This is a genomic window from Erwinia sp. AnSW2-5, assembly GCF_045107195.1.
Taxonomy (GTDB): Bacteria; Pseudomonadota; Gammaproteobacteria; order Enterobacterales; family Enterobacteriaceae; genus Erwinia.
Genome location: NZ_JBJGXA010000001.1, coordinates 115,344 through 346,029, shown reverse-complemented (window position 1 = coordinate 346,029; position 230,686 = coordinate 115,344). Strand labels below are relative to the sequence as shown.

204 protein-coding genes and 4 pseudogenes (1 of these 208 running past the window's edge) are annotated in these 230,686 nt (G+C 54.9%); 86 read left to right on the top strand and 122 right to left on the bottom strand.

Translation table 11 applies throughout. The annotated features are described in order from the left end of the window. Both ACFL9S_RS01500 and ACFL9S_RS01495 read left to right on the top strand, forming a co-directional pair. On the top strand, window positions 1-290 hold the 3' end of the coding sequence (locus ACFL9S_RS01500; RefSeq protein ID WP_405259918.1) for a toxic anion resistance protein. Its footprint begins 826 nt before the window's first position; the window shows 290 of its 1,116 coding nt (coding positions 827-1,116); its start codon lies off the left edge, out of view; the stop codon is at window positions 288-290. A 3-nt stretch (window positions 291-293) separates the two neighbouring features. Then, a complete protein-coding gene (locus ACFL9S_RS01495; RefSeq protein WP_405259916.1) occupies window positions 294-1,475 on the top strand; it encodes a 5-bromo-4-chloroindolyl phosphate hydrolysis family protein in 1,182 nt (393 codons plus the stop codon). A 109-nt stretch (window positions 1,476-1,584) separates the two neighbouring features. On the opposite strand, the gene ACFL9S_RS01490 is transcribed toward ACFL9S_RS01495, so the two are convergent. Beyond that, on the bottom strand, window positions 1,585-2,187 hold the full coding sequence (locus ACFL9S_RS01490) for a LysE family translocator (RefSeq protein ID WP_405259915.1): 603 nt from the start codon (window positions 2,185-2,187) through the stop codon (window positions 1,585-1,587). 60 nt (window positions 2,188-2,247) lie between these two features. Between ACFL9S_RS01490 and ACFL9S_RS01485 the strand changes: the two genes are divergently transcribed. The 3 genes from ACFL9S_RS01485 to ACFL9S_RS01475 all read left to right on the top strand — a co-directional run bounded on the left by ACFL9S_RS01485 (window position 2,248) and on the right by ACFL9S_RS01475 (window position 4,455). Next, complete coding sequence (locus ACFL9S_RS01485) at window positions 2,248-3,264, top strand: hydrolase (RefSeq protein ID WP_405259914.1); 1,017 nt, start codon at window positions 2,248-2,250, stop codon at window positions 3,262-3,264. After that, the gene (locus ACFL9S_RS01480) at window positions 3,264-3,482 is read left to right on the top strand and encodes a YheU family protein (RefSeq protein ID WP_405259949.1); all 219 of its coding nucleotides are present in this window, start codon (window positions 3,264-3,266) and stop codon (window positions 3,480-3,482) included. The genes ACFL9S_RS01485 and ACFL9S_RS01480 overlap by 1 nt, the downstream gene beginning before the upstream one ends. A gap of 103 nt (window positions 3,483-3,585) precedes the next feature. Then, window positions 3,586-4,455, top strand: a complete 870-nt coding sequence (locus ACFL9S_RS01475; protein WP_405259912.1) for a phosphoribulokinase — start codon at window positions 3,586-3,588, stop codon at window positions 4,453-4,455. A 21-nt stretch (window positions 4,456-4,476) separates the two neighbouring features. On the opposite strand, the gene ACFL9S_RS01470 is transcribed toward ACFL9S_RS01475, so the two are convergent. Both ACFL9S_RS01470 and ACFL9S_RS01465 read right to left on the bottom strand, forming a co-directional pair. Continuing rightward, complete coding sequence (locus tag ACFL9S_RS01470) at window positions 4,477-5,649, bottom strand: amidohydrolase (RefSeq protein ID WP_405259910.1); 1,173 nt, start codon at window positions 5,647-5,649, stop codon at window positions 4,477-4,479. A 2-nt stretch (window positions 5,650-5,651) separates the two neighbouring features. Continuing rightward, window positions 5,652-6,854 carry an MFS transporter gene (locus ACFL9S_RS01465; RefSeq protein ID WP_405259908.1) on the bottom strand — a complete coding sequence of 401 codons (1,203 nt, stop codon included), beginning with the start codon at window positions 6,852-6,854 and terminating at the stop codon, window positions 5,652-5,654. A 181-nt stretch (window positions 6,855-7,035) separates the two neighbouring features. On the opposite strand from ACFL9S_RS01465, the gene ACFL9S_RS01460 reads away from it, so the two are divergent. Then, complete coding sequence (locus ACFL9S_RS01460; protein ID WP_405259906.1) at window positions 7,036-7,920, top strand: LysR substrate-binding domain-containing protein; 885 nt, start codon at window positions 7,036-7,038, stop codon at window positions 7,918-7,920. A 1-nt stretch (window position 7,921) separates the two neighbouring features. On the opposite strand, the gene ACFL9S_RS01455 is transcribed toward ACFL9S_RS01460, so the two are convergent. Continuing rightward, window positions 7,922-8,329 (bottom strand): OsmC family protein, encoded by a 408-nt coding sequence (locus tag ACFL9S_RS01455; protein ID WP_405259904.1) that lies wholly within the window; start codon window positions 8,327-8,329, stop codon window positions 7,922-7,924. 369 nt (window positions 8,330-8,698) lie between these two features. Between ACFL9S_RS01455 and crp the strand changes: the two genes are divergently transcribed. Together crp and ACFL9S_RS01445 are read left to right on the top strand one after the other, a co-directional pair. Next, window positions 8,699-9,331 carry a cAMP-activated global transcriptional regulator CRP gene (gene crp, locus ACFL9S_RS01450; RefSeq protein ID WP_000242758.1) on the top strand — a complete coding sequence of 211 codons (633 nt, stop codon included), beginning with the start codon at window positions 8,699-8,701 and terminating at the stop codon, window positions 9,329-9,331. A gap of 58 nt (window positions 9,332-9,389) precedes the next feature. Next, window positions 9,390-11,471, top strand: coding sequence for a YccS/YhfK family putative transporter (locus tag ACFL9S_RS01445; protein ID WP_405259902.1), 2,082 nt, complete (start codon window positions 9,390-9,392; stop codon window positions 11,469-11,471). A gap of 9 nt (window positions 11,472-11,480) precedes the next feature. Here ACFL9S_RS01445 and ACFL9S_RS01440 read toward each other — a convergent pair whose 3' ends face one another. The 3 genes from ACFL9S_RS01440 to ppiA all read right to left on the bottom strand — a co-directional run bounded on the left by ACFL9S_RS01440 (window position 11,481) and on the right by ppiA (window position 13,995). Continuing rightward, on the bottom strand, window positions 11,481-12,698 hold the full coding sequence (locus tag ACFL9S_RS01440; protein ID WP_405259901.1) for an aspartate aminotransferase family protein: 1,218 nt from the start codon (window positions 12,696-12,698) through the stop codon (window positions 11,481-11,483). An 86-nt stretch (window positions 12,699-12,784) separates the two neighbouring features. Then, window positions 12,785-13,363 (bottom strand): aminodeoxychorismate synthase component II, encoded by a 579-nt coding sequence (locus ACFL9S_RS01435; RefSeq protein ID WP_405259899.1) that lies wholly within the window; start codon window positions 13,361-13,363, stop codon window positions 12,785-12,787. A gap of 59 nt (window positions 13,364-13,422) precedes the next feature. Continuing rightward, window positions 13,423-13,995, bottom strand: a complete 573-nt coding sequence (gene ppiA / locus ACFL9S_RS01430) for a peptidylprolyl isomerase A (protein ID WP_405259897.1) — start codon at window positions 13,993-13,995, stop codon at window positions 13,423-13,425. Between the two features lie 276 nt (window positions 13,996-14,271). On the opposite strand from ppiA, the gene tsgA reads away from it, so the two are divergent. Next, on the top strand, window positions 14,272-15,456 hold the full coding sequence (tsgA, locus tag ACFL9S_RS01425; RefSeq protein WP_405259895.1) for an MFS transporter TsgA: 1,185 nt from the start codon (window positions 14,272-14,274) through the stop codon (window positions 15,454-15,456). 102 nt (window positions 15,457-15,558) lie between these two features. On the opposite strand, the gene ACFL9S_RS01420 is transcribed toward tsgA, so the two are convergent. From ACFL9S_RS01420 to pilM, 13 genes are all read right to left on the bottom strand, one after another. Next, a complete protein-coding gene (locus ACFL9S_RS01420) occupies window positions 15,559-16,836 on the bottom strand; it encodes a cytosine deaminase (RefSeq protein ID WP_405259892.1) in 1,278 nt (425 codons plus the stop codon). A gap of 141 nt (window positions 16,837-16,977) precedes the next feature. Beyond that, window positions 16,978-17,982, bottom strand: a complete 1,005-nt coding sequence (trpS, locus tag ACFL9S_RS01415) for a tryptophan--tRNA ligase (RefSeq protein WP_405259891.1) — start codon at window positions 17,980-17,982, stop codon at window positions 16,978-16,980. Between the two features lie 17 nt (window positions 17,983-17,999). Beyond that, window positions 18,000-18,677 carry a phosphoglycolate phosphatase gene (locus ACFL9S_RS01410; RefSeq protein ID WP_405259890.1) on the bottom strand — a complete coding sequence of 226 codons (678 nt, stop codon included), beginning with the start codon at window positions 18,675-18,677 and terminating at the stop codon, window positions 18,000-18,002. After that, window positions 18,661-19,347 (bottom strand): ribulose-phosphate 3-epimerase, encoded by a 687-nt coding sequence (gene rpe / locus ACFL9S_RS01405; RefSeq protein WP_405259887.1) that lies wholly within the window; start codon window positions 19,345-19,347, stop codon window positions 18,661-18,663. Before rpe ends, ACFL9S_RS01410 begins: the two co-directional genes overlap by 17 nt. Window positions 19,348-19,385: 38 nt before the next feature. Next, window positions 19,386-20,204: an adenine-specific DNA-methyltransferase gene (gene dam / locus ACFL9S_RS01400; protein ID WP_405259885.1), complete on the bottom strand. Its 819-nt coding sequence runs from the start codon at window positions 20,202-20,204 to the stop codon at window positions 19,386-19,388. Window positions 20,205-20,329: 125 nt separating this feature from the next. Further along, window positions 20,330-21,313: an SPOR domain-containing protein gene (locus tag ACFL9S_RS01395; protein WP_405259884.1), complete on the bottom strand. Its 984-nt coding sequence runs from the start codon at window positions 21,311-21,313 to the stop codon at window positions 20,330-20,332. A gap of 92 nt (window positions 21,314-21,405) precedes the next feature. Continuing rightward, the gene (gene aroB / locus ACFL9S_RS01390; RefSeq protein ID WP_405259883.1) at window positions 21,406-22,494 is read right to left on the bottom strand and encodes a 3-dehydroquinate synthase; all 1,089 of its coding nucleotides are present in this window, start codon (window positions 22,492-22,494) and stop codon (window positions 21,406-21,408) included. 53 nt (window positions 22,495-22,547) lie between these two features. Continuing rightward, window positions 22,548-23,069 carry a shikimate kinase AroK gene (gene aroK / locus ACFL9S_RS01385; RefSeq protein WP_048917675.1) on the bottom strand — a complete coding sequence of 174 codons (522 nt, stop codon included), beginning with the start codon at window positions 23,067-23,069 and terminating at the stop codon, window positions 22,548-22,550. 392 nt (window positions 23,070-23,461) lie between these two features. Next, on the bottom strand, window positions 23,462-24,706 hold the full coding sequence (hofQ, locus tag ACFL9S_RS01380) for a DNA uptake porin HofQ (RefSeq protein WP_405259882.1): 1,245 nt from the start codon (window positions 24,704-24,706) through the stop codon (window positions 23,462-23,464). Next, entirely contained in the window at window positions 24,627-25,028 is a 402-nt protein-coding gene (locus ACFL9S_RS01375; RefSeq protein ID WP_405259880.1) for a HofP DNA utilization family protein, read from the bottom strand. Before ACFL9S_RS01375 ends, hofQ begins: the two co-directional genes overlap by 80 nt. Further along, window positions 25,018-25,515, bottom strand: coding sequence for a hypothetical protein (locus ACFL9S_RS01370; RefSeq protein WP_405259879.1), 498 nt, complete (start codon window positions 25,513-25,515; stop codon window positions 25,018-25,020). Before ACFL9S_RS01370 ends, ACFL9S_RS01375 begins: the two co-directional genes overlap by 11 nt. Continuing rightward, window positions 25,512-26,057, bottom strand: coding sequence for a PilN domain-containing protein (locus ACFL9S_RS01365; RefSeq protein ID WP_405259877.1), 546 nt, complete (start codon window positions 26,055-26,057; stop codon window positions 25,512-25,514). The genes ACFL9S_RS01370 and ACFL9S_RS01365 overlap by 4 nt, the downstream gene beginning before the upstream one ends. Beyond that, window positions 26,057-26,884 (bottom strand): pilus assembly protein PilM, encoded by an 828-nt coding sequence (pilM, locus tag ACFL9S_RS01360; RefSeq protein ID WP_405259876.1) that lies wholly within the window; start codon window positions 26,882-26,884, stop codon window positions 26,057-26,059. The genes ACFL9S_RS01365 and pilM overlap by 1 nt, the downstream gene beginning before the upstream one ends. Window positions 26,885-26,999: 115 nt before the next feature. On the opposite strand from pilM, the gene mrcA reads away from it, so the two are divergent. Continuing rightward, the gene (gene mrcA, locus ACFL9S_RS01355) at window positions 27,000-29,543 is read left to right on the top strand and encodes a peptidoglycan glycosyltransferase/peptidoglycan DD-transpeptidase MrcA (protein ID WP_405259874.1); all 2,544 of its coding nucleotides are present in this window, start codon (window positions 27,000-27,002) and stop codon (window positions 29,541-29,543) included. A 79-nt stretch (window positions 29,544-29,622) separates the two neighbouring features. Here mrcA and nudE read toward each other — a convergent pair whose 3' ends face one another. Continuing rightward, window positions 29,623-30,189: an ADP compounds hydrolase NudE gene (nudE, locus tag ACFL9S_RS01350; RefSeq protein WP_405259873.1), complete on the bottom strand. Its 567-nt coding sequence runs from the start codon at window positions 30,187-30,189 to the stop codon at window positions 29,623-29,625. 399 nt (window positions 30,190-30,588) lie between these two features. Here nudE and ACFL9S_RS01345 point away from each other — a divergent pair, with 399 nt between their 5' ends. From ACFL9S_RS01345 to pckA, 4 genes are all read left to right on the top strand, one after another. Next, complete coding sequence (locus ACFL9S_RS01345; RefSeq protein WP_405259872.1) at window positions 30,589-32,727, top strand: intracellular growth attenuator family protein; 2,139 nt, start codon at window positions 30,589-30,591, stop codon at window positions 32,725-32,727. Window positions 32,728-32,857: 130 nt separating this feature from the next. Next, complete coding sequence (gene hslR, locus ACFL9S_RS01340) at window positions 32,858-33,259, top strand: ribosome-associated heat shock protein Hsp15 (RefSeq protein ID WP_405259870.1); 402 nt, start codon at window positions 32,858-32,860, stop codon at window positions 33,257-33,259. Between the two features lie 22 nt (window positions 33,260-33,281). Next, the gene (hslO, locus tag ACFL9S_RS01335; RefSeq protein WP_405259868.1) at window positions 33,282-34,160 is read left to right on the top strand and encodes an Hsp33 family molecular chaperone HslO; all 879 of its coding nucleotides are present in this window, start codon (window positions 33,282-33,284) and stop codon (window positions 34,158-34,160) included. A 394-nt stretch (window positions 34,161-34,554) separates the two neighbouring features. Then, entirely contained in the window at window positions 34,555-36,174 is a 1,620-nt protein-coding gene (gene pckA, locus ACFL9S_RS01330) for a phosphoenolpyruvate carboxykinase (ATP) (protein ID WP_405259867.1), read from the top strand. Between the two features lie 156 nt (window positions 36,175-36,330). Here the strand turns inward: pckA and envZ are convergent, their stop codons facing one another. Then, the gene (gene envZ / locus ACFL9S_RS01325) at window positions 36,331-37,692 is read right to left on the bottom strand and encodes a two-component system sensor histidine kinase EnvZ (RefSeq protein ID WP_405259865.1); all 1,362 of its coding nucleotides are present in this window, start codon (window positions 37,690-37,692) and stop codon (window positions 36,331-36,333) included. Beyond that, window positions 37,689-38,408 carry a two-component system response regulator OmpR gene (gene ompR, locus ACFL9S_RS01320; RefSeq protein ID WP_001157751.1) on the bottom strand — a complete coding sequence of 240 codons (720 nt, stop codon included), beginning with the start codon at window positions 38,406-38,408 and terminating at the stop codon, window positions 37,689-37,691. The genes envZ and ompR overlap by 4 nt, the downstream gene beginning before the upstream one ends. Window positions 38,409-38,697: 289 nt before the next feature. Here ompR and greB point away from each other — a divergent pair, with 289 nt between their 5' ends. From greB to ACFL9S_RS01295, 5 genes are all read left to right on the top strand, one after another. Further along, window positions 38,698-39,177, top strand: coding sequence for a transcription elongation factor GreB (gene greB, locus ACFL9S_RS01315; RefSeq protein ID WP_405259863.1), 480 nt, complete (start codon window positions 38,698-38,700; stop codon window positions 39,175-39,177). 97 nt (window positions 39,178-39,274) lie between these two features. After that, the gene (locus ACFL9S_RS01310; protein WP_405259862.1) at window positions 39,275-41,605 is read left to right on the top strand and encodes a Tex family protein; all 2,331 of its coding nucleotides are present in this window, start codon (window positions 39,275-39,277) and stop codon (window positions 41,603-41,605) included. 136 nt (window positions 41,606-41,741) lie between these two features. Further along, entirely contained in the window at window positions 41,742-41,984 is a 243-nt protein-coding gene (gene feoA, locus ACFL9S_RS01305; RefSeq protein ID WP_405259860.1) for a ferrous iron transporter A, read from the top strand. Continuing rightward, complete coding sequence (gene feoB / locus ACFL9S_RS01300) at window positions 41,981-44,284, top strand: Fe(2+) transporter permease subunit FeoB (protein WP_405259858.1); 2,304 nt, start codon at window positions 41,981-41,983, stop codon at window positions 44,282-44,284. Before feoA ends, feoB begins: the two co-directional genes overlap by 4 nt. An 82-nt stretch (window positions 44,285-44,366) precedes the next feature. Continuing rightward, the gene (locus tag ACFL9S_RS01295; RefSeq protein ID WP_405259856.1) at window positions 44,367-46,055 is read left to right on the top strand and encodes a sugar phosphorylase; all 1,689 of its coding nucleotides are present in this window, start codon (window positions 44,367-44,369) and stop codon (window positions 46,053-46,055) included. A gap of 33 nt (window positions 46,056-46,088) precedes the next feature. On the opposite strand, the gene ACFL9S_RS01290 is transcribed toward ACFL9S_RS01295, so the two are convergent. After that, on the bottom strand, window positions 46,089-46,355 hold the full coding sequence (locus tag ACFL9S_RS01290) for a YdgH/BhsA/McbA-like domain containing protein (RefSeq protein WP_405259854.1): 267 nt from the start codon (window positions 46,353-46,355) through the stop codon (window positions 46,089-46,091). A 159-nt stretch (window positions 46,356-46,514) separates the two neighbouring features. Further along, window positions 46,515-47,291, bottom strand: a complete 777-nt coding sequence (bioH, locus tag ACFL9S_RS01285) for a pimeloyl-ACP methyl ester esterase BioH (protein WP_405259852.1) — start codon at window positions 47,289-47,291, stop codon at window positions 46,515-46,517. A gap of 35 nt (window positions 47,292-47,326) precedes the next feature. On the opposite strand from bioH, the gene gntX reads away from it, so the two are divergent. The 3 genes from gntX to fabF all read left to right on the top strand — a co-directional run bounded on the left by gntX (window position 47,327) and on the right by fabF (window position 50,097). Then, on the top strand, window positions 47,327-48,010 hold the full coding sequence (gntX, locus tag ACFL9S_RS01280; RefSeq protein WP_405259851.1) for a DNA utilization protein GntX: 684 nt from the start codon (window positions 47,327-47,329) through the stop codon (window positions 48,008-48,010). Window positions 48,011-48,068: 58 nt separating this feature from the next. Further along, window positions 48,069-48,644, top strand: coding sequence for a Fe-S biogenesis protein NfuA (gene nfuA, locus ACFL9S_RS01275; RefSeq protein WP_133846647.1), 576 nt, complete (start codon window positions 48,069-48,071; stop codon window positions 48,642-48,644). Between the two features lie 169 nt (window positions 48,645-48,813). Further along, on the top strand, window positions 48,814-50,097 hold the full coding sequence (gene fabF, locus ACFL9S_RS01270) for a beta-ketoacyl-ACP synthase II (protein WP_405259849.1): 1,284 nt from the start codon (window positions 48,814-48,816) through the stop codon (window positions 50,095-50,097). Window positions 50,098-50,185: 88 nt separating this feature from the next. Here fabF and malQ read toward each other — a convergent pair whose 3' ends face one another. The 5 genes from malQ to glpE all read right to left on the bottom strand — a co-directional run bounded on the left by malQ (window position 50,186) and on the right by glpE (window position 56,989). Continuing rightward, entirely contained in the window at window positions 50,186-52,255 is a 2,070-nt protein-coding gene (gene malQ, locus ACFL9S_RS01265) for a 4-alpha-glucanotransferase (protein ID WP_405259846.1), read from the bottom strand. Then, window positions 52,236-54,668 carry a maltodextrin phosphorylase gene (malP, locus tag ACFL9S_RS01260; protein ID WP_405259845.1) on the bottom strand — a complete coding sequence of 811 codons (2,433 nt, stop codon included), beginning with the start codon at window positions 54,666-54,668 and terminating at the stop codon, window positions 52,236-52,238. The genes malQ and malP overlap by 20 nt, the downstream gene beginning before the upstream one ends. Window positions 54,669-54,973: 305 nt before the next feature. Continuing rightward, window positions 54,974-55,732 carry a DeoR/GlpR family transcriptional regulator gene (locus ACFL9S_RS01255; RefSeq protein WP_405259843.1) on the bottom strand — a complete coding sequence of 253 codons (759 nt, stop codon included), beginning with the start codon at window positions 55,730-55,732 and terminating at the stop codon, window positions 54,974-54,976. Window positions 55,733-55,744: 12 nt separating this feature from the next. After that, window positions 55,745-56,563, bottom strand: coding sequence for a rhomboid family intramembrane serine protease GlpG (gene glpG / locus ACFL9S_RS01250; RefSeq protein WP_405259840.1), 819 nt, complete (start codon window positions 56,561-56,563; stop codon window positions 55,745-55,747). Window positions 56,564-56,665: 102 nt separating this feature from the next. Further along, window positions 56,666-56,989 carry a thiosulfate sulfurtransferase GlpE gene (gene glpE / locus ACFL9S_RS01245; protein WP_405259838.1) on the bottom strand — a complete coding sequence of 108 codons (324 nt, stop codon included), beginning with the start codon at window positions 56,987-56,989 and terminating at the stop codon, window positions 56,666-56,668. Window positions 56,990-57,227: 238 nt separating this feature from the next. Between glpE and glpD the strand changes: the two genes are divergently transcribed. Then, window positions 57,228-58,739 (top strand): glycerol-3-phosphate dehydrogenase, encoded by a 1,512-nt coding sequence (gene glpD / locus ACFL9S_RS01240; RefSeq protein WP_405259837.1) that lies wholly within the window; start codon window positions 57,228-57,230, stop codon window positions 58,737-58,739. 60 nt (window positions 58,740-58,799) lie between these two features. Here the strand turns inward: glpD and glgP are convergent, their stop codons facing one another. The 6 genes from glgP to asd form a co-directional block, all read right to left on the bottom strand. Beyond that, window positions 58,800-61,247 carry a glycogen phosphorylase gene (gene glgP, locus ACFL9S_RS01235; RefSeq protein ID WP_405259835.1) on the bottom strand — a complete coding sequence of 816 codons (2,448 nt, stop codon included), beginning with the start codon at window positions 61,245-61,247 and terminating at the stop codon, window positions 58,800-58,802. Window positions 61,248-61,268: 21 nt separating this feature from the next. Next, window positions 61,269-62,702: a glycogen synthase GlgA gene (gene glgA / locus ACFL9S_RS01230; RefSeq protein WP_405259834.1), complete on the bottom strand. Its 1,434-nt coding sequence runs from the start codon at window positions 62,700-62,702 to the stop codon at window positions 61,269-61,271. A gap of 65 nt (window positions 62,703-62,767) precedes the next feature. Beyond that, complete coding sequence (glgC, locus tag ACFL9S_RS01225; protein WP_405259833.1) at window positions 62,768-64,054, bottom strand: glucose-1-phosphate adenylyltransferase; 1,287 nt, start codon at window positions 64,052-64,054, stop codon at window positions 62,768-62,770. A gap of 12 nt (window positions 64,055-64,066) precedes the next feature. Then, window positions 64,067-66,043, bottom strand: coding sequence for a glycogen debranching protein GlgX (gene glgX / locus ACFL9S_RS01220; protein ID WP_405259831.1), 1,977 nt, complete (start codon window positions 66,041-66,043; stop codon window positions 64,067-64,069). Continuing rightward, on the bottom strand, window positions 66,040-68,226 hold the full coding sequence (glgB, locus tag ACFL9S_RS01215; protein ID WP_405259829.1) for a 1,4-alpha-glucan branching enzyme: 2,187 nt from the start codon (window positions 68,224-68,226) through the stop codon (window positions 66,040-66,042). The genes glgX and glgB overlap by 4 nt, the downstream gene beginning before the upstream one ends. Window positions 68,227-68,695: 469 nt before the next feature. Continuing rightward, on the bottom strand, window positions 68,696-69,805 hold the full coding sequence (asd, locus tag ACFL9S_RS01210) for an aspartate-semialdehyde dehydrogenase (protein WP_405259948.1): 1,110 nt from the start codon (window positions 69,803-69,805) through the stop codon (window positions 68,696-68,698). A 278-nt stretch (window positions 69,806-70,083) separates the two neighbouring features. Here asd and ACFL9S_RS01205 point away from each other — a divergent pair, with 278 nt between their 5' ends. Continuing rightward, window positions 70,084-70,677 (top strand): YhgN family NAAT transporter, encoded by a 594-nt coding sequence (locus ACFL9S_RS01205; RefSeq protein ID WP_405259827.1) that lies wholly within the window; start codon window positions 70,084-70,086, stop codon window positions 70,675-70,677. A gap of 48 nt (window positions 70,678-70,725) precedes the next feature. Here ACFL9S_RS01205 and gntU read toward each other — a convergent pair whose 3' ends face one another. From gntU to ACFL9S_RS01185, 4 genes are all read right to left on the bottom strand, one after another. After that, on the bottom strand, window positions 70,726-72,066 hold the full coding sequence (gene gntU, locus ACFL9S_RS01200) for a gluconate transporter (protein ID WP_405259826.1): 1,341 nt from the start codon (window positions 72,064-72,066) through the stop codon (window positions 70,726-70,728). Window positions 72,067-72,072: 6 nt separating this feature from the next. Continuing rightward, window positions 72,073-72,612, bottom strand: a complete 540-nt coding sequence (gene gntK / locus ACFL9S_RS01195; protein WP_405259825.1) for a gluconokinase — start codon at window positions 72,610-72,612, stop codon at window positions 72,073-72,075. A gap of 206 nt (window positions 72,613-72,818) precedes the next feature. Further along, entirely contained in the window at window positions 72,819-73,814 is a 996-nt protein-coding gene (gene gntR, locus ACFL9S_RS01190; protein WP_405259823.1) for a gluconate operon transcriptional repressor GntR, read from the bottom strand. A 105-nt stretch (window positions 73,815-73,919) separates the two neighbouring features. Beyond that, complete coding sequence (locus ACFL9S_RS01185) at window positions 73,920-74,615, bottom strand: pirin family protein (RefSeq protein ID WP_405259822.1); 696 nt, start codon at window positions 74,613-74,615, stop codon at window positions 73,920-73,922. 363 nt (window positions 74,616-74,978) lie between these two features. Between ACFL9S_RS01185 and ACFL9S_RS01180 the strand changes: the two genes are divergently transcribed. Further along, on the top strand, window positions 74,979-75,473 hold the full coding sequence (locus ACFL9S_RS01180) for a GNAT family N-acetyltransferase (protein ID WP_405259821.1): 495 nt from the start codon (window positions 74,979-74,981) through the stop codon (window positions 75,471-75,473). A 31-nt stretch (window positions 75,474-75,504) separates the two neighbouring features. On the opposite strand, the gene ACFL9S_RS01175 is transcribed toward ACFL9S_RS01180, so the two are convergent. After that, entirely contained in the window at window positions 75,505-76,686 is a 1,182-nt protein-coding gene (locus ACFL9S_RS01175) for an aspartyl protease family protein (RefSeq protein WP_405259819.1), read from the bottom strand. Window positions 76,687-77,002: 316 nt separating this feature from the next. Here ACFL9S_RS01175 and ACFL9S_RS01170 point away from each other — a divergent pair, with 316 nt between their 5' ends. Further along, window positions 77,003-77,833: an SDR family oxidoreductase gene (locus ACFL9S_RS01170; RefSeq protein ID WP_405259817.1), complete on the top strand. Its 831-nt coding sequence runs from the start codon at window positions 77,003-77,005 to the stop codon at window positions 77,831-77,833. A 12-nt stretch (window positions 77,834-77,845) separates the two neighbouring features. After that, window positions 77,846-78,988 (top strand): phytanoyl-CoA dioxygenase family protein, encoded by a 1,143-nt coding sequence (locus tag ACFL9S_RS01165; protein ID WP_405259815.1) that lies wholly within the window; start codon window positions 77,846-77,848, stop codon window positions 78,986-78,988. 41 nt (window positions 78,989-79,029) lie between these two features. Here ACFL9S_RS01165 and ggt read toward each other — a convergent pair whose 3' ends face one another. Next, complete coding sequence (gene ggt / locus ACFL9S_RS01160; RefSeq protein ID WP_405259813.1) at window positions 79,030-80,778, bottom strand: gamma-glutamyltransferase; 1,749 nt, start codon at window positions 80,776-80,778, stop codon at window positions 79,030-79,032. 280 nt (window positions 80,779-81,058) lie between these two features. Here ggt and ACFL9S_RS01155 point away from each other — a divergent pair, with 280 nt between their 5' ends. Then, a complete protein-coding gene (locus ACFL9S_RS01155) occupies window positions 81,059-81,346 on the top strand; it encodes a DUF2756 domain-containing protein (protein ID WP_405259811.1) in 288 nt (95 codons plus the stop codon). Between the two features lie 50 nt (window positions 81,347-81,396). Here the strand turns inward: ACFL9S_RS01155 and ugpQ are convergent, their stop codons facing one another. The 10 genes from ugpQ to ACFL9S_RS01105 all read right to left on the bottom strand — a co-directional run bounded on the left by ugpQ (window position 81,397) and on the right by ACFL9S_RS01105 (window position 91,538). Then, entirely contained in the window at window positions 81,397-82,137 is a 741-nt protein-coding gene (ugpQ, locus tag ACFL9S_RS01150; RefSeq protein ID WP_405259809.1) for a glycerophosphodiester phosphodiesterase, read from the bottom strand. After that, window positions 82,137-83,207 carry a sn-glycerol-3-phosphate import ATP-binding protein UgpC gene (locus tag ACFL9S_RS01145; RefSeq protein ID WP_405259807.1) on the bottom strand — a complete coding sequence of 357 codons (1,071 nt, stop codon included), beginning with the start codon at window positions 83,205-83,207 and terminating at the stop codon, window positions 82,137-82,139. Before ACFL9S_RS01145 ends, ugpQ begins: the two co-directional genes overlap by 1 nt. Before the next feature lie 2 nt (window positions 83,208-83,209). Then, complete coding sequence (gene ugpE / locus ACFL9S_RS01140) at window positions 83,210-84,055, bottom strand: sn-glycerol-3-phosphate ABC transporter permease UgpE (RefSeq protein WP_405259806.1); 846 nt, start codon at window positions 84,053-84,055, stop codon at window positions 83,210-83,212. Further along, a complete protein-coding gene (ugpA, locus tag ACFL9S_RS01135) occupies window positions 84,052-84,939 on the bottom strand; it encodes a sn-glycerol-3-phosphate ABC transporter permease UgpA (RefSeq protein WP_405259805.1) in 888 nt (295 codons plus the stop codon). Before ugpA ends, ugpE begins: the two co-directional genes overlap by 4 nt. A 123-nt stretch (window positions 84,940-85,062) precedes the next feature. Then, window positions 85,063-86,379, bottom strand: a complete 1,317-nt coding sequence (ugpB, locus tag ACFL9S_RS01130) for a sn-glycerol-3-phosphate ABC transporter substrate-binding protein UgpB (protein ID WP_405259803.1) — start codon at window positions 86,377-86,379, stop codon at window positions 85,063-85,065. 210 nt (window positions 86,380-86,589) lie between these two features. Further along, a complete protein-coding gene (gene livF, locus ACFL9S_RS01125) occupies window positions 86,590-87,303 on the bottom strand; it encodes a high-affinity branched-chain amino acid ABC transporter ATP-binding protein LivF (RefSeq protein ID WP_405259802.1) in 714 nt (237 codons plus the stop codon). Between the two features lies 1 nt (window position 87,304). Then, complete coding sequence (gene livG / locus ACFL9S_RS01120) at window positions 87,305-88,072, bottom strand: high-affinity branched-chain amino acid ABC transporter ATP-binding protein LivG (RefSeq protein ID WP_405259801.1); 768 nt, start codon at window positions 88,070-88,072, stop codon at window positions 87,305-87,307. Further along, window positions 88,069-89,343 carry a high-affinity branched-chain amino acid ABC transporter permease LivM gene (locus ACFL9S_RS01115; protein ID WP_405259800.1) on the bottom strand — a complete coding sequence of 425 codons (1,275 nt, stop codon included), beginning with the start codon at window positions 89,341-89,343 and terminating at the stop codon, window positions 88,069-88,071. Before ACFL9S_RS01115 ends, livG begins: the two co-directional genes overlap by 4 nt. After that, window positions 89,340-90,266: a high-affinity branched-chain amino acid ABC transporter permease LivH gene (gene livH / locus ACFL9S_RS01110; protein WP_133846615.1), complete on the bottom strand. Its 927-nt coding sequence runs from the start codon at window positions 90,264-90,266 to the stop codon at window positions 89,340-89,342. Before livH ends, ACFL9S_RS01115 begins: the two co-directional genes overlap by 4 nt. 156 nt (window positions 90,267-90,422) lie before the next feature. After that, complete coding sequence (locus tag ACFL9S_RS01105; RefSeq protein WP_405259799.1) at window positions 90,423-91,538, bottom strand: branched-chain amino acid ABC transporter substrate-binding protein; 1,116 nt, start codon at window positions 91,536-91,538, stop codon at window positions 90,423-90,425. A gap of 388 nt (window positions 91,539-91,926) precedes the next feature. Here ACFL9S_RS01105 and panM point away from each other — a divergent pair, with 388 nt between their 5' ends. Continuing rightward, window positions 91,927-92,331, top strand: a complete 405-nt coding sequence (gene panM / locus ACFL9S_RS01100) for an aspartate 1-decarboxylase autocleavage activator PanM (RefSeq protein WP_405259798.1) — start codon at window positions 91,927-91,929, stop codon at window positions 92,329-92,331. Here panM and ACFL9S_RS01095 read toward each other — a convergent pair. From ACFL9S_RS01095 to ftsY, 7 genes are all read right to left on the bottom strand, one after another. Further along, the gene (locus ACFL9S_RS01095) at window positions 92,307-92,618 is read right to left on the bottom strand and encodes an AzlD domain-containing protein (RefSeq protein ID WP_405259796.1); all 312 of its coding nucleotides are present in this window, start codon (window positions 92,616-92,618) and stop codon (window positions 92,307-92,309) included. The genes panM and ACFL9S_RS01095 overlap by 25 nt on opposite strands. Then, window positions 92,615-93,343, bottom strand: coding sequence for an AzlC family ABC transporter permease (locus ACFL9S_RS01090; protein WP_405259795.1), 729 nt, complete (start codon window positions 93,341-93,343; stop codon window positions 92,615-92,617). Before ACFL9S_RS01090 ends, ACFL9S_RS01095 begins: the two co-directional genes overlap by 4 nt. 83 nt (window positions 93,344-93,426) lie before the next feature. Then, complete coding sequence (locus tag ACFL9S_RS01085) at window positions 93,427-94,278, bottom strand: AraC family ligand binding domain-containing protein (RefSeq protein ID WP_405259793.1); 852 nt, start codon at window positions 94,276-94,278, stop codon at window positions 93,427-93,429. A 161-nt stretch (window positions 94,279-94,439) separates the two neighbouring features. After that, complete coding sequence (gene rpoH, locus ACFL9S_RS01080) at window positions 94,440-95,294, bottom strand: RNA polymerase sigma factor RpoH (protein ID WP_339454665.1); 855 nt, start codon at window positions 95,292-95,294, stop codon at window positions 94,440-94,442. A gap of 295 nt (window positions 95,295-95,589) precedes the next feature. Further along, window positions 95,590-96,582 carry a permease-like cell division protein FtsX gene (gene ftsX / locus ACFL9S_RS01075; protein WP_405259790.1) on the bottom strand — a complete coding sequence of 331 codons (993 nt, stop codon included), beginning with the start codon at window positions 96,580-96,582 and terminating at the stop codon, window positions 95,590-95,592. Then, window positions 96,572-97,240 (bottom strand): cell division ATP-binding protein FtsE, encoded by a 669-nt coding sequence (gene ftsE / locus ACFL9S_RS01070; RefSeq protein ID WP_133846607.1) that lies wholly within the window; start codon window positions 97,238-97,240, stop codon window positions 96,572-96,574. Before ftsE ends, ftsX begins: the two co-directional genes overlap by 11 nt. Before the next feature lie 6 nt (window positions 97,241-97,246). Then, complete coding sequence (gene ftsY, locus ACFL9S_RS01065; RefSeq protein ID WP_405259787.1) at window positions 97,247-98,536, bottom strand: signal recognition particle-docking protein FtsY; 1,290 nt, start codon at window positions 98,534-98,536, stop codon at window positions 97,247-97,249. A gap of 174 nt (window positions 98,537-98,710) precedes the next feature. Between ftsY and rsmD the strand changes: the two genes are divergently transcribed. After that, window positions 98,711-99,316, top strand: a complete 606-nt coding sequence (gene rsmD, locus ACFL9S_RS01060) for a 16S rRNA (guanine(966)-N(2))-methyltransferase (RefSeq protein WP_405259786.1) — start codon at window positions 98,711-98,713, stop codon at window positions 99,314-99,316. Beyond that, entirely contained in the window at window positions 99,306-99,575 is a 270-nt protein-coding gene (locus tag ACFL9S_RS01055; RefSeq protein ID WP_405259784.1) for a DUF1145 family protein, read from the top strand. Before rsmD ends, ACFL9S_RS01055 begins: the two co-directional genes overlap by 11 nt. A 62-nt stretch (window positions 99,576-99,637) precedes the next feature. On the opposite strand, the gene ACFL9S_RS01050 is transcribed toward ACFL9S_RS01055, so the two are convergent. Further along, on the bottom strand, window positions 99,638-99,997 hold the full coding sequence (locus ACFL9S_RS01050) for a DUF2500 domain-containing protein (RefSeq protein WP_405259782.1): 360 nt from the start codon (window positions 99,995-99,997) through the stop codon (window positions 99,638-99,640). A gap of 150 nt (window positions 99,998-100,147) precedes the next feature. On the opposite strand from ACFL9S_RS01050, the gene ACFL9S_RS01045 reads away from it, so the two are divergent. Continuing rightward, window positions 100,148-100,774, top strand: coding sequence for a lysoplasmalogenase (locus ACFL9S_RS01045; protein ID WP_405259780.1), 627 nt, complete (start codon window positions 100,148-100,150; stop codon window positions 100,772-100,774). A 92-nt stretch (window positions 100,775-100,866) separates the two neighbouring features. Continuing rightward, entirely contained in the window at window positions 100,867-103,134 is a 2,268-nt protein-coding gene (locus ACFL9S_RS01040; protein WP_405259779.1) for a zinc/cadmium/mercury/lead-transporting ATPase, read from the top strand. A gap of 91 nt (window positions 103,135-103,225) precedes the next feature. Here the strand turns inward: ACFL9S_RS01040 and ACFL9S_RS01035 are convergent, their stop codons facing one another. From ACFL9S_RS01035 to ACFL9S_RS01005, 7 genes are all read right to left on the bottom strand, one after another. After that, window positions 103,226-103,789, bottom strand: a complete 564-nt coding sequence (locus ACFL9S_RS01035) for a fimbrial protein (protein ID WP_405259776.1) — start codon at window positions 103,787-103,789, stop codon at window positions 103,226-103,228. A 32-nt stretch (window positions 103,790-103,821) separates the two neighbouring features. Beyond that, window positions 103,822-104,544, bottom strand: a complete 723-nt coding sequence (locus tag ACFL9S_RS01030; protein ID WP_405259774.1) for a hypothetical protein — start codon at window positions 104,542-104,544, stop codon at window positions 103,822-103,824. Then, the gene (locus ACFL9S_RS01025; RefSeq protein WP_405259772.1) at window positions 104,537-105,046 is read right to left on the bottom strand and encodes a fimbrial protein; all 510 of its coding nucleotides are present in this window, start codon (window positions 105,044-105,046) and stop codon (window positions 104,537-104,539) included. Before ACFL9S_RS01025 ends, ACFL9S_RS01030 begins: the two co-directional genes overlap by 8 nt. 8 nt (window positions 105,047-105,054) lie before the next feature. After that, window positions 105,055-105,552 (bottom strand): fimbrial protein, encoded by a 498-nt coding sequence (locus ACFL9S_RS01020; protein ID WP_405259771.1) that lies wholly within the window; start codon window positions 105,550-105,552, stop codon window positions 105,055-105,057. Window positions 105,553-105,611: 59 nt separating this feature from the next. Beyond that, on the bottom strand, window positions 105,612-106,382 hold the full coding sequence (locus ACFL9S_RS01015; protein WP_405259946.1) for a fimbria/pilus periplasmic chaperone: 771 nt from the start codon (window positions 106,380-106,382) through the stop codon (window positions 105,612-105,614). 25 nt (window positions 106,383-106,407) lie between these two features. Then, window positions 106,408-108,945: an outer membrane usher protein gene (locus tag ACFL9S_RS01010; protein WP_405259769.1), complete on the bottom strand. Its 2,538-nt coding sequence runs from the start codon at window positions 108,943-108,945 to the stop codon at window positions 106,408-106,410. A 240-nt stretch (window positions 108,946-109,185) separates the two neighbouring features. After that, window positions 109,186-109,719 carry a fimbrial protein gene (locus ACFL9S_RS01005; protein WP_405259768.1) on the bottom strand — a complete coding sequence of 178 codons (534 nt, stop codon included), beginning with the start codon at window positions 109,717-109,719 and terminating at the stop codon, window positions 109,186-109,188. Window positions 109,720-110,286: 567 nt separating this feature from the next. Between ACFL9S_RS01005 and ACFL9S_RS01000 the strand changes: the two genes are divergently transcribed. Continuing rightward, window positions 110,287-111,798 carry an O-antigen ligase family protein gene (locus tag ACFL9S_RS01000; protein ID WP_405259767.1) on the top strand — a complete coding sequence of 504 codons (1,512 nt, stop codon included), beginning with the start codon at window positions 110,287-110,289 and terminating at the stop codon, window positions 111,796-111,798. 67 nt (window positions 111,799-111,865) lie between these two features. Here the strand turns inward: ACFL9S_RS01000 and tusA are convergent, their stop codons facing one another. After that, the gene (tusA, locus tag ACFL9S_RS00995; RefSeq protein WP_405259766.1) at window positions 111,866-112,111 is read right to left on the bottom strand and encodes a sulfurtransferase TusA; all 246 of its coding nucleotides are present in this window, start codon (window positions 112,109-112,111) and stop codon (window positions 111,866-111,868) included. A gap of 206 nt (window positions 112,112-112,317) precedes the next feature. On the opposite strand from tusA, the gene ACFL9S_RS00990 reads away from it, so the two are divergent. After that, window positions 112,318-112,983, top strand: coding sequence for a 7-cyano-7-deazaguanine/7-aminomethyl-7-deazaguanine transporter (locus ACFL9S_RS00990; protein WP_405259765.1), 666 nt, complete (start codon window positions 112,318-112,320; stop codon window positions 112,981-112,983). A 166-nt stretch (window positions 112,984-113,149) separates the two neighbouring features. Continuing rightward, window positions 113,150-113,710: a DcrB family lipoprotein gene (locus ACFL9S_RS00985; protein WP_405259763.1), complete on the top strand. Its 561-nt coding sequence runs from the start codon at window positions 113,150-113,152 to the stop codon at window positions 113,708-113,710. Between the two features lie 57 nt (window positions 113,711-113,767). Here ACFL9S_RS00985 and iolE read toward each other — a convergent pair whose 3' ends face one another. From iolE to iolD, 4 genes are all read right to left on the bottom strand, one after another. Then, window positions 113,768-114,664 carry a myo-inosose-2 dehydratase gene (iolE, locus tag ACFL9S_RS00980; protein ID WP_405259762.1) on the bottom strand — a complete coding sequence of 299 codons (897 nt, stop codon included), beginning with the start codon at window positions 114,662-114,664 and terminating at the stop codon, window positions 113,768-113,770. A gap of 44 nt (window positions 114,665-114,708) precedes the next feature. Then, the gene (locus ACFL9S_RS00975) at window positions 114,709-115,593 is read right to left on the bottom strand and encodes a sugar phosphate isomerase/epimerase family protein (RefSeq protein ID WP_405259759.1); all 885 of its coding nucleotides are present in this window, start codon (window positions 115,591-115,593) and stop codon (window positions 114,709-114,711) included. Window positions 115,594-115,684: 91 nt separating this feature from the next. After that, a complete protein-coding gene (locus ACFL9S_RS00970) occupies window positions 115,685-116,698 on the bottom strand; it encodes a Gfo/Idh/MocA family protein (protein ID WP_405259758.1) in 1,014 nt (337 codons plus the stop codon). 206 nt (window positions 116,699-116,904) lie between these two features. Continuing rightward, a complete protein-coding gene (gene iolD / locus ACFL9S_RS00965) occupies window positions 116,905-118,845 on the bottom strand; it encodes a 3D-(3,5/4)-trihydroxycyclohexane-1,2-dione acylhydrolase (decyclizing) (RefSeq protein ID WP_405259757.1) in 1,941 nt (646 codons plus the stop codon). A 597-nt stretch (window positions 118,846-119,442) separates the two neighbouring features. Between iolD and iolC the strand changes: the two genes are divergently transcribed. Beyond that, on the top strand, window positions 119,443-121,365 hold the full coding sequence (gene iolC, locus ACFL9S_RS00960; RefSeq protein WP_405259755.1) for a 5-dehydro-2-deoxygluconokinase: 1,923 nt from the start codon (window positions 119,443-119,445) through the stop codon (window positions 121,363-121,365). Window positions 121,366-121,608: 243 nt separating this feature from the next. After that, window positions 121,609-122,448: a MurR/RpiR family transcriptional regulator gene (locus ACFL9S_RS00955; RefSeq protein WP_405259754.1), complete on the top strand. Its 840-nt coding sequence runs from the start codon at window positions 121,609-121,611 to the stop codon at window positions 122,446-122,448. A gap of 172 nt (window positions 122,449-122,620) precedes the next feature. On the opposite strand, the gene iolB is transcribed toward ACFL9S_RS00955, so the two are convergent. Together iolB and ACFL9S_RS00945 are read right to left on the bottom strand one after the other, a co-directional pair. Continuing rightward, entirely contained in the window at window positions 122,621-123,442 is an 822-nt protein-coding gene (gene iolB / locus ACFL9S_RS00950; RefSeq protein WP_405259753.1) for a 5-deoxy-glucuronate isomerase, read from the bottom strand. 47 nt (window positions 123,443-123,489) lie between these two features. Beyond that, window positions 123,490-124,995 (bottom strand): CoA-acylating methylmalonate-semialdehyde dehydrogenase, encoded by a 1,506-nt coding sequence (locus ACFL9S_RS00945; RefSeq protein ID WP_405259752.1) that lies wholly within the window; start codon window positions 124,993-124,995, stop codon window positions 123,490-123,492. A gap of 517 nt (window positions 124,996-125,512) precedes the next feature. Between ACFL9S_RS00945 and ACFL9S_RS00940 the strand changes: the two genes are divergently transcribed. Continuing rightward, complete coding sequence (locus tag ACFL9S_RS00940) at window positions 125,513-126,328, top strand: TIM barrel protein (RefSeq protein WP_405259751.1); 816 nt, start codon at window positions 125,513-125,515, stop codon at window positions 126,326-126,328. A 105-nt stretch (window positions 126,329-126,433) separates the two neighbouring features. Here ACFL9S_RS00940 and ACFL9S_RS00935 read toward each other — a convergent pair whose 3' ends face one another. Further along, entirely contained in the window at window positions 126,434-127,642 is a 1,209-nt protein-coding gene (locus tag ACFL9S_RS00935; RefSeq protein ID WP_405259749.1) for an MFS transporter, read from the bottom strand. Window positions 127,643-127,841: 199 nt separating this feature from the next. Between ACFL9S_RS00935 and ACFL9S_RS00930 the strand changes: the two genes are divergently transcribed. Beyond that, on the top strand, window positions 127,842-128,879 hold the full coding sequence (locus tag ACFL9S_RS00930) for an AI-2E family transporter (protein WP_405259748.1): 1,038 nt from the start codon (window positions 127,842-127,844) through the stop codon (window positions 128,877-128,879). A 56-nt stretch (window positions 128,880-128,935) separates the two neighbouring features. Here the strand turns inward: ACFL9S_RS00930 and ACFL9S_RS00925 are convergent, their stop codons facing one another. Continuing rightward, window positions 128,936-129,622 carry a FadR/GntR family transcriptional regulator gene (locus ACFL9S_RS00925; RefSeq protein ID WP_405259747.1) on the bottom strand — a complete coding sequence of 229 codons (687 nt, stop codon included), beginning with the start codon at window positions 129,620-129,622 and terminating at the stop codon, window positions 128,936-128,938. Between the two features lie 214 nt (window positions 129,623-129,836). Here ACFL9S_RS00925 and ACFL9S_RS00920 point away from each other — a divergent pair, with 214 nt between their 5' ends. Continuing rightward, on the top strand, window positions 129,837-131,126 hold the full coding sequence (locus ACFL9S_RS00920; protein ID WP_405259746.1) for an MFS transporter: 1,290 nt from the start codon (window positions 129,837-129,839) through the stop codon (window positions 131,124-131,126). 13 nt (window positions 131,127-131,139) lie between these two features. After that, window positions 131,140-132,333, top strand: coding sequence for a mannonate dehydratase (gene uxuA, locus ACFL9S_RS00915; protein WP_405259745.1), 1,194 nt, complete (start codon window positions 131,140-131,142; stop codon window positions 132,331-132,333). 67 nt (window positions 132,334-132,400) lie between these two features. On the opposite strand, the gene ACFL9S_RS00910 is transcribed toward uxuA, so the two are convergent. Then, window positions 132,401-132,730: a DHCW motif cupin fold protein gene (locus tag ACFL9S_RS00910; RefSeq protein WP_405259743.1), complete on the bottom strand. Its 330-nt coding sequence runs from the start codon at window positions 132,728-132,730 to the stop codon at window positions 132,401-132,403. A gap of 266 nt (window positions 132,731-132,996) precedes the next feature. Here ACFL9S_RS00910 and ACFL9S_RS00905 point away from each other — a divergent pair, with 266 nt between their 5' ends. Next, a complete protein-coding gene (locus ACFL9S_RS00905) occupies window positions 132,997-134,568 on the top strand; it encodes an EAL domain-containing protein (protein WP_405259742.1) in 1,572 nt (523 codons plus the stop codon). Window positions 134,569-134,579: 11 nt separating this feature from the next. Here the strand turns inward: ACFL9S_RS00905 and ACFL9S_RS00900 are convergent, their stop codons facing one another. After that, the gene (locus tag ACFL9S_RS00900) at window positions 134,580-135,104 is read right to left on the bottom strand and encodes a hypothetical protein (RefSeq protein ID WP_405259741.1); all 525 of its coding nucleotides are present in this window, start codon (window positions 135,102-135,104) and stop codon (window positions 134,580-134,582) included. A 443-nt stretch (window positions 135,105-135,547) separates the two neighbouring features. Between ACFL9S_RS00900 and proP the strand changes: the two genes are divergently transcribed. After that, on the top strand, window positions 135,548-137,053 hold the full coding sequence (gene proP / locus ACFL9S_RS00895; protein WP_405259740.1) for a glycine betaine/L-proline transporter ProP: 1,506 nt from the start codon (window positions 135,548-135,550) through the stop codon (window positions 137,051-137,053). Window positions 137,054-137,124: 71 nt separating this feature from the next. On the opposite strand, the gene ACFL9S_RS00890 is transcribed toward proP, so the two are convergent. Beyond that, complete coding sequence (locus ACFL9S_RS00890) at window positions 137,125-140,154, bottom strand: autotransporter outer membrane beta-barrel domain-containing protein (RefSeq protein ID WP_405259739.1); 3,030 nt, start codon at window positions 140,152-140,154, stop codon at window positions 137,125-137,127. Between the two features lie 448 nt (window positions 140,155-140,602). Here ACFL9S_RS00890 and ACFL9S_RS00885 point away from each other — a divergent pair, with 448 nt between their 5' ends. The 3 genes from ACFL9S_RS00885 (at window position 140,603) to ACFL9S_RS00875 (ending at window position 145,322) form a co-directional block, all read left to right on the top strand. Beyond that, window positions 140,603-141,619 (top strand): NAD(P)-dependent alcohol dehydrogenase, encoded by a 1,017-nt coding sequence (locus ACFL9S_RS00885; RefSeq protein ID WP_405259738.1) that lies wholly within the window; start codon window positions 140,603-140,605, stop codon window positions 141,617-141,619. A gap of 356 nt (window positions 141,620-141,975) precedes the next feature. Beyond that, window positions 141,976-144,105 carry a ferric-rhodotorulic acid/ferric-coprogen receptor FhuE gene (fhuE, locus tag ACFL9S_RS00880; protein WP_405259736.1) on the top strand — a complete coding sequence of 710 codons (2,130 nt, stop codon included), beginning with the start codon at window positions 141,976-141,978 and terminating at the stop codon, window positions 144,103-144,105. A gap of 134 nt (window positions 144,106-144,239) precedes the next feature. Further along, window positions 144,240-145,322 carry a diguanylate cyclase gene (locus tag ACFL9S_RS00875; protein WP_405259735.1) on the top strand — a complete coding sequence of 361 codons (1,083 nt, stop codon included), beginning with the start codon at window positions 144,240-144,242 and terminating at the stop codon, window positions 145,320-145,322. Here the strand turns inward: ACFL9S_RS00875 and ACFL9S_RS00870 are convergent. From ACFL9S_RS00870 to ACFL9S_RS00860, 3 genes are all read right to left on the bottom strand, one after another. After that, complete coding sequence (locus ACFL9S_RS00870; RefSeq protein ID WP_405259733.1) at window positions 145,301-146,593, bottom strand: NAD(P)/FAD-dependent oxidoreductase; 1,293 nt, start codon at window positions 146,591-146,593, stop codon at window positions 145,301-145,303. The two genes, ACFL9S_RS00875 and ACFL9S_RS00870, sit on opposite strands and share 22 nt — an antisense overlap. A gap of 20 nt (window positions 146,594-146,613) precedes the next feature. After that, window positions 146,614-147,036 (bottom strand): RidA family protein, encoded by a 423-nt coding sequence (locus tag ACFL9S_RS00865; protein WP_405259732.1) that lies wholly within the window; start codon window positions 147,034-147,036, stop codon window positions 146,614-146,616. Window positions 147,037-147,105: 69 nt separating this feature from the next. Next, entirely contained in the window at window positions 147,106-148,245 is a 1,140-nt protein-coding gene (locus ACFL9S_RS00860; protein WP_405259731.1) for a tyramine oxidase subunit B, read from the bottom strand. 192 nt (window positions 148,246-148,437) lie between these two features. Here ACFL9S_RS00860 and ACFL9S_RS00855 point away from each other — a divergent pair, with 192 nt between their 5' ends. From ACFL9S_RS00855 to grxB, 3 genes are all read left to right on the top strand, one after another. Further along, on the top strand, window positions 148,438-149,259 hold the full coding sequence (locus tag ACFL9S_RS00855; protein ID WP_405259945.1) for a helix-turn-helix domain-containing protein: 822 nt from the start codon (window positions 148,438-148,440) through the stop codon (window positions 149,257-149,259). A 182-nt stretch (window positions 149,260-149,441) separates the two neighbouring features. Continuing rightward, window positions 149,442-150,839: an APC family permease gene (locus ACFL9S_RS00850; protein WP_405259730.1), complete on the top strand. Its 1,398-nt coding sequence runs from the start codon at window positions 149,442-149,444 to the stop codon at window positions 150,837-150,839. Window positions 150,840-151,045: 206 nt separating this feature from the next. Next, entirely contained in the window at window positions 151,046-151,681 is a 636-nt protein-coding gene (grxB, locus tag ACFL9S_RS00845; protein ID WP_405259728.1) for a glutaredoxin 2, read from the top strand. A 65-nt stretch (window positions 151,682-151,746) separates the two neighbouring features. On the opposite strand, the gene betA is transcribed toward grxB, so the two are convergent. From betA to betI, 3 genes are read right to left on the bottom strand one after another with little or no spacing between them, the layout of a single operon-like run. Then, a complete protein-coding gene (betA, locus tag ACFL9S_RS00840) occupies window positions 151,747-153,429 on the bottom strand; it encodes a choline dehydrogenase (RefSeq protein WP_405259726.1) in 1,683 nt (560 codons plus the stop codon). 20 nt (window positions 153,430-153,449) lie between these two features. Next, entirely contained in the window at window positions 153,450-154,922 is a 1,473-nt protein-coding gene (betB, locus tag ACFL9S_RS00835) for a betaine-aldehyde dehydrogenase (protein ID WP_405259943.1), read from the bottom strand. A 34-nt stretch (window positions 154,923-154,956) separates the two neighbouring features. Then, complete coding sequence (gene betI / locus ACFL9S_RS00830; protein WP_405259725.1) at window positions 154,957-155,544, bottom strand: transcriptional regulator BetI; 588 nt, start codon at window positions 155,542-155,544, stop codon at window positions 154,957-154,959. 168 nt (window positions 155,545-155,712) lie between these two features. Here betI and ACFL9S_RS00825 point away from each other — a divergent pair, with 168 nt between their 5' ends. Then, window positions 155,713-157,275, top strand: coding sequence for a BCCT family transporter (locus ACFL9S_RS00825; protein ID WP_405259723.1), 1,563 nt, complete (start codon window positions 155,713-155,715; stop codon window positions 157,273-157,275). Between the two features lie 178 nt (window positions 157,276-157,453). Further along, on the top strand, window positions 157,454-157,924 hold the full coding sequence (locus ACFL9S_RS00820; protein ID WP_405259722.1) for an OsmC family protein: 471 nt from the start codon (window positions 157,454-157,456) through the stop codon (window positions 157,922-157,924). Window positions 157,925-158,354: 430 nt separating this feature from the next. Here ACFL9S_RS00820 and ACFL9S_RS00815 read toward each other — a convergent pair whose 3' ends face one another. From ACFL9S_RS00815 to ACFL9S_RS00805, 3 genes are all read right to left on the bottom strand, one after another. Further along, entirely contained in the window at window positions 158,355-158,612 is a 258-nt protein-coding gene (locus ACFL9S_RS00815; RefSeq protein WP_405259721.1) for a colicin E3-like toxin immunity protein, read from the bottom strand. Between the two features lie 11 nt (window positions 158,613-158,623). Continuing rightward, window positions 158,624-160,189, bottom strand: coding sequence for a colicin-like bacteriocin tRNase domain-containing protein (locus ACFL9S_RS00810; protein WP_405259719.1), 1,566 nt, complete (start codon window positions 160,187-160,189; stop codon window positions 158,624-158,626). Between the two features lie 1,189 nt (window positions 160,190-161,378). Beyond that, window positions 161,379-162,563, bottom strand: coding sequence for an NAD(P)/FAD-dependent oxidoreductase (locus ACFL9S_RS00805; RefSeq protein ID WP_405259718.1), 1,185 nt, complete (start codon window positions 162,561-162,563; stop codon window positions 161,379-161,381). A gap of 242 nt (window positions 162,564-162,805) precedes the next feature. Here ACFL9S_RS00805 and pitA point away from each other — a divergent pair, with 242 nt between their 5' ends. Beyond that, complete coding sequence (pitA, locus tag ACFL9S_RS00800; RefSeq protein WP_405259717.1) at window positions 162,806-164,305, top strand: inorganic phosphate transporter PitA; 1,500 nt, start codon at window positions 162,806-162,808, stop codon at window positions 164,303-164,305. 83 nt (window positions 164,306-164,388) lie between these two features. Here pitA and uspB read toward each other — a convergent pair whose 3' ends face one another. Then, on the bottom strand, window positions 164,389-164,724 hold the full coding sequence (gene uspB / locus ACFL9S_RS00795) for a universal stress protein UspB (RefSeq protein WP_405259716.1): 336 nt from the start codon (window positions 164,722-164,724) through the stop codon (window positions 164,389-164,391). A gap of 312 nt (window positions 164,725-165,036) precedes the next feature. Here uspB and uspA point away from each other — a divergent pair, with 312 nt between their 5' ends. After that, complete coding sequence (gene uspA, locus ACFL9S_RS00790) at window positions 165,037-165,474, top strand: universal stress protein UspA (RefSeq protein WP_133844354.1); 438 nt, start codon at window positions 165,037-165,039, stop codon at window positions 165,472-165,474. Between the two features lie 199 nt (window positions 165,475-165,673). On the opposite strand, the gene rsmJ is transcribed toward uspA, so the two are convergent. Further along, on the bottom strand, window positions 165,674-166,426 hold the full coding sequence (gene rsmJ / locus ACFL9S_RS00785) for a 16S rRNA (guanine(1516)-N(2))-methyltransferase RsmJ (RefSeq protein WP_405259715.1): 753 nt from the start codon (window positions 166,424-166,426) through the stop codon (window positions 165,674-165,676). Between the two features lie 7 nt (window positions 166,427-166,433). Further along, complete coding sequence (gene prlC, locus ACFL9S_RS00780) at window positions 166,434-168,476, bottom strand: oligopeptidase A (RefSeq protein WP_405259713.1); 2,043 nt, start codon at window positions 168,474-168,476, stop codon at window positions 166,434-166,436. A gap of 226 nt (window positions 168,477-168,702) precedes the next feature. Here prlC and ACFL9S_RS00775 point away from each other — a divergent pair, with 226 nt between their 5' ends. Both ACFL9S_RS00775 and ACFL9S_RS00770 read left to right on the top strand, forming a co-directional pair. Next, complete coding sequence (locus ACFL9S_RS00775; RefSeq protein ID WP_405259712.1) at window positions 168,703-169,527, top strand: CPBP family intramembrane glutamic endopeptidase; 825 nt, start codon at window positions 168,703-168,705, stop codon at window positions 169,525-169,527. 94 nt (window positions 169,528-169,621) lie between these two features. After that, window positions 169,622-170,464 (top strand): 23S rRNA (adenine(2030)-N(6))-methyltransferase RlmJ, encoded by an 843-nt coding sequence (locus ACFL9S_RS00770; protein ID WP_133844363.1) that lies wholly within the window; start codon window positions 169,622-169,624, stop codon window positions 170,462-170,464. A 62-nt stretch (window positions 170,465-170,526) separates the two neighbouring features. Here the strand turns inward: ACFL9S_RS00770 and rnz are convergent, their stop codons facing one another. Continuing rightward, complete coding sequence (gene rnz, locus ACFL9S_RS00765; RefSeq protein ID WP_405259710.1) at window positions 170,527-171,441, bottom strand: ribonuclease Z; 915 nt, start codon at window positions 171,439-171,441, stop codon at window positions 170,527-170,529. Window positions 171,442-171,663: 222 nt separating this feature from the next. Here rnz and ACFL9S_RS00760 point away from each other — a divergent pair. The 3 genes and pseudogenes from ACFL9S_RS00760 to ACFL9S_RS00750 all read left to right on the top strand — a co-directional run bounded on the left by ACFL9S_RS00760 (window position 171,664) and on the right by ACFL9S_RS00750 (window position 173,596). Next, window positions 171,664-172,517 (top strand): annotated as a pseudogene (locus ACFL9S_RS00760) (YPO3983 family protein). After that, window positions 172,501-172,968 (top strand): DUF943 family protein, encoded by a 468-nt coding sequence (locus ACFL9S_RS00755; protein ID WP_405259709.1) that lies wholly within the window; start codon window positions 172,501-172,503, stop codon window positions 172,966-172,968. Before ACFL9S_RS00760 ends, ACFL9S_RS00755 begins: the two are co-directional and overlap by 17 nt. 148 nt (window positions 172,969-173,116) lie before the next feature. Then, window positions 173,117-173,596 (top strand): annotated as a pseudogene (locus ACFL9S_RS00750) (DUF943 family protein). 90 nt (window positions 173,597-173,686) lie between these two features. On the opposite strand, the gene rtcR reads toward ACFL9S_RS00750, so the two are convergent. Beyond that, a complete protein-coding gene (gene rtcR, locus ACFL9S_RS00745) occupies window positions 173,687-175,270 on the bottom strand; it encodes an RNA repair transcriptional activator RtcR (protein ID WP_405259708.1) in 1,584 nt (527 codons plus the stop codon). A 496-nt stretch (window positions 175,271-175,766) separates the two neighbouring features. Between rtcR and ACFL9S_RS00740 the strand changes: the two genes are divergently transcribed. The 7 genes from ACFL9S_RS00740 (at window position 175,767) to gorA (ending at window position 182,570) form a co-directional block, all read left to right on the top strand. After that, complete coding sequence (locus tag ACFL9S_RS00740) at window positions 175,767-176,900, top strand: slipin family protein (protein WP_405259707.1); 1,134 nt, start codon at window positions 175,767-175,769, stop codon at window positions 176,898-176,900. A gap of 2 nt (window positions 176,901-176,902) precedes the next feature. Continuing rightward, entirely contained in the window at window positions 176,903-178,120 is a 1,218-nt protein-coding gene (locus ACFL9S_RS00735; protein WP_405259706.1) for an RtcB family protein, read from the top strand. 12 nt (window positions 178,121-178,132) lie between these two features. Next, window positions 178,133-178,921 (top strand): nucleotidyltransferase domain-containing protein, encoded by a 789-nt coding sequence (locus ACFL9S_RS00730; protein ID WP_405259705.1) that lies wholly within the window; start codon window positions 178,133-178,135, stop codon window positions 178,919-178,921. 173 nt (window positions 178,922-179,094) lie between these two features. Next, window positions 179,095-179,943, top strand: coding sequence for a YPO3983 family protein (locus ACFL9S_RS00725; protein ID WP_405259941.1), 849 nt, complete (start codon window positions 179,095-179,097; stop codon window positions 179,941-179,943). Beyond that, entirely contained in the window at window positions 179,927-180,391 is a 465-nt protein-coding gene (locus ACFL9S_RS00720; RefSeq protein ID WP_405259704.1) for a DUF943 family protein, read from the top strand. Before ACFL9S_RS00725 ends, ACFL9S_RS00720 begins: the two co-directional genes overlap by 17 nt. Before the next feature lie 193 nt (window positions 180,392-180,584). Beyond that, complete coding sequence (locus tag ACFL9S_RS00715; RefSeq protein ID WP_405259703.1) at window positions 180,585-181,049, top strand: DUF943 family protein; 465 nt, start codon at window positions 180,585-180,587, stop codon at window positions 181,047-181,049. A 168-nt stretch (window positions 181,050-181,217) separates the two neighbouring features. Then, on the top strand, window positions 181,218-182,570 hold the full coding sequence (gene gorA, locus ACFL9S_RS00710; RefSeq protein ID WP_405259701.1) for a glutathione-disulfide reductase: 1,353 nt from the start codon (window positions 181,218-181,220) through the stop codon (window positions 182,568-182,570). Between the two features lie 69 nt (window positions 182,571-182,639). On the opposite strand, the gene ACFL9S_RS00705 is transcribed toward gorA, so the two are convergent. The 3 genes from ACFL9S_RS00705 to ACFL9S_RS00695 form a co-directional block, all read right to left on the bottom strand. Further along, window positions 182,640-183,704 (bottom strand): LacI family DNA-binding transcriptional regulator, encoded by a 1,065-nt coding sequence (locus ACFL9S_RS00705; RefSeq protein ID WP_405259700.1) that lies wholly within the window; start codon window positions 183,702-183,704, stop codon window positions 182,640-182,642. 207 nt (window positions 183,705-183,911) lie between these two features. Then, complete coding sequence (sugE, locus tag ACFL9S_RS00700; RefSeq protein ID WP_405259699.1) at window positions 183,912-184,226, bottom strand: quaternary ammonium compound efflux SMR transporter SugE; 315 nt, start codon at window positions 184,224-184,226, stop codon at window positions 183,912-183,914. Between the two features lie 120 nt (window positions 184,227-184,346). Beyond that, the gene (locus tag ACFL9S_RS00695; RefSeq protein ID WP_405259697.1) at window positions 184,347-185,192 is read right to left on the bottom strand and encodes a LysR family transcriptional regulator; all 846 of its coding nucleotides are present in this window, start codon (window positions 185,190-185,192) and stop codon (window positions 184,347-184,349) included. Between the two features lie 88 nt (window positions 185,193-185,280). Here ACFL9S_RS00695 and ACFL9S_RS00690 point away from each other — a divergent pair, with 88 nt between their 5' ends. The 3 genes from ACFL9S_RS00690 to ACFL9S_RS00680 are packed head-to-tail and all read left to right on the top strand — an operon-like array spanning window position 185,281 to window position 187,712. Continuing rightward, on the top strand, window positions 185,281-185,745 hold the full coding sequence (locus tag ACFL9S_RS00690) for a RidA family protein (protein WP_405259695.1): 465 nt from the start codon (window positions 185,281-185,283) through the stop codon (window positions 185,743-185,745). A 13-nt stretch (window positions 185,746-185,758) separates the two neighbouring features. Then, window positions 185,759-186,919: an aminotransferase class V-fold PLP-dependent enzyme gene (locus ACFL9S_RS00685; protein ID WP_405259694.1), complete on the top strand. Its 1,161-nt coding sequence runs from the start codon at window positions 185,759-185,761 to the stop codon at window positions 186,917-186,919. 4 nt (window positions 186,920-186,923) lie between these two features. Then, a complete protein-coding gene (locus ACFL9S_RS00680; RefSeq protein WP_405259693.1) occupies window positions 186,924-187,712 on the top strand; it encodes an SDR family oxidoreductase in 789 nt (262 codons plus the stop codon). Between the two features lie 156 nt (window positions 187,713-187,868). Here ACFL9S_RS00680 and ACFL9S_RS00675 read toward each other — a convergent pair whose 3' ends face one another. Beyond that, window positions 187,869-188,741 carry an EamA family transporter gene (locus ACFL9S_RS00675; RefSeq protein ID WP_405259692.1) on the bottom strand — a complete coding sequence of 291 codons (873 nt, stop codon included), beginning with the start codon at window positions 188,739-188,741 and terminating at the stop codon, window positions 187,869-187,871. Window positions 188,742-188,803: 62 nt separating this feature from the next. Here ACFL9S_RS00675 and ACFL9S_RS00670 point away from each other — a divergent pair, with 62 nt between their 5' ends. After that, on the top strand, window positions 188,804-189,340 hold the full coding sequence (locus ACFL9S_RS00670) for a MarR family winged helix-turn-helix transcriptional regulator (RefSeq protein WP_405259691.1): 537 nt from the start codon (window positions 188,804-188,806) through the stop codon (window positions 189,338-189,340). Between the two features lie 72 nt (window positions 189,341-189,412). Here ACFL9S_RS00670 and ACFL9S_RS00665 read toward each other — a convergent pair whose 3' ends face one another. From ACFL9S_RS00665 to ACFL9S_RS00650, 4 genes and pseudogenes are all read right to left on the bottom strand, one after another. Further along, window positions 189,413-189,742: a helix-turn-helix domain-containing protein gene (locus ACFL9S_RS00665; protein WP_405259690.1), complete on the bottom strand. Its 330-nt coding sequence runs from the start codon at window positions 189,740-189,742 to the stop codon at window positions 189,413-189,415. Continuing rightward, a complete protein-coding gene (locus ACFL9S_RS00660; RefSeq protein WP_405259689.1) occupies window positions 189,735-190,124 on the bottom strand; it encodes a type II toxin-antitoxin system RelE/ParE family toxin in 390 nt (129 codons plus the stop codon). The genes ACFL9S_RS00665 and ACFL9S_RS00660 overlap by 8 nt, the downstream gene beginning before the upstream one ends. Window positions 190,125-190,205: 81 nt before the next feature. Continuing rightward, a pseudogene (locus ACFL9S_RS00655) lies at window positions 190,206-190,505 on the bottom strand (MFS transporter); the annotation flags it as partial. Continuing rightward, window positions 190,496-190,669 carry an MFS transporter gene (locus tag ACFL9S_RS00650; protein ID WP_405259688.1) on the bottom strand — a complete coding sequence of 58 codons (174 nt, stop codon included), beginning with the start codon at window positions 190,667-190,669 and terminating at the stop codon, window positions 190,496-190,498. The pseudogene ACFL9S_RS00655 and the gene ACFL9S_RS00650, both read right to left, overlap by 10 nt. Here ACFL9S_RS00650 and ACFL9S_RS00645 point away from each other — a divergent pair. Further along, window positions 190,635-191,006, top strand: a pseudogene (locus ACFL9S_RS00645) (alpha/beta fold hydrolase); the annotation flags it as partial. The gene ACFL9S_RS00650 and the pseudogene ACFL9S_RS00645 overlap by 35 nt on opposite strands. Before the next feature lie 77 nt (window positions 191,007-191,083). Here ACFL9S_RS00645 and ACFL9S_RS00640 read toward each other — a convergent pair. The 4 genes from ACFL9S_RS00640 to ACFL9S_RS00625 form a co-directional block, all read right to left on the bottom strand. Then, complete coding sequence (locus ACFL9S_RS00640) at window positions 191,084-191,938, bottom strand: alpha/beta hydrolase (RefSeq protein WP_405259687.1); 855 nt, start codon at window positions 191,936-191,938, stop codon at window positions 191,084-191,086. A gap of 230 nt (window positions 191,939-192,168) precedes the next feature. After that, window positions 192,169-193,092 carry a sugar ABC transporter substrate-binding protein gene (locus ACFL9S_RS00635; RefSeq protein ID WP_405259686.1) on the bottom strand — a complete coding sequence of 308 codons (924 nt, stop codon included), beginning with the start codon at window positions 193,090-193,092 and terminating at the stop codon, window positions 192,169-192,171. A 108-nt stretch (window positions 193,093-193,200) separates the two neighbouring features. Next, window positions 193,201-193,977, bottom strand: coding sequence for a TIM barrel protein (locus tag ACFL9S_RS00630; protein ID WP_405259685.1), 777 nt, complete (start codon window positions 193,975-193,977; stop codon window positions 193,201-193,203). A gap of 5 nt (window positions 193,978-193,982) precedes the next feature. After that, window positions 193,983-195,002 carry a Gfo/Idh/MocA family oxidoreductase gene (locus tag ACFL9S_RS00625; protein ID WP_405259684.1) on the bottom strand — a complete coding sequence of 340 codons (1,020 nt, stop codon included), beginning with the start codon at window positions 195,000-195,002 and terminating at the stop codon, window positions 193,983-193,985. 191 nt (window positions 195,003-195,193) lie between these two features. Between ACFL9S_RS00625 and ACFL9S_RS00620 the strand changes: the two genes are divergently transcribed. Beyond that, entirely contained in the window at window positions 195,194-197,170 is a 1,977-nt protein-coding gene (locus ACFL9S_RS00620; RefSeq protein ID WP_405259683.1) for a sigma-54-dependent Fis family transcriptional regulator, read from the top strand. A 43-nt stretch (window positions 197,171-197,213) separates the two neighbouring features. Further along, complete coding sequence (locus ACFL9S_RS00615) at window positions 197,214-197,885, top strand: TerC family protein (protein WP_405259682.1); 672 nt, start codon at window positions 197,214-197,216, stop codon at window positions 197,883-197,885. 92 nt (window positions 197,886-197,977) lie between these two features. Here ACFL9S_RS00615 and ACFL9S_RS00610 read toward each other — a convergent pair whose 3' ends face one another. The 3 genes from ACFL9S_RS00610 to ACFL9S_RS00600 form a co-directional block, all read right to left on the bottom strand. Next, window positions 197,978-198,475: a TIGR00645 family protein gene (locus tag ACFL9S_RS00610; RefSeq protein ID WP_133844428.1), complete on the bottom strand. Its 498-nt coding sequence runs from the start codon at window positions 198,473-198,475 to the stop codon at window positions 197,978-197,980. 336 nt (window positions 198,476-198,811) lie between these two features. After that, complete coding sequence (locus ACFL9S_RS00605) at window positions 198,812-199,033, bottom strand: hypothetical protein (RefSeq protein ID WP_405259680.1); 222 nt, start codon at window positions 199,031-199,033, stop codon at window positions 198,812-198,814. Window positions 199,034-199,046: 13 nt separating this feature from the next. After that, window positions 199,047-199,379 carry a helix-turn-helix domain-containing protein gene (locus ACFL9S_RS00600; RefSeq protein WP_405259679.1) on the bottom strand — a complete coding sequence of 111 codons (333 nt, stop codon included), beginning with the start codon at window positions 199,377-199,379 and terminating at the stop codon, window positions 199,047-199,049. Between the two features lie 204 nt (window positions 199,380-199,583). Here ACFL9S_RS00600 and ACFL9S_RS00595 point away from each other — a divergent pair, with 204 nt between their 5' ends. Further along, entirely contained in the window at window positions 199,584-200,495 is a 912-nt protein-coding gene (locus ACFL9S_RS00595) for a LysR family transcriptional regulator (protein WP_405259678.1), read from the top strand. A 7-nt stretch (window positions 200,496-200,502) separates the two neighbouring features. Here ACFL9S_RS00595 and ACFL9S_RS00590 read toward each other — a convergent pair whose 3' ends face one another. After that, entirely contained in the window at window positions 200,503-201,408 is a 906-nt protein-coding gene (locus tag ACFL9S_RS00590) for a siderophore-interacting protein (RefSeq protein WP_405259677.1), read from the bottom strand. A 192-nt stretch (window positions 201,409-201,600) separates the two neighbouring features. On the opposite strand from ACFL9S_RS00590, the gene ACFL9S_RS00585 reads away from it, so the two are divergent. Beyond that, the gene (locus tag ACFL9S_RS00585; protein WP_405259676.1) at window positions 201,601-202,731 is read left to right on the top strand and encodes a GNAT family N-acetyltransferase; all 1,131 of its coding nucleotides are present in this window, start codon (window positions 201,601-201,603) and stop codon (window positions 202,729-202,731) included. Between the two features lie 17 nt (window positions 202,732-202,748). On the opposite strand, the gene ACFL9S_RS00580 is transcribed toward ACFL9S_RS00585, so the two are convergent. Together ACFL9S_RS00580 and ACFL9S_RS00575 are read right to left on the bottom strand one after the other, a co-directional pair. Next, window positions 202,749-204,581, bottom strand: coding sequence for an ABC transporter ATP-binding protein (locus tag ACFL9S_RS00580; RefSeq protein ID WP_405259675.1), 1,833 nt, complete (start codon window positions 204,579-204,581; stop codon window positions 202,749-202,751). Window positions 204,582-204,846: 265 nt separating this feature from the next. After that, entirely contained in the window at window positions 204,847-205,617 is a 771-nt protein-coding gene (locus ACFL9S_RS00575) for a DeoR/GlpR family DNA-binding transcription regulator (RefSeq protein WP_405259674.1), read from the bottom strand. Window positions 205,618-205,804: 187 nt separating this feature from the next. Here ACFL9S_RS00575 and ACFL9S_RS00570 point away from each other — a divergent pair, with 187 nt between their 5' ends. The 10 genes from ACFL9S_RS00570 to ACFL9S_RS00525 all read left to right on the top strand — a co-directional run bounded on the left by ACFL9S_RS00570 (window position 205,805) and on the right by ACFL9S_RS00525 (window position 215,359). Beyond that, window positions 205,805-206,827 carry an SIS domain-containing protein gene (locus ACFL9S_RS00570; protein WP_405259673.1) on the top strand — a complete coding sequence of 341 codons (1,023 nt, stop codon included), beginning with the start codon at window positions 205,805-205,807 and terminating at the stop codon, window positions 206,825-206,827. Then, a complete protein-coding gene (locus ACFL9S_RS00565; protein ID WP_405259672.1) occupies window positions 206,824-207,762 on the top strand; it encodes an ROK family protein in 939 nt (312 codons plus the stop codon). Before ACFL9S_RS00570 ends, ACFL9S_RS00565 begins: the two co-directional genes overlap by 4 nt. A 297-nt stretch (window positions 207,763-208,059) precedes the next feature. Continuing rightward, window positions 208,060-209,295, top strand: a complete 1,236-nt coding sequence (locus ACFL9S_RS00560) for an extracellular solute-binding protein (protein ID WP_405259671.1) — start codon at window positions 208,060-208,062, stop codon at window positions 209,293-209,295. Between the two features lie 9 nt (window positions 209,296-209,304). Further along, complete coding sequence (locus ACFL9S_RS00555) at window positions 209,305-210,213, top strand: carbohydrate ABC transporter permease (RefSeq protein WP_405259670.1); 909 nt, start codon at window positions 209,305-209,307, stop codon at window positions 210,211-210,213. Continuing rightward, window positions 210,203-211,042, top strand: a complete 840-nt coding sequence (locus tag ACFL9S_RS00550) for a carbohydrate ABC transporter permease (RefSeq protein ID WP_405259669.1) — start codon at window positions 210,203-210,205, stop codon at window positions 211,040-211,042. The genes ACFL9S_RS00555 and ACFL9S_RS00550 overlap by 11 nt, the downstream gene beginning before the upstream one ends. 103 nt (window positions 211,043-211,145) lie before the next feature. Beyond that, window positions 211,146-212,228 (top strand): ABC transporter ATP-binding protein, encoded by a 1,083-nt coding sequence (locus tag ACFL9S_RS00545; RefSeq protein WP_405259668.1) that lies wholly within the window; start codon window positions 211,146-211,148, stop codon window positions 212,226-212,228. 118 nt (window positions 212,229-212,346) lie between these two features. Further along, on the top strand, window positions 212,347-213,249 hold the full coding sequence (locus tag ACFL9S_RS00540; protein ID WP_405259667.1) for a LysR substrate-binding domain-containing protein: 903 nt from the start codon (window positions 212,347-212,349) through the stop codon (window positions 213,247-213,249). Window positions 213,250-213,364: 115 nt separating this feature from the next. Beyond that, window positions 213,365-213,781, top strand: a complete 417-nt coding sequence (locus tag ACFL9S_RS00535) for a DoxX family protein (protein ID WP_405259666.1) — start codon at window positions 213,365-213,367, stop codon at window positions 213,779-213,781. 10 nt (window positions 213,782-213,791) lie between these two features. Further along, entirely contained in the window at window positions 213,792-214,733 is a 942-nt protein-coding gene (locus ACFL9S_RS00530) for a glutathione S-transferase family protein (protein ID WP_405259664.1), read from the top strand. A gap of 20 nt (window positions 214,734-214,753) precedes the next feature. Beyond that, the gene (locus tag ACFL9S_RS00525) at window positions 214,754-215,359 is read left to right on the top strand and encodes an alpha/beta hydrolase (protein WP_405259663.1); all 606 of its coding nucleotides are present in this window, start codon (window positions 214,754-214,756) and stop codon (window positions 215,357-215,359) included. Here ACFL9S_RS00525 and kdpD read toward each other — a convergent pair. Genes kdpD through kdpF form a run of 5 tightly spaced genes read right to left on the bottom strand, consistent with a single transcriptional unit; the run spans window position 215,347 to window position 222,453 of the window. After that, the gene (gene kdpD, locus ACFL9S_RS00520) at window positions 215,347-218,022 is read right to left on the bottom strand and encodes a two-component system sensor histidine kinase KdpD (protein ID WP_405259662.1); all 2,676 of its coding nucleotides are present in this window, start codon (window positions 218,020-218,022) and stop codon (window positions 215,347-215,349) included. The two genes, ACFL9S_RS00525 and kdpD, sit on opposite strands and share 13 nt — an antisense overlap. 8 nt (window positions 218,023-218,030) lie before the next feature. Next, window positions 218,031-218,603 (bottom strand): potassium-transporting ATPase subunit KdpC, encoded by a 573-nt coding sequence (kdpC, locus tag ACFL9S_RS00515; RefSeq protein ID WP_405259661.1) that lies wholly within the window; start codon window positions 218,601-218,603, stop codon window positions 218,031-218,033. Between the two features lie 10 nt (window positions 218,604-218,613). After that, on the bottom strand, window positions 218,614-220,662 hold the full coding sequence (kdpB, locus tag ACFL9S_RS00510; protein WP_405259660.1) for a potassium-transporting ATPase subunit KdpB: 2,049 nt from the start codon (window positions 220,660-220,662) through the stop codon (window positions 218,614-218,616). Between the two features lie 16 nt (window positions 220,663-220,678). After that, on the bottom strand, window positions 220,679-222,364 hold the full coding sequence (kdpA, locus tag ACFL9S_RS00505; RefSeq protein WP_405259659.1) for a potassium-transporting ATPase subunit KdpA: 1,686 nt from the start codon (window positions 222,362-222,364) through the stop codon (window positions 220,679-220,681). After that, window positions 222,364-222,453, bottom strand: coding sequence for a K(+)-transporting ATPase subunit F (kdpF, locus tag ACFL9S_RS00500; protein WP_405259658.1), 90 nt, complete (start codon window positions 222,451-222,453; stop codon window positions 222,364-222,366). Before kdpF ends, kdpA begins: the two co-directional genes overlap by 1 nt. A gap of 411 nt (window positions 222,454-222,864) precedes the next feature. Between kdpF and ACFL9S_RS00495 the strand changes: the two genes are divergently transcribed. After that, on the top strand, window positions 222,865-223,461 hold the full coding sequence (locus tag ACFL9S_RS00495) for a LuxR C-terminal-related transcriptional regulator (RefSeq protein WP_405259657.1): 597 nt from the start codon (window positions 222,865-222,867) through the stop codon (window positions 223,459-223,461). A gap of 79 nt (window positions 223,462-223,540) precedes the next feature. On the opposite strand, the gene ACFL9S_RS00490 is transcribed toward ACFL9S_RS00495, so the two are convergent. From ACFL9S_RS00490 to tssF, 6 genes are all read right to left on the bottom strand, one after another. After that, window positions 223,541-224,017, bottom strand: coding sequence for a DcrB-related protein (locus tag ACFL9S_RS00490; protein ID WP_405259656.1), 477 nt, complete (start codon window positions 224,015-224,017; stop codon window positions 223,541-223,543). A 78-nt stretch (window positions 224,018-224,095) separates the two neighbouring features. Next, window positions 224,096-225,445, bottom strand: coding sequence for a GlcNAc-transferase family protein (locus ACFL9S_RS00485; protein ID WP_405259655.1), 1,350 nt, complete (start codon window positions 225,443-225,445; stop codon window positions 224,096-224,098). 32 nt (window positions 225,446-225,477) lie between these two features. Next, window positions 225,478-226,479, bottom strand: a complete 1,002-nt coding sequence (locus ACFL9S_RS00480) for a fimbrial protein (RefSeq protein WP_405259654.1) — start codon at window positions 226,477-226,479, stop codon at window positions 225,478-225,480. Then, a complete protein-coding gene (locus tag ACFL9S_RS00475) occupies window positions 226,480-227,547 on the bottom strand; it encodes an ImpA family type VI secretion system protein (RefSeq protein WP_405259653.1) in 1,068 nt (355 codons plus the stop codon). It abuts the gene before it with no gap. Between the two features lie 69 nt (window positions 227,548-227,616). Further along, window positions 227,617-228,642: a type VI secretion system baseplate subunit TssG gene (gene tssG, locus ACFL9S_RS00470; RefSeq protein ID WP_405259652.1), complete on the bottom strand. Its 1,026-nt coding sequence runs from the start codon at window positions 228,640-228,642 to the stop codon at window positions 227,617-227,619. A gap of 2 nt (window positions 228,643-228,644) precedes the next feature. Further along, window positions 228,645-230,543: a type VI secretion system baseplate subunit TssF gene (gene tssF / locus ACFL9S_RS00465; RefSeq protein ID WP_405259651.1), complete on the bottom strand. Its 1,899-nt coding sequence runs from the start codon at window positions 230,541-230,543 to the stop codon at window positions 228,645-228,647. Window positions 230,544-230,686: the final 143 nt, after the last annotated feature.

Below are 230,686 nucleotides of genomic sequence, written 5' to 3'. Positions count from 1 at the left end.
AAGAGGTGGCCGATACCACCAATCAGATGCTGAAGCGCAACGCCGAGCTGTTGCAGAGCGGCAGCGTCGAAACCGCCACGCAGGTCGAACGCTCAGTGGTCGATATCGAAACGCTGCGCGATGTGCAGTCACGTCTGCTGACGACTCTGGAAGATACGCTGACCATTGCCTCTGATGCCCGCTCCCGCCGTCTGGACGTTGAGCAGGAACTGGTGGGAATGGAGCAGGAGATGAAACAGCGCCTGGCGGCCATCAATAGCGGAAAATCTCCCAAGATGAAGGTCGTTTAACTGATGAATATGGCTGAATTTAACCGCGTTTATGCGCCAGATAATGAGATTAACGCGGGGGATAACGGGCTAAGCAGGTTCTATAAAAATTCCAAAGTGGCGAAACTCTTCTTCCACTTTGTCGTACTGGCGATTTCTGTCTGGTTCATCGACTTTGCCCGCAACAATAACTGGTCTGCCGAATATGTCAGACAACTGGCTGCCGACCCGAAGCTGGAAGGTGGCACGATCTTTATGGTTTGGCCCAGCGCCGGAATGTTGCTGCATCTGTATATGTACCGCCGCCGCTGCTTTTACTGGAGCCTGCCCACCGGCATTTTATGGCTGTCGTATGGTGACCTTATTGCCGCCCCCTACTGGATGGCTGTCTTAGGTTATTTTCTGGCTGTTTTTATGCACTTCAAATCATTCACCACCTTGCTAATTGGTTTGCTGATGCTGGGTGGAATGGTGTACTTCGAGACCTATTTCGACGTCTGGCACGCGAACTTCTTTTACCTGCTGGCTGCCATTCTGTTCCTGGCTATCTGGATTGAAAAGAAGTCGGCCCGCACTGCCTTGAAGCAAAGCGGTAAAGCGATTCCTTCACGACTGAATATGTTTAGCCGCGGTCTTGATGAAGCGGAAGAGGTGGAAACCGAGGAGACAACGCCTCGCTTTCCCCCCAGACCACAAGCCGATGAGTCGGTGTGGGCACCGGGAGAGAAAGAAGCGCAGGAGTATGAAGAACAAACCCCGGAGCCACCAGCGCCGGAGGAAAAATCGAGCCTGACGACCGTTCAGCGCCCCTTCGCCGTGTACTGGCTCGAACTGCACAAATTGAAGCAGCAGCCTGCGCTGCCTGAATTATTGCAAAGCGAACTGAATGGGGTAATAAGCTACTGCGAACGTATTCTGGAATGTATGCAGGAAGATCCTAATGACGTACAGCCAGGCAGGGCGTTTCTCGACCGCTACCTGACGCAGGTCACAACGGTAGTGAAACGCGGCCTGTTACTCTCCGGCCAACTCAGCACACACGGCAAGACGCAGGAAGTGGAACAGCAGTGTTTGAAAGCGTTACAAGCACTGAACTCCGCCTTCGCCCAGCAGCATTTGCGCCTGCTGGAAAACGACACGCTGGCGTTCGAGACCGACCTGACCGTGCTGAACAGTCTGCTGAAAACCGATGGGTTTAAGCAGTAACCGGGCCGGGCATGCCCGGCCCCTACGGGAAATGGAGAATACCCCAGGGGCGAGGCACGCCGCAGGGAGGGGGAACACTGTAGGGGCGAGGCACGCCTCGCCCGCGGTATTAATGCCAGATCAACAGCACGCAGGCCGCCGTGAGTAACCCCATAAACACATTGAAAATAGTCCAGGCCCGGCGACTACGCAGAATGCGACCAATCAGCGTGCCGAAACCTAACCAGATCACCCCGGACACCAGATTGACCAGCGCCATGCCGATACTGATGGCAATCACCGAGTTTTTGTAGGCTTCACCGGCCAGGCTGAAGCTGGCCACGGCACCCAGTGCCATTAGCCAGGCTTTCGGGTTAATCAGCTGCAACAGGCCGCCCTGCCAGAACGGCATTGGTGCTGCGGGTGCAGTGCCCGTTTCCAGCTTTTCGTATTCCGCACTGCCGATTTTCCACGCCAGCCAGAGCAGATAGACACTACCTGCTACCTTGAGGAACAGATGAAGGGAAGGATAAAGCAGAATCAATCCGCCCACGCCAAAGGCCACCATCAGCAGCATCACCTGCATCCCGATCATAATGCCGATCAGTAACATCAGAGAGCGCAGAAAACCAAAGTTAGCACCTGAGGCGGTGAGTAACATATTATTAGGGCCTGGCGTAATCGCCGCGACCCACAGAAAACCCAACATTGATAAAAACAGACTCAGTTCCATAGAACGGGTGCTCCCCACCCCTCTGAAAAATTAACAACCTGACGAAGCTAACAGCGTGCTATGGATCCTACAAGCTCTTACCCGATAAATTTTAGTCCCCTGACGGATAACGCTTTTCGCCCACTACCAGGCACCAGCAATCCGCATCTGCAAACCCTTTTGCCGCGCCTGCTGCGTCGCCGTATTACCCTGAAACCGCACTGGCAGCGCCTGACGTTACCGGACAGCGATTTTGTTGATCTTGCCTGGAGTGAAGACCCGGCTGGTGCACGTGATAAACCCCGAGTGGTCCTGTTCCACGGACTGGAGGGCAGTTTTCACAGCCCTTATGCGCATGGCCTGCTGCAGGCGTGGAAAGATCGCGGCTGGCTTGGCGTCGTGATGCATTTTCGCGGTTGCAGTGGCGTACCGAACCGGCTCAACCGCATCTATCATTCGGGCGAAACCGAGGATGCCAGCTACTTTCTGCAATGGCTGCGTGATGAATGGGGCCAGGTACCTACCGCAGCGGTGGGCATTTCGCTGGGTGGCAACATGCTGGCCTGCCTGATGGGCAAGCAGGGAGAAGCGTGCCAGCTGGATGCTGGCGTGGTGGTGTCTGCCCCGCTCATGCTGGAACCCTGCAGCCAGCGGCTTGAACAGGGGTTTTCACGCGTCTATCAGCGTTATTTGCTGGGGCTACTGAAACAGAATGCCGAACGCAAACTCCGCGCGTGGCCGGGAACACTCCCCATCGATCTGGCGCAGCTTAAATCGCTGCGTCTGCTGCGCGACTTTGACGATGCGATTACCGCTCGCGCACACGGTTTTGCTGATGCCAGCGACTATTATCGCCGTTGCAGCGCCATGCCGCTGCTGCCCGGCGTGCGTAAACCTTTACTGGTGATCCACGCTAAAGATGACCCTTTTATGACCCCTGAGGTGATCCCTGACCCGGCATTACTGCCCGCCTGCGTCGAGTACCAGCTGACGCAATACGGTGGACATGTTGGCTTCGTTGGCGGCACCCTGCGTAAACCGACTCTGTGGCTGGAACAACGCATCCCTCAGTGGCTTAACACCTGGCTGGAGAAATGATGATTATTCCGTGGAAAGACCTCGATCGTGAAACGCTCGATAACCTGATTGAATCCTTCGTGCTGCGTGAAGGCACCGACTATGGCGAACAGGAACGATCGCTCACACAGAAAGTCGACGATGTGCGCCGCCAGCTCAATAGCGGCGAGGTGGTGCTGGTGTGGTCGGAACTGCATGAATCCGTCAACATCATGCCGCGCGGCCACTTCCGTGAATAAGCAGTCGTGAATAGGCAGTCGTGAATAAGCAGTAATGACTTGGACGGGTAAAACATGTTACCTATGATCCGTCCGTCCGATCTATTGAAGGGAGTTGCACGCCATGTCAGCCAAACATCCGGTCATCGCCGTCACCGGCTCCAGCGGGGCGGGAACCACCACCACCAGCCTGGCGTTCAGGAAGATTTTTCAGCAGTTAGATCTGCGTGCAGCCGAGGTCGAAGGGGACAGTTTCCACCGTTTTACCCGCCCGGAAATGGATATGGCGATCCGCAAAGCGCGCGATATGGGAAAGCACGTCAGCTATTTTGGCCCTGAAGCCAATGATTTCGGCCTGCTGGAAAAGACGTTCAGCGAATATGGCCGAAATGGCACCGGACAATCCCGCAAATATCTGCACACCTATGATGAAGCGGTGCCGTGGAATCAGGTGCCGGGCACCTTTACGCCCTGGCAGCCCTTGCCTGAACCGACTGATGTTCTGTTTTATGAAGGGCTGCACGGCGGTGTCATGACGCCACAGCACAATGTGGCAGACAAAGTGGACCTGCTGGTAGGCGTAGTGCCGATCGTTAACCTGGAGTGGATTCAGAAACTGGTGCGCGACACCGGTGAACGCGGTCACTCACGTGAAGCCGTCATGGACTCTGTGGTGCGATCAATGGAGGACTACATTAACTTTATTACGCCACAGTTCTCCCGCACCCATATTAACTTCCAGCGCGTACCCACGGTGGACACCTCTAACCCCTTTGCGGCACGCGGTATCCCGTCTCTGGATGAAAGCTTTGTCGTCATCCACTTCCAGGGGCTGGAAGATATCGATTTCCCCTATCTTCTCTCCATGTTGCAGGGCTCATTTATCTCCCATATCAAAACCCTGGTGGTGCCGGGTGGAAAAATGGGGCTGGCGATGGAGCTGATTATGGGGCCACTGGTCAAACGCCTGATTGAAGGGAAAAAAATCGGCTGACCCCATTCCGGGCAAACGCAGTTACTGCATCAGCAGGTGATGAATAATGCCAACATGCAGGCTGACGCCAATTTTCAGGACATCTTCGTCAAGACGGAAATGAGGGTTATGCAGTCCCCAGCAGGCCCCTTTTTTCTTATTGCCAGACCCAACCCACAGGAAGCATCCCGGCACCACCTGCTGATAGGCAGAGAAGTCCTCACAGCCGAACATCGGATGATGCATGTTCTGTAACGCCTCTGTCCCCTGCATGGCAATCACGATCTCCCTCGCTATCTGGCAGGCTTCTGGGTGATTCACGCCTGTGGTGTAACCCGGTGTCCATTTCAGCGCATAACTGCCCCCAACGGCCTGCGTCATACCATCCAGCAATTGCGACATCATCTTCGGCACCGCGTTGCGGTTGTGCTGGCTTAGTGTGCGCAACGTACCGCGCAGATGGACTTTATCGGGGATCACATTGTAACCGCCATCGGCCAGGAAACTCGCCACCGTCAGCACGGTCCCATCGTTAGCATCCAGCCTGCGTGACACGATCTGTTGCAACGCCTGAACCACACCCGTGCCCATCACCAGCGGATCGATACTCTGCTGCGGCATCGCCGCATGGGAACCTTTACCTTGCAGGATCACATCGAAGTTATCGCTCGCCGCGCTGAATACACCCTCTTTTATCGCGACCTGCCCGGTGGGCAAGCCAGGAAACACATGCAGACCAAAGATCATTGATACGTCTTCCAGTACACCGAGTGTGATCAGCTCGCTGGCCCCGCCCGGCGGCACCTCTTCCGCATGCTGAAAGATAAAGCGAACTTTACCGACGATCTTCTCCTGCTGCTGGCACAGCACCCATGCAGCCCCCATCAGCATTGCCGTATGAGCATCATGTCCGCAGGCATGCATCACCCCACGATTGCGCGAGGTAAATGGCTCCTGATTCAGCTCTTCAATCGGCAACGCATCCATATCGGCACGCAATGCAATACAGCGATCGCCATGCGGCCCGGCAAGCTCAGCAATCACGCTATTCGGCGTGGGTCGGGTGAGCGTTAGCGGGCCAAATTTTGCCAGTTCAGCCGCCACGTAATCTGCCGTGCCCTGCTCGTGAAAAGAAAGCTCGGCGTTAGCATGAATATGACGGCGCCATTGCAGCACCATTGATTCGACATCCTTAATCAAATTCCTGGTATTCATCATCACTCCTGGATTGATTGACAACATTGCCCCTGCTGGTTGGGAAGAAGGATCAGACCCGCCAGCACGGTCGATAACATGAGAAACAGGAAAGAAGTCAGATAACTCCCCTCTCCAGCCGCCAGTAAATAGCCCATCGCGACCGGCCCAACAAAGCCACCCAGCACGCCACCCGCGTTTAATAAACCAATAACAGAACCGATCATGTCAGGGGGAAAACGCTTCATTGGCAGAGTGAAGCAGGTAACAAATGCACAGATCATGGCGATATTGCAGAGGAACAACATCCACATCGTCACCATCGTCGAGTCCCAGACATAGACTGCCATCATGGCAACCGCAGCCACCAACGTGGCAACACAAATAACCCAAGGCTCACGCCCGGCCATATAACGCCCGACAAACCAGCCACTGGCCAGTGATGACAAGCAGCATCCGATACCGGAGAGACTCATGATTCCGCCAATAGTCGGGAGATCCAGATGATCGCGCTGCACCAGAAAGCTCGGTAGCCAGCTCAGTAAGCTATATAACGGGATATTTATCAGAAAATTTGCCATGAAAAGTTGCCAGAAAAGCGGCTGGCGCAGGCTATGCCACAGGCTGGCACGGGCAATGCGGGGCGTACCATCAGGGGGGAGGACCGCCGCAGGTAACAGCAATCCCATACTGACCGCCGCGATCGCGACCAGCCCTCCCAGAATGAGAAATGCATGGTGCCAGTCAGTGCGATGGAGTGCCCATACCGCCAGCAAAGGCCCGACGGCCATCGCTAATCCCGCTGTGGAAAGCAGCACCGATTGTGCAAACGTACGGTGATGCACAGCGAAATTTGATGAGACGGCTTTTGCGCTGGCGCTGGGGTAACCTGAGTGCCCGATCCCCGCCATAAAACGAAATACCATCAGCAGGCTCAGACTGGTACCCAGCCAGCCAAACAGAAGCGCGCACAGTGCCACTATTGACAGGGAAAGGATAAGCACACGCCGATAGCCCAGCCGATCGTTTAACCACCCTGCTGGGAACTGAGATAATGCATAGGACAGAAAAAAGATGCCGCTGATATAACCCACTTGTTGAGGCGTGAGGTGAAACTCATCACGTATCGGCAACAGAGCAAACCCAATCACTGTTTTATCTATATAGACAAGTACATAGCCCGTAAATAGCAGGAACAGCGTCAGAAAACGTGATGTAATCTTCATTAGTCACTCCCCTAATAACTGATAAAAATCATTGAATTACCATTAACCACATTTAAAAAAAGTATTGCACCGCCATGCAGGTAAGCAGACTCTGCTTAACAACATCGTGGATTTAAGGCAGCAACATAAGATGAATTTTTTAGTGTGGTGATAACGGCCGGGCATCAGGGAAGGAGCAAATATGCGGTATTTACCAAAAATGCAGCAGCTACGGATATTTCAGGAAGTGGTCAATCAGGGCAGTATTCGGGCCGCAGCACGCATGCTGGGACAATCTCAGCCCGCCATCAGCCGGACCTTAAAAGAGCTGGAATATATGCTGGAAACCTCACTGTTCGTGCGCAGTCCGCTGGGCATTACGCTGACGCCAAGCGGCCAGCTGTTTGTCGTGCGCTCACGGAGGATCCTTGAGGAGTTAAAACGGGCAGGTGATGAAATCCGTTTTCTCCACACGCAACATAGCGTCGTGAAAGTGGCACTGAATGACATTTTGTCACTGACAGTGCTGCCTGAGGTACTGGAACAATTCCATCAGCAGCTGCCGTTGACCCGCCTGTATGTCCAGGATCGCAGCCTGCCCTCTCAGCTGTTAGCGGGTGAACTCGATTTTGCGGTTTCTCCGCAACCTGAGGTGTTACCGGACGGGCTGGCGATACAACCGTTATTTAAGACCTCACTGAATGTTGTGGCGAACCGACATCACCCGCAGGTACAGACGAACGATCTGCAACAATTGAGAGGGAGTAAGTGGCTTTTCGCCGGAGAAGAGAGCGAGGTGGCCGTCAGGCTGGACGCGCATCTGGCGACTTTCTTTCAACAGCTGGAGCAGCCGCCTGTCTATACGCATTCACTCTCGCACGGGTTACAGCTGGTGCAGCAGGCAAACTATCTTATGTTGCTGCCACACCCGCTGTTGATCCGGTTTAATTCCACACTGCGGGCACTCGCCATCCCGGCGCTCCCTTCACTGCACTATGCCGCTGTGTGGCCAAAGCAATCTCCACTCACCGCCAGCGCGCAGCGCTTGCTGATGCTAATCCGTCAGGCATGCAAGCAGCTCACCTGAATCAGGCGAGGTCGATAACCTCAAAGCTGTGGCTAATTTTCACTGCGTTCCCCAGCATGATCGCCACCGAGCAATATTTCTCAGCAGAGAGATCGACCGCACGTGACACCGCTTTATCGCCCAGCGCTTTGCCACTGACAATAAAGTGCAGGTTAATATGGGTGAAAATTCGCGGTGCCTCTTCACGACGTTCCGAGGTCAGTTTGACTTCACAATCAGCAACATCGTGGCGGCCTTTCTGCAGAATAGACACCACATCAATAGCACTGCATCCCCCAGCCGCCATCAGCACCATTTCCATCGGGCTGGGCGCTTTATCCCCGGCATTACCATCCATCAAAACCTGATGGCCGGATGAGGATTCGCCCAAAAACGTCATCCCTTCAACCCACTTAACGCGTGCTTGCATCACAAAATCCTCTCATTGATTCAGTTACCGCAGAGTACGCTGCACTAACAAAAACGGCAACGCTGCCGTTTTAGAACTATGCTGAAGCGAGACAACAGAAGACAGTCTTGTAAAGCTGTGCTACAAACGAAGCTGCAATATTTTACTGGCATAACAATGCACGGTAAAAACGGGACGACAGCACGAGCCATGCTCTTAACAGAGGCCCGTATAATTTTCCTATGGGAACGCTTGAATATTTCAACGCCTTGCAGGGATACATACCCTGATACCCACAAATATTTCGTGTTTCAGTTCAGCGGCAACGCCTCTGAAGGACGCAGAATTCAGGGTATATTTAGGCACGATTACAACAGAGGATAACAGCGAATGGTTCTCGGCAAACCGCAAACAGACCCTACACTCGAATGGTTCCTGTCACATTGCCATATTCACAAATATCCATCCAAAAGCACTCTGATTCATCAGGGTGAGAAGGCGGAAACCCTCTATTACATCGTTAAAGGATCGGTAGCGGTGTTAATCAAGGATGAAGAAGGCAAAGAGATGATCCTCTCCTACCTCAATCAGGGCGACTTCATTGGCGAACTGGGCCTGTTTGAAGAAGGTCAGGAGCGTAGTGCGTGGGTACGTGCGAAAACAGCCTGTGAAGTGGCTGAAATTTCCTACAAAAAATTCCGTCAGTTGATTCAGGTGAATCCTGACATTCTGATGCGCCTGTCTTCACAGATGGCGCGTCGCCTGCAAGTGACATCAGAGAAAGTGGGCAATTTAGCTTTCCTTGATGTGACCGGACGCATTGCCCAGACGTTGCTGAATCTGGCAAAACAACCGGATGCCATGACGCACCCGGATGGAATGCAGATCAAAATCACCCGTCAGGAGATCGGCCAGATCGTCGGCTGCTCCCGCGAAACGGTGGGTCGTATTCTGAAAATGCTGGAAGATCAGAACCTGATCTCCGCACATGGTAAAACCATTGTTGTTTACGGCACTCGTTAACCGGCTCTGAACCCACGGCGCGACCCTCAGTCGCGCCGTTTTTTATTTGGTGTGGCTCATGTGGCGGAGAATTATCTATCACCCGGAAGTTAACTACGCACTCAGGCAAACGCTGGTGCTCTGTTTACCCGTGGCGATCGGCTGGATGCTGGGCAACCTGCAAAATGGCCTGCTGTTCTCATTAGTCCCCGCCTGTTGTAATAATGCCGGCCTTGATACCCCGCACAAACGCTTCTTTAAACGCCTGATCGTCGGCGGTTGCCTGTTTGCCTTCAGTAGCTTTTTGATTCAGTACGCCGGGGCCGAAGCGGTGCCACTGCCCGTGATCCTGCTGGTCATGGCACTCTTGCTTGGCGTGACTGGTGAGATCAGCCCGCTGCACGCGCGCCTGCTTCCGGCATCGTTGATTGCCGCTATCTTCACACTCAGCCTGGCCGGGCGCATGCCCATGTGGCAGCCACCGCTGCTGTTTATTCTCGGCACCGTCTGGTATGGCGCATTTAACTGGTTCTGGTTCTGGCTGTGGAAAGAGCAGCCGATGCGCGAAACCCTCAGCCTGCTCTATCATGAACTGGCTGATTATTGCGAAGCGAAATACAGCCTGTTAACCCAGCTGACCGATCCCCAAACCGCCCTGCCGCCGCTGCTGGTCCGCCAGCAGAAAGCCGTCGACCTGATTAACACCTGTTACCAGCAGATGCATATGCTGGCCGCCAGTCGCGACAGCCATTATCAGCGTCTGACGCGTGCATTTCAGGTCGCACTGGATTTGCAGGAGCATATTGCCGTTAGCCTGCACCAGCCGGAGGAAGTGCAAAAGCTGGTGGAGCAGAGCCACGCCGAGGCGGTGATCCGCTGGAATGCGCAGACGATTGCCACCCGCCTGCGGGTACTGGCTGACGATATCCTCTACCACCGCTTCCCTGAACGTTTCACGATGGAAAAACAGCTTCAGGCACTGGAGAAAATCTCCCGTCAGCACCCCGATAATCCGGTCGGTAACTTCTGTTACTACCACTTCAGCCGCATCGCCCGCGTGCTACGCACCCAGCATCCGCTGTACCGTCGCGACCTGATGGCTGACCGCCAGCGCCGCCTGCCGCTGTTCCCTGCGTTGAAAAGCTATCTGTCGCTGAAGTCCTCTGCCCTGCGTACCGCCGCACGCTTCGCCGTGATGCTGACCTTTGCCAGTTCGCTGGCCCTGTTCTTCAATCTGCCGAAACCTTACTGGATCCTGATGACGGTGATGTTTGTCAGCCTCAACGGCTACAGCGCTACCCGCGTCCGTATCCAGCACAGGGCGCTGGGAACGCTGGCCGGGCTGGCGATTGCCGCTGCCACACTCGGTTTACATGCCCCGGAATCCTGGGTGCTGCTGGTGATGTTGCTGATCACCCTGGTGAGCTACCTGTTTATCCGTAAGTTTTATGGCTGGGCCACCGTGGGATTCACCGTCACGGCGGTGTATACGCTGCAACTGCTGTCGCTAAACGGTGCGCAGTTCCTGCTGCCTCGCTTAATGGACACGCTAATGGGCTGTCTGATTGCCTTTGGCGGCATGATTTGGCTGTGGCCACAGTGGCAGAGTGGGTTGATGCGCCAGAATGCGCACGATGCGCTGGAGACCTATCAGGAGGCATTACAGAAGCTGCTGGGCAGCGAACAGGATGCGGAGAAACTGGCCTATCAGCGGATGCGGGTGAATCAGGCGCACAATGCGCTGTTTAACTCACTGCATCAGGCGATGCAGGAACCGGGCTTTAATTCACGCTACCTGGCCGATATGCAGCTGTGGGTCACCCACAGCCAGTTTATTGTTGAGCATATCAACGCCATGACGATTCTGGCGCGGGAACATACCATGCTGACGCCAACGCTGGCAGAGCGCTATCTGCAATCCTGCGAAATTGCCCTGCAACGCTGTCAGCAGCGTCTGGAGTATGACGGGCCGGACTCGGGCAGCAATGTACTGGATGCCCCCGAGGATTTCCATCAGGGACCCGTGACCATCATGGAACGACACGTGAAGCGTATTCTGGGTCACCTCAGCGTGATGCACACCATTTCGTCCCTGACCTGGAGCCAGCGCCCACATCATGGCCGCTGGCTATCCCGACGACTACGTAAATCGAAAACGTAGAAACGGGCCTTATTTCAGAACATTTTCGACCGCTGTCGCAAACCGTGCCATACCTTCGGCGATATCAGTTGGCTCAATCACCAGTGAAGGCGCAAAACGCATCACGTCCGTTCCGGCGACCAGCACCATCACACCGGCCTCTGCCGCCGCGTTAAGAATATCGCGCGCTTTACCGGCGTGCTGAGGTTTCAGCTCCGCGCCCATCAGCAGGCCTTTGCCACGAATATCGCTGAACAGATCGAAACGAGCATCCAGCGCCTGCAGCGCATCAACGAACAGCTGACGGCGCTCTTCCACACCTTCCAGCACCTCTGGGGTATTGATGATATCGAGCGCCGCTTCAGCGACTGCACAGGCCAGCGGATTGCCGCCATAGGTAGTGCCGTGCACGCCAGGCGCCATGACCGAGGCAATGTCGTTGGTGGTTAGCATGGCACTGACCGGGAAACCACCGCCCAGCGCTTTGGCTGTGGTGAGGATATCCGGCTGCACGCCGTAATGTTCATAGGCAAACAGTTTACCGCTGCGCCCCATACCGCTTTGCACTTCATCCAGAACCAGCAGCGCATTATGTTCATCACAGAGCTGGCGCAGCCCCTGCATAAATTCTGGTGTCGCGGGCATCACGCCCCCTTCACCCTGGATCGGCTCGACCACAATCGCGCAAGTATGATCGTCAATCACCGCTTTGACCGCAGCCAGATCGTTAAACGGCACGTGGACAATATCGGCAGGTTTTGGCCCGAAACCATCGGAATACTTCGGCTGACCGCCCACGGACACCGTAAACAGCGTGCGGCCGTGGAAGGCGTTATGGAAGGCAATGATTTTACTTTTGAACGGGCTGTGACGTTTGGTGGCGTAGTAACGCGCCAGCTTAAACGCCGCTTCGTTCGCTTCCGCGCCGGAGTTAGCAAAGAATACGCGTTCGGCAAAAGTCGCGTTGATCAGCTTGGTCGCCAGACGCAGCGCAGGTTCGTTAGTAAAGACGTTGCTGGTATGCCACAGGGTTTCACCCTGGGTTTTTAATGCCTCAACCAGCGCCGGATGGCAATGCCCGAGAGCGGTAACCGCGATACCGCCGGAGAAATCGATGTACTCTTTTCCCTGCTGATCCCACACGCGGCTGCCTTTGCCTTTGACCGGCACAAACTGTGCTGGTGCATAAACAGGCAAAATAACCTCATCGAACGTTGCACGTGTTACCGCTAATTTTTCCGCCGCCATTCACTACCTCGCCATTTATTCTTTTCAGGGATATGAAAATATAGTCATAAAATATGCATAAAAAGTCACGCAAAGGCAAACGTTAATCAGCGTTTGAGGAAATTAGCCAGCAGCTGATGCCCCTGCTCACTGAGGATGCTTTCCGGGTGAAACTGCACCCCTTCCAGCGCGAGCGTGCGGTGGCGGAAGCCCATGATCTCATCAGGCTGACCATTCTCATGCAGGGTCCAGGCGGTGACTTCAAATTCAGCGGGCAGACTGCCGTTTTCCACAATCAATGAATGATAGCGGGTCACGGTCAGTGGATGATTCAGCCCGGCAAACACACCGCCATCACGGTGTTCAATCGCTGATGTTTTGCCGTGCATCACCTTGCGCGCACGCACCACGCGGGCGCCAAAGGCCTGCGCGATCGCCTGATGTCCCAGACAAACGCCAAGAACAGGCAATTTTCCAGCGAAGTAGCGTATAGCCTCAAGAGAGATGCCGGCTTCAGTGGGCGTGCAGGGACCGGGGGAGATCACCAGATGTTCCGGGGCCAGCGCGTCAATCTCAGCGAGCGTGATCTCGTCATTGCGGCGTACGCACACCTCGGCCCCCAGCTCAGAAAAATACTGGTAGAGGTTCCAGGTGAAGGAGTCGTAATTGTCGATCAGCAGCAGCATGGTGGGCTCGTTACAGCAGGGCCGCCAGCAGACGGCCCTGACAGAATGCCATTAGAGAATTATGGCAGTACTTTGGCAGACAGAATGACCACCGGGGTCACCGGTACATTCTGGTAAGGGCCAAAGGTTTTCGTCTGAACCTGGGCGATCTTATCGGCCACGTCCATTCCCTTCACCACTTTACCGAAGACGGCATAACCAAAATCGCGCTGACCATGATCGAGGAAGGCGTTATCCGCCACGTTGATAAAGAACTGGCTGGTGGCACTGTCCTTCTCAGCCGTGCGCGCCATTGAGATGGTACCGCGTTTATTTAACAGGCCGTTATCTGCCTCATTTTTAATCGGCGGTTTAGGTTGTTTCTGCTGCATGTCGGCGGTGAATCCCCCGCCCTGCAACATGAAACCTGGGATCACGCGGTGAAAAATGGTGTTGTTATAAAAACCACTGTTCACGTAATCCACAAAATTAGTCACCGATACCGGTGCTTTCTGGTTGTTCAGTTCCAGTTCGATAGTACCGGCGGAAGTGGTCAGCAGCACATGCGTGTCCCCCTTCGCGGCAATAGCGGAGGCAGAGATCGTCGACAGGGCGAGAACGGTCGCCACTGCGGTCAAAGTACGTTTCAACATGAAAGATTCCTTACTGAGTGCAACAAACCATAAAAACAACGCTGATTGTAAAGAGGCACTTACCAACGCGCCAGCGTTTTACCTTTATTTACGCTGCAAACATCCTGAAGCAACCCGGCTAAGAGAAGTCCGAATGGTGATAATGATCACGTTATGAATGAAATATGAAGATATTCATTTCATTAAAGATTTAAGCAGATCACGAATATCGTTAAACTTCTCCCGTTTACCACGGGCATTCCGCCCGATGATTTCTCTTTCAAACAGGTTTCCACTATGACAAATCGCAATCGAATTGGGCTTACCTGGATCAGCTACTTCTCTTATGCGCTGACCGGTGCTGTGGTTATCGTTACCGGTATGGTGCTGGAGAATATTGCTGCTTACTTCCAGCTGCCCGTGGCACAGATGAGTAATACCTTCACCTTCCTGAACGCCGGTATCCTGCTGGCGGTATTCCTTAACGCCTGGCTGATGGAAATTGTGCCACTGAAGCGCCAGCTTATCTTCGGCTTTGTGCTGATGGTACTGGCCGTGCTGGGCCTGATGAACAGCCACAGCCTCACCGTCTTCTCTCTGTGCATGTTTGTGCTCGGGGTGGTGAGTGGTATCACCATGTCCATCGGTACGTTCCTGATCACCCATCTGTATGAAGGACGTCAGCGTGGCTCTCGCCTGCTGTTTACCGACTCCTTCTTCAGCATGGCGGGGACCATTTTCCCGATTATTGCGGCCGCTATTCTCGCGCGCTCACTGCCGTGGTACTGGGTCTACGCCTGCATCGGCGTGATCTATGTCGCCATCTTTGTTCTGGCACTGTGCTTTGAATTCCCGGTGCTGGGCAAGAAAGCCACCCGAGGTGAGCCTGTCGTAAAAGAGAAATGGGGCGTGGGCGTGGGCCTGTTGGCTGTCGCGGCACTGTGCTACATCCTCGGTCAGCTTGGTTTTATTGGTTGGGTGCCACAGTACGCCACCAAAAGTATGGGTATGGATATCGGCCAGGCCGGGGGGCTGGTTGGTAACTTCTGGACCGCGTATATGATTGGTATGTGGGCGTTCAGTGCCATTCTGCGCTTCTTCGATCCGCAGCGCATTCTCACCGTGCTGGCACTGGCCGCGACGGCGCTGATGTACTGGTTTATCACCACCACGGATGCCTCGATGCTGAAGTGGATCATGCTGAGCCTGGGCTTCTTCTCCAGCGCTATCTACACCACTATCATCACGCTGGGTTCATTGCAGACCAAGGTCGCTTCGCCGAAGCTGGTGAACTTCATCCTGACCTGCGGCACCGTCGGCACCATGCTGACCTTCGTGGTCACTGGCCCGATCGTAGAGAAAGGCGGCGCACACGCGGCGCTGGCAACCGCTAACGGTCTGTATGCCGTGGTCTTTGTGATGTGTCTGCTGCTGGGCTTCGTCAGTAAGCACAAGCTGCACGGACATATGGGTTCACATTAAAAAGTATCTTTAGGGGCAGACCTTCTTTTCCGGTCTGCCCGAATTTAGGTACACATCCTCGCTACGGGGCGACCGGAAGAAAAGGCAGCCCCTACCGTCGCTTTATCGCTTGAAATCCACCTTTTCACTCTCATCCAGATGGATCACGCTGGTGGCGGGCGCCGTCTCGGCGATCACCCGTCCATGACGGATGGAGTAGCGCACCGGCACCTGACGGCGTAAAGCATCAAAACCGCTCTCCGCAGGCAGGATCACCAGGTTAGCGCTGTTACCGCATTGAATCCCATAGTCCTTCAGTTGCAATGTTCTGGCGCTGTGGGTGGTAATCAGCTTAATCCCTGCATCCAGCTGCTCGTATCCCATCAGCTGGCACACGTGCATTCCCATATGTAATACCTGCAACATGCTGGCAGTCCCCAGGGGATACCAGGGATCGAACACATCATCGTGACCAAAGCAGACATTGATGTCCGCCTCCAGCATCTCTTTCACCCGTGTAATGCCCCGGCGCTTCGGATAGGTATCGAAACGGCCCTGCAAGTGAATATTCACCAGCGGGTTAGCCACAAAGTTAATCCCGGAGAGCTTCAGCAGTCGGAACAGGCGAGAGGTGTAAGCGCCGTTATAGGAGTGCATCGCGGTGGTATGACTGGCCGTCACGCGCGGCCCCATCTGTTCACGGTGCGCCAGTGCCGCAACGGTTTCAACAAAGCGCGACTGCTCATCATCAATCTCATCGCAGTGCACATCCACCATGCGCTGATACTTTTGCGCCAACGCGAAAGTACGGTGCAGTGACTCAACGCCGTATTCGCGGGTGAACTCAAAATGTGGTATCGCCCCCACCACATCCGCTCCCAGCTGTAATGCCTGTTCCAGCAGCGCTTCGCCATCGGGGTACGACAGGATCCCCTCCTGCGGGAAGGCCACCAGCTGGATATCCACCCACGGCGCCATCTCCTGCTTCACTTCCAGCATCGCTTTCAGCGCAGTCAGCGTGGGGTCAGAAACATCAATGTGGGTGCGCACATGCTGAATACCATTGGCGATTTGCCACTTCAGCGTCTGACACGCACGCTGCTTTACATCGTCATGCGTCAACGTCGCCTTACGCTCTGCCCAGCGCTCAATGCCTTCGAACAGCGTACCGGACTGATTCCAGGCTGGTTCGCCCGCGGTCTGCGTGGTGTCCAGATGAATATGCGGCTCAATAAACGGAGGGAAGGCCAGCCCGCCTTCGGCGTCCAGCGCTTCACCGCTGAGACTTGTTTGTGGCTGCGGCACGATATTCACAATTTTGCCGTGCTGGATCTCAATCTGCCACAGCCCTTCACGCCCCGGCAGGCGAACGTGATTGATCCACTGTAATGTAGCTTGCATGGAAGCCCTCCGTTATCAACAAGATGCTTTAACCCTATCACTGTTCAGAGTGAGTGAAGGGAATTTGTGGGGGTTTTTGCGGGGAAATAAAAAGGGCGACCGTGAATCACGATCGCCCTGGTATGTCAGGCTCAACAGATTTTATGGCTGAGCAACAAAGCCGATAGCGTCATAGACCTTTTTCAGGGTCTCCTGCGCACGCGCACGCGCTTTCGCCGCGCCGTCACGCATCACCTGCTCAAGGAAAGCTTCATCACTGCGGTAACGGTGATAACGCTCCTGCAACTCACCGAGCATGGCTGATACAGCATCCGCAACCGCCCCTTTCAGGTGACCATACATCTGGCCTGCAAACTCGGCTTCCAGCTCAGTAACCGACTTACCGGTCACACCCGACAAGATATCCAGCAGGTTCGACACACCCGGCTTCTCTTTCACATCGTAACGCACGACGGGTGGCTCATCGCCATCGGTCATTGCACGTTTAATCTTCTTCACGACCGACTTCGGATCTTCCAGCAGGCCGATAACGTTATTGCGGTTATCGTCAGACTTGGACATTTTCCTGGTCGGCTCCAGCAGCGACATCACGCGCGCGCCGGATTTAGGAATAAACGGCTCTGGCACGGTAAAGATGTCGCCGTACAGCGCGTTAAAGCGCGAAGCCACATCACGGCTCAGCTCCAGATGCTGTTTCTGGTCTTCACCTACCGGCACCTGAGTGGTCTGATACAGCAGGATATCTGCCGCCATCAGCACCGGATAGTCAAACAGACCCGCGTTAATATTTTCTTCGTAACGTGCGGATTTGTCTTTGAACTGAGTCATACGGCTCAGCTCACCGAAATAGGTGTAGCAGTTCAGGATCCAGCCAAGCTGCGTATGTTCAGGTACGTGCGACTGAACAAAAATGGTGCTTTTCTGTGGGTCGATGCCGCAGGCAAGGTAGAGTGCCAGCGTATCAAGCGTGGCCTTACGCAGTGCAACCGGGTCCTGGCGAACCGTGATGGCGTGCAGGTCAACGATGCAGTAGATGCAGTGATAGTCATCCTGCATCTGTACCCACTGACGCAGCGCACCCATATAGTTACCGATGGTCAGTTCACCTGAAGGCTGTGCGCCGCTAAATACGATGGGTTTGCTCATGTTTCCGTCCTGAATAATTACAGCCCGAGTGCGGGCAACAAATCGTTAAAGTGATCAAGCGTGACGTCGGGCTGACTGGTGGCAATAGGCTCACCGTAGTTATAACCGTACGTCAGGCCAATGCAGGGACATCCTGCCGCCTGCGCAGCCTGAATATCATTGCGCGAATCGCCAACAAATACTAACTCTCCCGGCAGCAGGCCAAACTTGCCCAACACCAGAAACAACGGTGCAGGATGCGGTTTCTTCGCTACCACATCATCGCCACCAATAATCAGGGAGAAGAAGTCGGCAATGCCGAGCGATTGCAGCAGCGGGGCAACAAACGGCGTGGGCTTATTGGTGACCAGCGCCATTGGCAGGTTATGCGCCGCCAGTGCGGCCAGCGTCTCTTTGACGCCAGGATACAGCAGGCTGCCGCCGTCTACGCTGTGTGCATAGTGCTTATCCAGCAGCACGCGCGCATCAGACAGCAAGCCGCTCTGCGGGGCATGACCCAGCGCCCACGTCAGGGCGCGTTCGATAAGAATATCCGCCCCGTTGCCAATCCAGGTAGACACCCGCTCAACACCCGCCGCGGGCAGGTTCAACTCAGTAAGCGCGCCATCAACGGCACTCGCCAATCCTGGTGCGCTATCTGTCAGCGTGCCATCAAGATCAAAAGCGAGGGCGCGGACGTTAGTGAAATGACCCATGACGAGACTTCTCCAGCTCAGTGCGCATATCATCGATCACTTTCTTGTAATCGGGATGACCAAAGATGGCTGAACCGGCAACAAACATATCGGCACCCGCTGCGGCAATCTCACCAATGTTGTCCGCTTTGACGCCGCCATCCACTTCCAGGCGAATGTCATAGCCGCTCTGGTCGATCAGCTTGCGTACCTGGCGCAATTTATTCAGCGTGCCAGGAATAAATGACTGACCACCGAAGCCCGGGTTCACGGACATCAGCAGGATCACATCCAGCTTATCCATGACATAATCAAGCACGCTGAGCGGCGTTGCCGGGTTCAGCACCAGGCCTGCTTTGCAGCCATGCTCTTTAATCAGTTGCAGCGTGCGGTCTACATGCTCAGACGCTTCGGGATGGAAGGTGATATAGCTGGCACCCGCCTTGGCAAAATCAGGTATCAAACGGTCAACCGGTTTGGCCATCAGATGGACATCGATCGGCGCAGTGACGCCATAATCGCGCAGGGCTTTTAACACCATCGGTCCCATCGTGAGATTGGGAACATAATGATTATCCATCACATCAAAGTGAACCACATCACCGCCAGCAGCCAGTGCTTTAGCAGTGTCTTCGCCCAGGCGGGCAAAATCTGCGGAAAGAATTGATGGGGCAATTAAAAACTGTTTCATCCGTTTCTCCCTGGTTGTGCCTGACGTTCAGGCTGTCATCACCGGCCAGTATACAATGCCAGTAATTCATTGACCTTACTTCGCGTGTTGCCACTGCGGCTGATCGAACGACGCACTTTGATTTCGTGCAAGATAGCCCCCTCGTACCACTCACGCGTGAGTGGCGTATCGTGGTTCGAGATCAGCACGGTAATACTGTGCTCGTTGGCCAGCATGGTAGCCAGTTCGACCAGATGCTGTTGCTCACGCATACTGAAGCTGTTGGTGTGGTACGCCGTAAAATTCGCGGTGGTGGAGAGCGGAGCATAAGGGGGATCGCAATATACCACCGCTCCCTTTTGCGCTTTTCTCAGCGTAACATCGTAAGACTCACAGACAAAAGTCGCCTGCTGCGCCCGTTCGGCGAACCAGTAAAGCTCATCTTCCGGGAAGTAGGGCTTGCGGTAACGACCAAATGGCACGTTGAACTCACCGCTCAAATTGTAACGGCACAAGCCGTTATAGCAGTGTCGGTTGAGATACAAAAACAGCACCGCACGTCGATAATCATTGCGACACAGATTGAATTCTTTGCGATAGGTGTAGTACACCGCCGAATCATTCGTTTCTGGAACGAACAGCCTGCGCACGTCTTCCACGAACTCATCTGTGCGCTCTTTGACGATGTTATAGAGGTTAATCAGGTCGTTGTTAATGTCTGCAAGAATGTACTTTGAGTACTGGGTGTTAAGAAATACCGAGCCAGCCCCAACGAAGGGTTCGATTAAACAGTCCCCTTCTGGGAGGTGGCGTCGGATATCATCGAGCAACGGGTACTTGCCACCTGCCCACTTCAAGAAAGCGCGATTTTTTTTCATGCTGTCGTTAATTACTTTTACTCATCAGGCTGTGGTTACACCGACAGCATATCTGCGCTTTGAATGCTCTGCGTGCCAGCGGCACGCACACACACTAAGGATGCGCCGGGTTGCCCCGGCAAGGGTTATTTACCCGCTTCTTTTTTTATCTGGCTAACCGGTTTTACCCAGGGATTCTGAGCACGAACTTCTGCCGGTAAGGTGGCAACAGCACGTTTAGCATCGCCGGAAGTCGCATAAGAGCCACTCACCAGCACATACCAGGGCTGTCCGTTACGCGTGGTCTGATAGACATGATAGCCGCTCAGATTTTGTTTTTTCGCCCACGCATTCAACGTGTCAGAACGCGATGCACTGCTCAACTGCAGCGTAAAGTTACCGCCCGGCGTGCTTGCGCTACGCGAGGCTGGCGCGATCTGACTGGCTGCTGAAGCTGGTTTGCTCTCTTTCACCGCAGGCTTGCTGGCCGCAGGCGTATGGGCCGCAACCGGTTTATTCTGGTGCGTCGCCGTCGGGCGTGGAGCCGTAACAGGTTTATTGTTCGCCGGGCGTGGGGTTTCTGCCCCTGGTGCTACCGTAGCAGCCGCCGTCGGCAATGAAGACTGCCCCTGACCCGCCTGCGCTGCCGCATCAACCTGCCCTTGCTGGTCATTCAATGCGTTATTCAGATCGCCTGGCAGCTCGATACGCTGTTGATTTGGCGGTGTCTGCACCGGCTGTGCTTCTGTCGGCGTTGGGGAGATCGGTGGAACACCCACATTCTGAGACGAATCCGGCTGAGTATTATTCGCGGTTGGGCTGGTTTCAGACGTGGCTGGCTGGCCTGGCTGGCCGCTCATTGAAGAGGACCCGGAGAGATCGATATTCTTATCACCACCTGAGTTAGCCGCAGGCGTCGTTGCAGGCTGTTTCGCACTGCTGCTATCAGGTGATTTCAACGCAGACCCAATACCTAACACAAGCAACAGCAGAACCAGGATACCCATTCCCATCATCATATGCTGCCGGGATACAGGGACTTTTGGTGCAGACGATGTTTTGCGCGACCGCGTCGGTCGGCGGTCGCTGGTGTCAGGTTTTAACTCGTCTTCCGGTTTAAACTCGTCCATTTAACCTCCTCCCATAGAGCGGCAATGCCGTTCGAGCCCTGTGAACGGCTATACGTCAGAAAGCAACCAGCAGACCTGGTTACAGATAATCGCTATGGCTTTTGACAATCCTGAATGGATGCAAGAACCATATCATGTGGCACTCCGCTGCGCACTTCGGCTTTGCCGATGGCCAGAGGAAGAATCAGACGCAGTTGGCCAGCCAGCACTTTTTTATCACGCATCATATGCGGCAGGTAGTCAGCCGCTGCCATGCTTTCTGGCCCATGCACCGGTAACCCGGCACGCTGTAACAACGCGATAATACGGTCTGTGTCTTGCGAACTGAACTGACCAAGGCGTTCAGCGTTGCGTGCAGCCATCACCATTCCGGCAGCCACCGCTTCGCCGTGCAGCCAGTTGCCGTAACCCATATGAGCTTCAATGGCGTGGCCATAGGTATGCCCAAGATTCAGCAACGCACGCTGCCCGTGCTCATGTTCATCAGCCGCTACGACTTCGGCTTTCAACTCACAGCAACGGCGAATGCAGTACGCCATCGCCGTGCCATCCAGCGCCAGTAAGGCATCCAGATTGTTTTCAAGCCAGGTGAAGAATTCACCGTCAAGGATGATGCCGTATTTGATCACTTCTGCCAGCCCGGAAGAGAGCTCACGCGCTGGGAGAGTGTTCAGGCAGTCAAGATCAACCACCACCGAGACAGGTTGATAAAATGCCCCGATCATGTTTTTGCCTAACGGATGATTGACGGCGGTTTTCCCCCCCACAGAGGAGTCAACCTGCGACAGCAGCGTGGTTGGCACCTGGATAAAGCGCACGCCACGCTGATAGCTGGCGGCGGCAAATCCGGTTAAATCACCAATCACACCGCCACCCAGTGCCACCAAAGTGGTATCCCGGCCATGAGGTTTGGTCAGTAACGCGGTAAAGACCTGATCCATCACGGTCAGCGATTTAAACTGCTCACCGTCCGGCAGGATCACCTGATCGACTACCACGCCCGCGCCTTCAAGGCGTGAACGCAACGAGTCAAGATAGAGAGGAGCCAGCGTCTGGTTGGTTACCAGCATGACCTGATCGCCCGCTTTAAGCGGCCAAAAAGAAGCCGGATCTGCGAACAACCCGGCGGCGATGGTAATGGGGTAACTGCGATCCCCAAGAGTTACGGTAATCCTCTCCATGACGCTGTATCACCTTTTTTGCTGTGCCCACAAGTGGGCCGTCAGAGCCTGAATCAGCTCTTTTCCAACATATTGATAATCTGATTAGCCACCACTTTCGCACTTTGATCGTCAGTACGAATGGTTACGTCGGCAATCTCTTCATACATCGGATTGCGTTCATCGGCTAATGCTTCCAGCACTTCACGCGGTGGAGAATCCACCTGCAACAGCGGACGCTTTTTGTCGCGCTGAGTACGTGCCAGTTGCTTTTCGATAGTCGTTTCAAGATAAACCACTACGCCACGGGCGGAGAGACGATTGCGCGTTTCGCGCGACTTGACGGAACCGCCACCTGTCGCCAGCACAATGCCCTGCTTTTCAGTGAGTTCATTGATGATTTTTTCTTCGCGATCGCGGAAGCCTTCTTCGCCTTCGACGTCAAAAACCCAGCCCACATCCGCTCCGGTACGTCGCTCAATTTCTTGATCGGAATCGAAAAATTCCATATTGAGTTGTTGAGCTAACTGACGCCCAATAGTGCTTTTGCCGGCACCCATAGGCCCAACCAGAAAGATATTGCGTTTCTCTGCCATTTTTTCGGTATTACTAAGACAATTCGTTGATGATACCCCGCCTTAAACCAGGCAGGACATGAACTGAAACCTCATGAGCGATAGTGTGAGAGTCAGATGAAAATTATCTCAACACTGAAGGTGTTTTGGCAACCGATTAAATTTACCTTGCCCATTGCACGCAATATTTTGGCGCGTTTCAGTCCGCTTCATTTATCAGCCGGATGTGGTTGCATCGGCTACGCCGGTTGCGCGCGATAAAAAACGGTTAAAAAGCATTCGCTGCTAAGGGCACCTGGCCCGTAATTCAAAATCGCTAAACCTTGTAAGCTAATTCCGGCCTTGCGTCAAACCCAACTGTCAGCAATTCCGGAAAAAACATGCAGGTGTTACAGTTTGCCTCAAAAATCGCATTAATCGCTACGAATGAGTCTCGGTGTGATGAAGATCACCAATTCGCGCCTTTTCTGTTCACGGATATCGTGACGAAACAGGCTCCCCAATAGGGGAATATCGCCCAAAAAAGGCACCTTAGTGCGCCCTGTAGCGCTTTGTTGCTGAAAAATGCCCCCCAGTGCCAGCGTCTGCCCATCCTGCAACATCACCTGAGTATCAATCTCCTGTTTATCGATGGTCAGCACCTCATTTTCACCGCTTCGCATATTTTTTCCGGGTACATTTTGAGAAATATGCAGTTTCAGCAAAATCCGACCGTTAGCCTGCACTTCTGGCGTGACTTCCATCGCCAGCATCGCCTCTTTAAATTCCATAGTGGTCGAACCACTATTGCCGCTGGCGACCTCATAGGGAATTTCCGTACCTTGTTTGATGCTGGCGGTTTGCTGATGAGATGTGAACAAACGTGGGCTGGCAATAATCTCGGCCTGCTGCTCTCTTTCCAGCGCGCTCAGCTCAAGATCCAGCAACTGACCATCCAGCTTTGCCAGCGTCAAACCCACCCTGCCTGCCGGGCGACTGACGCCAAGATCCACTCTAAGCTGGCTGCTACGCAGCGCGTCTGCCACCTGTTCAGACCCACTCAACCCCCAGTTAACCCCTAACTCACGCAGATTCTCTTCGCTGATGGTGACGATGTGTGCTGCCAGTTCAATCTGTGCCAGCGGCACATCCAGCTGTCGCAGCCAGCGTTCCGCCTGATCGAGGGCGCTTTCAGTATCTCGTAATAACAGACTGTTGGTCCGGCTATCCAGCGTAATGCTGCCACGCGCGGTCATTAATCGGGCGCGCTCATTTTGCAGGCTGCCATTTACCGCTGCGGCATCAGCATGCTGGAGGGTAAGCGTACGGTTATGCAGGGGTAGCATCTGCTCCTGAGCGTCACGCCGTGCGGCCGTCTTGCGCTCTTCCTCTTGCTGCCAGCTCTCCGGATAAACCAGCATCACATTGCCCTGTTTTTCCATCGTCAGGCGCCCCATTTTTAGCACCAGTTGTAAAGCCTGCTGCCAGGGCACGTCTTTCAACCGAAGAGAAAGCGTGCCTTCAACGCCTGGCGCCACCACCAGATTGAGCTGCTGATAATCGGCCAGCGCCTGTAATACCTGCCCGACCGGGGCCGCGTCAAAAGCGAGAGAGAGGGGAGCCTGTTTGGCTGATAACGGGCTTATCAGCATCAGCCACAGGTAAAGCATCCTGAGCATTATGTCGTCCTTTTAATGCCAGCCGCCGCAACGGTTGGCAGTTCTGTAGTGTGGTGATCGTGATAGCCTGAGCATCAATCTCCGCTATGCGCCAGTCCGTGCCCGGTAAGGGATCGCCAGGCTGACGCCAGAGCAATTTATGCTGAGGTGAAACCAACCATGCGTTATAGCGGCCCTCGTGGCCGATAAGTCCCAATAAACGCCAGGTGAGTTCAGCCTCTGCCGCTGGCGCGCAACGCTGGACGTTCGGAGGAAAAAAAGGATCGCGTGCCCAACCGTTACACATCAACAGCAGCAACCCCCAAGCCAGCTTAATTTTCATCCGTTAACTCCATGACCAGGCGCAATTGCTGTTCCTCACGTTGCAGGTTGAACTGGGAGGAGAGTAGCGTGGGCTGAAGCGCCGAAAGATAATCCAGCAACGCAATAAATTGTGACCAGTCCAGCGTCAGCGATAGCTCACCACCCTGCCCGGAAGGGTGCCAGTACTCCAGCACCGCGCCACTGGCGTGGAGCAAGTCGGACAGTGAAAAAGAGCGGCTAATGGCAGAGGCAAGCTGCGCCTCAAGCTGTTCTGTCTGCTGCTGTAAGGCGACCAGCGCGGGCATGGCACGGAGTAATTGCAACTGCTGGTGATAACGTTGTGCCTGCTGTTGATGCTGCTGTTCCCACTGTTGCTGCTGTTGCTGTATCGGGCGCAGCCATGCGCCCCATAACAGCATTGCCAGCAACAACGCAGCACCACAAAAACTGCATAACCGTAGCCATGTCGCCATTTGCAACCAGCCGTTCAGCCAGCGGTACATCATTCCCCAGCGCCAGATGAGAAGTCCGGTAGTGCCTGCATATCGAACGTCATTTCGCCCGTGCGAACACGCTGGACGGCTCCCAGGTTCACCTGTTTAAACAGCGTGATTTCCCGCAATCTGTCACGCAGCTGATGCAGTTCCTGGATGCTGGCAGCCACCCCGCGGAACACCAGTTCTTTACGGGTTTTATGCAATACGTTCAGCCAGGTATCCGGTGGAAATCGCGGGCCGAGCGCACGCGCGAAATCACGCCACTGCGCCATCTGCTGCTGGCGGCGAGCAAGGTGGTCCTGTTGGCGTTGTAAGGTGCTGAGCTGCTGCTGTGCGGCCTGTGTACGCCCGATCAATGCCTTCACCTCGTTCAGCGCGGCGTTCCACAAACCCTGCGTGCTGCTCTGCTGATGGTTGAGGCTGCGCAGCCAATACCCCTCCAGCATTAACATGGAGAGCACCAGCACTAACACGCCCGCTGCCAGGCGCCAGACGCGCCAGCGTTTCTGCAATTGCACCTGCCGCCACGGCAATAAGTTCACCCATACCATCAGCAATCCTCCGGGCGTAAAGCCAGGCCGGTTGCCAGCGCAAAAGCACCGTCATACACCGGCAACGGCGGTTGATAGCACTGCACTGCGGCCAGCGGCGACAGCGCGCAGGTACCTTCCGGCCGCTCATCTGCCAGCGCAGAGCTGTACCAGACTGAGTGACTGCCTTGTAAGTATCGCTGCTGGAGTGCGCTAAAATCGGCAGCATCTTCCAGCGAACACCAACCCCAGGCATGAACACCCGACTGCGGGGCATACCACAGCCAGTGATCGCTCAGGCGGTGTACCAGCGCAGCGGACGTATCCAGCGACAACCCCCGAGCCAGCGCATACAACGCCGCCGGAGTCAGTTCCAGAACGTCTGGAGACAGCGATGCCTGTTGCAGGCAGTCTACCCAGTTTTGTAGTGCATCCCGACGTGCAGCCGTCAGATACATCGCGCCGTCAGCGTCATCACCACAACGGTAATCCAGCGCCAGCGCTTCAGGTGCTATTGGGAAAAATCGCCTCGCCGCCGCCGTGATGTAATGGCTACGATCGGGTTCACGTAATCGCAGTGCAGGCTGTGCCAGTTGGCGCTGCATGACGAGCTGTGGGGGGAAGCCAACCCGCAGTGAAATGCGGGCAGGAAGGTGTTTACGCCAACGTTGCAGTAATGCCACTACGTCGTCCGGGCGTTGCACCAGGCCATTTCTTAACGTATCTTGCGGCAACGCATGCTGCCACCAATGGCGTAGCTGCCAGCCGTTTCGACGGCGCTGGATGCCCAGGGCGCAGAGCTGCCCGTTTTGAATATCCAGCCCGACTTGCCATGTCTGAAAAGCCATTTCGCGATCTCCTTATCGTCTGTTGAAAAGGACGTATCCAAGGTACAGGCTTGCCTTTATACTACCGCGCGATTGTTTATAAACTGCCCAACCGACTTTAAGTGGGAAATATCAGGTGAAGTTCGTAAAGTATTTATTGATCCTTGCAGTGTGTTGCATCTTGTTGGGAGCTGGCTCGATCTATGGTTTGTACAAATACATAGAGCCGCAACTCCCGGATGTCGCCACGCTGAAAGATGTGCGTCTGCAGACGCCAATGCAGGTCTACAGTGCCGATAACGAGCTTATCGCGCAGTACGGCGAGAAACGTCGTATTCCACTGACGCTGCAACAAATCCCACCGCAAATGGTGAAGGCCTTCATTGCGACGGAAGACAGCCGTTTCTATGAACATCATGGCGTCGACCCGATTGGCATTTTCCGTGCAGCCAGCATTGCGCTGGTTTCCGGTCATGCGTCGCAGGGTGCCAGTACCATTACTCAGCAGCTGGCACGTAACTTCTTCCTCAGCCCTGAGCGTACGTTGATACGTAAGGTCAAGGAGGTGTTCCTCGCCATTCGCATTGAACAGATGATGAGCAAGGATGAGATCCTTGAGCTGTATCTGAACAAGATTTATCTCGGCTACCGTGCTTATGGTGTTGGCGCAGCTGCACAGGTCTATTTTGGTAAAACCGTTGATCAGCTGTCACTGAGTGAAATCGCCATGATCGCCGGCCTGCCAAAAGCACCGTCGACATTTAACCCACTCTATTCTCATGATCGTGCCGTGCAGCGCCGTAATACTGTGCTGGCACGTATGCTTGACCAAAGCTACATCACACAGACGCAATACAACGAAGCGCGCAGCACACCACTGGTGGCGAACTATCATGTGCCAGAAATTGCCTTCTCAGCGCCTTATCTGACTGAGATGGTGCGTCAGGAGATGATCAAACGCTTTGGTGAGAACGCCTACAACGATGGCTACAAGGTCTATACCACCGTCACCCGTAAGCTCCAGGTGGCGGCACAGACCTCGGTACAGGACAACGTCATTGCTTATGACATGCGTCATGGCTATCGCGGTCCGGCCGCTGTGCTGTGGAAAGTGGGCCAGCAGGAGTGGGGCCACAGCGAAATCATGAAAACGCTGAAGTCCCTGCCAGTTTACGGTCCGCTGTTCCCGGCAGTGGTCACCACCAGTAACAGCGATGAAGCCACTGTAATTATGCGTGATGGCAGCAACGTTGCCCTAAACCTCGCCAGTGTTCGCTGGGCGCGCCCGTTCAAGTCAGACACCTTACAAGGTGCCACACCGCGTTCGGTTAGCCAGGTATTACAGCCTGGTCAGCAGATTTGGGTACGCAAGGTGGAGAACGACTGGCAGCTGGGCCAGGTGCCAGATGTGAACTCTTCACTGGTATCGCTCGACCCACACGACGGTGCCGTGCGCGCCCTGGTGGGTGGTTTTGACTTCAATCTGAGCAAGTTTAACCGCGCAACCCAGGCGTTACGTCAGGTCGGTTCCAATATCAAACCGTTCCTGTATACCGCGGCAATGGATCGCGGTTTAACGCTGGCATCCATTCTTAACGATGTGCCGATTTCCCGTTGGGATGCCGGTGCCGGTGCGGACTGGCGTCCGAAGAACTCACCGAATACTTACGCAGGTCCCATCCGTCTGCGTCAGGGATTGGGTGAGTCGAAGAACGTTGTGATGGTGCGTGCTATGCGCGCAATGGGCGTTGACTATGCGGCCGAATATTTACAGCGTTTTGGTTTCCCGGCGCAGAACATCGTCCATACAGAATCACTGGCGCTCGGCTCGGCCTCCTTCACCCCATTGCAGATGGTACGTGGCTACTCTGTAATGGCGAACGGCGGATTCCTGGTTGACCCGTACTTCATCACGCGCATCGATGATGAGCAGGGCAATCACGTCTTCGAAGTGAAACCGAAAGTTGCCTGTGCCGAGTGTAATCTGCCGGTGATCTATGGCGACACCCAGAAGTCAGTTGCGCTAAGTGAAGACAGCGTGGAAAACGTGGCGGTGTCGTCGGAAGGTAACAACGTTGCCGTGCCACAACCACAGCTGGAGCAGGTTTCACAGCAGGATAGCCAGCAGCAGTACGCGCCACACGTGATCAACACCCCGCTGTCATTCCTGATTAAAAGCGCGCTGAATTCGAATGTGTTTGGTGAGCCAGGCTGGATGGGAACGGGCTGGCGTGCTGGCCGTGACCTCAAGCGTAACGATATCGGTGGCAAAACCGGTACCACTAACAGCTCAAAAGATGCCTGGTTCTCTGGCTACGGACCCGGGGTTGTCACCTCGGTGTGGATCGGTTTTGACGATCACCGCCGTGACCTCGGACGCACCACCGCTTCCGGGGCGATCAAAGATCAGATATCAGGCTACGAAGGCGGTGCCAAGAGCGCCCAGCCAGCATGGGATGACTACATGAAATCCGCGCTGGATGGCGTTCCGTTACAACCACTAACACCGCCAGACGGCGTGGTGACAGTGAATATCGACCGCAGCACCGGCAAACTGGCTAACGGTAGTGGCAACAGCCGCGCGGAGTACTTCATCAACGGCACCCAGCCGACAGAGTATTCCGTACATGATGTCGGTACCACACTGATGGACAACGGCGAAAGCCACGAGTTGTTCTGATACAAAAATGCCGGGCAATTGCCCGGCATTTTTTATTACAGGTCAGCCAACAATGCTCACCCGCTAAGATTAGCTCACATCAGTAACTCAGCCGGCCCTGCTTCACCAGCCACTCGCGCACCAGAAACAGCGCGCTGACGTTACGCGATTCACGAAAATCAGGCTCTTCCAGCAGCGCCAGCAAATTATTCAACGGCCAGCGTAACTGCGGTAATGGCTCAGGTTCATCCCCTTCCAGCTTCTCAGGATACAGCCCCTCTGCCACCACTATGTTCATCTGGCTGGAAAAGTAGGAGGGTGCCATCGTCAGTTTTCCCAACGTCTCCAGTTGATAGGCGCCAAACCCGGCCTCTTCTTTGAGCTCACGATTAGCGGCTTCAAAGGGTGTTTCACCCGCATCAATCAATCCTTTTGGAAACCCCAACTCATAGCTTTCCAGCCCGACGGCATATTCCAGAATCAGGATCAGATGGTCATCGATAATCGGTACGATCATGACGGCTTCGCGGCCGGAGGAACGCATGCGTTCATACACACGGCGTGCGCCATTACTGAACTCCAGATCGACGGCTTCAACCGTGAACAACCTGGAGCGTGCAACAGATTCAACTTTGTGGATAGTAGGTTTCTGTAATTGTCTGGTCATCATGGCCCCAGCGAAAAGCCGAATAAGGTTAACGTCATGCCCGGTGCAAACACGGGTGTGCTATTGTCCATTGTGCGGCAGGTGCCGCAGGAAACCAATCATCGCATGAATCATTTTACTTTTTTATAACAAATCCTTGTTAATATAAGAAAAATCTTTTAAAGAAAGTCAATTAAACGCCTAAAAAATAGGATTATGCCGATATCTGTTATGGCAAATGCCTGGTAACATCATCCCCGGCCATGCTATACAATTATTCTAATTTTATGATTTTTAGCGCTATTTTTAATCACACAGTGAATTGCCTATTCTGTCTTCACTTGCCATATTTGGCTGGTATTGACCCACCATCTTATGCGAGAGAATTGACAGGAGCATCGTGGCAGGAATGAGGGGAGCATGAGCACAATAGTCATCATATTGGCTGTAATGCTGGCCTGCTCGGTGACGGCAGGTTGTTTTTTTTGGTACGCTATGCGGCATCGCCCGCCGTTGGCGAAACCACTGCCATTCATTAGTCCCCCCTATCGTAAACTGAGCGATGAAGAACGCACAGCGGTAGAACGCTATGTCTCAATGCTGGCCAATAATCGTCACGATACTCAGCCAACTGGCGCCAGTAGCTCACCTGAACATCTGGTTCTGACGTCGCAAAGTAATAATGTTTATCCCGTCACTCGCTCCATCACCCGCTACGGACTCTCAACCGACGACCAAAATAAATGGCGCTATTACCTGGATGCGGTTGAAGTGCATCTGCCCCCGCTATGGGAGCAGTACATTGCGGAAGAGAACTACGTTGAGCTGATCAAAACGCAAACGATCCCGCTGGTCATTTCGCTTAACGGGCACTCATTAACTCAGTACCGCTGGGAATCGCCTGCGCTGGTGCCGATGGTCCGTGCGACCGGGCAAAATGCCTCTATACGCAAGGAAGAGGGCGAGAATGTTGAGCTTCTCAGCGTGCGTAAAGAGAGCAAGGAAGAGTATGCGTTGAGCAGACCGGATGGCACTCGGGAAGCCCTGCTTATCAGCACGGGATTACTGCTGTTTTTCATCAGTCTGATGGGGCCAGTTGTGATGATGCCGTGGCTGATACTGGCCGGCATGAGCATGATTATGTTCAGCTTCTGGATGCTGTACCGCCGCCCTACAGAGAAAGACCTGCGTGATATCCATTGCCTGCGCGGCGCACCAAAACGCTGGGGCTTATTCGGCGAATCCAACCAGGGTCAGGTCAGCAATATCTCACTGGGCATTATCGATTTAATCTATCCGCCACACTGGCAAAGCTACGTTGCCCAGGACCTGGGTCAAACCACCGATGTTGATATCTATCTTAATCGCCAGGTCGTTCGCCAGGGACGCTTCCTCTCCCTGCATGATGAGGTGCGTAATTTCCCAATCCAGCGCTGGCGTAAAAATGTCGTGCTGGCCGCAGGTTCCTTACTGGTGCTGATACTGCTGATTTCCTGGATCCCCCTGAGCATGCCACTGAAGTTGAGTCTGGCATGGATCAAAGGCACGGAAAGTTTGCAGGTCACAAAGGTGAGTGATTTAGAAAACGTTGCCCTGCATGTAGGCGACAGCCTGAAAGTCAAAGGCACGGGGATGTGTTCAATCCCCGCCACCTATCAGGGCAACCGCAGCTATGACTTTATGCCGTTCGACTGCGCTGCGGTGTACTGGAATAATGCCGATCCCCTGCCCCTGCCACAGTCGGATATTATCGATAAAGCCACAGCGCTGCTGGATACCACCCGGATGCAACTTCATCCACAGACCAGCACCGACCCAAAACTTAATCCGCAGCTGGCGACCGCCATTCAGAAGTCAGGCATGATCCTGCTGGATGATTTTTCCGATATCGTGCTAAAAACGCAGGACTTGTGCAGCCAGGAGCAGGACTGTGTGCGCCTGAAAAATGCGCTGGTCAACCTCGGTAATGCCAAAGACTGGCAGACGCTGGTGCATCGCGCCAACTCCGGCGCGCTGAACGGCATGAACGTGCTACTGCGCCCGGTGAGCGCCGAAGCGCTGGAAAACCTGGTCAATACCGCAACGTCCTCTTTCTTCTATCGTGAAACACGCCGTGCCGCAGATGCGCTGAACAGCCCGCCTCCGGGTGGCTTCCTGATCCTCAGTGATGAAGGTCGTCAGTTAGTGAACCAGCCTGTCCCGGCAGTTTCACTGTTTGATTACAACGCGCCCGATCAGTGGCCAGAACTGCAACGTCTGGCAGGTATGCTGCTGCACACACCGTTTAACGCTAACGGCATCATTACCAGCATCACCACCGATGCCAACGGCACGCGGCACATCGCCCTGCACAGCGAGCCGGACATCATGACGTTGTGGCACTACCTCGGCAGCAGCCTGCTGCTGCTGACGCTCATCCTGAGTCTGGTGGTGAATACGCTACTGGCGCTGCGCCGCACCCACCGTAATCGCGTGCGGATGATGGAAATTCATCAGTATTACGACAAATGCTTCAACCATTCGCTGAACGATATCCAGACTGTGCGGCCGATGTTCTGAGCCCAGCGCATCTTGTGCTATTTTTAATAGTTAATGCCTTCCCTACAAAATAATCCTGGACGCCCCCACCCGTTAACTTGAAAGACGACGGGGGACCCCCTATATAGGGGTATTCCCAAAAGGAGCAGCGATGAAAGAGAAACCCTCAGAAGGGGTCCGGCTCGATAAATGGCTTTGGGCCGCACGTTTTTATAAAACCCGTGCAGATGCACGCGAAATGATCGAAGGCGGCAAAGTCCATTACAATGGCCAGCGTAGCAAACCCAGTAAACTGGTAGAAGTGGCTGCCGAGCTGACGCTGCGCCAGGGTAACGATCAGCGCACCGTGGTGATTGAGGCGGTCACTGACAAACGTGGCCCGGCGGCCGTCGCACAACAGTTATACCGTGAAACGGTAGAGAGTATTGAGAAGCGGGAAAAAGTGGCACTGGCGCGTAAAATGAACGCCCTCACTATGCCGCACCCTGACCGGCGTCCTGATAAAAAGGAACGTCGTGACCTGATGAAATTTAAACATTCTGGCGACGAATAACGCCACACTCGAGAGAAACACTATGTCCCAGCAAGACCAAATGCACCGTTACCTGTTCGAAAATCACGCTGTGCGCGGCGAACTGGTTACCGTATCCCAGACATGGCAGGAAATCATTGAGGGTCATGACTACCCTCAGCCAGTGCAACAGGTCCTGGGCGAACTGCTGGTCGCCACCAGCCTGCTGACTGCTACCTTGAAATTTGACGGTGACATTACGGTGCAATTGCAGGGTGATGGCCCGCTTAACATGGCGGTGATCAACGGAAACAATCTTCAGGAAATGCGCGGTGTTGCGCGTATGCAAGGTGAGATTGCCGACGGCAGCAGCCTGAAAGAGATGGTCGGAAATGGCTATCTGGTGATCACCATTTCACCGAAAGAAGGTGAGCGCTATCAGGGCGTTGTTGGTCTGGAGGGTGACACCCTGGCCGCCTGCCTGGAAGATTATTTTATGCGTTCTGAACAGCTTCCTACCCGCCTGTTTATCCGTACCGGCACAACAGAATCGCAGACAGGTGCAGCGGGTATTCTGTTGCAGGTTCTCCCGGCGCAGGATGCCAGCCTGGATGAGTTCAACCACCTGGCGACCTTAACGGATACGATTAAAACGGAAGAGCTGCTGGGTCTGCCAGCGAATGACGTGCTGTGGCGTCTCTATCATCAGGAAGAAGTCACCCTGTTTGAACCCCAGAACGTGAGCTTCAAGTGCACCTGTTCACGCGAACGTTGTGGTGACGTGCTGCGCACACTGCCGGATGAAGAAGTGGACCAGATCCTGCAGGAAGATGGCAACATCGATATGCACTGTGACTACTGCGGTAATCATTACGTCTATGATGCGGTCGATATTGCCGCGATCCGTAATGATTCAGCGACAGGTGACCAGCAGGTTCATTAATCGCCAGAGGCCGGATATTATCCGGCCTTTCTCTTTTCCCCGATGCCACGCTTTGCCCCTCTTCCTGCATTTTCTCATCGAAAAACAATGCGATACTCCCGTCACATAATTCCGAGACTTACATCTAAAAAATCACCACCACCTGGTATTTATCACTACAAATAGCCGTTTAGTTAGCACTATAAATGCAACAAATGCGGTTCTTTTCACCGAACCCAGCGTTGCTTCTCATTTTCTTTATTTGTCGCTTTCGCTGTTTTCTGGCGGGTGTAAACTGCGCGCGATCGTGGCATCCCCCGGCACTGATGCAGAAGTCGGAGGTCGCTCGCGGTAATCAAGTCGAAATACCCCTACAATTTGACGCAGTACAAAAAACCGACAAAGGAGCAGTAACATGCACACTAACGACCTGACCTTGCAGGACCTCGTCGCTTATGGCATCACTGATACGGTTAAGGTGATTCATAATCCTGATTATGACACCCTGTTTAAGGAAGAAACCCTGGCCAAATTAAACGGTTTTGAGCGCGGTATCGTCACGCAGTCTGGCGCTGTCGCCGTTGATACCGGCATTTTTACCGGACGTTCTCCGAAAGACAAATATCTGGTACGTGACGAAACCACCCGCGACACGCTGTGGTGGAGCGATCAGGGCAAAGGTAAAAATGATAACCATCCTCTCTCGCAGGAAACCTGGCAGTCACTGAAAAACCTTGTCACGACGCAGCTCTCCGGCAAACGCCTGTTTGTGGTCGATGCCTGGTGCGGCGCCAACCCGGACTCGCGCCTCAGCGTGCGCTTTATCACGGAAGTCGCCTGGCAGGCGCACTTCGTGAAGAACATGTTTATACGCCCGGATAAAGCGGGTCTGGCGAACTTCACACCCGATTTCGTGGTGATGAACGGCGCCAAATGCACCAACCCGGACTGGCAGGCGCAGGGGCTGAATTCTGAGAACTTTGTCGCCTTTAACCTGACGGAAAACATGCAGCTTATCGGGGGAACCTGGTACGGCGGTGAGATGAAGAAAGGGTTGTTCACTATTATGAACTACCTGCTGCCGCTAAAAGGGATTGCATCGATGCACTGTTCGGCCAACGTCGGTGAAAAAGGCGATGTTGCCATATTCTTCGGCCTGTCGGGCACGGGAAAAACCACACTGTCGACCGATCCACAGCGCAAACTGATTGGCGATGATGAGCACGGCTGGGATGATGATGGCGTGTTTAACTTTGAAGGTGGCTGTTACGCTAAAACCATCAAGCTGTCAGAAAAAGCAGAGCCGGAGATCTACCATGCGATCCGCCCTGATGCCCTGCTGGAGAACGTTGTCGTGCGCAGCGATGGTTCAGTGGATTATGACGATGGCAGCAAAACCGAAAACACCCGCGTCTCCTACCCGATTTACCATATCGACAATATTGTTAAACCTGTATCGAAAGCCGGCCACGCGAAGAAGGTGATTTTCCTCACCGCTGACGCCTTTGGCGTGCTGCCGCCCGTATCACGCCTGACCGCAGGCCAGACCCAGTACCATTTCCTTTCGGGTTTTACCGCCAAACTGGCCGGTACTGAGCGCGGCGTCACCGAGCCAATGCCGACCTTTTCTGCCTGCTTTGGTGCCGCGTTCCTGACCCTGCACCCCACGCAGTACGCTGAGGTTCTGGTGAAGCGCATGAAAGACGCAGGCGCGGAAGCCTGGCTGGTGAATACCGGCTGGAACGGCAGCGGGAAACGCATTTCGCTGGCCGATACGCGGGCGATTATCAATGCGATCCTTAGCGGTGATATTGCCCATGCGGATACCACCACCCTGCCGATTTTCAATCTGGAAATACCGCTGACCCTGAAAGGCGTGGACAGCAAGCTGCTCGACCCACGGCACACCTGGGCAAGTGAAGACGAATGGGAAGCAAAAGCACGGGATTTAGCACAGCGATTTATCAATAACTTCGATAAATTTACCGATACAAAAGCGGGTGAAGCGCTGGTGAAAGCAGGGCCAACACTGTGAAATGACAATGGGGAAATGCCCGTAGTGGTCGACCATTTTTTCCGGTCGACCAGCAGCACGGACCCAATCCGTAGTGCATATCAGCAGCACGGGCTGACCGAAACAGAAGGTCAGCCCCTACGCGCCGGATATCCGCATTCCGTTGTGGGCGGTCCATTATTTCTGCGGTTGCCCCACCGGCCCTGCGGGAAGGCTGGCAGGGGGTAACGGCAGCCAGGCTCGAATGCGTAAGCCCTCTTTTTCACTCTTACCAATCTCCAGCGAACCCTGATGAGCATCAATAATACGCTGCACAATCGCCAGCCCCAGGCCGGTTCCACTGGTACTGCGTGCGCTGTCGCCGCGCACGAACGGCTGAAGCAGGTGCTTAAGCTGGTCGGGTGCAATACCGGGACCATCATCATCCACCTGGAACCATGCACGGTGCAGCTCGCGGCCGGAACTGACCTTAATCCAGCCATTACCATAGCGGGCCGCATTGACGACCATATTAGCGATAGCACGCTTAATCGCCAGCGGATTGATATCCAGCATCAGCTCAGCGGACATCACGGCATTTTCAATTTCACGCTCGTAGCCGCTTTCTGCCGCCACCACTTCACCCAGCACGCTGTTGAGGTCCGCACGTTCGAATTGCATCTCCTGGCCGGTACGCAGGTAATCAATAAACTGTTCGATAATCGCATTACATTCTTCGATATCTTTATTGATCGACTCGGCCAGATAGCCATCCTGCTCAGACATCATTTCCGTCGCCAGACGAATACGCGTCAATGGCGTTCTCAGGTCATGACTGACGCCCGCCATCAGCAGGGTTCGGTCATCGGCTAACTGCTTCACGCCAGATGCCATCTGATTGAATGCCCGCGTCACGGAACGAACTTCAGATGCACCATACTCACGCAGTGGCGGGGGAATAATGCCTTTACCCACCTGTAACGCCGCGTGCTCCAGCTCCACCAGCGGGCGGTTCTGGATACGTATAAACAACCAGGCCCCACCGATCGCCAGCAGCATAATCGCCAGCGTGTAGCGGAACAGTGGGGAGAAATCACCCTGATGGATCTCGGTCAGGGGAACGCGCACCCAGATATCCGGCGACAACCAGGTTTTCAGCCACACCACCGGCGAGTTCTTATTGACCTCCACACGGACATCGGTCGGGCCGCCCAACTGCTGTGCCATCTGTTGGCTCAGGAACTGATAGTGCTGCGCCCAGCGTAATCCGCTCTCTTCCGCCGCTGCATTGGTATACAGCGAGATGCCGAGTTCCCGGTAGATTTCACGGCGGAATGCCGGAGGCACTTCCAGCTGCGTGCCATCTTCCAACTGCAAACGGTCGGTCATCAACATACGTACTTCATAGGCCAGAACTTTGTTGAACTGTTGCAGGCTGGGCAAAATCGCAAAGTTCAGCACCACCAGATAGGTCGTGACCAGGCTGACGAACAGCAAGGTAACGATCAATAACAGTGTGCGGGCAAATGAACTACGGGGAGAGAAGCGGAATCGCCTCATGCTTTACTGCCGTCCGGCACAAAGACATAACCCAGGCCCCAAACGGTCTGAATGTAGCGCGGATGAGCCGGATCTTCTTCCACCATGCGGCGCAAACGGGAGATCTGTACGTCGATAGAACGCTCCATCGCACTGTACTCACGACCACGGGCCAGATTCATCAGTTTGTCGCGCGACAGTGGTTCACGCGGGTGGCTCACCAACGCTTTCAGCACGGCGAACTCGCCGCTGGTCAGTGGCATCGGCTCATCTTCACGGAACATCTCACGGGTACCAAGGTTCAGCTTGAATTTACCGAAAGCAATCACCGCTTCTTCCTGAGAAGGCGCGCCCGGCAGTTCATTCGCCTGACGACGCAGTACCGCACGGATACGGGCCAGCAGTTCACGTGGGTTGAACGGTTTTGGAATATAGTCATCTGCACCGATTTCCAGACCCACGATACGGTCCACTTCTTCGCCTTTGGCGGTGACCATAATAATCGGCATCGGGTTGCTCTGACTGCGCAGACGGCGGCAAATCGACAGGCCGTCTTCGCCAGGTAACATCAGGTCCAGCACCATCAGGTGGAATGATTCACGCGTCAGCAGGCGATCCATCTGCTCAGCATTGGCCACGCTACGCACCTGGAAGCCCTGCTCGGTCAGATAACGCTCCAGCAATGCACGCAAACGCATGTCATCATCTACCACCAGGATTTTGTAATTTTCTTGCATTTCGTTACTCCCAAAGGCGCTATTGCCTGAGCCTGTATTTTCAAAAAAGATGCCTGAATGTAACAGTCAATAATGGTTTATATTGTAGCCGAAATTGTTACAAAGCATATTAAACAGCAGCTTATCTTTAATCCAGGTCAAAAAAACCAGGGGATAATCCGTAGTGTGTCAGCGTATTTATCATGACAAACAAGCAGTAACGTTGCGGCATAATTCGGAACAATGGATTTGCATCCCTTCACACAGCACAACAAAATAGTCTCCATATCCAGATGACGATGGCTGAACGATGAAAACCAAACTGATTACCCGCGAAGGCTACAACCTGCTGAAGCAGGAGCTGGACTTCCTGTGGCGTGAAGATCGCCCGGAAGTGACGAAAAAGGTCACCTGGGCGGCCAGCCTTGGCGATCGCAGTGAAAATGCCGACTATCAGTACAACAAAAAGCGTCTGCGTGAAATTGACCGCCGGATACGCTATCTGACCAAGTGCCTGGAACAGTTGCGTATTGTCGACTACTCACCACAGCAGGATGGCAAAGTATTTTTCGGTGCCTGGGTAGAAGTGGAAAACGATGAGGGCGATCTGAAGCGTTTTCGCATTGTCGGCTATGACGAAATCTTTGGCCGCAATGACTATATCTCTATCGATTCGCCGATGGCGCGTGCGCTGCTGAAAAAAGAGATCGGTGATGCTGCCGTCGTCCACACCCCGGTGGGTGAAGCGCTGTGGTACGTCAATGCGATCAGCTACGCCCCCTCAAAATAATTCGAGTAGCGGCCATGCTGACAGCCTGATGACTGGCATTATGCTGCTGCAATCCGTATAACTGTTGCCAATTTCTTAAGCTAAAAAGTATCCAAAAATGATGAATAATTCACTGAGCCACCTGATTGCGAGTGAGCTAAAGGCCAGACCAGAGCAGGTTGAAGCCGCTGTTCGCCTGCTGGACGAAGGGAATACCGTGCCGTTTATCGCACGTTATCGTAAGGAAGTGACCGGTGGGTTAGATGATACCCAACTGCGCCAGCTGGAGACCCGACTGGGTTACCTGCGTGAGCTTGCTGACCGCCGCCAGTCTATTCTGAAATCCATTGCCGACCAGGGAAAACTGACCGATGAACTGGCAGCGGCCATCAACGCAACCCTGAGTAAAACCGAGCTGGAAGACCTCTACCTGCCTTACAAACTGAAGCGCCGCACGCGCGGTCAGATCGCTATCGAAGCCGGTCTGCAACCCCTGGCGGACACGTTATGGCAGGAGCCGTCTCACGATCCTGAACAACTGGCCGCGGGCTACATTGATGCCGATAAAGGTGTGGCTGACACCAAAGCCGCGCTGGATGGCGCACGCTATATCCTGATGGAACGTTTCGCAGAAGATGCCGGGCTGCTGGCAAAAGTGCGTGACTACCTGTGGAAAAATGCCCACCTCGTCGCACGCGTCATCGATGGCAAAGAAGAGGCAGGCGCAAAATTCCGTGACTACTTCGACCATCATGAAGCGTTATCCACCGTACCTTCACACCGCGCACTGGCGATGTTCCGTGGCCGTAACGAAGGTATCTTGCAGCTGGCGCTGAATGCCGATCCGCAGTTCGATGAGCCGCCGCGCGAAAGCCACGGTGAGCAGATCATCACTGACCATCTGAATCTGCGCCTGAACAATGCGCCAGCGGATGCCTGGCGTAAAGCCGTGGTCAGCTGGACCTGGCGCATCAAGGTGCTGCTGCACCTCGAAACCGAATTAATGGGCACCGTGCGTGAACGTGCGGAAGACGAAGCGATTAACGTCTTCGCCCGTAACCTGCACGATCTGTTAATGGCGGCCCCAGCAGGTATGCGCGCAACGATGGGTCTCGATCCTGGCCTGCGTACCGGGGTGAAGGTCGCCGTGGTGGATGCAACCGGGAAGCTGGTCGCGACCGACACCATTTACCCTCACACCGGGCAGACCGCCAAAGCCGCTGCCGCCGTGGCTGCACTCTGCACCAAACATCAGGTTGAACTGGTCGCCATCGGCAACGGCACGGCCTCGCGTGAAACCGAGCGCTTCTATCTTGACGTGCAGAAGCAGTTCCCGCAGGTACAGGGCGAGAAAGTCATCGTCAGCGAAGCCGGAGCTTCGGTCTATTCCGCGTCCGAACTGGCGGCGCTGGAGTTCCCCGGACTGGATGTTTCGCTACGTGGTGCAGTTTCTATTGCCCGTCGCTTACAGGATCCGCTCTCCGAACTGGTGAAAATCGACCCGAAATCCATTGGTGTCGGCCAGTACCAGCATGATGTCAGCCAGAGCCAGTTAGCGAGAAAACTGGATGCGGTGGTGGAAGACTGCGTAAACAGCGTGGGCGTCGATCTGAATATGGCTTCAGTGCCGCTGCTGACGCGCGTGGCGGGCCTGAGCAAGATGATCGCCCAGAACATCGTTACCTGGCGTGACGAGAACGGCCGTTTCCAGAACCGTCAGCAGTTACTGAAAGTGGGTCGTCTGGGGCCGAAAGCCTTTGAACAGTGCGCCGGATTCCTGCGTATCGCCCAGGGAGATAACCCGCTGGATGCCTCTACCGTACACCCGGAAGCGTATCCGGTGGTGCAACGTATTCTCGCCGCCACCGAGCAGGCACTGAACGACCTGATGGGTAACCCGACGGAGCTGCGTAACCTGAAAGCCGTTGATTTTACCGATGAGCGTTTCGGCGTGCCTACCGTGAGTGACATCATCAAAGAGCTGGAAAAACCGGGCCGCGATCCGCGCCCTGAGTTTAAAAACGCACAGTTCGCTGACGGCATCGACACCATGAATGACCTGCTTCCGGGGATGGTGCTGGAAGGCTCGGTGACGAACGTCACCAACTTCGGCGCTTTCGTCGATATCGGCGTCCATCAGGATGGTCTGGTGCATATCTCCTCACTGGCCGATAAATTTGTCGATGACCCACACAAAGTGGTGAAAGCCGGTGATGTGGTCAAAGTGAAGGTCATGGAAGTGGATTTACAGCGTAAGCGTATTGCACTGACCATGCGTCTTGACGAACAGCCAGGCGAAACCAACGCGCGGCGCGGTGGCGGCAACAAAGCGCAGGACCGCGACAACGCTCGCCCGGCAAAAGCCAACAACAAGCGCCCTGCCGCCCAGTCTGCGAGCAACAGCGTAATGGGCGACGCGCTGGCCGCTGCGTTTGGCAAGAAAAGCTAATCCCCCCGGCGGGCCTGATGGCCCGCTCTTTTTTCCTAACCCCCCCTCCCGCACTGCGATTAAGTTGCTCCATATCAATGTGAGCAAGAATCACTCTCATTAAAATTCTCAGTGTCTATTTAAGCAGGCACCGCCAATGCAAATGATCCCACAGCACGCCTATCGAATCGCCGGTTTTTCGTCATCCATCAATCCGGTATTTCGCCAGAAACTCATGGCGCTGGGCCTGTTGCCCGGTGCGACCTTTCGGTTGATCCGCATCGCCCCACTGGGCGATCCCCTGCATATCGAAACCCGCCACGTAAGCCTGATGTTGCGCAAAAAGGATCTTGCCCTGCTCCAGCTGGAAGCGATGCATACCGCCGGAGATGCCGCATGAAAACCACCACTATCGCACTGACCGGAAACCCGAACGTCGGCAAAACCACCCTGTTTAACCAGCTCACCGGATCGCGCCAGCGGGTCGGGAACTGGGCCGGAGTGACCGTCGAGCGCAAAGAGGGGCAGTTCACTACAGCAGAGCATCGGGTACAGCTGGTTGATCTGCCAGGCTGCTACTCGCTCACCACGCTCTCGGCACAGGCATCACTGGATGAACAGATTGCCTGTCAGTATCTGCTGAGCGGTGACGCTGACCTGGTGATTAACGTGGTGGATGCCAGTAACCTTGAACGCAATCTTTATCTGACCTTGCAACTGCTGGAGATGGGCCAGCCCTGTATCGTGGCGCTGAACATGCTGGATATTGTTGAAAACCAGCAAACCGAGTTAGATCTCCAGGCGCTGGAGCAGGCGCTGGGCTGCCCGGTAGTACCGCTGGTGTCGACTCGCGGGCGCGGCATCGATCGCCTGAAAGAGACTATCGACCGCTACTCACGCCAGCCGACCCCGCTCGATGTCGACTATTCGCCGCCACTGCAACAGGCGTTACGTGAACTGGTCGCTGCCATGCCCGCCGCCACGCCCGAAGGGCAAAAACGCTGGCTGGCCCTGCATATGCTGGAAGGGGATATCTGGAGCCAGCAGCAGATGCCCGCCGCCCAGGCGCTACTGCCAGGCATTCATGAACGTCTGGGGGACGATGCCGCCCAGTCCATTGCCAGTAGCCGCTATCAGACTCTCGAATCACTTTGCCACAAGGTCATCCGCGCAGCCGGGAGCCGTAGCCTGTTCAGCCAGCGTCTGGATCGCCTGACCATGAACCGCTGGCTGGGTCTGCCGGTGTTTCTGCTGGTGATGTATATGATGTTCTTCCTCGCCATCAACCTCGGTGGCGCACTGCAACCGCTGTTCGACCTCGGTTCAGCGGCGATCTTTATTCAGGGTACGCAATGGCTGGGGGCGACGCTGCACCTGCCGCTATGGCTGACCCTGTTCCTGGCGCAGGGCGTTGGCGGCGGGATCAATACCGTGATGCCGCTGGTACCGCAGATCGGCATGATGTATCTGTTTCTCTCTCTTCTGGAAGACTCCGGTTATATGGCGCGCGCCGCCTTTGTGATGGATCGGTTGATGCAGGCGCTCGGCCTGCCCGGTAAATCCTTTGTGCCGCTGATTGTTGGCTTTGGCTGTAATGTGCCCTCAGTGATGGGCGCACGCACGCTGGACGCACCACGGGAGCGGTTGATCACCGTGCTGATGGCGCCGTTCATCTCCTGCGGGGCGCGGCTGGCGATTTTCGCAGTCTTTGCGGCGGCCTTTTTCGGCCAGCGCGGTGCCCTGGTGGTTTTCAGCCTCTATCTGCTGGGGATCTGCGCGGCCATCGCCACTGGCCTGCTGCTGAAGCATACGTTGATGCGCGGTACCGCCAGTCCCTTTGTGATGGAACTGCCGCTCTGGCACGTTCCTCATGCCAAAAGCCTGCTGTTGCAGACCTGGCAGCGTCTGCGGGGGTTTGTTCTGCGGGCCGGGAAAGTGATTGTGCTGGTCAGTATGCTTATCGGTGCGCTGAACAGCTTTTCGTTCAGCGGCAAGCCGGTCAGCAATCTGAATGATTCCGCGCTGGCCAGCGTCAGCCAGGCACTGACACCGCTGCTGGCGCCTATCGGGGTTCACGCTGATAACTGGCAGGCCACCGTGGGTCTGCTGACCGGGGCGATGGCCAAAGAAGTGGTGGTCGGTACACTGAACACCCTCTATACCGCTGAAGCACTGCAACAGCAGACGTTCGACCCTGAACAATTCAGCCTCCGCGTGCTCCTGAGTGATGCACTGGTTGAGACCTGGCAAGGCATCAAAGCCACCTTCAGCCTCAGCGTGCTCGCCAACCCGATTGAAGCCAGTAAAGGGGATGCGGAAATGGCCAGCGGCGCAATGGGCACCATGCACAGCAAGTTCGCCAGCGATGCCGCCGCCTACAGCTACCTGATTTTTGTGCTGCTGTACGTGCCCTGCGTTTCGGTGATGGGTGCGATTGCCCGTGAAAGCAGCAACCGCTGGATGCTGTTCTCGATTCTGTGGGGGCTGGATCTGGCTTACTCGCTGGCCGCACTGTTTTATCAGGTCGCCAGTTTCCACCAGCATCCGGGCAGCAGCAGCCTGATTATTGCCATTGTTGTGCTGTTCAACGTCCTGCTGCTGACCGCACTTCGCCGCGTGCGCATCACCCCGGCGCGGATCCCGGTCAAACAGGTCAGTACGGGCTGCCAGAACTGTGCCAAAAGCGGGGGTTGCCACTGATGCGGGTTGCGATTTTGTGACCAGCGTCTACAGTGAAAAATAACGTCTGCATTTTTCACTCGTGGTGGAAATCTGAATAATAATGGATATTATCAATAACTTAATAGATAAGATCTACGATTATACTTTCCCGCCATCTTGCTTACAGCGGCTGCATACGCTGATTGCTGATGCGCGGGAGCGTATTGACCAGCCGCGTAAGCCGCACTGGGATGAAAAAGATGTGGTGCTGATCACCTACGCCGATCAGTTTCATGAAGAAAACACACCCACCCTGACCACCTTCTCTCGTTTCTGGCAACAGCACCTGGGATCCAGCTTTAATCTGGTTCATCTGCTGCCTTTTTTCCCCTGGTCCTCCGACGATGGTTTCTCCGTCATTGATTATCACCAGGTGGACCCCAAGTGTGGCGACTGGCAGGACGTTGCCGCCCTGCGCCAGCATACCCGGCTGATGTTTGATTTTGTCTGCAACCATATGTCATCCCAAAGCACCTGGTTTCGTCACTATCTGGCACAGGATCCCGGCTGGGATGATTTCTTTATTAGCATGCCGCCCACCACCGATTTACGTGCTGTGACCCGCCCACGCACCTCCCCCCTTCTCACACCTTTTGTGATGGCCGACGGTGAAACGCGTTTCATCTGGACCACCTTCAGCGCCGATCAGATCGACCTCAACTTCGCTAACCCGGAAGTGCTGATCGCCATGGTGAACGTGCTACTGGATTATCTGCAAAAAGGCGCCGATTACCTGCGGCTGGATGCGGTGGGCTATATGTGGAAAACCCCGGGTACGTCCTGTATTCATCTGGAAAAAACCCACCAACTGGTGAAGCTGTTTCGCGCCATTGCCAACGAGGTGGCACCGGGCACCGTGGTGCTGACGGAAACCAATGTGCCGCACAAAGATAACATCAGCTATTTCGGTAATGCTCGTGATGAGGCGCAGATGGTGTATCAGTTTTCACTGCCGCCGCTGGTGCTGCACGCGATCCATTACGGATCGTCACGCGCCCTTCGTCAGTGGGCTGCCTCACTCAGCGGCGGCAGTGGCAGCACCACGTTCTTCAATTTCCTCGCGTCACATGATGGCATCGGCCTGAATCCATTACGCGGCATCCTGCCGGAAACCGAGATCGTCTCGCTGGTGCGCGATCTGGCGATGGAAGGGGCGCTGATCTCCTATAAAAATAACCCTGACGGCAGCACCAGCCCATATGAAATCAATGTCACCTATATGGATGCACTGAATCAGAAGAATGACGACGACGATACGCGCCTGCGCCGTTTCCTGCTGGCCCATGCGCTGCTGCTGGCCTTTCCCGGCGTACCGGCCATCTACGTGCAAAGTATTCTCGGCTCACGTAACGATGTTGATGGCGTCAAATCCGCCGGATACAACCGGGCGATCAACCGCCAGAAATATGCCGTCAGCGATATCGAACAGGCGTTAATGGAAAAGGATTCACTGCGTCAACGGGTCTACTTTGCCCTCAGCCAGCTGATTCAGGTACGCATCCAGCAATCGGCTTTCCATCCGGATAATCCCATGAGCATCATCGACAGCGATAACTCACTGCTGGTGATGAAACGCCAGGCAAGAGAAGAACAGGGATCCCTGTGGTGTGTGTTTAACCTGAGCCACAGAGCGGTGAGTCTGATGCTGCCAGAAGCGCGCTGGTATCAGGATATCACCAGTGGCAAGCGTATTGATGGTGCGCAGGCGATGCTGCTGGAAGGGTGGGAATTCTGCTGGCTGAAGGCCTGAATCTGCCCACCGGGGGTGGGCAGGGGCTAGCGCTTACTTATAAACGTCGGCCAATGCGTGATCGCGGTTCCCCTCCTGGGCTGCGATGATCACAAAGTATTTACCGCCCTTCGCATCCGCTTTATCCGACAGCCGGGCATGAGCATCCATCGGACTGGTGGTGGAGTTGGTCGTTACGGTACCGATCTTTTCCAGCTTCATTTCCTGCGCCTTCTCGCGCGTAATTTCCTGTGCCGCACTGGCATTAAACGCCTGCACACCAGCCAGCAACAGAGCGGCTATCACAATAAACTGTTTCATCAGCTTCCTCTCCTTAGGGTCAATGTTTCCAGTAATCACTGGCAGTAAAAATCACTGCCGTGATCATTATCCGCCCCAATATGAAAAGCGACAACGCAATGAATTGTTGCAATAAGTAACACCAATATCCCCCGGTCAACTCTCGCTACGTGGCGCTATTCAGGGCCTGACACGTTCACTGAAATCGATAATCTGCTGACAAAAATCGGCCGGATGCGAGATAAACGGCGCATGGGCCGCCTTCTCAATAATATGGCTGGTACTGGCTGGCCAGCAGTCATCAAGCAGAGGGACAATTTTGCGCGGCACTAAGCCATCCAGCGCCCCATACAGCCGCAAAAATGGCATGGACAACACGGCGACCGCCTGACGCACATCTGCGGTTTTGAGGATTTCCAGCCCGCTGTTCAGTACCTCCACCGCAGGCACCGGCCGCTCAAACACCACGCTTTTCAACGTCCTGGCATCCTGGCGAGCGCTGTCCGTCCCCAGGGTTTGTAACGCGAGAAATCGCTCCACGGTACGCTGGAAATCTTCACTCAACTGGTGCTGAAACGTGGTCAGCGTCTCCGGCTTAATACCGGGCCAGTCGGCTTCCGCACTGAAACGAGGCGAGGATGCCACGCTGACCAGACCACGTACCCGATGCGGAGCGTTCAGCGCAACCTGACTGGCGACCAGCCCCCCCAGCGACCAACCTAACCAGATAGCCTGCTCAGGGGCTTGCGCCAGCACTGTCGCAGCCATCTCGTCAAGGGTCATCACCGGGAATCCCTGGCTGTGGCCATAACCGGGCAGATCCACCAGATGCAGACAAAAATGTGCGCTGAGCCGCTCGCTAATGCAATGCCACACCCCGGCGTTCAAACCCCATCCGTGCAGCAGCACAAGATGGCGATCGCCCTGTCCAATAGTCTCCCAGTGAAGCACCGTCATGAGTTATCGTCCTGTATTTAAATGTCGAGGTCGCCATGCTACCAATGCCAGCAGGTTGTTGGCTATGCCTGATGCCGCTCAGCCTTACACAGCACGGCTTGTGCAGTGTGTGTTTCCGTCACCTTCTGGCGCAGCGCGGTGGTTGCCCACGCTGTGGGCTGCCCAGCGGCGAGACAACCCGTGAATGCGGCCGCTGCCTGCACCGTCCTCCTCCCTGGCAGTGGCTGGTGTCCGTCACGCCCTGGCAGCCACCGCTGAGCCAGTTGGTGAACCGGCTCAAGTTTTATCGCACCACCGCACTTGCGGTAATGCTGGCCCGGTTGATACTGCTATGCTGGTTAATGCGACGGCGTGAAGGCGGGCTGAATCGTCCCGATATCTTACTGACGGTGCCACTGCATCATCGCCGGGCGTGGCAACGTGGCTATAATCAGTTAGAGGATATGGCTTATCGGCTGGCACGCTGGGCGCAATGTCGTTATTTACCCCGAGCGCTCACACGTATGCATGCGGGGCGTATTCAGCACCGACTGGGCGCTCTGGCGCGGCGTAAAAACTTACGCGGCGCGTTTAAACTTGAAATTGATGTGCGCGGGCTGCATATCACTTTACTGGATGATGTGGTCACCACGGGCAGTACCGCCGCCGAGATCAGCCGCCTTCTGCTGGCCAACGGTGCTGCCAGCGTACAGATATGGTGCCTGTGCCGAACCTTGTAGAGCGTCGGTGATGGGCGTATTATAACCAATGAAATTAGTTAACTATTGAGCAATCGCCATGATCCTAATTACCGACTCTGCACAAGAGCACTTCGCAAAACTGCTCTCAAAGCAGGAAGATGGCACCCAAATTCGTGTATTCGTGATTAATCCGGGTACACCGACTGCCGAGTGCGGCGTTTCCTACTGCCCACCCGATGCAGTAGAAGCAACGGATACTGAACTCAAGTTTCCCCTGCTGTCAGCCTATGTTGATGCCCTCAGCGCGCCGTATCTGGAAGACGCTGAAATCGACTTTGTGACCGATAACCTGGGTTCACAGCTGACACTGAAAGCACCGAACGCCAAAATGCGTAAAGTTAACGAAGATGCCCCGTTAATTGAGCGTGTTGAGTACCTGTTGCAGGCCCAGATCAACCCGCAGCTGGCCAGCCACGGCGGTAAAGTTTCCCTGATGGAAATCACCGACGAAGGTTTTGCTATTCTGCAATTTGGCGGTGGCTGTAACGGCTGTTCAATGGTCGATGTGACCCTGAAAGAAGGCATCGAGAAAGAGATGCTGGCAGCGTTCCCTGAACTGAAAGGCGTACGCGACCTGACAGAACACGAACGCGGTGAGCATTCGTTCTACTGATGACCCAGGGGCCGGATATCCGGCCCTTTCTCTTTTCTTGCCCCCGGTTTCACCCTTCTGCTTCAATTTCCCCCTGGCTGCCTGTTTAATTTTTCCTGGCGTGATTGACACTGGATCTTTCAGCTTACACGTGTACACTGAAACCTGTTTTCGCAACCTACAGGTCATCATGTTGAACAATACGGGCAGAAGAGTCGTGATCACAGGTATGGGCTTAATCAGCCCGCTCGGTAATGGCGTAGACGGTAGCTGGCAACGGCTGATTGCCGGTCAGTCCGGGATCCGTCATCTTCCTGAAGAGGCGTATGGCGATACGACTATCCGCGTTGGTGGGCAGGTTCCTTCTATCGAACAGGACCCGCAGCACGGCTTTGATATTGCTGCGCTTATCCCGGTGAAAGAGCAGCGTAAAGCGGACCGCTTTATTCATCTGGCGCTGGCAGCGGCCGAAGAGGCCATCACGCAGGCCGGTTTGCATAATCTGTCGGAAACCGCGCGCCTGCGCACCGCCACCATTATTGCCACCGGCATCGGCGGTTTTCATGCCATCAGCAATGCGGTCAAAACCGTGGCAGAAAAAGGCAGCCGTAAGCTTTCACCGTTTACCATTCCGTCGTTTATTGCCAATCTCGCGGCGTCACACGTGGCGATCAAATATGGCTTCAAAGGCATGCTGGGAACACCCGTTTCCGCTTGCGCGGCCAGCATTCAAAGTATCGGTGACGGTTTCCGTGCCATTCGTTTTGATGATGCGGATATCGCCGTGGTTGGCGGTTGTGAATCCTGCATCAATCCGGTTTCACTCGGTGGCTTCCAGGCTGCTCGTGCGCTCTCAACGGCTTTTAACGAGCACCCTGAGCAGGCTTCACGTCCGTTCGACCAGGCTCGCGATGGTTTTGTGATGGGAGAAGGCGCCGGAATGCTGGTGCTGGAGGAGTTGAGCCGTGCCCAGGCGCGTGGTGCCACTATCCTTGGTGAAGTGGTCGGTTACGGCACCACCTCGGATGCTTACCACATTACCTCCGGGCCGGAAGATGGCGAAGGTGCTGCGCGCGCCATGACCATTGCGCTCCAGCAGGCAGGAATAACAGGGCGCGATGTGGATTATATCAACGCGCACTCCACCTCAACGCCGGTCGGCGATCGGGCCGAAATCAATGCGTTGCGTCGGGTACTGGGGGACGGCGCACATACGGCGATCTCCTCGACGAAATCTGCCACCGGGCATCTGCTCGGCGCCGCCGGGGCCGTCGGTGCCATCTTCTCCCTGATGGCCATGCGTCAGCAGATTGCGCCACCTTCGCTGAATATCGCGCAGCTGGACAGTGCTGCTGAAGGGCTGAATATCGTGAAAAACAGTGCGCAGCCGATGACCATCCGCAGCGTGCTGGTCAACGGTTTCGGTTTTGGTGGCGTGAACGGTTCGGTGATTTTTAAAGCCTTTACGCCGTAGTCAACGCCGGACGGACCGAAACAAAAGGTCCGCTCCTGCAAATACATGGATGATCGTGGGCGGATTGAATATCGGATCCGCCCTGCCTTCACGCCTTACGTCGTTTATCGATATCCTTAATCAGGCGGTTAACCCGCTCATCAGCAAACATCGCCTCCAGCGTGACGCTCAGTTTACGCCGCCAGTTGGGGTACTGATCGGTGGTGCCCGGCACATTCACCGGGTCGGCCATATCCAGCCAGTCCTCAGGTTGTAGCCCCAACAGCGCGCTGTTGCTGTCGGCAATAAAACGCTGTAACCCACGATTGAGTACCGCCGTCATCGCCATCCTGTCAGCCCGTTTACCACCGCTTTTAGGCACACAGTGATGACGGTGCAATGCCTCCAGCAATGCCTGCTTCTGGCGGGCGCGCTGCTCGAACAGCCCGCTGAGAACCAGCTTGTCAGGATACAGGCCCAGCGTTTCCCCCAGAGTAAGATCCCCGGCGCTCCAGAAGCCCCGCAACGTCGGCAGATCGTGGGTTGTTGCACTCGCCATCGACTGACGCGGCCAGGCGGAGGGTGCCCGGTAGCGATCCTCACTCTCCTGCTCGAAGTAGAGAACCTTCCACGAATAGATACCACTGTCGCGCAGCTTACTGACGATCTCCACCGGCACCGTACCGAGATCCTCACCGATCACCATGCACTGATGGCGCTGACTCTCCAGCGCAAGGATCGCCATTAAGTCATCGACCGGATAGTGGACGTAGGCACCGAAGTTGGCCGTTTCACCGTAAGGGATCCACCACAAGCGTAAAAGCGACATCACATGATCGATGCGCAGTGCGCCGCAGCTCGCCATATTCGCCCGCAGCAGGTCAATAAACGGTTGGTAGCCACGTGCCGCCATGACGTGCGGGTCCATCGGCGGTAATCCCCAGTTTTGCCCGAGCGGGCCGAGGATATCCGGCGGTGCGCCGACGGAGGCTTTCAACCGGTACAGCTCGCGATCGCACCAGGTTTCCGATCCCCCTTCCGCCACGCCCACGGCTAAATCACGGTAAAGCCCCACCGGCATCTGGTGCTGCTGGCAGCAATGCCAGCACTCATCAAACTGACGATTCGCCAGCCATTGCAGCCATAACCAGAAACGCACTTCATCCTGCTGCTCGCGGCAAAACTGCTGCACCGCCTCGCTGTCACCCTGTTGTATATTTTCAGGCCATACCGGCCAGCCCCAGCGTGTCGGGTCCTCTTTCACCAGGGCGCTGTGCAGGGCATCAAAGGCCGCCTGATTTAACAGGCTTTCCCCCCCGGCGCGTATAAAAGCCTCAAAATGCTTCACGCTGGCATCCTGCGCATCACGCACGGCGAACTGCAACCAGGCATGGCGCAGCCCCTGAATTTTCAACGCCCCCACCCGCGCATAATCCACCCAGTCGGCATCACGCGCAGTTTGTAACGCCGTCTGAGTGTTTTTTTTCTGCCACCAGCGTTGTGCTGCCTTGCTGTGCTGGAAATCCGGCACGGCGGCTATATCGATATACATGACATTCAGCCAGCGCCGTGACGACGGGCTGTACGGACTGGCATTTTCAGGCAGGGAAGGATAAAGCGCGTGGATCGGATTGAGGCCAATAAAGGCGCCGCCGCGTGTGGCGATCTCACTGACCATGCGCTTCAAGTCGCCGAAGTCACCGATCCCCCAGTTCTGCGCCGATCGCAACGTATAGAGCTGCACACAGGCGCCCCACAGTTTGTCGCCGCGCTTTAATGCCGCAGGCTCATAACAGCGCTTCGGCGCCACGATAATCCGGCACGCCCACTGTTTTTTCCCCTGAGTCAGCAGCAGGTGGTGATAGCCTTCCGGCAAATTCGCTGGCAGCGTCAGCAACTCTCCGGCGGGCACCGATCCCTGCCAGGTTTTCCCCTGCTCACTGTCAAACTGCCACCGATAGTCGCCCTTACCGCCGACCGGAAGCTGCTGAACGCGCTTTTTCCGCAGCACCTTGCAGGGGGGTAACGGATCGTTGCCTGCCTTTGGCCGTGCCGCCATAGCAGCAAGCAGCTTTTCACGCGTCCCGGCGCTCACCTCTTCTGGCTGCCCACGGGCATTAATATAGTTCGCCGCTATACCCGCCGCCGCCGCGGCCTGCTCACGCTTTTTGACGTCCATCGTCTCTCCCGGGCCGTTTAGCCTGCCAGATACGCTGCTGATAATCCCGAATCGAACGGTCAGAGCTGAACATCCCGGTGCGAGCCGTATTCAGAATGGCCGCCTTCGTCCAGGCCTCCTGGTCGCGGTACAGCGCTTCAACTTTCAGCTGCGCTTCGCAGTAGCTGGCGAAATCGGCCAGCACCAGCCACGGATCGCCCCCTTTACCCAGGCTGTGCAGCATCATGTCGAAGGCGTGCTTATCCCCATTACTGAAGAATCCTTTCTCCAGCTCTTTCAACAGGCTATCAAGATGTTTGTCTTTTTTACGCAGCTTCAGCGGCTGGTAACCGCTGGCTTTCAGGGCTTTAACCTGGTCCACCGTATTGCCAAAGATAAAGATATTCTCTTCGCCCACCTGCTCAGCGATTTCGACGTTGGCCCCATCGAGCGTCCCTACGGTCAGCGCACCATTCAGCGCCAGCTTCATATTGCCGGTACCGGAGGCTTCATATCCGGCAGTGGAGATCTGTTCTGACAGATCGGCTGCCGGGATCATCAGCTCAGCCGCCGTGATGCGGTAGTCTGGAATGAACACCACTTTCAGCTTGTCGCCCACCAGCGGGTCGTTATTGATCTTCTCCGCCACCTTATTGATGGCATAGATAATATTCTTCGCCAGGTAGTAACCCGGTGCGGCTTTGGCACCAAACAGAAACACACGCGGCACCACGTCCAGTTTCGGATTATCGCGCAGTCGTTTGTAAAGAGAGAGGATATGCATCAGACCAAGATGCTGGCGTTTGTACTCATGCAGGCGTTTGATCTGCACATCGAACAACGCATCCGGGTTCACCACAATACCGGTGCGCTGCACAATGTACTCTGCCAGACGCAGCTTGTTGTCACGTTTAATCTGTCGATACTGTTTACGGAACGCTTTATTGTCGGCAAAGGCTTCCAGCCCTTTCAGGGCATCCAGATTGTTCACCCATTCAACGTTCAGCGTGTCATCAATCAGCCCGGCCAGCGCCGGATTACACTGCTTCAGCCAGCGACGCGGCGTAATGCCGTTGGTGACGTTATGGAATTTCTCCGGCCACAGCAGGTGATATTCCGGGAACAGATCCTTCACCACCAGTTCAGAATGCAGCGCCGCAACGCCATTCACGGCAAAACCGCTGACCACGCAGAGATTAGCCATGCGCACCTGTTTATCCTGTACCACCGCCAGCTTCGCCCAGACGGCTTCATCCCCCGGCCACTGTTTCTCCACCACCTTTTTAAAGCGTCGGTTGATCTCTTTGATCAAGGTGAAATGGCGCGGCAGCAGGCTGCGTACCAGACGTTCATCCCAGCGCTCCAGCGCTTCCGGCATCAGCGTGTGATTGGTGTACGCGAAGGTCTGGCTGGTAATCGCCCAGGCCTCGTCCCAGCTTAACTGGTGCTCATCCAGCAGCACGCGCAGCATCTCGGGAATGGCGATGGTCGGGTGGGTATCATTAAGCTGAATCACCTCATAGTCCGGCAGCGTATGTATGCTGTGCCCGGCAAGGTGATGGCGGCGCAGAATATCGGCCACTGAACAGGCACACTGGAAGTACTGCTGCATCAGGCGCAGACGCTTTCCTTCCTGATGATTATCGTTGGGGTACAGCACCCTGGTCAGCTTCGCAGCATCAATGCCCTGCTGCTCAGCCGCGAGAAACTTGCCGTCGTTAAACAGTGTGAGGTCGAACGGGTGTGCATGGGTGGCCTGCCACAAACGCAGCGGCTGTACCACACCGTTGCGGTAACCGGTCACGGGCAGATCCCAGGCTTCGCCGCGCAGGGTAAACGCCGGATGCCACGACAGTTGGCCATCGGCATTTTTGATTACCGTCCCACCGATGCCGACATTCACGTCCAGCGCCGCATTGTGGCGAAACCACGGATAACGCTCACGCTGCCAGTCATCCGGCGCTTCTTTCTGCTGACCATCGTCAAACGACTGGCGGAACAAACCGTACTGATAATTCAGTCCATAGCCCGTGGCCTGCTGCCCCACGGTCGCCATCGAATCCAGATAGCAGGCCGCCAGCCGCCCCAAACCACCATTACCCAGTGCCGGATCGACCTCTTCTTCCAGCAGCTCACTGAGATCGCGCTGATGCTCAGCCAGTGCCGCTTTCACTTCGTCATACCAGCCCAAATTCAGCAGGTTATTCCCGGTGAGGCGGCCAATTAGAAACTCCATGGAAATATAGTTAACGTGACGCTGCTTTTTCCCGACTTTCGCCGTCGGCTGTGACGCCAGCAGTTCTGCCAGTGCACCGCTGATGGCCTGCCACCACTGGTGGGCGGTCATGTCTGCGGCACGGGCATAGCCAAGATGCTGCCACTGACGCGTCAACGCCGCATCAAAGCGCGCCTTATTGAATTTCTGTTGCGACATACAATCCCTCTTAAACGGGTGGGCAAAATGTGACTGGAAGCACTTTACAGTTAAGACGGCAAAACGAAAAAAAGCTCACCGCAGAATGCGATGAGCGAAAAAAAAGCAATTAAACAACTAGAGGGAGACAACTAACCGGGCTGGGCTGCCCGGATAAAGCGCACGGCAATGGGGTGCAGAGCAGGCTGCACGCCCAGAATGAGAATAGGAAATGAAAAAAAAAGAGGCTGATCTGAGTATGAGTGAATTCGTAAAACGCGCCAGTAGCGGGCGATCTTTTTTTAGATCACCCGCTACTGACCGGGCTAGCAGAGTTCCAGATGAACGTCGTGCTGTTCGATGGTTTTCATCACGCTTGGTGGCGGTGCCTGGTCGGTAAACAGATAATCGATCAAGCCCATATTGCCAAGGTTAACCATCGCGTTGCGGCCAAATTTAGAGTGGTCAGCCACCAGCATCACACAGCGAGAATTCTCGATTATCGCGCGTTTGGTACGCACTTCGTGGTAGTCGAAGTCCAGCAGGGAGCCGTCCATATCGATGCCGCTGATACCCAGAATGCCGTAATCGAGACGGAACTGAGAAATATAATCGAGCGTAGCTTCACCCATAATCCCCCCGTCACGGGTACGGACTTCGCCGCCGGCCAGGATCAGACGAAAATCGGGTTTCGCCATCAGTAACACCGCAACGTTCAGGTTATTGGTGACAATACGCAGATTGCTGTGGTTCATCAGCGCATGGGCGACTGCTTCTGGCGTGGTGCCGATATCAATAAACAGAGAAGCGCCATCAGGGATCTGGCTGGCCACTCGCTGAGCAATACGCGCTTTCTCTGCCGACCACATCATCTTTCGGTCCTGCCAGGCGGTATTTTCCGAACTGGAAGGTAATGCGGCACCGCCGTGATGGCGCTGAATTTTGTTCTGCTCGGCCAGATCGTTGAGATCGCGACGAATAGTTTGCGGGCTGACATCAAAGTGCTCAACCAGCTCTTCGGTACTGACATATCCCTGACGGCGCACCAGCTCGATGATGCCGTCATGTCGTTGTGTCTGCTTCACGCTGTTATCCTTTTAGCTTTTTTTATGACGCGTATCGACAAAGGCCATCGCCAGCCCAACCAGCAGCCCCGTCACGTGCGCTGCATTGGCAATCGACAAACCAAACCAGCCGAAATATCCCACCAGCAACCAGAGAACCGCAAAGGCCATCAATCCACGTTGCAGGAAGATCCCGCGCTCAGGGCTACGTTCACCGCTCAGCCAGGAATAGCTCATCAGGGCGTAAACCACGCCGGAAAGCCCACCGAACAGCACACCACTGAACTTGGCCTGCATCCAGCCGCTGAGCAGCGCGGAAATCAACATAATCACGAACAGCTTGCCGCTGCCGAGCCGCTTTTCCAGCGTGCCGCCAAGATACCAAAACCACATCAGGTTAAACAGAATATGCAACAGCGAGAAGTGCAGTAAGGCATGGCTAAACCAGCGCCACAGTTCAAAGTGCTGATCAGCATCCGGCCAGGAGAGCAGACGCATCACCGCGCCATCCCCAAGCACCTGCATCAGGATAAAGACCAGCACGCAGGCCGCCATCACGGTCAACGTAACAATGCCAGCACGCTCACGCAGATTATCCAGCAGTGAAACATGCTGATAGTGGATCCCGCTGTCGGTCGTGCCTGAGGTCCAGCTGGCCGCCTGATAGCGAACATGGTTAGGGTCACGGATAAACTGGTTAAGTTCGTTTTCGACCACCGTCAGCTGCGTTTCATCATCCAGCCACAGGGTGTAACCATTATCGTGCTCAACGCGCAAGGTCACACCGCGCGTCGCCATGTAATCGACAAACGCCTGTGCCGGACGCAGATGAGTAAAATGGGTGATGCGCATAGAAAAGCGATTTCCTTTCAGTCAGACCAGACAAACCGGCAGTATATACACTCCACCCGCCAGATTGCAGGTGCGAAGCGTTAACCGGAGGCTCGGGGGACGTTACGCAGCCTCAATCTGCTGCGGGAACGCAGCACGCCAGGCTTCAAAACCGCCATCAATACTGTAAACCGTTGTAAACCCCTGATTGAGCAGGTACTGCGCGGCCCCTTTACTGCTGTTGCCGTGGTAGCACATTACCAGCACCGGAGTCGTCAACGCCGCCTGGGAGATAAAAACAGGCAGTGAATCGTTCGTCAGATGAAAAGCGCCGCGGGCATGGGCTGCGGCAAAACTCTGAGGGTCGCGAATATCAACCAGTAACGCATTGTCTTCAGAGAGTTTCTGCTGCGTCTGCTGTACGTTGATGCACTCAAATTGTTCCATGGTGGGTTCTCGTCAAAAGCTAAAAAAGTGACCAAATCAGCCCCATTGTAGCCTGAAGCTGGCACACAAGAACCTGGTAATTAGCAGGGAGATAACCCTTTTCTTGCAGCAAATATGTTACCTGCATCACGCATAATTGTTTTTATTAGGTTAACGCTAGCATCAGTGTTGGTTTCCGATTAATATAATGCTCGAAAACGAACATTAGTGAAAGATTCCGAACATCGGAGGAGATGACGTGGAAACCAAAGACCTGATCGTAATCGGCGGCGGTATTAACGGTGCTGGCATTGCAGCTGATGCTGCCGGGCGCGGCCTGTCAGTACTGATGCTGGAGGCGCAAGATCTCGCCTGCGCCACCTCGTCTGCCAGTTCTAAACTTATCCACGGTGGCCTGCGTTACCTGGAACACTATGAATTCCGCCTGGTGAGTGAAGCACTTGCCGAACGTGAAGTGCTGCTGAAAATGGCACCTCACATTGCTTTCCCCATGCGTTTCCGTCTGCCACACCGTCCGCATCTTCGTCCAGCCTGGATGATCCGCGTCGGTCTGTTTATGTACGACCACCTGGGCAAACGTACCAGCCTGCCGGGCAGTAAGGGTTTGCGTTTTGGCTCAGACTCGGTGCTGAAGCCAGAAATCGTGCGCGGTTTCGAATATTCTGACTGCTGGGTAGATGATGCTCGCCTGGTGGTGCTGAACGCGCAGGAAATTGAGAAGCGTGGCGGCGAAGTGCGTACCCGCACCCGCGTCACGCGCGCCCGACGTGAAAACGGTCTGTGGATCGTGGAAGCCGAAGACATCGACAGCGGCAAAACCTTTACCTGGCGCGCCAAAGGCCTGGTGAATGCTGCCGGTCCGTGGGTCAAACAGCTGTTTGATGACGGCCTGAAGCTGAAGTCGCCGTATGGCATCCGCCTGATCAAAGGCAGCCATATCGTGGTGCCTCGCGTACACACACAGAAGCAGGCTTATATTCTGCAGAACGAAGATCACCGTATTGTCTTCGTCATTCCGTGGATGGATGAGTTCTCGATTATCGGTACCACCGATGTTGAGTACAAAGGCGATCCACAGAATGTGAAAATCGACGATAACGAAGTCGACTATCTGCTGAACGTCTTTAATGCCCACTTCAAGAAAGATCTGGGCCGCGATGATATCGTCTGGACTTACTCCGGCGTGCGTCCGCTGTGTGACGATGAGTCAGATTCTCCGCAGGCGATTACCCGCGATTACACGCTGGATGTGCATGATGATGCCGGCCAGGCACCGCTGCTTTCCGTTTTCGGCGGTAAGCTGACCACCTACCGTAAGCTGGCCGAGCACGCGATGGAGAAACTGAGCAAGTACTACCCGAATATCGGTGCTGCATGGACCAAAAGCTGTGTCCTGCCGGGGGGGAACTTTGCCGGAACACGCGAAGATTACGCCGCGACCCTGCGTCGCCGCTTCCCGTTCATTACTGAAGCGATGGCACGCCACTACGCGCGAACCTATGGCAGCAATACAGAACTGCTGCTGAAAGACGCGACTTCTCTTGAGGATCTGGGCGAGCTGTTTGGCCACCACTTCTATGAAGCGGAACTGCGTTACCAGGTTGCGCACGAATGGGTACGCGTGACCGACGATGCTATCTGGCGTCGTACCAAAGAAGGGATGTGGCTGAACGATGAACAGCAGGCGCGAGTGACTGCGTGGCTGGCAGAGCACGGTAAGAAACCCGCAGCGTTGTCACTGGCGTCATAACCCGATAACCGACCTGCGCAGGGGCGGACCTTCTTTTCGGTCCGCCCGTTCATACCCGTTTTACAACCGAATCGGTTTTATCCCCCAGATCTCATCCGCATACTCCTGAATGGTCCTGTCTGACGAGAAATACCCCATATTGGCAATGTTGTGCACCGCACAGCGCGTCCACTCTTCCTGATTACGATACAGCTTATCGACCTTATCCTGAGTATCCACATAGCTGCGATAATCGGCCAGCAGCTGATAATGGTCCCCGAGATTAACCAGGGAATCAAAGATATTGCGATAACGCCCCGGCTCCTGAGGGCTGAACACCCCGGTGGCAATCTGTATCAGAACCTGATGCAGTTCGGCATCCTTCTCATAGTAAGCATGCGAGTTATAACCGCTGTTGCGCAGCGCTTCGACCTGCGGTGTGGTGTTGCCGAAGATAAAGATATTCTCGTCACCCACATGATCCAGCATCTCGACGTTCGCCCCGTCCAGCGTACCAATCGTCAGTGCGCCGTTGAGGGCAAATTTCATATTACTGGTCCCGGACGCTTCGGTTCCCGCCAGTGAAATCTGCTCGGAGAGATCGGCCGCCGGAATAATGATCTGCGCCAGGCTCACGCCGTAGTTAGGAATAAACACCACTTTCAGTTTGTTCTTCACCTGCGGATCGTTGTTGATCACCTTCGCCACATCGTTGATCAATTGAATAATATGCTTCGCCATAAAGTAGGCCGAGGCGGCTTTCCCGGCGAAAATATTCACGCGAGGCACCCAATCGGCCGTCGGGTCGGCTTTGATGCGGTTATAGCGGGTGATGACGTGCAAGACATTCAGTAGCTGGCGTTTGTACTCGTGAATACGCTTAATCTGCACATCAAACATCGCACGCGGATCAATAACCACATCCAAATTCTGGCTGATATAGGCCGCCAGACGCTTTTTATTCTTCAGCTTGGCACTCGCTACCTGCTCAATAAAGTTCGGGTAGTCGATATGCTGTTTCAGCTCATCCAGCTGGCTCAGTTCAGTGCGCCAGGTACGGCCAATCGTCTCATCCAGGACATCGGAGAGTGCCGGGTTTGCCAGCGCCAGCCAGCGGCGCGGCGTCACGCCATTGGTTTTGTTGCAGAAACGGCCGGGGAACAGTTTGGCAAAATCAGCAAACAGCGACTGAACCATCAGATTAGAGTGCAGCTCAGAGACGCCATTCACTTTATGGCTGACTATCACCGCCAGCCAGGCCATACGGATACGTCGCCCGTTATTCTCATCAATGATGGAGATACGCGACAGCAATGCCCAGTCATCCGGGTAGTAATCCTGGATGGTCTTCAGGAAGTAGTCATTGATATCGAAAATAATTTGCAGGTGACGCGGCAAAATTTTACCGATCATATCCACCGGCCAGGTCTCCAGTGCTTCCTGCATCAACGTGTGGTTGGTGTAGGAGAACACCTGACAGGTGACTTCAAACGCGTCGTCCCAGTTAAATTTGTTCTCATCGATCAGCACGCGCATCAGTTCCGGGATCGCCAGCACCGGATGGGTATCATTAAGATGCAGAGCAATTTTATCGGCCAGGTTATCAAAGGTCTGGTGCATCGCCCAGTGACGATGAAGGATATCCTGCACCGTCGCCGAGACCAGGAAGTACTCCTGACGCAGACGCAGTTCACGCCCGGAATAGGTCGAATCATCGGGATAGAGCACGCGCGACACGTTTTCCGAATGGTTCTTATCTTCCACCGCCGCAAAGTAATCGCCCTGGTTAAACTTCCCGAGGTTGATTTCATTGCTGGCCTGCGCGCCCCAAAGCCGCAGGGTATTGGTGGCATCCGTATCGTAGCCGGGGATAATTTGATCGTAAGCGGTAGCCAGCACCTCTTCGGTTTCTACCCAGCGCGCGCGGCTGCCTTCCTGTTGAATACGACCGCCGAAGCGCACCTTGTAGCGGGTGTTAAAGCGCTGGAACTCCCAGGGGTTACCGTATTCCAGCCAGTAATCCGGTGACTCCGCCTGGCGGCCATCGACGATATTCTGTTTGAACATGCCGTATTCGTAACGAATGCCGTAGCCGCGTCCCGGCAGACCGAGCGTGGCAAGGGAATCGAGAAAACAGGCCGCAAGACGGCCAAGACCACCGTTACCCAGCCCCGGATCGCTCTCTTCTTCAATCAGCTCCTCAAGATCGAAGCCCATCTCCTCCAGAGCCGACTTTGCATCGTCGTAGATGCCCATCGCCAGCAGCGCATTGGACAACGTGCGCCCCACCAGAAACTCCATCGACAGGTAATACACCTGCCGCACATCCTGAGACAATTGAGCACGATTAGATCGCAGCCAGCGCTCGACCATACGATCACGCACGGCCAACAGTGTGGCGTTCAGCCACTCGTGCTTGTTAGCAATAGAAGGGTCTTTGCCAATGGTAAACATCAGCTTATAGGCAATTGAGTGCTTGAGTGCATCGACACTGAGCGTCGGTGAGGAATAAGAGAAAGGTGCATTCATATCAAATTTCCCATTTTCTGGTTACAACAAACGTTGATAGAGATCGCGGTAGGCCACAGCAGCCACCTGCCAGCTAAAATCCATCCCCATTGCCTGACGCTGAACATAGCGCCACAACGAAGGACGGGACCAGAGAACAAAAGCACGTCGAATTGCACGCAATAACGACCAGGCATTACTGTCTTCAAAAGCAAAACCGCTGGCAATACCGTCCGCCAGATTTTCCAGTGAACTGTCATTCACTGTATCAGCCAGCCCTCCGGTGCGCCGCACCAGCGGCAGCGTGCCGTATTTCAATCCATAAAGCTGTGTCAGACCGCAAGGCTCAAAACGGCTCGGCACCATAATCACATCAGCGCCACCCATAATGCGGTGCGAGAAGGCTTCGTGATAGCCTATCTGCACCCCCACCTGGCCCGGATATTCAGCCGCGGCAGCAAGGAATCCCTGTTGCAGTTCGGTATCTCCTGCACCCAGTAATACCAGCTGACCGCCCTGCTCCAGCAGTCCCGGCAGTGCTTCCAGCACCAGGTCCAGCCCTTTCTGTTTCGTTAAACGGCTGACAACAGCAAAGATCGGCGCTTTGTCGTCGATCTTTAATCCCATGGTGATCTGCAATTGCCGTTTGTTCTCCAGCTTGGCCTCCAGCACATCACGGTTGTAGCGCGCATTCAGTAGCAAATCCTGCTCCGGATCCCAGATGGCCGGATCAACGCCGTTAAGTATCCCGCTCAGCCGTCCTTCCCGCTGACGCTGCTTCAGTAAATCTTCCATACCGTAGCCAAATTCAGGCTGGGTAATTTCACGCGCATAAGTCGGGCTGACGGCCGTGATATGGTCGGCATAGAACAGCCCGGCTTTAAGGAATGAGATCTGCCCGTGGAACTCCAGCCCGTGCATATTGAAGAAGGAGGGCGGGAGCTGGAGCAGATCCAGATGCCACGCTTCAAACAGCCCCTGATATGCCAGATTATGAACCGTAAACACCGATTTTGCCGGACGCCCCCGCGCAGCCAGATAGGCACAGGCAAGCCCCGCGTGCCAGTCATGTGCATGCACCACATCCGGCCGCCACCAGTTATCCAGCCCACACGCCAGCTCACAGCCAATCCAGCCCAGCAGCGCAAAGCGCAGATGGTTATCAGCATAGGCGTACTGCGACTCATCGTGATAGGGACTACCGGGCCGTTCGTACAGGCCGGGCGCATCGATCAGATAAATTCCCACGCCATCATAATGACCAAAGTGCAGTTCCACATAACCGGCAAAAGTTTGCAGCTTAGCTACCACCTGGGTCGGCGTAATGGCTTTTTTCAACGCCGGAAAGGCGGGTAACAACACCCGCGTATCCGTCCCGTCAGCAATTTGTGCCGCCGGTAATGCCCCAATAACATCAGCAAGTCCGCCGGTTTTTAGCAGCGGGAAAATTTCTGAACAGACGTGTAGCACCTGCATTATCGGCTCCTTTTTATCCGCCATACTTGAAGAGACAACTTCAATTATCTTGGATAACTTTTGTGCTAACACCAGCCAAGCTTCGCCAGCATGGTCCTGGTGACAAGAACGATCCCTTCTTCCGATCGGTGGAAACGCCGGGCATCATCATCCGGGTTTTCGCCAATCACCGTTCCTTCTGGCAGTACGCAGGCACGGTCTATCACACAACGTCGCAGACGGCAGGAACGTCCCACCTCCACATCCGGCAGTAATACCGACGACTCAATATTGCAGAAGGAGTTAATCCGAACACGGGAGAACAGCACCGAGTTCACCACCACTGAACCAGAGATAATGCAGCCCCCTGACACCAGCGAATTCATTGTCATCCCGTGGCTACCGGAGCGGTCCTGCACAAACTTCGCAGGCGGTAGCGGTTCCATATGGGTACGGATAGGCCAGGTACTGTCATACATATCCAGTTCCGGCATCACCGAAGCGAGGTCAAGATTGGCTTTCCAGTAGGCCTCCAGCGTGCCGACATCGCGCCAGTAAGGTTCTGCTGTCGCATCATGCTGCACGCAGGAGAGACTGAACGAGTGGGCCAGCGCTTCACCGCTGGCGACAATTTTCGGCAGCAAATCTTTACCGAAATCATGGCTCGACTCCGGTAACGCCTGATCGACTTCCAGCAGGCCGTAGAGATATTCGGCATCAAACACATAGATGCCCATGCTGGCTAACGCCCGGCTGCTGTCGCCCGGCATGGAGGGTGGGTTCTCAGGTTTCTCAAGGAACTCCACCACCTTGTTGTCGTCATCCACCTTCATCACACCGAAGGAACTGGCCTCCTCCAGCGGCACCGGCAGGCAGGCAATGGTGCAGCGCGCGCCGTTTTCCACGTGATCAATCAGCATGCGCGAGTAGTCCATCTTGTAGATGTGGTCCCCGGCGAGGATCACGATGTACTGGGCACGGTAACGACGGATGATATCGAGGTTCTGTGTTACCGCATCGGCGGTGCCGCGATACCAGTGGTCGGTGGAGAGGCGCTGCTGCGCGGGCAACAGATCGACAAACTCGTTCATCTCTTCATTGAGGAAGGACCAGCCGCGCTGGATGTGCTGGACCAACGTGTGCGACTGATACTGGGTGATCACCGCAATCCGTCGTATGCCAGAGTTGAGGCAGTTGGACAGCGCAAAATCGATAATGCGAAACTTTCCGCCGAAGTGGACGGCAGGTTTAGCACGCTTGGCGGTCAGGTCTTTCAGACGCGTACCGCGGCCACCCGCAAGGATCAGCGCAACAGTTTGTGTAGGGAGTTGCCTTGCCAGCATTACAGGGTCGTTCTTATCTAATTTGACCATGTCTGATTCCTATTATGATTGTTCCTGGAACACGCATACACCTTGGGCGGCTCCATGCCAGACCGTTGAGAGGATCGGGTTATCATCCCCGGCGAAGGGCGGAATGGCATGCCATTTCCCTTCAGGTAACACCAGGTCATACACTTCTTCGGTGGCGTTGATCGTCAGTAGCCAGTGCTGTGAAAGCCTGACCTGCAAACGGTGCGCCCCCTGCTCCCACTGCGCGGTGGTCAACGGCTGCCCCTGGTCGTTCAGCCACTCCACATTGCCATCACCGTCCTGCCACCAGCGGTCCTGCTGCAACGCCGGAATATGGCGGCGCAGATGGATCAGTGCGGCGGTGAAAGCAAACAGTCCGCGATCGTGCTGCTGCCAGTTGAACCATGTCAGCGGATTGTCCTGGCAGTAAGCATTATTGTTGCCGTGCTGGCTGTGTCCGTGTTCATCCCCGGCCAGTAGCATCGGCGTCCCCTGGGCCAGCAGCAGCGTCGCCAGCAGGGCATGCACGCTACGACGGCGGTGTTCCATAATCAGCAACGGCGCCTGCAATCCTTCCACACCGTGGTTATGGCTGAAGTTATTGCTGCTGCCATCGCGGTTATCTTCGCCGTTCGCTTCGTTATGTTTATGTTCATAGCTGACCACATCACGCAGGGTAAAACCGTCGTGGGCGGTGATCAGATTGATACTGCTGGAAGGCCGTCGGCCGCCACGGTCAAAGACATCGCTCGACCCGGCAAAACGCCGCGCAAAGTCGCCGTTAGACAGCTCACCGTGCAACCAGTAGCGCCGCGTGGCATCACGGAAGTGGTCGTTCCATTCGGCGAAGGGAGGAGGAAAATTCCCCACCTGATAACCGCCGGGGCCGATATCCCAGGGTTCGGCAATCAGCTTGCAGCCCGACAGCACGGGATCGGCCGCAATCGCCTGAAACAGTGGCGCATCCTGACGATAGTCCGGCGTGCGCCCCAGCACGGTGGCCAGGTCAAAGCGAAAACCATCAACATGGCACTCTTCCACCCAATAGCGCAGACAGTCGAGCATCCACGCCATCACCTGCGGATGACTGAGATTCTGCGTGTTGCCGCAACCGGTCCAGTTCTGATACTCCCCCTGCCCGTCCAGCCAGTAGTAGCTCTGATTATCAATGCCGCGCATCGACAACGTGGGACCGCTCTCCTCCAGTTCCGCGGTGTGGTTAAACACCACGTCAAGGATCACCTCAATGCCCGCCTGATGCAGTGCTTTAACAGCCAGCTGGAACTCCTGACGCGGGTGCTGGCCTGAGGCGTAACGGGCTTCCAATGCGTAACACGCCAGCGGGTTGTAGCCCCAGTAATTACTCAATCCCATGCGCAGTAAACGTGGTTCACTGGCGAAGCAGGCCACCGGCAACAGCTCCAGGCTGGTGATCCCCAGACGCTGGAAGTAGTTGATCATTACCGGATGCCCCAACGCCGCGTAGGTGCCGCGTATCGCTTCCGGGATATCGGGATGCAGCTTTGTCAGGCCCCGCACATGGGCCTCATAAATCACGGTGCTGCCCCAGGGCACGCACGGTGGCGCATCCTCGTCCCAGTCGAAATCACCGGCCAGCACGACACCTTTCGGTGCCAGCGGCCCGCTATCAAGGGGATCGGGCTGCTTAACCCCGCACTGGAAGCAGGGATCGTCCGTCACTTCACCCAGCACTTCGCGCGCACAGGGATCGAGTAACAGCTTCGCCGGATTAAAACGCTGCCCCTGCTGCGGCTGCCACGGGCCATGCACACGGTAACCATAACGCTGGCCCGGCTTACACGCGGGCAGATAACCGTGCCAGATGTCGCCACTCCGTGCAGGAAGATCCACGCGCGTCTCCGTACCACTGGCATCAAACAGGCACAGCTCCACGCGTTCAGCATGCTGCGAGAACAGAGTGAAGTTCACCCCTTTGCCGTCATAGTGAGCACCGCGCGGTGCCGGAAGTCCCTCACGAAGTGGCGTCATTCCACCTCCCGCACCAGCCAAATCGTTGACAGCGCGGGCAACGTCAGGCTAAGAGAGTGGCTGCGTCCGTGGCTACCCCAGTCGTCGGTACGGATGGTTCCGAGGTTACCGTTATTGCCGCCGTGATAGTGGCCGGAGTCCGTGTTCAATACTTCGCGCCAGCGCCCGGCCCCCGACACGCCAAAGCGGTAACCGTAACGCGGCACCGGAGTAAAGTTACTGGCGACGATCAGCTCATTACCGTTGCGGTCGCGGCGTACAAAGACAAACACCGAGTTATCGAAGTCATCCACCACCAGCCATTCAAACCCGGCCGGGTCGAAATCCAGCTGATGCAGCGGCGTCTGTGCCTGGTAGGTATGATTCAGGTCACGCACCAGGCGCTGCACGCCGTGATGCCAGTTGTCTTCCCCTTCCAGCAGATGCCAGTCCAGGCTGGTATCGTGGTTCCACTCTTTGCCCTGAGCAAACTCATTGCCCATAAACAGCAGCTTTTTACCCGGGAAGCCAAACATCCAGCCGTAATAGGCACGCAGGTTGGCGAACTTCTGCCAGGCATCACCCGGCATGCGGTCGAGAATCGACTTCTTGCCGTGAACCACTTCATCGTGGGAAAGCGGCAGCACAAAGTTTTCGGTGTAGTTGTAGAGCATGCCGAACGTCATGAGATTGTGATGGTGACGGCGGTAGATCGGGTCAAGCTTCATGTAGTCGAGGGTGTCGTGCATCCAGCCGAGGTTCCATTTAAACCAGAAGCCCAGGCCGCCCATTTCTGGCGGTCGCGACACGCCATCAAAGTCCGTTGACTCCTCCGCCACGGTAATCGAACCAGGGGCCGCATGGCCCAACGTCCGGTTGGTGTAACGCAGGAAAGAAATCGCTTCGAAATTCTCACGTCCGCCGACGTGATTCGGCACCCATTCACCTTCGGCGCGGCTGTAATCGCGGTAAATCATCGATGCCACCGCATCGACCCGCAGGCCATCAATGCCGAAACGCTCTATCCAGTACAGCGCATTCCCCGCCAGATAATTACTCACCTCACGGCGACCAAAGTTATAAATCAGCGTGTTCCAGTCCTGGTGAAAGCCTTCACGCGGGTCACCGTGTTCATACAGTTCCGTACCGTCAAACCTGGCCAGACCAAAATCATCCGATGGAAAGTGGCCGGGAACCCAGTCCAGCAGCACATTCAGCCCGGCATTGTGGGCGGCAGTGATAAAGGCGCGGAAATCGTCGCGGGTGCCGAAACGGCGCGTCGGGGCATACATCCCCAGCGGTTGATAACCCCAGCTTCCGTCGAAAGGATGCTCATTGATCGGCAGCAGCTCCAGATGGGTAAAGCCCATCTCTTTGGCATAAGGCACCAGCTGTTCTGCCAGCTCTTTGTAACTCAGCCAGAAATGGTTATCGGTGTGGCGGCGCCAGGAGCCGAGATGAACTTCATAAATCGAAATCGGTGCATCGAAACCGTTGGCGCGCTGGCGCTCCGGTGACAGCGCAGTTTTCTCTGGAATGCCGCAAATCATGGAGGCCGTTTGTGGGCGCATCTGCGCCTCAAAGGCATAAGGATCGGCTTTCAGCCGCAACTGTCCCTGATGGTCGATAATCTCAAACTTGTAGAGCTGCCCCTGCGTCGCGCCTGGGATAAACAACTCCCAGATACCAATTTCACGCCGCAGGCGCATCGGATGCCTGCGACCATCCCAGAAGTTGAATTCACCCACCACCGAGATACGCTGGGCGTTGGGTGCCCAGACGGCAAAGCGGGTGCCAATCACACCGTCAATCACATCGCCGTGCGCACCGAGGGTTTCATAAGGACGCAGATGGGTCCCTTCCGCCAGCAGCCAGCTGTCCATTTCCGGCAGCAGTGGACCAAAGCGGTAAGCATCGTCGATTAAATTTTGCTGGCCGTGCCAGGTGACGGCCAGTTGATAGCGAAACGGGGTTTTACGTTTGGGGATTACCCCCTGAAAAAAACCGCGAGAATCCAGGCACACCAGTTGCACACATTTTTTGCCCGTACTGGTTTCAATCACCCAGACTTCGCTGGCGTCCGGCAACAGAGCACGCACCTCAAGACCCTTATCAGTCTTGTGCATGCCCAGTAAAGAAAAGGGGTCAGCAAAGTGACCAGAGACTAAAGCGTTAATGACACGACGATCCATAAGCTCTGACATGATTTTCTTCCCGTGATGATCGGCAGTCGACTGGCTGAGTCCCAGACTCGGGTATTGCCAATGCACTGCTCTATCATTGAGCCCAAAACACACTGACCGACGAGGTGACCATCACTGGATAAAAACCGCCGCAGCGTGCAATAAAATGACGAAGTGAAAAAGAATAATGTTTTAGGGATATAGTGGTTTTTTAAGCATAGCCAGGGGAGAACAATAGCCATGGATTAATGCGTAAAAAAATTTCTTTCAGATCAAAGTTTATTTCTTTAACGGCGTGAGACAGGAACGTCAGACCCTTCTTAGGCCTGCCAGGGTTCAAGCCCCGGACAAGGGGAAGGCGCTGAAATCTGGCGCGGAGAATCGCCAGTTAGTACAAAGGAAGGTACACGTAATAACAGTGACAAATATTGATGCAAATCGAAATAGGGTGACATCCCCCCTGCCAACAACAGAGGGGAAAATGCCGGAATTAGCCCACCAGAAGACGCAACATACGACGCAGCGGTTCTGCCGCGCCCCACAGCAGCTGGTCGCCGACGGTAAAGGCTGAAAGATAATCCGGCCCCATGTTCAGCTTACGCAGGCGCCCTACCGGAGTGTTCAGCGTGCCGGTAACGGCAGCAGGCGTCAGTTCACGCATAGATATCTCGCGGTCGTTCGGCACCACTTTCACCCACTCGTTGTGCGCAGCCAGCATCTGTTCGATTTCTGCCAGCGGCACATCTTTTTTCAGCTTCAGGGTAAATGCCTGGCTGTGGCAGCGTAGTGCGCCTACGCGCACGCACAGACCGTCAACCGGGATGACGTTGCTGGTGCGCAGGATTTTGTTGGTTTCCGCCTGGCCTTTCCACTCTTCGCGCGTCTGGCCGTTATCCAGCTGTTTGTCGATCCACGGGATCAGGCTACCTGCCAGCGGTACGCCGAAGTTATCGGTTGGCAGCACTCCAGTCCGGCTCAGCTCGGTGACTTTACGCTCGATGTCGAGGATGGCAGAAGCCGGGTCCTGCAACTCTTTCGCCACGTGGTTGTGCAGCATGCCCATCTGGGTCAGCAGTTCACGCATATGGCGCGCGCCGCCGCCGGAAGCCGCCTGATAGGTCGCGACGGATGCCCACTCCACCAGATTGTTTTCAAACAAGCCGCCCAGTGACATCAGCATCAGGCTCACGGTGCAGTTACCGCCAACGAAGGTTTTAATTCCGTTGTTCAGGCCGTCGTGGATCACCTTGTGGTTGACCGGGTCGAGAATAATGATCGCATCATCTTTCATACGCAGCGTTGATGCTGCGTCAATCCAGTAGCCATTCCAGCCCGCTGCGCGCAGCTTAGGATAGATATCGCTGGTGTAGTCGCCGCCCTGGCAGGTGATGATAATATCCAGCGCTTTCAGCGCTTCAATATCAAACGCATCCTGCAACGTGCCGGCAGACTGACCGCCGAAGGCTGGCGCCGCCTGACCGTGCTGAGACGTTGAAAAGAATACCGGGCGAATCACATCAAAATCGCGCTCTTCGCTCATGCGCTGCATCAGCACCGATCCCACCATCCCACGCCAACCTACTAAACCAACTGTCTTCATCATTACCTTTATCCCGGGCTACCTTACTTGCCATTTTCGCCCCCGGCAGTGCTCGCAGTCCTCACGTACTTCACGTACGCTGCGGGTGCTGTGCGCTGGCGGTGACGAAACTGGCTGCGACGATAACGCCCTTAATTCAGTTAAACTTAGAAAAATATCCTGTCGTCAAATCTACAAGTTGCAGCAAAAGTGGCAAGTGAATTAAATCGATTAGAGGTTTTTTTTTAGCAGCTCTGCTTATAAGAGGCGAACATTGATTAATAAAGAGAACAACAACGATGACTGAAATGATCTCGGCCACGATATTATTGTTGCTGATAATGGATCCGTTGGGCAATTTGCCGATTTTTATGTCGGTTTTGAAGCATCTGGAGCCGAAACGTCGACGGATGGTGCTCATTCGCGAAATGCTGATTGCGCTACTGATCATGCTGCTGTTTCTGTTCGCGGGCGAAAAAATTCTCGCGTTCCTCAATCTGCGCACTGAAACGGTGTCGATCTCCGGCGGTATTATTCTGTTCCTGATCGCCATTAAGATGATTTTCCCTTCGCAGGAGAGCAGCAGTAGCGGGCTGTCGGCCGGTGAAGAGCCGTTCCTGGTGCCGCTGGCGATCCCGCTGGTGGCCGGGCCATCTCTGCTGGCAACGCTGATGCTGCTGTCGCACCAGTACCCCGATAATATGGGCCATCTGGTCGGCGCACTGCTGATTGCCTGGGGGCTGACGGTAGTGATTTTGCTGCTATCCGGGCTGTTTTTACGCCTGCTGGGAGATAAAGGGGTCAATGCGCTGGAAAGGCTGATGGGCTTGATTCTGATTATGCTGGCGACGCAGATGTTCCTGGATGGGATACGCATTTATCTGAAGCTGTGACGGTGATAGCGGGCGGACCGAAAAAGAGGGTCCGCCCCTACAGGAACATTACGACAATAATTCGAATGCAATCATACCGATAATCGCCCCGACGGTGCCGAGAATGGTTTCCATCAGCGTCCAGGTCTTCAGCGTCTGCGCTTCGGTTGCGCCGGTAAAGCGGCCAAACAACCAGAAACCGGCATCGTTAACGTGGCTACAGATAATCGAGCCGCCAGCAATACAGATCGACAGCGCCGCCATCTGAGCGCCGGAATAATGCAGTGGTTCAATCACCGGCATAATCAGGCCCACCGCCGTTAAACAGGCCACCGTTGCCGATCCCTGAATAATACGCACCGCCCCAGCCAGCACGAAGCAAGCCAACGCCACCGGTAAACCGGCCCCGGTCAGCGCGTTACCCAGCGCCGGACCCACACCGGAATCCACCAGCACCTGTTTGAACACGCCGCCAGCACCAATCACCAGCAGAATAATCCCCGCAGGCTGTAACGCCGCACCGCAGATCTCCATCACGCGCTCTTTATCCATGCCCTGACGGTACGCCAGACCATAAATCGCCACCAGGCAGGCCAGCAGGATCGCGGTAAACGGATGGCCGATAAACTCCAGCCACTCGTACAGCGTTGAACCGGGTGTCGTAAAGCGTGCGCCAACGGTTTTCAGCCCGACCAGCAGCAGGGGAAACAGGATCAGTGACAGACTGAAGCCAAACGAGGGCAGCTTGCTCTCATCAAATTCAGGATGATCGCCTTCCGCCGGAACACCAAAAGTCACATGCTGGCTAATGAAACGGCCAAACAGCGGCCCGGCGATCAGCATCCCCGGAATGGCAGCACACAGACCCAGCAGGATCATCCAGCCGAAATCAGCATGCATCTGCGAAGCCAGCAGCATCGGTGCAGGCCCAGGCAGCAGGAACGCAGCCGCTGCGGCCACCCCAGCGAACAACGGGATCACCAGCTTCACCAGGTTGTCGCCGGTACGGCGCGCAACGGCAAAGGCAATGCTGATTAACAACACCACGGCCACCTCAAAGAACAGCGGCAGGGCACAAATCAGCCCGGCAATCCCCATCGCATAATGGGCGCGGCTTTCACCAAAGGTTTTCAGCATACGGATAGCGATCTGATCGACCGCGCCGGTTTCATGCAGGATTTTGCCAAACATCGCGCCCAGCGCGACCACGATGGCGAGGAAACCGAGCGTACCGCCCATGCCCTTTTCCATCGTGGTGGCAATTTTATCCAGCGGCATCCCGGAGAACAGACCCGCGCCGATGGACACTAACATCAGCGCCACAAAGGCATGCATCCTTGCCTTCATCACTAAAAACAGCAGCAGCAAAACCGAGCCTGCTGCCGTTAACACCAGTGTTGCAGTACTCATTACACCCTACTTATTTTTTTCTGTCGCACCGTCAATGGTTTTGAGCGTTGCCGCAACAACTTCATCAAGTGACTGATTAATATCGACGACCAGCACATCATCTTCATCGCTGCCCGGCTCTTCCAGCGTGGCAAATTGCGTCACCAGCATCTGAGGTTTAAAAAAGTGCCCCTTGCGCGCGCGCAGACGCGACTCGATGGTATCGAAGTCACCCTTCAGATAGACGAAAGAGAGGTTGCTGTTACCCTTGCGCAGAATATCGCGATAACTTTTTTTCAGCGCCGAGCAGACAATCAACGACACATTGTTGGTGCGCTGCATAGCGAATGCCGCATCGTTGATCGACTCCAGCCACGGACGACGATCGTCATCATTCAGCGGATGACCTTCAGACATTTTTTCAATGTTGGCGCGCGGGTGCAGGAAATCACCATCAAGGAAGGCGGCCTTCAATTGATGCGCAACGGCATTGGCAACGGCAGATTTTCCGCTTCCCGATACCCCCATCAGTACGAAGACGTGATTAGGCGATGAATGAGTGGTCATTGTTATGGCTCCGGCAGAGAGGTAGCAGATATGTTGGGTTATTTGTTATCGGTAACATTGTCTGGATGTGCAGTGAGTATGGCAACAGCCACGGCGGAAAAAGCTGCTAAATGTGAGGAAGTTCAAAAAAATGACAGATTCAGACGGAGAGAGGCACAAAGGGGTAATCGATTAATGTCGTAGGGGTCGGGCATGCCCGACCCTGTTTAAATACTGCCACCGGCTAAAATCGTAAAGCCAACATCCACGGGTGCCGCATTCACCTCTTCACCGCGAATACGCGCCAGCAGCAGCGCCGCAGATTCGTGCCCCATGCGCTCACGCGGCGTCAGCACCGTGGCCAGCGGCGGGTTAACCACCTGGGCAATATCATGGCCGTGGAAACCGGCAATCGCCATCTGTTGCGGCACCTGCAACCCCTGACGCTGACACTCAAACATCGCACCGACCGCCAGGTCGTCATTGGTACAAAACAGGCTGTCGGTTTGCGGATAGCGCTTCTGCGCTTCACACATCAGCATCGCTCCGGCGGAAAACGACGATGCCGCTTCCATCATCACGCAGCGAGGCTCCAGCCCGGCTTCCTGCATCGCCAGGCGATAGCCCTGCTCTTTCTGCAGGGTACGTTCATCCAGGCGTGCGCCAAGATACACCGTATGACGATGGCCTTTTTGCAAAATGGCATGGGTCATCTGGCGCGCGGCCTCGACGTTATCAAACCCGACCGCCATATCGAGGCACGGCGAGATGCAGTCCATCATCTCAATCACCGGGATACCGGCGGTTTCAATCATGCGCAGGCTGGCGGCAGTATGGGTGCGTTCGGTGAGGATCAGGCCATCAATGTTCCAGCCCAGCAGCGAGCGTAACTGCAATTCTTCTTTTTCAGCGCTGTAACCGAAGTGGCCAAGCAGCGTCTGATAGCCTGCGGCATCGGTCACCGCTTCAATGCCGCGTAATACATCGGCAAAAACCTGGTTGGTCAGCGAGGGAAGCAGCACGCCAATCGCCCGACTGGTGGCATTAGAGAGCATATCGGGGGCGCGATTAGGGATATAGCCCAGCTCATCCAGCGCGGCCGCGATCTTGCCCTGCAACGCGGCAGAAACCTGATCGGGATGACGCAGATAGCGGCTAACGGTCATTTTAGTGATGCCTACGCGATCGGCAACATCCTGTAGTACCGGTCTTTTTTTCTTCATCTGGCTTCAACGGATAGGAACGAATGGAGCTGAGTGTAACAAAGATGGGGATAAAAAAGAGAAAGGGTGCGGCAAACCGCACCCAAAATGTGACAGGGAGAACACTTAGACCGGCGGCAGGTCGAACAGCAGGATTTCGGCATCGCTGCTGGCAACAATCGCCAGGGATTTTTCATCCCAGATAGCGAACGCGTCAGACGTGGTTGCCGCTTCGCCATTGACGGTAACATCCCCCTTCACCACCTGGATCCAGATGCGGCGGCCGTCTTCAACATCCACGCTACCCTTCTCATCCGCCTTCAACGCCCAGCGCGACAGCGTCATATCCTGGAACACCTTTAGCGAACCCTCACGGGCATCCGGTGACAGTACCAGCTGGCGGCCCTGCACGTCGTCGAAACGGCGCTGTGCATAACGTGGCTCAATACCGGTTTTTTCCGGGATGATCCAGATCTGATACAGATGCAGCGGGACGTCTTTGCTGGCGTTGTACTCAGAGTGACGAACGCCGGTACCGGCGCTCATAATCTGGAATTCACCCGCCGGGATCTGCTCTTTGTTGCCCATGCTGTCCTGGTGTTCCACCGTACCGGACAACACATAAGTCAGGATTTCCATATCTTTATGGGGATGAGTACCAAATCCCTGACCGCCATCAATCACATCTTCGTTAATCACTCTCAGTGCCGAGAAGCCCATAAAATTGGCATCGTAGTAATCGGCGAAAGAGAAAGTGTGGTAACTGTCCAGCCAGCCATGATTAGCATGACCACGATCTTGTGCTTTGCGTAAGTAAATCATATTCAATTCTCCTCAACGTTTTGACACAGTCTGTACCTGTCACGCTGTGGATGATAGCGGAGAAAATTGTCTTCTCTGTTCAAAATATTCGATATACAAATCAATTAACAAACAGGGAAATTGTTGGAAAGAAATAAATAACAGGCAAAAAAAAGCCAGCACCCGAGCTGGCTAAGAAATACTGAAGCAATGTGAGCAATGTCGTGCCTTCTCAATCTGTGCCAGAGGCATTCCTGAAAACGCATGGCAATAATAATCATTATCATTCGCACTTGTAAAGTATTTCCTGATTATTTTTTGCTTGATATAGCGATAAAAAACCCTGATTTTAAAGGGGATTCTACACACTAAGGAGAGGAAGAAATGAGTGAGATTGTTGTGCGACATGTGCTTGCCGAGGACGCAACGGCTATTCATCAGCTGTACAGTCAGCCGGAAACCTATGCCGATACACTACAGCTCCCCCATCCCTCGCTAACAAAGTGGCAGGAACGCATCGCTTCGGTGCCAGATGGCATGCAGATGCTGGTCGCCTGCCTGGATGGCGAAGTGGCAGGCCAGGCCACGCTGGAAGTCAACAGTCGCGCCCGCCGCCGTCATACCGCCACCTTTGGTCTCGGGGTCGATATCCGCTATCGCGGTCAGGGCGTGGCGAAGGCGATGATGCGTACCATCGTCGATCTCTGTGATAACTGGCTGAACGTTGAGCGCATCGAACTCACCGTCTTTGCCGACAACCCTGCCGCTATCGCACTGTATGAGCAGTTTGGTTTTGAAACGGAAGGTCGCGCCCGACGCTATGCGGTCCGTAATGGTCAGCAGGTTGATGCGCTCTATATGGCGCGTTTCCGGCCATAACCGCCCCTGGGAGCGCCCTTCCTCTGCATCATCAAATCCTGATCGTTTTCATTTTACCGCGGCGCTCAACCTTGAGCGTCAGCTGTCCTGCTGGCGTATCTGCCAGCGCAATACGGAGGTAATGAATGCCTTCAGGCTGGACCTTACTGCCGTTAACTTCCACCAGCACGTCACCGTTTTGCAGGCCAAAGCGGGTAAGTGCAGCAGGGGAATTAGAAAATAACTCAACCCGGTGCGCGTAATAACGAACGGCCAGGATACGTTGTGGTGCAGGTTCATCGCGCGTAAAGCCCTGCTCCCGGTAACAAAAAAGCATTTTTTTCGGTAAGAAGAGATAGCTGTCGAAGCGCGCCAGAAAGTTCATCCCTAAGCCATATGCCCCCTGCTTATTCTCACGCGTCAGCAGCTTGCCCAACGGCATCTGGTTAAAGCTTAAGCCTGTCAGTGAGTAGCCATCACTGACCTTCTGGCCGGTTAACCCCAGAACCGGCTGATTAATGCCTGTCAGCACCGCACTTTCAGGGCGCTCACGGCTCACTTTAATCAGGTCATTACCGATGTAACTGTAATCCACGCCCGTATCGACCGTCATATTCACCAGCCGGTTGTGGTAGTCCAGCACCAATTCAGGCCCGGAATCATAAGCATCGCGGTAGGGAACACACGCAGGATAATTCAGCGTGGCGGGCGCTTGCTGCCAGACGGTCAGCTGCTTCTGCTGATTATCAACCTGCCACACAAACTGGCGGAAAATATCCTGTCCTAAAATCCCGTCAATTTTCACGCCGGTCATCTCGGTAAACACGCTGAGATCCACACCCAACCAGGGGGCAGTGGCGGGTAACACACTTTCTCCGATGGCTATCGCCATCGGCTGCCAAAGCAGGAGAGCATCATGAGGCAGCGGCCCCGCCGACGTCCGGATCCCCGCCGCCAGTATCGCCCGCTGCAACACCGGAACCTGATTAGCGGGCAGACGCTGCGTCAACTCACTCGCCAGCGCATTATCAATCATCAGCGTACTGACGCCCGTATCCAGCAGAAAATGATACTGCCTGCCGCTGATGCTCACCGGCACAATCAGCACATCGGGCCGAACGGAGACGGTTAACAACGGCTGCGGGGCAGAGAAAGGAACAGGGTCAGCCTGGGCCGACAATGACCCGGCAAACAACACGGTGCAATACGAGATGATCAGTGCAGAGTACTTCATAACCGTCCTTGTGATGGATGCCCCACGTTACTTTCAGGAATACGCATGACGCTTAACACCCCCAAAACTTACGCTTAAAACAGGATAAAACGAGACTTATGCGTGCTAATTGTCGTAAATGGCAGAGAAAAAGCAAAAAAACGCATTCACTGAAAATCCCACCTCCGGTATTTAATCCACATCTGATAGCTTATTTTTGAGGTTTTTTTGAGGTCATCCGTGCGTATTGTTAATGAAATGTTGGTGCTAAGGTGGTCTGGAGCCATTTTCTCCGACAACCAACCCTACACAAACTAACAATAAAGGCAGCTTAATCATGAGCTTAAATATTAATCAGCAGTTTCACGGTAATGTTTATGTGGTCACTGGCAGCACGCAGGGGCTGGGCGCTGCCGTTGCACGATTACTGGCAGAACGCGGCGCTCGTGGGCTGATCCTCTGTGGCCGCAACCGCAAGGCGGGAGCGGCTCAGGAAGAATCACTGCGCGCACTCGGCTGTGAAGCCTGGTTTGTCGCCGCCGATATCAGTGACCCACAAGCCTGCGAGCAGGTCATAGCTGAAGCCGCAGCGCGCTTCGGCACACTGCATGGCCTGGTGAACTGTGCCGGCATGTCCGATCGCGGCACCATCCTCACTACCACCCCGGAGCTGTTTGACGCCATCTTTGCCGTCAACGTGCGGGCGCCGTTCTTCCTGATGCAGGCCGCGATCAAACTGATGATTGCCAACAAGGTGGAAGGCAGCATCGTCAATATCATCACCATGACCTCTCACGGCGGCCAGAGCTTCCTTACCCCTTATGCTTCGTCGAAAGGGGCGCTGGTTACCCTGACCAAAAACGTCGCCTTTAGCGCCATGCGCAACCGCATTCGCGTCAACGGTCTGAACATTGGCTGGATGGATACGCCACATGAAGATGACATCCAGAAGCAGTATCACCAGGCGAGCGATGACTGGCTGGAAAAAGCGGAGCGCCAGCAGCCCTTTGGCCGCCTGCTGAAACCCCGGGAAGTCGCACGCGGCGTGGCATTTTTACTCTCTGAAGAGTCCGGGATGATGACCGGCGCCGTTATCGACTTTGATCAGAACGTGGTGGGCTGCGGTGATGATGGCGCGCCACAGCCTCAGCAGATACTGGCCCTGTAGGAGCGATCGACTATGAACGCAATCTATCTCAATGAAGCCCAGCTTTCGCTGGATGATTTTGCCACCGTCTCACAGCAGTCACTGCGTCAGCAGGATTACCCGCTGGCACACAGCGCGCAGCGGAATGTGCTGATCTATCAGGCTGAGTCACTGATCGCTGCCGCCCGTGACGACCGCCAGTTGGTGCTGAGTGAGCTGCATCGGGCGCTCTCTGCCGGGCCGGGGGTGTTTGTCGTTAAAGGGTTGTACCGCGATCTGGCGGCAGTGGATCGCAGCAGTGAACTGTTTGAAGCGATCCTGCGCGATGAGGCCGCCTCCGGCGGCGGCGGCGATCATTTTGCCAAAGCGGGCAGCAACGGACGTATCTGGAATGCTCTGCAAAAAGTGGCGGAGCGCGATGCCGATGCCTTTATCGATTACTACGGCAACCCCCTGCTGGCGCTGATCTGCGAAAGCTGGGTCGGGCCGGGCTATGAGATCACCGCGCAGGTCAATCAGGTCCGGCCGGGCGGTCAAGCACAGCAGCCGCACCGCGACTACCATCTGGGTTTCCAGAGTAATGAGGTCGTGGCCCGCTTCCCGCTGCCTTTACAGATCCTGTCGCAGTATCTCACCCTGCAAGGAGCCGTCGCGCACACGGCGATGCCGCTGGAATCTGGCCCGACCCAGCTTCTGCCGTTTTCACATCAGTATGAGGGCGGGTATCTGGCCTGGCGTCAGCCCGAATTTATCGAATACTTCCAGCAGCATGCGATTCAGCTCCCGCTGGAAAAAGGCGACGGGCTGTTCTTCAACCCGGCGCTGTTCCATGCGGCGGGCAATAACACCACGGCGGATCATATTCGCACGGCAAACCTGCTGCAGGTCTCTTCCAGCTTTGGTAAAACCATGGAGAAGGTCAACCACGTTAAAGTGCTGCTGAGCCTTTATCCGGCGCTGCGTCAGCGCCAGCTGGAGACAGAACAGCGCAATGCGGTGATTGCCGCAGCCGCAGAGGGTTATTCGTTCCCCACCAATCTGGATACTGACCCACCGCTGGGCGGGCTGGTGCCACTGACCCAGCAGGCGCTGCTGTTGCAGGCGTTACAGGAGGGATGGTCGGAAGTGCACTTTGATCAGCAGCTCAGTGAACACGTGCAAAAACGTCAGGCGTGATCTCCAGCGGGCCGACCGAAAAAAGGTCGGCCCGCCTCACATCAGTAGCCTGCGGTTAAATCATCAATGGTGCGCGGATCTGACGCGCCGTAGCGCATCCCGTCCGGCCCCAGCATAATGCTCTGCGTGCTGCCCATTGCAGACATCACCTTCACATTCTGCCCCTTCTGACTCAGCAGTTTCAGCGTATCCGGGCTGAAGCCTTTCTCCACGCGCAGCTGATCCGGTAACCATTGATGGTGGAAACGCGGCACATTGGTCGCTTCAGCGACGTTCATGCCGAAATCGATACTGTTGACCACCATTTGTAGCACAGTCGTGATAATACGGCTTCCGCCCGGACTGCCCGTCACCAGCCAGGTTTTCCCGTTTTTGGCAATAATGGTCGGCGACATGGAAGAGAGTGGGCGCTTGTACGGCTGCACCGCATTGGCTTCGCCGCCGACCAGGCCATAGACGTTTGGCGTGCCCGGCTTGGCGGAGAAGTCGTCCATCTCATTATTCAGCAGAATGCCACTGTTACCGGCGACAATACCGCTGCCGAAATTGGTGTTCAGCGTGTAGGTCACTGCCACCGCGTTGCCGTCTTTATCCACCACCGAGAAGTGCGTGGTCTGATCGCTTTCATACGGCGCCAGCTTACCGGGTTTTATCTCCGCAGAAGGGCGCGCTTTGGCGACATCAATCTGCTGCGCCAGCGATTTCGCATAGGCTTTGCTGGTCAGCGCCTGCCACGGCACCTTGACGAAATCCGGGTCACCGAGATATTCCGAGCGGTCGGCATAGGCATATTTCTCCGCTTCTGCCATCACCTGAATCGCATCTGCGCTGCCAAAGCCCATCTTCGCCAGGTCGAAGTTTTCCAGGATATTGAGGATTTGCACAATATGAATGCCGCCTGATGACGGTGGCGGCATCGAGAAGACTTCATAGCCACGGTAGGTACCGCTGATCGGCTTACGCTCGATCGCACGGTAGTTCGCCAGGTCCGCTTTAGTGATCAGCCCGCCGTGCTGCTGCATCTCGCCTGCAATTTCATCGGCAATTTTGCCTTTATAGAAGGCATCCGGTCCCTGCTGTGCGATCAGTTCAAGACTGCGCGCCAGATTGCGCTGCACCAGCTTTTCGCCTTTCAGGTACGGCGTGCCGTCGGCTTTAAAGAAGATCGCTTTACTGTTCGGATACCCCACCAGCACCTCTTTACCGTACACGTTCAGGTCATCTGCCAGCGAATCGTTCACCACGATGCCTTTACGGGCCAGCTCGAGGGCCGGTTTGATTAAGGTACTCAGCGGCAGGGTGCCATATTTCTGGCGGGCGTAGGAGAAACCCGCCACGGTGCCCGGCACGCCGGAAGCAAGATGAGAGGTCAGTGATTTTTTGCTGTCGGCGTTGCCCGCCGCATCCAGGAACATATCGCGGCTGGCGTGTACCGGGGCCATCTCGCGGAAATCAATGGCAGTGGTATTCCCGGACGCGGTGCGCAGCAGCATAAAACCGCCGCCGCCGAGGTTCCCTGCCTGCGGATGGGTCACCGCCAGCGCGTAACCCACGGCAATCGCCGCATCCACCGCGTTACCGCCCTGTTCGAGGATTTTCACCCCCACTTCGGTTGCCGTTGCATCGACCGAAGCGACCATACCGTGCTGCGCCTTCACCGCATGGAAGGTGTCCGCCCCGACCCCGTAAGAAACGGGTGGTGCCGTGGGTGCTGCACCTGCCCCCTGCCACACCAGTAAACCGGCGAACAGCGACCACGACAGGCGCTTCAGAGTACCTTGTGTCATCATTGTTACATCCTTTAAGTTTAAACCCCGTCACCTTTCAAGCTACAGGTGCGTTGGCTGCCTTCATTTACCCCAGTCACTGACTTCAGTCAGCTCCCGGGGATGCATTCCGTTGCCGCCTTCCTGTAACTTGAAATTTATTGGGATTTTTTTGTTGTGTTTGCCATTGATAAATATGCACAAAAACCAGGGAAAGGCGAACGTTAACGCAAATCAGGAGCACTCCTGGCGTACAGGGCTTGTGGCTGACGTAAACTTAAGGCAGTAACACGGAGGACTAAAAATGAAAATGAAATGGTTAGTTATCTTTGCCGCCATTCTGCCGTTAACCGGTATGGCGAACATGCTGAGCAACAACAGCAATAACAGCAACCCACAGCAGCCGGGCTACAATCCCAGCACGCAGCGTTTACAGCAGAATATGCAAAACCAGCAGTCGCAGCAGAAGCTGAAACTCCAGCAGGATCAACAGCGTCAGCAGCAGGATTTGCAGCGGAAAATGCAGGAACAGCGTGACAGTGCGGCCCAGCGCACCCAAGACGGTCAGGTGAAAAAACTGCCGCAGAATTAATCCTGTAACAAACTGAAAGGGCGGACCGCGGTTCTGGTCCGCCCTTTTTATTAAACGAAATCCGGCCCAATCACATCAATGCGGTCGGTACAGATCGCATCCACGCCCCACTGTAACAGCTCGCGCGCGCGCTCGGGATTGTTGACCGTATACACCAGAATACGCAGCCCGGCCTGTTTCAGCAGGGCAACGCGCGCTGCATCCAGCAGTGTATGATTCAGGTGGATCGACACGCAGCCCAGCGCGGTGGTCAGCGCCTGCCAGTTGTCATCCCACTCATCCAGCAGCAGCCCGCGTGGCAGCTCCGGTGCCGCCTGCTGTGCCGCTTCCAGCGCCTGATACGAGAACGACGACAGCAGCGGCATCATCTGCCCCAGCCACATCACCCTTGCCGCCAGCGCCAGCACCCGCCCGGTTTCTGCTTCCAGACCGGTGGTCGGTTTAATTTCAATATTGGCCATCAGACGGTGCTGGCGGCAGCGTGCCGCGACATCGGCCAGCAGCGGCAGGCGCTCATCGGTAAACGCGCTACCAAACCAGCTCCCGGCATCCAACTGCACCAGCTTATCCCAGGGCAACTGCCCTGCCACGCCCCAGCCGTTGCTGGTGCGGTCGAGGGTGTCATCATGCAGCAGGAAGATCTCCCCGTCCTGCGACAGCTTGGCATCAAACTCAATCATCCGGTGGCCCAGCTGCGCACCGATATCGATAGCGGCCAGGGTATTTTCCGGCGCCAGTTTCCCGCCGCCGCGATGGGCGACAATGGGCGGGTATGGCCAGGTTTTATTCATTAGTCGATCCGTTGTCCGTTATGGTCAAAGAAGTGCAACGACTGCGGCGGCAGATGCAGCCACAGCGTACTGCCCATCTCAGGTCGCACCGAATGCGGCAGGCGTACCACCAGTTTATTGTTGCCCCAGCGGCCATGAGCGAGGTTATCGGCGCCCAGCATTTCCAGCGTATCCACCACCAGCGGAATGCCGCCGTCCTGCTGGGAAGAGAGCTCAATATGCTCCGGGCGAACCCCCATCGTCAATGCGCGATCGGCCCATTTTGCCTTCGGTACGCTCAGGGGAAGCGCCATGCTGTCGCTGAGATTAAAACGTGAACCGTCAGTGTTCACCTGCCCTTCCAGCAGGTTCATCGCCGGGGAACCAATAAAGCTGGCAACAAAACGCGTGGCCGGGCGCTCATAGATTTCGACCGGGGTCCCGAGCTGTTCCAGTACGCCTTTATTCATCACCATCACCCGCTGCGCCAGCGTCATGGCTTCTACCTGGTCATGGGTCACGTACAAACTGGTGGTATTCAGGCGGCGATGCAGCTGTTGCAGCTCCAGTCGCATCTGCACACGCAGTCGGGCATCCAGGTTAGACAGCGGTTCATCAAACAGAAAGACCGCCGGTTCACGCACGATCGCGCGCCCCATCGCCACACGCTGGCGCTGACCACCGGACAGTTCGCGCGGGCGGCGTTGCAGCAGCGCTTCCAGCTCCAGGCTGCGTGCCGCTTCCAGCACGCGCTGACGGATCTGCTCTTTGCCCATGCCGCGAATTTTCAGGCCCCAGGCCATATTCTCTTCCACGCTCATATGCGGGTAGAGTGCGTAGTTCTGGAACACCATCGCAATACCGCGATCTTTTGGCTCCTCTTCGGTCACCCGGCGGGTATCAATATAGATATCCCCGCTGGTCACGCGTTCAAGCCCGGCAACCATGCGCAGCAGCGTCGATTTTCCGCAGCCGCTTGGCCCGACCATCACCATAAACTCACCGTCGCGGATCGACACATCCAGCGGCTGAATAATCTGGTTTATCCCATCGTAGGATTTCGTTACTGCCTGAAGTCTTACACCTGCCATCGTTATTTCTCACTCTCAACCAGACCGCGAACAAAGGCGCGCTGCATCACTAAAACAATCACTACCGGTGGGATCAGCGTGAGGATCATCGCCGCCATCACCAGGTTCCATTGGGTTGCTGCATCGCCGGTGGCAATCATGCTGCGAATCCCCGCGACTGCCGTCCCCAGTTTGCTGTCGCTGACAATCAGCAGCGGCCACATGTACTGGTTCCAGCCGTAGATAAAGGTGATAACAAACAGCGCCGCCAGATTGGTTTTCGACAGCGGCAGCACGATGTCCCAGAAGAAGCGCATCGGGCTGGCACCATCAATGCGTGCAGCCTCCATCAGTTCGTCCGGCAGCGTCATAAAGAACTGACGGAACAGAAACGTAGCAGTGGCGGACGCCATCAGCGGCAGGGTTAATCCGCTGTAGCTGTCGAGCATATTGAGGTCGGCGATCACATCCACCGTCGGGAAAATACGCACCTCAACCGGCAGCATCAGGGTGATAAAAATCATCCAGAAAAACAGGTTGCGCAGCGGGAAGCGGAACCACACCAGCGCAAAAGCCGACAGCATGGAGACGGTGATTTTTCCGGTGGTGATCGCCAGCGCCATGATCAGGCTGTTAAACAGCATGGTGCTGAAGGGCGCGCTGTTTTGCCCCACGCCGTGGGTCCAGATACTGGAAATGTTCTCCCACAGGTGCGTACCGGGGATCAGCGGCATCGGCACCTGAAACACCTGCTCCGTACTGAGCGTGGCAGCAATAAACGCCACATACAGCGGGAACAATACGGTGAGGATACCGAGGCCCAGCAGGGTATGGCTGAAAATGTCCAGCCCGCGTCGGTTTTCAATCATTGGTAGCGCACCTTCTTCTCGACATAGCGGAACTGGATCACCGTCAGAATAATCACCAGCACCATCAGCACGACGGACTGCGCCGATGACGAGGAGAGATCCAGACCGGCAAAGCCTTCACGGTAAATTTTATAAATCAGCGTCGTCGTGGCCTGTACCGGCCCGCCGCCTGTGGCAGCATCAATCACCGGGAAGGTATCGAAGAAGGCATACACCAGGTTCACCACCACCAGGAAGAAGCCCACCGGGGCAATCAGCGGTAACGACAGGCTGAAGAAACGCCGCACCGGCCCAGCGCCGTCAATCGCGGCCGCCTCCACCAGGGATTTAGGAATCGACTGCAACGCGGCAAAGAAGAACAGGAAGTTGTAGCTCATTTGCTGCCAGATTGACGCCAGAACCACCAGGAACATCGCCTGGCCGCTGTTTTGCGCGTGGTTCCAGTTGTAGCCCAGCAGCCCTAAGAAATGGGTAATCAGACCCAGGCCGGGGCTGAACAGAAACATCCACAGCACCGCCGCCACCGCAGGGGCCACCGCATAAGGCAGCAGCATCAGCGTCTGATAAAAACGTTTCAGGCGCAGCACGTAATCGACCAGCGCGGCAAACAGCAGAGAAACCACCAGGCCAATCACGGTCACCAGACCGCTGAACACCAGCGTGGTCCAGAAGGAATCCAGGTAGTAGCTGTCACCAAACAGGCGAATAAAGTTTTCCAGCCCGACAAAGGTGCTGGAGATGCCGAAAGGATCGACGTTTTGCACCGAATACCACAGGGCTTCACCCGCTGGCCACAGGAAGAAAACGATAGTGATTAACAGCTGTGGCAGCACCAGCAGATAGGGCAGCGCTTTCGCGCGAAATACGGGACGGGGTTGGGACATAAAGGGTTATCTCGTGCGAAAAACGTTGCAGGGGCTAACCGTAGTTCTGGTCGCCCCTGGCGGGCGGATCGTTGATCCGCCCCTACATACGTGCGGATCAACGATCCGCACCTACGACAAACGCTATTTGGTCTGTTGTTCGAAGCGACGCAGCAGTTGATTACCACGCTCAACGGCGCTGTCCAGTGCCGCCTGCGGGGTTTTCTTGCCAGTCCAGACGCCTTCCAGCTCTTCATCCACAATGGTACGGATCTGCGGCATATTGCCCAGACGCATCCCTTTGGTGAATGGCAGCGGATCTTTGTTCAGCATCTGACGGGTGGCAATATCTGCACCCGGGTTTTTGTCGTAGAAGCCCTGCTTCTTCGTCAGCTCGTAAGCCGCTGTGGTGATCGGCAGGTAGCCGGTTTTCTGGTGCCATTCGGCGGCAATTTCAGGCTTCGCCAGGAACTGCATAAACTCGGCCACACCTTTGTAGGTTGCCGCATCTTTGTTCTTCAGCACCCACAGGCTCGCACCGCCGATGATGGCATTCTGCGGTGCGTTCGGCACGGTCGCATCATACGGCATCATGCCGACGCCATAGTTGAACCTGGCGTGGCTGCGGATATCGGCCAGCGAGCCGGAAGAGGCGGTGGTGATAGCGCAGTCGCCGTTATAGAACTTGGCGGTGGATTCATCTTTACGGCCGAAGTAGGTGAAATCACCCTTCTTGTTCATCTCTTCCAACAGGGCAATGTGGCGCACCTGAGTCGGTTTGTTGAATTCCAGTACCGCGTCCGTGCCGTCAAAGCCGTTGTTTTTGGTGGCAACCGGCAAACCATGCCAGGCGCTGAAGTTCTCAATCTGGATCCAGCCCTGCCAGCCGCTGGCGTAACCACAGGTCATGCCCGCTTTACGCAGTGCTTCAGTGTATTTCGCCAGATCCTGCCAGGTTTTTGGCGGCTGCTCAGGGTCAAGACCGGCTTTTTTGAAGGCGTCTTTGTTGTAGTACAGCACCGGGGTGGAGCTGTTAAATGGCTGGGAGATCAGCTGGCCTTTGGAATCGCTGTAGTAGCCCGCGACTGCCGGGACAAACTGCTTCGGATCCATCGCAATGCCGGCGTTTTTAAACACTTCATTGACCGGAACAATCGCTTTCGATGCCATCATCGTGGCCGTACCCACTTCGTATACCTGCAAAATCGCGGGTGCTTTGCCAGAACGAATCGCGGCAATACCGGCTGACATGCTCTGCTCGTAGTTACCTTTGTAGGTCGGTACGATTTTATAGTCAGGGTTTTCTGCGTTAAAGCGAGTGGCCAGCGAGTTGACCTCTTCACCCAGCGCACCTTCCATTGAGTGCCAGAATGGGATCTCGGTGGCGGCCAGCGCATTGGCGCTAAGAGTCAGTCCCAGTACCACGCTAAGTGCGGTATGACGAAAGGCGATTGATGACATGTCGGTTTCCTGTACCCGGTGTTGTAAGGCGCGTTATCGCGCATTCTTTGAGTCGGGAGGTAACATGACATGCGAAAATGACAGAAAAATAACGGGGTTGTGACAGTAGAGTGACAGCGAGGTGACGACCGGTGGTGTTTCATTGATATCGGGCGAGGCATGCCTCGCCCCTACGAATTACGTAGGGGTCGGGCATGCCCGACCCGGCTGTTAACCGCCTAAATACGCGCTACGCACTGCCTCATTGGCTAACAATGCATCGCCGGTATCTTCCAGCACCACATGACCGTTTTCGAGCACATAGCCACGGTCGGCCAGCTTCAGCGCCTGGTTGGCATTCTGTTCGACGAGGAAAATCGTCATGCCTTCCTGACGCAGCTGTTCAATGGTGTCAAAAATCTGCTGGATAATGATCGGGGCCAGGCCCAGCGACGGCTCATCCAGCAGCAGCAGGCGCGGCTGGCTCATCAGCGCGCGGCCAATCGCCAGCATCTGCTGCTCACCGCCCGACATAGTGCCAGCACGCTGTACACGGCGCTCATACAGTCGCGGAAACAGCTCATACACCCGCTTGATGCGCTGCTGATACTGCTGGCGCTCGGCAAAGAAACCGCCCATTGCCAGGTTCTCATCCACCGTCATCCGCGAGAAGACGCGCCGCCCTTCCGGCACAATCGCAATCGCCTCACGCATAATGCGTGCCGTCTGCCAGTCGGTAATGTCTTTACCGTCGAAGGTAATTGACCCTTCAGTCGCACGCGGTTCCCCGCACAGCGTCCCGAGGATGGTGGTTTTACCCGCGCCGTTCGCACCAATCAGCGTGACAATTTCGCCCTGATTGATATGCAGACTGACGTTATGCAGCGCCTGAATTTTGCCGTAATGCGCGCTGATATTATTCAGGGAAAGCATCGCCTGACTCATATTATGCCTCTCCCAGGTAGGCGCGGATCACGTCCGGGTTATTACGGATCTCGTCCGGCGTACCGTTAGCCAACGGCGTTCCCTGGTTGACCACGTAAATACGATCGGAAATGCCCATGACCAGTTTCATATCATGTTCAATCAGCAGTACCGAGACGTTGTGCTGGTTGCGCAGTTCCGCAATCAGCTCATCCAGCTCGTGAGTTTCTTTCGGGTTCAGACCGGCAGCCGGTTCATCCAGCATCAGGATTTCCGGGCGCGTCACCATGCAGCGGGCGATCTCAAGGCGGCGTTGCTGCCCGTAAGCGAGGTTACCCGCCTGGCGGTTAGCCAGCGCCAGCAGCCCGACGCGATCCAGCCAGGTCGCCGCACGATCGAGCGCTTCGCTTTCCGCTTTACGGAAGGCGGGGGTTTTCAGCAGGCCAGAGAACACGCCGCTTTTCAGGTGCTGATGCTGGGCAACCAGCAGGTTCTCAATCACCGTCATTTCACGGAACAGACGCACATGCTGGAAGGTGCGCACAATGCCCATGCGCGCGATCTTCTGCCCAGGCAGGCCCGCAAGCTGTTTGTCGCCCAGCTTGATGGAGCCACCCGTCGGGCGGTAGAACCCGGTCAGGCAGTTAAACACCGTGGTTTTACCGGCGCCGTTCGGGCCGATAAGCGAGACGATTTCCTGCGGGCGCAGCTCCAGTTCCACGTTATTGACGGCCAGCAGGCCACCAAAGCGCATCATCAGGCCATTAACGGCTAACAGAGGCTGAGTCATGCCTGCTCTCCTTTTTCCGCAGTTTTCAACTTCAGATGCGGGCGCTTCATCGGCAACAGTCCCTGTGGACGCCAGATCATCATCAATACCATTAAGCCACCGAGCACCAGCATGCTGTACTCGTTAAGATCGCGCATCAGTTCGCGTGACACCACCAGCAGGATCGCGGCCAGAATAACGGCAAACTGCGACCCCATCCCGCCCAGTACCACTATCGCCAGCACAAACGCGGACTCGGCAAAGGTGAAGGACTCGGGGCTGACAAAGCCCTGACGGGCCGCAAACAGGCAGCCTGCAAAACCGGCAAAGGCCGCACTGATGGTGAAGGCGGTCAGCTTGATGCGCGTCGGGCTGAGGCCCAGCGAGCGGCAGGCTATCTCATCTTCACGCAGGGCTTCCCACGCACGGCCCAGCGGCATACGCAGCAGACGGTTGATGACAAACAGCGTGATCACCACCAGCAGCAGCGCCACCATGTACAGGAAGATAATGCGGTCGCTCGGGTCGTACTTCAGACCGAAGAAGTTGTGGAAGGTATCCCAACCGCCGTCGCGCGCGCTGCGGTTAAATTCCAGCCCAAAGAGCGAGGGTTTCGGGATCTGGCTGATGCCGTTCGGACCACCGGTGATCTCCGTATTATTCAGCAGCAGAATACGCACGATTTCACCGAAACCGAGGGTCACAATCGCCAGGTAGTCACCGCGCAAACGCAGCACCGGGAAGCCCAGCAGCAGGCCAAATGCCGCCGCAACCAGGCCCGCCAGCGGCAGGCTCTCCCAGAAACCCAGACCGTAGTAATGGTTGAGCAGCGCAAAGGTGTAGGCGCCGATGGCATAAAAACCGCCATAACCCAGCACCAGCAACCCTGACAGCCCCACCACCACGTTCAGGCCAAGGCCCAGCATGACGTAAATCAGCGTCAGAGTAGCGATATCCACCGTGCCGCGTGACACCAGGAACGGCCACACCGCCGCCGCCACGATCAGCGCCAGCAGAAACAGCTTCTGTTTCAGGGTGGAGCCATCAATTCCGGGTAAGACCAGAGACGGGCCGGATACTTTTTTCAGGCTACTCTGCACCAGCGGGCGCAGCAGCTGGAACAGAAACACCACGCCACAACCCAGCGCAATCCAGTTCCAGCGCACGTTGCCAGCGTTATTGACCACCAGTTTGGTGCCATCGAGATCCAGGCGCATCCCCATAAAGAAGGCCGCCAGAACCAACAGCATCAGCGATGAGACAAGGGCGTTAAGCAGGTTGAGCTTCTTCATACTTTCTCAACCTCCGGGCGACCAAGAATACCGGTAGGCATCACCAGCAGCACCACGATCAGCAGCGCGAACGACACCACATCTTTGTATTCCGTGCTGAGGTAAGCCGAGGTCAGGGCTTCGGCGATACCCAGAATCAGGCCACCGATCATCGCACCAGGAATGCTCCCGATGCCGCCCAGTACCGCTGCGGTAAAGGCTTTCATCCCGGCCATAAAGCCGATATAAGGGCTGATCACGCCATAGAACTGGCCCAGCAGCACACCGGCCACCGCCGCCATTGCCGCACCGATCACGAAAGTCAGTGAGATCACGCGGTCAGTGTTAATGCCCAGCAGGCTGGCCATTTTGAGGTCTTCCGCACAGGCGCGGCAGGCGCGGCCCATACGCGAATAGCGGATAAAGATTGTCAGCGCCAGCATGGCGAGGAACGTCACGCTCCAGATCACGATCTGCATCGTGGAAATGGTGGCCGCAAAGCCGTTGCTTTCGCCAATCGTCCACTGCCCGGTCACCAGGCTTGGCAGCGCGAGGTCGCGCGATCCCTGGGTCAGGCTGACGTAGTTTTGTAAGAAGATCGACATCCCGATGGCGGAAATCAGGGCAATCAGGCGCTTAGAGGATCGCACTGGCTTATACGCCACGCGCTCAATGCTCCAGCCATAGCAGGAGGCGATAACCACGGCGACCACGAAGCCGCTGCCAATCAGCAGCCAGCTGGCATCAATTCCCATCATCATCAACGCGGCGATGACGATAAATGAGACGTAGCTGCCAATCATATACACTTCGCCGTGGGCAAAGTTAATCATGCCGATGATGCCGTACACCATGGTGTAACCAATGGCGATCAGCGCATAGGTGCTGCCCAACGTCACACCGTTGAACATTTGCTGCAAGAAGTAGAGAAACTGCTCGGACATACCTTAATACCTTACGAATCCACCTGCACAGCAGATCAGGTGAATGAAAACGACAAAGGGCCGGGCATGCCCGGCCCCTACGGGGATTCGTTGGGCTTCCCCCCACGGACCTCCGTTATTCCGTAGGGGCCAGGCAAGCCTGGCCCACAGCCTGGCTTATTTAACAGCGGTGGAAGAGCCGTCCGCGTGCCACTTAAATACACCAAACTCGAAGCCTTTCAGGTCGCCCTTCTCATCCCAGTTGAGGTCGCCCATCACCGTTGGCACGGCTGCGCCTTCTTTCAGGTTCTTCACGATAGCTTCCGGCTCTGCGCTTTTGCTGCGCTCCATACCAGCAACCAGTGACTGCAAGGCAGCGTAGGTTGTCCAGACGAATGGACCCGTAGAGTCTTCTTTTTTCGCTTTCAGCGCATCAACGATAGCTTTGTTGGCCGGAACCTGGTCATAGCGTTTTGGCAGCGTCACCAGCATTCCATCGGAAGCCGCACCCGCGATGTTCGACAGGGAAGCGTTACCCACACCTTCCGGGCCCATAAACTGGGTTTTCAGACCGGCCGCACGTGCCTGGCGCAGGATCTGACCCATTTCCGGGTGGTAACCACCAAAATAGACGAAGTCGACGTTGTCTTTCTTCAGACGTGCCACCAGCGTAGAGAAATCTTTGTCGCCTGCGGTGACGCCTTCAAACAGCACCACGTTGCCGCCCGCTTTTTTCAGGCTGTCCTGTACGGAACGCGCCAGGCCTTCACCGTACTGCTGCTTATCGTGAACCACGGCAATACGCTGCGGTTTGATCTCGCTCAGGATGTATTTTGCTGCGGTCGGGCCCTGGTCAGAGTCAAGACCGGTCGTACGCATAATCAGTTTGTAGCCACGGCTGGTCAGGTCAGGTGCCGTCGCTGCCGGGGTAATCATCAGCACGCCTTCATCTTCATAGATATCAGAAGCAGGCTGAGTGGAAGAAGAGCACAGGTGGCCGATCACGTAACGGATACCGTCGTTAATCACTTTGTTGGCGACTGCCACCGCCTGCTTGGGATCGCAGACGTCGTCATATTTCACCGCGATCAGTTTGTCGCCGTTAACACCGCCTTTGGCATTGATATCGGCAATGGCCTGCTGCGCACCGGTCCACTGCATGTCGCCATACTGGGCAACCGGGCCAGACATCGCACCCACGATGGCCACTTTGATGTCTTTTGCCATTGCTGCATGGCTCATTGCCAGGGCCACACAGCCCGCCAGGAACGCACTACCTTTACTCATTTTCATCCGAACTACCCCATCTGTTGTGGTTACTATTTATTATGTGCCGTGTAATCAGCGATAAACGCTTAACTAAGAACGAGTTAGAGTGATTACCGGCATTTTTTATGAATAAGGCTTTAAATTTCAGGTTATTAAACAGGAATATTCTGCTGTAAATCAACTGACATATTCAGTAAATAGCGGGGGCCACAGGACAATTCACTAACACGAACGGTGGCATTCCAGCCAGATATCCAGGAGTTTATGCTGGCTGATAAAACAGCAACAATGGTTTACTCGGCATATATGATAAAGACTCAACACATCGCCTCGTTTTTGTACGAAAAAACTAACACGTTATAGTATGGTCAACTTCGCTACAATATGCCTTTCTCACGACCGGGTTATTCCGATGAAACTGACTATCATCCGCCTGCAACAGTTATCAGAGCAGGATCGCAGCGATTTAAAAAAAATCTGGCCACAGGTTGACGCTGAGGCGCTGGAAGCCACGCTGGACGCACAGCATCAACTCTATGCAGCACGCTTCAACGATCGGCTGCTGGCTGCCGTTAACGTGACGATCGCCGCCAGTGCAGGGCGACTATCGCTGCTGGAGGTGCGTGAAGTGACCCGCAGGCGCGGTGTCGGACTCTACTTAGTGGAAGAGGTACTGGCACAAAACCCGGCAGTGCAGCACTGGTCAGTTGCTCAGGACGGCACCTCAGAGCCAGCGGTGATAGCCGCCTTTATGCAGGCGGCCGGATTTACACAGCAAAATGGCGAGTGGGCTTACAGCAGCCAGCAGAGCAAATAAAACGCCAGCAGGATCAGCAGCACGCTGAGGATCATATTGCGCACCCACGCCGCGATCACCACCCCGACAACGGCACCTAACAGGTAAGGGTTATCCGGCAGGCTGCGTAGCGTGCCGTCGTGCAGCAGAATAATCGGCCCGCAGATCGCCGTCAGCAGGCAAGGGGCCGAATAATTCAGCGCCTGGCGCAGCAGCGCCGGTAACCGGACAGGCACACGCGGCTCCAGAAACAGGTAACGGTTGAAAAACACCAGCGCCGCCAGGCCCAGCAACAGTAGCCAGCTCATTGCACTTCCCCCCGGACACGCGCCACCATCACCGCTATCGCCATGCCCGTTAGTCCCGCCAGCATCACCGCCCCTTCAATCTGCATCAGGCTGAAAATCATCGACAGCGCCAGTGAACTCAGCACACCAGCCAGCACGCTGAGGCGTTTGATCATCGGTACCACCAGGGTGATAAAGGTCGCGACAATCGAGAAATCAAGATGATAGCGCGACAAATCAGGGATCGAGGCCGCCAGTAATATCCCGGCCAGGCTGAAGAGATTCCAGCAGAGGTAAAAAGTCAGCCCGGCGCCAATCAGGTAACCCGGCGTCAGACCGCGTGCAGCCTTTTGTGCACTGCTCAGGGCGAACAGTTCATCACACAGCAGGAAGCCGGTGGGCAGGCGGAAACGAGCCGGAAAGCGCGACACGGTATCGCGCAGGCTGAGCGCATAAAGAAAGTGCTGCGAAGTAATAAAAAATACCGACAGGACGATGGTGGTAACGCCAGCACCGGAAGCCAGCAGGCCCAGCGTCACTAGCTGCGCCGCTCCGGCAAAGACCAGCGCCGACATCCCCACGCTTTGCGGTAACGTCAGCCCGGACTGCACCGCCATCGATCCGGCCAGTATCCCCCAGGGCACCACGGACAGGCACAGCGGCAACATATTCACTGCGCCAGTAAAAAAGCCAGACCCGCGCCGGACATCCTGCGGCGGCTGGGGTGAACTCAGTGTGTCAGACATGAATAACGTGCTCCTCTGAATAAAATCAGGGGGCAGTGTGCAGGCGTGGCGGGATGAAGGATTGAATAAAATTGCGCGGGGAGTTAGCGCGGTGACCCTGGTCTGATTGCCCGCAGATAGTCGCCGGGCGTGATGCCCATCGAGTTTTTAAAATGGCGGGTGAAATGGCTCTGATCGGAGAAGCCACACAGCGTGGAGACCTGAGCCAGGGTTTCCCCGCGCCCCAACCGTTCACGTGCTTTACGCAAACGCGCCTGCACCAGCCAGGCGTGCGGCGTCATTCCCGTGCTCTTTTTAAACTGACGCAAAAAATGCCACGGACTCAGCCCGGCAACATCGGCCAGCTGTTGCAGTGACCAGTTCTGCTCCGGGGCCGCCGCCATGACATCCTGCACCGGCAAGAGTGCCCGGCTGGCATCGGGCATCACCAGCGTTGCGGGGCGCGTGCGGCTGTAACGCACCATCAGCCAGGAAAATGCCGTCAGCAATAATGACTCTTTCAGCAGGCTGTTCCCCGGCTGCGGCAGCAGCGAAAAAGCCAGCCGCAGCTGGGCGGAGAGCGCCGGATCGTGCAGGACCGCATCAGGAAACCAGGGGACCGGGCCTGCATCGCTGCCTGACGCTGCCGCCAGCCGCGCAAACAGGTCGGGATGCGGATAAATTGCGCGATACGACCAGCCGCCGGCCACTTCCGAGCAGCCAGTGTGCACTTCATCGGCATTGACCAGAATAATATCGCCGCTGGGCGCAACATGGTCGCCCCCGGATCGCCAAAAGCGTTGGGCACCGGTTTCAATGACTCCGACGCAGAAGGTTTCATGCACATGGCGCGGGAAACGGCGACGGTGATAGTTCGCTTCCAGCATGCTCAGTCCATCAAATTCCTCGAAGCAAAACAGCGTGGCCTTCTCTTCGGGGGCGGCGTTAGCGTCCATTTTCATTCCGGGCTGTAGAACAAAATTGCTTTTTGCTCAGGGTTAAAACGTTCACTTTACGTCAGCGGCGGGGAAATTTCTTGTTTTGCACGGCAGCAGAAAACAAAAAACCGCCCCGAAAGGCGGTTTTTAACGTCAGGGCCAACAGGCCGAAGGGGCTATCAGGCTTCAATCGCCAGACGCAGTTTCTTCATCGCGTTCTTTTCAAGCTGACGCACACGCTCTGCAGAAACGCCGTACTGATCGGCCAGCTCCTGCAGGGTGGTTTTGTTGTCATCATCCAGCCAGCGTGCGCGGATAATATGCTGGCTACGTTCGTCCAGGCCCAGCATCGCATCACTCAGTTTATCCGCTGCGTGATCGTCCCAGTTATCTTCCTCAATACCGTTGGCAAAGTCAGAAGACTTATCCTGCAGGTAGAGCATCGGCGCCATGGAACGCCCTTCGCCTTCGTCGTCCGGCGTTGGGTCAAAGGTCATGTCCTGCGCAGCCATGCGCGATTCCATTTCCAGCACATCTTTGCTGCTGACGCCCAGTTCACGCGCCACCATTTCGACTTCTTCCTGGTTGAACCAGCCCAAACGCTGCTTGGCTTTACGCAGGTTAAAGAACAGCTTACGTTGTGCTTTGGTGGTGGCAACTTTCACAATACGCCAGTTACGCAGCACGTATTCATGAATTTCAGCTTTGATCCAATGCACCGCAAAGGACACCAGGCGCACACCCACTTCCGGGTTAAAACGACGCACGGCTTTCATCAGGCCGATGTTACCTTCCTGGATTAAGTCTGCCTGCGGCAGGCCATAGCCAGAATAGTTACGAGCAACATGAACGACAAAGCGCAGGTGAGAAAGGATCAGCGTTTTAGCTGCTTCCAGATCGCCCTGGTAATGCAGCTGTTCAGCCAACGCTTTTTCCTCTTCTGCCGTCAGCATAGGCCAGGCATTAGCTGCCCGGATGTATGCATCCAGGTTGCCTAAGGGAGCAATAGCTAAATTTTGCATTTCTTTGGTCATTCAAATCCTCTCTGTGTTAAGCGTGGTAACAGCGCCAGTCCCTGACGCGCTGACTACACTACGCGAATTGCCGATAAAAATCGAAAGCAATCTGTGCGAAGCTTTTGGTCTAAATCTGCATACTGAGACACTAAAGTTATCCACAAGTTCCATCAGGTTAGTGGGTACTTTACACACAACATGCGGTGCATGAGAGAAACAGGATCGCAGGGGGAAGTGACAGGTTGATGAACTTCCTCTGCGGTAAACTCTCACGCAGCAGAGGAAGATTATATCAAAAAAACGTGTAAAGGGGTTACTGAGGCGTAAATCGGCGTAAATGTTGTACCGTCGCCAGCCATGCGGCTATCCAGCCGATCATTGCGGCAATCAATAACAGCAGCAGGCTTTCATCCCACGCCAGACCGTGCAACCCAAACGTGGTGCCAAATACGGAAGCCACCTGCGTGACTACCGACTCCAGCCTCAGCACCAGCACTTCAGACAGCACTAACGACAGCAGCGCACCACAGAAGCCCAACAGCGCACCGCCGTAAAGGAAAGGCCGCAGAATAAAGCCATCGGTGGCTCCGATCAGCTTTTGCACATTAATGGTGTCACGCCGGGCAAAGATGCTGAGGCGTACGCTGTTACCGATCACCAGGAACACCGCCGCAATCATCAGAATGCCGATCATTGATGCAACCTGCCCTACCAGCCCGGTCAGCGCCGCAAGACGGGCAAACCAGCTGTCATCCATCTTCACTTCATCAATACCCTGCACTTTCGACACGCGCTCGCGCAGGTTATCCATAGTGGATGAGTTCTGGAAATTCAGCTTCGGCGTAATGATCGCTACGGCGGGCAGCGGGTTCTGTTCCAGCATGTCCATTGCGCCGCCAAAACCAGACCAGTTACGAAACTCGCCCAGCGCCTCTTCGCGTGACAGATAATTAACCTTGTCGACGCCCTCTTCTTTTTTCAGCTGAGCCACCACATTTTCGGCAGCGTCATTGTCCAGCGTTTTGCTCAGATAAACGGTCAACTGCGGGGCGGGATACCACTGATCCGCCGCCTGACTGACGTTTTTCCAGACCATATAGCAGACACTGGGCAGCGTCAGAGAAATGGCGATCACCATGACCGTCAGCAGCGTGGCCAGCGGCTGGCGCCACATATCGGAGAGCGAGCCATGCATCGCATAACGCCACTGCTCCTGCCATCCGCCTTTCAGCGCTTTGCTTTTGGATTGCACCTTCTGCTTCACCGCTTTGGCTGCTGCCGGGCGGGGATTGCGTTTATTCGCCACGATGACCTCCGTGCAAACGTCCCTGGTTGAGTGTCATCAGTCGATACTGACGGCTGCCAATCAGCCCCATATCATGGGTGGCCATCAGAACGGTGACCCCCACACGGTTAAACTCTTCAAACAGGCGCAGAATATCTTCTGACAGTGCCTCATCAAGGTTACCGGTTGGTTCATCCGCCAGCAGTACGGCGGGCTTGTTGACCACCGCACGGGCGATGCCAACACGCTGTTGTTCACCGCCAGACAACTGAATCGGGAAACTTTTTGCTTTGTCGAGCAGGCCGACTTTATCCAGTGCGGCTGAAACGCGTCGGCGAATATCTTCACCGCTGGCTCCGCTGATAATCAGAGGGATCGCCACGTTGTCATACACCGAGCGATCCATCAGCAGATGGTGATCCTGAAAGATCATACCGATCTGCCGACGCAGAAACGGCACTTCACGGCTTTTCAGACGGCTGATGTCGTGGCCGCCAAACCAGATATGCCCGGCGCTCGGGCGCTCAATGCCACAGATCAGCTTCAGCAAGGTACTTTTCCCCGCCCCGGAATGTCCGGTCAGAAACGCCATTTCACCAGGACGCAGATGAAAATCTACCCCCTGCAGCGCTTGCCGACCGCCGAGATAAGCCTTACTGACTTCTTCAAAGCGAATCATCCTAATTTAATCCTCTCGGGCAAAAAGTGCCTCTATAAAATCGTCAGCCTTAAACGTTCGTAAATCTTCAATACCTTCACCAACGCCGATGTAGCGAATCGGAATGTTGAACTGATCTGCCACCGAGAAGATCACCCCACCTTTCGCTGTACCGTCCAGCTTGGTCAGGGTAATCCCGGTCAGGCCGACGGCCTCGTGGAACAGTTTAGTCTGGCTGATGGCATTCTGGCCGGTGCTGGCATCAATGGTCAGCATCACCTCATGCGGTGCCTGGTCGTCGAGCTTCTTCATCACGCGGGTGATTTTTTTCAGCTCTTCCATCAGGTGCGATTTATTCTGTAAACGCCCGGCCGTATCAGCGATCAACACGTCAACGTGGCGCGCCTTCGCTGCCTGAATGGCATCGAAGATCACCGAAGCGGAATCCGCACCCGTATGCTGCGCCACCACAGGAATATTGTTGCGTTCGCCCCACACCTGCAACTGCTCAACGGCAGCGGCACGGAAGGTATCGCCTGCGGCCAACATCACGGATTTACCTTCCGCCTGGAACTGACGTGCAAGCTTGCCGATGGTGGTGGTTTTACCCACGCCATTGACACCGACCATCAGAATAACAAACGGCGTTTTACCCGTGACATCCAGCGGTGCTTCAACCTTTGCAAGGATCTCAGCCATTTCGCTTTTCAGCAGGCCGTACAGCGCTTCGGCATCACGTAACTGCTTACGACTGGCCTGCGCCGTCAGGCTGGCAATAATGCGACGCGTGGTATCCACGCCAACGTCCGCAATCAGCAACTGCTCTTCCAGCTCTTCAAACAGATCGTCATCAATTTTTTTGCCACGGAACAGGCCGATAAAACCAGAACCCAGGTTTTCACGGGTTTTGACCAGGCTGCGCTTCAGACGCGCAAAGAAGCCTTCTTTGGTCGGACGAACCTGCTCCACCAGCGGCTGAGATTCTTCTTCCACGACCTCAGCGGCCAGCGCAGCAGCTTCCGCTTCTGCACGGGCAGCGGCTTCCGCTTCTGCACGGGCAGCGGCTTCCGCTTCTGCACGGGCAGCGGCTTCCGCTTCTGCACGGGCAGCGGCTTCCGCTTCTGCGTGGGCAGCCACTTCAGCTTCTGCGTCGTGAGCGTTTTCAGGGGCGGCAGAGTCGGCGACAGGAGGCACTTCCGCTGGCGTATCGGCAGAGGGCTGCGGTGGTAACGTTTCTTTTACTTCTTCCTGTGGCGTCTGTTCTTCACGCCCCAGACCAAGCCAGGAAAAAAAGCCACGTTTTTTATTCTTTGCCATGGTGCAACCACACTCCTCGCGGGAAAACCGTTCCGGTTCCGGTACGAAAATTAATCTGTTAATTAATCTCTTAGTCTAACACTTTCTGCCAAGCGCATCACAGCACCCTTTTTACGTTTCCTCCGCCCGGTTAGCCCGTTAAACTGTGCAACAAATTATTAAGAGTTCAGCAAGATGAATAAGAAACCCCGCAGCGGCGCAGCAGGACAAATACGTATTATTGGTGGGCAGTGGCGCGGTCGTAAGCTGCCGGTTCCCGACAGCGCGGGCCTTCGCCCGACCACTGACCGGGTACGCGAAACCCTGTTCAACTGGCTGGCCGCTGATATTCAGCAGGCAAAATGCCTCGACTGCTATGCGGGGAGCGGCGCGCTCGGCCTGGAAGCGCTGTCACGCCACGCCGCCAGTGCAACGCTGCTGGAGCTGGAGCGCCCGGTCGCCCAGCAGCTGGAAAAAAACCTTGCGACCCTCGGGGCGAAGAGCGGGCGCGTGGTCAATACCAACACGCTGCAATTTCTGGCGCAAAAAGGGGATGAGCACCACCTGGTGTTTATCGACCCGCCGTTTCGTAAGGGACTGCTGGAGCAAACCACCCAGTTACTGGAGAGCAACGGCTGGCTGAGTGATGGCGCGCTGGTGTATGTTGAAAGTGAAGTGGAGCACGGCATCCCGCCCGTTCCGGTAAACTGGCAGATTCACCGCGAGAAGATTGCGGGTCAGGTAGCCTATCGGCTCTATATCCGTCACAGCACTGATAAGGAGATTTCCAATGCTGATTAATGCAGGCCGCGTGCTGATGCTGTTTGTCTGGGCCTTTTTACTGCTTAACGTAATACACCCGTTCCCGAAGCCGCTGACGTACTTTGTTAACGTTGCCCTGTTCTTCATGGTGATCATGCATGGGCTGCAACTGGTGCTGATGCGCACCACTCAGCCGAAAGGCGCAGAAAAACTGAGCGGCCTGATGCAGGCTAAAGTGTTTTTCTTTGGTGTATTTGAGCTGCTGGCCTGGCAGAAGAAGAATTTTCCTAAGCAGTAATTCAGCGCATCTCCATCAGACCTGAAATCTGTGTGCCGGAAAGATCATTTTCCGGCATGGCATCAGGGCGCGGTCTCGGGCACGAAGCTGACAAAGCGCGAACCTTTGACCTTCAGCTCACCTTTACTGCCCTTGTCCATCTGATAATAGTCCCCGGCATGCAACTCCAGCTTAAAATCGCCCGCCCCATTTAACGGATGGAACCAGGCCTCATAACGCATATCCTCTACCGGAATATGTTCGCGCTGACGTGAACGGCGGTTCGGTGCCGGGTATTCCCGCTTGGATTTCACTTCCACCACCAGAGCGCGTACCGGCGAAGCATCGTTCACCGCGACTTCACGCCGCTGCTTAATAAACTGGCGCGTCGCTAAGATGGCGATCACGGCCAGTACGATAAAAAAGATCAGAGGGGGCTTCATGTTTTCTTCATCCTCCTGAAGGTAAAAAGGGGTGTGTGCATCGCGTGCGCAACAGGATACAACCGGAGACCTCTCATTGTCACATCACCTCCCCTTCACCTAGACTGGGTAAAGTTGCGTCACTTTCATCTATAACAACAGGGACAATTTATGATTTGGTCATTCCTTGCGGTTCTTTTTTCCGGCTGGCTGTATGTTGATGCTTCCTATCGTGGCCCACAGTGGCAGCGCTGGGTATTTAAACCCGTCACCATGTTGTTGCTGCTGGCCTGGGCGTGGCAGGCTCCGGTGTTGGCAACCACGGACTACCTGATTCTGCTGGGCGTACTGGCAACGCTGGTTGGCGATGCGCTCACGTTACTGCCCACCAAACGCATGCTGTATGCCATCGGTGCTTTCTTCCTGTCGCACCTGCTTTATACCCTCTACTTCGCCAGCCAGATGACGCTCAGTGTGTTCTGGCCCATTCCGTTAGTGCTGCTGGTCATCGGTGGCGTGGTGATCGCGACGATATGGAGCCGTCTGGACGAACTACGCTGGCCGATCTGTACCTTTTTCGGTATGGCGCTGCTGATGGTCTGGCTGGCGATGGAACGTTATTTTGTTCTGCCATCCGAAGAGGCCTTAACCCTGATGGCCGGAGCAATATTGCTGCTGCTGGGTAACATCGTCTGGTTATTCAGCCATTACCGTCGCCGCTTTAGTGCGGACAGTGCAATTATCGCCGCCTGCTATTTTGGCGGTCACTTTATGATCGTGCGCGCCCTGTGGTTGTAACCTGCACTAATGCTTGACTCTGGAGTGTACTCCAGAGTGTAAGATAGGTTTCGACGGGCATTGGTGCCCGCCGAGATCGGTCAGGAGGCGTTATGCAACAGCACTCTTCATGTGGTTGTGGTCATCACCACGCCAGCAAGCAGCCCGGATGCAGCACCCGTCCGCGTTCCGTTATTCAAAAAATCACCTCCGTCAACGCAGCCAGCGTTGATGCGCCCTGTTGTGAAGATAAAGCCTGCAGCTCGGGGAGCGACCCCGACGATGAGGGCGACAGGCTCGCAGGTACATTAAGCTTCAGCTGGCAGGTGGTGGGGATGGACTGCCCGGCCTGCGCGCGCAAGGTGGAAACCGCCGTAAAGCAACTGCCTCAGGTCACGACGGCACGCGTGGTGTTTTCCAGCGAAAAACTGCGGGTCGATGCCAACAGCGATATCCGTGATGACGTTGAACGGGCAGTGGCTCAAGTGGGCTTTCAACTGCAACGCAGCGATACCCCGGCAGCCCCAAAAGCCGAACAGAGTTTCTGGCAGGAGAACGTTAGCCTGATTCTGCTGGCTGTCATGATGGCCGTCAGCGCACTGCTGACCAGCCTGAATCATCCGGCGGGTACGCTGGCCTTTACCCTGACCACGCTGGTTGGCGTCTGGCCGATTGGCCGCAGCGCCCTGCGCCTGATGCGCAGCGGGTCACCCTTCAGCATTGAAACCCTGATGACCGTTGCGGCTCTCGGCGCTCTGTTTATCGGTGCGACCGCAGAGGCGGCGATGGTGCTGCTGCTGTTTATGCTGGGAGAGCGGCTGGAGTCTTTTGCCGCCGGACGTGCACGCAAAGGCGTTACCGCGCTGATGGCACTGAAGCCCGATACGGCGCTACGCCTGCGATCGGGTCTGCGTGAAAACGTGGCGGTGAACGCATTACGCCCCGGAGATGTGATTGAAGTGGCCGCGGGCGCCCGGTTACCCACCGATGCAAAGCTGCTCAGTGCTTTTGCCAGCTTTGATGAAAGTGCGCTCACCGGGGAGTCAGTGCCGGTTGAACGCCAGAAAAATGAGATCATCGCCGCAGGCTGCCTGAGCGTGGATCGTCTGGTGCAGCTGGAAGTGGTGTCCGAACCCGGCAAAAGTGCCATTGACCGCATTCTGCATCTGATTGAAGAAGCTGAAGAGCGGCGCGCGCCGATTGAACGCTTCCTCGACCGCTTCAGCCGTCTCTACACCCCGGCTATTATTGCACTGTCGCTGGCAGTGGTGCTGATACCGCCCCTGCTCATGGGCGCTGCATGGCAGCCGTGGATCTATAAAGGTTTAACGCTGCTGCTGATCGGCTGCCCGTGCGCGCTGGTGATTTCCACCCCGGCGGCGATCACCTCCGGGCTGGCTGCTGCGGCACGCCGTGGCGCACTGATTAAAGGCGGCGCGGCGCTGGAGAACCTGGGCAGCGTACGTACCATCGCCTTTGATAAAACCGGCACGCTGACCGAAGGCAAGCCGCAGATCACTTCTCTTCTGCCACTGGCCGCACTGGATGAGGAGCAGTTACTGGCGACGGCTGCCGCCATCGAGCAGGGTTCCTCCCACCCGCTGGCGCTGGCGATTGTGGCGGCGGCGACAGCCCGACAGCTGACAATACCCGAAGCCGAATCACAACGCGCTCTGGCGGGCATCGGCGTAGAAGCGATAGTAAGTGGTCGCTTACTTTCTATCTGCGCACCGTCAAAACTGCCTGAAGCGTTACTGGCACCACAGCGTGACCACGTGGAAGCCCTGGAAAACGCGGGTAATACCGTGGTGCTGATGCATGATGGCCAGCAGCTGCTGGGGATCATCGCGCTGCGCGATACGCTGCGTGCCGATGCCAGAGCCGCACTGGACGAATTGAAGTCGCTGGGTATCCAGGCCTTGATGCTGACGGGCGATAATCCGCGTGCAGCGGCGGCCATCGCCGCTGAGCTGAATATTGACTACCGCGCAGGCCTGTTACCGGAAGATAAAGTCGCGGCGATAGGCCAGCTGAACCAGCAGCAGCCGGTGGCGATGGTCGGTGACGGCATTAACGATGCCCCAGCGATGAAAGCCGCCACCATCGGTATTGCGATGGGTAGCGGCAGCGATGTCGCGCTGGAAACCGCCGATGCGGCGCTGACCCATAACCGGCTCAATGGCCTGGCCACGATGATCCGCCTGTCGCGCGCCACACACGCGAATATCCGCCAGAATGTGGCGCTGGCACTGGGGCTGAAAGGCCTGTTCCTGGTGACGACGTTACTGGGGATAACGGGGTTGTGGCTGGCGGTGCTGGCGGATTCAGGGGCGACAGCGTTAGTAACCGCTAACGCACTGCGGCTGTTACGGCAACGTTAATACCCTGACAGTTTCAGCAATCGAAGGATAGCCCTGGGGCGGCTCAAGCCGCTGTCCCAGGGGTTAAGCAGGCAACGATAGCGTTCTGGCCTTACTCATATTCCAGGTTAAAGGTAGCGGTAGCGCTAAACGATCCACGCTCAATTTTCTGGCTGGCGATCGCCTCAGGCTCGCCCTGCACATACGCCTTCAGCGCGATCACATTACTCCCCTTCTGCAAACGATATTTATTGCTGGTTGCATTCAGCGGCAACGCTTTAGCCTCCGCCGTTTCCAGACCCACGGCGATCCCCTTTGCCTGACTACTGCTGTCAATCGCCAGTAAACCTGGCAAAATGCTGTTTTCTACGCCATGGAACGTCACGGCCACCATATTACCCAGTGACAGGTCGCACCCTTGCAGATGGATGGCAAAAGACTGCCCAGGCGTACGGCTATTCTGATACAACATCTTGTCGATCACTGAGCTAAAATCCAGGTGGATATCTTCGTCGCCCGGCTGCACCACGCACGGCTCTGCGACCAGCGCGCCGTAAAGACGAACGTTATTTTCCCCGGTAGCGAAAACCGATGCACTCAACAGCAGCGCCAGCGCGGTAAAAAGCCAGCGTTTGAGAGTGAGTGTGTAAAGATAATACCCTGTCCTTCGTTTCATCCCGGGACCCTTATCGCTCATGAAAACAGGTTTTATTGCCAGCTGAAAATTATCACGGCATCGCCCGTTTTATAACCTAAACTATTGCCGGTTTTTTCCAGGGCAAAACGAACATTAAAATTAGCGGGGCGATTGACATCCACGGATACACTGTGGTTTTTTTTATTGTCAGGAAAATAATAATTCACCTCAGCATCACCCAGCTTAACCGTATCTTTTGAAAGACTTACTTTGACATCAGCAGATGCATTACACGATATTTTAATCTCAGAGTTAATATCTTTTACATCCCCTAATATCACATTCCCAAATGAAACATTTGCAGGATAAGTAATCGCACACTCAGCAGATCCCGGTGGTGAAGGAACATTTGTCGATATCAACCATATTTTATCAGGAGTAAAGCTACAAAATACATCTGCCGTCCAGTTAGGACGATTATCAGCAAAGACTGCTCTTTTGCTCGCATAAATACCATTACTGAGCTTATTATTTATAAAATTTGCCGCGCCGATAGCATTATCAGGACAATATTCACCATTCAAAGTATACGAATAATAACTGTTCCCTGACTCATGAACTGTTAAATAAAAGTCACCCCAAGAATGCCCCTTTCTCTCTTCAAGCATATTAGCATTTACTTTCCCATAAATCATATAACCGCCTGCACCCACCCTTTTGAATGTTAATGAATTACAGATACCATCAAAAGAAGAAAGCAGCAAAACTGTTAACAAAAAAAAACGTTTAGTCATAAATTACCTGTAGAGATGCGGTGGCAGAAAAATCTCCCGCCAGAGGTCTTTTAACATTACTGACAACGGGCCTGGCATAAATCAATGGCAGCGAGGGGTATTTAAATAACACCGCACGATTTATTGGGTTACGTTTATTATTGATAATAAATTCTACACCAAGATCGGATGTATTTGTTGCCAGTACTTCCGAGTCAAAATCAGCGCCAGCCCCCTGAACCACCAGGTTATAATTGCCACCTCTCTCACATTTCAGACTAAATGTGACCGGAACCAATTTGTAGTCCCCTCTGCCAATGTGCGATATTTTCACATCAGAGCCGAAATTAACGTCGATGGGTTTATTATCGTTAACGACACAGACTGGTGCAACAATCGTAACATCAAAAAGTATCAATGACTCTTGTGAAGCCTCAGCAAATGGAGCCATTAACAGCATCAATAATAAGCGCAAGTCTCGCTTCACCGGACGCAAACCCGGCTGGCATATCCCTTCTCTCATCCTGAACCTCACTGATAATCTGCCCGCAGCGTGGCCCAGGCCTCAAAGGCGCCTTCCGTCAGCGTTGCCCCCGTACGCTTCACCGGCACAGCCTCAAGAAGCGGCGGGTTGGCCAGATCAATCTCCAGCGTACTGTTTGGTGCTACCGGTTTATCACCCTGGTAGATGCGGATACCAAGATCATCCTTATCGGTTTTCAGCGCGACGCTATCAAATGTCGCCACATTGCCGCTCAGGCTTAGCGTCAGCTGCCAGTCATTATGGTTAGTTTCACAGCTGATCTGGTAGTTGAGCTTCTGGCGGTAATTGACCCCATCTACCTTATTGATCCCCAAACGTTCACCGAAGTTGACATCCACTTGATTGCCGTCGTTAATACTGCATGCTGGCGTTTCGATCAGCGTGCCGCGAAAGGTCATCTCTGCCTCGCCTTTCTTCGCCTGTAACGCAGCTTTGCCTGCCAGCCATCCGCAGGAAAACAGCAGAACCTTCATCAGTGTGGTCATACGCTATTCCCGTTACTACTCATCCATTTTTATTACCACAACCGTTCACCAGTGCCCACTCAATCGCCTTGCTTCTCCGGCACCACCGCACAGCTGTTACCCTTGCAGTGGAAACTCAGCGTTGGCCGACCACCGTAGTCATTGATGTAGGTCAGCACCGGGCTGGTCCCGATGTTCGCAACACTGACATCCAGCAACAGGCTGTCTTTTGGTGGCACCATCAGCGCCTGAAAACCTTTCACCCCCGGTATGCCTTTCTTACTTCCTGCATCAACAATCGTTACGTAGTAAGGCGTCGGGTTATTCACCAGGTACTTTTCACCCTGTCTGGTCAGCGTCAACTGCTCCTGCGGCGGCGGCGCACTCGGATCTATCGCTATTCCCGTCGGGCGGTAAAACAGCTTGATCCGCGTCTGCAACACAATTTGCAGCGTGTTCGGTTTGCTGCTTTTCGGGGGAATTTCCCGCAGGTTGAAGTAGTAAATCGATTCCTTATCCTGCGCCAGGTGCATCGCTGCCGGCAGCGCCTGAATCTTCACCTGGCTTGGTTTCCCTGGCTCAATACGCTGTATCGGTGGCAGCACGATAAGCGGGCTGTGAATTTTCTTACCCTGCACATCCTCAATCCAGCCCTGCGCCAGATAGGGCAGCTGCTTATTCTGGTTGCTAATGCTCAGGCTTATCGACTTCTGGCTACCGTCGAATACCACTCGGGTGCGATCCAGGGCAATGGCGGCCTGCGCCTGCTGGACAACCGGCGCCCCCAGAAGAACAGCCATTGCCGCTGACATCAGGAACTTGCCTGGTGCAACGGAAAAATTGACGATCATGTTTTTCATTGGTGCGCTCTCTGTCTCATTCATCTTTAGTGCTGGCTGTGCGCTGCGAATAACACGGCAGCAGCAAGGTATTCATCAACATGTCAGGCGGCAGCGGTGCCGGCATCCTCACCTCGCACTGCGCTTCGCCATTCCAGTTGACGCTCATGTATTCTCCGGCATTGATGCCGCTCAGGTAGACGCTGCCCCCCTCGCTGACGATACCGGTCTGTTTTTTGCCCCTGTTCATGACCGTCGCGCCAAACGGCGGTTCACTGCCGTCGGCCAGGCGGATCATCGCGATCGCCTTCTCACCGGCAATCACTTCGAACTTACGATAGCCAATAGCGCCTTCGGTCAAGGTGGCTTGCACCACCGAGCTGGTCGCTTCTGCGGTGTCGCTCAGCTTGTTCAGATCAATGCTCGCCTCATTGCGGTAATAGCTATTGACGTCACCAATGACCGCCTTACCCCAGGCGTTGGTACGGCTGGAGCTACCATAGCCGCGCACCGGTACACCCGCCACGCCGCTGGTATCAATCAGCATGCGAGTACCGCCCGCGATACCTGAACGATGGGCCGCGCCGCCTTCCGCTGTCAGTGTCACTCCGCCTTGTGCGGAGATACCAACAGCGCTGTAACTTCCCTGCTGATAGCTGGCGTTCGCCGTCATGTTCGCCGCATCGCCATCATGGCTGTAATAGCCGCTAATATTGCCTCCGCGGCGTGAAGTCCCTGCGTTCAGCTGATAGTGGTTTTTGTCGTCAACCTGTCGGTAGTAGCCCACCCGGTGTGCAATGTCGCCGCGACTGGCTGTAGTGTTATAACTGACTGTCGCCCGCTCACCCCATGGCAGTGACAGTGACAAATAAGCTCCGTCATCTTTACTGCCATTGTATTCATTGCGATACGCCGACACTGACAGGCTCAGATTGCGTAACCAGCCAACGTCGAAATAGCGTGACATCGTCAGGCTGTAGCGGTCGTTAGCAGACTGGTCCCAGTAAGTCTGGTGGCTGTAGTTAGCGTACGCACTCAATCCCCAGTCACGAAAATGCTTATTTACGGTGAGGGTGTACATCTGCTTGCCATTACCGCTACGGCTACCGTAATAACGCGCATCCAGGTATTCATTCATGCTCATAAATTCCTGCTGCGAGAAACGGTAACCGGCAAAGGTGACCTGGCTGTCGTACTCGTCGAAGTTTTTCGAGTAACTCAGACGATATGACCCACCGCCCAGCGTCCCCTCTGTTTGCGGCAATCGCGCCTGTGATTGGGTGGCATCGAACGACAGCGCACCGAACAGCAGCAAGTCACGACCGATTCCCAGTGATAACGCGTTATAATCACCGCCCGTCAGCAAGCCACCGTACAGTGACCAGCCGTTGCTGACCCCCCAAGAGAACTCACCGTTGCCAAACAACGAACCGCGAGTGCGATGCTGATAGTCTGAAGGCCTGCCCACTGCCACCTTGAAGCGCACACTCCCGGGCCGTGTCAGATAGGGAATATTGGCGGTGCTCATTACAAATTCCTGCACGCTGCCATCCTGCTCCTCGATCCGTACGTTGAGATCACCGCTGACCGCATTGTTAATATCCTGAATGCGGAAAGGGCCAGCGGCCACGGTGGTTTCATACAGAATGCGGTCCTGCTGGCTGACAATCACTCTGGCGTTGGTTTTCGCCATTCCCACCACTTCCGGTGCATAACCGCGCAGATTGGGCGGCAGCATGCTGTCGTCCGATATCAGACTCGCCCCGATAAAGTGGAAGCTGTCGAACATGCCGGAATCCAGATAGCTTTCCCCAAGCGTCAGCTTCGAACGCAGCGACGGTACGGCACGGTAGGCGTAATAACGATCCCAGCTCAGTTGTTGCTCTGTGGGCTGTCCCGACCCGGTCTCATGATGCAATCTGGCCTGCCAGTCGGCACGCAACCGCCAGCCGCCCAGGTTAATGCCGGTAGTACCGTTACCGTTAAGACTGTAGCCCCGCGTCCTCTGTTGCAGCTGTTGCTGGCTCCGCACGTTAACGTTGTAATCCAGCAGAATCCCTGGAATACCGGCATCCCAGCGCGATGGCGGGTCCCAGTCCTCTGCACTGTACTCAAGAAAATTTTGCGGAATACTCAGGTATAATGCGTTAGTCGCCAGATCGCCGCGCACTTCCATGCCCGGTATACTGTCCTCGTCGAGGCATTCGCCACCGTGCCACCACTGAAGTTCCTTCAGCGCACCCTCTTTGAACCCCAATTTATTCACCAGCGCTCTGCTGATACAGGCCTGGCTCCCCTTCGGATCATCCTCTGGTGCATGAAATTCAATCGGCTGTTCCGGCAGATCATTTTTATTCACATACACCATCATGCTGTAGGCACCCGGCATGATGTAGCCGCCACGGGAAAACTGGCTCAGGTCGATGTTCTCGCTGTCATTCACGTCCAGCACATCAGTATTGAACTGAATCTCCTCTGCCACACATTCCCCGGATATCAGCGTACCCAGCGCAAGGGAGACATATAAGTTCAATATTTTGAGTCGAGCCCGTTTTCCGGTCGATGACAATTTCATTCCCTGGCCTTATCATTTTCATTCCGTGACCAACTCAACCAGCGGATATACTTATCAATATTCCAACCATAAATGTGCCAAACAATAATAATCATCAGGCTTCTTACAAAAGCCATAGGGTAATTATCGTGAATTTTTATTATCTTTCAGGTCAGATCGTCTGAAAAAGGCATGCAGGGATCCCGCATGCACAGGCACGCCTTTATTTAAAAAAACAAAGGAGAATTGGGAATAAATCTATTAATTGTACGCCAGGGTGAAATCGGCCACGGCCTGGAAGTCACCTTCAGTAATAGTCGCTGATGCACCGTCACCCTGCATGTAGGCAGCGAATCTCAGCGTATTTCCGCCGTCACCCAGCGGTTGCGCTGGCGTTGGCGTACCCAGTTTAATCAACTCACCATTTGACTCGGTAAGCGCAATACTGGCTCCTTTCGCCTGGCCAGTAATGCCCAACAGACCTTTATTCTCTAATGACTCCTTACCAGTGAAGGTGACTTCCACTTTGTTTTTCGTTGCTGGATCACCGAATGAACAGTTCTCCAGTTTGATATCAAAGTTGCGCGGTGCAGACTTACCACTATTTTTCAGTGCGGCATTAGCAATCTGCCCCAGCTCAACGGTCTGGTCAACAGAGTCAGGTGCGATTGAACACGGAGCATCAATGATAGAACCGGAAAAAGTAATTTTACCGTGCCCCTGATCAGCAGCATTAACCATCGGCACTAAGCCGAAAACCATGGCCGCAGCCAGAATTTTTTTATTAAATTTCATGATTTAAACTTCCCAAATATAAATGATTGCAAAAAGGCTATGCAGTTCAGAAAGAACAGGGACCTGAAATGTATAAAAAAACCACAACACTAATATGATTGAATAATTTTATTAGAAGGAAAAACATGCACAGGTCCTTGTGCCGAAGGCGATGATGTCAAATAAAATCATTTTCAGGAAGAGATTTTTCTTATAAAGATTACAATAAAGATTTTAACCTCGCGAATTAAAACTGCTTAGCATAAAAACGAAACATTAAAACGCAAAAAACACAATCGCGACATAAAAAACTAAAGCACTAGAAATAAGAGAATTATTGAATTTAAAAAGTAAAAAAACCACATAAACAACTGGTATCATTACTAAAATCGCGCACCTGAAGCGGTAAACCTGTTGCACAGTGCAGCACCATAAAATAAGTAAAAAGGAAACACGTTGGTTTTTTATATTAATGCGCTGACAACCTGTGCCGTGTCTCTAGGGATGCTTATATTCTGGTTTTGGCGTACCACAAATACACGCAGCCTCACGATCACTCGCGCCCTTACCTGCTTCACCGCCGGAATAATGGTGCTCGCGGTGCCGCTGGCGTACACCACAGACGTTCGCTTTGCGCACGCCGCCTGGCGCATTGCGACGGTTATCAGTGGACTCGCGCTATTCTTTTCGTTGCTACAACTTCGCTGGTGTCGCGGTACCCTGCTGGTGGCAGTTTACGGCGGATTGCTCCTTATCACCGTTGAGGCTGTCATTGCCACACAGCAACTGCTTCGCCCCCTCAGTGCCTGGGTGCCGATGTACAGCGGTCGAATCTATGGCACCTTCTTTCAACCCAACGTACTCGCCAGCTTTCTGGCTACCGGTATTGCCCTGAGCCTGGCCTTACTGCTGTTACCCAGTCTGGCCCTGTCTCAACCACGATATGAACGCCTGCGACAGGCCAGCCTTCATCTGTTACTCCTGGGGCTGTCAGCATTGTTGGTATGCATTCAGTCGCGCGCGGGCTGGCTGGGCGGTGTGGCGGCGACCCTGATCCTTTTGCGCTTTGGCCGACTCAATACTCTGCGCACTACCGCCGCTATAGCCGCTGTGGTCGCCGGAGTGATACTGGGGGCTAGCTGGCTGTATTCAGGCCAGTCGTTGCTTCCGCTGACTGACCACACCTTCAGCAATCAGGCTCGCTGGACCATGCTGCGCGACACGCTGGCAATGATTGCCGACAAACCCTGGCTGGGCTGGGGATATGGCGGGTTTGAGTATGACTTCCAGCATTTTCGCCTGAATCAATCCCCTCCCGTTTCCATCGTCGAAATCGCCCGCCATCCCCATAACGAAATATTGTTTTGGGTCGTTGAAGGCGGCTTGATAACGCTGGTCGGCGTCATATTGATTTTATATGGCCTGTGGACCCTCGTCCGCCAGGCCATCAGGCGGGATCGCCTGGCGCTGGCGTCTGACGGTCGCCTGGCTGGGGTGCCGACGGCGCTGTGTATCATCGCCCTGCCTATGGCTATCCATACCCAGCTGGAGTTTCCGTTTTATCTTTCAACGTTGCATTTTGTCGTCTTTCTGCTGCTGCTCGCCGCGGCAGATCGCCTCAGTGAGGGGGCCATTCACAGCCATCCTCTGCCAACCGGATGTCACCCCCTTCTGCCGGGTGTGATGGCGGCTATGGCACTCAGCATTGCCCTGCTGGCCGGCTTTGCCATCCGTGGGCAGCAAGTACTGAGGGAAGTGGAAAGTTTCGCTATGGAAGATGTCACGCCATTAAAAACGTTACCACCACTGTCACGCCTGATACTTCAGGAGCGCATTACCTTTGATGAACAAGTGGGCGGTCTGATGAGATATAACCACACGCAAGATGAATACCTGCTGGAAGATTATCGCGACTGGGCGCAAGACTATTTGCAACGGCGTATCGATAAGAACGTTTACGCCAGTCTGATTCAGGTGTTACATCACCAGAAGCAGCACGACACTGCCGGGCGTTATCGACGGGAAGCCGCCCTGCTTTTTCCTCAAGATGCGCGCTTTGCTTCAGCCGCAGAGACGGAGCCTGGTGGCTACGGAGGGTGATCAAGGCTCATGAGTCAGGCTGGCCGTCTGTCGCGGTCAGCCTGTACGAACAGCGATGGGGGGATCCCTACATTCCTTTCTTTAGCAAAAACTGGTAAGGCAGGACATCGGTGTTCTGTGCCACCAGCGTATGCTCCATAAAACGGCAGAAACCCGGGATATCGCGCGTGGTAGCCGGGTCATCAGCGATAATCAACAGGGTTTCACCGTCCTGCATATGGCGCACGGTCTTGCGCACCATCATCACCGGTTCCGGGCAGCGCAGGCCCAGCGCATCAAGGGTCTGGTCGGGATTGGCGAAAAGGTCGCTCATGATATTCTCAGTAATTATGTAACGGACGGCGCCTATTTTAGCGCCAGTCGGTGCGCGTGCAAGGATTGCCTGCAACGATAACGTTTGCGCTAAAATTAACCATTGCATTAGCAGGTCAAAACGGTAATATGCCGCGAATTCGCCTGAGCGAAACACAGACAAATTTTCATGGGTTCCCTCACCCCAATCTAAAAAGGCTTACAACAATGATCGCTTTTTCTACGCGTCAGCGCACCCACGCGCTGGTCTGGCTGTCCCTTTTCCATTTGCTGGTGATCACCTCCAGTAACTATCTGGTACAGCTACCGGTGGCATTCTTTGGCCTGCACACCACCTGGGGCGCTTTCAGCTTCCCGTTTATCTTCCTGGCGACTGACCTGACGGTACGGATTTTCGGTGCCCCACTGGCACGACGCATTATCCTCGCTGTGATGATCCCGGCTCTGTTTATCTCCTACACCATTTCCGCCCTGTTTTATCAGGGTGAATGGCAGGGCCTTGCGGCGCTGAAAGAGATGAATCTGTTTGTTGCCCGCATCGCCTGCGCCAGCTTTATGGCCTATGCGCTCGGCCAGATCCTCGATATCCACGTGTTCAACCGCCTGCGCCAGAAAGCCGCATGGTGGGTGGCTCCGGCGGCGGCGATGTTCCTCGGTAATATCAGTGATACCCTGGCCTTCTTCTTTATCGCCTTCTATAAAAGCCCGGACCCGTTTATGGCGACGAACTGGGTTGAGATCGCGCTGGTGGATTACAGCTTCAAGGTCCTTATCTGCATGGTGTTCTTCCTGCCTGCGTACGGCGTCCTGCTGAATGCCGCGTTGAAACGATTAGCAGAGAAATCCAATAGCACCCGCGTCAACTTCGGTTAATCTGCATTCAATAATCATTACTTAAATCATTACTTACCCCAGTCATTCAAGCTGCAGCCAACACAGCTGCGGCCTGAAGTATGAAGGGTAGAAGTTGCTTTTAGCCGCTGAATACGATTCTATGAATGCCTGAAAACTCTACGCGACTAATGTGAAAGGAACCCTGATGCGTAACTTACTGAAATATGCCGGAATCGCGCTGCTGGTAGCTGGACTGACTGCCTGTGATGGCAAGAAAGACGAGAAAGCCGCCGCCGATGACAATGGCGTCAGCAGCAGTCAGTCCAATCAGAATGTCACTCTGATGGATGGCAAACTGAGCTTCACTCTGCCGGCAGGTATGTCTGATAAGAGCGGTAAGCTCGGTACTCAGGCGAACAATATGCACGTCTATGCGGATGAGTCAGGCCAGAAAGCGATCATCGTGATTGATGGTGAGAGCACTAACGAAGGGCTGGATGTGCTGGCAGGCCGTCTGGAAGCGCAGCAGCGTAACCGCGATGCACAGCTTCAGGTAGTGACCAACAAAGCGATTACCGTGAAAGGCCAGCCGTTACAGCAGCTGGATACCGTGATCTCTGCCAATAACCAGTCTTCATGGTCTTCTGTGGTTCTGGGTAAAGTCGATAATAAGCTGCTGACACTGCAGATCACACTGCCAGCGGAAAACCAGCAGCAGGCGCAGACCGAAGCCGAAAGCATTATCAGCACCATTCAGCTGAAATAATCTGATGGCGTAAAAAAGCCCCCCGCGCCTCTGGCGCGGGGGGCTTTTTATTGGCAGTTACAGCCCGGCATGTTCGCGAATATACTTGCGTGCTTTTACCGCATACTCGAACGGGTTAGCCAGCGCGGGGTCCTGCTCCGCTTCCACCACCATCCAGCCTTTGTAGCCGAAATCGTCGAGAATTTTAAACACCGGATCAAAATCAATCACGCCATCACCCGGAACGGTGAAGGTGCCTTTCTTCACGCCATCCAGGAATGACAGCTTCTCGCTTTTCACCTGTGCCACAATCTCATCACGCACGTCTTTCAGGTGCACGTGGTTAATGCGCGGCAGATATTTGGTCAGGATAGCCAGCATAGCTTCCTGAGACCCTTCAGAGTAGTAAGCGTGGCCCGTATCGAACAACAGATAAACATCATCGTTGGTCTCAGCCATAAAGCGATCCACCTCGGCGGTAGTCTGAATACCGGTGCCCATATGGTGATGCAGACCGACGGTCATGCCCTTCTCAGCGGCCAGTTTCGCCAGCTCGTTATAACCTTCTACGGTCAAACGCCACTGTTCGTCGGTGAAGTGAGGCTTCTCTTCCAGTACCGCTTTGGTGGTACCCTGGATGCTCAGGCTCTGCTCTGAACAGCCAATGACTTTTGCCCCCATCGCATGCAGAAAATCACGATGGTTGATGAATTCATCAATGGTTTTGGCTTTATCGCCGTTGGCAAAGAAGGTGCTGAACCAGGCATTGACGATCTCGATGCCACGGATGTCTAGCATCGGCTTCAGCACAGCCGGATCGCGCGGGTACTTGCTGCCCACTTCACTGCCGGTAAAACCGGCCAGCGCCATTTCACTGACGATCTGCTGGAAGGTGTTCTCGCTACCCAGCTCAGGCATGTCATCGTTGGTCCAGCCGATCGGTGCAATAGCCAGTTTGACGTTATCTTTGTTCATGGTATTACCTCAGAGATTCACCGGGCGGCCACCGCCGCCCTGCTTTATTTTCTCAGCAGTTCACGCTCGATCAGTTCGCGCGTTTCCACTGCCTGACGATTCATTTTTTCCGGGTAGCCGAACAGTGAAGCGGCAATAATGGACTCGCCACCCACTTTGAACGTACGGTTAGCAAAGTCCATATCACGCAGCGTCTGGAACAACGTCTGGAAATCGACTTCCCCTTCGCCCACACCCACATGCTGGTGAATCGTGGCGTCAACGCCAGGCGGGTTCACAATATAGCGGCAGTGTTTGGTGTGGTTCATGGTGTCGGCGATCAGCACGTGTGACAGGTCAATACTGGAATATTCCAGCATGCTTTTCACATCCCCTTTCCCTTTGTCGTAGAAGAAAGTGTGCGGCGCGCTGTACAGATACTTGACGTTCTCACTGCGGAACGATTTCACCATGTCGGCGGTTTCGTTGCTCTCTTCGCAGAAATCCCACGGATGGGACTGGATTTCGATGCGAATACCTTCACGTTCGACGATAGGCAGCAGCTCTTCCATTGAGCGATAGAACATCTCTTCGCAAATTTCAGGCTCGTTCGGGTTACCCGAAAGCTCGGTATTAATTACCTGCACACCGGTTTCAACCGCGATTTCAATCATGCGTTTCCAGTTTCTGACGGCGGCCTGACGGCGCGCTTCGTCCGGACCGGACCAGCGGTACACAACGATATAAGAGGAGATTTCCAGCCCGGTCTCACGCAGCGCGTTTTTATACTCGGTGATGATTTCACGGCTGGCTTTTGGATGTTTATAGAACGGGTTGATCTGCGGATGCGGGGACTGCTCAATATATTTGTAGCCCCAGTCAGCCACCTGGTGAACCATTTTTGTGATGCCCAAATCTCGAATGACATCTACATCAAAGGCAATTTTCATCAGAATCTCCGTGATAAATCAGTACGCTGTTTTACGGTGATCCCCCGTCATTTCGACGGGGGTTAAGCGCGTCCGGGTGATAACCTAACAATCAGTTATTGTAGAAAGCCGGGCGCTGCGGCAGTTCCACCGGCTCAATCGCACCGCTTTCCTGCGCTTTCAGGCAGGCATCGGCAGCGACAGAAGCAGCATAGCCGTCCCAGGCGGATGGCCCGGTCAGCTTGCCTGCGGTGGCATCGTTAATAAATGCCTGCAATTCAACATCGTAGGCATCAATGAAACGATCTTTCCAGTCAGTAAGGATAGATGTAGATAGCTTAGCGTCTTTACGCATTTGTACGGCAGACGGCTCTGGCAGTTTGGCGATACCTTCTTCACCCACCACTTCACACTGAATGTCGTAACCGTAGGCACAGTTCACGAAGATCTCCACATCGATGCGAATGCCCTTACGGGTTTCAAACAGCACCACCTGCGGGTCACGCAGCTTACCGTGAGTTTTCGACGTCGAACGTGGGAACACCACCTGTACCGATTTGTAATCATCTTCGGTCAGCCAGCGCAGCACATCCAGTTCGTGGATCAGCGTGTTGGTGATCGCCATGTCAGTGGTGTAGTTTTCCGGCACGGTCGGGTTACGGTGCGCGCAGTGCAGCATCAGTGGCTCACCGATTTCACCTTTGGTGATCACGTCTTTCAGCGCACGATAGCCGCTGTCGTAGGGGCGCATAAAGCCAACCTGCACCAGGCGTTTACCAAATTTGATTTCAGCATCAACGATGCGACGGCAACCTTCCGCGCTCATCGCCAGTGGTTTTTCGCAGAATACCGGCTTACCGGCTTCAATCGCCGCCAGGGTGAACTCTTCGTGCGTCGGGTCCCAGGAGGTCACCAGCACGGCATCAACGTTCGGTGATTTCACCACGTCGTGGCCGTTAGCAAACACTTCCGCTTCGATACCAATGCGTGCCAGGGCCGCTTTGGCACCGTCCACGTTGATATCAGAAACAGCCACCACCTGCGCACCCTGCAGCACTTTGCTGCAACGACGAATGTGTTCCTGGCCGATAGCGCCCGTTCCGATAACACCTAATTTTAAAGTCATGGTCTTTCCTTACGAGTAGGGGGGTAAGAGCGGGCTAACTGACTTGAGTTAACGCCCGTTTAATAAAATAAAACAAATGGTTATACCCAAAATAATTCGCGCTGCAGGAAGGCGGCCAGCCTGCGAATCCCAGGAGCATAGATCACTCTGTGGCTGGGGTGAGCAGGTGCAGCCAACGCACCTGCAGCGTGAAGAATGAAGGGTAATTAATACTCACGAGCCTGGTCGATATGGTCATTCAGCATCCGGGCCACGGCGTCTACGCGCTCTGATGTGGACACCTGGGCACCGCCTACGCGCCACCAGCTGAAGTATTTGTGGATCATGGTTTTTGGCAGAACTTTAATATCAATCAGCGTTGATACCGTCTGTTTCTGCGCATCAATCAGCGCCGCCTGCAACTGCTCCAGGGTGGTGACGCGATAGGTTTTACAGCCGTAGCCACCGGCGATAGCGGCGAAGTCGACCGGCACAAAACCGCCGTTCAGTTTGCCGCTGTCGGCATTACGGAAGCGGAACTCGGTGGTGAAGCTATCCATACCGTGTTCCATCTGCAGGTTGTTAATACAGCCGTTAGTCATGTTATCCAGCAGGATCACGTTGATCTTCGCGCCTTCCTGGATCGAGGTCACCAGCTCGGAGTGCAGCATCATAAAGGAGCCATCACCCACCATCGTGAAGACCTCACGATGCGGCTCAGCCAGCTTAACGCCCAGTGAAGCGCTGACCTCGTAGCCCATGCAGGAGTAGCCATACTCGACGTGATAGCTGTTGTAATCTTTGGTGCGCCACATGCGTTGCAGGTCGCCCGGCAGACTGCCCGCTGCCGCGACAATCACTGAATCCTTTGGGAGGCGCTCATTGAGCGTACCCAGTACGCTGCTCTGCGTCAGGAAGGAGTCGGTCAGGCGGTTAAACTCAGCCCACACCGCTTCGCGATCCATATGATCGTCAATCTCTGGGACATAGTCGGTGCCGCTGTAGACAGAAGAGTAAACACGCTGGGTCTCTTTCAGCAGTTTGCTCTGCGCCTGTGACACTTTTTCGCCCCAGCCATTATTGAAGCCGGTGGCGGCCAGACGGCTGTCGAGGGCGGTCAGTGCTTCCTGTGCATCAGCCACCACCTGAACCGCATCCAGTTTGTAAGCATCAAAGTTGCTGACGTTAATGTTGACGTAGCTGACGTCGTCGTTCTGGAAAATCCACTTCGAGGCGGTGGTGAAGTCGGTATAACGCGTACCGATACCAATCACCAGGTCCGCTTCTTTCGCCAGCAGGTTTGCCGCCAGGCAGCCAGTTTCGCCCACACCGCCCACGTTCAGCGGATGGTCAGACACGATGGTGCCTTTGCCCGCCTGGGTTTCAGCAAACGGGATGTTGTAGCGTTCAGCAAAGGCGCGCAGCGCATCGCCTGCACCGGAGTATTTCACCCCGCCGCCGCAGATAATCATCGGTTTTTTCTTGCTGGCAATCAGCGCCAGCGCATCGGCCAGCTGGCCTTCGGTTGGCAGGCGACGCTCCAGACGATGGACACGTTTCTGGAAGAAGTAGTCAGGGAAGTCATAGGCTTCACCCTGCACATCCTGCGGCAGTGAAATCGTCACCGCGCCCGTGTCGGCCGGGTCGGTCAACACACGCATGGCATTAATACAGGCGGTCATCAGCTGCTCAGGACGGCTGACGCGGTCCCAGTATTTGCTGACGGCACGGAAAGCGTCATTGGTGCTGATGCTCAGATCGTGGCTCTGCTCAATCTGTTGCAGCACCGGGTCCGGCTGGCGGGTGGCAAACACATCGCCAGGCAGCAGCAGCAAAGGAATGCGGTTGGCGGTCGCGGTGGCTGCGGCGGTGATCATGTTCGCCGCACCCGGTCCAACGGATGAAGTACAGGCGATGATTTCACGGCGCAATTTCTGTTTGGCAAAACCGATGGCCGCATGCGCCATGCCCTGCTCATTACGACCCTGGTAGACCACCAGATCGCCGCTGTCCTGTTCCAGCGCCTGACCTAAGCCCAGTACGTTACCGTGGCCGAAGATAGCGAAAATACCTTTAACAAATTTAGTTTCAACGCCGTCTACCGACAGATACTGGTTATCCAGGAATCTGACCAGAGCCTGTGCTGTGGTTAATCTGATCTTGCCCATTTGCTCTTCCTTTCAGTATCGGTGGCCACATCATAAGGTCCACCGAGGTTCGCATTTGTGGTCGCCTTAGGATCAAAACGGCGACAGCTATAAGTGAAACGTGAGCCGATTATAAACAAATATTTTTTTCACTAAACACAATTACAGAAGAAACATTTCATTTTGCGAGTGAGATCAAATTCTGCAGTGTAACGGGGGTGAATGGGGTGATTTACATCGGGTAAATGAAACGATAACAACACCTTTACTCTTAAAAGAGAAAAATCGTTTCACTTCAACATGTTCACTGATGCACGTTAAGAAAGTTGAGAGGCCGCTCACATCTCTTTAATGCCGCGAAACACCACAGCCCCGCCGGGTAGCGAAATCCACGATGCAAGAGTTTTAACCACCTCACACTTTTGGGGCAATAATTTCATTTCATATTGAATTTGGAATTTTTATTCCTCATACTTCGCTACATGTTAGACCCGGATTCGATCGGGCTTATTGCTCCATTCGGCTGGAAACGCTCAACAGCATCGGCACTACCCACAATCACTGGCGTGGCAGTTAAACGGCAAGGAGGTTGGGTATAAAACAGAGGAAACAACAGGTATGAGTACACAACAGAAGCCGCTCGATGTGATTTGTATCGGGCGCATCGCTGTCGACCTTTATGGCCAGCAAATCGGTGCGCGCCTTGAAGATGAGACTACCTTTGCGAAGTATCTTGGTGGCTCCTCTGGCAACGTTGCCTACGGCACAGCGATTCAGGGTCTGAAATCTGCCATGCTGGCACGTGTCGGTGATGAACACATGGGCCGCTTCCTGCGTGAAGAGTTACAGCGCGTGGGCTGTGATACCCAGAGTCTGATTACCGATAAAACCCGCCTGACCGGTCTGGTGATCCTCGGGATCAAAGATCAGGAAACCTTCCCGCTGGTGTTCTACCGTGATAACTGCGCCGATATGGGCCTGGTGCCGGATGACATTCAGGAAGAGTACATCGCCTCCTCACGTGCTGTTGCTGTGACCGGTACGCACCTGTCGCATCCTGATACCCGCGCCGCCGTGCTGAAAGCGCTGGATATTGCACGTCGTCATGGTCTGCGTACCGCGCTGGACATCGACTACCGTCCGGTTCTGTGGGGCCTGACCTCACTGGGCGATGGCGAAACCCGCTTTGTAGAATCCGAGCGTGTGACGCAGCAATTGCAGGAAGTGCTGCACTATTTCGACCTGGTCGTGGGAACAGAAGAAGAGTTCCACATTGCCGGTGGCAGCACCGACAGCCTGACCGCGCTAAAAAATGTGCGTAAAGCAACAAAAGCGACGCTGGTGTGCAAACGTGGCCCGCTGGGTTGTGTGGTATTTGAAGGTGAGATCCCGGACAGCTGGGAACAAACCGAACTGCAAACCGGCGTGCGCGTTGACGTGCTGAACGTGCTGGGTGCAGGCGATGCCTTTATGTCTGGCCTGCTGCGCGGCTGGCTGAGCGATGAAAGCTGGGAACAGGCCTGCCGTTATGCTAATGCCTGCGGTGCGCTGGTGGTTTCCCGTCACGGCTGCGCCCCGGCCATGCCGACCAAAGAAGAGCTGGATGACTTCCTGAGCCGCGATAAAGACGTGAAACGCCCTGATCTCGACAGCCGCCTCAACCACCTGCACCGCGTGACCACCCGCAAGCAGCAGTGGAACGAACTGAACATCTTTGCTTTTGACCACCGTAAACAGCTGGCCGATATGGCAACAGAAGCGGGCGTTAGTCATGCACGTATCCCCGATCTCAAACTGCTGCTGTTGCAGGGTGCGCAGGCTGCGGCGAAAGAAGCCGGTCTGGACGATGGCCGCTGCGGTATTCTGGCAGACACCACGTATGGTCAGCCCGCGCTGAATGCCATCACCGGTAAAGGCTGGTGGATTGGTCGCCCTATCGAACTGCCAAGTTCACGCCCGCTGCGTCTGGAGCACGGTAATATCGGTTCCCAGCTGATCGACTGGCCGCAGGAACACGTGGTCAAATGTCTGACCTTCTATCATCCGAAAGACAGCGCAGAGATGCGTCAGGAGCAGGATGATCTGATCCTCGATGTGTGGAAAGGCTGTAACAAATCAGGCCACGAGCTGCTGCTGGAAGTGATCCTGCCGGAGAGCAACCCGGATAAAGATGAGAAGTATTATCTGGAGGTCCTCACCCACTTCTACAGCCTGGGCATTCAGCCGGACTGGTGGAAGCTGCCTCCGCTGTCACATGCCAGCTGGGAAGCCATCAGTGCGCTGATTGAAAAGCACGATCCACACTGCCGTGGCATTCTGCTGCTGGGCCTGGATGCACCGGAAGCCGAACTGAAAGCAGGCTTTGCCGCTGCCGCGAAATCCCCGTGGGTGAAAGGCTTTGCCGTCGGTCGCACCATCTTCGGCCAGCCATCACGCCAGTGGTTACAGGGTGAACTGGATGATGCCGCGCTGATTGAGAAAGTGAAAAGTAACTACCTGACGCTGATCGGCTACTGGCGCGAAGCACGTCCGGCGAAGTAAAACGCTGCACAGCCGCCCGTATTCGGGCGCTGCGGCTATAAGGGTGACCTGGTACAGGGTCACCCTTTTTTTTTGAAACGAATTTATTATTTTGCCCGGCGCACGCAGAAGGTTACGATTTTGTGAACTAATTCCCAACCCTGATGAAATAGAAGCCGCTGCTTTCGTCATCAAGTGAAATTTTTTGTTCATCTGGTAGAATAACGCACAGAAGAACACTATTTGACTTTTTGCGAGCCGTAAATGACCAATAATCCGACCCAACTTTCTCTGTTGCAGGACGATATCCGTCGCCGCTACGACACTCTCAGTAAACGCCTGAAGCAGGTGGCTCGCTATATTCTTGATAACAGCAACAGCATCGCCTTTGATACCGTCGCCTCTATCGCACAGCAGGCTGATGTTCCGCCCTCTACGCTGATCCGCTTCTCAAATGCTTTTGGCTTTAGTGGTTTCAATGAAATGAAGCAGGTGTTCCGTCAGCACCTGATGGAAGAGACGGTCAACTATACTGAACGTGCGCGCTTGTTCCGTCAGACCGCCACCGATGAAACCGCCAGCGCCCCGGAAAGCCCGGCTGAAATCCTGAATGTATTCACGATGGTCAACTCGCAGGCGTTGCAACAGCTGGCGATGCAGATCAATCCTGAGCAGCTGGAAAAAGCCGTGAAGATGCTGGACGAGGCCGACAACATTTACGTTATCGGCTTGCGCCGTTCATTCAGCGTGGCGTCCTATCTGACTTACGCCCTGCGTCATCTGGAGCGCCGCGCGTTTCTGATCGACGGTCTGGGCGGTATGTTTGCCGAGCAGCTGAGCATGGTGAACCCGAAAGACGTAGTGATTGCCATCAGTTACTCGCCGTATGCACGCGAAGCCGTTGAGCTGGTGGAGCTGGGCGCGAAACGTGGCGCACATCAGATTGCCATTACCGACAGCCAGGTCAGCCCACTCGCCGCCTTCAGTGATGTCTGTTTTGTGGTGCGTGAAGCGCAGGTGGATGGCTTCCGTTCGCAGGTGGCCTCGCTCTGCCTGGCCCAGACGCTGGCCGTGTCGCTGGCGCTGACCAACGTCAAAAGCTGAATAAAAAAACGGGCAGCCTGTGAGGGCCACCCGTTTTCAACATCAACCTTTGCGGGCGGATCGTTGATCCGCCCCTACAGCAACATCGGGCGAGGCATGCCTCGCCCCTACGTCAATCGGGGTTTCGTAGGGGTCAGGCATGCCTGACCCAGCAACGATCGCCCATGCACGATTATCCCTTACGCGGATACGCATCGCTGTTCACCCAGGCGTGATCTTTCTCCCAGGTAAATTTCCACAGTCGCACCGGCCCGGCCATCACGTTCAGGTAATAGTTGTCATAACCGGCAACGGTCGACATCGGGTGATAACCGCGTGGAACGGTGACCACATCCTGATTGTAAGGCGCCATACAGACATCCAGCGACCGGTCGTCGGTATACACACGCTGCATGGCAAAACCGCGATCCGGGTTGAAACGATGGTAATACGTCTCTTCCAGGTAGGTTTCGTCAGGTGAATCTTCCTGATCGTGTTTATGGCTTGGGTACGAACTGGTATTGCCTTCGTCGGTATACACTTCCACCACCAGCAGACTGTCCGCAGGCTTATCATCAGGCAGAATGTTGTGTACCAGGCGTTTGTTATTCCCTTTACCGCGCTGCTCAACACCCACATCTTCAGGCGCGATCAGGCGTGCAGGCAGTTTGCCTTCCGTCGCCGGGGCACTGCACACCGCCAGCTCAAGGTCAGACTCAGCCACCACCACCACCTGCTCGTTGTGCGGAACATACACAGAGTAAGGAGGAGTGCGCTCAAACGGAGACAGGCGTTTACCGATATTCGGGAACTCCGCCTGGCGGGTTTTCACTGAGGCAAGCCCGGCAACCAGCACCAGGCACAGCTCGTTGCTGCCGCTCTCAAGCGTCAGCGTCTGGCCCTTCTTCAACTGGTATGCATCAAAACCCACATAGCGCCAGCCAGCGCTTTCCGGGGTGACGTGCTGGATACGGCCCTGCGCATCCGGCTGTTTTACTTTGGATAGCAATGACATACAGCCTCTCTGTTCACAGGGGCGAGGCGAACCTCGCCCGTATTCAATTATCCCAGCGTAGGCATGCTGAACTCAGACACGGTTTTCTGACCGCTCGGCCAGCGCACAGTGGCCGTTTTCATGCGGGTGTAGAAGCGCACACCGTCCGGCCCGTGCACATTCAGCGCACCAAACACGGAACGTTTCCAGCCGCCGAAGCTGTGGAAGGCCATCGGTACCGGAACCGGTACATTAACGCCAACCATGCCCGCCTGCACTTCACGTACGAAGTCACGACCGGTGTGACCGTTGCTGGTGAAGATGGCGCTGCCGTTACCGAATTCGTGGCTGTTCACCAGATCCAGTGCGGTTTTGTAGTCAGGAGCACGAACGATGCTCAGTACCGGTCCGAAGATCTCTTCACGCCAGATCACCATATCGGTGGTGACATTATCGAACAGCGTACCGCCAACGTAGTAACCATCCGGGTTGCCTTCCACCTGGATGCCACGACCGTCAACCACCAGTTTCGCGCCTTCTGCTTCACCTTTGTCGATGTAGCCCAGCACTTTCTTCTGGTGCGCAGCAGAGACAACCGGCCCCATTTCGTTTTCGTCTTTACCTTTGTGAATGCCAGGGCCAACGCGCAGAGCTTTCACCAGCGGGGTCAGCGCAGCAATCAGTTTGTCTGCGGTGTCGTCGCCCACAGCAACCACAACCGGCAGTGCCATGCAGCGTTCACCGGCAGAACCGAACGCGCCACCCATGATGGCGTTCACGGTCGCATCCAGATCGGCATCCGGCATCACGATAGCGTGGTTTTTCGCCGCGCCGAAGGCCTGCACACGTTTACCGTGGGCGCTGGCGGTGGTGTAGATGTGCTCTGCCACGCCGGAAGAACCGACGAAGCTCACTGCCTGAACGCGCGGATCTTTATACAGCTGCTCCGCATTTTCGTTCGAACTGTGGATCACGTTGAATACGCCATCCGGCAGGCCCGCTTCGGTCAGCAGTTCAGCCATACGTACGGCAGCAGAGGGGTCAAGGGCCGGTGGCTTCAGCACGAAGGTGTTACCACAGGCCAGTGCAATCGGGAACATCCACAGTGGCACCATCGCCGGGAAGTTGAACGGGGTGATCCCGGCCACAACGCCCAGTGGCTGCATCAGCGAGTAGCTGTCAACGCCAGTTCCGACATCCGCAGAGTTTTCACCTTTGATCAGGTGCGGGATACCGCAGGCGAATTCCACCACTTCCAGGCCACGGGTCAGTTCACCCAGCGCATCTGACCAGACTTTACCGTGCTCACTGACGATCAGCTCGGCCAGCTCATCACGATGCTCTTCCATCAGTGCTTTAAAGTTAAACAGAATACGGGCGCGGCGCAGTGGAGACGTGCGGGACCAGCTATCAAATGCTTCGTGCGCAACGGCAATCGCATGGGCGACTTCATCACTGGTGCTCTGCGTCAGTTCGCGCACAGGCTTACCGGTTGCCGGATCGTAAATCGGAATGGTTTCGTTGCTGGCGCTGAAAGACGTTTTACCGCCAATAAAGTTTCCTACGATAGTCATGTGCTGGCCTCTTTGAAGTATGAGTTTCCTTGCAGGCAGTCTGACGTCATACCGCTGCCTTGCCGGGCAAAACCTTGATTCGTGTTGAGACAGTATAATATTGAAATAAATTTTTCAAATCTTTCACTTTAGAAAATTCGTTTTTAGCGGCCTGGATCGCATTTTTCAGGGGGAGAGTCCTGGACCTTTCACCTCGGGAATGAACCCGGGTAAAAAAAGCCCTCAGCGCAGGCAGCACGCGGAGCAGTCGTTTCACGACCGCCGTAACATAACGCCACGTTTGACCCGACTAAAACGCCAGGATGACGCTGTATTTAGGCTGGTTTAATCCGGCGCTGAGTGAAATTTTGCGAGACGGATCTAAAAATTTAAATTTCATTATTCATTAGATATGAAATAAATGTTCTCCTGTAGCCTGTGCTCAACCACCGACCGGCCTGCAATGAACAAAAAATGGCTGGCGGGGCACCTTTAATGAATATTTTACCTTCCTACCCTACTCAACAGGAGCCACCAGATGGCTATCGATCCGACCCGTTTTTGTATTAACCGTAAAATTGCCCCCGCCCTCAGCATCGAAGCATTTTTCCAGCTGGTGCAAAAGCTGGGCCTGCATAAAGTTGAACTGCGTAACGATATGAAGGGTGGCAGCGTGACCGACAACCTGAGCCATCAGCAGGTTCACGTACTGGCAGAGCAATACGGTCTGGAAATTGTCACCATCAACGCACTGTATCCGTTTAACCAGATCAGCGATGACCTGCTGGCCCGTGCTGAAAGTCTGCTGAAAGACGCACAGGGCATTGGGGCGAAAGCGCTGGTGATGTGCCCGCTTAACGACGGCACAAAAATTTCAGCCGAAGACACGCAGAAGGCACTGAGTACGCTGGCTCCACTGTTTGCCCGCTACGGCGTGGAGGGACTGGTTGAGCCGCTGGGCTTCCCGGTGAGTTCTCTGCGCTCCGCAAGGCAGGCGCAACAGCTGATCAAACAGGCAGGCGTGCCATTCAAGATGGTGCTGGATACCTTCCATCACCATCTGTACGAAGGCGCGGAGCAGGACTTTGCCGACGGCATTGATGTGAACCAGATTGGTCTGGTGCATCTGTCAGGGGTGATCGATGGCCGCCCGGTGAACGAGCTGACCGACGAAGAGCGTCTGATGCTGAGTGATGATGACCTGCTGAAAAGCGTCTGGCAGGTGCAGCGCCTGGAAGAACTGGGCTACAAAGGCGTTTACGCCTTCGAGCCATTTGCTTCAGTGATGGATAACTGGAGTGCGGCGGATATCGAACGTGAGATCCGCCAGAGCATTGCCTTGTTGCAGGGCTGATCCGACACCGGGCGAGGCATGCCTCGCCCCTACGGGATCCCACGCTGTCGTAGGGGTCGGGCATGCCCGACCCGACAGGCGGAAAATATCTTCATCTTATCTGTGTCATTTGACAACGACCCCTTCGGGGGTCGCTTTTTTCAGCCGCAGCGTCGCCACCATCGCCAGACACACCAGCAGCCCGCTCAGCAGATAAATCATTGGCACACCCGCGTAGCTCATCACCAGCCCTGCCAGCGGTCCGGTAATACCCAGCGCCAGATCCATAAACGCCGTATAGGTTGCCAGCGCACTGCCCTGATTCTGCGGCGGCACCACTTTCACTGCCACCACGCCAATCGCCGGGAACACCAGCGAGAACCCGGCCCCGGTCAGCAACGCACCGACGCGTGCCAGCCACGGGTCCCACGCTCCCCAGACCATAAACAGGCCGATGGCTTCTACCGCAAAACAGACCAGCGCCACATTCAACCCGCCGTGGCGGGCAATGGCATTGGGAAACAGCAGCCGGGTACACACGAAAGCCACGCTGAACAGCGTCAGCGCAAAGGCCGCCCCATCCCAGCCTTTATCCTGATAAAACAGGGTGATAAAGGTGGCAATCACACCAAAGCCCACCGATCCCATTGCCAGCAGCAGGCCAAAGCTCCAGATGCGGCCGAGCACCGCACGGAATGGCAGCGGCTTGCCCTTGCTGCTTTTCACCTGCGCCCGAGGCAGCGCCAGCAGGATACCCACCAGCGCAATCGCCGTGATGATCTCCGCCAGCAGCATCAGGCCGCCCCAGTGATAGATCGCCACGCCCAGCGGTGCGCCAATCGCCATTGCCCCGTAGGTGAAAATCCCGTTCCAGGAAATCACCCGGCCAATATGCAGCGATCCCACCACGCCGACGCCCCACAGCGTTGAACCGGTGCCGGCAAAGCTCTGCCCGACGCCCAGTACCAGCCTGCCCGCACACAGCAGCAGCAGGCTCAACAGCGGCAGCCCGCTGCTCAGCGCCGCCAGCAGGTAGCAAACCCCGCTGATCAGGCAGCCGCACAGGCCAACAATCACCACTTTTTTCGGGCCCCACAGGTCGGCATAGCGCCCGGCATGGGGACGACTTAACAGCGTGGTGAAGTATTGCAGGCTGATCACCAGGCCCGCCCAGAAAGCGCTGTAGCCCATCACATCGTGGACATAGCCGGGCAGCACCGCCAGCGGTAAACCGATGGTCATGTAGCTGGTGAAATTGAACATCACTACGGAGAAAATACGCAGATTTAAGCGAAAGCCACTTAGCGCCGTGGCCCCGACGGGCTGCTCAGACATGAAGATCCTGCTCGCAGGGAAAAATGGATGAAATGCCACTATACGCGAAATACCTGAACCGTTAACACACACAGACGATCCTTCAACGATGCGAACGGGAGTGAAGGACTTCACCCTGAAATGCGATCATTCCTAAAGTGAGTGGCGGGTGTGGCACAGCCACTACACTTGCTGCGCATACTGTCAAAACGGAGACGCAATGAAGCCATTGCCGCAGGAGAAGATCGGGCAAAACATTTTGCTAAAACTGGCCACGCTGGTGGTGATTCTGGGTGGTATCAAACTGTCGGCAGAGATCGTGGTGCCGTTTCTGATGGCGCTGTTTTTCGCCATCGTGCTGAACCCGCTGGTGAGCTGGCTGATGCGGCGAAAAATACGCCGTGGTCTGGCTATCAGCCTGGTGGTGGTGATGGTGTTGATTGGGCTGGCGCTGCTGATCGCGATGATTACCGGGTCGCTGCAGGAGTTTAGTGACGTTTACCCGCAGCTTCAGGCACAGACGGAGCAAAAACTGGCCGTGGTGCAACACATTGCCGCCCGTTTTCATATCATGATCTCTCCCGAGTCGCTGGCACAGCGGCTGGACCCGAATGCGGTGATGGATGTCGCCACTACCATGCTGGGGCAGTTTTCCGGGGCGATGGCGCAGATCGTTCTGGTGATGATGACGGTGATTTTTATGCTGTTTGAGGTTCATCATCTGCCGTACAAGCTGCGTTACGCGCTGGTCAATCCGCAGATCCGTATTGCCGGTATGCATAAGGCGCTGAAAGGCGTTACCCACTATCTGGCGCTGAAAACATTGATCAGCCTGGCGACGGGCGTGCTGGTCTGGCTGGCGCTGCTGGCGCTGGGGGTGAAATTCGCGCTGCTGTGGGGCGTGGTCGCCTTTGTGCTGAATTTTGTGCCGAATATCGGGCCGGTGATTGCCGGGATCCCCCCGGTCTTGCAGGCGCTGCTGCTGAACACCCCGCTGGAAGCCGGGCTGGTCGCGACCCTGTTTATCGCCATTCATATGCTGCTGGGGAATCTGCTGGAACCCAGGGTGATGGGGCGTGGCCTTGGGCTGTCGAGCCTGGTGGTCTTTCTGTCGCTGATTTTCTGGGGCTGGCTGCTCGGCCCGGTCGGTATGCTGCTCTCAGTACCGCTGACCAGCGTCTGTAAAATCCTGATGGAAACCACCCCCGGCGGCGGCAAGCTGGCGATCCTGCTGGGGAATGGCCGGAAATCGTTATAAAACATTACGCCGATGACGTCGGGGCGAGGCATGCCTCGCCCGGGTTTTTGCCCGCATTATTCAACAAACAGCCTGTCATACACATGCTGCAAATGACGCTCCATGCAGGCCCGCGCCTGGACGGCATCCCGGGCGATAATCGCACGGGCAATGTCTTTATGATCCTGGTTCATCTCACGCGGGAAATCGCTCTCCGCGTAGTGGCTCTCCAGCCGCACAAAGCGCGAGCTTTTACGCTTGTTCCACAGGTATTCCATCATATCGCGCAGCACTTCATTGCCGGTCATCTCGGCGATCAGCAAATGGAAACGCTTATCTTCCCGCAGGAACTTCTCGTCATTAACGTGTAACTGGATGAGATCCTGAGTGATCTCCTGCAATTCGGCACGCTGGTCGTCACTGCCGTTGCGTGCCGCCAGTTCGGCCGTCATCGCTTCATACACCTGACGCGCCTGGATCAGCGCCTTCAGGCTGAACTCCTCTTCTGCCGGGGCACCCTCGCTTTGCGGCAGCGGATTCATCACGTACACACCGTTGCCGGTACGGATTTCCACCCAGCCGGTGATCTCCAGGGCAATCAGGGCTTCACGAATAGACGAACGGCTGACGCCCAGCTGCTTCGCTAATTCACGCTCAGGCGGCAAGATGGCCCCGGCGGGGAACTGTCCCTTTTTAATACAGCCAATCAGCAGGTTAGAGATCTGCCGGTAAAGGCGTTCGACTTTCAGTGTTGGTAATTCCATACCCGTTCCCGGCGGCAGAGGTGATGGCAGAGCTTATCACAGGGCTTCCACCACGTGTAAATGCGTACCGGATCCTCATGCTGCGATCGCGATCACGGAACCCACAGGCATCTCACGTTTATGCTCTGGTCCAGCGGCCTGACCACTGGGCCAGAGAGATAACCCTGCGATCCCATGATAAGAAAACGGCCGTTGAGCCGGACAAGGAATACCCATGACGGCTTCAGCCTTTGATTCACCGCTACAAAAATCCAGTCGCCTCAGACGGATACAAACGGTTTCCCTCACGCTGCTGTTCCTTGCCGGGATCATTAACTTCCTCGATCGCGGATCGCTGTCGATCGCAAATGCGGCGATCCGCCACGATCTCGGTCTGTCTGCCACCGAGTTCGGCGTGCTGCTTTCCGCGTTCTCCCTCTCTTACGGCATTTCCCAACTGCCCAGCGGCCTGCTGCTCGACCGCTTTGGCCCGCGCGTGGTCCTCGGCGGCGGCCTGCTGTTCTGGTCGGTGATGCAGGCAATGGCTGGCGCGGTGAACAGCTTCAGCCACTTCATCCTGCTGCGTATTGGTCTGGGGATCGGCGAAGCGCCGTTTATGCCGAGCGGCGTGAAGGTGGTGAACGACTGGTTTAACGCCCGTGAACGCGGCCTGCCGATGGGGATTTTTAACTCATCGACCACCTTCGGCCAGGCCTTTGCGCCGCCGATCCTCGTGGCACTGATGCTGGCCTTCGGCTGGCGCATGATGTTTGTGATTATCGGTGTGGCGGGTGTGGCGATTGCACTTTGCTGGTACGCCTGGTATCGCAACCGCGACCGTTTTGCGCTGACGCCGGAGGAGCAGCAGTACCTTGATCAAGGCTCCACGCCGTCGCAGAAAACCCGCGTATCGCTGAAGGAGTGGGGTGCGCTGTTTAAGAAGCGCACCGTATGGGGGATGATCCTCGGCTTCAGCGGTGTGAACTACACTGCGTGGCTGTATCTCTCCTGGCTGCCGGGTTATTTACAGGCTGAACGCGGTCTGAGCCTGACCAGTACCGGCTGGGTCGCCGCCATTCCCTTCCTGTTCGGTTCAATAGGGATGCTGGTGAATGGCACCGTCGCTGACCGCCTGGCACGTCGCGGCTATGCGCTGGCAAAAACACGTAAGGTACTGATCTGCCTTGGTCTGGTCTGTTCCGCCGCCTGTACCCTGCTCGTGGTGCAATCCACCTCAACTGCGATGGCGGTTGGTTTTATCAGTCTGGCACTGTTCTTTGTACACTTTGCCGGGACTTCCGCCTGGGGGCTGGTCCAGGTCATGGCTCCGTCACGCATGGTGGCCTCGGTCAGCAGCATTCAAAACTTCGGTAGCTTTATCTGTGCCTCATTTGCCCCGATTGTCACCGGTTGGGTGGTCGATACCACCGGCTCGTTCAATATGGCGCTGGTGATCTGCTCCTGCGTCACCTTCGCAGGCGCACTGGCTTATTTCTTTATCGTGAAAGACCCGATTGCGGATTAACTAAGGAGAACATATGGAACATACATGGCGCTGGTACGGCCCTAACGATCCGGTTTCGCTGGATGATGCCCGCCAGGCGGGTGCGACCGGGATCGTGACCGCTCTGCACCATATCCCGAACGGCGAGGTATGGCCGGTGGCAGAGATCAAAGCCCGTCAGGCGCTGCTGGCGGAGAAAGGCCTGGTCTGGTCGGTGGTGGAAAGTGTGCCGATCCACGAGTCGATTAAAACCCAGCGCGGCGATTACAAAAAGTACATCGCCCACTATCAGCAGTCGCTGCGCAACCTTGGTGCCTGCGGCATCGACACCGTGTGCTACAACTTTATGCCGGTGCTGGACTGGACGCGTACCGACCTCGGCTGGACGTTACCGGACGGGGCAAAAGCGCTGCGCTTTGATCATATTGCCTTTGCCGCGTTTGAGCTGCATATCCTGCAACGCCCCGGTGCGCAGCAGGATTATGATGCGCAGGAACAGCACGAAGCCGCTGCCTGTTTTTCCGCGATGAGCCAGCAAGAGATCGACACCCTGACGCGCAATATTATCGCCGGGTTGCCGGGCGCAGAAGAGGGTTACACGCTGGAACAGTTCCAGGCACAATTATCCCAGTACGACGGTATCGACAAAGCGCAGTTGCGTGAGCATATGGCCGAATTTTTGCGCGCTATCGTGCCGGTGGCGAAAGAAGCCGGGATTGTGCTGGCGGTACACCCGGACGATCCACCGCGCCCGATCCTCGGCCTGCCGCGCATTGTTTCCACCATTGAAGATATGCAGTGGCTGAAAGAGACCGTCGACAGCGTGCACAATGGTTTCACCTTCTGCACCGGATCTTACGGCGTGCGTGCGGAAAACGACCTGGTGAAAATGGCGGAAACCTTTGCTGACCGCATTCACTTCGCACATCTGCGTTCTACAAAGCGTGAGGAGAATCCGAACAGCTTCCACGAAGCGGCGCATCTGGCAGGGGATGTGGATATGGTCGGGGTGATTAAGGTCATTCTTGCCGAGGAGCAGCGCCGCCGCCACGCAGGCAATCAGCGCGCTATCCCGCTGCGCCCGGACCACGGCCACCAGATGCTGGACGATCTGCATAAAAAAACCAACCCCGGCTATTCCGCTATTGGTCGCCTGAAAGGGTTGGCCGAAATTCGTGGCGTCGAGCGGGCGTTAACGCAGATCTTCTTCAGTTCTGACGCTCAATAATTCGGCCCCCTCATGGGGCCTGTTTTGGGGCACATCCAACAGGTTTTCGCTTTTGAAGTATGACGCGTCAGTCGACGATAAATAACTGCGCACCGCTCTCCGTCCAGGAGCGGTGCGCCTCAGCATGGTCTGCCACCTGGTAACTCATGCCCGCCGTCAGAATAAATACACGACCATCATCCAGCTCGGTATGCAGTTCACCGGACAGGCACAACAGAATATGCCCTTTACTGCACCAGTGGTCCGCCAGGTATCCGGCACTGTAATCCACTCTTCTGACCCGCACCTCACCGAACTGCTGTGTACGCCACCAGGCTGAACCCGTTTCTCCCGGGTGCTCTGTAGCGGCAAGCGTTGACCAGTCAGTCGTGCCGAAAGGGATATCATTCATCTTCATCGTCAGGCTTCCTTAAGCGTAAAAAAATAACCTACGTCAATGGAATAACCTCAGCAAGCACTGATGCGTACAGTGACTGATGATGTCCTTTCCAGGCAAATGCCTGGCCCTTTTTGACCGTGGGAAGCGTATTTGAAAGGGGAAAGTGCTGATAGTAAAAATTTCAGTGTGTAAGATGGCGAACTGAGTAATCTTTCGCATAATATCAACTCAATCGACTATCTGCCGCCGCTGCGGTCCGACAAAACCGCAAACAGGGGAACCGCTTGCAAGCACTCGTAAAACCTAAGCAAGATTATATCTGGCTCACCGTTGCCGGGCTGTTGCCGCTGGTTCTCTGTCTTATTTTCACCTTTATCGACGCCCGTAGCACGGTCATCAATCAACAGAAAACCACAGCCGCCACGCTGATCGACCAGGCCGAACACGTCAGCCAACTCGCCTGGGAGATGACCACCCGCCTGAAACAGTTACATAGCAGCTCGTGCGCGGATATCCGCTCCCAACTCCAACGCTACGGCACGCTGTACCCTTATTTCCGTTCGGTGGGTCAAGTTCGGGGTGATGAAGTCTATTGCTCCTCGGCCTTCGGCACCACTCAGGGAACACTGGAAACGATGCTACGTGGCCCGCTACCTGCAGAGCGCCTGCCCGCATGGATGCTTTCCGTGGCGGGCACCTTCGGTGTGAAAGATCGGCCTGCGGTGATGTTTATGCAGGAAAGCCCCAACGGTTTGAGCAGCTATGCCATCGTTGAAGGCCAGTATCTGATCGACTTTATGACTGCTCTCGGCCTCAAGCATGATTACCATATTACGATGCGCTTTGGTGACGGTTACCGTATCACCAGCGGCAAACCGTTATATATCGATGAGGGGATGCTTGGCACCTCGACCTTCACCAGCAGCTCGCGCCGCTTTGCCATTAGCGTAAGCCTCACTGCACCGCGTGCCGAAGCGCTACAAAGCTGGCTGCAAACGTTGTTCACCTTCCTGCCGATGGCGATGATCCTCTCGCTGCTGTTCATCCTACTCACCAGCAACTGGCTGAAGCGTAAAAGCTCTTTCCGTTACGATATTCGCCGTGGCATTGCCCGCGATGAGTTTACGGTCAATTACCAGCCAGTGTATGACCAGTTCAACGGTCGCTTATCGGGTGCCGAGGCGCTGCTGCGCTGGCAGCGATCCGACGGCAGCTGGGTGCGGCCGGATATCTTTATCGCGGCCGCGGAAGACGAAGGAATGATTATTCCCCTCACCCGGCATCTGCTGGCGCTGGTCGTAAAAGACTGTGCCGACTGGCAGGTACGGCCTGCGTTTAACCTCGGCATTAATGTGGCAGCGGAACATCTGCAACATGAGGATTTTGTCAGTGATATTCGCCAGTTTGCCCAGAAGATTGCGCATTTACAGCCAGCGATCACACTTGAGCTGACAGAACGCAGCCTGATCAGCGATGGCGAGCAGGTAGGGCAAAAACTGGTGACACTGCGCAACGAAGGCATGAAAGTCGCCATTGATGATTTCGGTACCGGGCATTGTTCACTGAGCTACCTGCAAACCTTTCCGATCGATTATCTGAAAATTGATAAAGGCTTTGTGAACGCCATTGAGACAGTCGACGGAGAAACGCCGGTGCTAAATGCAATTATTATGCTGGCGGATAAGCTGATGCTAAAAGTGGTGGCGGAAGGGGTAGAAAACGCCGTCCAGATGGAATATCTGAAAAGGCACGGCGTGATTTATATTCAGGGTTACTACTATGCCACACCGATGGACAGTCACACGCTGATGCAGTGGATGACGCAGCAAAACCGTCCGACAGAAAACAGCCTGTAGAGCCGCCTCCGTCAGATACGCTGTTTCTGCACCGCGCGCAGCGCGACATCAATGGTGTCATCAGCAGGGTGCGACATCATCCACCTTTCGTCGCCGCTGATGTCCAGCATCTGACGGCGAGCCGCTACCCGTTTATTAATGCGCGCCAGCGTTGGCATAATCTGGTCTGCCAGCTGACAGTATTCCGCATACAGTTCGCGAGTCTGTGCCGAGGTTGTCCGTTCAGCCAGTCGCGTGCGTAATGACTGGAAGCGCAGGATCAGGCGATAAGCACGGCCGGAAACCAGGCTCTCCCCTCGCAGCAGGGTGATCTTTTCACCTAAATTTTTACTCTTTAGCGACAGCGTTTGCAGCACATTTTCCGCGCTCGATGCGCAGTTAAGCCACTCATTAGTCTGCGGTGTTTTGCCACCGTTTACGCTGGCAACACCATCGGATAACACGCGAGCACGGCAATAATACGTTAAATTTTCTTCAACACTGTCCAGCATATTCAACCAGTGGTTCTGGAAATTCTCGTTCCTGGTATTACTCACATCGTCCCCCCCCAAAAGGCGGCGACGAGTATCACTGATAGATGACAGCCGATCAAGATCTGGCAGGAGAATTTTTTAAGATTATTCTCACCAAGTGATTGATAAATTTAACTTATCAATTTACTGATAACCAACTCCTTACCTTTAATTCGCCAGCGCAGAGCAAATTCGTAGCATGAATGGCTGTGAAAATTCCGATTTTTCGTTCTAAGCTCGGATGTTTCCGACTGAAATTATGTCAGCTTGCGCAGAGCCTATATACTGTATAGCTGGCAGAGTGCGCTGCCGTGCCGTATTGGCGCGCTATTTTGTGCCAACCAATGCCTGACGATGGCGCATTTTGCAGTTGGTTTTCTCCCGTGAGCGGTCAACCACACACCACGGGCTGACCACAGCGTAGAGATTTTTATCCAGGAAAAACAGATAATTACAGGGTGCTCTATATGAAGCTACGTAGGAAGCGTGTCAAGCCGATTGGGTTAAAAGACGTTACCATTATTGACGATGCAAGATTACGCAAGGCGATTACCGCCGCCTCATTAGGCAATGCCATGGAGTGGTTCGATTTCGGTGTTTATGGCTTTGTTGCCTATGCATTGGGGCAAGTTTTCTTCCCAGGCGCCGATCCCGGCACACAAATGATTGCCGCTTTGGCAACCTTCTCCGTTCCGTTCTTAATCCGTCCATTAGGTGGCCTGTTCTTTGGCGCACTGGGGGATAAGTACGGACGCCAGAAAATTCTGTCTATCACCATCATCATTATGTCGATCAGTACCTTCTGTATCGGCTTAATTCCCTCCTATGCCTCCATTGGTATCTGGGCGCCGATCCTGCTGCTGCTGTGTAAAATGGCACAAGGCTTCTCGGTCGGTGGTGAGTATACCGGCGCATCCATTTTCGTTGCTGAGTACTCTCCTGACCGTAAGCGCGGCTTTATGGGCAGCTGGCTGGACTTCGGCTCCATCGCCGGGTTCGTCCTGGGTGCGGGACTGGTGGTGCTGATTTCAGCCATCATCGGTGAAGCACGCTTCCTTGAGTGGGGCTGGCGTATTCCGTTCTTCGTTGCGCTGCCGCTAGGCATCATCGGCCTTTACCTGCGCCACGCGCTGGAAGAGACCCCGGCGTTCCAGCAGCACGTAGAGAAACTGGAACAGGGCGACCGTGAAGGCCTGGCCGATGGACCGAAAGTCTCGTTTAAAGAGATTGCCACTAAGCACTGGAAAAGCCTGCTGGCGTGTATTGGTCTGGTGATTGCCACCAACGTTACCTACTACATGCTGCTGACCTACATGCCGAGCTATCTGTCGCATAACCTGCACTACTCGGAAGATCATGGCGTGATGATTATCATCGCCATTATGCTGGGTATGCTGTTTGTGCAGCCGGTAATGGGCCTGATGAGCGACAAGTTTGGCCGTCGTCCGTTTGTGATTATTGGTAGCATCGCGCTGCTGGTGATGGCGGTGCCATGCTTTATGCTGATTAACAGCGGTGTGATGGGGCTGATTTTTGCCGGCCTGCTGATCCTCGCGGTGATCCTTAACTGCTTCACCGGTGTCATGGCCTCTTCCCTGCCCGCCATGTTCCCGACCCATATCCGTTACAGTGCGCTGGCCAGTGCCTTTAACATCTCAGTACTGGTTGCCGGCCTGACGCCGACCGCCGTGGCCTGGCTGGTAGAAACCACCAATAATCTTTATATGCCAGCTTACTACCTGATGGTGGTGGCCGTGATTGGCCTGGTGACCGGGATTATGATGAAAGAAACCGCCAATATGCCGCTGCGTGGCGCCACCCCTGCCGCGTCGGATATGGCCGAAGCGAAAGAGATCCTGCAGGAGCATCACGATAACATTGAGCAGAAAATCGACGATATTAGTGAGCAGATTAGCGAGCTGGAAGCCAAACGCTCCCGCCTGATCGATCAGCATCCGCGTATTAACGAATAGTTCTGGTTGAGATGATGAGGGCTGACCGGCCTGTCCGGTCGGCCCTTTTTTATAGGGCAAGCCTGGCGAACTCAGAACTGGTATTTCATCCCTACGTTCCCGCCGTAGCCTTCAACACCGTGCCCATAGCTGTGCTGGTAGTTCACATCGGCGTACAGGCTGAGAGCCGGGTTAACCTGACCGCGGATCCCCGTTCCCAGTTGCCACCAACCGGAATGAATATCCGGTGACAGACTCTCCTGATTCATCGCGATCTCGGGAACATTCCCCATCCGCTGAACCATATCAACCTGCACCCAGGGCTGAACATCCTGCGCATCGTAAAACAGTCTTAACCCACCGCGCGCCTGCCCCATAAAATCATGGCTGCTATCCACTTTGGCCCCACCAGCACGGATTTCCCCATTATGCAGATACTGCCCCATCAGCTGAAGTTGCGGCTCCAGTTTAAACTCGCCGCTGACAGCAAAGGGGACGCCCATTTCAGCCGACAGCAAGGTGCTGTAACTGCCCTGCCCAGTATTGTTGATACTTTTGTAGTGGTTACGATACCAGGTCACCTGCCCCACGGTATCCAGATACGCGCCATCCTCGTTATCAGCCGTGAAATAGCCGCCAAGGCTGTATGCCGTGGTATTAATCTTGCCCGTATTCACCGACAGACCGAGACGTTGGCTACGGGCATAGTCACGTGCATTGCTGTGGATGTCACCGAGGGTCACCATCACGCCCGAGCGCGCCTGGACTTCAGGCGTCAAACGCCCCTGCCACAGGTCTCCCCCCAGCTGCATAAAGGCGGTGGTGCTGTCATACCCGAAGCGCCCTGCACCATAAATATCATGACGCCCATAAATACGGCCCCAAACGGCCTGGTCCTCCTGCCGGGCGCCCAGGCGCTGATGATAGGTTCCGGCCGCAGTGTAAGCATAAGCCGCGTTGAGATAAGGCCCTATCAGGTAGCCTGCTGTCTCCGGGCGGTAGGGTTTCTCAGGAACCGGGACGCCGGGATCGACCACGGGCTTATAGCTGGACTGCAGGTACCAGTCATGGCTGTTGACCGGGTTGAGGAAGTACTCATAGTTCCCGGCCAGTACAGGTTGTGACTGCGTAAAGGTGACATCTTTGGTTTCACCTGCCACGTTAATGACCGGAATACCCATGTTCGTCTTAGCACCCTGGCCGCCCTGATTAGTGATATCGACAGTAAACTTGCCCGTCGCATCGCCCTTCACGTTCAGCCGATCGCTCGGTGAATCGTCACCATCCAGCCGGGTATGAATACCGATATAACCGCTGCCGCTCAGGTTATTGTTCACGGTCAGCGTATGGAAATCCTGGCCATCGAACAGGACCTTGCCATCCAGCTGGAGCGTATTCAGATCGGAATTCCCAGTCATATTCCAGGTGCTGGTCGCATCCAGTATTGTACTGCTAACCTTTTCCATCGCGCCGGTCAGGGTCGATCCGTTTTGCAGGTTGAGGTTGACCTGATTCCGCACAGAATCCGAGATCACGTTGCCATTCAGGGTAGCGTTATCCGCCATCAGATTTACCTGACTGTTGCGGACTTCTGCGCCCTGAGCATCTTTCACCGTCAGGGCCTTTAACACATCGCCACTGCTCCCGGTAACGACTGTCCCGTTACTCAGATTCAGATTCAGCGAACTGCCCAGCGTTTGAATCGCACTGTAGCCCGCGCTCTCCAGCTGAGTATTATCGAGGGAGGCCTCGCTGAGCGCGCTACCATCCGCATATACCCCAGGACCCGCCGCGGTGGTAATGGTGCTGTTTGCCATGTTCAGCGTCCCGTTTCTCAACCATAGCGCAATGGTCTTTTCGCCTTTCATGGTCATCTTGATGCCATCAGCGTGGATTTTTCCGCTGACCACTGCCATCCCTGAACCGCCGGTCCCGGTGGTGGTGATGGACGAATCGCTTATCGTCAAATCACCTTTTGCGCCACTGGACTGCACACCAGTACTGTTGTTTCCCGTCGTTAGCACATTAATGTTTTTCGCATCCATTTGATTTTCGGTGACAATGCCGCGGCCTCTTTCTCCGGTGATCATGGCCTGAACATTGTCGAGTGACACGTAACCGCCCTGTGCAGCCACCGCGATACCTGTCTCACCCGAGATGCTGAACACCGTATCCTTCACCTGCAACATGGATTCTCTGTCTGTCGTCCAGATACCGTAGGCAGCATATCCCGAGGTCTCAATATGCCCCCCGTTAACCTGCGCCGATCCGGCATGTTCCAGGCTCACGCCATGGGCAAAATCACCGCTGGTGTTGAGATTCACGTTATTGAGAACACTTTTTCCACGCGTGACTATCGCGCTGGCAGTTTTCCCCTCCGTATTGATACTGCTGTCATTCAGGATCAACGAATCACCGGCCTGGCTGCCCTTTTCAACCAGAATACCTTGACCTTTATTACTGGCATTAATCATTAAACCTGATGCATTCAGCGTGGCGTCATCAACATGAATACCAAAACTTGAGCTCAGGCCATTGAGAGTAATTTGGACATTTTTCAGCGTCACCTGCGCCTGTTTAGATATCTCAATCATATTCAGCATTGTGGGGTTATTTGCTGTTAATATTAAGCCATTACCGTTAAGCGTTCCGCCCGCAATATCGATCCCTTCAGTCATTGTGTGCCCCAGGGTAATACGGGTATCATTCAGATTCAGTGTCGAATTCCCGGCAGCCCAAATACCGTAAGCATTTTGCCCGGAAATATGAATATTTGTTCCATCCATATTTAGCGTGCCTTGATCAACACGGGCACCGCTGGCATAGATTCCCCCGGTCGAAATGGAAGCTTTGTTGATGTCAGCCTGTGCTCCCTGAGTGACCAGCACACCGTAAGAGGCAGATCCCGATGTGGTAAAATTCAGGTTCGGATCGGTCACCAGATGGCTGTTTGCCCCACTGGCAGATAACGCAGGCTGATTATCGTCAGTGGTCATATGTCCCTGGCTGACCTGAAGTTGCTGACCATTGTTCACTTCCCAAGCTGATGTTGCCTCAGCACTCAGAGGAAACAGCAGCAGGGTAATGATATTAAAGATGAATCTATTATTAGCTGATCGCATAAAACGCCTTTATTATTAAATCCATTAATAAATACAGAAATAGCTTATTTAGACTTCAACTACTTCATATTGACCATTGGATCTAACGTATAAAAAAACAATAATAAAGTTCTTTCTATTCAGGCATTAAAAATAGAAATAATATGATTAAGCGTTGCTAATAAAAAATAAATAAAAATACACAACAACCGCCTGTGTTATCTGAAATCGATTTTTAAATGAATAAGATTCCACTGGGGTAATAGTGAATTAAAGTGAATCATGTAACATCGGCATCGCACTTTTTGCCGATGAACAAATACACACTTTTCGGCCTTTAACCGGGGGGACATGGCTAAATTATCCCCATGAACCTCCACAGATGGGCAGTTTGTGCGGCGAAAAGCCAACTTTCTGCCCCCGGAGCGCTACACTCTCCCCTGACCGTAAACTGAATCTGAGGTATGAAGTGAAAATTAAAAGCTACGCAGCAATGAAAGCAGGACAGGCTCTGGAGCTGTATGAGTTTGATGCAGGCGCGCTGAGTGCAGAGGAAGTGGAAGTCGAGGTGGAATACTGTGGCGTCTGCCATTCCGACCTGTCGATGATCGACAACGAATGGGGCATCTCTCAGTACCCGACTATCGCCGGTCATGAAGTGATTGGGCGCGTCTCCGCGCTCGGTGAGGCGGCAAAGAACAAAGGACTGTCTGTGGGCCAGCGCGTGGGTATTGGCTGGACAGCGAAAAGCTGTCAGCACTGCGATTCCTGCATCAACGGTGAACAGGTGAACTGCGAACAGGGCACTATCCCGACGATCCTGAATAACGGCGGTTTTGCCGAGAAACTGCGCGCAGACTGGCAGTGGGTGATCCCATTACCGGAAAGTCTGGATGCCGCGACCGCAGGCCCACTGCTGTGCGGTGGTATCACCGTGTTTAAACCGCTGCTGATGAGCAATATTACGGCCACCAGCCGCGTTGGCGTGATCGGCATTGGCGGTCTTGGCCATATCGCGATTAAGATCCTGCGGGCGATGGGCGCAGAAGTGGTCGCGTTCAGCTCCACGCCGGATAAAAAACAGTCGATCCTCGATATGGGTGCCGATGAAGTGGTGAACAGCCGCGATCCCGAAGCGCTGAAAGCACTGGCCGGTCGTTTTGACCTGATCCTCAGTACCGTTGCTGTTGATCTCGACTGGAAACCGTACTTCGATGCGCTGGCACCGAAAGGCAAATTCCACACCGTTGGCGCCGTGATGAAGCCGTTCCAGGTGAGCGCATTTGATTTGATCATGGGCGACAAAGCGGTAACGGGTTCATCTACCGGCTCGCCGGGCCAGCTGCGTTCACTGCTGAAGCTGGCATCACGCCGCGATATCGCGCCACACGTCGAGTTCTTCCCGATGTCAAAAATCAACGATGCACTGGACCACGTGCGCGCAGGAAAAGCCAATTTCCGCGTGGTACTGAAAGCCGATTTCTAACGGTTAACCGCGGGGCGACCGGAAAAAATGGTCGCCCCGACGGTACTTTGCCCAGGGGGGACCTTCTTTTTCGGTCGCCCCTGACCGCCTGCTGCCCCCACAAGACTCCCTGCTCCCGCTTTCGTTCCCCCCTAATGCAATATTTATTTACACTGCAACGTTAAATAATTATAGTTCTCATTTGTTTTCCTATTACAGGCAGCGTTTTGTCTGATTGCAGTGCCCGTGGGCCTCACCGTCAAATCATGGATAAGTCAGCGTGCCAATACCGCCTATGGATAACCGGTAGATCTTTTCGTACCCGGTGCAGGTATTGACTCAACATCAGCAACTTATTTCCAGGAATGACCGTGCCAATGTCTCGCTCTGAATCCCGTATTTTCACCCCGTCTGTTGCCGCGCTGCTGGTTATGTCTGCCTTGCAGCCTGCCTTTGCCGCCGACAACACCAAAACCGACACCCTGACCGTTGAAGCCAATGTCGATGCAGCTGCGCAGCAGGCCGTTACCGACTACAGCGTTCCGGTGACCTCTGCGGGCACCAAGATGCCGCTGACGGTACGCGATATTCCGCAGTCTGTTTCTATCGTGAGTAAGCAGCGCATGCAGGATCAGGGGTTACAAACCGTTGGCGATGTAATGAATAATACTGTCGGCGTTTCGGCCTCGAATATCGACTCAGATCGTTCAAATTATTATTCCCGCGGCTTCCTGATTAATAACTATCTGTTCGACGGCGTTCCGACGGTAGTAACCGATGTCTGGGACCTGGGTGATGCCCGTTCAGATACCGCTATCTATGACCGTGTTGAAGTGATTCGCGGGGCGAACAGCCTGGCACTCGGTTCCGGCAATCCGTCAGCCTCCATCAATATGGTTCGCAAACACGCGGACAGCAAAGTGCTGACCGGTAGCCTGTCTGCCGAAACCGGGAGCTGGGATAAACAGCGCTATGTGGGTGATATCACCGTGCCGTTGAATGAATCCGGTACGGTGCGTGCCCGTGCCATTGGCGGATACCAGGAGAACGATACCTGGCTGGATCGCTATCACGCGCGTAAGAAATTCCTGACTACAGTAGTGGATGCAGACCTGACAGACTCTACTACCCTGTCACTGGGCTGGGATTACCAGGACAGTAGCAGTGAAGACCCAAGCTGGGGCGGGATCCCGACGTTCTTCAGCAATGGCGAACGTACCAACTTTGATCGCAGCTTCAACTCCGGTGCGGACTGGACGTACAGCGATAAAGAATCGAATAAGTTTTTCGCTACTCTGACACAGAAATTTGATAGCGGATGGCAGGCCCAGGTGAGCGGCAGCCATACCCGGACCAACTTTGACACCCGTCTGATGTATGCCGACGGCTACCCGGATAAAACAACCGGCACAGGCTCCGTTCTGTACAGTGGCTGGAACAAAGGCCGCCGCACCACGGACAGCGCCGACCTGTATGCCAATGGCCCATTTGATCTGTTTGGCCGTACCCATCAGCTGATGGTTGGTGGCAGCTACAGTAAGCAGGAGAACACCTTCTTCAACAGCTACTCTGATCTGAGCGGCGTCAATATCGGTGATTACCGCGACTGGAACGGCAACATCACAGAAGGTACATGGTCACCGTGGACAAACTCTCTGGCAGATACCATTCGTCAGAAATCAGTCTATACCGCCGCGCGTTTCTCGCTGACGGACCCGCTGTCACTGTTAGTGGGCGCACGTTATACCGACTGGAGCGCTAACGGCACTTCAGGCAGCAACAATAGCGATAAGATCGCTCCTTATGCTGGCCTGACCTACGATATCAATGACACGTATTCGGTATACACCAGCTACACCAGCATCTTCCAGCCACAGACCTCTCGTAGCAGCGAGGCTAAATACCTTAGCCCGGTGACCGGGAAAAGCTACGAAACCGGCCTGAAAGGTGACTGGAATAACAGCCGTCTGACTGCCTCGCTGTCACTGTTCCGTACCGAGCAGAACGGGCTGGGCGTTAACAGCTATGTCTATATTCCAAATACTACCGAGTATGCCTACAACGAAGTGGATGCCGTCAGCCGTGGCGTCGAGTTTGAAGTGAACGGTGCGCTGACCGATAACTGGCAGATGACCTTCGGTGCATCGCGCTATATCGCAGAACAGCGTAACGGCACCGCCGTGATGCCGGAAGTGCCACGCACCACCGCCAAGCTCTTTACCCGCTATCGCCTGCCAATGTTGCAGGATCTGACCGTGGGTGGTGGTGTGAACTGGCAGAATAAAACCTGGGCAACGGTTGCTGGCGGCCCGGCAGGTAGTGACTACATCGATCAGTCCCCTGTGACGCTGGTGAATCTGTTCAGCCGTTACCAGGTGACGAAGCAGGTTTCCGTGCAGGCAAACATCAACAATCTGTTTGACAAAGAGTATTATGACTACATGGGTACGTACGTGGTTTACGGTGCACCACGTAACTTCTCAGTATCGGCTAACTACTCGTTTTAATTAGATAAATTCACTTCCCCGCAATGCCAGCCACGACCGCTGGCTGGCATTGTTCTTCTGCCCAGATAAAAATACCAACGCGTTACTTTTTTTCCGATACACTGCACCATCGATCGGCTCAGCGTCGCTTATTCATGCACTATTACTCACCTGATGACAGACAATTAAAACAGCGCTCTGTGCGCTTTATTCGTCGCATGTTCGCCATGCGCCAATTGGGGACCTTTTTGTGTTTTTTCCCCATCCTGTCGGTGCTGATGGAGTTGGATCGGGGCATGTGGCTCACCATTCTGCTGAGTATTAATGCCTTTATCTGGCCGGTAATTGCCTGGATCCTGGCACATTCATCCAGCGACCCCACCAAAACCGAACGGCGTAACCTCACCATTGATGCCGCCTTTGGTGGTGTCTGGGTGGCTCTGATGGGCATCAGTCCACTTCCCTCCCTGGTCATCATGTCGGTGCTGGCGTCTGACCGCTATGCCGCTGGGGGTTGGCCGCAGTTAAGACCGGCTATTGCCGCGTTTCTGCTGGCCTTTATTCCCACGTGGAGCGTGGCCGGCATGCCGTTACAGCTCACCTTCAGCACCCGCACGGTGTGGCTGACGCTGCCGCTGGCCACCTGCTATATGATGGTGTTGAGCGCCGTGTCCTATCAGTTAACCCTGAGCCTGCGCCGTAAAAACCGCGAGCTGGAACGCATTTCACTGATGGACCCGAGCCTGAAAATCCCTAACCGCCGCCTGTTTGATCGTCGGCTTGAAAGCGAATATCTGCGCACCCAGCGCGGTGACAGCCACGCCTGGCTGCTGCTGCTGGATGTGGATAATTTCAAACAGGTGAATGACCGTTTCGGCCATGAAGCCGGGGATTATCTGCTGGCCGAGATCTCCATGCTGCTGCGCACGGAAGTGGGCATCCGGGATATTCCCGCCCGTTTTGGTGGCGATGAACTGGGGGTGATTGTGCGCGATGCCGACAGCAACAGCATCGTGATACTGGCGGCGGCGCTGAAAGAGAAAATTGCTCAGATACAGCTCCCGGCGTCACCGAACTTCCAGTGTTCGGTGAGCATCGGCATTGCCCCGGCAGCCAAAGCAGACTCCATTCATCAGTGGCTGCGCCATGCAGACCAGGCGCTGTACAACGTCAAACGTACCGGCCGCGACGGCATCCAGCTCTGGCAGCCGGAAACTCAGAACCGCTCAAACCGATAAGGGTGCGGATCGATAATCGGCGCTGAAGCCGACACCAGATCGGCAGCCAACTGCCCCGCCGCCGGTGACGTACCAAATCCATGCCCTGAAAACCCGGTCGCCAGCGTCAGACCCGGAATTTTCGCCACCGGACCAATCACCGGGTTCGAGTCCGGGGTAACATCAATCGCTCCGGCCCAGGCATCTGCAATCACCGCCTTTTCAAAGGCAGGCCAGGCGGCAATCAGGTTAGTCATCGCTTCCTGATTCAGCGCCGGGTTCACTTCCGGGTCCAGCGTGCGAACGCGCTCAAACGGCGAACGGCCGTTGGCTTTCCAGCGACGCGGCAACGCCAGATCCCTGACGAAGTTTTTCCCGACGGAGATACGCAGGAAGCTGCGCTGCGTGCGCAGCTGTTGCAGGTAGCGCGAACCGATTAACAGATGGTCCAGCGTCAGCGAGGCATCCAGTGCGCCGCGCTGAGTGATGATAAAGCCGCCGTCATGATGCTTGCGGAACGAGAAATCCGGGGCGCCCACGGCAATCTCTGTCGGGCCTTCCATCGGCGCGGTGCGCAGTACCGAGCAGATCAGCGGCAGCGTCGGCAGCGAAATACCAAGGTTGCCGAGAAAACGCCGTGACCACAGCCCGCCCGCCAGCAGCACCTGCTCACAGCGGATCTCACCTTGCTCCGTCACCACACCGCTGACTTTACCGCCCGCCAGCGACAGAGTGCGTACCGCGCAGTTCTCAACAATCGTCACACCTTTGGCAATGGCGGTACGGGCAATGGCGCTGGAGGCCAGCGTCGGTTCAGCCCGGCCGTCAGACGGAGTATAAATCCCACCGGCCCAGTCGCCCCGACCGCCCGGCACCCTGGCGGCAATCTGCTGCGCCGTCAGCAACTGTGAGTCCAGGCCAAGATGCGCGACGGATTTCAGCCAGCCCTCATGCATCGCCATCTGCGTGTCTGTGCGGCCGACAAACATAATCCCCGCCTGGCGGTAACCCACATCCTGCCCGGTGCGTTCCGGCATCGCGGCCCACAGGCGATCGGATGCCAGCGCCAGGGGAATATCCTCGGCCATGCGGCTGGTTTTACGCACCCAGCCAAGGTTACGTGAAGACTGCTCCCCCGCCAGGCGGCCTTTTTCCAGCAGCACGACGGGAATATTACGTTCTGCCAGCGCCAGCGCGGCCGTTAACCCGACGATGCCGCCGCCAATCACCACCACGGTGGTCGCCGTTGGCAATGTCGTGGCGGTCTGAACCGGTGTGATCACAGGGGCCATATATACCTTCTTAGCGGGCGTTACAGCGCCACGGTGAGTTCGACAACGTGGGCCTTCGAGGCACCGCGATAAGCGGTCACTTCCAGCTCCACTTTATAGACGGTGGAGCCGAGCGGCGGGCAGGTGACCGTCGAGGCAGGGTTTACCCCGCGAAACTTGTCGCCAATAATCGCCATCACCGTCGGCACATCCTGCGGATCCTGAATAAAGACGCGCGACATCACCACATCGGCCAGCGACGCATCCACGGCCGCCAGCGCCTGTTCGATGTTGGCAAACACCTGATGCGTCTGCTCGCTGATATCCTCAGGGATTGCTTTGGTTTGCGGGTTGCGCCCGGCGGTGTTCGACACGAAAATCCAGTTATCCACCGCCACAATGCGCGAATAGCTGGCCTTCTCTTCAAAGACCGATCCGGTTTTTACTTTGGTTATCTGAGTCATTTTTTTCCTTGTGATATATGCAGACCATCCTCTCAATCAACGCCGTTGCAGCGTCAGGGATGACGAGGATTAAGAGAGTTCCGGGGTTTCCCACAGATTCAGTTTCACGCCGATATCACGGGCCAGCGCATTGCGGTAAACCACCGTGCCCCACGCCACGTCCTCTACCGGCATCCCGCCTACCGACATAATGATGATCTCGTCGTCGTTCTGGCGGCCGGGCGCCTCTCCGACGACAATTTTGCCGATGTCCTCTAACTGCGCGTGGGTCAGCTTGCCTTCCGCCACCATGTCCATAAAGCGCACGCCAATCACCGGAATGGTGTGATGCGCGGGTTTGGGCACTTCTTCGTACCAGGCGTGATACAGGCCGGTGTTATCCAGCACTTTACGCACATCAGCCTGCTCCATGCCTTCATCGATATTGCACAGCGCTGGCATCGCCAGAAATGCACCGGGTTTCACCCATTCACGCTTCACCAGCGGATAGGTTGACGGGTCGCCCACTTCGCCGGAGCTGCAATAGGTGACGATATCGGAGCCACGCACCACCGCTTCCAGGCTGTCGACCACCTCAATGGTGGTGATCTGCGGGAACGTGACGGTGATCCAGGAGATAAAGGTGTCCAGGCTGTTCTGCCCGCGCCCTTTGATTTTGATGGTGTCGATCAGCGGGCAGACGGCAATAAACGCTGCCACGGCGGTTTTGCCCATCACGCCCGGCCCGAGCAGACCAATCACTTTTGCATCTTTGCGCGCCAAATGCCGCGCCCCCACGCCAGGAACAGCGCCGGTGCGGTAGGCCGAGAGCAGGTTGGCGGACATATGCGCCAGCGGTGCGCCGGTGTCGGCATCGTTCAGCGTGAACATCAGGATGGAACGCGGCAGCCCTTTCTGGCGGTTGGCAATATTCGAGCCGTACCATTTGACGCCAGCGGTACAGAAACTGCCGCCCAGGTAGGCGGGCATCGCCATGAGACGGCGGTCGGCGGTGGGTTTCGGCATCGTCGGGAACGGTGAGTCCTCCGGGAAGGTGACCATCGCGCCGTGCGAGTCGTTGTTCGATCCTGCCATGCGATAGTCGCCCTGATACAGCAGGCCAAACATCTCTTCCATCGTATCCACGCAGGCGGGCATATCAGTGACCCCGGCGCGGATCATGTCCTGTTCAGAAAGGTAGATAAAATCGATTTTAGTTGAGTCAGACATGCCGGTTACCCCGTTAAATGAGTGAATGACGTTGCGCGGTCGACGTTGCGCTTCCGATTGAAAATAGCGAGGGGCCGGGCAGCCTGTATTGAACTTTTGCGACATGTCGGCAAATCAGCCAACGGGAAGTGGCACCCGAATTGCAATGAGGGTTTGTCATCCCTGTTGCAGGACTCGCTTATGTCAAACACCATGCCTTCCCATTCGGCGGCCGATATTCAACCGCAGCAGCCCTGGTTTGTGCTCAGTGCAGCCAAACACTATTCACTGATGGCCAGCAGCCACCCGGCGATTTCCCATTTCTACAGCTTCGACGTCGCCGAGTCGGCCGGCCTGACGCTGGCGGTGCCGGACGGCTGCGTGGATATCGTGTTTGACTGCGATGCCGCGCATCCTGTGGCTCGGGTGTGCGGCACCACGCTGGAGGCGCGCAGCGCAGCGCTGAACCGCAACCACCGCTATTTTGGCGTGCGCTTTGCGCCGGGAGTGACCCCGGATTTTCTCGATGTGATGGCTGAGGAACTCACGGATCGCGAGTTTAACTTCTTCGATGTGGTGCCGGATGCGCGCCAGGCCTGCGAGCAGATCCTGCGTACCCCGCTGTTTTCACAGCAGATCGCCCTGTTTAACACCCACTTCACGCCGCGCCTGGTACGCAAGACCTCTGCCGTGACCGCAACGATCATCCACACCATCCTGCAACAGAAAGGCAATATCCGCGTAGAGCATCTGGAGGCGTTAACCGGCTATACCTGCCGCACCATTCAGCGCCAGTTTCGTCAGGACACCGGGATGTCACCCAAGGCGTTTGGCCGCATTATGCGCTGCCAGGCGGCGCTGCATTCCCTGCACCAGCAAGGGCCGGTGTCGTTTTCCGACCTGGCGCTCGACCTCGGTTTCAGCGATCAGTCGCACTTCCTGCGCGAGTTCAAAAAACTGATCAGCACCACCCCACTCGACTATCAGCGTCAGACCCTGCTCGGGGCGTGGGGCGAGCGTATTCGTTATCACTAATGGTGAAAAGTTAGCGCCTGGTTAGCGCGAAGTAGCACTAAAACAGTGCGTCTGTTGCACCTTCGTACTGTCCGATTTTTTCTATCCGCACCCGCCGTCACTGATAAATGATGCCAGTCAGTACCTGGCCTCGGAAAATCCTCTTTCTGAGTACGATTTCACTGTCATCTAAGGCGTTGGCGATGAGCAACTCTACCGGTTTAAGAAAAAATACCCTGGGCTTATTCTCCCTGGTCTTCTTTGTTGTGGCAGCGGCCTCTCCCCTGACCGGCGTGGTCGGCGGGCTGCCGGTGGCGATGTTCACCGGCAACGGCGGCGGCATTCCCGTGATCTACATTATGGCCTGCGCCATTTTGATGATCTTCTCCGTCGGCTATATCGCCATGAGCCGCCATGTCAGCGATGCGGGCGCGTTCTATACCTATATTTCGAAAGGACTGGGTGAAAACTGGGGGGCATCGGCCTCGGTGCTGGCACTCATCGCCTACTTCTCCGTGCAGACGGCAGTGGTGGCGATGCTCGGCTTCTTTAGCCAGCTGTTCGTTGAGCAGCATCTGGGCGTGCATATTCCCTGGTGGGCGCTGAGTATGCTGTTTGTGGTGATTGCCTGGGTGCTGGGCATTAAGCGCGTGGAGGTGGGCGGCAAGCTGCTGGGCGTGCTGATGCTGGCGGAAGTGGCGATTGTGCTGCTGACCGATGTGATGCTGCTGATCAAAAAGTCCGGCGATTTGAATCTCAGCTCGTTCGAACCTTCCGTGTTTATGCAGGGTAATCTCGGCATCGCGTTTATGTTCTCGATTGCCTCGTTTATCGGCTTCGAATCGACGGCCATCTACGCCGAAGAGTGCCGCGATCCGCATAAAACCGTGCCGCGTGCCACCATCTGCGCCCTGCTGATTATTACCGTCTTCTTCTGCTTTACCAGCTGGGCGCTGGTGCAGGCTTACGATATCGATAAGCTGGTTGAGATTGTGCGTAACGATCCCGGCAACTTCGTTTTTGATATCACCCGCCAGTATGTCGGCCAGTGGGCGGTGGAGACGATGTCAGTACTGCTGATCACCAGCCTGTTTGCGGCAGCGATGGCGTTTCATAACAACATCTCACGCTATATCTTCAGCATCAGCCGCGACGGTCTGATCTGGAAAGAGCTGTGCGAGACGCACCCAACCAACGGCACGCCGCACAAAGCCAGCCACGTTCACAGCGTGATCCTGCTGATGATGCTGGTGGGCATGGGCAGCATCGACCTTGACCCGATGGCACAGATTTTTGCCTTCGGATCGGCGATTGCCACACTGTCGATTCTGGTATTGCAGGTGGGCGTATCGGCGGCAGTGATCATGTTCTTCCGTCGCTTAGAGAACCACAACAATAATGCCTGGCAGGTGTTCTGGGCGCCGCTACTGGCGCTGATCGGGATGTCCGTCACCATTATTCTGGTGGTGAATAACCTGCAAATTCTCAGCGGCAGCGACTCGAAGCTGGTGCAGCTGATCCCGTGGCTCATTGCGATCTGTTCGGCGGCAGGCTATGTGATGTCGGTGAGGCGCGGGCCGCGAACGGCGGGCGTGCAGTAACGGAAACTGAACTGCCCTTGTCCCAGGGGCAGTTTATCCTTCATGCCAGTAAACCCGTAGGGTTAACCTTCTGAAATTCCGCTGATATCGACACTACCCGCCGCTGCTCTCATCGCATAGACTGAGTCGCACAAAACAGCCCCGCGTCAGCGTCAGAAAACGATTCCAGGGGCGAAATCGACAGGATTTATCATCAGGAGTGGTTTATGAAACTGTATATCTACGAACACTGCCCTTTCTGCGTGCGTGCCCGGATGATTTTTGGGTTTAAAGCGCTGCCGTTTGACATCAGCGTGATGGCCGAAGGGGATGCGGCCACGCCGGTGAGTATGGTTGGCCGCAAGGTTGCGCCGATCCTGGAAAAGGATGACGGCACCTTTATGCCGGAGAGCATGGATATTGTCAGATATGTTGACTCACTGACGGGCACGCCGATTGTCGATCAGCCCGCTGACAGCGCTATCGCCGCCTGGTGCGACGCGGTTTCCACACCGCTGTTTCAGCTTGCCATTCCGCGCTTTACCCGCGCTGATTTCGCCGAACTGTCTACGCCAGAAGCGCGTGCCGCCTATCTTCAGCGTGAAGAGAAAGCCTTTGGCAGCATGGAAGCACTGATGGCAGATACGCCGCGCCTGTTGCAGGACGTCGCTGAAAAACTGGCCGAACTTGAGCCGCTAATCGCCGATCGCCAGTCTGTTGATACGTCTGATTTCCTGCTGTTCCCGTGGTTACGCTCGCTGACCATTGTGAAAGACGTGGCATTCAGCCCTGCCGTCACCGCCTATATGAACCGTATTTCAGCCGCGTCCCAGGTGCCGCTGCTGACGTGGCAGGCGATATAAGCCAATCGCTTTCGGGTTGCATGAACAGTCACGCTCCGACCCAAAGAGCCGGAGCGTAAACTCAGTTACTTATCCAGAGTGCGTCGTGCAGGTGCGCCGTTAGCGACATAGTAAGACGCGTCGCTGCGAGGTAGCGCTGGGCGCCCACGGATCATATCGGCAATTTTCTCAGCGATCATGATCGTTGGCGCGTTGAGGTTACCCGTGGTGATCTGCGGCATGATAGACGCATCAACGATGCGCAGACTTTCAACACCATGTACTTTGCCATCATTACCCACCACCGCCATCTCATGGTATCCCATCGCATTCGAGCAAGAAGGATGATAAGCCGTTTCCGCGTGCGCACGGACAAAGCGGTCCAGATCGTCGTCGCTTTGGCAGCTTGCGCCAGGCGAGATCTCCTTGCCACGATAAGGGTCCAGCGCACGTTGCTGAATAATCTCACGTGTTATGCGGATAGCGGCACGGAATTCGCGCCAGTCCTGATCGTGAGACATATAGTTAAACAGGATGCTCGGATGGTCGTGCGGGTTCTTCGATATGATCTGCACGCGGCCACGGCTGGGTGAACGCATCGATCCCACGTGAGCCTGGAAACTATGGACTTTAATAGGATTCGAGCCGTTATAGTTAACCGCTACCGGCAGGAAATGGTACTGGATATTTGGCCATTCAAATTCGTCGTGGCTGCGAATAAACCCGCCCGCTTCAAAGTGGTTACTGGCACCAATACCGCTGCCCATGAGCAGCCACTCAGCGCCAATCAACGGCTGGTTATGCCATTTAAGTGCGGGTGACAACGAAACGGGCTGCATGCACTCATACTGCAAGTACATTTCAAGGTGGTCTTGCAGATTCGCGCCGACGCCCGGTAAATCATGAACAACCGGGATATCGAGGCTTTTTAGCAGTGCGCCAGGGCCAACGCCTGAGCGTTGCAGGATCTGGGGAGAGGCAATCGCCCCGGCACACAGCAACACTTCGCGCCGCGCATGTGCCGTGTGCTGGTGCTCTTTTTGCAGCCAGACCACGCCAGTCGCCCGTTTGTTATCAAACAGAATGTGGTCGGTGACAGCATGGACTTCAATGGTCAGATTAGGGCGTTTACGCGCCTGATCCAGATAGCCTCGTGCGGTGCTGGCGCGACGGCCATGTGGCGTCACGGTGCGATCCATCGGGCCAAAACCTTCCTGCTGATAGCCATTTAAATCATCGGTACGTGGATAGCCTGCCTGCACGCCCGCTTCCACCATCGCATGGAACAGCACGTTGTTGTCGTGCTTTGGCGTAGTGACGCTGACCGGGCCACAATCGCCATGATAGTCATTGCCGCCGATATCACGACGCTCGGCCATTTTGAAGTACGGCAGGCAGTCAAGGTAGCTCCAGTTCTCTAAGCCTTCCCGTTGCGCCCAGCCGTCGTAGTCCATCGCATTCCCACGGATGTAGCACATACCATTGATCAGTGAAGACCCGCCCAGCCCTTTACCCCGCCCACACTCCATGCGGCGGTGGTTCATAAAAGGTTCAGGGTCGGTAACATAGGCCCAGTTATAGCGGCGTCCCTGGAGTGGAAAAGCCAGTGCTGCTGGCATCTGGGTACGGAAATCCTGGCGGTAATCCGGGCCACCCGCCTCTAATAACAGCACGCTGACATCAGCATCTTCTGTCAGGCGCGTTGCCAGCACGTTGCCCGCTGAACCTGCACCGATGATGATGTAGTCATATTCCCTGATAGTGTTCATAGAAACCTCAACATCCTTATTTAAAAAATAGAGTGATAACGATCTAACTCAACCTGTATTGATTTGATGCGGGTGTAATGCGTGAGAGTGCTCATCCCATTTTCACGCCCGACACCTGACTGCTTGTAGCCACCGACCGGCATCTGTGCTGGCGATTCTCCCCAGCTGTTGATCCAGCAGATACCGGCTTCTAACTGATGAATAGTGCGGTGGGCTTTCGCCAGATCGCGCGTGACCACGCCCGCCGCCAGGCCGAAGTGGGTATTGTTGGCTCGATCAATGGCTTCCTGCTCATCGTCCCAGGTCAGAATGCTCATGACCGGCCCAAAAATCTCTTCTCTGACGATGATGTGGTGATCTTCGCAATCGGTGAAAATCGTCGGCTGAACATAAGCACCCTGGGCAAATTTGCCCGATGTTTCGCGCGCACCGCCACACAGTAAGCGTGCTCCTTCCGCTTTACCGCTTTCGATATAGCGCAGCACATTTTCCATATGAGCAAAACTGGTTAATGGACCGAAGTTGGTGTGAGGATCCATCGGTTCCCCCATGCGAATACGCTTCACGCGAGTTTCCAGCGCCTTTTCCAGCGCAGCTTTCTGCGAACGATGGACAAACACACGCGTCCCGTTGGTACAGACCTGCCCGGAGCTGTAGAAATTCGCCATCATCGCGATGTCTGCGGCCAGTTCGATATCGGCATCGGCCAGAATCAGCAGTGGCGACTTACCACCCAGCTCCATCGTGACGTCTTTCAGCGAGGAAGCTGCCGCGCTGGCCATCACTTTTTTGCCGGTTTCAATACCGCCCGTAAAGGAGATTTTTTCAATGCGCGGGTGCTGCGTGAGCCATTCACCCACGGTACGTCCGGCACCTTGAAGCACATTAAATACGCCATCCGGCAGGCCAGCCTGCGTGTAGATTTCAGCCAGTTTCAGTGCGGTCAGCGGCGTGACTTCGCTCGGTTTGAAAATCATTGCGTTGCCTGCGGCAAGTGCGGGGGCCGATTTCCACAACGCAATCTGGATTGGGTAGTTCCAGGCACCGATACCGGCCGTCACGCCCAGCGGTTCACGTCGCGTATAAAAGAAGCTGCTATCGCGCAGCGGATATTGCTCCCCTTCGATGGACGTTGCCAGGCCAGCGTAATACTCCAGTACATCCGCGCCCGTCACGATATCGACAGCGGAGGTTTCCGAGAAAGGTTTGCCGGTATCCAGCGTCTCCAGGTGTGCCAGCTCATCATTGCGTTCACGCAGGATCTCCACGGCGCGTAGCAGAATGCGCGAACGTTCCGTGCCGGTCATTGAGGCCCAGATTTTCTGGCCACGCTCTGCGCTGACAACCGCACGTTCAACATCTTCGGCGGTTGCGCGCTGCACCACAGCCAGCACCTCGCCGTTCGCCGGGTTTATCGTCTCAAACTGATCCGGGCCGCTCGCGTCAGTCAAACGACCATCGATATAGAGTTGTTGTAGGGGAAATTTCGCCATCATTACGGTTCCTTTTGTCAGTTGGCTTGGGGGTTCAGGTTCTGTTGGTGAGCTTATTTTCAACATAGTCGAAGGCAATTTCACTGGCCTGACGCACGTTAAAATCCAGACCGCTCAGGCTGGCGCGCAGCCACAGTCCGTCGATCATTGCTGCCAGGCCGCGAGCGGCTTTACGCGCGTCATCACGCGGCAACTGGCGGCGGAACTGGCAGCAAATATTGGAAAACAGTCGGTGGTCGTTGACGCGTTGCAAACGGCGCAGCGCCGGTTGATGCAGGCTTGCTGCCCAGAAGTCGAGCCAGGTGCGCCTGGATGTGCCGCTGGTCTGGCTGGGATGAAAGTTGCCTTCGATAATGGCGAACAGCTGCGCCTGGGGGGTGTCCTGAGCGTGGCTCCGGCAGGTAGCCACCGCATCGTGCAGGTCACGCAGGATGCGGCGCATCGTGGCGTTTAACAAACCGTCTTTGTCGCCAAAATAGTGGCTGACAATACCGGTAGACATTCCTGCCTGGCTGGCGACCTGAGACAAGGTCATCCCGGCTAATCCCACATCTCCAATAGCCTCGAACGCAGCGTTGATCAACTGCTCCCGGCGCTGTTCGGGAATGGCTTTACGAAACATTTCATCTCCACTTGTTGAGCAATCAGAGCATTAAAATTCATTGATTGAACGTTCAAACAATCTACATTATGCTCCGGTAATGTCAAAAAGTTGATTGTAAATTGTTAATTAAATGATTTTCCAGTGAGATGGATTTTAGCTTTTCACACCCTACATGGAGTTGTTCACATGACTGAGATACCGTCAAAACCCGTTGCCCATCATCCCATCAGGCTGAATGCCCCCGTTTTTTTTAGTTCTGCTGTGGTTATCTTGCTGCTGGGACTGCTGGTTATTATGTTTCCTGCCGGCAGCCATCAATGGCTCAACAGTGCACAAATCTGGATGGCGGATGTCTTTGGCTGGTACTACATGCTGCTGATGGTCGCGTGTATGATGTTTGTATTCTGGCTTGCCTTTTCCCGTTTTGGCCACATCAGGCTGGGTCAGGAAGGAGAAGCACCACAGTTCAGCTATCCCTCATGGATTGCCATGCTGTTCTCGGCGGGAATTGGTATCGCGCTGGTGTATTACGGTGCCTATGAACCGCTGGACCACTTTCTGCAACCCCCAGAAGGCCAGGGCGGAACGCCTGAAGCCGCCCGTCAGGCAATGGCGATTACCTTCCTGCACTGGGGCCTTCACGGCTGGGCGCTGTATGCGCTTATCGCCACAGCACTGGCCTATTTTGCTTACTGTCGCGGGTTGCCGCTGGCGCTGCGTTCGGCCCTTTACCCTATTTTTGGCGAGCGGGTTCACGGCTGGGCCGGGCATTTAGTCGACAGCTTTGGCATTCTGGTCACGGTGATTTCGATGGTAACTAACCTCGGGATTGGCGCGTTACTGGTGAACTCCGGCCTGCACTATCTGTTTGATATTCCGCAAACGCCACATGTGCTGCTGGTGCTGATTGTGGTGATGATGATTGTGGCAACGCTTGCCGCCGTCACCGGCGTCGAGAAAGGCATCGCCATGCTCTCCAACATCAACGTTGGCTTCCTGTGCCTGCTGCTGCTGTTCGTCTTCGTGACCGGCCCGACGCTCAATCTGATCAACGGCATGCTACAGAACACCGGCGATTACCTGACATCGATTGTCGGGAAGAGTTTTGATATGTATCTCTATGGTAAAGCGCGTCGCTGGCAGGGCGCATGGACGCTTTTCTACTGGGCGTGGTGGGTGGCCTGGGCACCGTTTGTCGGCTTGTTTATTGCCCGCATCTCGAAGGGACGTACCATCCGTGAGCTTATCCTGGGTGTTATGCTGATCCCGTTAGGTTTCACCCTCGCCTGGCTGTCTATTTTCGGCAATACCGCCATCAGCCTGGTACTGGAGCACGCAGACAATATCCTGGGCCAGGTCGCGCTGAACGACCCGCCGATGTCCGTTTTCAAGCTGTTCGAGTATCTGCCCTTCACTAAAATCACCGCAGGTTTCACGGTTATCATCAGCTTTGTGCTGTTTCTGACACCGGTAGATTCTGGCACGCTGATGATTGCTAACCTCTCCAGCAAGGGGGGCACCAATGATGATGATGCACCCGCCTGGTTGCGCATTTTCTGGGCATCCGTCACCACGTTAGTCTGTGCGGGCCTGTTGTATGCAGGCAGCTTCAGCGCCATGCAAACCGCAGTCGTGATTTGTGGTTTACCCTTCTCTGTGGTGATCGTGCTGTACATGGCAAGCCTGTACCGCGATTTGCAGAAATTTGGCGACAAACCGCAGATGATGCAGGAAGCCAACAAGATCTAACCTGGCGATACAACGCAACATCACTATTAAGGCCACTCCTGGTCATTGAGACCAGGAGGTTCTATTAACGGGAAATGCGCCAGTGTCTCTTCATCGCGGTTGAGCACAGGTATACCCTCTGATTTACTAGCACAATCAACGTGAGCGGTTATCCGCATTTCCCTCAGGAGCAAGCAACATGGCACAGCGTGAACATCACTATCAGGTTTCGGTGGAATGGACAGGGAATAAAGGACAAGGCACCGCGTCCTACAAGGCATACGACCGCGACTACCTGATAAGTGCGGGTGAGAAAGCGACGATTGCAGGTTCATCCGACCCGGCATTTCTGGGCGATGCCACACGCTGGAACCCGGAAGATCTGCTGGTTGCGTCGGCTTCAGCCTGCCATAAATTATGGTATCTGCACCTGTGCGCAGAAGCCGGAATTATCGTCCAGGCTTACCGGGATGACGCGGAGGGAACGATGGTGGAAGGGAAAACGGGCTGCTTTACCCGCATTCTGCTGAAGCCGCAGGTAACGCTATCCGCAGGCGACCCGGAGCTGGCCCACACGCTGCACCATAAAGCCCATGAGCTTTGTTATATAGCCAACTCGCTGAACTTCCCGGTGCAGTGTGAGCCGACTATTGTGCTGCAACAGGGTTAACGAGCGAACATTCCCGCCGCTTTCCCACATTTTTAATCCAACCTGAGCGGGAGATCGTCCTCCCCCGCTCGTCAGCACGCACGTCAGATTTGAGCCATGCCGCCATCGACGAAGAGTTCGGTGGCGTTGATAAAGCTGGCGGCACCAGATACCAAAACGCAGCCTTAGCTCCATCTCCTATCTGACGCTCAGAGATGCTTCAAAAAAATGGAATATGCCGATCCGAAACTGACGGCTGGCAATGAGCCATTTTATTATCGAGTTCGGTGACCGTCTGAGCGATCACCTCTAATGTGGTGGCAGTTACACAGAATTATTTACAGGGTCTTATTTCCCTGAAAAATTTAATTACAATTGCAAATATGGATACCGGAAAAATAAAATTCATCCTGGCATCCATACTGTATCGACCCACTAATTTAATGTAAAACTACCAATTCCCATCTCTATAATCAAAAGCCAACTGGTAGAGCTTGCTATCAATTTCAATTTTTTCTTTAAAATATGGTTGCAGCAATGAAACCCAGGTTCTCTCCACATTGAAACCACCATTATTAATGTTATCTTTTAATGACAACCCTATTGATTCAATAACAGTCCCATCCTCACCGAAGTCTTTTGAATACTCCTCACCCAAAAAATCTTCATTTTTTTTATCAAACCATTCAAGCCTTAATTTCAAACCCATAGTTAACACCCTCAAAGATAATCTTTAATATTTCGCTCCGGATCAGCGTCTTTAACCTGCGTACCCGTATTAGCATCGAAAGCACCAATGTGTTGGCCATCGCTGGAACGATAACCTTCCAACTCACCATGCTGTGAATCCCATTCGTAAATCTTACGGCCTTTATCTCCCTTCCAACGATCCCTCAGGCCGCCACCACCTTTCTTGGGTGTTCTTTTAGGTGCACGTTTTAACTCGCCCAGACCTATTATTTCTTCAGTTTTAGGTGCCGGCAAGTAATCATGCCCGAATTCCTTCACTCCTTTACGCGGTTTCTTTTTTTCCTCATCAAGTTTAGCTTCAGCATCTTTCTTTTTCTTCTCCTTCAGCTTCCGGCTCTCCAGTGCCGTATTGAGGACAGCAGTGCTTTCATCTAGCTCTTTTTTAGTCTTTTCATAACCGGAAACAGTGGCTCTTTTCGCATCAAGCTGGGGCTTCATCTTCGACATTTCGTACGTGGTGTGCATATACACCGCGTGACCGGAACCCTGAGGGCTTAGACCATCACCGTTAGTTACGGCATCTGCCCGCTGCTTTGCCCACAGAGCCATCTGAGCTTCAATTCGCGTAAGCTCTGCCTTTTCTTTCCCGTAATCAACGGAAGAGTAAGGCTTAAACCCAGCAATAGCCGCTTTATTCCGGCTCGTCGCCTGTGTATATGCGGCTTCTGCGGCTGCGTGTTCCTGGTTTGCTGTATCGAGTTCCTGCTGCGCCACTTCCACGGGATGTGCCGCATTCCATTCCTGCTGCCGCGCATTTTCCTCGGCCTGACGCTGCTTAACCTGTGCCGCAGTCAGCACTTCGGTGACAGAAACATAGACAGGTGCCTGGCCGCTCTCTTTAGGAAAGCGAATGACTGCATCACGGGAATTACCGCCGGCAGTAAATCCAGCCGGACGAATATCATCTTTCTCCGGCGTAATTCCTTTGGGGGTACTAACCGCCACAGGCTTACCCGCGTCCACCTTGACATTCAGGGCTGGCCTGCCCGGTACAACCTCAGCGGTAAACACGCCGGGACGCTTCGTTGGCTTTGCATCCACGACGGGAACGCTTGCCGGAACGCCACCGACAACGGCCAGATGCTGCTTTTCATTCTGTACGACATCAGCAACCCGTGAATGAACCTCTACGGTGGCCGCCTGGGTTGGTAGAGAGGCTATAGGTGCCCGGGTGACCTTATCGGCAGGCAGCGTCATGACAACACTGGGCATCATGGATTTATCATCCGGCGCAATCGCTGAAGGCGCGAGAAGCCCGAACGCAAGACCGGCCAGGCGCCCGGCATAAGGCAATGCAGCAACCACTCCCTGTTCAAACTTAGCCAATGCCGTCGCCACTGCTTCCTGTACGGGAGGTGCACGGAATACGGACACCCCCCACATGCCATCAATCAGGGAAATATTAACCGGTGCACCGAAGGCCACACTTGCCTGTGCTTCCGGAAACAGGGAAAGACTCACCCCCACCTGAAGAACCGGTGTTGTTTCCCCCGTTGTTGCCATTGGCGTGGCTATTCCCTGAACTTCCGCTTCCAAACTGACCCGGATTGTAATTATGAATATCACCGTTAGGGGTATGAGTCGTTCCCCAACCCGCACCGCTATTCTGGTTATTGCTACCGCCGGAAGAAGAACCCCCGGTACCCGATGAAGAGCCGTTAACGCCGCCTGTAGAATGCGCACCACTGTTGTGGCCTATCCCATCTCCACCACTCATATAAGTCTCCTTTCAGACCGTTAAAACAGAGTAACAAGCAAAAAAATAAAGACACAAAAACACTGTTTATATGCACAGTTAAATGATTGCATCCCTCGGTTGCACCGGTCAATAATATGAACCTTCATTAATGTTGTCTGATGGAAGGGCAGGCAACATCTGCCATGATGTTGCTTACTCTAATTAACTGTAAAACCTCCAGGCTGGGAACATATCAATCCAGAGATGACAACTGATGGTCGAGCAGATTGCACAGTGCATCCCGTTTGCGGAGTTGAGGGACAAACATAAGTAGGGTTTTAAATGGATAAAAAATTGAAAAGCTGATTCATGCGTTCAGAAATGCACTAGTAATGGCTGCAGATACACATTCTCACGCGTGTTTCTTTATGCCTCAGCGGAATGAGTTAAACAACTTTCCTCATGGTTGCTGTGATCTTGCGAGTAATTTTCTGGCAAAATACTTGGGGGGTATGACTATAATGCATGGATAATTCGCTTTTCCTGCTCGTCAGAAATAAATAAATACATCAAGACTCATCTCATTGTTAAATATGATGATTTTTATATTGACCTTACCAGAAATCAGTTTACAGATTACAGTGACAGAGTACTGATTAAAGATAAGTACGGCTCAATGGCAACCTTGCTAAGAGAAATAAAAAAAGATGAATCCCTTATTTTTTAAGAAGATGATTTTAATATTGATTCCGCCACTGCATATGGATCAGCATTTTACGTTTACATTAAAAAACTAGCCGATGAAATTTCGGCAAGCTGAGCTGGGCAGAATGACCTGAGGGTTAAGTGGAACAGAGGTCATTAAAGGGAATAGTACTGACGCATCGTCACCGGGTGTGTCAGCACCAGCTAGCTGCAAAGCTGCAGTTCAGTGAATGCTTGCAGCACAGTTGTGTGATTCAGAGACATCGTTTCATTATAATGGCCTGTTATTAACAGGGAGATTAAACAGCGATTGCAGTGAGTGAATTATTATTCCATTCCAACTCACAGCGCCTGCGCACACGCCCAGGCGGAACTCCACGCCCACTGGAAGTTATAGCCGCCCAGCCAGCCGGTCACATCCACCACTTCACCGATAAAGTACAGCCCCGGAACATCGCGGGCTTCCATGGTTTTCGATGACAGCTGAGTGGTATCCACACCGCCCAGCGTCACTTCGGCGGTGCGGTAGCCTTCGGTGCCGTTAGGCTGCACGCGCCACTGGTGCAGCGAAGTCGCCAGATCGGCCTGCTGGCGGCTGTTCAGCTGCTTCAGCGTACACTCCGGCACCCTCCCCAGCAGTTGCAGGCACTCGACCAGGCGTTTCGGCAGCAATTTCGCCAGGGTATTTTTCAGGCTTTGATTCGGATGGCTGTTGCGCTCTTCATTAATAAACGCATCAATGTCCTGGCCTGGGGAAAGGTTGACCGTAACAAACTCACCCGGCAACCAGTAGCTGGAAAGTTGCAGGACCGCCGGGCCGGAGAGGCCACGATGGGTAAACAGCAGCGCTTCTTTAAATACCGTGCCGTCTTCGGCGGTGAGCACCGACGGCACCGAGACGCCGGACAACGTCTGAAGCTGTTCCAGCAGCGGCTTATGCAGGGTAAACGGCACCAGCCCGGCGCGGGTGGGAAACACCTTCAGGCCAAACTGTTCGGCAATTTTATAGCCGAACGGCGAGGCGCCCAGCCCCGGCATCGACAGCCCACCGCTGGCAATCACCAGTTTATCGGCCTGCACTTCCGTGCCGTTCAGTTGCAGGGTATAACCGCTGTCGTCACGCGTGACGGACACCACTTCACTGCGCAGACGCAGCGTGACTTGCCCGCTCTCACACTCTTTCAGCAGCAGATCGACCACCTGCTGGGCGGAGTCGTCACAGAACAGTTGTCCCAGGGTTTTCTCATGCCAGGCGATGCCGTGACGGTTGATCAGATCGATAAAATCCCACTGGGTATAACGCGCCAGCGCAGATTTACAAAAATGCGGGTTATGCGACAGGTAAGCCGCCGGCTCAGTGTAGAGGTTGGTGAAATTGCAGCGCCCGCCGCCCGACATCAGGATTTTGCGCCCGGCTTTTTTGCCATTATCAATCAGCAGAACACGTCGCCCTTTTTGCCCTGCCTGGGCTGCGCAAAACAGGCCAGCTGCGCCTGCACCAACGACGATAACGTCAAACTTTTCCACCACACACTCCGCGCCGACTCTCAAAAACGCTGATTGTAGTGAGTTGGGGGCGGGGATACCAGCTTCAGGCCTCATTCGAGGCTGAAACATTTTGTAACTTTATGATTTGTTGGTGTTTTCACTGCTAACTGTCATCACTTTGACACGTTACTGTCAAAAAAAGTCTATATTTCCCTTTCCCCGGGTGCGGTTTGTCGCTGATAATGCGCCGCGTTCATGTCCTCCAAAATGGCGTAACGCTTATGCTACATCTGTTTGCTGGTCTTGATTTTCATACCGGCCTGTTACTGGTACTCGCTCTGTTGTTTGTCTTGATCTATGAAGCAATCAATGGCTTCCATGACACGGCCAATGCAGTCGCTACCGTGATCTATACCCGTGCAATGCGCTCGCAGTTAGCGGTTGTCATGGCAGGGGTGTTCAACTTCTTCGGTGTACTGTTGGGCGGCTTAAGCGTGGCTTACGCTATCGTCCATCTGCTACCCACCGACCTGCTATTGAATGTGGGATCGGCTCACGGGCTGGCCATGGTCTTTTCCATGTTGCTTGCCGCTATTATATGGAATCTCGGCACCTGGTACTTCGGGTTACCGGCTTCCAGCTCTCATACTCTGATTGGTGCCATCATTGGTATCGGCCTGACCAACGCGTTGCTGACTGGCACCTCGGTGGTTGATGCGCTGAACATTCCCAAAATGATCGGTATCTTTATGTCGTTGATTATTTCACCGATTGTCGGCTTAGTGGTTGCCGGTGGGTTGGTGTTTATCCTGCGCCGCTTCTGGAGTGGGAATAAAAAACGTCAGCGGATTCATATGACCCCAGCCGAACGTGAAAAGATCGATGGTAAGAAAAAACCACCGTTCTGGACCCGTATCGCGTTGATTGTCTCAGCGATTGGCGTCAGCTATTCGCACGGCGCAAACGACGGTCAGAAAGGTATCGGCCTGATTATGCTGGTACTGATTGGCGTTGCACCGGCAGGCTTTGTGGTCAATATGAACTCCAGCGGTTATGACATCACTCGCACCCGCGATGCGGTCAACCATCTGGAACAGTATTACCAGCAGCATGCCACCTCGCTGACGCATATCATCGAGATGTCACCACCTGCATTGCCAACGCCGGAAGAGGTGCCTTCAGGGCCTGAAGAGTTCCACTGTGATGCGGCGCGTGCTTTGCCTGCCATCCACCGTGCTCAGGGTCTGCTGAACAACCTGTCCAGCTATGATGCGTTAAGCGTGGAACAGCGCGGCCAGCTGCGTCGTCTGCTGATGTGCATCTCCGATACCGCAGAGAAAGCCGCCAAGCTGCCGGAAACGCAGCCTGACGACAAACGCTTCCTCAATAAGTTGAAGGGTGACCTGCTCAACACCATTGAGTATGCCCCGGTGTGGATCATCCTCGCCGTCGCGTTAGCGCTGTCACTGGGTACGATGATTGGCTGGCGTCGTGTTGCCACCACCATCGGTGAGAAAATCGGTAAAAAAGGCATGACTTACGCACAGGGGATGTCTGCTCAGATGACGGCAGCCGTCTCTATCGGTGTGGCTAGTTATACCGGGATGCCGGTTTCCACCACCCACGTCCTCTCCTCTTCCGTTGCCGGTACGATGCTGGTTGACGGTGGCGGCGTGCAGGGGCGCACCATTAAGAACATCCTGCTGGCATGGGTCTTCACCCTGCCCGTCTCGATTGTCCTTTCCGGTAGCCTGTACTGGCTGGCGTTGAAGCTGATTTGATGAGCAGCGGGCGGGCCGAAAAAGGTCCGCCCGAACAAGCCCGCGATTTATCCAGAAGGCGACCCTTGTCAGGGGCGCCTTTTTTAATGCCAGATGGCCAGCCCAATCAGACTGATAAACACCAGCCCCCAGAGCGAACTGGTTAATAAAAACTGCCCACGAACGCGCTCGCAGCGGCGGATAAATTCGTCATCGTGATGGTCAAGATAACGCTGTGCCCAGATATACCCAATCAGCCGCACCTGTTTACTCGGCTGCCCATGAGACGTAAAGAATCCAGCGCCATCTACATACTGATACAGCAACGGATCACACCCACGAAGCACCACTAACAGCGCCCGCAGTGAAGAGAAATAGCGCGCCATATTCACCACACAAACGACACAAAGAGCCCAGAAAAGCGCAATGGTGCTGATCATGATCCCCTCCCGGCCACTTACCACAGAAAGGCATAACGCGGACAACGCCGGATACGCCCAATGATGGTTTCGCCAACCTTTATTATTAAGATGATTGCTGCATGCCGATTGACGCCACATAACGCTTTTTTGCCGTCAATGATCAGTGTAGGAGATATGTTTAAATTTTTTCCAGCGATGATTACCACATCTGCATTCAAAGGGACAAAAATTCATGTTGATCGCCCTCGCAAACGCTGCCGCATGCCACAACACCCGGTAACATTTTTCGCTATACTCAGTCTCAACACTTACGTGAAAAGGAGTATTCAAATGGCCTATAAACACATTCTGATTGCCGTCGATCTCTCGCCGGAAAGCAAACTGCTGGTCGACAAAGCAGTCTCCATGGCACGACCGTACGACGCAAAGGTGTCCCTGATCCACGTTGACGTCAACTATTCAGACCTCTACACCGGCCTGATTGACGTTAACCTCGGGGATATGCAAAAACGTATTTCTGAAGAGACGCACACGGCACTGACGGATCTGTCCAACAGCGCGGGCTATCCGATTGCGGAAACCTTAAGCGGTAGCGGTGACCTCGGCCAGGTGCTGGTCGATGCCATTAAGCAGTATCAGGTGGACTTAGTGGTTTGCGGGCACCACCAGGATTTCTGGAGCAAGCTGATGTCTTCCGCACGCCAGCTGATCAACACTGTGCACATCGATATGCTGATCGTGCCACTGCGTGACGAAGACGAAGATTAATGTTGTGGGCAGTGCGGTGCGGTGCGGGCTGACCGAAAAAAAAGGTCAGCCCCTACGCCAAAAAAAAAGGTCAGCCCCTACGCCAAAAAAGAAGGCCAGCCCCTACGCCAAAAAAGAAGGCCAGCCCCTACGAAAAAAAGAAGGCCAGCCCCTACGAAAAAAAGAAGGCCAGCCCCTACGAAAAAAAGAAGGCCAGCCTCTACGCCTGAACAGGCGAGTAAATATCAAAACGGTGGCTTTTCGTGGTCACCGCATTCGGCGTGGCAACATCAGCGATGGGCGGCGCATAATCCGGGCGTTTCACAACGACCCGTTTCTTTGCCAGCTGCCGCGCAGGCTGCAACAACCCATCGGCATCTTCATCCGGTCCCACCAGCGACTGGAACACCCGCATCTCCTTCTTCACCAGCGCGCTTTTCTGCTTATGCGGGTACATCGGGTCGAGGTACACCACATCGGGCGGCGGGCTGATATCCGTGAGGGCATTGAGACTGGAAGCATGCAACAGCGTCAGACGTTCACGCAGCCAGGGACCAATCTCCGCATCGGCATAGCCGCGACGTAAACCGTCATCGAGCAATGCCGCAACGACCGGATTGCGCTCCAGCATCCGCACCCGGCAGCCAATTGATGCCAGCACAAAAGCATCTCGTCCCAGCCCGGCAGTGGCATCCACCACATCCGGCAGATAGCCGCTTTTGATACCGACCGCTTTCGCCACGGCTTCACCCCGGCCACCGCCGAACTTGCGCCGGTGCAGCATCGCCCCGGAGACGAAATCCACAAAGATGCCGCCCAGCTTAGGCTCATCGCGCTTGCGCAGCTCCAGATGTTCCGGGGTCAGCACCAGCGCCATCAGCGCGTTTTCATCATGCACCAGCTGCCAGCGGGCGGCTAAAACAGATAAGGCGCCATCGCTGGCGCCCGTTTCATCTAACAAACAGATGTTCACCGATGACTTACCCTTTGATGCCGTAGTGTTCCAGCATCGCATCCAGCTGCGGCTCACGACCACGGAAGCGGCGGAACAGCTCCATTGGCTCCTCAGAACCCCCACGCGTCAGAATATTGTCGAGGAAGGACTGCCCGGTTTCCCGGTTGAAAATCCCTTCCTCTTTGAAACGCGAGTAAGCATCAGCCGCCAGCACGTCGGCCCACAGATAGCTGTAGTAACCGGCTGCATAGCCACCGGCAAAGATATGGCTGAACGCATGCGGGAAGCGGCCCCACGATGGGCCTGGCACCACGGCAACCTGCGCTTTGATCTCTTTCAGGATCTCCAGAATGCGGGCACCTTTCGCCGGGTCAAACTCTGCGTGCAGGCGGAAATCGAACAGACCGAACTCCAGCTGACGCAGGATAAACAGCGCCGCCTGGTAGTTTTTCGCTGCCAGCATTTTCTCCAGCAGATCCTGGGGTAACGGCTCGCCGGTTTCAAAATGACCGGAGATAAACGCCAGCGCTTCCGGCTCCCAGCACCAGTTTTCCATAAACTGGCTTGGCAGCTCGACGGCATCCCATGGCACACCGCTGATGCCGGATACGCCCGGAGTTTCAATGCGTGTCAGCATATGATGCAGACCGTGACCGAACTCATGGAACAGCGTGGTGACTTCGTTGTGGGTGAACAGCGCAGGTTTGCCGCTGACCGGACGGTTAAAGTTACAGGTCAGATAAGCCACGGGTTTTTGCAGCGTACCGTCGGCTTTACGCATCTGGCCCACGCAGTCATCCATCCACGCCCCACCGCGTTTGTGTTCACGCGCATACAGGTCAAGGTAGAAGCTGCCGCGCAGCTCACCGCTTTCATCGAACAGGTCGAAGAAGCGCACGTCAGGATGGTAAACATCCACATCGTGGCGTTCGCTGGCGGTGATGCCATAAATGCGTTTCACGACTTCAAACAGACCATCCAGCGCACGCTGGGCCGGGAAGTACGGGCGCAGCTGCTCATCACTGATGGTGTACAGATGCTGTTTCTGTTTTTCGCCGTAGTAAGTCAGATCCCAGGGTTCCAGGTCCTCAACGCCGTACTCTTTCTTCGCGAAGGCACGCAGCTGAGCCACTTCCTGCTCAGCCTGCGGACGGGCGCGTTTGGCCAGCCCGTTCAGGAAATCAATCACCTGTGCCGGATTTTCGGCCATTTTGGTCGCCAGCGACTTCTCAGCATAAGAGGCAAAGCCCAGCAGTTGAGCCAGTTCATGGCGCAGCGCCAGCTCTTCAGCCATCACTTCGCTGTTGTCCCACTTCCCGGCATTTGGCCCCTGGTCAGAGGCGCGGGTGGAGTACGCACGATAAATCTCTTCGCGCAGCGCCTGGTTATCGCAGTAGGTCATGACGGGCAGGTAACTTGGAATATCCAGCGTCAGCAACCAGCCGTCCTGCTCTTTGGCTTCTGCCTGCGCTTTTGCAGCGGCCAGGGCACTTTCTGGCATCCCGGAAAGGTCTTTTTCATCGGTAATCAACTTGCTCCAGCCCATGGTGGCATCGAGCACGTTGTTGCTGTAGGTCGAGCCCAGCTCTGACAGACGCGCGGCGATTTCACCGTAACGCTGCTGCTTCTCTTTCGACAGGCCAATACCAGACAGCTCGAAATCACGCAGCGCGTTATCGATGGCTTTCTTCTGCGCAATATCCAGAGCTGCAAAGTTGCTGCCCTCTTTCAGGTCACGATAGGCCTGATACAACCCTTCATGCTGGCCCATCCAGGTGCTGTATTCTGACAACAGCGGCAGCGCCTGCTCATAGGCCTGGCGCAGTTCTGGGCTGTTTTTTACCGAATTCAGATGGCTGACCGGCGAGAACAGGCGGCTCAGGCGATCGCCCACTTCGGCCAGCGGCTGCTCAAGGTTACCCCAACTGTACGGCGCACCCTGGGCCACCACACGCTCTACCGCCGCACGGCAGTCATCCAGCGCCTGGGTTACAGCGGGAACCACATGTTCAGGTTTGATGGCGGAGAAAGGGGGAAGCGTAAAAGAAGAGAGTAACGGGTTGGTCATAGCGCAGTCCTTTAGTCATTTTATGGGGCGCGTTTTCACGCACGATTTATTTAACATGAGGGTAAGTGTAGTGAAAATCAATGGGGCGGCATGTCGGCAATGGCTTTCCCCCAGTGCTGTCCCCCTATTTCACCGCATTTTACGCATTGCCACACTCAGGTGGGCGTTGCATACTCCCCCCGCTTTCATACATCGTATTACTCCGTTACAAACAGGGAGTTTATTTATGTGGTATACGCTGGCGGCCTCGTTACTTTTTCTACCCTTTTATCTGCGCAGCTCACTGATATTGCTGGCGATCACACTCGGCCTCGCTATTTTGGATCAAACGCTGCTACCGCCCGGTATTATCGCACTGGCTGTGATGGGTGTTGTCGCGTTGTACTGCGGGGTTCAGAAACAGCCTCATGCTTTCGCCCTGCCCGGTGAAATTATCCTGGTTGTCAGCGCGGTGGCGCTGATGCTGCACATGATCCCAGGCGTGAATAACCTCATCATTGTTTCTGGTGAACAGGCTGGGCCACAAAGCGCGCCATTGACCTTTTACTACAACATCGATAAAGCGCTGATCCCGTTTCTGTTACTGGCCTGCCTGCCCACCCTGTTGAAATGCCCGGCAAAGCCCCCGGCTAACACGCTCTGGTGGCTGGTGCTGCTGATATCGATGCCCCTGCTGCTGCTGCTGGCCACCTTCGCGGGCGGCCTGAAGGTGGAACCCCATCTGCCTGCGTGGCTGGGATCGTTTATGCTGGCCAATCTGTTTTTTGTTTGTTTTGCGGAAGAGGCGCTATTTCGCGGCTATATCCAGCAGCGCTTAAGCCAGCTGCTGGGCGATAAACGCGCGCTGCTGATTGCGGCACTGTTATTTGGTGTGGCCCACTTCTCTGGCGGGGTGCTGCTGGTGCTGTTCGCCACGATGGCCGGGCTGATCTACGGCCTTGCCTGGCTTTGGAGCGGGCGTTTGTGGGTGGCTACGCTGGTGCATTTCTCCTTTAATATGCTGCACCTGCTGCTGTTTACTTACCCGTTCTGGCAACACGTCCCGACCTGAACGCGCTTTTTTAAGCCGTTTTCGCTATAATGAGCGCAACCTGTGCCGCCCGCTGGCGGCACGCTTGTTTTTACCATCCGGATTATCCCAATACATGCTCAGTTATCGCCACAGCTTCCATGCCGGCAACCATGCCGACGTTCTCAAACACACCGTGCAGAGCCTGATTATCAGCTCGATGAATGAGAAGGAAAAACCCTATCTCTATCTCGACACCCATGCGGGTGCCGGGCGCTACCTGTTAAGCGGTGAGCATGCGGAGCGTACCGGAGAGTATCTGGAAGGCATTGCACGTATCTGGCAGCAGGATGATCTGCCGGAAGAGCTGGCGCCGTATATCAGCGTGGTGAAGAACTACAATCCCGGTGGCAAACTGCGTTACTACCCGGGTTCTCCGCTGATCGCCCGCCACCTGCTGCGTGAGTACGACCAGTTACAGCTGACCGAACTGCACTCCAGCGACTTCCCGATGCTGCGCAGCGAATTCCAGAAAGACGATCGCGCACGTCTTGCCCGCGCCGACGGCTACCAGCAGTTGAAATCCAAGCTGCCACCGCCGTCACGCCGTGGTCTGATCCTGATCGACCCGCCATACGAAATGAAGAGTGATTACCAGGCCGTGGTCCAGGGTATCCAGGAAGGTTACAAACGCTTCGGTACGGGCGTGTTTGCCCTGTGGTATCCGGTGGTACTGCGCCAGCAAATCAAGCGCATGTTTAACGAGCTGCAAGCCACCGGCATTCGCCGTATTCTGCAAATTGAGCTGGGCGTGCGCCCGGACAGTGACCGCTTTGGCATGACCGCTTCCGGGATGATCGTGATTAACCCGCCGTGGAAGCTGGAACAGCAGATGAAAAACGTGCTGCCGTGGCTGGAAAAAGTGCTGGTGCCATCGGGCACCGGCTACTCCAAAGTCAGCTGGATTGTGCCGGAATAACGTTTTCGTCTGCGGGTCGGGCATGCCCGACCCCTACAAAATCCGCCATACTTCGCACGGGTTTATAATGTAAATACCGCGAAATCGTGCGCCATCTCGGTGTGCGGAAACACCGCCCGACACTCCTCCAGCAGCCGCTCACAGTCAGCCCGCAGATAGCGAGAGCTGAGATGCGTCACAATCAGCCGTTTTGCCCCACTCTCCTGCGCCACCGTTGCTGCCTGAGCCGTGGTTGAATGCCCGCGACTGTTGGCTTTCTCCTGCATCGCGACTTCCAGCGTCGCTTCATGCACCATCAGATCAACACCCGCTGCCAGTTTATTGGCCGCCGCCGTCGGCGCGGTATCGCCAAAGATGGCCAGGCTGCGCCCTTTTATCTTCTCACCAACATAATCCCAGCCATTAATCACCCGGCCATCCGCCAGCGTAACGCTGCGACCGTGCTTCAGATCGTAAAAATAGGGCCCGGCAGGCACGCCATCTGCCGCCAGCTTCGCGGCATCCAGCGCACCGGGCTTATCATGTTCATCAATGCGGTAACCGTAGCACTCAACCGGGTGAGTCATCGGGTACGCCGTGACGAGAAAATGCTCATCACGGCACACTTCGCCTGCCGTTACCTCGACAATCTCCAGTGGGAAGGTCAGCCAGGAGCCGCTAAGGTTGATCGCGGTGTCGACAAAGGTTTTTAGCCCCACCGGGCCGTAAATCGTCATCGGATCGGTGGAACCGTTCATCGATCGGCTGGTCAGCAGCCCCGGCAGGCCAAAGATATGATCGCCGTGCAGGTGGGTGATAAAGATCTTCTCGATCTTGCCCGGTTTGATCGGGGTGCGCAGGATCTGATGTTGCGTCCCTTCGCCGCAGTCAAACAGCCAGGTGGCATTACGCACGCCCTGCAAATCCAGCGCGATGCTGGTGACGTTACGTTCACGGCTTGGCGTGCCGGCGCCGGTGCCTAAAAACTGCAATTGCATAATCAACCCACTCCTTACGTTATTGTCCAGCGATCCACCTCACTTCAACGCGTCCAGTTTAACGCAAAATGTACCGAGACTGGTGTCGTCGCAAAATATCCATTTCCGCCAGCGGTGCTGACATCCGCTCCGCCGCCGCTTATTATTTCAGCGATAAAAATCATAACGGAAGATTTCACCCTCAGTCGTTCAAGACGGGTTTAACACAAGGAGAGTTTGAGCATGAACGCACTGCAATGGCCCTGCACGCTGTTCAAGACGCAAAAACGGATGGACGACTACCATGCCCCGGATATGCAATATGGCGATTTAACCCAGGAGCAGTTAAAGAAGAATTTTCTTCTGACAACCGTATCTGAACGGGTTGCCCCTTACGCGCTGAAGAAGATCACCGCGTTCAACCGGCCACAGTCGATGTTTGCTGGTTCCCGTCGCGAGGCAGATGGCGAGACAATTTCCCGTGGTGAATGCGCCCGCATTATGTTTGATGAATTCCGCTCGTTGTCCCATACATTTGCCATTTACGGTCCTTACAGACATCTATCGGCAACATGATCACCCATATGCAAAACGCGAACGGTGCTGCATTTACCAGTATGAGTCTGGATGCGGCGCTGAAGGATCATATATATCGGGATAAAACAAAAAACAGCACCCTTTTGAGAATAAAAGAGATTCTTAAAAAAAATATAGACTGGGAAAATAAATGCTATCCGCTAGAGTACAAAGAAGAGCTTAGAGAAATCATAGCATGGGGTAAATTACCTAAATTTGACCGACTCCAGGACATTTTTAATGGCATGAGCATCACCGTTCATGATACCTGGGCAACGCAGATCACGCTCAAAGCACTACAGATTGATAACGAGCGCTACCATGCGGTATTACATTACAAAGTGCAGGATCACTTCGGCCTGGATACTCTGGATATTTCCAAATCAAAATTTAAACAGTTTCATTTTTTCCGCCTTTGGTTTGTACTCCAGCGCTACAATAAATTTGGTTTTAAACCCTTTATGACGAACATGGAAGCCACTGTTGATATAGTAGGACGCCGCAATGAAATTAAAAAATAAGTTAACGATTTATGCTCTTTTAATTTTTGGCTGTGTTCTGATCAGTTACCTCATCTGGTCGTCGATGCGCCCTGTAGAAATTATCGCCATTCATAACAGAGGCAGTCATTTTAATTCTGTAATAGTAAAAAATTTTCCTTTTACAGATAGAGGTAAAATAGCATGGTGGTTAAAAAACAAGGAGATACTGAAGGGTAAATATAACATACCTAATCCTGGCCCAGATGGCACATTTTACCTTACTTTCTGGTTATTTGGAGATGGTTATAAAGAAGAGGGAAAGTACGACAGATTATGCTTTGAGGATATGAAAACAAAGAAAAATTGCATAGAAAAGGACATCGTTTTCTCAGTCGACAACAGTAGGAATATGGGAACCATGTTTGAGGCCTATGATGGCACTTATCGTTTGCAAAACAATGGCGAGATCGTGAAATATGTTGATGACTAGGAAATATGGTAAATTTATCTGCCAGCCCCAATAAAGAACGACATTAAACCATCCGCACAGGACAAGCCTGTGCGTTGATCAGAATCATCGTTAACGATTAAACAAGGAGCGTTTATGAAAAATACTCACAACATTACGGCAGCCCGTAATGAAAATAAACATTAAAAAAACCGTCTACACATTATTACTGGCGGGCGGTGTTCTACACGGTTGTTTCCTCTGGTATTCGCATCGCCCTGTAGAAATTGTTGCTGTTCATCATAGAAGTCGTAGCTTTAGTGATGTTCTTGTCAGAAATTTCCCTTTCACTGATAAAGGTAAAATAGAGTGGTAGCTAAATAACAAAGAGATGCTAAAGGAAAAATACAACATCCCTAACCCCGAGAAAGATGGCTATTTTTATCTTACATTTTGGTCATTTGGTGACGGTTATAAAGAAGAGGAAAAATATGACCGACTCTGCTTTGATGATATGAAAACGAAAGTGAACTGCATCGAAAAGGATCCGGTATTCTCTGTAAAAAATAGCAAAAACATGGGAACAATCTTCAAAGCCTATGATGGTACTTACCGTTTGCAAAACAATGGCGAGATCGTGAAGTATGTTTCTCACTCTGAAGCCTGGTGATCTCACCCAGCAGATTAACTGCCCCCCTTCAGCACACCGCACAGCCCCGGACTGCTCGCGCCGGGGCGGTTATCCTAAACACACTGACCATTAACGTTCCGGCATTTCACCCGACTTCACGCTGTCCCAGTCCAGGGCAAAACGCGCCAGATACTTGCGTAACCGGTCGGCATCATTGGGCTGCTTCTTCTGCTGTCGCGAAACGGCAAACAGCGTGCGCCCGGCCTCCGACAGAGAAGATGATGCCCGGCACACCCGCACCACCGTCTCCAGCTGACTGTGGTCAAACAGATCCAGCGTTTCTGGTACAACAACGGCAGGTTCCAGCTGCCAGGCAGTTCGCAGGCGGGCAATCTCCTCTTCCACCTGCGGCAGCTCAATGCGCCCGTTGTCTGCCAGCGTTGCCATGCGTGTTACCGAGGCGCTCAGCTCGCGGAAGTTACCGCGCCACACGGCGGCAGGCGCGCAGGCAAATTGCAGGTAACGCTGACGCGCCTGCGGCTCAAAACGGACCTGGGACTGCGCATTGCTGGCAAAACGTAGCAGCTCAAATTCCAGGTTAGGCTCAATATCTTCGCGCCGCGCCGCCAGCCCCGGCAGGGTAAAGCTCCACATATTGATGCGGGCGTAGAGATCCTCACGAAAGCGCCCTTCCGCCACCCACTGGCGCATATCGCGATGCGTCCCGGCAATCAGCTGAAAATCACTGCTTACCTCTTTATCCGCACCGAACGGCAGGAAGCGTTTCTCTTCAATGGCCTTCAGCAGCATCGCCTGCTCATCCAGCCCCAGCTCGGCAATTTCATCGAGAAATAACATCCCGCCGTCTGCTTCACGCAGCAGCCCGTTACGTGCCTGCAAGGCCCCGGTAAAGGCCCCTTTCACATGGCCGAACAGCGTCGACATGGCATTATCGCCGCGTAATGTCGCGCAGTTCACCGCCACCAGTCGACCGCTAACCCGGTGGCGCGACTGCCGCAGCTGATAAATCCGTTCAGCCAGAAACGATTTTCCCGCACCGGTCGGCCCGGTCAGCAACAGCGGCGCATCCGAGCGCAGCGCCACGCGTTCAATCTGGTCGATCAGGTTGTTAAAGGTCGCATTACGGGTGGAGATCCCGCCTTTCAGCAACGATACCGACTCCTGACGCTCGCGCATAAAGCGGCTGGTCAGCGTGGCATAACGGCTAAGATCGAGGTCGATCAGCGTATAAACACCCTCGGTTTTCCCGCTCTCCTGTTCACGCGGGGCAGGTGCGGTCTGCAGCAGGCGGGCTGGCAGGTAACGCGCCTCGGTCAGCAGGAACCAGCAGATCTGAACCACATGGGTGCCGGTGGTGATATGCACCAGATACTCTTCGTTCTCAGTATCAAAGGGATAATGGCGGGAAAAATCGAGCAGCGTGGTATAGACCTCTTCGAAATCCCAGGGGTCATTGAGCGTGATCTGATTCAGCCGGACCTCGGTGTCACCCGAGACCAGCGCCACATCTTCCGCCATCTGCTGCGCCATGGTCTGACGGTCAGGTTGATGCAGCAGTTCAAGGCGATCGATGGGCAGCTCAGGCTGCATACACAACCCCAGCGTGGGCCGCCATTTGTTCCAGCGGTTTTCCCGTTTGCCACGCTTATCCAGGGTGCTCCCCAGCATACCGATCACCACTCTGCGCTTCATGCCCTATCCCTTAATCGCAATATTTATCCCACAGGATAAATTCAGTGTTCATCTGCCGGCAATACCTTTTGCCCCTTAAAATATAAAATGATTAATAATCAATTATTTAAAAAATTATTTCCGCTTTTTATTCATCTGGCACGCTTCTGGCAATAGTTATCCCGTCAGCGTACTGGGATTGTACGGGTTATGAACCCCGCCGGCGCACCGGGAACGGATGACCGTTTTCCCGCAGGCGTTCCGCCAGTATTAAGACATTGAGCGAAGGGCACAGGGCCAGACCGGGTTCGACTCCCGACTTCGCACCTCTCTCCCAAGAGACGATTAGCAGTACCCCGGCTGTGCAGTCAGCAGCCCACCCGGAGCACCGGCTAACGCGTCGGGTCTGGGGCATCACCTCCGCGCCGCCGCCAGTTTCGGGTGCCGCTCAGATGCTCCCCCAGGCTTCACGCTGCTGCCCGCGCTCTGCGGTGCACCTTTAAATCAAGGAGATACTATGTTTAACAACATCAAAATACGGAAAGGCCATATCGCGTTGCTGGTAAAGAACGACGAATACCAACAGATTCTGCCCGCCGGGGAGTACCGCTTCCGCGACTGGCGACGTCAGCTCAAGGTGGCAACGTTTGAGCTGAACCAGCCGCTGGATAACACCCTGGCCGACTACCTGCAGCAGCACCATCCGCAGTGGGTGAATGAGTTCTGCCAGATCGTCGCAGTGCCTGAAACCTGCGTCGGGCTGCACTATAAAAATGACCTGCTGGTCGAGATCCTGCCGCCGGGAACACGCCGCCTGTGGTGGCTGAACGGCAGCGAACAGCGCGTCGATCTGCTGCCCACCGACGACGTGGCGATCCCGACGTCCATCGTTGCCAGCCTGATGCAGCCCCAGCTGCGCCAGCACGTGGTGGCCGGTCACGCCGGGGTGCTGCTGGCGCTGGTGCCCGCCTGGCATGTGGGGATCCTGAAGGTTGACGGCATCGCGCAGGCGCTACTGCCACCAGGCACTCGCGGCTACTGGCGCTTTAATCATCAGGTGGAAGTCGACGTGATGGATACCCGCGTACAGGCGCTGGAAGTCAGCGGCCAGGAGATCCTGACACGCGATAAAGTGAGCTTACGCATTAATCTGGCGGCCAACTGGCGTTACAGCGATGTGATGAACGCCTGCGCGCAACTGACCAAACCGCTGGAATACCTCTACCGTGAGTTACAGTTTGCGCTGCGGGAAGCAGTAGGTACGCGCAGCCTGGATGAGCTGCTGGAAAATAAGCAGGTGATTGATGAGCTGGTCAGCACGCAGATCCGCCAGAATGTTGCCGCCTTCGGGATGGAAGTGGTCTCCGTGGGCGTCAAAGACATCATCCTGCCGGGTGAAATGAAAACGATACTCTCCCGACTGGTAGAAGCAGAGAAATCCGCGCAGGCTAACGTGATCCGTCGGCGTGAAGAGACCGCCGCCACGCGTTCGCTGCTGAACACCGCCAAAGTGATGGAGAACAACCCGGTGGCACTGCGTCTGAAAGAGCTGGAAACCCTGGAAAGAGTGGCAGAGCGCATTGATAAAATCTCCGTGTTTGGCGGCCTGGACCAGGTGCTGAACGGACTGGTACAGATCAAAGGAAACTGACAATGAGTATGCAACAGCTGACCGCGCCGGGCGCGGCAATGATAAAAATGTGGACCGAGGGCGTGCCCGTCGATCCCAAAGCGCAGCAACAGCTGCTGAATACGGCACGGATGCCGTTTATCTATCGCCATCTGGCGGTGATGCCGGATGTACACGTCGGTAAAGGCTCGACCATCGGCAGTGTGATCCCGACTAAAGGGGCGATTATCCCGGCGGCGGTTGGCGTGGATATTGGCTGCGGCATGATGGCGGTGCGCACCTCGCTGATGGCCAGCGATCTACCGGATAATCTGTTCGGCATCCGCAGTGCCATTGAGCGCGCGGTGCCGCATGGCCGCAGCAGTGGCCGTTCACGTAACGACCGGGGGGCATGGAATACCCCCCCGCAGGCGGTGGATATCCACTGGCAGGTACTGGAAGCGGGCTTTAAACGCATCACCGATAAATACCCGGCGTTGCTGAAAACCAACCATTACCACCACCTCGGCACGCTGGGTACCGGCAACCACTTTATTGAGCTGTGTCTGGATGAAGCGCAGCGAGTCTGGGTGATGCTGCACAGCGGTTCACGCGGCGTGGGTAATGCCATCGGCAACCTGTTTATCACCCTTGCCAGGGAGGATATGCAGCAGCACATCGCTAATCTGCCGGACCGCGATCTGGCTTACTTCAGCGAAGGCAGCCAGCACTTTGCCGACTATATTGAGGCGGTGGAATGGGCGCAGGAATTTGCCCGTCACAACCGCCAGGTGATGATGCAGCAGACGCTGACGGCACTGGCGCTGGCGTTGTCGAAGCCGTTTATCGCCGAGGAACAGGCGGTAAATTGCCACCATAACTATGTGCAGCGTGAACAGCACTTTGGTGAAGACATCCTGGTGACCCGCAAAGGCGCAGTATCGGCACGTAAAGGCGAGATGGGGATTATTCCCGGATCGATGGGGGCAAAAAGCTTTATCGTGCGCGGGCTGGGCAATGAAGAGAGTTTCTGTTCATGCAGCCACGGTGCCGGGCGGGTCATGAGCCGTACCGAGGCGAAAAACCGCTTCACGGTGGCCGACCAGCAGCGCGCTACCGCCCACGTTGAGTGCCGCAAAGACAGCAACGTCATCGATGAGATCCCGATGGCCTATAAAGATATCGATGCCGTGATGGCCGCACAGGCCTCACTGGTGGAAATTGTGCATACGCTGCGTCAGGTGGTGTGTGTTAAAGGATAAGGAGCCACCCTGATGAAAATGGAAGAAGCAGTCAGTCCGGCGATGCGGGAGCGGGTACTGGCAGCGTTGAAAACTATCGAAGTGCGCGACAATGTGCGCGTGCTGTATGCCTGCGAGTCCGGCAGCCGGGGCTGGGGGTTTTCCTCTCCCGACAGTGACTACGATGTGCGCTTTATCTATGTGCATCAGCCCGAGTGGTATCTGCGCGTGGAGCCACCGCGTGATGTTATCGAACTGCCGATCGACAGCGAGCTGGATGTCTGCGGCTGGGAGCTGCGTAAAACACTGGGGCTGCTGAAAGCCGCCAACCCGACGCTGATGGAGTGGCTGGATTCACCCGTCATCTATCGTCAGCACCCTGAAACCGTGAAGGCGTTACGCGGGCTGGTACCCGATTTCTTCAGCGATCTGCGGGCGCGCTACCACTACCTGGCGATGGCGAAGAAGAACTTTCGCGGTTATCTACAGGGTGAACAGGTGCGGCTGAAAAAGTACTTTTACGTGCTGCGCCCGCTGCTGGCCGTGCAGTGGATTGAGGCTGGAAAAGGCGTGCCGCCGATGCGTTTTGATCAGTTGATGGCGGGAACGGTCAGTGACCCGCTGCTGCGGGCGGAGATCGCGGCATTACTGGAGCGTAAACGCCAGTCTGGCGAAGCCGAACACGGCCCACGCCGTGAACGCATCCATGCCTTTATTAAGCAGCAGCTGGCGCAGCAGGAACGCCCACCGCTACTCGATGCCACCCGCCGCGATGCCAGCGCGCTAAATCGCCTGCTGATGCAAACCGTGCTGACACCGTAATACAAACAGGCACAGGGCTTGCTCTGTGCCTGCCTCAACGTACGACCTTTTATGGACGCCCGCTGTGTTTACATAACACGTCATCACCGCTTATTATTTCACCGACGAAGACCGTCATGGACGATATACCCAGCATTATTTGGAAATGGGTATCACACAAGGAGCGTTTTATTATGACTGCACTCCCCTTACCCTGCACGCTGTTCACCACGCAAAACCGCATGGACGATCACAATGCCAAAGATATGCAATGTGGTGAACTGACGGCAGAACAGTTAAAAACACGTTTTCGTCTTAATCATGTCTCCGGACGAGTGGACCCTTTCACGCTGACAAAATTCACCACGTTTAACCGTTCATCGTCGATGTACAGGAACTCACATGGCGCGAGTGAAAAAATAAGTCGTCAGGAGTGTGCTCGCATTTTGTTTGATGAGTTCCGCGACTTATCCCGCACATTCTCTCTTTACGGCCCTTACAGACATCTGATCGGTCAGATGATCACGCATATGCAGAACGGCAACGGTGCGGCATTTACCAGTATGCATTTGGATGCAGCGCTGAAAGAGCAAATATTGAATGATAAGTCTAAAAATAGTACATACCTTATTTTAAAAGAAACATTTAGCTCAAAGATAGATTGGGAAAATAAATACTACCCATCAGAAAATAAGGATGAACTGCGAGACGCAATATCCAGGGTAAAGCTCCCTAAATTTGACAGATTTAAGGATAACATCAATGGTATGGGGATTACTGTCCACGATACCTGGGCAACGCATATAACACTAAAATCGCTACAGATTAATAACGATAGCTACCGTGCTGTAGTGCATTACAAAGTGCAGGATCACTTTGGTCTCGATAACGCTGATATTTTTAACACTAAATTCAAAGATTTTATTTTTTTCCGTATCTGGTTCGTTCTTCAGCGCTACGATAAATTCGGATTTAAACCTTTTATGACCAATATGGAAGCCACAGTTGAAATTACCGGAGGACGTAATGAGAGAAAAAAGTAAAAAAATAATATATACGCTGCTCTTTTCTGTCTGTATTATTTCTGGGTGCAGCATCTGGCTTTCATTGCGTCCAGTTGAAATAGTCTCAGTTCATAAGAAAAATAATTATAGTGACATCCTGGTAAAAACCTTTCCACTCACAGAGAAAGGAAGAATCAATTGGTGGATGGAAAATAAATCAAAATTAAAATTAAAATACGGCATCCCCACTCCAAATGAAGATGGGTCATTCACTGTAATATTCTGGAATTTTGGCGAAGGATACAAAGAAACAGATGGTTATGATCTTCTCTGCTTTGAGGACATGAAAACAAAAATTAACTGTATTGATAAAGACTCTATGATGATGGTGAAATACAGTATAAATACGGGTCTATATTTTCGTATGGACAGTGGAATATATTATTTAAAAGACAACGGTGGCATGATAAAGAAAAAATACGAATAGACGAGATGCCAGCATGCTGAACTACTTGCTGATGTAAACCGTTCTGTTTACAAAATAGCCCGCGATTGTTTATTATTTCTCCGATAACAATCATCAAGGAAGACATACCCAAATCATTTTAAACGGGTATCACACAAGGAGCATTTTATTATGGACAACATGGAAGCACCAATCGGAATTAATGGAGGGCGTAATGAAATTAACCATTAGGAAAACCATTTATACCTTTCTACTTTTAGCCGTTACATTGCATGCGGGCTTACTCTGGTGGTCCCAGCGGCCAGTGGATATTGTTGCAGTTCATAAAAACGGTAGCCATAGTTATGTTTTAGTAAAAAACTTCCCTTTTCTGGATAAAGAAAAAATCACTTGGTGGTTAAAAAATAAAGCCATGTTGAAAGAAAAATATAACATTCCCAACCCAGAGAAAGATGGTTTTTACTCCGTGATCTTTTGGGATTTTGGCGAGGGTTATAAAGAAACGGATGGCTATGACCGACTCTGTTTTGATGATATGACGACAAACATCAACTGCATTGATAAAGAAAAGTATTTTACCGTCTGGAATGGTAAGAACAATAATATTTCATTTGGCGTTCATGATGGTGAGTATTTCATTAAGGAAAATGGTGACATGATAAAAAGAAAATACGAATAGATGATGCACCAGCACGCTGAACCCTCTGCTGATGTCGTCAGCCATCCCAGGCACGGGGCTTGCTCTGTACCTTCCCTATCACAATCATAGACGCAATCTTTGGGGGTTTTCCCCTTGTGGCGTTACACTCTACGCCAGCTGATTTAACTCACTTAACCGGAAGACTCGATGACCAGACATTATGACTACCTTGCCATCGGCGGCGGCAGCGGCGGTATCGCCTCCATTAACCGTGCGGCCATGTATGGCCAGAAATGCGCGATAATCGAAGCGAAAGATCTCGGCGGCACCTGCGTTAACGTTGGCTGCGTACCGAAGAAAGTGATGTGGCATGCGGCACAGATTGCCGAAGCTATCCATAACTACGGCCCGGACTACGGCTTCGATACCACCGTGAACCAGTTTAACTGGGACGTGCTGCTGAAAAACCGCAGCGCCTATATCGACCGTATCCACACCTCGTACGACAACGTACTGGGTAAAAACAATGTTGACGTGATCAAAGGTTATGCCCGTTTCGTTGACGCGCACACTGTTGAAGTCAACGGCGAGAAGATCACCGCCGACCATATTCTGATCGCCACCGGCGGCCGCCCAAGCCAGCCAACCATTCCAGGCGCGGAACACGGCATTAACTCCGATGGCTTCTTTGAGCTGCAGGCCCTGCCGAAACGCACTGCGGTTGTCGGTGCGGGATATATCGCCGTAGAAATTGCGGGCGTTCTGAACGCGCTGGGTTCTGAAACCCATCTGTACGTGCGTAAACATGCGCCGCTGCGTAGCTTCGATCCGCTGATTGTCGACACGCTGGTTGAAGTGATGAACACCGAAGGCCCAACGCTGCACACCGAATCCATCCCGAAAGCGGTGGTGAAGAACGCTGACGGCAGCCTGACCTTGCAGCTGGAAAACGGCAAAGAGCAGACGGTTGACTGCCTGGTGTGGGCGATTGGTCGTGAGCCAATGACCGACAACCTGAACCTTGACGTGACCGGCGTGAAGCTGAACGAAAAAGGTTACATCAGCGTTGATAAGTACCAGAACACCAACGTGAAGGGCATCTTCGCCGTCGGTGATAACACGGGCGCGGTCGAGCTGACGCCAGTGGCGGTTGCCGCAGGTCGTCGCCTGTCCGAACGCCTGTTTAACAACAAGCCGGACGAGCATCTGGACTACAGCAATGTGCCCACCGTGGTGTTCAGCCACCCGCCAATCGGCACCGTGGGCCTGAGCGAGCCGGAAGCACGCGAGAAGTTTGGTGATGACCAGGTGAAAGTGTACAAATCATCATTCACAGCGATGTACACCGCCGTGACCCAGCACCGCCAGCCGTGCCGCATGAAGCTGGTGTGTGTGGGCGCTGATGAGAAAATCGTCGGCATCCACGGCATCGGTTACGGTATGGACGAGATGTTGCAGGGCTTTGCAGTCGCACTGAAAATGGGCGCGACGAAGAAAGACTTCGACAATACCGTGGCGATCCACCCGACCGGTTCGGAAGAGTTTGTGACGATGCGCTGATCCCTTTAGCGGATAAGTGCGACAAAAAAACCATGACGTTACGTCATGGTTTTTTTTCGTCTGTCGGTGTCAGCTGCGGCAGGCACAGCCGCACTGGGCCATTTCGCCATGCACTTCGCGGCTGAGGTGTGAATGGCGGATTTTCAGTTCGCCTTTGCGCCAGGCACCCTTTTCATCCGCGCGATTGTCGAGCAGGCGGTTCAGCGCTTCGGCAATCTGCAAGTCGCAGCGCTGCGCCCAGGTGGTCAGATTCCACATGGAAGAGCGGGCTTCACCTACGTCATCAAAGCCCACGACGCCGATATGCGTACCCTGGCCGAAGTCGCGAATGGCCTGCATGGCACCAAAAGCCAGCACGTCATTTTCGCAGAACAGCGCATCCACGCGCTCAGAAGCCCAGGTATTTTTCAGGTAGGTCATCATCGTCTGATAGGCCATTTCCCGATCGCAGTGACCCGCCACCAGCACTTTATTAAGCGTTTTATCCGCAGCATCCAGACTGGCAGCATAGCCCTCCATGCGCAGCAGATGGGTTGACGACGTCTCGTGACCTTTCATATAGCCAAAACGATGATAGCCCTGCGACAGCAGCAAACGACCGATTTCGGCACCGGCCGCATAACCGTCCACGCTCACCACGTCCACATCGGCACTGTCGGTGCCGCGGCACACGTGAATGCTGGGGATCGGGTGCAACTCGTCCACGGCAACAACCAGTTCATCGCTGGAAATGGTGGCAAGGAACAGCAAAGCATCGACCTGCAACTGTCCGGCCATTTGCAGTACTGACTGGTAGTTCGCGTCCGAGTCCACATTCAGCAGCAGCGCCATAGAGCCACGCTCATTCAGCTGACGCGTCACTTCGTTGAGCATTTTCAGGGTATGAGGATTGCTAAACTCATCGGCCACCACGCCAATAATATGGGTTCTGCGCGGCTTCAGGCTGTGCGCCAGCAGGCCAGGCCGAGAGCCGGTTTTTTTCGCCGTAGCCAGCACGCCTTCGCGAGCCAGAGGGGAAATGGAGACATCCGGTTTGAACGCCCGCAGTACGGTCCATTTAGAGGCCCCGGCCAGTTCTGCCACTTCACTGGCCGTCGCTTTCTGAGTCTGTTTCTCTTTCACTGTATTTTTCATGATGAGTTAAATGCCTGTACTCCGGTGGCTGAACCTGTTGCCAACAGAATAGAGTAATCTCGCTACAGCCAAAAGTACGAGGTAGCGGATGTGTGATTCCCTGCGACTTTATCTCTCCCTTTACCGTCAACATGTTATGACAACGAAACAGGCCAGCGATCGCTGGCCTGTTTTTTTAACGGAACGAATTAAATTAATTCAGGGAGATCAGGAAGAAATTTTCATCAGCACCAGGCCTGAAATTATCAGTACCGCCGCCAGAATACGCATCGTATTGGCCGGTTCCCCAAGAAAGAAAATCCCTATCGCGAACGCACCCACAGCACCGATGCCGGTCCAGATAGTATAAGCCGTCCCCAATGGCAGCGAACGCATAGCATACGCCAGGCAGCCAAAACTGATGAGCATACCGCCGATAGTCATAATGGAAGGCCAGAGTCTGGAGAAGCCATGCGACTCTTTCATCGCCGCAGACCAGACAATTTCAAAAATACCTGCGATGGTCAGAATTAACCAAGCCATAACACACTCCGGTGTTAGCAAGCGGGTCGTCCCGAATCATTCCTGGCAGATGAGGTCGTCCTCAACAGGTTAGACGCATAGTCTATAGGGATTTAATATCGGGTGGCAATCACCGTTTCATCAATAGCCGCTGCGCAGAAACATCGCTAACGCCTCCACTATTGGCGGGGGATTGTCACACAGATAAACACCGAACTCCGCACAGGGCGCAGTCGGCAGGCCACATCGCCCCTCAATATTTTCGCAATCCGCTGGCACCCCTTCCTGTAGCAATAACCCAATACCCAACCCGGCCCGCAGGGCAGAAATCATGGCAGAGAAGGTGGAAACCCGGCAGCCGACCTCCCAGGGAATGCCGGCTTCAGCAAGAGACGCGATCATTTTATCCTGCCAGGAACAGGTGCCATCGAAGAGAATAAATGGCAGTGGCGCGGCATCATCAAACACCATCATCCGACTGGCACACCACACCAGTTCTCTGGATATATAGCTTTTGGCAGCCTGGGTAAAACGTGCCGGATCGCCCACCACAATATCGCTACGCCCTTCTTTCAGCGAACGTGCCAGTCCCTCTGAATAGGAGGATGTCAGCTCAATATCGACGGAGGGATGATGCCGTCTGAATTCGGCGATAGCCGCAGGAAGGCGGGTGACCGCCAGGTCCTCCACCATGCCAAGACGTACACGTCCCACCAGCTTTTTCCCGGCCAGATGCCTTTGCATATCATCCGATAACGCGATCATCTTCCGCGCATAAGCCAGCACCACCTCACCCGGCTCCGTCAGTACGACTCCGCGCGATGTCCGGGTCACCAGCTTCACATCGAGGTCTTTCTCCATCTTCTGCAACTGCATACTGACAGCCGCCTGCGTCCGGGCCAGCCGATCTGCCGCTTGACTGATTACGCCAGCCTCTGCAATGGCGATAAACATTTTCAGTGACCTGAGATCCACGTCGATAGCCATAAAAAAACCTTATACCGAGACAATAATTATCAGGATACATGAGGTTCAGACCCAATGCTAAGATGCCGAAAAAAGCGAAGGAGTTCTGATGTCACTGTATAAACAAAAGCTGCAATCCTGCGGCGTAGCATGGCCCGCACTGTCTCGCCCCGACCTGCCATTTGCGCCGACAAAACGCGTGGGCGATGTCCTGTATGTCTCCGGTCAGATCCCGGAAATCCTCAATGACATTCCTTATGTCGGGAAAGTGGGCGCTGAAATAGATACCGATACTGCGCTGCACTGTGCACGCCTCTGCGCGGCAAACATCATTTACTGGGTTGAGCAGGCGCTTGAGGGCGATCTGGATCGGGTGGTAGAACTCGCAAAACTCACCGTCTTTATCAATGCGGCCCCCGGTTTCAGCGCCTTCTCACAGATTGGTAACGGTGCGTCCGAAGTGATGAATACGGTGTTCGGTGCTCGCGGTGAACATGCGCGTTCTGCACTCGGCATGGCGGGATTACCGGCCAATGTCCCCGTTGAAGTCGAAGCGATTTTCTACGTTCGCTGACAGGAGGCCCTCCGTGCCATTGGTTCATTTTAATCACAGCGGTGCCGGGATCACCTCGCCCGAAACACACCAGACCATCATCGACCACCTGCAAAGTGAAAGAGATCATGGCCCGATGGAGGCAGGTGCCAGGGTCGCAGACAGGCTGACGAAAAGCTACGACTCCGCCGCGCATCTGCTGGGATGTACACCGCAGGAGATCGCCTTTGGCACCGGCCACGGCCAGCTTTACGCGGACATTATCGCGGCGATTCCGCTGGCCGCCGGGGATAAAATCCTCGTCAGTCGCCAGGAATGGACGGGCAATTTACTGTGCCTGCAACAGGCGGCCACGCTGAGTGGAGCCACGCTGTCACTGATGCCCGCTGACAGTTCCACGGCGGTGGATGTTGCCGCGATCTCTGCGGTACTGACGCCGGAGGTACGCATTGTCGCGCTCACCTGGATTGGTGCCAGCAGCGCACTGATCAACCCCGCCGCCGCGCTGGGGAAAGCGATCAGGGAAAGTGGCTCACCGGCCCTGTTTATCATTGATGCCAGCCAGGCCGTTGGGCAACTTGACGTCAACGTGGCGGAAATCGGTTGTGATGCCCTCGTCACCTGCGGACGAAAATATCTGCGCGGCCCGCGTGGTACGGCTCTCGCTTATCTCTCACCCCGTCTGACGGCCCAGCTCGTTCCACGCAAGATCGATAACTTTTCAGCCCGCTGGCTGGCTGGAGACGTGCAGGTCGCGAACAGCGCCCGGGCGGTCGAGGTTGCCGAAGGTGCCGTTGCGCTCAGGCTGGGTCTGGCGACGGCGATAGATCAGGCGCTGGCGCTGGGCCTGGGCAACATCAGGAAAACGCTGCATGCCCGGGCCTCTGCGTTGCGTGACGCGCTTGCCTCTCTGCCCCATGTTCATCTGCTCGATCTGGGTCATGAGAAGGCCGCCTTCGTGACTTTTACGGTTGACGGGTTTTCTTGTGCCACCGTGAAGCAGCATCTTGCCGGGCAGGGTATCACCCTGGGTGTTAACGGCCCGGAGTACACCCCTTACGATCTGAACATGCGCGGTATCACTGAGCTACTGCGTGCTTCTGTACACCTTAATACCACCGATCGGGATATTGCCATGCTGGCAGACGCCTTACGCACGCTGGCTGGCAACGCCGCCGACGCACAACAGGAGTGATGATATGAACAGCATTCAACACAAGCGCACCGCTCTGGTGCTGGGCGGTAGTCGGGGGCTTGGCCTTGGCGTGGCTGCGGCACTGGTTCAGCGCGGTATCGACGTGGCTCTGGTCGGGCGCGATGTTTCCGCGCTCCATGCCGCCGGGGAGCATCTGGCCGGGCATCCCGGATCGGTCACCCTCTTTGCCTGTGATTTGCAGGACAGCGACAGCGTTTCCCGTCTGCTGGCTGACGTCAGCCAGCGTCTGAACAGCATTGATATCATCCTGTTGAATGGTGGTGGTCCGCCGCCGTTTGCCGCCTCGGGGTTTGATGAAGCACTCTGGCAGACACAGTTTACAGCGATGTTTCTCAGCCAGGTCAGGATAGCGACTCACTTTCTTCCGGCCATGCGTCAGCGCGGTTTTGGCAGGGTCCTCGCGGTTTCCTCAACCAGCATTCGTGAACCGATTGCCGACCTGACGGCATCGAATGCCCTGAGATCGGCGCTGGCCGCCTGGGCAAAAACCCTGGCAGCCGAGGTGGCCCGCGAAGGCGTGACGGTCAATGTGGTGTTACCCGGCCGTTTTGCCACGGAACGCACCACGCGCCTGGATGCTATGGATGCGGAGGATCGCGGCGTTGATCGTGCCGTCATTGCCGCAGAAAGCCAGCAACAGATCCCCGTCGGCCGTTATGGCACAGTGGAAGAATTTGGCACCGTTGTTGCATTCCTGGCGAGTGAAGACGCCGGGTATATTACCGGCATCGCCCTCCCTGTCGATGGTGGCCTGAGCCGATCAATGCTCTAATAGAATATTATCGTTTTATGCAGTGTGCGGCATAGTAAGCGGTTCAGCCGCTGGCGATAATTAAGCAGCACTGGCCATCTTCTTACTCAGCCCCGGCCTTCTCCCAAGGGTCAGAAAATCCATCCTGAGATGGCCGTCAGGAAAGGAGAACCGCGCTTAACGGGCGCGCGTAGTTGTCCACTGCACGGCAAACACGCTGCCCAGCACCACCACCAACCCCAGTAATGCGGTCCCGGTGATGGATTGCCCCAGCAACGCCCAGCCCAGCACTACCGCAGCCAGCGGGCTTAGCAAGCCCAGCGAGGCAACCGCGACCGTCGGCAAGCGGGCAACCCCGCGGAACCAAAGTGAATAAGCAAGCAGTGCCCCAGCCAGGCTGAGATAGCTGTAGGCGGCCCACTGCGTCAGCGTCAGTACAGGCAGCGGCGCATCGATCTGCCACGCTACGGGCGCCAGCATCACCCCGCCAATCACTAACTGCCAGCCGGTGAGTGACAGCACCGGAAGATCCACTCGCCAGCGGCGCGTCAGCCAGACGCCGGTCGCCATGCAGGCTGCCCCCAACAACGCCGCTGCCATACCGAGCGGTTCGAACACTGTCTGTGGCGAGAGCAGCAGCACGCCCATTCCCACCACCCCGGCCACCGCCGACCACAGTGTGGCCAGTGCCGGTGAGCGACGATCCACCGCCCAGACCAGCACCATCACCAGCAAGGGCTGGATGGCGCCCAGCACCGCTGCCAGGCCACCGGGCAGGCGGTAGGCCGCGACAAACAGCAGCGCCTGGAAAACACCAATGTTTAAGGCACTGAGCACGATCAAACGCCACACGTCACGCCGGGCGGGCATCTGTCGCGTGAACAGCAGCAGCAACAGGCCAGCGGGCAACACGCGGATTAATGCCGCCGTGAATGGCCGATCGGGCGGCAGCAGCTCCGAAGTCACAATATAGGTGGAGCCCCAGATAGCCGGAGCCAGGGCCGTCAGCAAAACATCGCGCCAGTAGCGCAGGGAGGGTGTAGTGTTCATGACATTACCTTCAATTCAAGATATTATGATTCTGTTGATCAACTATCTTGAAGTCAAGACAAATGAATAATCGAACTCCTCAAGCGCCGCGTGATGCGGTCGATATCATCCTCGGACAATGGCGGCGCGAACGCCCCGATCTGGATACCAGCCCGATGGGACCGATCGGACGTATCAAGCGTTGTGCCATCCTGCTTGAGCAGCAGTTGGAAGTGGGTTTTGCCCGCTTTGATTTAGTAAGCTGGGAGTTCGATATGCTGGCAACTCTGCGGCGTTCTGGTGCGCCTTATTGCCTAAGCCCAACCGCACTATTCTCCACATTGATGGTGACATCGGGCACCATGACGCATCGCCTGAAGCGGCTGGAAACCCGTGGGCTGATATTGCGCACAGCCAGCCAGCAAGATGCACGCAGCACCCTGGTGCAGCTCACGCCCGAGGGGCTGGAACTGATCGAACGCGCCGTGGGGCCGCATGTTGAGAACGAACGTCAGATGCTATCGGTGTTGCCTGCGGAGGTGCTGGCGAGTCTTGATGCGTCTCTCTCTCAGCTGATGCAGGCGTTAGAGGGGAGTGTTGATAAGGTGGAAAAAGCGTAATGAACAGGGCCGTTAACGGCCCTGAAAGTCATATGGGAAGAGCGCTCACCATCTTAAGAAGAAGCCCGAATGCTATTCTGCAAAAACTTCCGGCCCTTTAGTTTCAATGGTATTCAAAATACGTAGCGCGGCGTTACCGGGCTGACTTTCATTACGTTCCCATTTGGACACACTTTCTATCGACATGCCCAGGGTCATCGCCAGATCGGCCTGAGAAAGGCCATAACGGATACGAAGGCTTTTGATTTGTACCCCATCCATACTACGAATTTTGGGCAATCGCTCGCGCAACTGGCGCGCTTTCATGCGCGCATCCACGCGAGCGACAGTTTCATCAGAGACTACGCCCAGTTTGTTATAACGATTCGCCATGCCCTGAAGGCGCTTCAAACGTTCAGTCATCGCAATTTACCTCAATAAGTTCTTTCACTTTAATAAGCTGTTGCCTGAGATGATCGCTCATTTTCAAAAAATCTTGAGCCACATCGCAATAGGATTCTATCTCATCCACTTCCAGTTCTTTTCCCTTCTTTTTAGACAGCTCACTTTTCACATATATGTCGAAAAAAAAGAGGTGTTCACCATGAGAGAAAAAAATGATTGAGCGAGCACCATCACTGGCACCGCTACCAGCAACACCAATACGTTTCTTATACACGCTGCGGCCTAAATGGCCATCGTGAGCACCATTTCTGACGAGTTCTGCGGCCTTGCAGAGTTTCTGGTCACTAATACGAAAACGCTTTCTTTCTTGATCAAACTCCGGCGTCATATAGGTCGGCATAGTCCTTTACCCGATAAAAAACCCGTAACCAGGACTATAGTCCTGGTTACGGGTTTTCTCAATCAGAAAGATGACGGCGGATTAGTGCAGAGAGATAAAGTGGTGTACCCGGGGCTTCTCTTCCCCCTGATGGAAACGGGTCACGCTGCTTTGTAAATCCGCATCGGCGTGGGAGACGCGCTGATGCTGACGCAGATGCTCATGCCAGGACTCTACCAGGAACCACTCGATCAGCGTGCGGGCATCATGGCTGTGCTCGGCAATGCCCCAGGCGTAAGCCCCATCACGGCGGCGGATAAGCGACAATTTTTTAATCTCTGCCAGAAACGCCGGACGATCTTCGGGTGCGATCTGGTACTCAATCTGAATCATCACCGGGCCACCAGCGGCAGCAGTGCCCAGGTGACGCTGGCAAAGAAGAAGTAAATCGCGGTACGCACCAGCACCCGATGCAGTTCACGGCTGGCTTTGACGTAGCGAAGACCTGCACGGAACGCTCCGAAAAAATGCAAGGATCGGGCGCAATTTATCAAAGACTTTGCCACACCGTTCTACGGCATTAACGCCGGGCAAACAATTTCCGACGGCGTACTGACCCAGACGCTGAATATTGCGCTGCTGGCCTCGCTGAAAGGCACCATTGATTGTGTAACCGCGTTTGAAGGGACTGATTTCCGCGAAGATATCGCGAAAGTGACCGTGCCGACGCTGGTGATCCACGGCAGCCATGACCAGATTGTGCCGTTTGAAGCCACCGGCAAGCTGGCCGCCGCGATGATCCCCGGATCGGAGCTGAAAGTGTATGACAACGCGCCGCATGGCTTTGCCGTCACCCATCAGGACCAGTTAAATCAGGATCTGCTGGCGTTTTTGCAACGATGATATTATCGCGGGCGGGGCATGCCCCGCCCCTACACTTTGCACGAAAATAGGTAGGGGTCAGGCATGCCTGACCCGAATCAGCTGCGCGCCGCCAGCCACACCGCATAGGCTTCATCCCAGATAGCGGCAGGCGTTCCTGCCTTGCCCAGGCCAAAACCATGACCGCCCTGTGAAATACGGATCATCTGCACCGAAACCCCGGCTTTGCGGCAAGTTTCGTGCATGATCACGCTATTTTCCGGGTCTGAGGTGCGGTCATCTTCTGCCTGGGCGAGGAACAACGGCGGATAGGCGCGGGTGACATAGTTCTGCACGGACCAGTTGGCCTCTTCCGCCGGGGACGGATGATTGCCCACCAGCGACAGGTGCGTATTGGTATGGGTGTAAGGAGGTTCGAGGGTGATCACCGGGTAAATCAGACCCACGCTGTCCGCTTTGGGGACGATCTGGTCAATCGTATCCTGCGGAGCATAGGACGCGTAATCCGGGCGCGCCGCCGCCAGACCCAGCATATGCCCCCCGGCCGAAAAGCCGAGCAGGTGCACATTATTTTCCATTGAACGCACCAGACGGATCGCCCGCTGTGCATCCTGAAACGCCACGCGGTTGCCATCCTGCCAGTGTTCACCCGGCAGGCGATAGCTGAGCACATAGGCGGTATAGCCTTTGCTGTTCAGCCAGCGCGCCACCGGCCACCCTTCCCGCCCCATACCGATCCAGCGATAACCACCGCCAGCGGCAATCAGCACCGCTTTACCGTTAGGGTTCTCCGGCACAAAGCGCTGAATACCGGGGCTGACAATGTTGGACCAGGATCCGTTCGCAGAAATGCGTAGCGCGCCTGTCGGGCCGCCGCCGCCTGGTGGTTCATCCGGCCATAGCGGGAAAAAGTCCTGACGGGCGAACAGGTTATCGGTGCTCATGGCAAGCATAAACGCACCGGTGCCCAATATGAACCGACGGCGACTAATCAAGATGCATGTCCAACATTCTCAGCAGGAAACAGGGAGGTTTTTGTTGAGCAACGAAGGGCGTGGCTCAGTGGCGAAATAGTATGCATATCGCACAGGAAATGCTACTGGCATCACACTTTTTTAATCGTGGAATGGAAAATATTCAGAAAGGGGACTATCAGGCCCTGTTCACCAGGGCCAGGCGGGGATTATTTAACGTTTTTGCTGGTGAAGGCTTCGTAATTATCTTTGGTGATCACCTGATACGGGATCCACATAAACTTGTCGCCATTTTTGCCATCAATGACCTGTTTTGCCATGGTAACTGCGCCTTTACCCTGGCCTGCGGCATCCTGGAAAACGGTTAATGCCAGCTTGCCGTTTTTGATAAATTGCAGCGCATCCGGGGTGCCGTCGATCCCGGCGACCAGAATATCTTTCTTGCCGCTCTGGTTCAGCGCCATAATCGCGCCAATCGCCATCTCATCGTTGTTGGCAGCTATCGCATCGATCTTATCGCCAGACAACAACCAGCCGGAGGTGACATCCACGGCTTCGTTACGCATCCACTGGGCAGACTGCTTCTCGACCACTTTCATCCCTTTATATTTGGCGATGACATCTTCCGTGGCTTTGGTGCGCTGGCGTGCCTCTTCCGCTGACAACGCGCCCATCAGAATGGCGACGTTACCTTTGTAGTTCATTTTTTTCGCCAGCGCCTCCATCTCCATGCGTCCACCCAGCAGCGAATCGGAGCCGACGTAGGCCATTTTTCCGCTCAGTTCGACTTCCGGTTTACGGTTGACGAAAATCAGCGGGATGTTGGCGCGCTTCGCCGCCTCCATCATCGGTTTTACCCCCTGGGTATCCACCGGATTGAGGATGATGGCGTCAACGCCCTGGTTAATAAAGTTCTCAACCTGCTGTACCTGTACCGCGACATCACCTTTAGCATCTTCAAACTGTCCCTGGATCTGCTCTTTTTCCATCTCTTTCGCCATCTGCGTTCGCAGAATGGAGACAAAGTTAAGATCGAAGTTCGCCAGAGCAACACCAATACGCAGATCTTTTGCCTGGGAAGCGGGTGCCAGTGCAAGAGCACCAATCAACAGTGCGATTTTATTCACGTTCATGGATGAATTCCTGTAGGTGTAGGTAAGTTATTATTTTGGGTAGTGAACGAAATGAACGACGCAGGTCCTCCTGAAAAAAGCGGCCAGGGCTGGCCGCATCATGGTTAATTAATCAAAGTGCGCTTTAAAACTTGCCAGGGCAGCTTCGCTGTCCCCGGACGCCCAGCCTTCCAGCGCAATGACCCCCCGATAATTCATGGCTCGCAGGGCTTTCGCCACTGCACGATAGTTAATCTCACCTGTTCCCGGCTCACAGCGGCCCGGCACGTCAGCGACCTGGATTTCGCCAATGGCATTTCCACTGCGCTGCACCAGTTCGATCAGATTGCCTTCGCCGATCTGCGCGTGGTACAGGTCAAGATTCATTTTCAGATACGGGCTGTTCACCGCCTCCACCAGCGCCAGCGTATCGGCGGCTTTGGCAAACGGCGTGCCCGGATGGTCAACAGCAAGGTTGAGATTTTCCAGGGTAAACACGCGCCCGGCCTTTTCACCCAGTGCGGCGAGTTTTTCCAGGGTACGCACGGCTTTTACCCACATCTCACCGGTGACAATCTCTACAGGCTTAACGGGCAGCCCCTGATTATCCAACCCTGTTCCGTGCAGGTTCAGGCTCGGGCAATTAAGACGTGCTGCTACGGCCAGCGACGCTTCGGCGCTGCTCAGCAGGTTGGCAATCTCGTCATCGTCCGTCAGATTGCCGGTCAGGTAGCCGGTCATGGAGGTGAAACGCGCCCCCGTTGCCGCCAGCGCATCAATGTCTTTATTGTTCCAGTGCCAGATCTCCACGCCGAAACCCAGTTGATGAATACGCTTCACACGTTCGATAAAGGGTAAATCCAGAAAAACCATTTCGGCTGAAACCGAAAGACGATAATCCGACATCGTTGTTATCCTCGTAATGGAATCGGTTTGCCCTGCTGGACAGAAGCAATACAGGCCAGCGCGATTTCCAGCGCATTACGCGCATCTTCCCCGGTCGCACGCGGCGTTTCGCCACGGGCGGCACAACGGACAAATTCAGTCAGCTCGGCAATGTAGGCATCGGCCAGCAGGTCGGTGTCCTGGCGAGAGGTATCGATAGCAATCCCGGCCGCGCCAAAACGCACGCAGTTATTCACGTTGATGTTGCCCATCTGGAACATGCCGTTATTGCCGAACACTTCTGCACGGACGTCATAACCGTAAACCGCTTCGAAGCTGGCATCCGCGACGGCAATTGCGCCGTTATCAAAGCGAATAGTCACCACCGAGGTATCCAGCAGCCCTTTGTCTTTGAAGTCCGGGCGCACCAGTGCGTCGGCGATGGCATACACTTCCACCGGTTTCGCGCCGGGGTTGCAGTGCAGCAGCGTGTCAAAATCGTGGATCAGCGTTTCCAGGTAGATAGTCCAGGGCGGGATGCCGCTCGGGTCGCGCAGTGGAGAAGGGTCGCGCGTCAGGGAACGAATCAGCTGCGGCGTGCCGATCTCACCATTTTTGATCCCGGCCAGCGCAGCAGCGAAGCCCGCTGCAAAACGGCGGTTAAAGCCCACCTGCAACACCACGCCCGCTGTTTTCGCGGCAGCAATCGCGTGATCCGCCTCTTCGAGGGTGATGGCCATCGGTTTTTCGCAGAACACATGTTTTCCAGCCCGCGCTGCCGCCGCCACCAGCTCCGCATGCGTGCGTGCCGGTGTCGCGATCAGCACCGCATCAATGTCCGGGTCATCGAGCATCAACTGGGGTTCGCTATAATATTTGCCCGCCCCCAACGTCTCAGCCAGACGCTGTGCCGCTCCCGGCACCGGGTCGGCCACCGCGGCCAGCACCGCACCCGGCACCTTGTGCGCCAGCGAGGTCGCATGGAAGCTCCCCATGCGCCCTGCTCCGATTAACCCCACACGCACGATCTGTTTTGTCACTGACATCTTGTTCCCCTTCAGGTGGCTGGCTGACTGTTTTTTTGTCGTTAAACAGACATAAGCAAACCCTATGCCAGAGTGCGGAACACCGCAGGGCGCGCCTTTCTCTTCCTGCTGCGATCACAAAATGAACACAAAAAAAACATGTCAACTTAACATGTCTATAAAATGGACATTCCATTTGGGGAGGATGCAAAATGAATCAACCGACATTAGCCGGTGCGATTAACGCAGAGTGTGATGGACAGCTGAGCTTGCCTGCGGGCAGTGATGCCAGCCGCTGGGACAGCCTGCTGGAACAGGCAAGGCGGGATTTTGATGCCGGGCGTGAGCCGGAGTTTGTGCGCCCGGATGTCCTCAGTTCGTGGAAAAGCAGCCGCGCCGCCGGGATTGATCCTGCACACTTTGCCTACACCTTCCCACCCGAAGAGCGGGTTAAACAGATTCTGGCCGATAACGCCGAGCTGATTGAAGTGGCGGGCAGCATTATGGAGAATCTGCTGGCTTATAACCCGGACGGCCACATTAATCTGACCGATGCACAGGGGATTACGCTCTCCTGCTGCGGGCGCGATCTGACCCCGGTGGGCAGCATTCTGACCGAATCAGAGATGGGCACCAACTGTACCGCACGCTGCCTGAAACAGCAGCGGCTGGTGTATATGCTCAACGGTGAAAACTGGAAATCTGCCTTGCGTGAGCGCCACCTGCAATGTGCTGCTGCGCCCATCCGCGATGCCGAGGGGCGGATGATCGGCGTACTGACGCTGACCGCCAGCCAGGATAATTTCCACTATCATACTCTCGGCACCGTGCAGGCGGCCGCCGAAGCCATCGGGCAGCAGCTGATCCTGCGTGCGCTACTGGCCGAGCAGAAGTCGATCCTCGAAACGCTGAACGAAGGGGTGATCGTGCTCGATCGATCAGGGGTGATCAAAACCATCAATCGCTATGCCCGACAGATCTTCCACGGACTGGCTCGCGCCGGTCATCAGGTGGATGAGGTGCTGAACCCGGAACATACGCGCCTGGCGACCATGACCTTCTGCAACGACCGCGAAATCGTCTTCAGTCCCGCAGAGAATCAGCGCGTCTGCTGCCTGGTGTCGGTGATGCCCGCACCGGGAGGCGGTAAGGTCATCGCCCTGCGCGAGAATCAGCGAATCCGGGCGATTACCCGCCGGGTGATGGGTGCCAGCGCCAGTTACACCTTTGATATGCTGTGCGGCAGCGCGCCTGCCTTGCAGGTGGCGATGGATAAAGCACGTAGCTGCTGCCGCAGCGACAGCACCGTGTTACTCACGGGCGAGAGTGGCACTGGCAAAGAGCTGTTTGCTCAGGCGATTCATAACGGCAGCCTGCGCTGCGGCGAGCCTTTTATTGCCGTTAACTGCGGTGCGCTGCCGCGCGATCTGGTACAGAGCGAGTTGTTTGGCTATATGGACGGTGCCTTTACCGGATCGCGACGCGGCGGTGCCGCAGGTAAGTTCGAGCTGGCAGAAGGTGGGACGCTGTTTCTGGATGAAATTGGCGATATGCCGCTGGAAGCGCAAACCAGCCTGCTGCGCGTGTTGCAGGAGAGCGAAGTGGTGCGTATTGGCGCCTCGCAGCCGGTGAAGGTCAATGTGCGCATTATCGCTGCCACCAACTGCAATCTGATCCGGGCAGTGGAAAGCGGGGCGTTTCGCCGCGACCTCTACTACCGGCTGAATGTGATTTCTATTCCCATTCCGGCCCTGCGCGAACGCAGCAGCGATATCCCGGCGCTGACCGAGTGGTTCCGCGAGAAAGTCTGCACCCAGTTGAAGAAGATTAACGTGCAGTTTACTGCTGGGGCAATGGACGCCTTAAGCCAGTACCACTGGCCGGGTAACGTCCGGGAGCTGGAAAACATTGTTGAGCGGGTGATCAATATGAACGACGGACTGTTTATCGATGTGCAGGAGCTGCCCGATGAAGTCACCCGACGCGCGCCCTCCGGCAGCGCGGTTCATCCGGCGGAACCGCAGCAGGCCGCTCGGCTGGATGTGAATGAGCGCGCGCATATTATTACCACGCTGGATGCGCTGAACGGCAATCTGCGCCAGGCGGCTCAGTTAATGGGGCTGTCACGCGCCGGGTTATATAATAAACTGAAGAAATATCAGATCAGTGCTGACGCGTTTCGCCGCTGATCGCTTCGGTCACTGCGGTGACCCCTTTCGCTGTGTTGACTGAGTGCTTATGTGGTTCGAACATCTGGATTTTGCCGTTATCCTGCTACAAATCGTATTAATTGATCTGTTACTGGGTGGCGATAACGCCGTGGTTATCGCCCTCGCCTGCCGCAAGCTGCCCCCGCATATGCAGAAAAAAGCGATTATTCTCGGCACGCTCGGGGCGATTGTTGCCCGCGTTGTGCTGCTGATTATTGCCGTTCATCTGCTGGCGCTGCCGTGGCTGAAGGTGGTTGGTGGCCTGCTGTTGCTGTGGATTGGCTTTAAGCTGGTTGGCAACGAAGAGGAAGAAGCCACCATCAATGGCGACAATCGTCTGTGGAAAACCGTGCTGACCATTACGCTGGCCGATGTGGTGATGTCGCTGGATAACGTGCTGGCCGTGGCGGCTGCCGGTAAAGGCAACGTCTGGCTGGTGTCGTTCGGCGTGTTGATCAGCATTCCGATCATCGTGATGGGCAGTAAACTGGTGCTGACGTTGCTGTCGCGCTTCCCGTTTATCGTCACGCTGGGTGGCGCGCTGATTGGCTGGATCGCGGGCAGTATGCTGGTCACCGATCCGGCGCTGCTGCCTTATACCGCTGCCATTGCGTATCTGTACTGGATGGCCGGAGCCATTGGGGCGCTATTGGTGGTGGGATACGGTGTGGTAAGACGCGAGCGGGCGTCGTAGGGGTCGGGCATGCCCGACCCGCATTAATACTGGGTGAGGCATGCCTCACCCCTACAAAAATGCGATGGTTTTCGGAGGCATTTAACCTGACGCTAAATCTTCTCTTTCTTCGACATACTGTCCAGATAACCCATCACAAACGCCGACAACACAAACGTCAGATGAATAATCACGTACCACAGTAGCTTGTTATCCGGGATATTCTTCGCATCCATAAACACACGCAGCAGATGGATAGAGGAGATCGCCACAATCGATGCCGCGACCTTATTTTTCAGCGATCCCGAATCCATCTTGCCCAGCCAGTTGAGCTTCTCTCTGTTCTCATCAATATCCAGCTTAGAGACAAAATTTTCGTAGCCGGAGAGCATCACCATCACCAGCAGACCACCGACCAGCGTCATGTCGATCATCGAAAGCAGCACCAGCACCATGTCATTTTCCGACATCTCAAGCACATGTGGCAGCAGATGGATCAGCTCCTGGAAAAACTTAATGGCCAGCGCCACTAATCCCAGCGACAGCCCGAGGTAAATCGGTGCCAGCAGCCAGCGCGCAGAGTAAATCAGGTTTTCGACGAAACGTTCCATAGCATCCAGTTCACAATTCAACAGGGCGAACAGTATACCCGATGGCTGATGACCTTTTTCAAGGCATGCGCACTGAAAACAGCGGAATTTAAGCGACTTTACGTTGAGGACATCAATAACATCCCCCAGCCTGGAATAGGGACGACTGGAATCAGCCTTCTCTTAACAGGTCGACATAAGCTTGATAGCTAAACATCTTCCCTCGTAAGCGACCCGTAGTTTCTACCAGCACACCAGCATTTTGTAATGTGCGGATAACAGTATTGGCCGTTGGGAATGACACACCAAGCGCTTCTGATGTTCGCTCGACTGTCATTTTCGGCATCGTTGGCAACATCAATTAGAGCCAGCGGGCACCTCATCCTGGCCACCCTGCGGCAGCAGATCGTTAATCGGGCGCATCATCTTTTTCATCTGGCGTTCATAGCCGAACGGGCTGCCCTGCCCGTTATCGGCATGCATCGTGATCGGTGCCTGCTGGCTTGCCGCAGCGGCCTGGGTGAAAGGATGAAGAGACAGCACCGCCAGCACGGCGGCCATTTTAGTCAACTGGCGCACGGGTCCTCCGGACTTAATGATATTGACGGAACTGAATGCGGTAATCGCGCGGGGTAACATTGAAGTGCTTTTTAAACACCCGCTGGAAGCACTGCTGGGAAGAGAAACCGAGGTCCATCGAAATCGCCATGATAGTTTTGGTCGAACCCACCAGACAGCGGGCGGCCTGATCAAGGCGGCGACTGCGGATAAACGTCGCCAGGGTGATGCCCCTTTGCTCTTTAAACGCCCGTTGCAGATGCCACTTTGAATAGCCGGATTTTGCCGCTACGGCTTCAATATTGAGGCCTTCTTCTAAGTGATCGTCAATCCAGTCGACGATCACGTCGACGATTTCATTTTTCATTTTTAGCTCCGCGATGACGGGCGCAGTACGCCCACTCCTGCCTTAAAAGAACAAGGAAGTTAGTTATTATTTTGATTTTATTGAAGTAATTGCGATATGAAAAAAAAGGGAGAACATATCAAAAAAACGTGGAAGGGATGGTATTAGACCGATTAAAATAGTTCAAATAGATAATATGAATCTTGGATAATAGACAGGGGCTATATGCCAGCTAACATGGATCTCAACCTGGTGCGGGTATTTATCGCTATCTATGAAACTCAGAGCGTCAGCGGGGCCGCCGCACGTCTGTTTATTACTCAGCCCTCTGCCAGCTACGCCCTGGGTCGGCTGCGGGATGCGACAGGTAATGAGCTGTTTAAACGCAGCCGCAAAGGGATGCAACCGACCCCAACCGCCAGCCAGCTTTATACGGTGTTTAAAAAGTCCCTGAGCGGAATTGAGAAGGCGGTGGCAGATACCCGCAGCTTCTCTCCGGACACATCCTTTCACAAATTTCGTCTCGCCCTCTCTGACCTCGGCGAGCTGCTGCTGCTGCCCGGCCTGGTGAAACATCTGCGCGCCGTTGCCCCTAACGTGCAGCTGGAAGTGATCCCGGTCGAGATGCGAAAACTGGATGAATGGTTGCTGACCGGAAAAGTCGATGCCGCGCTGTGCAGCCGTAACGAGAGTATTTCGCTGGCGCAGCGTGACCGGATGATGGATGAGCGTTATGTCTGCCTGCTGAACGGCCAGCACCCACGTATTGGCGACACCCTGACGCTGGATGCCTACCTGGAGGAACAGCACATTATTGTGTCGACCATCAGCGGGCATTACATGGTGGAGGAGCGGATAAAAGAGTATGGCTTTGAGCGCCGCATTGCGCTGGAAGTCCCGCACTTTGCGGCGCTGGGCGAGCTGATTGCCTCCAGCGACCTGCTGGTGACACTGCCTTCCAGCGCGGCGAAAATCTACGTCGCACGCGGCAACGGGCGCATCATCGCACTGCCGTTTGAGCTGCCGAATCTTGAGGTGTACCTGTACGGGCACACCGAGATCGGGGATATCACCGCCAAAACCTGGTTCTATAACCTGCTGAAAAACGTCAGTCCACAGCTGATGGTGCGCCGCTAACTAAGGGTTAGTCGTTGCGGCGCGGGCCACGGCTCCAGTAGGCCATAAAGCTGATGCACTCCGGCGACAGGCCACGCTCGCCAATCAGATAGCGGCGCAGCTGTTTAACAGCGCTGGACTCGGCAGCCACCCAGCCGTGAAAACGCTTATCCGCGCTATCGGCACGGTCCCAGAGGATGTCGCCCTCATTCTCTTCATGCAGCTCACCGCGCACCAGCGCACTTTCCGGCAGCGTTACCCGCTGTTGCACCGCCCCCAGCAACGCTTCACCATGAGATGCGCCGGTTGCTTCACGCGGCAGCCAGTGGATCTCGGCAAAGGCATAGTGGCTGAGATCCACGCAGTCGCCGCGTTTCGGCATTTCCAGGAACATCTGTAACTGCGGCGGGTTGCTCCAGCCAGCCAGCTGTTCAAGGATCGCTTTCGCCGCCGGGAGTGCGGTTTCATCTGCGACGACCAGCGCGTGCTCCACATCCGGGTGCGGGTCCCACTCGTAGCCACCGCTACTGGTTGGACAGGCGCGGTTCGGTGCCACCATTTGCAACGCCGCACCCGGCTCTGCATTCAGTGCCCAGGCAGAAGCCGGGCCTTCGGTGCCGTGCATCACAAACTCGACTTCCACTTCCCCGGCATCAGCATTAACGTGGCGAAGGGTATAGGTGCGGGCGATCGGGCGGATGTCCTGCGGCATCGCGCGCGCTGTTTCCCACCAGGTTTTCTCCCCTTCATCGGTGAGCGTGGATGGCGTGCCGTTGAGGGAGGGAAACAGCAGTTTGATCCGCTGATCCGGTGCATCCATCTTCATCTGACGCACGTCATCACCGCTGAACACGCAGCGCAGCATCGAAGGTGAAAGTACCTGCTTACGCGCCAGCACCACATTAAACAAGCGATAACCCTGAACACTCGCCATAAATCCGCCTTGTAAACCTGAAAGCCGCGCACGTGTGATAACGCACATAAGGTCGGCAAGAATAGCAAAGCCAGATGATAATGAGAATGAGAACGAGGCTTCTTTACATCTTGAGTACGGAATAACGGATTGATCCCGGCGCAAAAAGCCGTCAACGTAGCACTTTCCCTGTGGTAAATGCGGAGCGCACCGATGTCCCTGACTGTCCTGATGCAACTGGCCGATATTCCGGCCAGTCAGTGGGATGCCCTGGCCCCCAACTCTCAGCCTTTTTTACGCCATGCTTTTCTCTCTGCGCTGGAAGAGAGCGGCGCGGTGAGCCGTGCTTCAGGCTGGCTGCCGCAGCATCTGCTGTGGGTGGAGGACGGAACGCCGCGCGCGGCCATGCCCGGCTATGCGAAAAATCATTCGATGGGGGAATACGTTTTCGATCACGCCTGGGCAGAGGCCAGCGAGCGGGCCGGTATTCCTTATTATCCGAAGTGGCTGTCGGCGGTGCCGTTCAGCCCGGTCAGCGGCGCACGGCTGCTGGGCGACGATCGCGCGGCAGCGCAGCTGTTACAGGCCTTACCTGCGTTTCTGGCCGAACGGCAGCTTTACAGCGGCCATATTAATTTCAGCGATGAGCGCATTCGCCAGGGGCTGGAGCAGGATCCGCGCTGGCTGCCGCGCCTCGGCTGTCAGTATCACTGGCACAACCGGGGTTTTCGCGATTTCCAGGATTTTCTCGATCTCCTCACCTCGCGCAAACGCAAACAGCTGCGTAAAGAGCGCGAACTTGTCGCCAGCCAGGGCGTGGAGTTTGTCTGGTATCAGGGCGCAGAGGTGACAGAAGCGCAGTGGGATTTTGTGTACGCCTGTTACGCCAATACCTATCGCGTGCGCGGCCGTCAGCCTTACCTGCCACGCGTGTTCTTCAGCCTGCTGGCAGAACGGATGCCGGAAGCGATTCGCGTGGTGATCGCCAGCCAGCACGGAGATCCCGTCGCGATGGCGTTCAGCCTGGTGGATGGCAACACCTTCTATGGCCGCTACTGGGGCTGCCTGGAAGAGTTCAACCGCCTGCATTTTGAAACCTGCTTCTATCAGGGGATGGAGTACGCCATTGAGCACGGGTTACAGCGTTTTGATGCGGGGGCGCAGGGTGAACATAAGCTGATCCGCGGTTTCGAACCGGTGCTGACGGAATCCTGGCACCTGCTGCGCCACGCCGGGCTGCACGATGCGGTCGCTGATTTTCTGCATCAGGAGCGTGACGGCGTGCGCAACTGGGCCGAAGACGCTAAAGCATCGCTACCGTGGCGGCAGCCCGATGGGCAATGACACCCGTCGGGCATGATTTATTCTTCGCCAACAAATCCGCCGGTCTGGTGACGCCACAGGCGCGCATACAGGCCGCCTTTCGCCAGCAGTTCGCTGTGGCTACCTATCTCGGCAATCCTGCCCTGCTCCAGCACCACCAGCCGATCCATACGGGCGATGGTCGACAGCCGGTGAGCAATGGCAATCACGGTTTTGTCGCCCATCAGCGTTTCCAGGCTCTCCTGAATGGCGGCTTCCACTTCCGAGTCCAGCGCCGATGTCGCTTCATCCATAATCAGGATCGGCGCATCCTTCAGCAGTACGCGGGCAATGGCAATACGCTGGCGCTGACCCCCGGACAGCTTCACGCCGCGTTCACCTACATGCGCATCCAGCCCGGTGCGGCCCTGCAAATCGGACAGCAGCGGGATAAACTCATCGGCCTTCGCCTGATGAATCGCACGCGTTAGCGCCTCTTCGCTGGCATCCGGGCGGCCGTACAGCAGGTTGTCGCGAATCGAACGGTGCAGCAGCGAGGTGTCCTGGGTGATCATGCCAATCTGTGCGCGCAGGCTCTCCTGGGTGACATCGGCAATGTTCTGACCATCAATCAGAATGCGGCCGCCGTTCAGGTCATACAGCCGCAGCAGCAGATTCACCAGCGTGGATTTTCCGGCACCGGACGGGCCAATCAGGCCGATTTTTTCACCGGGCCGGATAGTCAGTTGCAGGTCATCTATCACCGTGCGTTCGCCGCCGTAGTTAAAGCGGATAGCATCAAACTGGATTTCGCCCTGCTGCACCCGCAGCGCAGGTGCCTGCTCTTTATCACTGACGTTGACCGGCTGGGCAATGGTTTGCAGACCGTCCTGCACCATGCCGATATTTTCAAAGATGCCGTTCACCACCCACATGATCCAGCCGGACATGTTGACGATGCGGATCACCAGCCCGGTCGCCAGCGCAATCGCCCCAACGCTTAACAGTGACTGCGTCCACAGCCACAGCGCCAGCCCGGTGGTGCTGATAATCAGCAGGCCATTCAGCGTGGTGACCACCACATCCATACCGGTGACCATCCGTCCCTGACTGCGGGTTTTTACCGTCTGGTCGCCAATCGCCTCACGTGCGAACTGGCGCTCCAGATCGCTGTGGGCAAACAGTTTCAGCGTGGTGATATTGGTGTAACCGTCAACGATGCAGCCCATCAGACGCGAACGGGAATCACTGGACGCCACCGAACGGGCTTTGACGCGCGGCACAAAGTAGCGCAGGCACAGCACATAGCCAGCAATCCAGATCAGCAGCGGGATGGTCAGCCGCCAGTCGGCTTCGGCGAACAGCACCAGCGTGGTGATGGCGTAAATCAGCACGTGCCACAGGGCATCGACCGCCTGCACCGCCGAGTCACGCAGTGCGTTGCCGGTCTGCATGATGCGCTGGGCGATGCGCCCGGCGAAATCATTCTGGAAGAAGTTCAGGCTCTGGCGCAGCACGTAGTTATGATGCTGCCAGCGGATCATGCTGGTCATGCCGGGGTTGATGGTCTGGTGTACCAGCAGATCGTGCAGGCCAATAAACAACGGCCTGAAGACCAGCGCCACAACGACCATCCACAGCAGTTCGCTGCCATGGTCGCTAAAGAAGGTGGCGGCGGGGCTGATATTTACCAGGTCGATAATGCGGCTGAGATAGCGGAACAGCGCCACTTCGATCAGTGAGGCGATCAGTCCAATCACCAGTAACAGCGCGAAGCATGGCCACACCTGACGCAGATAGAACAGATAGAATGCCCAGAGGTTGTTGGGCGGCGTGTCGGCCGGGGCATCCCTGAAGATGTTGATCATCCTTTCAAAACGGCGATAAAACATAAAGCGGGCTCACTTGTACGGCAGGAACGTTCAGCTTAGTGCATAACCGATACGGGGGTCGACCTCCAGGGAGTTTCCCACAAATTTTAGTGGCTGACACTCTGGCTTCAGGTCTGGGGCCAGTTTGAGCACGCCGGATCGGCAACTGCCGCATCCATGCGGGCCTCGGCACGCGACGTCCTGTCGCGTGACGCCCGGCTTACCTCAATCTGGCCCCATCCCCGCAGAACCGTTGCCCGCTGTGGGTTTTAACACCGCTACGGCCCTACACCAGCGGCACCACCCGCAGCCGAGCCCCATATTTCGCGCGCTGTTTCAGCGCCGGGGACTCTTCGGTGATAATCATTTCAATCTCTGGCAGAGGGCACACATGCGCCAGCGCGCGATAACCCATCTTACTGCTGTCCACCAGCACCACGGTTTTCTCTGCCGCCGCGATCATCGCCTTTTTCACCGGTATTTCGACGGTGTTGATGTTGGTGATACCGCTGTCAAAGTGCACGCCTTCGGCACCCAGAAACGCCCAGTCGACGTGCAGGCTGTTGATCTTATCCACCGTCTCCTGACCAATCAGGGTATACACCGCATTCAGCATCATTCCCCCGGTCACGTGAATGGTGATCCCCGGACAGGCACTCAGCGCCACTGCGGTCAGCACATCATTGGTCACTACGGTCAGATTACGCTTGTCGCGTAACGCCAGCGCCAGTTCATACACGCTGGAGCCGTTATCCAGTATCAGCGACTGACCGTCCTGCACCAGGCTTGCCGCATAACGCGCAATCGCCGCTTTCGCCGGATTGTTCATCTGGCGACGCACGTTGTACGGCGTATCCAGATTGCTCTCCGTGACACCCGATGCCGGCAGCAGGCCACCATGCGTGCGCATCACCATCCCGGTTTTTTCCAGCAGCGACAGGTCGCGGCGGATAGTGGAACTGTCAACACCGAACACGTCGGACAGCTCCACGGCGTTCAGATAGCCTTTTTCCCTGATCATCTCAATTATTTGCAATCGTCTTTTTGATGCGCTCATGTGTCCTTCCTGTTGCGATACCTGCACACTTTCATGCACATACTGTCTTAACCTTGCCCATGTGTCATTATAGCAGACAAAAAATAAGCAAATATTTGTGATAATGCGCGAATAATGCACATTGACTGCGCGAATTCGTGCAGCTATGTTTACTACATCGGAAACAACTTGTGGCAGGGCACTATCAATGTCAGCAACGACTCTCAGCGAATACGAAAAAGATATTGAGCAGCAGGTCGAGGCCCTGCGCGACCAGCTGGCTTACCCGCTGCCGCAGGCACTCAGCGCACTGGATCTCAATCACTACGATCGTATTGTGCTGGCCGGAATGGGATCCTCTGATTACGCACTGATCCCGATCGAACGTGAACTGATCGACCGCGGTTACCCGGTATGGCGTATTGATGCGGGCAGATTGCTCGATATGCCACACCTGGTCACCGCCAACAGCCTGCTGTGGGTGACATCGCAGTCGGGAATGAGTGGTGAAGTCGTGGCGCTGCTCAACAGCATCACGCCGCCAAAAACGCTGATTGGCGTCACCAATGATGCCACCAGCAAACTGGCAAAAAAGGCACAGATTCAGGTATTGCTGCACAGCGGGTCAGAAGCCACCGTCAGTGCGAAAAGCTACCTCAACACGCTCGTCGCCAGTTACCGGGTGTTGTATGCCCTGACCGGGCGGGATGAAAAGCCCTTGCTGGCAACGGTACAGGCTATTCTGCCCGATATCGCGCAAATTATTTGCCAGCGCGCCGAGGCACAAACACTCAGCGATGCGCTGCTGGCCCACAGCCTGCCTCGTGTAGCGATGATTGGTATCGGGAACGATGCCGCCACGGCGTTAACCGGGGCACTGATTACGAAAGAAGCGTCCAAAGTGGCCGCAGAAGGGTTTATCGGCGGGCAGTTCCGCCACGGCCCGATGGAAACATCCGGCGCAGGAATGCTGGCGCTGCTGTTTGGTGATGGCAGCGACAGTACCCTGAATACCCTGGCAGCCGATTTGCTCCATAATGGGACGCTGGTGGTCAGCGTCGGGCCGGAGCAGTACGCCGACAGCGTGCATCTGCCTACACCCGCTGAACCGCTGCCGCGTTTACTCTGTGCCATGCTGTGGGTCCAACACCTGACCGTCACACTGGCGCGGGGAAATGGGCGGGTACCGGGGGAATTTCTCTACGGCCAAAAGATAACGGTGAAAACATGACAACCTCTGACGCACTCTCTCTACGGGCAGGCATCGATATCGGTGGTACCGGCACACGCATTATTTTGCTGGCCGGGCAGCGCGAAATCGCGTCAGAAACCGTTCCAACCGCGTGGTTCGCCACGCTGCCCGCCTGGCAACGTGCCAGCGCTCTGGCAGAGAAAGTGCGTCAGTTACTGCCCGCCGGGCAGCGTTTAGCCAGCCTCGGCATTGGTGCCAGCGGCCCGGTGAACATGAACAGCGAGATCATTGAAAACGAGGATACGCTGGCCTGCTTCTCCGGCTTCCCGTTAGCGTCACAGCTGCGGGAGCTGCTGGGTGTACCGGTGGCCATCGACAACGATGCCGTCGCTGCCGCCATCGGTGAGTTTCACTTAGGCGCAGGCCAGGGCAGTGGCCGCATGCTGATGGTCACACTCGGCACCGGCATTGGCGTGGCGATGCTGGAAGGCGGCACCCCATTTCGCAACATTGACGGCAGCCACCCGGAAGCAGGCCATATCCCGGTCTCCGATGACCCGGTGGTGTGTTACTGCGGATTGCAGGGTTGCTGGGAAATGCTGGCATCACGCGGCTGGCTTCAGCAGGCGCTGACCGCCGCTATCCCCGACCTGCGCTGGGATGCCACGCTCAGTCAGAGATTAAGCCAGTTGGCGGCGGAAAATCCGCGCATCAGCGGCATTCTTTATCAGTACGGCCAGATCGTTGGCCGGGGGTTGAATACCCTGCTGGCGCTGTATGGACCGGATGTAACGGTTCTCAGCGGCAGCGCAGCAGCACTGTTTCCGCTGTTTCAGGGAGGAATGGAGAAAGCGCTGGCGCGGGCCAGTGGCTATGCGGTGAACAAGCACATCATTCCATCTTCTCTGGGCGACGCGGCGGGCGCGCTCGGGGCGGCGATACTGCCAACACTTAGGGGAACCCGCCAACCATAATAAATAAGATCGACCTGTACCCGTCATTCTTCACGCCGCAGGTGCGTTGGCTGCACTCGTTCACCCCAGTCACATAGTTATCTATGCTCCTGGGGATTCACGAGCTGGCCGCCTTCCTGCAACGCGAATTATTCGAGTACAAAAAAGTTGTTCCAATAATAAAGTTCTACCTTTGAATTATTTACGACAATAATAAATGTCTGGGCCGATGATGTTGTGCGGCTCAGACATTCTATTGATCCAGGCGAATAAGACCTTGTTCTGACCGCTTCCTTTTTAGGTTAAATGGAGTAAGTAATGAAAAAATCCACCGCTTGCCTGATAACTCTGCTTGCCCTGAGTGCCTCCGGCGCTGCCTCTGCAAAAACACAACTCAACGCCCTGTTTATGTCTCAGGCCGCCTACAGCGAAAGCGACGTGCGTGCCATGACCAGCGATTTCGAAAAAGCCAACCCGGATGTCACCATTAATCTTGAGTTTGTGCCCTATGAAGCCCTGCACGATAAAATTATCGCGGCACGCGGCGCAGGCAGTGACGGCTACGATGTGGTGCTGTTTGACGATATGTGGCCCGCGGAATTTGCCAAATTTGGCCTGCTAAAAGATATCACCAGCCAGGTGAGCGCCGACGAGAAAGCGAAGGTGTTCGACGGTGCCTGGAATACGGTCAGCTGGGACAAAAAACTGTGGGGCATGCCGTGGATCCTCGACACCAAATATCTCTTCTATAACAAAGCGATGCTGGCAAAAGCTGGCATTGCGAACCCACCGACCACCTGGCAGCAGGTGATGGATCAGTCCAAGATTTTGCAGGATAAAGGCATCGTTAAATACCCGCTGGTGTGGAGCTGGTCCCAGGCTGAAGCGCTGGTGTGCGACTACACCACGCTGGTGTCAGCCTTTGGCGGCCAGTTCTACCAAAACGGTAAGCTGAACTTCAGCGATGCCGGATCGGTGAAAGCCGTCACCTTTATGAAAGAGTCGCTGGATAAGGGCGTCACCAACCCGAACTCTCGCGAGTATCTGGAAGAGGACGTACGTAAGGTGTTCTCCAATGGCGATGCCGCCTTTGCCCTGAACTGGACCTATATGTACAACATGGCCAACGATCCGAAGCAGAGCAAAGTGGCCGGTGATGTGGGGATTGTTCCGGCACCGTCGGAGCAGCCGGGCAAAGTGGCAGCGATGAACGGTTCGATGGGGCTGGGCGTCACCCAGACCAGCGCCCACCAGGATCAGGCCTGGCAGTATGTGCGTTATCTGACGTCGCAGCCGGTGCAGGATAAATACGCCAAACTCAGCCTGCCTGTCTGGAAATCCTCCTACGACGATCCGTCCGTACAGAAAGGCCAGGAGCCGCTGATAGCTGCGGCGAAAAAATCCCTCGATGTGATGCTGATGCGCCCGATTACGGCCGACTACTCGCGCCTGTCGAATGGTCTGCAACAGCAGCTTCAGCAGGTATTGCAAGGCCAGCAGACACCGCAATCAGCCATGGAAGCGGTGACGAAAAGCGCAGCCCGACTGCATTAAGGGAACGCCATGCTCAGTCTGCAACACCGTGAGCAGCGTCAGGCATGGGTGCTTCTGGCACCCATGCTGATCGTGATGGCCATGCTAACCGCCTGGCCGCTGCTGCGCACTATCTGGCTCAGTTTTACCGATGCCGAGCTGATCGGCAGCGGCGCACAGACCGGTTACGTCGGGCTGGATAACTATCTCTACGCCCTGACCGACCCGGATTTTCGTGCGGCGATTGGCCGCACGCTCTATTTCACGGTGATCTCCGTGGCGCTGGAGGGGGTGATCGGCGTGCTCGTCGCGCTGCTGCTGAACCAAAAATTTACCGGCCGCAACGTGCTGCGCGTGCTGGTGATCCTGCCCTGGGCGCTGCCCACTATTGTGAACGCCATGATGTGGCGACTGAATTTCAACCCGGATTACGGCAGCATTAATGCCCTGCTGACCCAGGCAGGGATTATCGACGGCTATCGCAGCTGGCTCGGTTCCCCGGACTCTGCGCTCAATGCGGTGATGCTGGCCGACGTATGGAAAAACTATCCGCTGGTGACGCTGCTGGTGCTGGCCGCCATGCAGTCGATTCCCGAGGATCTGTATGAAGCTGCGCGGCTCGACGGTGCGCCGGCGTGGCGGCGTTTTCGCGCCATCACCTTTCCGGCCATTGTCGGTGCGCTAAGTGTGGCACTGGTGCTGCGTACTATCGACGCGTTTAAAGTGTTCGACATCATCTATGTGATGACGCGCGGCGGCCCGGTCGACAGCACCAAAACCCTCAGTTTCTATGTCTATCAGGAGTCATTCAGCTATCTGCGGGCGGGCAGCGGGGCGGCTTACGCCATTCTGATGACGCTGATGTGCAGCGTGCTGATCGCACTGTATATGGCGATGCTCTACCGCCAGCGCCGCAGGAGTCTTGCTGATGAAACGTAAACTGCGCCGCGTTTTACTGTATGCCGCCGCTCTGCTGCTGGCGGCATCGATTCTCGGGCCGATGCTGTGGCTGTTTCTGATGAGCGTCAGCGCCAACAGCGATCTGACGCGTATTCCGCTGGAGTGGCTGCCGCGCCAGTGGGACTTCAGCCGTTACCGCGCGCTGTTGTCACTCACCCCCGGTCAGCCCGGCGAACTGTTTCTGCATGCGCTGGGCAACAGTCTGCTGGTGGCGGGTTTTGCCACGCTGATTTCCCTGCTGCTGGCGGTGCCCGCTGCCTTCAGCTTCTCGCGCTATGCCGGGCGCGATCTGTGGCTGTTCGCGGCGCTGGCGATCTATATGGTGCCGCCCGTGGCCTTTGTGCTGCCGCTCTATTTTGTGCTGCAACAACTCAGCCTGCTGAACACCCATCTCGGGTTGGTGCTGGTCTACTGCTCACTGATCCTGCCGTTCCTGACGTGGATGCTGAAAAACCAGTTTGATGCCCTGCCACGCGATATTGAGCAGGCAGCCCGCCTGGATGGCCTGCACTTCTGGCAAGTGCTGCTGCGTATCACGTTGCCGCTGGCAAAACCGGTGCTGGGTGCCTCGGCGCTGTTCGGCTGGCTGCTGGCGTGGGATGAGTTTTTCTATGCGCTGCTGTTTACCAGTAATCTCGATGCGCAAACGCTGCCCGTGACCATCGCCGGATTTACTGCCGGACGCGCCACCGATGACGGCCTGATCGCCGCCGTGGGTATCCTCGCCTCATTACCGCCGTTGCTGATCGCCATCTGGCTGCAAAAAAGCCTGGTGGGCGGGCTGGCCAGCGGCGGCAGCAAAGGTTAATTGTGTCGAAAACCGGGTCGGGCATGCCCGCGCCCTACAGGACGACGCAGCCTGTCCATTGTAGGGGCGAGGCATGCCTCGCCCGTCACCACAGGAAAACAGAATGGCACGCGTTGAACTGGTCAAAGTCACGAAACGTTACGATAAGCACACGGTGTTGCACCCGCTCGATCTGACGATTGAAGATGGCAGCTTTACCGTGCTGGTCGGCCCTTCCGGCTGCGGAAAATCCACCCTGCTGCGTCTGCTGGCCGGGCTGGACACGCTGTCTGACGGGGCGATCCTGCTGGACGATCGGCAGATAAACGATCTCGATCCGGCGGATCGCGATATCGCGATGGTGTTTCAGAGCTACGCGCTGTATCCGCATCTGACGGTGGCGGAAAACCTGGCGTTTCATATGCAGGTTAAACGGGTTAAGCGTGACGAACAGCAGAGCCGCATTGCACGGATCGCCAGCATTCTCGGCATTGATAAACTGCTGAACCGCTATCCGCGCGCCCTCTCTGGCGGCCAGCGTCAGCGTGTGGCGATGGGCCGGGCGATGATACGTAATCCGCAGGTGTTTTTGTTTGATGAACCGCTGTCGAACCTGGACGCCCAGCTGCGTATGGAGCTGCGTGCGGAGATCAAATCGCTGCACCAGCGCTTTAAAACCACTATGGTGTATGTCACCCATGATCAGGTAGAAGCCATGACGCTGGCCGACCGTATTGTGGTGATGCGCGATGGGATGATTGTGCAGCAGGGCAAGCCGCTGGAGATCTACGACCATCCGGTGAATACCTTTGTCGCACGCTTTATTGGATCACCGCCGATGAATCTGCTGGCAGGTGAGCTGGAAACGCGCGATGGCCTTCCCGGCGTAAACTGTAACGGACTGTGGTTTCCTCTGCCCGCTCGCTGGCACGACAGCGCCCGGCAACAGGGATCGCAGCCGGTGATCGTCGGGTTGCGCGCCCATGATTTTATCCAGACAAGCCACACCGCCCATCCCCCCGCGCTGCTGAAGGTGCTGGAAGTGACCGGCGAATCCAGCCTGCTGCACGCCGAATGGCAGGGCTTTCCCCTGCATATTCAGTTCGCCGGGCGCGTGGCGCTGGACCCCCTGCAATCCCTTGCGCTTGATATCAATCCCGAAAAAATCCATCTGTTTGATGCACAAAGCGGTACGCGGCTGGTTTAATGGTGTCATCAGGGCGAGACATGCCCGAAAACGTGGGCGAGGCATGCCTCGCCCCTACGTGACCTCATCGTAGGGGCCGGGCATGCCCGGCCCGTTTTTCTGTAAACAAGGGAAAACCGTGGAACGTCTGGATTGCGATCGAATGTTTGTGGCGGTGCTGGAACTGGGCAGCTTTGCCGCCGCGGCGGCCCGGCTGGGGACCAGCAGCGGCCAGGCCTCTAAGCTGGTGTCTAAACTGGAAAAAGAGCTGGGCGTGCAGCTGCTGAAACGCAGCACGCGCGCACTGTCCCCCACTGAAGTCGGGCAGGCCTATTTTTCCCAGGTCAAACATCTGCTGGATGAATGGGATGCGCTCGATGCTTCGGTGCGCCACGCGGCGGGGAAACCCTCGGGGCGCATCAAACTCAGCGCCCCCATCACGTTTGGTGCCAGCCAGCTGGCTCCGGCGCTGATCGCCTTTGCCCGCGAGTTCCCGGAAATTGAACTGGATGTCAGCTTCTCTGACCGCGTCGTCAATATCGTTGATGAAGGATTTGACGTCGCCATCCGCATTGGAAAACTGAGCGACAGCAGCCTGATCGCCCGCCGCCTGATCGATATGCGCGTGGTGATCGCCGCCAGCGATGACTATTTGCAGCAGCACGGTATTCCCACGCACTATCCGCAGTTAGCCGAACATAACTGCATTATCGACACCAATTTCCGCGATCCTTATCACTGGCCGTTCGGCAGCGAGGGCGAAACCGTGCCGGTGCATGGTCGTCTGCGCTTTTCCAATGCCGAAGCCTGCCTGATCGCTGCACTCAGCGGGCTGGGTATTGCCCGGCTGCCGACTTTTATTGCCGGGCCAGCCCTGCGTGCAGGGACCATCCGGCCTCTGCTGATAGAGAGTGAGATCCCCCCGCTCGGCCTGCACGCCGTCTATCCTCCCGCCCGCCATCTGGCGCACAAAGTCCGCGCGCTAATCGACTTTCTGGTCCACTACTACGCCGGGAAACCGGAGTGGGATCAGGGCTGGTGATTCGTTCCAAATCGGAAGGAATCATTGCGTGATTGGCGGGATAATCAGCACTGAGGAATGAGTGTAGAGTGTGTCTTATCAACTCTGGCACTCACACTTTATAAGGCACCTCATCATGACTGATACCCGTACCGCCCCCTGGGCCGCGCTGATCCTGCGTCTTTCTCTTGGCATCCTGTTCCTGGCACACGCTGGCCTGAAGTTTTTTGTCTTTACTCCGGCGGGCACCGCGAAATTCTTTGAGTCACTGGGCCTGCCCGGCGGGCTGGCTTACGTCACCATCGTCTGGGAAGTGCTGGGTGCTGTGGCACTGATCGTCGGCTACCGTCCGCGCATTGCCGCTCTGCTGCTGATCCCGGTCCTGTTGGGTGCGATTGCTACCGTTCACGGTCCGGCCGGTTTCTGGTTCACCAACCCGAACGGCGGCTGGGAATACCCGGTATTCTGGACCATCAGCCTGCTGGTACTGGCGTTGATCGGTGACGGAAAATACGCGCTGAAAGCCTCCCTGCCTGCTTCACGCCTGAACTGAGAAACGACTGATGCTGGTAAACGGTAAATGGACGGCAGAGTGGCACCCGGTACAGGCCACGGATGAAAAAGGTGGCTTTGTTCGTCAGACTTCCAGCTTCCGTCACTGGGTGACGGCGGATGGCAGCAGCGGCTTTCTGGCCGAGCCGGATCGCTACCACCTGTATGTGGCGCTGATCTGTCCGTGGGCTTCGCGCACGTTAATCGCCCGTAAGCTGAAAGGGCTGGAGGCGGTCATCAGCGTCTCCGTCGTTGAGCCACAGCTGACCGATGAAGGCTGGCACTTTGGCGACTTCCCTGGCGCAGACCGCGATACGCTGAACCATGCGGAATACCTGCATCAGTTGTACACGCGTGCCGACGACAGTTTCACCGGGCGGGCAACGGTGCCGGTGCTGTGGGATAAGAAAACCGGCACTATCGTCAGTAATGAATCGGCCGATATCGTGCGCATGTTCAACAGTGGCTTTGGTGCGCTGGCCACACAGTCTGTCGATCTGTACCCTGAAGCCCTGCGGGCCGAGATTGACGCGCTCAACGCGGAGATCTATCCGCGCCTGAACAACGGTGTTTACCGCGCCGGGTTTGCCACCACCGCCATCAGCTACCGCGAAGCCTTTAATGATGTGTTCGGGATGCTGGCTGAGCTGGAAACACGCCTGAGCAACCGTGGGCCTTATCTGTTTGATGATGTCCTGACCGAAGCCGATATTCGCCTGTTCGTGACGCTGATCCGCTTTGACGTGGCCTATCACGGTCTGTTTAAGTGCAACCTGCGTCAGTTACGCGACTTCCCGGCGCTGAATGCTTACCTGCAACGTCTGCTGGCGCTGCCCGGCGTTCGCGAGACGGTCAGTATCGATCATATCAAGCAGGGCTATTACTCTATTAAGGCACTGAACCCCAACGGGATTGTGCCCGCCGGGCCAGACATGAGCGGCTACGGTTTTTAATCTGATTTACGAGGCAAACAATGTCGAAAGGATTGGTTATTTTACTGCACGGCGTTGGCAGCAGCGGCGATGATCTGGCAGGCCTGGGCGACCACTGGGCACCCACCCTGCCTGGCGTCAGCTTTGCCAGCCCCAATGCACCGTATCACTTTGAACATGGCGCAGGCTGGCAGTGGTTCAGCCTGGCGGGTATTACTCCGGAAAACCGTCCCGCACGTGTGGCTGAAGCGCGTGCCGCCTTTGACCAGACACTACAGGCGATCCTCGATCAGCATCAGATGAGCGACAGTCTGGATAAGGTGTTCCTGGTCGGCTTCTCACAGGGGTCGATTATGGCACTGGATGCGCTGGTGTCGGGCCGTTGGCCGGTCGCCGGGATTGTGGCGTTCTCCGGTCGGCTGTCGTCACCACAGCCGTTCACCCCGGCACTGAATACGCCGGTACTGGTGCTGCACGGCATGGCCGACGGCGTGATCCCGGTGCAGGAAGGCCAGGCGGCAGAACAGCGTCTGCGTGACCTCGGCGTGCAGGTGACCAGCCAGTTCGAACCGGGCGTCGGCCATACCATTTCAGCGCAGGGTGCAGCGCGTGCCGCAGAATTTATTGCGGCACATCAATCCAAATAATCCTCAATCAGCGGTGGCGGGGTGAGTGGCAGGCTGATGATAAAGCGTGCCCCGCCCTGTGGTCGGTTCTCTGCATGGATAGTGCCGTCATGCAGAGTGACTATTGCCTGACAAATCGCCAGCCCCAGCCCGACCCCCGGCACGGCCGACTCTTTGTTACCCCGGGAGAACTTCTCGAAAATCCTCTGCTCCTGACCGCTGGCAATGCCCGGCCCGTCATCCCACACTTCCAGCATCAATCGTTGCGCTGAAGGCTGTGTGGCACGTATCCCGATGTTCGCCGCAGGACCTGCATATTTCAGTGCATTTTCCAGCAGATTACTGATCACCCGCTCCATTAGTGGACCATCGACGTCCATCAGCAGCATCGGAGGCAGGTCGAGCGAGATAGTGCGCCCGGCCAGCAGTGCGGATAGCTGACGCAGCGTGCTGCCGACTAATTCGTCCAGCGCCATCCACTCACGCTTCAGCTGAAAACCACCGGACTGCAAGCGCGCCATATCCAGCAGGTTATTCACCAGCCGGATGGTGTTCAGCGTCTGCTCACGCATAGCACTGGCCTGCGGCGCATACGGCGAGTGCTCTGAGGCCAGATCGAGGGTAAGAATTTCAGCCTGACCAAACAGCACCGTCAGCGGGGTGCGCAGATCGTGGGAGAGCGCAGACAACAGCGCATTACGCAGCTGTTCACGTTCTGCCGCCAGCCTGGACACCGCCTCGCGCTGGCTGAGGTTCATGCGTTCCAGCGCGTTGGCGATCAGCACGGTGAAGGTTTCAACCAGCCGCTGCTGCTCGGGGATCATCAGCTGACGCAGGTTGAGAGGCTCGAGGATCAGCAGGCCCAGCGTTTCACTGCCGCTTTTCAGCGGCAGCATCTGCCAGGGGACACCCGGCAGCGTATCGGTTCCGGCCCCGGCAGGCTGCCCTTTATCAAAGCTCCAGCGGGCAATCGCCCGATCCGGTACGGCGCTAAGATGGGCTTCCCCCACCGCCACCAGCTCGCCCTGTTCGTCGGGCAGATAAAGCTCACTGCGGGCCTGCAAGGTGCTCTCTACACTGCGCTGGAGCGTGGCGGCAATATCACGCTGACTGAGCGCCCGACTGAGCGCTTTCGCCATCTCATACAGATGGTGCGCACGCTGCTCACGGTAACGCGCCACCCGGGCCTGATAACGCACCCCGGCGGTCAGATTGCCGACGATGACCCCCACCGCCAGCATCACGCTAAATGTCACCAGATACTGCACGTCCGATACCGCCATCGTCCCGGTCGGTGCCACGAATACCAGATCAAAGGCGACAATGTTCAGCAGTGTCGCCACCACTGACGGCCAGCGCCCGTAGCGCAGCGCGACAATCACCACCGCCAGCAGATACACCATCACCAGGTTAACCGAATCAACCGCTGGCAGCAGCCAGCGCCCGGCTACCGTCACCAGCGCACAGAGTAACAACGCGGCGGCGCAGCCCCGCAGCTGCGCATGCCATTTACCTTCATTGCCGCCTGCGCGGGAAGCCAGCGGACTGGCGGCATCTGGCGGCGGGTCATCCAGCGCGACGATCAGAATATCGAGATCCGGTCCCAGTTCGCCCAGGCGGTCGGCAAAACGTTCGCGCCACCAGCGCCGGGTCGGACGGCGGCCAATAATAATTTTGCCAAGGTTGTGCTCGCGGGCGTAACGCAGCACCGCGCTGGCTTCGCTCGGATCCGACAGCGTGGCAGTTTCCGCGCCGAGGTCCTGCGCCAGTTGCAGCGTGCGCAGAATGCCGCGCCGCCGCGCTTCAGAGAGGCGATGCAGACGCGGGGTTTCGACATACACAGCGTGCCACACGCTGTCGAGCCGGGCCGCTAAGCGGGCAGCGCTGCGCACCAGCTTTTCACTGCCGCTGTTATCACCAATGCACAGCAGGATGGCATCACGCGTGTGCCAGACTTTTTCGCGTCCCTGGGTATCACGCCAGGCGCGCATCTGGTCATCGACGCGGTCGGCGGTGCGCCGCAGCGCCAGTTCACGCAGCGCGATCAGGTTACCTTTACGGAAGAAGTTTTCGATGGCGCGCTCGGCGCCCTTGCCGATATAGACCTTGCCCTCTTTCAACCGCTGACGCAGGTCATCCGGCGGCAGGTCCACCAGCACCACGTCATCGGCAGCATCGAAAAAGGGGTCAGGCACAGTTTCACGCACGCGGATGCCGGTAACGCCACCGACCACATCGTTCAGGCTTTCCAGATGCTGAACGTTGACGGTGGTGATCACGTCAATGCCCGCGTCCAGCAGCTCTTCAATGTCCTGCCAGCGTTTCGGGTGGCGTGAGCCACGGGCGTTGCTGTGCGCCAGCTCGTCCATCAGGATCACCGCCGGATGGCTGGCCAGCGCGGCATCAAGGTCAAATTCGAGGTGGCGATGCTGCCCGGTGGCACGTCGCGGCAATATCGTCAGCCCGGCCAGCAGCGCGGCCGTTTCCGGGCGGTTATGGGTTTCCACCACACCCACCAGTACCTCCAGCCCCTGCGCACGCAGACGGCGAGCTTCCTGGAGCATCGCCCAGGTTTTCCCTACGCCGGCGCAGGCACCAAAGTAAATTTTCAACTTACCGCGATGGCTTTCTGCCGCCAGGCGCAGTAGCGCATCCGGGTCAGGGCGCTGGAGTTCGTCGTTCATCTGATTCCTTAATGTTGCAGTGCATCCAGTGCCAGGTTTAGCGTCAGCACGTTAACACCGGGTTCGCCGATAAAGGCCGGGCGCGGCGTCACCGTATTATCGGCAATCAGCCGTTCAACCGTATCCAGTGGAAGCTGACGCGCCTGCGCTACGCGGGATGCCTGCCAGCGTGCCGCCGCAGGTGAAATTTGCGGGTCCAGCCCGCTGCCGCTGGCAGTGACCAGATCGACTGGCACCTGATGGCTGGCCTGCGGGTTTGCGGCACGAAGTGCCGCCACGCGTTCAGCAATAGCCTGGTCCAACGCCGGGTTGCTGCCTGCCAGATTGCTGCCGCCCGATGCCAGCGGATTATACGCCACATCGCCCGTGGCCGATGGCCGCCCCTGGAAATAGTCCGCACGCGTGAAACGTTGTCCGATCAGGGCCGAACCGCGCACGGTGCCCTCCAGGCGCAGCAGTGAACCGTTGGCCTGCTGCGGGAACCACCACTGTGCCAGCCCGGTCGTTAGCAGAGGATAGAGCAGCCCGGTGACCAGCGTCAGTAATATCAGCAAAAACAGAGCAGGACGTAATTGGCTCATCATTTTTTCCTTATGCCATACCCAGCAGGGTCAGCAGCATATCAATCAGTTTAATCCCGGCGAACGGCACCAGCAGACCGCCGACACCATACAACCACAGGTTACGACGCAGCAACGCGGCAGCACTCAGCGGGCGATAGCTCACCCCTTTCAACGCCAGCGGGATCAGGAACACAATCACCAGCGCGTTAAAGATCACCGCCGACAGAATCGCGGAGTTGGGCGAGTGCAGCTGCATCACATTCAGCATATTGAGCTGCGGCAGCGTGGCAGCAAACGCGGCCGGGATAATAGCAAAATACTTCGCCACATCGTTGGCGATGCTGAACGTGGTCAGGGAACCGCGCGTCATCAGCATCTGTTTCCCGATATGCACCACTTCCAGCAGTTTGGTCGGGTTGGAGTCGAGATCCACCATGTTACCCGCCTCTTTTGCCGCCTGGGTGCCGGAGTTCATGGCGACCGCCACATCAGCCTGCGCCAGCGCCGGGGCATCGTTGGTGCCATCACCGGTCATCGCCACCAGCCGTCCTTCGGCCTGATACTGGCGGATCAGCGCCAGCTTGGCTTCAGGCGTCGCTTCTGACAGGAAATCATCAACCCCGGCCTCGGCGGCAATCGCGGCGGCAGTCAGCGGGTTATCCCCGGTGATCATCACCGTTTTAATGCCCATTTTACGCAGCTCGGCGAAGCGCTCTTTAATGCCGCCCTTCACAATATCTTTCAGCTCTACCACGCCCAGCACCGTCGCGCCATCGCACACCACCAGCGGTGTGCCGCCTGCACGTGCCACCTGCTCCACAAGGCCGTTAACCTCTGACGGGAACTGGCCGCCGTTGCTGTCGATATAGCGGCGCACTGCATCCACCGCGCCTTTGCGCACGGTGCGGTCCTGGACATTCACGCCGCTCATGCGCGTCTGCGCCGAGAACGGAATAAACGTCGCATCCAGGCTTTTCAGGTCGCGTTCGCGCAGATTAAATTTCTGCTTCGCCAGCACCACAATACTGCGCCCTTCCGGGGTTTCGTCGGCCAGCGAGGCCAGCTGTGCCGCATCGGCCAGTTGCTGTTCGCTGATGCCCGAGGCAGGCAGAAACTGTGTCGCCTGGCGGTTACCCAGCGTGATGGTGCCGGTTTTATCCAGCAGCAAGACGTCGACATCTCCGGCCGCTTCAACCGCGCGCCCACTGGTGGCGATCACGTTGGCCCCCAGCATCCGGCTCATACCCGCCACGCCAATCGCCGACAGCAGGCCGCCAATCGTCGTGGGGATCAGGCAGACCAGCAGCGCCACCAGTACCGTCAGGTTGACCGGGTTACCCGCCCAGGCCGTAAACGGATAGAGCGTGGCGGTAGCCAGCAGAAACACGATAGTCAGCGCCACCAGCAGGATGGTCAGGGCGATCTCATTCGGCGTTTTACGCCGCTTGGCCCCTTCCACCATCGCAATCATCCGGTCGAGGAAGGTTTCCCCCGGGTTAACAGTACACTGCACCACCAGCCAGTCAGAGAGAATACGTGTCCCCCCGGTCACCGAGGAGAAGTCACCGCCGGACTCACGGATCACCGGTGCGGATTCCCCGGTAATAGCGCTTTCATCCACTGATGCACCGCCCACCAGAACCTCGCCGTCACAGGGGATCATATCGCCCGCTTCCACCAGTACCCAATCGCCTTTACGCAGCGACTCCGCTGCCACTGACTGGTGGCTGGCACCGTATTCCGGCGCGGCAAGTTTTTTGGCAAAGCTGGTTTTAGTGATGCCTTTCAGGCTGTTGGCCTGGGCTTTACTGCGCCCTTCCGCCAGCGCTTCCGCCATATTGGCAAACAACACGGTAAACCACAGCCAGACGGCGATGGCGGCAGTAAAGCCCGCTTCACCTGGCGTTTTCCCGGCAACCATCGCGATAGCCAGCAACGTGGTCAGCACGCTACCCAGCCACACCACAAACATCACCGGGTTGCGCACCTGAGTGCGCGGGTCCAGTTTTTTCAACGCATCGAGCAGCGCGACACGCATCAGCGCCCCATCAAACAGCGCTTGTTGATTACGACTCATGTCTCTTCTCCGCCCGTTAACGACCGATCATTTGCAGATGTTCCGCCACCGGCCCTAAGGCCAGCGCCGGGATAAAGGTCAGCGCACCCACCAGCAACACCGTGCCTGCCAGCAGGGCGATAAACAGCGCGCCGTGGGTCGGCAGCGTGCCCTGGCCCGCGGGCTGGACCTTTTTCAGCGCCAGAGAACCGGCAATCGCCAGTACAGGAATGATGATGCCAAAGCGGCCCACCAACATGCAGAACGCCAGCAGCAGGTTCCAGAACGGCGTGTTCGCACTCAGTCCGGCAAAGGCGCTGCCGTTGTTATTGGCCGCCGAGGAGACGGCATACAGCACTTCCGAGAAACCATGTATGCCGGGGTTAAGCATGCCGCTACGCCCGGCCTCGGTCATCATCGCCAGCGCAGTGCCCAGCAGCACCAGGCTCGGTGTCACCAGGATCGCCAGCGCGGTCATTTTCATTTCCCAGACGTCGATCTTTTTACCGAGATACTCCGGCGAGCGACCGATCATCAGCCCGGCAATAAACACCGCCAGCAGCACAAACAGCAGCATGCCGTAAAGCCCCGCGCCCACGCCGCCGAACACCACTTCGCCGATTTGCATCAGCCACATCGGCACCATGCCACCGAGTGCGGTAAAAGAATCGTGCATGGCGTTGACGGCACCGCAGGAGGCTGCCGTGGTAATCACCGCAAACAGGCTGGAGTTGAGGATGCCAAAGCGCGTCTCCTTGCCTTCCATATTGATGGCGCTATCCGCGCCCAGCGTGAGGAAGTGCGGATTGCCATTCAGCTCGGCCCACATCACCACGGCCACCGCCAGGATGAACATCAGCGACATCGTCCACAGCAGCACATGTCCCTGACGGGCATCGCGCACCACCTCACCAAAGGCAAAGCACAACCCCGCCGGGATCAGGAAGATCGCCAGCATCTGGACAAAATTGCTGTATACCGTCGGGTTTTCGAACGGATGTGCGGAGTTGACGTTAAAGAAGCCACCGCCGTTGGTGCCGATCATTTTGATCGCTTCCTGCGAGGCGACCGGTCCCATCGGCAGCGTCTGCTTCACCCCTTCCAGCGTGGTCAGGCTCAGATAGCTGTCGACGTTTTGCAGCACACCCTGGCTGACGAGGAACAACGCCATCAATAGCGAGAGCGGCAGCAGGACATACAGCGTAATGCGGGTAATATCGCGCCAGGCGTTACCCAGCTCACCCATTGCACGACGGGCAAATCCGCGCATCAGCGCGAAGGCCACGGCGATCCCGGTAGCCGCCGAGAGGAAGTTCTGAACGGTCAGCCCGACCATCTGGCTGAAATAGCTCAGGGTGCTTTCCCCGGCGTACGACTGCCAGTTCGTGTTGGTGACAAAGCTGACGGCAGTGTTGAGCGCCAGGTGCCAGCTCAGGTTGGGTAGCTGCTGTGGGTTCAGCGGCAAACTCCCCTGATTCGCCAGCATGACAAACAGCAGCAGTAAGCCGCAGGCATTGAACAGCAGGATCGCCAACAGATAACGCCGCCAGCTCATACCTTCCGGAGCAACACCACTGATGCGCCACAGGGCTCGTTCCATGCCAGCCAGACCCGGTATTGCGCGATCATCGACCAGCCGTGCCAGCCCTTTCCCGAGTGGACGGGCCAGCAGCATCAACAACGCCATATAACTGGCAATCAGTAAAAAAGCAGGTACGGCCATTAGAATTCCTCCGCACGGATCAGGGCATACACCAGGTAGCCCAGCAGCAAACAGACCAGCACAATGCCAGTAATGACAGCGATGCTCACAACACACCTCCAGAGGCGTTTTTCAGTAGCGCTATTGTTGCGAGTCGCGTGCAAAGTTGATGTAAAAATGCAGGGCTGGAGTGTAAAAAAAGTATAAAAATGGGCGGAAAAACAGCATAAACGCGATGGCTGACTTTCTCAGAGAGATGGACGAACGCATTTTCCATCAGGATCAATAGCAACAAGCAGAGGTCATTTGGGAGGATTTTAAATTTTATTATCCCATCCCTTAACAGGAAGAGACCAGAAAAGAGAATGACGTGCTGACACCCATAAAAAACATCGCTAATTCTCTAAAAGGCAGAGGAACACTCTAAATAAATCAAGTCACCATAAAGTGATAAATGGCCTTTTTCATTTAACTGTACAATTAGGGAAAAACATACTCGCGATACGGAAATCGAGGTAATCATGAAAATTTCAATTGAAAGTGAAAATATTTTCTACAAAAAAGGGCTGGGATTTTTGATTCAAGAAATGTTTCCAGAAGATAAAATTCATGATTTTTTATTGATTACTGACGGCCAGCAACAGGAGGAGGGCGAGATGCTAAACATCATATTTAGAGATTCGTCTATCAGCATAAACTTATATAATAAAAAAATAAAAGATGACGAGTTAAACCCCAACAATAAAAAATCAACCTTGCATATCCCTTTTGCTTGTAAAAATAAAAAAACAACTGATATAAAATGGATGATTGGAAAGATAATTTTCATTGCCAGTTTGAAAATCGATGAATATAGCAATGATGATTTTTATAACATTACGGGGTTGAAAAAACATGAACAATTATCTCTAACCGAAACAAAAATAATGTTATCGATAGGACGGGGGGATGATATCAATGTCATTTCCGGCCAATTAAATCGCTCTGAAAAAACGATTCATGTTCATTGGCGAAACGCATCAAGAAAGATGAGAATGGAAAACAAAGCCGATTTTTACAACTATGCAAAATTTATTTTAACCTGCAGAAAAAACGAAAGAAAAACACTTTGCCTGTAAGATAATCGTTAAAGATAAACGATAAATATTGAGAGGAGGTCGGTTTTGTCGTGCCCCCCCCCTCAGGAATAGGATAAAATTAGTCTTCTTTGATTGGTTTCGTTTTTGGTGCAAATGAATTAATCACCTGAACATAATGCTTGCGTTGAAATTCAGTGAAATCCTGTTCCGCAACCAGGGTAAAAACCATCAGCATGTTATTCCCAGGATTGTAGTCCGGGTGTTGAGGAAGTTGGACATAAGACTGAACCTGACGGACATAGTTGCCATTTTCAAGATAGCGATGGGCAACCTGGACCACGGGAAGTTTTGCCGGTCCAATGTTATGTTCAAGCTGCTTACCTTCACTCTTAAAGCCAGGAAGCGTATTTTGCATCGTCTGCATCTGTTTTTCGCAGAAGGTGACCACCGTCTGCCCTTCCGTCATCATCACCCGATTGATCAATATATTATATTCATAGTTTTCAGGATCACGAAAACGCATTACGTTAACTGAAACATCAATAACAGGCATATCGGTGAGGAAATCTCCCTCAAATATTTTATAAGTAATCATTTCATAACTCACTTGTGAAAGATAAAAATGTAAAGTTGAATAGTTCTGTCAATATACTCTCAAAAAATAATGAAGACTTTACCACCATGCTTCTTCGATAACCTCACCCCATCCTACTTTGTCGATGAATGGGCTGATACGTACAGAATAAGGAATCAAAATATCCCCAGAGGTGAAATCAAGTGATAGTGAAAAACTGCCATCTTCCGATTTTAAAATACTTTCATTTATTTCTTTGTTATAGATAGTTTGCTGTTCGAGCAACGTATTATCTTCAGTGTAAACACCGACATACCAGTAAATAGCATCCTTTCCTAACATGGAAATTTTTGATGAATCAAATTTAATCGTCTTTTTATAAATACCTACCAGCAACGATCGCCATTCACCTTCAATCAATTCACCGTAGGAAAAATAAGCTTTATGTTCATCACTGATGACGTCCGGATGAACCAGACAACGAGAAAAATCCACACCCGCAGTTCTCTCAAAGTCACTCAAGGTACGCTGTACACCTAGACAGTAAATTCCATGATCGCACCGCTCAGTAGTCTGATGACCCAGTAAGGCTTTTACTCTATTTTTAGAGATGGCGTCTCTTTCCCACCAGGCTTGATCAACGCTACCTTTAGTTTTTGCCTCATTACTATGGTCCGTCCAGACTTTGACGTGGTCTTGTCTGCCGTAAAAATGCCATAACAATACTTTATCGGGGTGAAAAATGTCATAACCGTGAGTAAATGCCCTGACCGCCATGGCTATTTCTTCACCTTCAAAGAAGATCTGAGGATCATTAGGGATCTCCGTGACAAAGCTCCCTAATGTGAAAATAAATCCTCCTGCAAGATAACTGCCTCTTATCGGAGAAGGAATGCTTTCAGTCATCACGTAGGGGCTTAGCTGTAAAATTTTTTCCTGCGAGAACCCTCGGAACATTAAGCGAATAAGATCGTTGGATTTTTCATCTAACTTATCCGGTTGGTAGGCCGGTGGATAACCCGTAAGAACAGGTTTTGGACTTAATGTTACCAACTCACCCAGTGCATCGATCATCTGATTATCCCATCCAGGGATGAAGCGGCAGTGAGAATCAATTTGCAGGAAGTATTCTTCATTATCATAAAGAGTTTCTGCAATATGCCTCGCCCAACAAGCCCCCTTACTTTGATAATAATGAACGCTGATCACCTGGATAACAGTATTCCGATAGCTAAAAATATACAGATTAAAGTCATGATGGAGGCGCTGCTGAGTAAGTTCCATTCCTTGTTTGAGGAAAATTGAGATATCTTCCTCACACTGCCAGCAAATACTGACATGTAAAGATTGGGGGCTGGCAGACTGAGAAACCATATCGACTAACGTAGGAATCAGTTCTGAATCACGATAACTCGCAATACTGACAAAAATAAAAGGTACATTATCCATTTTATACCACAATACTTTAAATTAATAATACGTTAATTAACTTGCAATAAAATTTCGGCCCTGGCGTCAAATCTGCCACCGGTGGGTCTTTTACTTGTCGGACCTAATGATGTCAATGTTGCTTTCCATTTAAACTGCGCTGGTAATTTATCGTTACTGGTTACTTTTCTCAAACTATTTCCATCCACAGTAACATTGACCCCTTCATGATCGGTAATTTCGATTCGCAGACGATCCGTATTCCCTCCGGCATCGGTAACTGAAATATACTTCCCATCGTTTGTCCGCGAATCAGCGATAATGGAAGCAAGGACAGAATACCTGCCGTAGTCGGTCCTGCAATTCATCGTAAAGTCCAGAGGGCGTTCAACACCCGCATCCGACATTGTTGGTGTGACAGTGTTAAAATCAATGCTTTTTGCATTCTCAAACGTACAGGCTGGTGTACTATTAATTGTAATTCTCCCCACATTCAGTTTTTGTGCGAAATTCGACATTGAATTAACACCAACAAAATTATAGGCAACATCCCCGCCATCTAATACGACATTACTTTTATTTGGAACCAAGCTGATAACGTCTGCCGTTTTAAAAAGTTCAATGAGAAAATATGAACGTGCCGGATAAACTATGCGACTTAACTCCATGGGAAGTAAAGAAGAATAAGGTATATCTTTCTTAACACTTCCATTATCCCACCGAATTTTCATACCAACACCATGAATATTCGTAGCGTACATATTATTTCCATCTGGAGGTGGGAGGCCAAAGGGCATCCCTCCATAAGGGACTCCAGGCGTACAGTTGATATAGGTCACTGCGTGTCCCGCTGTTGGGGAAACGATAGTCGCGAATGGCATTGCTGTATCTACGGGCATATCAGCGCTGATGCTCAAAACCTGTGCAGGGAGGTTAAAGGTAACGGGTGGTCCTCTATCTGCCTCCCCAGTAAGATCGAGGGTACAGTCAGCCTGCACAGCGGCACAGACTAACGCACAACATGTCACCAGAATTTTCATGCCAATAAAGTTCATTTATGTGTTCTCGCTGTCCATTTTAGTGATGAGTTCAGATGGCAGGATCTTCATTAGCTCAGTGAAACGTTTTCCAACCATACTTTCTGTTAGTTCCAGTAATAAGATAACTGGGCTACTCGGCTCCATGCGCGTAAACCACATCCTTATTTCAACTAACAGGGCTAAAGCATCCTGGCGATTCTCTAATTTGTTATTATTTTGCGATGCTGATGGAGGGCGATTTACACACTGTACTACGTCTTCTGTCGCCTCATGCAGAATTAAACCGTTATCACTTTGCGTCGACTCCAGATGAAGTTCATCGCTTTCTGGCTCATTAAGATAGTCTTCAACCGCTGGTGATGAGGAAGAAAAAAGGGTGAGGAGATGCGTAATTATAGGTAGTTCGGGGGCATCTTCACCCAGACTGCCCCTAAGGGAGTGTCGGACTGCCTGCAAGGATTTCGCTGCTCGGCTTAAAGAGATAATCTCTTTATCCGCCTGTTGATTCCATTCCTCTTGCATTGCAGAGATCATCGCATCGGGAAGCGCATCCGGTTCGCGAGGGGTAGCGAAGGATTTCTCGAAGTCCTTTAAAATAATAATCTGCCCTGCCGCTTTAGGCAGTTTGTGATTTCTTAAGTCTGTAATTAATCCTGAAGCATCATCCAGTTCTGAGAATGCATTAGCTCGCATTAATGGCTCAAAATCACCTTCATCAAACAGTAAAGGATAATACTGTTCAGGGAAAATCTCGATGAGCGCTTTTAAGGATGATATTCCTTCTTCTATCGCTATTAAACCAATTTTCCTTAGACGACAACGGATCATAATAATAAACAAACGCACATCTTTGCTTTTCTGCATCAGAGTGGCGCATTCGCGTTGAACCTCTGACCAATTTACAGGCTCGGCCTGCTCCACAAAGTTACCGTACTCAGCGCTCTGCTTTGGCTGTATTTTAGACAGAAGAAGAATAAAGGCTGAATCATATTCCAGGCTATCCCCACATGGAAACTCATCCGATACGGGCTGTAAAAATTCACTGTAAAATTGACTTATCTCAGTGATTGTGATGTCAGACACAGGTTCCCTCCTCATTAACATCGGGCGCATATGTCTATCCTCGACATACACGAGATAAAAAATCAAAACTCAGGTGTGGCAGTAGATTTCCGGTTCAAAGCTCATGCCAGAAACCGGCTCTATGTTATCCAGTCTTTCGAGCCAGGTCGCATAGCCTAGCTGATGGGTACCATTTAACGTCGCATGAGGGACTTCTTCTGCAGCCAACACGAGCTGTATATCCCAGGCATACTCATAGCCAACGAAATTTTTCACCCACTCCTGTAAAACAGGAAGATCTTCACCCCAGGGACTGAACTGCATGTACTCTTCAAGGGTGAGAGGCCCCAAAATAAGCTTGAATTTGTGCTGACAATCTCTCACGGTATTACCAAGAATAGCCCCATCACCGAGCAGCATCGCACAGGTATCATCACCTAAAATAGTTTGGTCAGATTTATCCAGTCGTATCCACTGCTCCGCAAACTCCTCCATTTGCACCGGCACCTGAAAATAATAGTGTAAGGCGCCAATTATTCCTTCTGGATTACGAGATTCACGAATCAGATGTGAAGACGATGCCAATCTGGCATGTGGTGGCAAGTGAGAGTGTGCAAGTTCTTGTGCATCTATACCAATCAGGCTTCCGACATAAAATGAAAATCTCTCATCATATTGACGATCAAGTGATGCCGTATCCTGTGATAAAAACCACGCCCGATACAGCAATGACAATGACCGATGATGAAATATATTAATAAAATCAGTTAATGTATTATCGTAAGCCTCTGATCGAGAATAAGCCAACTCAGAAAAGTGGAGCGGCATCGCACCCTGAGGTCCCCATATTCCTAAACCAAATAGCTCAAGATTGACCTTACCATTCTCCATTGACATAGCCGATATTTCACGTGGAGCAAAAGCCATAGAGGCACACTGTCCAACACGGAAACATTCCTGGCTGGGAAGCGTTGCTCTGCCAATTGGCGGCATCTCACTCTTCTTTGCCGCTATTGCCCGCATTAAGCTGATGTAGCCCGCGTTCCAGGGTTCATCCTGTTTAAACCAGGCATCTAACCCTGGAACCAACGGTTGAATAGGCGAATTTTTTTTCATACTCACAGTGCTCCACGCCTTCCCGGCCGGGCTTCCCAGCGCGCAATTAACCCTCTTTGCATTGAGTGTAATTCTGTCTCAGTAAAGATATTTATCGCAGCATGGCGAGAAAGGTAGTTCTCCATGATAAGACCAAATAAGTAAGGGCTTATGCCCGAAAAACCTTCTTCATCTACCGTTAACATACAACGAACTCCCCGGCCGTAAACCAGCAGACCATCTCCAGGAATACGCCGGATAACGGGTTCACTTTTACATCCCACAAGGCTGTTAACCTGAGCAATTGACTCCTGATCCGCACCATTCAGGAAAAGACTTAACATATTACGCAGTGATTCCCCACCTAATCCATGATCCATATCGGAGAGAGGAAGGTAATTAAAACTTAGCTGACGGATTAATCGCCATGACGCTTCTCCCAAAGCGAATGCTGCACGGGGGGCGCTGGGTTGGCAAACAAAGGTTGCGCCATGAACGGGAACGGAGCCAGGCATCGTCAGATCAAAGCTACCGCTTGCCTTGATAAGGCGAGGAAGGTCCCGATTAGTCACCATCGCATCAATTGACAGATACCTGATATCATCGCTAAAAGGCGCTTCGTGCTGATCTACCAGGGAAACGAAAACTTCAGTGCTCACATAGGGGGTTCGTGTATCGTATTTCCTTGTGTTTCTATCCTTGACTCTCGCTTCTCTGCGCAGAGAAAAATAGCGGCCAAAGTTTCCATCATCGGAATGCCGGGTATGATACAGAGGTTTAAATATGACCTCGTTACTGCTTTCCGCTTTTTGCCCTAACAGTCGGTTCACTGAGAAAACTTCATAATCCAGGGGCCTGCTCCGATCGGGAACAACATGAAAACTATTCAGCGACCTGTTAATCTCTATTCTGTCGACTAACTTAGGAAAAAGATTAATAACTGACGTGCAGTGAAGCAAAAACCTGGACGCATCAATGTGACCGATTAAATCCTGCGGCAACTTGTCAAGTAAAATAATCAACTCAGCCTCATTAGAGTTATTTTTTTTAAGGCTCTCTGCAAGTTGATTTAACGTGAAGAAATAAAATCTCTGACGACAGGAAAAATACTCCTGGATGAGGTTATGCCCGTGAAACATATTCCACGAAAGCGGTAGAATACTTTGTTCAGGTTTTAGTCCCTCAAAGGTAAGCGGCTTCTCACTGACAACGACATCTTCTACCTTTTCATCACCTGGCTCTAAATTAGCATTACCTGATCGTACAATCATGGCAACATGGCTGGTATGCAATAACTCGAACACATGTGAGACGATCCTTTCATCACCATCGATGTAAAAAGGTAACTGGTCGAGCCCCTCTAACTGCGAGAATACTATCTCACCTTGTAATTTAAGCTTGATGCGCAAAGCACCCTTGAGCCGAGAATGTGATATACGATGTCGTTCCAAATTAGGGATATCAGGTGGAATGGAGGTAAGACGCGCCTCAGCAATTTCAATGGGCCAAAGCGTGAGATCCTGCCCGTTGCGGAATTCGCAGCGTGTCGCCTCACCGGGCAAAATTCGAGTGTGAAAAGCACTATTTTTGGGAACTAAATAACCCTGCATCAGGTCCCCCTCTTTCAGATTCGGCTGTAGTTGAACAACACCGATCGAGGGGGTAGGAGAGTTATAATTTGGATAGACGACATCCAATAATCGTTGAGTAAACTTAGGAAATTCTGCATCCAGTTTTATCTGCGTTCGTGCAGAAATAAAACAAAATGCCTCAATGAGTCTTTCAACATAAGGATCAGCGACATCTATGCCGTGCATCCCCAAGCGGCTGGCAATTTTAGGATGTTTCTCAGCAAACTCACGCGACATTTCTTTCATAAACGTAAGTTCCTGATTGTAATAATCAAGAAATTTATGGTCCACTGACATTTCTCACTAAATTTGTATAAACCATTCTTAATTTAGCGAATTGAATATTTTTTCGCTAGCGAGTTCCCATTAATGATAAAGAAGGAACCATTTAAGATCCCACCTCATTTATAGGTTCGTGAACCTAGCACAAAAAA

Excerpts from the sequence above, each read along its gene's own strand:
- ACFL9S_RS01010 (WP_405259769.1), bottom strand. The coding sequence starts at position 108,945 with ATGAAATTGTCATCGACCGGAAAACGGGCTCGACTCAAAATATTGAAC.
- ACFL9S_RS00930 (WP_405259748.1), top strand. The coding sequence starts at position 127,842 with ATGAAGCCATTGCCGCAGGAGAAGATCGGGCAAAACATTTTGCTAAAA.
- ACFL9S_RS01440 (WP_405259901.1), bottom strand. The coding sequence starts at position 12,698 with ATGGCGGCGGAAAAATTAGCGGTAACACGTGCAACGTTCGATGAGGTT.
- ACFL9S_RS01310 (WP_405259862.1), top strand. The coding sequence starts at position 39,275 with ATGATGAATAATTCACTGAGCCACCTGATTGCGAGTGAGCTAAAGGCC.
- gntR (WP_405259823.1), bottom strand. The coding sequence starts at position 73,814 with ATGAAGAAAAAAAGACCGGTACTACAGGATGTTGCCGATCGCGTAGGC.
- ACFL9S_RS01045 (WP_405259780.1), top strand. The coding sequence starts at position 100,148 with ATGATTTGGTCATTCCTTGCGGTTCTTTTTTCCGGCTGGCTGTATGTT.
- feoB (WP_405259858.1), top strand. The coding sequence starts at position 41,981 with ATGAAAACCACCACTATCGCACTGACCGGAAACCCGAACGTCGGCAAA.
- prlC (WP_405259713.1), bottom strand. The coding sequence starts at position 168,476 with ATGACCAACCCGTTACTCTCTTCTTTTACGCTTCCCCCTTTCTCCGCC.
- ACFL9S_RS00940 (WP_405259751.1), top strand. The coding sequence starts at position 125,513 with ATGGCTATCGATCCGACCCGTTTTTGTATTAACCGTAAAATTGCCCCC.
- ACFL9S_RS00925 (WP_405259747.1), bottom strand. The coding sequence starts at position 129,622 with ATGGAATTACCAACACTGAAAGTCGAACGCCTTTACCGGCAGATCTCT.
- ACFL9S_RS01410 (WP_405259890.1), bottom strand. The coding sequence starts at position 18,677 with ATGGGTCATTTCACTAACGTCCGCGCCCTCGCTTTTGATCTTGATGGC.
- betB (WP_405259943.1), bottom strand. The coding sequence starts at position 154,922 with ATGGCGAAATTTCCCCTACAACAACTCTATATCGATGGTCGTTTGACT.
- glgX (WP_405259831.1), bottom strand. The coding sequence starts at position 66,043 with ATGACGCCACTTCGTGAGGGACTTCCGGCACCGCGCGGTGCTCACTAT.
- ugpA (WP_405259805.1), bottom strand. The coding sequence starts at position 84,939 with ATGTCCCAACCCCGTCCCGTATTTCGCGCGAAAGCGCTGCCCTATCTG.
- kdpB (WP_405259660.1), bottom strand. The coding sequence starts at position 220,662 with ATGAGTCGTAATCAACAAGCGCTGTTTGATGGGGCGCTGATGCGTGTC.
- tsgA (WP_405259895.1), top strand. The coding sequence starts at position 14,272 with ATGACAAATCGCAATCGAATTGGGCTTACCTGGATCAGCTACTTCTCT.
- panM (WP_405259798.1), top strand. The coding sequence starts at position 91,927 with ATGAAACTGACTATCATCCGCCTGCAACAGTTATCAGAGCAGGATCGC.
- ACFL9S_RS00680 (WP_405259693.1), top strand. The coding sequence starts at position 186,924 with ATGAACAGCATTCAACACAAGCGCACCGCTCTGGTGCTGGGCGGTAGT.
- feoA (WP_405259860.1), top strand. The coding sequence starts at position 41,742 with ATGCAAATGATCCCACAGCACGCCTATCGAATCGCCGGTTTTTCGTCA.
- ACFL9S_RS00580 (WP_405259675.1), bottom strand. The coding sequence starts at position 204,581 with ATGTTTTATCGCCGTTTTGAAAGGATGATCAACATCTTCAGGGATGCC.
- ftsE (WP_133846607.1), bottom strand. The coding sequence starts at position 97,240 with ATGATTCGCTTTGAAGAAGTCAGTAAGGCTTATCTCGGCGGTCGGCAA.
- hslO (WP_405259868.1), top strand. The coding sequence starts at position 33,282 with ATGTCCCAGCAAGACCAAATGCACCGTTACCTGTTCGAAAATCACGCT.
- ACFL9S_RS00695 (WP_405259697.1), bottom strand. The coding sequence starts at position 185,192 with ATGGCTATCGACGTGGATCTCAGGTCACTGAAAATGTTTATCGCCATT.
- malQ (WP_405259846.1), bottom strand. The coding sequence starts at position 52,255 with ATGGACGTCAAAAAGCGTGAGCAGGCCGCGGCGGCGGCGGGTATAGCG.
- ACFL9S_RS00640 (WP_405259687.1), bottom strand. The coding sequence starts at position 191,938 with ATGCTTGCCATGAGCACCGATAACCTGTTCGCCCGTCAGGACTTTTTC.
- ACFL9S_RS01420 (WP_405259892.1), bottom strand. The coding sequence starts at position 16,836 with ATGCAAGCTACATTACAGTGGATCAATCACGTTCGCCTGCCGGGGCGT.
- glgB (WP_405259829.1), bottom strand. The coding sequence starts at position 68,226 with ATGTCAGAGCTTATGGATCGTCGTGTCATTAACGCTTTAGTCTCTGGT.
- ACFL9S_RS01180 (WP_405259821.1), top strand. The coding sequence starts at position 74,979 with ATGAGTGAGATTGTTGTGCGACATGTGCTTGCCGAGGACGCAACGGCT.
- hslR (WP_405259870.1), top strand. The coding sequence starts at position 32,858 with ATGAAAGAGAAACCCTCAGAAGGGGTCCGGCTCGATAAATGGCTTTGG.
- gntK (WP_405259825.1), bottom strand. The coding sequence starts at position 72,612 with ATGACCACTCATTCATCGCCTAATCACGTCTTCGTACTGATGGGGGTA.
- ACFL9S_RS00630 (WP_405259685.1), bottom strand. The coding sequence starts at position 193,977 with ATGTCGGATTATCGTCTTTCGGTTTCAGCCGAAATGGTTTTTCTGGAT.
- ACFL9S_RS00715 (WP_405259703.1), top strand. The coding sequence starts at position 180,585 with ATGAAATTAACCATTAGGAAAACCATTTATACCTTTCTACTTTTAGCC.
- glgA (WP_405259834.1), bottom strand. The coding sequence starts at position 62,702 with ATGCAGGTGCTACACGTCTGTTCAGAAATTTTCCCGCTGCTAAAAACC.
- ftsY (WP_405259787.1), bottom strand. The coding sequence starts at position 98,536 with ATGGCAAAGAATAAAAAACGTGGCTTTTTTTCCTGGCTTGGTCTGGGG.
- ACFL9S_RS01170 (WP_405259817.1), top strand. The coding sequence starts at position 77,003 with ATGAGCTTAAATATTAATCAGCAGTTTCACGGTAATGTTTATGTGGTC.
- ACFL9S_RS01370 (WP_405259879.1), bottom strand. The coding sequence starts at position 25,515 with ATGATGTACCGCTGGCTGAACGGCTGGTTGCAAATGGCGACATGGCTA.
- trpS (WP_405259891.1), bottom strand. The coding sequence starts at position 17,982 with ATGAGCAAACCCATCGTATTTAGCGGCGCACAGCCTTCAGGTGAACTG.
- ACFL9S_RS00600 (WP_405259679.1), bottom strand. The coding sequence starts at position 199,379 with ATGAAAAATGAAATCGTCGACGTGATCGTCGACTGGATTGACGATCAC.
- ugpB (WP_405259803.1), bottom strand. The coding sequence starts at position 86,379 with ATGTCATCAATCGCCTTTCGTCATACCGCACTTAGCGTGGTACTGGGA.
- glgC (WP_405259833.1), bottom strand. The coding sequence starts at position 64,054 with ATGGTCAAATTAGATAAGAACGACCCTGTAATGCTGGCAAGGCAACTC.
- dam (WP_405259885.1), bottom strand. The coding sequence starts at position 20,204 with ATGAAAAAAAATCGCGCTTTCTTGAAGTGGGCAGGTGGCAAGTACCCG.
- ACFL9S_RS01455 (WP_405259904.1), bottom strand. The coding sequence starts at position 8,329 with ATGCAAGCACGCGTTAAGTGGGTTGAAGGGATGACGTTTTTGGGCGAA.
- ACFL9S_RS00735 (WP_405259706.1), top strand. The coding sequence starts at position 176,903 with ATGAGTATGCAACAGCTGACCGCGCCGGGCGCGGCAATGATAAAAATG.
- ACFL9S_RS00890 (WP_405259739.1), bottom strand. The coding sequence starts at position 140,154 with ATGCGATCAGCTAATAATAGATTCATCTTTAATATCATTACCCTGCTG.
- ACFL9S_RS01185 (WP_405259822.1), bottom strand. The coding sequence starts at position 74,615 with ATGATTTACTTACGCAAAGCACAAGATCGTGGTCATGCTAATCATGGC.
- ACFL9S_RS01155 (WP_405259811.1), top strand. The coding sequence starts at position 81,059 with ATGAAAATGAAATGGTTAGTTATCTTTGCCGCCATTCTGCCGTTAACC.
- gntX (WP_405259851.1), top strand. The coding sequence starts at position 47,327 with ATGCTACCAATGCCAGCAGGTTGTTGGCTATGCCTGATGCCGCTCAGC.
- ACFL9S_RS01040 (WP_405259779.1), top strand. The coding sequence starts at position 100,867 with ATGCAACAGCACTCTTCATGTGGTTGTGGTCATCACCACGCCAGCAAG.
- ACFL9S_RS00945 (WP_405259752.1), bottom strand. The coding sequence starts at position 124,995 with ATGACTATCGTAGGAAACTTTATTGGCGGTAAAACGTCTTTCAGCGCC.
- ACFL9S_RS01050 (WP_405259782.1), bottom strand. The coding sequence starts at position 99,997 with ATGAAGCCCCCTCTGATCTTTTTTATCGTACTGGCCGTGATCGCCATC.
- ACFL9S_RS00935 (WP_405259749.1), bottom strand. The coding sequence starts at position 127,642 with ATGTCTGAGCAGCCCGTCGGGGCCACGGCGCTAAGTGGCTTTCGCTTA.
- grxB (WP_405259728.1), top strand. The coding sequence starts at position 151,046 with ATGAAACTGTATATCTACGAACACTGCCCTTTCTGCGTGCGTGCCCGG.
- ACFL9S_RS00525 (WP_405259663.1), top strand. The coding sequence starts at position 214,754 with ATGTCGAAAGGATTGGTTATTTTACTGCACGGCGTTGGCAGCAGCGGC.
- ompR (WP_001157751.1), bottom strand. The coding sequence starts at position 38,408 with ATGCAAGAAAATTACAAAATCCTGGTGGTAGATGATGACATGCGTTTG.
- ACFL9S_RS00955 (WP_405259754.1), top strand. The coding sequence starts at position 121,609 with ATGACCAATAATCCGACCCAACTTTCTCTGTTGCAGGACGATATCCGT.
- ACFL9S_RS00855 (WP_405259945.1), top strand. The coding sequence starts at position 148,438 with ATGCCTTCCCATTCGGCGGCCGATATTCAACCGCAGCAGCCCTGGTTT.
- ACFL9S_RS00585 (WP_405259676.1), top strand. The coding sequence starts at position 201,601 with ATGTCCCTGACTGTCCTGATGCAACTGGCCGATATTCCGGCCAGTCAG.
- ACFL9S_RS00970 (WP_405259758.1), bottom strand. The coding sequence starts at position 116,698 with ATGACTTTAAAATTAGGTGTTATCGGAACGGGCGCTATCGGCCAGGAA.
- ACFL9S_RS01035 (WP_405259776.1), bottom strand. The coding sequence starts at position 103,789 with ATGAAACGAAGGACAGGGTATTATCTTTACACACTCACTCTCAAACGC.
- betI (WP_405259725.1), bottom strand. The coding sequence starts at position 155,544 with ATGTTTCGTAAAGCCATTCCCGAACAGCGCCGGGAGCAGTTGATCAAC.
- proP (WP_405259740.1), top strand. The coding sequence starts at position 135,548 with ATGAAGCTACGTAGGAAGCGTGTCAAGCCGATTGGGTTAAAAGACGTT.
- ACFL9S_RS01105 (WP_405259799.1), bottom strand. The coding sequence starts at position 91,538 with ATGAAAATGAGTAAAGGTAGTGCGTTCCTGGCGGGCTGTGTGGCCCTG.
- nfuA (WP_133846647.1), top strand. The coding sequence starts at position 48,069 with ATGATCCTAATTACCGACTCTGCACAAGAGCACTTCGCAAAACTGCTC.
- ACFL9S_RS00720 (WP_405259704.1), top strand. The coding sequence starts at position 179,927 with ATGAGAGAAAAAAGTAAAAAAATAATATATACGCTGCTCTTTTCTGTC.
- fabF (WP_405259849.1), top strand. The coding sequence starts at position 48,814 with ATGTTGAACAATACGGGCAGAAGAGTCGTGATCACAGGTATGGGCTTA.
- ppiA (WP_405259897.1), bottom strand. The coding sequence starts at position 13,995 with ATGTTGAAACGTACTTTGACCGCAGTGGCGACCGTTCTCGCCCTGTCG.
- ACFL9S_RS01015 (WP_405259946.1), bottom strand. The coding sequence starts at position 106,382 with ATGATCGTCAATTTTTCCGTTGCACCAGGCAAGTTCCTGATGTCAGCG.
- ACFL9S_RS01115 (WP_405259800.1), bottom strand. The coding sequence starts at position 89,343 with ATGAAGAAGCTCAACCTGCTTAACGCCCTTGTCTCATCGCTGATGCTG.
- asd (WP_405259948.1), bottom strand. The coding sequence starts at position 69,805 with ATGAAGACAGTTGGTTTAGTAGGTTGGCGTGGGATGGTGGGATCGGTG.
- ACFL9S_RS00485 (WP_405259655.1), bottom strand. The coding sequence starts at position 225,445 with ATGGATAATGTACCTTTTATTTTTGTCAGTATTGCGAGTTATCGTGAT.
- ugpQ (WP_405259809.1), bottom strand. The coding sequence starts at position 82,137 with ATGAATAAAACCTGGCCATACCCGCCCATTGTCGCCCATCGCGGCGGC.
- ACFL9S_RS00825 (WP_405259723.1), top strand. The coding sequence starts at position 155,713 with ATGACTGAGATACCGTCAAAACCCGTTGCCCATCATCCCATCAGGCTG.
- ACFL9S_RS01095 (WP_405259796.1), bottom strand. The coding sequence starts at position 92,618 with ATGAGCTGGCTACTGTTGCTGGGCCTGGCGGCGCTGGTGTTTTTCAAC.
- ACFL9S_RS01395 (WP_405259884.1), bottom strand. The coding sequence starts at position 21,313 with ATGGACGAGTTTAAACCGGAAGACGAGTTAAAACCTGACACCAGCGAC.
- rtcR (WP_405259708.1), bottom strand. The coding sequence starts at position 175,270 with ATGAAGCGCAGAGTGGTGATCGGTATGCTGGGGAGCACCCTGGATAAG.
- aroB (WP_405259883.1), bottom strand. The coding sequence starts at position 22,494 with ATGGAGAGGATTACCGTAACTCTTGGGGATCGCAGTTACCCCATTACC.
- kdpC (WP_405259661.1), bottom strand. The coding sequence starts at position 218,603 with ATGAGCCAATTACGTCCTGCTCTGTTTTTGCTGATATTACTGACGCTG.
- gntU (WP_405259826.1), bottom strand. The coding sequence starts at position 72,066 with ATGAGTACTGCAACACTGGTGTTAACGGCAGCAGGCTCGGTTTTGCTG.
- malP (WP_405259845.1), bottom strand. The coding sequence starts at position 54,668 with ATGTCGCAACAGAAATTCAATAAGGCGCGCTTTGATGCGGCGTTGACG.
- ACFL9S_RS00910 (WP_405259743.1), bottom strand. The coding sequence starts at position 132,730 with ATGAAGATGAATGATATCCCTTTCGGCACGACTGACTGGTCAACGCTT.
- ACFL9S_RS00975 (WP_405259759.1), bottom strand. The coding sequence starts at position 115,593 with ATGAAAATTGCCTTTGATGTAGATGTCATTCGAGATTTGGGCATCACA.
- ACFL9S_RS00610 (WP_133844428.1), bottom strand. The coding sequence starts at position 198,475 with ATGGAACGTTTCGTCGAAAACCTGATTTACTCTGCGCGCTGGCTGCTG.
- ACFL9S_RS00740 (WP_405259707.1), top strand. The coding sequence starts at position 175,767 with ATGTTTAACAACATCAAAATACGGAAAGGCCATATCGCGTTGCTGGTA.
- ACFL9S_RS00560 (WP_405259671.1), top strand. The coding sequence starts at position 208,060 with ATGAAAAAATCCACCGCTTGCCTGATAACTCTGCTTGCCCTGAGTGCC.
- ACFL9S_RS00725 (WP_405259941.1), top strand. The coding sequence starts at position 179,095 with ATGACTGCACTCCCCTTACCCTGCACGCTGTTCACCACGCAAAACCGC.
- ACFL9S_RS00870 (WP_405259733.1), bottom strand. The coding sequence starts at position 146,593 with ATGGCCCCTGTGATCACACCGGTTCAGACCGCCACGACATTGCCAACG.
- ACFL9S_RS00860 (WP_405259731.1), bottom strand. The coding sequence starts at position 148,245 with ATGTCTGACTCAACTAAAATCGATTTTATCTACCTTTCTGAACAGGAC.
- ACFL9S_RS00490 (WP_405259656.1), bottom strand. The coding sequence starts at position 224,017 with ATGATTACTTATAAAATATTTGAGGGAGATTTCCTCACCGATATGCCT.
- ACFL9S_RS01005 (WP_405259768.1), bottom strand. The coding sequence starts at position 109,719 with ATGAAATTTAATAAAAAAATTCTGGCTGCGGCCATGGTTTTCGGCTTA.
- ACFL9S_RS01295 (WP_405259856.1), top strand. The coding sequence starts at position 44,367 with ATGGATATTATCAATAACTTAATAGATAAGATCTACGATTATACTTTC.
- ACFL9S_RS00985 (WP_405259763.1), top strand. The coding sequence starts at position 113,150 with ATGCGTAACTTACTGAAATATGCCGGAATCGCGCTGCTGGTAGCTGGA.
- ACFL9S_RS00535 (WP_405259666.1), top strand. The coding sequence starts at position 213,365 with ATGACTGATACCCGTACCGCCCCCTGGGCCGCGCTGATCCTGCGTCTT.
- uspA (WP_133844354.1), top strand. The coding sequence starts at position 165,037 with ATGGCCTATAAACACATTCTGATTGCCGTCGATCTCTCGCCGGAAAGC.
- ACFL9S_RS00755 (WP_405259709.1), top strand. The coding sequence starts at position 172,501 with ATGAAATTAAAAAATAAGTTAACGATTTATGCTCTTTTAATTTTTGGC.
- ACFL9S_RS00595 (WP_405259678.1), top strand. The coding sequence starts at position 199,584 with ATGCCAGCTAACATGGATCTCAACCTGGTGCGGGTATTTATCGCTATC.
- ACFL9S_RS01345 (WP_405259872.1), top strand. The coding sequence starts at position 30,589 with ATGAGCACAATAGTCATCATATTGGCTGTAATGCTGGCCTGCTCGGTG.
- ggt (WP_405259813.1), bottom strand. The coding sequence starts at position 80,778 with ATGATGACACAAGGTACTCTGAAGCGCCTGTCGTGGTCGCTGTTCGCC.
- rsmD (WP_405259786.1), top strand. The coding sequence starts at position 98,711 with ATGAATAAGAAACCCCGCAGCGGCGCAGCAGGACAAATACGTATTATT.
- ACFL9S_RS00730 (WP_405259705.1), top strand. The coding sequence starts at position 178,133 with ATGAAAATGGAAGAAGCAGTCAGTCCGGCGATGCGGGAGCGGGTACTG.
- ACFL9S_RS00550 (WP_405259669.1), top strand. The coding sequence starts at position 210,203 with ATGAAACGTAAACTGCGCCGCGTTTTACTGTATGCCGCCGCTCTGCTG.
- crp (WP_000242758.1), top strand. The coding sequence starts at position 8,699 with ATGGTTCTCGGCAAACCGCAAACAGACCCTACACTCGAATGGTTCCTG.
- glpG (WP_405259840.1), bottom strand. The coding sequence starts at position 56,563 with ATGCGCATCACCCATTTTACTCATCTGCGTCCGGCACAGGCGTTTGTC.
- iolE (WP_405259762.1), bottom strand. The coding sequence starts at position 114,664 with ATGAACAAAGATAACGTCAAACTGGCTATTGCACCGATCGGCTGGACC.
- livG (WP_405259801.1), bottom strand. The coding sequence starts at position 88,072 with ATGACTCAGCCTCTGTTAGCCGTTAATGGCCTGATGATGCGCTTTGGT.
- hofQ (WP_405259882.1), bottom strand. The coding sequence starts at position 24,706 with ATGCTCAGGATGCTTTACCTGTGGCTGATGCTGATAAGCCCGTTATCA.
- ACFL9S_RS00660 (WP_405259689.1), bottom strand. The coding sequence starts at position 190,124 with ATGCCGACCTATATGACGCCGGAGTTTGATCAAGAAAGAAAGCGTTTT.
- envZ (WP_405259865.1), bottom strand. The coding sequence starts at position 37,692 with ATGAGGCGATTCCGCTTCTCTCCCCGTAGTTCATTTGCCCGCACACTG.
- ACFL9S_RS00775 (WP_405259712.1), top strand. The coding sequence starts at position 168,703 with ATGTGGTATACGCTGGCGGCCTCGTTACTTTTTCTACCCTTTTATCTG.
- ACFL9S_RS00635 (WP_405259686.1), bottom strand. The coding sequence starts at position 193,092 with ATGAACGTGAATAAAATCGCACTGTTGATTGGTGCTCTTGCACTGGCA.
- ACFL9S_RS00675 (WP_405259692.1), bottom strand. The coding sequence starts at position 188,741 with ATGAACACTACACCCTCCCTGCGCTACTGGCGCGATGTTTTGCTGACG.
- ACFL9S_RS01365 (WP_405259877.1), bottom strand. The coding sequence starts at position 26,057 with ATGGTATGGGTGAACTTATTGCCGTGGCGGCAGGTGCAATTGCAGAAA.
- rpoH (WP_339454665.1), bottom strand. The coding sequence starts at position 95,294 with ATGACCAAAGAAATGCAAAATTTAGCTATTGCTCCCTTAGGCAACCTG.
- ACFL9S_RS01175 (WP_405259819.1), bottom strand. The coding sequence starts at position 76,686 with ATGAAGTACTCTGCACTGATCATCTCGTATTGCACCGTGTTGTTTGCC.
- ACFL9S_RS01470 (WP_405259910.1), bottom strand. The coding sequence starts at position 5,649 with ATGAATACCAGGAATTTGATTAAGGATGTCGAATCAATGGTGCTGCAA.
- ACFL9S_RS01025 (WP_405259772.1), bottom strand. The coding sequence starts at position 105,046 with ATGAGAGAAGGGATATGCCAGCCGGGTTTGCGTCCGGTGAAGCGAGAC.
- rnz (WP_405259710.1), bottom strand. The coding sequence starts at position 171,441 with ATGCAATTGCAGTTTTTAGGCACCGGCGCCGGCACGCCAAGCCGTGAA.
- aroK (WP_048917675.1), bottom strand. The coding sequence starts at position 23,069 with ATGGCAGAGAAACGCAATATCTTTCTGGTTGGGCCTATGGGTGCCGGC.
- greB (WP_405259863.1), top strand. The coding sequence starts at position 38,698 with ATGAAAACCAAACTGATTACCCGCGAAGGCTACAACCTGCTGAAGCAG.
- ACFL9S_RS01460 (WP_405259906.1), top strand. The coding sequence starts at position 7,036 with ATGCGGTATTTACCAAAAATGCAGCAGCTACGGATATTTCAGGAAGTG.
- sugE (WP_405259699.1), bottom strand. The coding sequence starts at position 184,226 with ATGGCTTGGTTAATTCTGACCATCGCAGGTATTTTTGAAATTGTCTGG.
- ACFL9S_RS00530 (WP_405259664.1), top strand. The coding sequence starts at position 213,792 with ATGCTGGTAAACGGTAAATGGACGGCAGAGTGGCACCCGGTACAGGCC.
- ACFL9S_RS00705 (WP_405259700.1), bottom strand. The coding sequence starts at position 183,704 with ATGAAAAATACAGTGAAAGAGAAACAGACTCAGAAAGCGACGGCCAGT.
- fhuE (WP_405259736.1), top strand. The coding sequence starts at position 141,976 with ATGTCTCGCTCTGAATCCCGTATTTTCACCCCGTCTGTTGCCGCGCTG.
- ACFL9S_RS01475 (WP_405259912.1), top strand. The coding sequence starts at position 3,586 with ATGTCAGCCAAACATCCGGTCATCGCCGTCACCGGCTCCAGCGGGGCG.
- ACFL9S_RS01445 (WP_405259902.1), top strand. The coding sequence starts at position 9,390 with ATGTGGCGGAGAATTATCTATCACCCGGAAGTTAACTACGCACTCAGG.
- ACFL9S_RS00570 (WP_405259673.1), top strand. The coding sequence starts at position 205,805 with ATGTCAGCAACGACTCTCAGCGAATACGAAAAAGATATTGAGCAGCAG.
- uspB (WP_405259716.1), bottom strand. The coding sequence starts at position 164,724 with ATGATCAGCACCATTGCGCTTTTCTGGGCTCTTTGTGTCGTTTGTGTG.
- ACFL9S_RS01000 (WP_405259767.1), top strand. The coding sequence starts at position 110,287 with ATGGTGCTCGCGGTGCCGCTGGCGTACACCACAGACGTTCGCTTTGCG.
- tssG (WP_405259652.1), bottom strand. The coding sequence starts at position 228,642 with ATGAAAAAAAATTCGCCTATTCAACCGTTGGTTCCAGGGTTAGATGCC.
- glpE (WP_405259838.1), bottom strand. The coding sequence starts at position 56,989 with ATGGAACAATTTGAGTGCATCAACGTACAGCAGACGCAGCAGAAACTC.
- ACFL9S_RS00665 (WP_405259690.1), bottom strand. The coding sequence starts at position 189,742 with ATGACTGAACGTTTGAAGCGCCTTCAGGGCATGGCGAATCGTTATAAC.
- ACFL9S_RS01435 (WP_405259899.1), bottom strand. The coding sequence starts at position 13,363 with ATGCTGCTGCTGATCGACAATTACGACTCCTTCACCTGGAACCTCTAC.
- ACFL9S_RS01020 (WP_405259771.1), bottom strand. The coding sequence starts at position 105,552 with ATGACCACACTGATGAAGGTTCTGCTGTTTTCCTGCGGATGGCTGGCA.
- ACFL9S_RS00480 (WP_405259654.1), bottom strand. The coding sequence starts at position 226,479 with ATGAACTTTATTGGCATGAAAATTCTGGTGACATGTTGTGCGTTAGTC.
- ACFL9S_RS01465 (WP_405259908.1), bottom strand. The coding sequence starts at position 6,854 with ATGAAGATTACATCACGTTTTCTGACGCTGTTCCTGCTATTTACGGGC.
- ACFL9S_RS01495 (WP_405259916.1), top strand. The coding sequence starts at position 294 with ATGAATATGGCTGAATTTAACCGCGTTTATGCGCCAGATAATGAGATT.
- kdpA (WP_405259659.1), bottom strand. The coding sequence starts at position 222,364 with ATGGCCGTACCTGCTTTTTTACTGATTGCCAGTTATATGGCGTTGTTG.
- gorA (WP_405259701.1), top strand. The coding sequence starts at position 181,218 with ATGACCAGACATTATGACTACCTTGCCATCGGCGGCGGCAGCGGCGGT.
- ACFL9S_RS01490 (WP_405259915.1), bottom strand. The coding sequence starts at position 2,187 with ATGGAACTGAGTCTGTTTTTATCAATGTTGGGTTTTCTGTGGGTCGCG.
- ACFL9S_RS00575 (WP_405259674.1), bottom strand. The coding sequence starts at position 205,617 with ATGAGCGCATCAAAAAGACGATTGCAAATAATTGAGATGATCAGGGAA.
- ACFL9S_RS01375 (WP_405259880.1), bottom strand. The coding sequence starts at position 25,028 with ATGAAAATTAAGCTGGCTTGGGGGTTGCTGCTGTTGATGTGTAACGGT.
- bioH (WP_405259852.1), bottom strand. The coding sequence starts at position 47,291 with ATGACGGTGCTTCACTGGGAGACTATTGGACAGGGCGATCGCCATCTT.
- ACFL9S_RS00850 (WP_405259730.1), top strand. The coding sequence starts at position 149,442 with ATGAGCAACTCTACCGGTTTAAGAAAAAATACCCTGGGCTTATTCTCC.
- ACFL9S_RS00545 (WP_405259668.1), top strand. The coding sequence starts at position 211,146 with ATGGCACGCGTTGAACTGGTCAAAGTCACGAAACGTTACGATAAGCAC.
- ACFL9S_RS00815 (WP_405259721.1), bottom strand. The coding sequence starts at position 158,612 with ATGGGTTTGAAATTAAGGCTTGAATGGTTTGATAAAAAAAATGAAGAT.
- pckA (WP_405259867.1), top strand. The coding sequence starts at position 34,555 with ATGCACACTAACGACCTGACCTTGCAGGACCTCGTCGCTTATGGCATC.
- ACFL9S_RS00920 (WP_405259746.1), top strand. The coding sequence starts at position 129,837 with ATGACGGCTTCAGCCTTTGATTCACCGCTACAAAAATCCAGTCGCCTC.
- ACFL9S_RS00770 (WP_133844363.1), top strand. The coding sequence starts at position 169,622 with ATGCTCAGTTATCGCCACAGCTTCCATGCCGGCAACCATGCCGACGTT.
- livF (WP_405259802.1), bottom strand. The coding sequence starts at position 87,303 with ATGAGTCAGGCGATGCTTTCCCTGAATAATATCAGCGCGCATTACGGC.
- ACFL9S_RS00555 (WP_405259670.1), top strand. The coding sequence starts at position 209,305 with ATGCTCAGTCTGCAACACCGTGAGCAGCGTCAGGCATGGGTGCTTCTG.
- ACFL9S_RS01480 (WP_405259949.1), top strand. The coding sequence starts at position 3,264 with ATGATTATTCCGTGGAAAGACCTCGATCGTGAAACGCTCGATAACCTG.
- ACFL9S_RS00865 (WP_405259732.1), bottom strand. The coding sequence starts at position 147,036 with ATGACTCAGATAACCAAAGTAAAAACCGGATCGGTCTTTGAAGAGAAG.
- rpe (WP_405259887.1), bottom strand. The coding sequence starts at position 19,347 with ATGAAACAGTTTTTAATTGCCCCATCAATTCTTTCCGCAGATTTTGCC.
- ACFL9S_RS00625 (WP_405259684.1), bottom strand. The coding sequence starts at position 195,002 with ATGTCAGTGACAAAACAGATCGTGCGTGTGGGGTTAATCGGAGCAGGG.
- ACFL9S_RS01165 (WP_405259815.1), top strand. The coding sequence starts at position 77,846 with ATGAACGCAATCTATCTCAATGAAGCCCAGCTTTCGCTGGATGATTTT.
- ACFL9S_RS00495 (WP_405259657.1), top strand. The coding sequence starts at position 222,865 with ATGAAAATTTCAATTGAAAGTGAAAATATTTTCTACAAAAAAGGGCTG.
- kdpD (WP_405259662.1), bottom strand. The coding sequence starts at position 218,022 with ATGAACGACGAACTCCAGCGCCCTGACCCGGATGCGCTACTGCGCCTG.
- ACFL9S_RS01205 (WP_405259827.1), top strand. The coding sequence starts at position 70,084 with ATGACTGAAATGATCTCGGCCACGATATTATTGTTGCTGATAATGGAT.
- nudE (WP_405259873.1), bottom strand. The coding sequence starts at position 30,189 with ATGACCAGACAATTACAGAAACCTACTATCCACAAAGTTGAATCTGTT.
- ACFL9S_RS00875 (WP_405259735.1), top strand. The coding sequence starts at position 144,240 with ATGCACTATTACTCACCTGATGACAGACAATTAAAACAGCGCTCTGTG.
- ACFL9S_RS01030 (WP_405259774.1), bottom strand. The coding sequence starts at position 104,544 with ATGACTAAACGTTTTTTTTTGTTAACAGTTTTGCTGCTTTCTTCTTTT.
- ACFL9S_RS00590 (WP_405259677.1), bottom strand. The coding sequence starts at position 201,408 with ATGGCGAGTGTTCAGGGTTATCGCTTGTTTAATGTGGTGCTGGCGCGT.
- ACFL9S_RS01090 (WP_405259795.1), bottom strand. The coding sequence starts at position 93,343 with ATGTCTGACACACTGAGTTCACCCCAGCCGCCGCAGGATGTCCGGCGC.
- iolB (WP_405259753.1), bottom strand. The coding sequence starts at position 123,442 with ATGTCATTGCTATCCAAAGTAAAACAGCCGGATGCGCAGGGCCGTATC.
- ACFL9S_RS00820 (WP_405259722.1), top strand. The coding sequence starts at position 157,454 with ATGGCACAGCGTGAACATCACTATCAGGTTTCGGTGGAATGGACAGGG.
- iolC (WP_405259755.1), top strand. The coding sequence starts at position 119,443 with ATGAGTACACAACAGAAGCCGCTCGATGTGATTTGTATCGGGCGCATC.
- ACFL9S_RS01055 (WP_405259784.1), top strand. The coding sequence starts at position 99,306 with ATGCTGATTAATGCAGGCCGCGTGCTGATGCTGTTTGTCTGGGCCTTT.
- pitA (WP_405259717.1), top strand. The coding sequence starts at position 162,806 with ATGCTACATCTGTTTGCTGGTCTTGATTTTCATACCGGCCTGTTACTG.
- ACFL9S_RS00620 (WP_405259683.1), top strand. The coding sequence starts at position 195,194 with ATGAATCAACCGACATTAGCCGGTGCGATTAACGCAGAGTGTGATGGA.
- ACFL9S_RS00690 (WP_405259695.1), top strand. The coding sequence starts at position 185,281 with ATGTCACTGTATAAACAAAAGCTGCAATCCTGCGGCGTAGCATGGCCC.
- glgP (WP_405259835.1), bottom strand. The coding sequence starts at position 61,247 with ATGAATGCACCTTTCTCTTATTCCTCACCGACGCTCAGTGTCGATGCA.
- betA (WP_405259726.1), bottom strand. The coding sequence starts at position 153,429 with ATGAACACTATCAGGGAATATGACTACATCATCATCGGTGCAGGTTCA.
- ACFL9S_RS01485 (WP_405259914.1), top strand. The coding sequence starts at position 2,248 with ATGGATCCTACAAGCTCTTACCCGATAAATTTTAGTCCCCTGACGGAT.
- uxuA (WP_405259745.1), top strand. The coding sequence starts at position 131,140 with ATGGAACATACATGGCGCTGGTACGGCCCTAACGATCCGGTTTCGCTG.
- livH (WP_133846615.1), bottom strand. The coding sequence starts at position 90,266 with ATGTCCGAGCAGTTTCTCTACTTCTTGCAGCAAATGTTCAACGGTGTG.
- ACFL9S_RS00670 (WP_405259691.1), top strand. The coding sequence starts at position 188,804 with ATGAATAATCGAACTCCTCAAGCGCCGCGTGATGCGGTCGATATCATC.
- ACFL9S_RS01145 (WP_405259807.1), bottom strand. The coding sequence starts at position 83,207 with ATGGCAGGTGTAAGACTTCAGGCAGTAACGAAATCCTACGATGGGATA.
- ACFL9S_RS00565 (WP_405259672.1), top strand. The coding sequence starts at position 206,824 with ATGACAACCTCTGACGCACTCTCTCTACGGGCAGGCATCGATATCGGT.
- ACFL9S_RS00990 (WP_405259765.1), top strand. The coding sequence starts at position 112,318 with ATGATCGCTTTTTCTACGCGTCAGCGCACCCACGCGCTGGTCTGGCTG.
- iolD (WP_405259757.1), bottom strand. The coding sequence starts at position 118,845 with ATGGGCAAGATCAGATTAACCACAGCACAGGCTCTGGTCAGATTCCTG.
- tusA (WP_405259766.1), bottom strand. The coding sequence starts at position 112,111 with ATGAGCGACCTTTTCGCCAATCCCGACCAGACCCTTGATGCGCTGGGC.
- ACFL9S_RS01290 (WP_405259854.1), bottom strand. The coding sequence starts at position 46,355 with ATGAAACAGTTTATTGTGATAGCCGCTCTGTTGCTGGCTGGTGTGCAG.
- ugpE (WP_405259806.1), bottom strand. The coding sequence starts at position 84,055 with ATGATTGAAAACCGACGCGGGCTGGACATTTTCAGCCATACCCTGCTG.
- ACFL9S_RS01085 (WP_405259793.1), bottom strand. The coding sequence starts at position 94,278 with ATGGACGCTAACGCCGCCCCCGAAGAGAAGGCCACGCTGTTTTGCTTC.
- pilM (WP_405259876.1), bottom strand. The coding sequence starts at position 26,884 with ATGGCTTTTCAGACATGGCAAGTCGGGCTGGATATTCAAAACGGGCAG.